The sequence below is a fragment of the Leptotrichia sp. HSP-342 genome (assembly GCF_041199995.1).
Classification (GTDB): domain Bacteria; phylum Fusobacteriota; class Fusobacteriia; order Fusobacteriales; family Leptotrichiaceae; genus Leptotrichia; species Leptotrichia mesophila.
The window spans coordinates 519,044-749,729 of sequence record NZ_CP165646.1; the positions used below are offsets into that span (position 1 = coordinate 519,044).

A 230,686-nucleotide genomic window follows, 5' to 3' on the forward strand; every position below is an offset into this window, starting at 1 on the left:
GGCACTTAACTTTGAGGATGAATTTAAAAGAATTGGTTATAAGCTGGATGTGGACAGATTTCAAAAGCAGCTTGGTATCCCAGTAGTCTTTACAAGTGGAAAATCTGGAAATGGCGTAGATAAGCTTATGGAAAAAGTAGTTGAAATTTCAAAACAAACTTTATCAGAACATAAACAACACAGACTTTTATTCGAGAAAGAAATTGAAAGTAATATTGAAACTTTGAAAAATAAATTAAAAAATGAGAAATCCTATAAAAAAATACTAGAAAGATACTCTGTTGACTGGCTTGTTATCAAAATTTTAGAAAATGATACAAATGTAATAGCAAGAGTAAAAAATGAATTTGGGATCAACTTATTAGATGTTGGAAGTCTTGAGAAGAAAAATCTTGAGGAACATTATGGAATTGAAGCTGAAGACATATTGGCAAGAGCAAGATACGGAATTGTGCGTGGAATTATTTCAGCAAACTTAACAAGAGGTACTGGAAATAAATTTGCCTTGACAGATAAAATTGATAAAATACTTCTAAATAAATTTTTGGGCGGAATCGCATTTCTTGCTATAATTTATGCAGTGTTTGTTATTGTATTTGATGGAAGTTCGCCCTTTATTGACTGGATTGACGGATTTTTTAGTGATTTTGTAATAAAATACGTAGGACATGCTATTGAAGGAGTTCCTGACTGGCTTAGCAGCTTTGTGCTGGAAGGGATTCTTGCTGGAGTAGGTTCAGTCTTGACATTTGTTCCGCTTATGTTCTTTATCTACTTTTTTATGGCAATTCTTGAAGAAAGTGGGTATATGGCACGTGTAGCGTTTATTCTGAATAAAATGATGACAAAGGTTGGGCTTTCTGGAAAAGCATTTATCCCAATGTTAATCGGTTTTGGATGTACAGTCCCAGCAATTTATTCTACAAGAACATTAGAAGATGAGAAAACAAGAAGGCTGACAGGGGTTATTGCCACTTTTATGTCTTGTGGCGCAAGACTTCCAGTCTATTCTCTTCTTGCGGCAGCTTTTTTCAGCAAACAGGCAGCCTTAGTTGTAGTTTCAATTTATCTTTTTGGAGTATTTATGGCTCTTTTTGTGGCATTTATACTAAAAAGGTTCAATTACTTCAAGGGAAATAACACGGAACTTCTAATAGAATTGCCTCCATATAGATTACCAAGTGCAAAAGTTGTATGGAACAATATGAAATCAAAAACTTTTGCCTATATAAAAAAAGCAACTACAGTAATTTTAGGAATTCTGTTAATTATCTGGTTTTTCCAATATTTTCCAAATAAAGGAGATGCTGAAAATTCTTACTTAGGACAAGCAGCAAAAGTTGTTCAGCCTGTTTTTAAGCCAACTGGTTTTGGTGATAGATGGGAACCTGTGGCTTCCATTGTGCCAAGTATCATAGCAAAGGAAACTGTTGTAGGATTTTTAGGGCAAATTTTATTGTCAGAGGAAGAGGATGAGCAACAGGAATATAATTTTGCAAATGACTTAAAAGAGCAAGGAATTGGCCTAGGAAATGCTGTACTTAATTCTATAAAATCTTTAGGACATATTGCGACTTTCAAAATTTCAACATTGGAAATGAAAAGCCAGAAAGATCTCGATGAAGATGCTGGAGGAAATATCGTTCCAGCAATTAGAAATCTATGGAATGACAAATATGGTCCAATAAGAGCTTATTCATTTATGTTGTATGTTCTTCTTGTAGTACCATGTGCTGTAGCAATGGGAGCATTAAAACAGGAGTTTGGATGGAAATTATTAGTATTCCAAGTATCAATGTTACTAATCTTACCTTATGCTGCATCAGTATTATTTTTTAATATCGCACGATTATTTGTATAATTCTAGAATTATTGTAATTTAAATATATTTTTAGATTAAAATATAATTTTAAAATAATTTTTCTAAATAAAATTTATTATTAATCATACAATCTTGAAAGGATAACAAAACATGGTAAAAACATTCATTGTTGCTGTGATTGCAGCTATAATTGTGCTTGCAGTCTTTAGAAAAATATATAAAGATTATAAGAAAAATAAAAATTTTTGTGGAACAGATTGTTGTAGCTGTTCAGGTGCTTCAACCTGCAATTCACATAGAGAAACAGAAGATAATAAGAAATAATATAGTTTGAGTATTATTTTTTCAAAGTTTAAAAAAAGTATTTAAAAATTTTATTATAAGAATCCTTCTGTATAATTATATCTGACCAATAGAAAAAGTGAAAACTTTTTTCTTCAAAACTCCTTTTTAAATATGCTATCACAAGGGTAGCATATTTTTTTATAGCTATTCTTCCTACTAAGACAAATAATACGGTATTTTGAGATAATTTTTTTTGAACTGCTAAACATTACCATATTTTGTTATATTTTTTTAAAAGTTTGGGAAAATAACCATTTACCTTATGCGTTGGTTACCTGTTGGTTACCTTTTTTGATATATTCAAAGTATCATTTTTAGACTTTTAAATAACATTTTTATACTACACCCTTAAAGAAATCTATTCTGTTAATGGATTTTTTTAATTCCTGTTCATCTACTTTAATATAATAATCATTTGTTGTGTTTATATTTTCATGTCCTAATATATCTGTTATTTGAACTTCATTTAATTGATATTTACTCATAAAAGTTGCCAATGTTTTTCTGCAATCGTGAGTTTCGTGTTTTTCTATCCCTAATGTTTCAAGTGTTTTATAAAATTTTTCACGAAAATAATTTTCTCGAATTGGCTTATTTTCATTATTTTTTTTCTTAAATACCCAATTCTTATTGTAAAATAAATAATCTGTAGGACTATCTTTATAAAGATTTTCTATGATTGGGTAAATATCATCACGAATTGGGATTTTTCTATTCATTCCTTTTTCTGTCTTATTTCCACCAAATATGATTCCATTTATCAAGTCAACATTCTCTTTTTTTAAATTGACAGCTTCCCCAATTCGCATTCCTGTATAAATCATAATTAAAATGTATTCTACCCAATCAATTTTAATATTATCCCACAATTTTTTAATATCATAGCCAGTAAATATATTTATTTTTTTAGGTTTGCTTTCTTTTGGTAGTTTTATATGTTCCACTCTATTTGTAGTTAGTATTTCCATTTCTATAGCATATTTATAAAGTACACTTAAAAACCCTTTAGTAATACTTTTTGTTCCTTTGCTACAATTTAAACTATTTATAAGACTTTGTAATTGTGGAGCTTTTATATCCCTAAATATCAGGTTATATAATGGTTTACATCTCTTATAACTGTTTATATAAGATTTAAAAGTTGCCTTAGCAACATTTTTTTCTTGAGCTTCTTTAAATAAATTGAATATTTCCTCAAATGTCATTGTATGTGTTTCTAAATTGTAAGGATTAAATAAATATTCATCTAATTTTTGCTGTGCTTCCTTTTTCGTTTTATACAGTCCTAACGATACTCGTTTTTTTGTTACTGAGTCTGTAACTCGTACCCAGTAAGGTTTATTCTTTTTAGTTTTTGTTATACTACCTCTACCATTTCCTTTCTTAGTTCTATTTTTTGCCATTTCTTCCCCATTCTAAAATCTAGCTATAGGGCAGTATCATTCTACCCTATAATTTTAATATTATTTTTCTTTCATTGCAATATATTTATTTAAAAAAATATCTGTATTAATTCAGAATTTTTTAATTTCAATATCCTTTTCAACAAAAATATTTCTTCCTGTGTAAAAAAATACTTTCCATTTATTTTCTTATTAAATCCACTCTCTGAAATTCTCATTTTTTCAGATAATTTTTTATAACTCAATTTTCTATCCCTAATCTTATCTTTCAAAATATTATACATTTCTTTTTTTAATTCCAAATTCAATTAAATCACTCTCCATTTCATTTTTAAAAAACTTATTTATTTTTTTTGAAGAGTGTGATAGAATAAAAGTGCTTACGAGGGGCTTTTGTTAAGTCCTTCCTTTTATTTTTATCAACACTCATTCTACTTTCAACTCCTAACTAATTTACTTAGTAATTTAAAGTATTTTTTCAATGCTCCTGTCTTGATTTATAACTATTTTTTACTTAATTATCCCTTATATTACCTAACTTATCTGTGTAAATTGTCCTTTAAAATTTCATATATAGGTTTCACAATTTTTTACTTTCTCGAATTTTTTAACTCTTTTATCCTATATTTCCACAAAGGACAATTTTTATAAGGGCAATTTATAACTTTTTGCTCATCATCATCCCAGCACTCAAGACAATGCTTTTCAATAGACTTCTTCATATCATCTTTTTCATCCATTTTTCATCCTTTCCTTAGTTTCAATCTCTACTCCAAACAAATAATCTTTTTCTATCAATAACTTCTAAATGAGTTTTTAAAGCATTGGTATTATTAAATAGAGCCGTTAATTGTTTTTTCTTTGCTATTGTCAAATAATTTATTGTTTTTTCTAGTTTTTTTTGTGTTCCAACTTTCTTTAATTCTACATTAGCATTAAATCCTTTGGATTTTTTCCATTCTTGAGTAATTAGTTGTCTTAATTCGTTTATTTTAAAATGTTTATATACTCCTTTTATAACAAACAAAACAATGTGTATATGTGGAAGTGAATCATAATTAGTATACTTTATTTCAGTTACTTTAAAGTATTCTCTCACAATCCTTTTCATAAAGGGCCTATTTAACAACTTTTTCAAATTTTTGTTGTTATCGTCTATTTCTTTTATTATTTTATTTGCTTCAATCTCAACATTATTACCATTTAAAGTTAAGCAAAACACCTCGTACTCTTTCATCAATTCAAAGGCCCTATCTTTAAAATTATAAAATTTAATTGCTTTGTTTTTTAAATTACACACAGGACAAGCTGATTTCTTACATCTGAAAATTCTATGAAGCCATTCAGAATGATTATACCAATATAAATACTCATTATAGCAATTTTTTATGTTCAATAATCTCTTTTCTGAAATAACATCTTTAAACTCCTCTTTTTCATATATTTTAATGCCTTTCTCATAATACTCAATATACTTTTCTTCTTTGTTCAATCATTATCATTCTCCTTTCTAAATTCAATTCTCATTTTTTCTACCCCTCCTACTTACAAAAAACATTGTATTTCATTTATAAAAATGTTTTGTTTTTTCTTTTTCTCTATACTACTATTTAATAATAGAGAAAAAAAATTTTTTTAACATCTTATAAAGTCTCAAAATATCATTTTTTTATAAAAAATAATACTATTTACTCTTGTTGTAAACCTATTATACAATTTTTTTTATGATATTTCAACCTAATTTTTTTGATTTTGTATTTTTTTAGATGTAAAATTTAAAAATATTGTTTTTTGACAAAAAACGAATAAATTTAGTAAAAATAAATGAAAAAATATCAAAAAATCAATGATATTTAAAAAAGATAAAACATCTTATAAGATGTTTAAGTGTACAATTTATTATTGTTGATTTTTTATATTTCTATATTTTATAAAAATAGTACTTTTATCATTGTTTTTAACATAATTATATAGTATAATATGTATAATTAATAAAATAAGAGGTATAATATGGATGAAAAAAATAAAGAATATAATGTAGAAATAGGGGCTATAATACGAAATCATAGAAAAAATAAGAAAATTACACAAATACAGCTTGCTGAAAGAGTGGGATTGGGAAAGGTTAGTATACAGAAGTATGAATCTGGAGAAAGAGCTGTGCCATTTAATGTTTTGGTCAATATTTTTAAAGAGCTGGATATTAATATAGATGTGTTGAAAAAATTTTTTAAAAATGAGGAAATTAGTGATTTTAAAAATATTCTTTCATCTTTACTATTAGGCGAAAAATCAAAAAAAAAATTAAAGCAAATATTACTTTTTATTGATTATTTTGAATCTCTAGGATTTTCATTTTTTATAACAAATACTTTGGATAATGAAAATAACTTAAGGTATGGAACTCTTGAGGATTTTATTAGAAATCCAAAAGTTGTGATAGTTAAAGCTCCAAATAATAATTATTTTAATATTGGCATTAAGGATTTTTTGCGTTTTTTAACTCTGTATTCTACCAATAATATAAAAAATTTGTATAGTTTTTTAGAAATTTATCATTTGGATAGAAGTGATACTATTAATGACCCTTCTGAAATAGATAGAATTCAAGACCTTTTTAGTGAATATCCTTTAACCCAAGAAAGCAATTTTGAAGAAATTTTAGAAAAACTGGATAAAAAAAATAAGGGAGTTTAATTTGGCTCCCTTTTTGTATAAATGCTTGATTTTATTATTACTTAATAATTAATTCTCTGTTGTAAGTTAATATTCCATCAGTTGCTACATATGTACCTATAATTATACTCGCTTTTTATTAATTCCTGAATTTAAAGTTACTGTATAATTTAAGTTTGGGAGTTGAGTAATGGTAATTTTGACATCTTTAGTTGAATATAAATTATATTTGATATCTTCGATTGTTACAATTGCTAACACATCATTTTAACTTATAATTTTATTTTTCTTGCTAAATTTTCATTATTGTTTTTTCCAAAAATATTATTGAAAAACTAATCTGTTTTACTTTCTCTTGTTTGATTGTAATTTTCTGAAACATATTTGGTATAAATAAGTTTATTTTCACTTAGTACAGTTTCAACTTCAAGCACAATTTCTCTAACATCATTTCTTTTTAACTGTCTATATTTAAAATTAAAACATAAAACAATATTTTTTACTACATCACTAGTTGTTAGTATAGATTCCTTCATTTTTATACTTATTATCATATCTTATGACCAACCATCATCATTTACAAACAATCTAGAAAGTTCACTATCATTCAATATATAAAATTTCGATTTAGACTTTTTCGCAACACTAAAACTAATAATTCATATTTAAAAAATAAATATAATTGCTTTTTTTATAAATTTTCTTCTGTTTCACTATTACTTTAGTATATTTTCTATTTTTTTACTTAATTTATTCATTGTATTTTTCCTGATTTTTAGGAGAGTCATTTTCTTGTTGGTTCATTTTGTTTATAGTATTATCAATTATTCTCTCAATTTCTTTATCCTCTATTTCTTCTTGATTTTAATTAATAGTTTGTTTTTTTGAGGAATTTTTTTTGCTTTTTTGCGAAGAAACTTTGCTATTAGTTGCTTGTTGTATTTGTTCTTTAGTTTCATTATTAGTTTGAGGTTGAACTACTTCAGTAGTTGGTACTGACTTTTCTATTTGTGGTTTAAATTGTTCTTTTTGTTTTTCTTCTAATTTTATTATTTTCTTTTGCATATTTAAAATATAAAATACTCCACTAAGAAGTATAATTGTAGATAAAATAACTACTACTCCTATTAAAATTTTGATTACTTTATTGTCATTATCTTTTTCCATTAACAGCTTCTCCTTTATTTTTAAATTCTTAATAATTTTAACATTTCAACATATTTAAATTGTTCATATGATTATAAAAAAATGTATAAAAAACTTTCATTTCTGAAGTAAATTTATTCTACTCTTTTTTAATAATAAATTAGTATTGATATCACGTATATTGTGTTATTTATTGTTTTTCGCTATTTTTACCTGCAATTTGTTTTTCAATTGTTGCTTCTACAGTCATAAAATAAGAATACCCTATAGTAGATATAACAAAAATGCTTAATATCAAAAATATAATTTTCTCAAAAAATTCTCCTTATAAATATTATTTCTACAATCCATCATACCGTCTCGCGAGTTCAATAGCTCTACTTTTTATCGTATCAATTTCACTATTTACAATTGTTACAGCTGCACCTATACATCCATTCATCTCACTTGCTATAGAATCCATTGATTTCTCACGCTTTTTTATCCAAGCTCTTTCTTCATTACGAAGTGCTATTTTTTGAGATTCTGGATATTTTGACATTAATAGTTTATAAATTTGATTAAGTTCATTATCCCATTTTTTATGTAAAATTTCTCGATAGCTGACATATTCTGTGCAAGAACTTGTATTATCAAGAGTATATCCATCTAATTTATTTTCAACAGGTCTCATTCTATTTATCATCGCTTTTTCATAAGATGGTTTTGGAGCATTTATTTTTGCTTTAACTACTTTTGGCTCTGTTTTTACTTCTGCTTCTTTTTTTTGTATTAAGTTGAGATTGTACTGATTGTATAGAAGCCATATTTTGAGTTTCCACTTGCCTTTTCAATTGTTCTTCTTGTTCTGTTTCTAATTTTATTATTTTCTTTTGCATATTTAAAATATAAAATATTCCACTAAGAAGTATAATTGTAGATAAAATAATTATTACTCCAATTAAAATTTTGATTATAGTTTGATTATTTTTTCTTGCATTTAAATTTTCTCCTCTTTTTTCATTCTAATAATTTCCATTTAAAAATTTACCTTCTGAAACAGTAGGTATTTCCAATGTATTTCTATAAACTTCTATCAAATATTCATCTACAATTTTAGTAAATTCTTTTTCTATATTTCTTGAAATCATTGGTAAAATATATCCTGCTGGCAAACTTTTTAAAGCTGTTCCCCTAATTTCCAAATATTAGTATTTGAATTATATTTGGCATATGAAATATATCCAACAGGAGCAAAGAATAATTTTTTACTTACATCATAATTAATATTTATATCATTATCTTCAAATATAACTGTAACATTTCTAACTACATTCTCATTTACTCTACACAAAGAGGCTTTAAAAGTTGTTATGTATTTAGAATTATTTTTTGTAGTTTTCCAAATTTCTAAACAATAAGCATTAATTTTATCATAATTATAATTTTTATTATTAATATTAAACGAACTATTAGCCTGTGCCACTAAAGTTAATATAACAATTCCTAATAAAATAAATTTTTTCATTTTAAATATTCTTCTTCAAATTCTATAAATTAATTTTCTAAAAATGTTTTACATTTAGAAAGCTCTTTTCTCTTTAGCTTTCGTAAGTTGTTGTAACTATTGTAAAGTCTGTCATCTGTGCTTCCCTCATATACATCAATATTTATATTACCATTTGATAAAAATTTATATTTAAATTCTCTTCTAATTGGTGCACCTTCATAGATTTCAAGACCATCTAATATTAAATCACCATTTTCTTCTCTTACACCAACTAGATAATTACCATTATCTGAATCATGTGCAAATATATTTTTATCTATGTATGCACATATATCAAATCCTGAATCAGTTTTATATGTCCATTTTCCCCAATATTTTTTTGGTACATTGCTGTCTTTTTCTGAATAATAATAATTACCACTTGACATTATGACTGGTCCAGCACAATCATTACCTGTATCTAATAAAATTCCATTATTTTCTGTAAACGCTACTTTTAAAGTACAATTATAATCTGTTCTATTCTCTTCATCTACAAAGTCTTCATAATGTTTATCCAATAAAAATTCTACAATTTCTCCTTCTTTAATTTTAAAAGATTTTTCTTCAGTTTCAAAAATATTTCCTTGAACATATCCGTTAAGTGCTACTAAGAAATATTTAATTCCATTCTCAGTTTTATAACTTTTTAAAAATATTTTCTTTTCTCTGGTGCCGTTATAAGTCCCTTCCTTTATATAATCAGAAAATGATAAATTTCCTAATACCAACAATAATAAAAATAATATTTTTTTCATAATTACTTATCCTCCTCTAAAATTAATAATTTTTCAAAAATTACCTTACCAACTGGCTTTTATGAATATATCCATATTCATTATATCCACGGACATTGTAAACAATATAATACCAATTTTTCTCATTATAATTATTATCCTTTAAAAAATATATTCGTTAAATGTAATATTTAATTAACTGATTGTATATACTAAAAATTAATCTGAATTTTCTATCAATTTTATTAAAGAATAACTAATCAATAAAACACCACTACATATATAAATTGTTTTTGAAGTTTCTGTTCCTGAAATTTCTCCCCCTTTAATAGAAGCTGCCATAATATAATTATAGGCATCCCCACCAACATATTCTTTTGCAGAGGTAATTTCTTGATTAGGAATATAGTATCTAATACCCTTTGAGAAAAGGACTATACCTGCAATTAAAATCACAAATAATACTAATTTTAACTTTGTCTGTTTTAAATTTACATTTGTATTATTATATATTTTTTCTTGTTCCATTTTATTTCCTCCTAATTTGTATAATTATTATAATAATTGTCTACTTCATTACTATAAAACTGTTTTGCCTTATACTGCGAATTTGCATTATTCCAATAAGTTCCTTTATAATGACAACCAGCTTCATTCTCCATATCTTCATCAGCTATTGCCAAAATTACTACTTGCCTAATTTGTGCAATTTTTTGTAAATATTCCTTATAAGCGTCATCAACTTCGATATATGTTGCTTGTATAAATGGTTTATTCGTTCCTGGCACTATTCTTTTATCAACTTTTTCAATTTCTTTTATTGCCTCACAATATTCAGCTTTTATATCTATATAAGCCTGATATTGGTTTTCTACTCCTATTAAAGTCTGCTCATACCCTAAACTTCTTTTAGAAAATGTTGAAGTTTTTCCATTATTTTTTTTATATTCATAACCGGTAATAACTTCATAATTACCATTATTGGAAGAAATATTTTTAGTTTTTTCATTACTTTTATTTTTATCCTCTATTATTGTAGCATTGTCTTTAGATGTATTTTCTTTTTTAGTCAAATTTCCATTATTTTTTTTATTAATAAAATACAACCAACCAGAAATATTTATTAATACGATTATAGTACTAATTAATAACAAAATTACAATATTGTCTTTAAATTTATATTTTTTATTATTGTAATCTATATCTTCGTTAGTAGAATTTTCTGATTGCTTATATTTTGTTTTTTCTGATTCTGTTTCAAAAAAATTTAACTTTTCATTCTTATGTTTATTATCTGTAAAAAGTTTCCAAATATTGATTATTATTGCTAACAATATTATAAAAAGTGAAAAAGTTTCAGTTTTGATAATTTTTTCAATAACTATTGATAGAACAGCTGAAATTAATGATATATAGCTCAATTTAAAAATTTCCGAAACTTCATTTTTTATATAATGTTTTATAAATATCACTACTAATAAAATTGTTAATATTATTATTAAAAATGTTAGGCTAATAGTAAGAAACTTCAATTTAGTATTTATTTTCTCAATATTTTTATTTGCCTGTTTTATTGGATAAAACTTAGATTCTGATAAATTATATCACGCACGTAATTTTTTAGGATAAATAAATTCCGTAAATATTAAATTAAAAAATATAATAAAATTTAATACCACACTAGTTATTGTAAATAAATTATTTCTCTCATCAATTCTGAATAAATAATTTAAAAATTTTACTTTTTTCATTTTCATTCAAAAAAAAATCCTCCATTCTTTTTATATTTTTACCGTTTAGCAAATCAATTATTAAAAAAAAATATCCAAAAACTCAACATCACTCAATCCATACTCCTTCCTAATAAACTTCATTTCTTCAATAGTAAAATTACTACTTCCATTGATTTTTCGTGAAAATGCTGAAGGAGTTATTTTTAGCTTGTGTGCCAATGTTTTGTTGTTGTCTTCGTGTAAACTCATTTTTGATTTTAAAAGATTCTTTTTCATTTTAAATCTCCCGTCTTTTGCTAATTGGTAAAATAATTATATCATAAATTAAAAGTTTGTCAAGACAACTTCAATTAAATTGATAGAATATCAATTATATGATTAAATTTATTGATTTTAAAGTAGAATTATTATGAAAAATTTAGGAAAATAATGGAGTTATTCTATTCTTGTACAATATCTGCTATTTTATTTAGTAATTTCAAAATTTCAGAAAATTGTATATTATCAACATATTTATTTTCATTTTTATAAATATTCCATTGTTTATTCAAATATTCATCATTTTTAACGTCTTCTAAAATTTCCTTGCTTTCTAATATTTCTTCTATTGAATTTCTATTTTTTGCCGTTTCCCAAATTGCTTGTTTTAAGTTATTTACATCTATCTTATCATTTTTCAATTTAAAAATCATATAAATATCATAAAAATCTCTCAATCTCGTCGTTGTAATATTTCGTTTTATTATAGTTTCATACTTTTCAGCAATCAATGTTTCTAATGAATAAACTAAGATATTTAACTTTTCTTTAAATATTGTTTCGTATGAATATTCTATTTCTGATGGAATTATTACATCTCCTGTTGTAATATCAATTTTTAATGGATTTTTTATTTTTTCAAAATTTGCTGTCAAATGTAATCTATAATTTTCATATTCAGATATTTCTCTTATATTTTCTATTTTTCCCAATACAAATTCTATTCCATCATTTACTTCAATATTTAAAATTTCTAATACTATTTCTTTAATAATTTCTTCTTTTACTGGAAGTCCTTTTATCGTCGTATCAATATCCATCGTTGTTCTATTTTGTATACCAATAATTGATGAAATTAAAAATCCACCTTTTATTATAAAATTCGCTCTATATTTTGATTTTTCCAATCGAGCCAAAAATCTTTCAAAAAAATACATTTGCAATACTTCCTGTGCTTTCAAATCATTTTTTTCTGAAAAACTTTTTATTTTCCCTTTTAACTTTTCTGATGTCATATCAAAATCTCCAAATATTCTCTTACTTTTTTTTCAGTTTTCAATTCTTTACTATATTTTATTAATTTTCTTACTTTTATATCTTTATCTTTAAAAAATAATTTTAGTGCCTTTGAAAACACATCTACATCAATTTTTTCTTTATTTTTTATAATATCACATATCGTTCTCTCTTTATCATAAATATAAATTTTAGCCCCCATTTTACTCAAAGTTTCAATTTTTCCACTTTCAAATATTTCTTTTTTCACATAATGAATTTTCAAATTTTTAAATTTTTTCGTAATATGTAAAACATTGTAACCTTGTGGAACTGTTATTGAAATTGTATTTGGTACTTTATCTGTTAAATTATGAAAATATAGAGCAGTCGTATTTGAAAAAATCACATTATTATTTTTTTGTATTTTCATAAATTCATCTGTGATTGTATCACTTTTCTGATAAACCCCTTGCTTTACTCTCTCTAAAATCCCTTTTTTACATAGATTAGAAAGTGTCTGCCTTTTTATACCAATTTTTTCTGCTTCCTTAACCGTTATTACAGTATTATTTTCAAAAAAATTATTTAATTTATCATTTGTAATTTCCAACATATTATCACTACCTTTACTATCATACTTTAATTTTAATATTTTAAAGAGTATTTGTCAAGTTTTTCCTTTTTTTATTCATTAATCGGTAAAATAAATATACCATAAAAATAAAATTTATCAGTATCGTTTCAATTAAATTGATAAAATATCAATTTTATGGTAAAATTTATTGATTTTAAAGGAGAATTACTATGGAAAATGTAGGAAAAAGATTAAAGAGTTTGAGAGAAAAGTACAAATTTTCTTTGGAGGAAGTGGCTAAAAATATAAAATCATCTGCTGGAGCTATTTCAAGATATGAAAATAACGAAAGAAAAATAAATAGTGAAAGTCTAATTAGACTATCCAACTTATACAACGTTTCGCCTGAATACATATTATACGGTATAAATAAAGATTCCAATAATTTAGAATCATCCATTATATCGTTTTTTAATAATGAAAATATAGATTTTGAAGAAAAAGAGGATTTGTTCAATAAGATTCAAAATGCCTTTTTTAAAGAAAAGTTTAAATAAAATTTATTATATTTAAAGCTATAAAAATAAAATTAAGAAAATAGTGATGTGTTTTCTAAAAATAGATTTTAAATTTGGGCCTGCTTTTTTGAGTGAGGCCCTTTTGTTATTCGCTCGTATATCCGTGTAACAGCCTTGTAGCGTTCGTTAAAAAATTTTTTGGATAAATACTTGCCTTGAAATGAAAAAGTCTACCAAAACTATACTAATTGTTTTTTTTATTTTTAGAAAATAATTTTAAGAAAAAATCAGAGCTCAATTTATAACCGTGATTTTAATTTTTTTATTCCTCTGTATTATTTATATATTTACCTATTGTTGTAACAAATTCTCTTGCGTCTAGGAAATAATTTGGGTACGCTTTTCGTAAGTTTTTTAAGTTCTCAACCGATACTGATACAACGTTATTTGTGTCCTCTTTGTATTCACGTTCATACATCAAATAATCTCGACTTATATTTTCTTCAGGTACTTGAATATATCTTATGCTATTGCCCTTATAATCCAATATCAATATCAAATAGCCTTCTCCTGTGATTTCCTCAAGCCGTTTGGTTATAACTCGTAAACTGCTTAAAGTTTTCAGTATATTAAATTCCCTATTTAGTTCTCTTAACCTATCCAGCTCTTTTGAAATTTCTGAAATATCTTTGTTCAATTCAATGTATTCTATCAGTTTACTTGATAATTTAAAAAATTCCCTATAATAAATGTCTCCCCCACCTGTCTTTAAAGATTGCTGTTTTATGCTGTCTATTATTTCAACTGAAGTAGCCCATTGGTGCTGTAACTTCGTTCTTATCTGCAATTCTATCTGATACCCTTCAAGCCTCTTTTCCTTTTTCCCTTGATACTTAAATATCTGATGTATTGACCTGTAGCCGTCCTCTTTTGGCTCTAAGATATAATTTTTTTCCCTAATAAATAAAAAATTATTCTTGTCTTTTTGTTTATAAACTTTATTTTTTAAGTAATTTGCCACTTCCTCTGTATCCTTTATATTAGGCAATATTATTCTTGCTCCTGCCAAGTCCTGCATTCTTCCCAATCGTAGTTCTGGAAATCTTTTAAGTTTCCCTATTATTGATGGCAACCTTTTTAATCTTTGAGAAATAATTATTGAATTTCTATTATTCGATAATTTTATTTTCTTGTTATTTATAATACTTCTCAAGCTCCATACAAAACTTTTTATTATTTTTGAGTGTTCAGCCCTAAAATCTGATAATTTCTGCAAATCCTCAATAGTTTCAGCATTTTCAACTATTCTTTTGCTTATCCTGTTCAGTTCCTTTTTAGATACTTCTTTATCATTAATATAAACCATAAATGTACTCCTTTCTTTCATACCATTATTTATACAGTATTCTTTATATATTATCTTCCTTTTATCTGTATTAATTTATCTAAAAATTATGTATAAAAAAACACCACTATAATAGTGGCTCTGTGGCTGGCGTTCTTACATAACGCTTAAACTTTCATTCAGTTACACAGATATACAGTCTAGTCTCCTATCTGCAATTTAATTATACATTATTTGTTGTACTTTTACAACAAAAATTTAAAATTTTTTTAACAATTGATAAACAGGTTAAATTAATGGTTGCTAATTTTCTCAAAAAAAATTATTTGTATTTCATAGCCATACTAAGTAGAATCAAGAAAATGGTGCTATGCTTATAGGGATGACTTATCTAATACAGCTTTATCAATCCATCGTATAACCTAGTATTAGCCTTGTGGCGTTTGTTAAAAATTCTTTTGGATAAATGCCTAGATTAAGATAATTCTACCAAATTGATATAAGTTTGAGTTTTTAATTTTGGAATTAATAAAAAAAGATTATCTATATTTAAGATAATCAATTTTTATACTATAGCTAGATTTTTTATTTTAGTTTGTAAAATGATAATAAATGTCTATAAAATAAAGGCTATTTTAATTATTTTTCGATGTTGGTTACTTATGTATATTTTATCCCCATTTTTACTGACTTTTTAGCTAAAAAAGAGTTTGTTCTTCAACTCCTTTTTAATTTATAAGGAAATTAAATTCATATTTTTTAGTTATTTACTGATAGATTTGATAATTTTAAAAGAGGCATCAGCCTCTTTTACTCTTCTTTTGTCAAACAAATATATAAATGTCTACAACAAAATATCCAACCTAGTTGGATTAATAAAATATTAATAGTATTTTTTGAGGGGCGGATATCTGTAATGATAAAATTCCCATACAATCATTTTAACCTTGCATACTGGACAGTAAAAAGGATTCATCCCGAAAGTCTTGTACATCTGCCTTTGATAAAATGAATATCTTAATACGGCAATGTTTTTCCTGAAAGCATCAATTGCCTCTTTAAGCCTGTCAGAAATATGTCTTGAATAAAATCCGTAGCGGTTTACCATCTTAAAGTTTTTAGGAGGCAGATGAATTAAAATATGGGAAACAAATCTCTCAGAAGGCATAGTAATGTAAGTTTTCTTTTTATCATTAGCCAGGTCATTAAAAAAGAAAGTAACCTCCTTGTCAGTAATATCAGTAATCTTGTATTCAGCAATGGGGGAACGTGCAAGGTATCGTCCAAGATATTTGATAATGCCTTTTGTGCTGTTAATATCGCCATTTCCAACGTTAAAGAAAAACCTTCTGTTTTCCTTGTAAAGCTTCGTAGCAGTATTTCTAGCGTCTTTCTCAATCTTCTTGCTGGGATAGCTTCCGTTTTCAATAATTTTAAGGAGGTATTTCCATTGCCCGGCAATAGTGTCAACGTTGAAGTATCTCATTTTCCTGAACTCAAGATTTTTATTGAATCCTCCTAATGAAACAATGGCATGAACATGAGGGTTCCATTTCAAGTCCCTGCCAAAAGTATGAATGACAGAAATGAGACCGTAATGTACAATATCGGAATCAGTAAAGTAATATTTGGAATGTTCAGAAATTTTGTTTTTTCTTTTTCTTTTCCTGCTGATATTGTGAAAGACGAACTTGAATACCTGGTTAACAGCAGTAGAAAGTTTTGACAGAAGGGATCTGTCATAAAAGAAGAACTTTCTGCATTCTTCAGGGACAGTAAAAAGAACATGCCGGTGTTCGATATCGAGAATATGTTTTTGAATATTTTCAGACCATGTCATAGAATACCTGTAACCACAAGAAGGGCAGAGCTTAGACTTGCAGGTAATAGGGAACAAATGTGTAACAGGACAGAGAGGACGTTTGAACTTGACAAAACCTTTTGAAATATCCCTGCAGGCAAGAAATGTATCAATGGAAAGTTTAATATATTCAAGGTGACTGTCGCCAATATTATTTTTCTTGCAAAATTTTAAGGAATCTAGTAAAATATTGTTGTTACTGAAAATATATTTCAGTTTATTTTGTGTAATGTTTGTCATAAATATATTATACAAAAAATCAGCCGAATTTCTATTCGGCTTTTTTTTATACTATTATTGCTATCAAGCCAAATAATATGGTATTTTGAGATAATTTTTCTGGAACTGTCAAAATTGCTATAATTTTACTATATCTTTTTAAAAGCTTGAGAAAATAACCGTTTACCTTGTTAATTGGACTAGTGTTGTACTACAAAATCAGAGCTTCAACGTTGTATATTCACTATATTATATAACAGTTATTAATGAAAAAGGAGCTGTCTCAAAATGACTAAAATTTTGAGTTCACCTTCTATTTTTTTGTCCAAATTAAAAACTCTCTAATTTTTTGCAGTTATCTGATTAGAATTTTTTCTGATCAAAGAAAAACTGCACTAAAAAATTAGAGATCCTTACTTCTCTTAAAGTCTAGTTAACAACTAATTTATGAAGTTTCATGCCTTCACGTCTCTGTACCTTTTTATGAATATATTTTCTTAAATTATAGCCAATAGCAAACAGTATAGCTTCAACTTTAGTTTTAGATATTTCACGGTATTTAAAGCGTTTGAATTTCATGTTCTGTTTTAACACTCCAAATGCTCCTTCAACCTGAATGCTTCTATTCATTCTAAGTATTATCCCTTTTTCTGTTGCTATATTTTCCTGTGACTGTTTTCTATATCTTAAAAAATTATCAGCTACATAAAGTTTTTTGTTATGAGATGTCTTTTTACATTTTTCTGCAAAAGGACATCCCTCACACTTATTACATTCGTATACTTTCTTTTCCGATATATGTCCGCTTTTATTTTTTCGTTTTGAAATATATTTGAATTCAAGTTTCTTATTATTTGCACATGTATACGTATCTGTTTCTTCATTAAATGACATATTTTCTGCCCTTGAAATATCCTGCTTAAATTTTCGGGTTTTTTGTTTTTCATAATTTTGTGGCTTTATATATGGAGTATAGTTATTATTAAAAAGATATTCATAGTTCTCTTCGCTTTTATATCCTGCATCTGCAACAATATTTTCAAATTTCAAGTTTTTACTTTCCAATACTGATAAAAATGGAACAAGCGTTCTTACATCCGTAGGATTAGGAAACAAATTCAATATCCCTGTCTAAGATTTCTTTTTCCAGATGCTCTCTTATTTCATAAATATCGGAGATTATTTACCTTAATTTTTAATTTTTCATAAAATTTATTAATTGCCTTCTTCCACACAAATGTATATTTATTTGCATTATCTTCAATTTCTATTTTACAGCTGGAGATAAATCTGGCAACCGTATTATGATCAGGGGCAGAACTTCCTCTAAGGATCCACATGTAATTAATATTTTCCCTACAATTTTTCTCTGTAGCTCTAGTAGTGTTAACACCGTCCAACATGGCATATGCAATGATAAAAAACATTTTGCTGGCTTCAATTTTTCGCTTACGACCTTTATTTTAGAGTATACTTGCATTAAAAATCTATAGTCTAATCCCTCCAATAATTTGCTAATTACTCTAACAGGCGATGATTCGGAGATATTAACTCTAATATCCATAGGCCACGACAAACGCATGAAAAAATCTAAAAAAAAGGTATAATATTACTGAGATATCTTATGAAAGAAGCTGGTAAAAATGTCGAAAAATAACCAAAATCTAAAAGAATTGTTAATATATATTACTCAAATAGAGGACAAGCGATAGGCTTCAAAAATAAAACACAAGTTAAGTGACATTGTTGTGATTACTCTTTTTGGTATACTTGCGAATGTTGAATATCGGGAAGAGGTTGAGGAATTTGGGAAACTGTATCTTAAAACATTAAAAAGATACTTGGAGCTGCCAAACGGAGTTCCTTCGCATGATACTATTCAAAGAGTCATGGCTACAATAGAGCCTGAAGTTACAGAAGTTCTTTTGACAAAATGGATGGAGTTAAAAATTTCTGGGGAAGATAAAAAAATAAGAAAAATATTGAATATTGATGGGAAATTTTTAAACGGAATGAAGAATAAAAACAACAGCCCATTAGACATAGTATCTGCGTATTCCAAAGAAGATGGAATCTGCTATTCACAAGTGGCGGTTGAAGGAAAAGGAAATGAAATAGAAGCGATATTACGTTTGCTTGATAAAATCTTAGTAAAGGAATGTATAGTTACAATAGATGCGATAGGAACTCAGAAAGAAATCATAAAAAAGATAGGAAAGAAGAAGGGCTATTCTGTTTCCAGGTAAAAGGGAACCAGAAGACTTTAAAAGAAGATATAGAATATTACTTTGCTAACAAGGGATTCAGAAAAAAATTAAAGAAAGAAGGAATGTACAGCAGGAAAACAGAAAAGCAAAGGGGTCGACTGGAAACTAGGGAATATTACTATACTGAAGAAACAGAATGGCTTATTAAAAGAAATAAGGAATGGAAGGAAGTAAAAGGGATAGGTGCATCAATTTTAACAACAGAAGAAAATGGAAAAAAGCAGGAACAGAAAAGGTATTACATAGCGAATATAGCAGGGGGAGTGGAAGAATTTGTAAGAGCAGTAAGAGGACATGGGCAATAGAAAGCTATCACTGGATACTGGATGTGACATTCAGAGAAGATGCAAATAAGACATTAAACAAAAATGCAGCAAGAAACTTAAATATTCTAAGGAAATTAGCAATCTCAATACTGGAAGAGCTGCCGTTCAGAAAGAAATTTAGCAGAAGGATAAAGAGATAATATAAGAAGATACTTAAAATTATTTTTTGATATATAGAAATGCTGTTGTAAAAAAAAATGGATAAATATAAAGAAATAGTTTAAAATATTCATGCGTTTGTCGTGTATCAAGAAAATTACAAATGAAAAACTAATATATAAGTGTTAAAATACACTTTAGTTAAATTTATTATTTAGATAATGGAAAGAGGTTAAAAGGAATAAAAATGAAAAAAAAATTAAAAATTGGCAAAAAAAGTAAAAAAATAGTTATGGCTGTAGCATTTTTGACAGTTTCAGCTCTATCATTTTCCAATGGAGAAGATTATTATGATTATAAATCACTTTTGATTGGAGATGTTAATGGAAATATTGTAAAGGAAGATAACAGTTTGGCTATAAGGCCTTTGGCATCGGTAACCAAAATTATGACATCAATCTTAACATTGGATAAAATAAAAGATGGAACAATTTCATATGATGACAAAGTGACAGTTTCATCAAAAGCGGCTTCAGTTCCATATGGAATAAAGCTTATAGCTGGAAAACAATATACAGTAAGGGATTTATTAAAAGCGACTATTATAAAGTCATCAAATAATGCAGCGTATGCACTTGCTGAATACGTAGGAGGAAATGTACCAAATTTTGTACATTCGATGAATGAGAAGGCAAAAAACTATGGATTAAATTCATTGAGATACTGCTCTCCACATGGGTTGCCACCTAGTTATACAGGTTCATGTATGGATCAAGGAAATGCAAAAGACCTATATAAGCTTGCTCAAATAACATTAAAAGACTATAGTGAATATTTAAATTTTTCAAAAAACAAGACAGATTATGTAGATAATGGAAATACAAAAGTAACTTCCACAAATAGTTTGTTAGGAAATGTGCTAGGAGTAGACGGTATAAAAACAGGTTATCATAATGCTGCTGGTTCCAATATAGTTTTAACTGCAAACAGAGGTAATGATAGAATGATTGCTATTATTCTTGGCTCAAACAGAGCAAAGGATAGAAACGCTATTGGAGCCAAGGAAATAAATGATTATTATGCCAATGGACATGTAAGAAAAACAAGTATGAATAATAATAACACAAGACATGTTGAAAACAATGATACTAGTAGCGCAGAGACTAGTAAAAATTCTAAAGGAAATAATAAGGTAGAGCAATTTTTTAATATGATTTTTGGAAAAAATCATAACAATTCAGCTGGTAAAAAAATGAAAATAATAAATAAGAATGATGTCGTGGCTACAGCGACAATAGAAGATGTTAAGTATAATCTTTATCCAACAAAGGATGTAGAAATAACAGCAACTGAGCGACCAAATCTAACTTATTCAGTAAATCTTAATTCCGGGATTACTAAGGAAAGTCGTGGAAAAATCGTAGGAACATACATTGCAACTGATGGAACATTGACTTACAGCGGAGAATTGATTATGAAATAATATAAACTAAGTTTGTTTATCATAGTTTAATTTTAATCAAAATTAGACTTTTTTAATCCTAAAAGAAGAGAAAGGAGACTAAAATGTCTATCGGTGTATTTGATTCAGGAATTGGTGGACTTACAGTCTTAAAGGAAATCAGGAAAGTATTGCCAAATGAGAGGATATATTATCTTGGAGATACAGCAAGAGTTCCTTATGGCGAAAAGACGAAGGAGCTTATAATCGGATATTCGAAGGAAATAGTTGAATTTTTACTAGAAAAAGGGGTAAATGCTATCGTAGTTGCTTGTAATACTGCTACAGCACTTGCCTTGAAAGAATTGAAAGAAATTTTTAAAGTACCGATTATCGGAGTGATAGAAGCTGGAGCAAGAACGGCAATAAATACGACAAAAAATAGAAAAATAGGAGTTATAGGGACAAAAGCAACCATAAAATCTGGTAAATATGAAGAAGAAATAAGACACTATAGAATAGATGTAGAAATCTTCCAAAAAGCATGTCCACTTTTTGTTCCAGCAGTAGAAGAAGGAATTTTGAGTGGAAAATTGGTAAATCAGATAATAAAGACTTATCTTGATGATTTTAAAGAAAAAATTGATACATTAATATTGGGATGTACTCATTATCCACTTTTAAAAGATGCAATTAATAAATTATATCCTGATATAGAAATAGTAGATCCAGCAAAAGAAACTGCATTAGATTTAAAAGACATTCTTAAAAAAGAAAAATTATTAAAAAATGATGCTCCTAATGAAAAAGTAAAATATTATGTTACGGATGGTAAGGAAAAATTTAAAAAAATAGGAATTATGTTCTTAGAAGAAAACATACAGAAAGTGGAACTAATAAGATTATAGTAATCCTATAAAATAATAAATTTTAGTAAAAAAAGGAGAATAATGTTTGAATATATTTCTGGAAAATTAACAGTAAAAAAAATTGATTACGTTGCTATAGATGTAAATGGACTAGCTTATAAGATTAATATTTCTTTAAAAACATTTGAGAAAATAGACAAAATAGGAGATATAGAAAAGTTATACATTTATACAAATGTTAAAGAAGACGATATATCTTTGTATGGCTTCAAAACACAAAATGAGCGTGAACTGTTCAAAGCGCTGGTAAGTATAAGCGGAGTAGGACCAAAACTTGCAATTGCAATACTTTCAACATTTAATTTAAAAGAAATCATAGATATTGTTACAGAGAATGAATCAAAAATTTTTACCAGAGTTCCAGGATTAGGAATTAAAAAAGCTCAGAAAATAATTTTAGATTTAAAAGATAAAGTGAAAAAACTGGATATAATAGAAACTATCGAAGAAAATAGCAATATATTAAATGGTAAGTTAATAACAGCAGAAATTTCAACTTCGCATATTATATCAATGAAAGAAGATTTGAAATTAGCTCTCGAATCTTTAGGCTACACAAACACCGATGTCTCAAAATGGATCACAGATAATGAATTGGGTAAAATAAAAAATATAAGCGACGCCATAAAAATAATTTTGCAAAAAATTCAAAAAAAGTAGTTGACAAAAGGGAGTGATTGTGGTAATATATATCTTGTCGATACGAAAAAGGTATCACAGGACAATAGAAAATAAGAATAGAAGAAGCAATAATGTGTAATAGATAAAATAAAAGTCAAGAGTATATATTTTAGTAGAGTAAGATATGAACTTGTCAAAACTAAGGTGAAATAAAATATATTTATGATATATTGAATGAAGAGTTTGATCCTGGCTCAGGATGAACGCTGACAGAATGCTTAACACATGCAAGTCTTTGGCGAAGCTGTGCTTGCACAGACTAGCCAAGGCGGACGGGTGAGTAACGCGTAAGGAACTTACCCTGCAGACAGGGATAACAGATGGAAACGACTGATAAGACCTGGTATTGTCAGGCTGACGCATGTCAAGCCTGATGAAAGGAGACGCTGCAGGAGAGCCTTGCGTCCTATTAGCTAGTTGGTGGGGTAATGGCCTACCAAGGCGATGATAGGTAGCCGGCCTGAGAGGGTGAACGGCCACAAGGGGACTGAGATACGGCCCTTACTCCTACGGGAGGCAGCAGTGGGGAATATTGGACAATGGGGGCAACCCTGATCCAGCAATTCTGTGTGCACGAAGAAGGTTTTCGGATTGTAAAGTGCTTTCAGCAGGGAAGAAGAAAGTGACGGTACCTGCAGAAGAAGCGACGGCTAAATACGTGCCAGCAGCCGCGGTAATACGTATGTCGCAAGCGTTATCCGGAATTATTGGGCATAAAGGGCATCTAGGCGGCCCTGTAAGTCTAGGGTGAAAACCTGCGGCTCAACCGCAGGCTTGCCCCGGAAACTACAGGGCTAGAGTACCGGAGAGGTGGACGGAACTGCACGAGTAGAGGTGAAATTCGTAGATATGTGCAGGAATGCCGATGATGAAGATAGTTCACTGGACGGCAACTGACGCTGAAGTGCGAAAGCTAGGGGAGCAAACAGGATTAGATACCCTGGTAGTCCTAGCTGTAAACGATGATTACTGGGTGTGGGCATGAAGAGTGTCCGTGCCGAAGCAAATGCGATAAGTAATCCGCCTGGGGAGTACGGCCGCAAGGCTGAAACTCAAAGGAATTGACGGGGACCCGCACAAGCGGTGGAGCATGTGGTTTAATTCGACGCAACGCGAGGAACCTTACCAGATCTTGACATCCTGCGAATGCCCGTGAGAGCGGGCAGTGCCTTTGGGAACGCAGAGACAGGTGGTGCATGGCTGTCGACAGCTCGTGTCGTGAGATGTTGGGTTAAGTCCCGCAACGAGCGCAACCCCTATCGTTAGTTACCATCATTAAGTTGGGGACTCTAGTGAGACTGCCTGCGAAGAGCAGGAGGAAGGTGGGGATGACGTCAAGTCATCATGCCCCTTATGATCTGGGCTACACACGTGCTACAATGGCCGGTACAGAGAGCAGCCAGGCGGCAACGCTGAGCGAATCTTGAAAGCCGGTCCAAGTTCGGATTGAAGCCTGCAACTCGGCTTCATGAAGCTGGAATCGCTAGTAATCGCAGATCAGCAATGCTGCGGTGAATACGTTCTCGGGTCTTGTACACACCGCCCGTCACACCACGAGAGTTGTCTGCACCTGAAGCTGCTGGTCCAACCGTAAGGAGGAAGGCATCTAAGGTGTGGATAGTGATTGGGGTGAAGTCGTAACAAGGTATCCGTACCGGAAGGTGCGGATGGATCACCTCCTTTCTAAGGAGAAATAAACACAGCTTCTTCTTATATCTTCTATGTTTTATATTAGGACAATGAGAAATGAATAGTAGGTAAAAGATTACAATAAAACTAGAGTAAAAGTTATTCTGGAGAAAAAGCTAATAAGGGCACACGGAGGATGCCTAGGCAACAGTAGCCGATGAAGGACGTGATAAGCTGCGATAAGCCAGGAGGAGATGCACATAATTATTGATCCCTGGATTTCCGAATGGGTAAACCTACATATCTGAAGGATATGTGTGAAAACGGTAAGTCCGCGAACTGAAACATCTAAGTAGCGGGAGGAAAAGAAAGTAAAAACGATTCCCTAAGTAGCGGCGAGCGAACAGGGAGGAGCCTAAACCGTGTCAGTGCCAAGCGGACAGCGTTGCTGGCACGGGGTTGAGGGACTTCCATTAACGGATTGTCATAATGTTTAAGCTGCATGTGTGTAAGTGGAACCAGCTGGGAAGCTGGACCAAAGAAGGTGATAGTCCTGTAGAACATAAAACATATGCTGTGACTGGAAGCACCCGAGTAGCGTCAGGCACGAGGAATCTGGCGTGAATCAGCGTGGACCATATCACGCAAGGCTAAATACTACTGTTGACCGATAGTGAAGAGTACCGTGAGGGAAAGGTGAAAAGAACCCTGAGCAAGGGAGTGAAATAGAATTTGAAACCGTGTGCTTACAAACGGTAGGAGCACTTTATGTGTGACTGCGTGGATTTTGGTTAATCATCCTGCGAGTTATGATTAGTGGCAAGGTTAATAAAGTGGAGCCGAAGGGAAACCGAGTCTTAATAGGGCATTAAGTCGCTAGTCATAGACGCGAAACCTAGTGATCTAGGCCTGTCCAGGCTGAAGCTGAGGTAAGACTCAGTGGAGGGCCGAACTCACCGCCGTTGAAAAGTTGGGAGATGAGATAGGTCTAGGGGTGAAAAGCCAATCGAACTAGGAGATAGCTCGTTCTCTCCGAAATGCATTTAGGTGCAGCCTTGATATTAAGATATGCGGGGGTAGAGCTCTGTATGGTCTAGGGGGCGTATTGCTTACCGAAATCAAGCAAACTGCGAATACCGCATATTAATAGTCAGGAGTGAGTCCGTGGATGACAAGGTCCTCGGACGAGAGGGGAACAGCCCAGACCGCCAGCTAAGGTCCCTAATTATGTCTAAGTGGGAAAGGAGGTGGATATTCACAGACAACCAGGAGGTTGGCTTAGAAGCAGCCATGCCTTGAAAGAGTGCGTAACAGCTCACTGGTCGAGAGTATCTGCGCCGAAGATGTAACGGGGCTAAGACATAAACCGAAGCTGCGGAGGCGTTTTTACGCCTGGTAGGAGAGCGTTCTGTAGGCCGTTGAAGAGACGCCGTAAGGCAGTCTTGGAGGTATCAGAAGTGAGAATGCAGGAATGAGTAGCGAGAAGGCGGGCGAGAATCCCGCCGGCCGGAAGTCCAAGGTTTCCAGGGGAAGGTTTGTCCGCCCTGGGGGAGTCGGGACCTAAGCATAAGCAAAAATGTGATGGCGAATGGAAAACAGGTTAATATTCCTGTACCGCTGTTATCGCCTGAGAGACGGAGTGACGCAGGAAGGTATGCGGGAAGGCTGACGGAATAGCCTTTCTAAGGGCGTAGCATGGGCATGCAGGAAAATCCGCATGCCTAAATGTGAGACCTGATGGGTAAGTGCATCTGCATAAGCTGCAGATCCTACACTGCCGAGAAAAACTTCTATCGATGAGAAGCAGCGCCCGTACTGTAAACCGACACAGGTGGACAGAGTGAGAAACTTAAGGCCGACAGGATAACTCTAGCTAAGGAACTCTGCAAAATGGCCCCGTAACTTTGGGAGAAGGGGTGCCTGATATACCTGATGGGAGAAACACCCTGAGGGGAAACAGGCCGCAGTGAAGAGTCCCAAGCAACTGTTTACCAAAAACACAGGTCTATGCTAAGCTGAAAGGCGACGTATATGGGCTGACACCTGCCCAGTGCCGGAAGGTTAAGAGGAGGGTTGAGAGACTCAAATTGAAGCCCCGGTGAACGGCGGCCGTAACTATAACGGTCCTAAGGTAGCGAAATTCCTTGTCGGGTAAGTTCCGACCTGCACGAATGGTGAAATGATTTGGGAGCTGTCTTGGCTGGAGACCTGGTGAAGTTGTAATGCCGGTGAAGATACCGGCTACCTGCAGTAGGACGGAAAGACCCCGTGGAGCTTTACTGTAGTTTGGCATTGGGTTCTGGCTGCATGTGTATAGGATAGTTGGGAGACTATGAAGCCAAGGCGTCAGTCTTGGCAGAGTCGCTGTTGGAATACCAACCATATGCCGTCGGAATTCTAATCTGGAAACGGAGACAGTGCTAGATGGGCAGTTTGACTGGGGCGGTCGCCTCCCAAAGAGTAACGGAGGCGTTCAAAGGTTCCCTCAGGCTGGATGGAAATCAGCCTAAGAGTGTAAACGCATAAGGGAGCTTGACTGCAAGACTGACGGGTCGAGCAGGCACGAAAGTGGGAGTTAGTGATCCGGCGGTTCCGAATGGAAGGACCGTCGCTCAACGGATAAAAGCTACCCCGGGGATAACAGGCTGATACTTCCCAAGAGTCCATATCGACGGAAGTGTTTGGCACCTCGATGTCGGCTCGTCTCATCCTGGGGCTGGAGAAGGTCCCAAGGGTTGGGCTGTTCGCCCATTAAAGAGGCACGCGAGCTGGGTTCAGAACGTCGTGAGACAGTTCGGTCCCTATCCACTGCAGGCGCTTGAGTACTGAAAAGATCTGACCTTAGTACGAGAGGACCGGGTTGGACAGACCTCTGATGTATCAGTTGTCACGCCAGTGGCACGGCTGAGTAGTCACGTCTGGAACGGATAACCGCTGAAAGCATCTAAGCGGGAAGCCGGCTTTGAGATGAGTACTCGCAGTATCCATGGAGAACACATGGTCGATAGGCCAGAGGTGTAAGCGTAGTAATGCGTTTAGCTGACTGGTACTAATATTACATATGCTTTTTAGGTAGTCTTTTACTTCTACTATTTATTTCTCATTGTCTTAGTTCATACAATTTAATCTTACATAGTTTGGTGATCATAGCGGCAGGGATACACCCGGTCACATTTCGAACCCGGCAGTTAAGTCTGCCTGCGCCTACGATACTTGGATTCGTCCCGGGAAAATAGGAAGTTGCCAAACTTTTTTCTTTGCGTCTCCGTAGCTCAGCTGGTTAGAGCATCTGACTGTTAATCAGAGGGTCGTTGGTTCAAGTCCAACCGGGGACGCCATTTTTTTGTTCAAAAAGGAATTCAGTTTGATTTATATCTCTTATCTGCTCTTCCCTTCAAATATATATCTTTATCCTTCTGATAAATTTCTTTCTGAATGACAGTTCCAGTGTCGATATTGCTAATTTCCTTAAAATATGCTGCATTTTTGTTCAATGTCTATTTTCTTAATGAAAAATCTTCTGTCTTTTTCTTAAATTTTATCTATCCATACAATGTTCTGGAATTTATGTTGAATTGAAATGATGTTTTTGTTTTTCCATAACCTTTTTCATATATCGTAATACTATTATATTTTTAGGTCATTTTATATTGGCTTCACTATTACTGCTCTTACAAATTCCTCTACTCCTCCTGTTATATTGATTATCTAGTATCTTCTCTGTTTCTGTTTTTTCCGTCTACTTCCGTGGTTAAAATTGATACACCTATCTCCCCTACTTCTTTCAATTCCTTATTTCTTTTGTATAGTAATATTCCCTTGTTTTCTCTCTTCCGGCTATATTTTCTTTCGTTCTTTATTTTTTTCTGTATCCTTTGTAATTATAGCTTCTTTTTTTGAAGTATTCTGATTACCTTTTACTTGAAGAGAGAAATGCCCATCTTCTACTCTATCTTTCTTATGATTTCTTTTTGAGTTCCTATTGTAGCTATGCATTCTTTTATTGAGATTTTATCAAGCAGGCGTAATATCGCTTCTATCTCATTTTCTTTTCCTTCAGTTGCTACTTGTGAATAGCATATCCCATCTTCTTTTGAATATGTAGATGCTATATCTAATGAACTATTGTTTTTATTTTTCATCCTGTTTGATAAATTCCCGTTAATGTTCAATATCCTTCTTATTTTTTTATCTTTCCCAGAAATTTTTAGTTCCATCCATTTTGTCAAAAAAACTTCTATAATTTCAAGCCTATTGTAGCATGACTCTTTGAATAGTCATGTGAAGGAACTCCAAGTATCTTTTTAATGCTTTAAGATACAATTTCTCAAATTCTTTAATTTTCAATATTTGTAAGTATAGCAAAAATAATAATTACAACAATGTCACTTAACTTGTATTTTATTTTTGAAGTTTATCGCTTGTTCTATATTTGAGTAAAATTCTTTTAGATTTTGACTATCTTCTGACATTTTTATCAGTTTCTTTCATCAGTAATATTATATCTCTTTTTTCAGATTTTTTTCATGTGTTTGTCGTGATTTATAGCAAAACTTATATAAAAACGTCCTAGAAATATGGTATAATAATATTACAGCATACAAAAAAATTACAGAAAAAGAATTTTAAATTTTTATTTTGAGAATGGAAAGACAAAAACGTTATTTCAATTCAATATAAGTTCCAGCATATTGTATGGCTGGATAAAGTTCAAGAAGGATACAGGAGACCTTTCATAAAAGAAACGGTTATTTCTGTTTTGTTTGATAAAATAGTTCAGTTTTAAATAGGTTTTATTATATATTAGACCTGTTCGACAACCTTGCCTTTGAATACGTCGTTGCAAAAAAGTATCATCTGTGAGTGTGTTAAATAGGGTGAGAACACACTGATAAAAACGGGGAGTTTTCCTTGCCTAAAAAGAGGGAGCTTGTCAGGGACACTGAGATAGAGGTTGTACTGGTTGACACTACGGAATGTGAGATTGAGCGTCCTAAAAAAACAGCGGAGATATTACTCAGGAAAAAAGAAAAAGCACACGATAAAGGCTCAGATAGCGGCAGACGAAAAAGATATGAGGATACTTAACGTCTCATTTTCACATGGAAGCGTTCATGACTTTAAGCTGTTCTGCAAAAGCTACGTGCATCTTTTAAAAGATGTACTTTTAATTGCCAACAAAGGATACATAGGTATGAATAAGATACACAGTAATAGCTTGATACCTGAAAAATCGACAAAAAGGAATAAATTAACTAAAGAAGATAGAAAATACAATTCAACTATTTCAAAGCGGAGAATCTACATAGAGCATGTGAACAGGTATATCAAGAAATCCAGGATAGTGTCTACACGTTACAGAAAGAAGAGAAGAAAATTTGCCCTGAGATTTTCGTTAATTTGTGCAATTTATAATTTTGAACTATAGGTTGTCGAATTGATCTTAGAAAATAATCTGGCAAAAATATTAGAAAATGACCAAAATCTGAAAGAATTAGTAATAAACATTATTAAAATAGAAGAAGTAATATTTTTATCTTCAGGTAAAAAGAAACCAGAAGGATTTAAAAGAAAAGATGGAAGGGTATCTTGATGATAATGAATTTAGAAAGAAATTAAAGAATGAGAAAATTATAGAAAGAAAACAGAGAGGAAGGCTAGAAACAAAGAAGTATTATATAAAGAAATATTTAAAATTATTTTTTGAGATATAGGGGATCTTGTTAAAAAATAGAGAAATACAAAAGAAATAACTTGAAGTATTTATGTGTTTATTGAGTTTTTTTAAGAAAAGTTGAAAAAAAGCCTATTATATAGTAAAATCTTTACTATAGGAGGAAAGATGAAAATTGCTGAATTTATTAGTGCGAAAGCAATGGAGAGTATGCGTCTCGGAATTAGCGAATCTGGCGGAAATGAAGTGTTTTTTCGTGGAATTCCTGATGAAGAAGGAATAGTTTCTGAGGTAGAAGTTATTGCAAGAGGAAATTCCAGTTCTGTTGCTGCATTATTAAATATGATGAGAAAAAATGAAGTTATAATACATAATCATCCATCTGGAGTGTTGATTCCGTCAGATGAAGATGTAAGTATTTCCAGCATGTATGGGGAAGTTGGGGGAGCTTCATACATTGTGAATAACGCTGTGGATGATATTTATGTGATTGTACCTTTAAAAGAATTTATAAAGATAGATATAGATGAATATTTTGGGGAGAATGGAGTTATTCATAAGAATTTTGGTAAATTTGAAGTGCGGCGTGAACAGTATGAAATGGCGAAATTAATTGAAAATAGCATGAATGAGAATAAGAAGCTGATAGTTGAGGCAGGAACTGGTACAGGAAAGACAATAGCCTATTTATTACCTACGTTACTTTATGCTATTGAAAATAATCTGAAAGTGATAGTTTCCACAAATACGATTAATTTGCAGGAACAGCTTGTTAATAAGGACATTCCGCTTTTAAAAAAAATTATTAATGAAGATTTTAATTATCAGATTGTGAAAGGGCGTGGGAATTATCTTTGCAAGAGGAAACTTTATAATATAGATGTTGCAGAGAAAGAAACAGATACGGAAGAGGAAAAAACTGAAAAAAATATTATAAGAAATCTTATTGACTGGGATAAAAATGTTACGAGGACAGGTGACAGGAATGAGCTGAAATACGAGATTTCAAACAGTATCTGGGAAAAAGTGAATAGTGAAGCGGATATGTGTAAAGGAGTAAAGTGTCCATATTATTCAAAATGCCACTTTTTTAATGCTAGAAAAAATGTTGCGGATGCAACACTTCTTATTGTTAATCACCATATGTTCTTTGCAGATTTAGCAATTAGAAATCAGACAGGATTTTATACAAATTATTCAATTTTACCAAATTATGATATTGTTGTTTTTGATGAGGCTCACAATATAGAAGATACGGCTCGAAATTATTTTACTTTTGAAACGTCAAAAATATCATTTGGACGGCTTATGGGGAATATTTATAATAGACGTGTTGTAAATTCCAGCAATGGTGGGGCTATTGTAAGATTAATGACTTATCTGAACGAAAGTCTTTCAAGTGAAGAATATGAGAAAGTCGATGAATTGAAGGAAGATGCTATTGCAGAATTGAATATATTTTACGATAAGGGAATAGATATTTTTGATAAATTGATATATCTTTTTTCAGAAAATAATAACAACAGGGAAATCAAAATAAAAATTGATAAGCAGAAAATGCAAAGTAATAAGGCTTTTCGTGAAGTTATGGAAATTAATAGCCAATTTAAGGAAAGTTATGGAAATTTAGTTATAAGAATTAATAAGTTTTTAAATACAGTGAGCAATTATAATTTGGAAGATAAAGAGGGGTTTTTATTTGAATTTTCAAGATATTATGAAAGATTGAAGCAATATTATAAGAAATTTGAGTTTATTCTGGAAGGGAAAGAAGAAGGGTATGTTTACTGGGCTAATGTTACTACAATTCGTCCAAATGTAAAATTATATGCTACTCCTTTCGATATTTCAGATGAACTGAATGATAATTTGTTTACAAAAATGGATAGGATGGTTTTTACTTCAGCAACACTTGCTGTTGACAATAAATTTGATTATTATAAAAAAAGTATTGGTCTTATGAAGGAAAATCGCAGGAAAATAGACGAAAGGATTGTAAAATCGCCATTTGATTACGAAAAACAAATGAAAGTTTATATTCCAGAAGATGCACTTGATCCAACAAATATCGAATTTTTAAGGGATTTAGAAGAATTTATTGAAGGTGTAATAAAAAATACGAAAGGGCATTGTTTTTTATTATTTACTTCATATAGTGCTTTGAATTTTTTGTACAATCAGTTAAAATCACGTTTCTCAGAAGAGGAATATACGCTTATAAAGCAAAATGATTTTCCAAGGCATGAAATGATAGAAATATTTAAAAATTCTAAAAATCCAATATTATTTGGGACAGACAGTTTTTGGGAAGGTGTAGATGTACAGGGGGAACAGCTGCAATCAGTAATCATCACAAAACTGCCGTTTAAAGTGCCAAATGACCCTGTAACTGAAGCGATTATTGAAAACATTAGAAAAAATGGACAGAACCCGTTTAATGACTATCAAGTTCCGCAAGCCGTAATTAAGTTTAAGCAGGGAGTTGGAAGACTTATTAGAAGCAAGACTGATAGCGGAAATATTATAATTCTAGATAACAGAATAATAAAAAAAATGTATGGAAAAAAATTTTTATCGGCTTTGCCAAGAAACAAGGTAGTTGAAAGTAAAAGTGAAATTTTAAAAAAGATGAAGTAATAGAGTATTGTAAAAGCAAAAAGGGAGTTTTATAAAATTTAGGAAAGGAAAGGGAAAATGAGAGTAAATATACTAGGGCGAGAATTTGTTTTTGAAGTGAAGGAAAGAAAGACTAAAAACAATGAAACACAGTATAAAGTCAAAAACAAGTTCATGTTCAGATTTATTATTTTAACAATAATATTTATGATATTTGGAATAATTATCGAAATGTCAAGGTTAAATGTGAACTATGTTGTTGGAAGCATTGCAAAATCTGATATTGTGGCTTATAAAAATGTATCTTATTTTATAGATATTTTGGACGACAGCATTGAAGAAAAAATAATGAAGACGACACAGCCTGAATTTGATAAAATAAAGGATGTGAATAGAGAAACTATAATTTTGCTTAACAAATTTTTACGTGATGTACGAAATTTATCTGATGAGGCAACGATTAAAGGGTATATAAAGGATAATAAGTACACATTTTCGGTTGAGGATATTAAGGAAATAAAGGCAAGAACTGAAAATGTTGAGTATTCTGTAAATCTAACGGACATTATATCAGAAATTTATAGTGATGGAATTTATAAAATGGAAAATCTTTCAAAAATAATACGAAAAAAAGATATAAAAGCAGATAATCTGGATATGAAAGTTCTGCAAAATTTTATGAAGCCAAATCTGGTTATTAATGAAGAGGCTACAAAGAAAAAAATTGCAGATAATATGATGTCGTTAAGGGATAAGGAAATTAAAATTTATAAAGGAGACATTATTGTAAAAAAAGGTGAAACTATCGATTCGGATGCACTTTTAAAACTTGAGAAATTAAATTTAGTAAGAAATGGAGATAAATTGAGGAAAATAGTCGGACTTGCTTCTACATTCTCGCTTCTTATGATACTAATTTACTATTTGCTTAGAAAAAATGTAAAAAAAATTGTAGAATCGAAGGCATTCTATCCGACACTTATTACAATAGTATTTGTAAATGTTTTCTATATTTTATTTTTAAATAACGAGTTTTTTATTTATTTGCTTCCATTCGCAATGCTTCCTATTATAACAACAATTTTGGGAAATAGAACGTATGCAATTATTTTGACATTTTCAAATATGGTTATCTTGTCAAGAGAAGAATCGTGGTTTTTAGTTACAATAGCAGTTTCACTAGTTGCAGTTTATAAGGCTGCAAATCTTGTGAGTAGAAGTGATATTGTAAAATTGAGTTTCTTTTTAGGAATATTTCAGGCATTGATGGCATTTAGCTATGGATTAGTCAATCAGTCAAGTTTTGGGTTAATTATGTTAATGATAGTGTTTTCAGTATTTTCAGGAATTTTAACTGGAATGGTGTCACTTGCGGCTCTGCCATATTTTGAAGATTACTTTGAAATTCTGACGACAATGAAATTACTAGAATTAAGTGATTTTTCACATACCTTGCTTAGACAGCTTCTTATGAAAGCACCAGGAACTTTTCATCATAGTATAATGGTTGGGGCTCTTGCGGAAGGAGCGGCTGAAAGTATAGGAGCAAATGCTACTTTTGCAAGAATTGCCTCATATTATCATGATATAGGAAAAATGAAGCGTCCAGAATTTTTTGTGGAAAATCAACGGGATGGAGTTAATCCCCATAATAAGATAAAACCATCATTAAGTGCATTAATATTGACTTCGCATACAAAAGATGGCTATATTATGGGAAAAGAGAATAAACTGCCAAAGGAAATATTGGATGTAATACTGCAACATCACGGTACAACGCTAACACAATATTTTTATTACAAAGCACTAGAAAGTGGAGAAGAAGTTGTGGAAAGTAATTTTAGATACAGCGGGCCTAAGCCAAAAACAAAAGAATCAGGAATAATCCTTCTGGCAGATACGGTAGAAGCGGCAACAAGAACGCTTGAAAATAAAAGTGAAGAAGGAATCAAAAACTTTATCAGGTATTTGGTAAAATCTAAAATTGAAGACAAGCAGTTAAGCGACTCCGACTTAACTTTGGGAGAGATAGAAATTGTAGTACGATCATTTATAAATACACTGCAAGGTGTTTATCACGAGAGGATAAAATATCCAAAAATGGATGAAAAAGCTAAAAAAAATTAAAAATATAAAAATGGAGAAAATTATGGTAGAAATAGATATAACTTATGATATTGAAAAAATTGACAATTTTTTTGATGAACCTAAAATAAATGAATTTGTGAGCTATATTCTAAAAAATGAATATAAAGAAGAATTTGATAAAAATGAATACTATCTTTCATTATTAATTACAACAAATGATGAAATTCAGAAAATAAACCGTGAGTATCGACAAAAAGATATTCCAACTGATGTAATTTCCTTTGCCTATAATGAAACTGAAAACTTTGGAGTAGTAAATATGTTAGGTGACATTGTAATCTCAATAGAGCGTGTAAAAGAGCAGTCTAGCGAATATAGGCATTCTGATGAGCGGGAATTTTATTATGTATTATGTCATGGAATGCTGCATTTACTTGGATACGATCATATTGAAGAGGAAGATAAAGTTGTCATGAGAAGAAGAGAAGAAGAAATTTTGAGTAAATTTAACTATAATAGATGATAAATTTATATAAAATCCTCTTGGAAAATAGAAACTGTATTAAAAACAATAAGTTTTAATTTCTTACTAAAGTATATAATTCAGAACTTATTGAACATTCGCCATTTAAGTGAAAAACAGTATTAATAAAAATTATCAAGCAAAATTGTAAGGGCATAGCATTTGATAAACTTACGTAAAAAAGTATAAAAAAATAATTATTAATGAAATAATGTAAAAATAGAATGTTAATACATTCTATAAAAATAAAAAAATTAATACTTAAATTAAAATCTATTGAAATTAGAAAGGAGTAAAAATTTTGGGAGAAAAAAATAAAAAAGAGAAGAAATCAATTTTTGGGTTATTTCATAAAAAAGATAGATACAATTGGGACATTAAAAAAGAGAGGGCAAGAGATAAAAGGCTTGTGGACAGTTTTAATTTTGCGATTGATGGGATGATCTCGGCATTGCAGAACGAAAAACACATGAAAGTACATATACTTGCTGCAATTGTTATTGTGATTTTAGCAATTCTTATAAATGCAAGTAAGGTAGAAATCCTTATAATTTCATTGTCGGTGTCATTTGTAATAATTACAGAACTTATAAATACAGCAGTTGAGGCACTTGTGGATTTGATTTCGCCTGAACGTCATCCTCTTGCAAAATTAGCTAAGGATGTGGCGGCTGGAGCAGTTTTAATTGCTGCGATTAATGCACTTTGTGTAGGTTATCTGCTATTTTATGATAAATTACTGGATATTTTTGACGGCACAAATAAATTGCATGTTATTGCAGGAAGAAAAGGGAATATCTCGATTTTAATATTAATTCTAGTTGCAATCCTTGTGATTGTTCTTAAATCGTTTTTTCAAAAGGGAACACCACTTGAAGGTGGAATGCCAAGTGGACATAGTGCGATAGCTTTTTCAGCATTTGGAATACTTTTATTTATGACTTCAGATGTGAGAATATTGATATTAGGCTTCTTTATGGCTGCATTAGTTGCACAGAGCAGGGTTAAGTCTGGAATTCACAGTATTAGAGAAGTACTGGCTGGAGGATTGCTTGGTTTTTCAGTTTCGTTTATTATATTGTTTGTAATGATGAAATTTGGAATTTTATATAATTAAAAATTGAAAAAAGTTAAAAAATGTGTTATAATAACTGTTGGTAAATATTATTATAATAAAATAATTTTATAAAAATACCGCTTTAAATTTGGGCCTAAAACCTATAATTATAATTAGTTATATGGATTTTAGATTTCAATCAGTTTTATCAAATCTGATTTTTAAAAAGTTCAAATATAATATAAAAAATAGGAAAATTTAGGAGTTGAAAAATAAATTATGTTTCAAAAATTAGACGATGTTGTCTTAAAGCATAAAGAACTTACAGAAATGCTTATGGATCCTGAAGTTGTTTCAGACCCAAAGAAAATTATGGAGTATAATAAGGCTTTAAACAGCATTGATGAAGTTGTTCAAAAATATACATATTACAAAAATCGTAAAGAGGAAATGGAAAGCCTAAAAGAAGACTTGAAATCTGAAAAAGATTCAGAAATGAAAGAAATGATGCTTGAGGAAATTCATTCAATTGAAGAAGAAATTCCCCATCTTGAAGAAGAATTAAAAATTCTTTTACTTCCAAAAGATCCTAATGATGATAAAAATGTTATTATGGAAATCCGTGCTGGAGCGGGTGGAGATGAAGCGGCATTATTTGCAGCTGATATTTTCAGAATGTTTACAAGATATGCAGAAAGAAACCGTTGGAAAACTGAAATCATTGATAAAAGTGAAATCGGTGTTGGTGGATTGAAGGAAGTAACATTCTTAATCAAAGGAAACGGAGCGTATTCAAGATTAAAATTTGAAAGTGGAGTTCATCGTGTACAAAGAGTTCCAGCTACTGAATCTTCTGGAAGAGTTCACACATCTACAATTACAGTTGCAGTACTGCCAGAAATAGACGATGTAAGTGAAGTTGAAATTAATCCAAGTGATTTGAAGATTGACACATACAGATCAAGTGGAGCTGGAGGACAGCACGTAAATACTACAGATTCTGCTGTAAGAATTACTCACTTGCCAACTGGACTTGTAGTAACTTCGCAAGATGGACGTTCGCAAATAAAAAATAGAGAAGCTGCAATGAAAGTACTAGCTTCTAAGTTGTATGAAATGGAATATGAAAAACAAAGAAGTGCAGTTGAAAATGAAAGACGTTCACAAGTTGGAAGTGGAGATAGATCAGAAAAAATCAGAACATATAATTTTCCTCAAGGAAGAGTTACTGATCATAGAATTAAGCTGACACTTCATAGGCTAGATGGTGTTCTAGATGGAGATTTAGACGAAATGATAGATGCCTTAATTGCTTATGAACAGGCTGAATTATTAAAAGAAGTTGGAAGTGGAAATGAATAATTTACTGGATATATTGAATAAATCGGTTAATTATTTAGAAAAAAAAGGTATAAAAAATGCCAGATTGACAGCAGAAAGTATCATTTCAGAAGTAATGGGAATGGAAAGAATTATGCTCTATGCTGAATTTGAGCGTATGTTATCAGAAGATGACTTAAAAAAAATTAGAGAAAAACTAAACGATATAACAAATAATGATAAAAAAATATCTGATAACAATAATTTTGAAAATATAGAAAAATCTGAAAAGCAATTAAAATCACTGCTTGATAAAAGCATTTCATATCTTGAAAAAAATAATATTGATGAAAGTAAGTTAATTGCGGAAATTATATTTTCACATGTTTTAAATATTGATAGAATGATGCTTTTTACAAAGTACAGAGATGAAATTGAAAATGAAAAAATTGAAAAAATCAGATATTTTATTCAGAAAATTGGACGTGAAAAATTTCCAGTTCAGTATTTGTTAAATGAACAGGAATTTTATGGAAGAAAATTTTACGTTGATAAGGGAGTTTTAATTCCGCGTCAGGATACTGAAGTTTTGGTCGAAAAAATGATTGATATTTTGAGAAATAATATTATAAAAAATCAAAATTCAAAAGTTCATCCCAAAATACTTGATATTGGCGTTGGAAGTGGTATAATAGGAATAACAGCCGCATTGGAAATAAAGGACTCATATGTATTAGGCGTGGATATTTCTGAAAAGGCACTTGAAACTGCTGAAAAAAATAAGGAACTTTTAAAAGTTCCAAATATAAAATTTTTAAAATCAAATTTATTTGAAAATATTGAATTTAATCAGTTTGATATGATAGTGTCAAATCCACCGTATATTTCCCTTAATGAAGCAGGTATTATGTCAGATGACACTTTATTACATGAGCCAAGTGAAGCACTTTTTGCAGAAAATGACGGATTATACTTCTACTATGAAATTTGTCAGAGGGCATCTGATTATTTGACTGATTTTGGCTATTTAATATTTGAAATAGGCTACAAGCAAGGAAAATATGTCAAAGAAATTATGACAAGTTCAGGTTTTAAGAATGTTGAAGTTATAAAAGATTTAGCTGGATTGGATAGAGTTGTTGTAGGACAGAAAATTATAAATAAAATTGAAAATTAACAAAAAATATTAAATGATTCTAGATTTTTAGACACTTTACTTTAAAAATTAAGAATCATCTAATAAGAAAGAATGGAGATGAATAATGGTTAGTGATAGGAGAATTTTTAAAAAGACAGGAGCGTTATTGTTAGGATTAACATATTCAATAATATCATTTGGAAGTGAGAATATCAAAGAAGCAATTTCATCATCAGAAAGTGTCGAAAATGTAAATATGCCAAAATCTGAGCCAAAATTAGTCGCATCATCAAAAACAAATAATTCTCAGCTGGAAAAGTTAATTAAAAATCAGTATAACAATAAAAGTATTGACTTAAATGTAAATACAAGTTTGAGAAATATGCGTGATAGCGGAAGTTATGAGCGACCAAATGTAAATACTTACACAGCAAATAGAAAAACTCAGCAAGGAACTCCAGATATGAAATTATCAAAAGAGCAATTGCTGGCTGTAGCTGAAAGAATTTTTCAAAATGAAACAGGTGGAGTTAGAAATAATCTAGTAGACTGGAATGATGGAGAGAATTTCCCTTCACTTGGTATAGGACATTTTACTTGGTTTAAAGCAAGCGGTGGAAGAAGTGGATTTGGAGACAGTTTGCCAGATATGATAGCATATTATAAGCAAAAAGGTGTTAGTCTACCTAAATTACTGACAGATTTTAGATATTCTCCATGGAATAGTAAATCAGAACTGATGGCTAAAAAGGCTAGTGGAGACAAGGATATTGAAGAACTAATAGCATTTTTTGATAATACAAGAGATATTCAAGTTATGTTTATATATGACAGATTAAAGAGTTCTCTTGATAAAATGATAGAAGCGTCTTCAAATAAAGAAAATTTAAGAAATCAATTTGAAAGAATGGTAAATACTCCTAATGGACTTTATGCGTTGATTGATTATGTAAATTTTAAAGGTGAAGGATTAAAAGGTGTTTCTTCATATAATAATATAGCTTGGGGATTAAGACAAGTGCTTGAAAATATGAAAGGAACAGCAGTAGGACAAAGTGCATTAGTAGAATTTAGCAACTCTGCCAAAGATATATTGGCAAGACGTGTAAGAAATGCTCCAAGAAATGAAAGAAGATGGCTACAAGGTTGGTATAACAGAGTAGACACTTATAAAACTTTTGAAATTGGAAGAGCATATTAATATAATAATAATTATGGCAGGGAATTTAATAATTCCCTGTTTCCTTTAAAATGAATAGAAATAAAAAAAATATAGAAATAGGAGAAATAAATCAAATGAAAATTTCAGATTTTGATTTTGAACTGCCTGAGGAACTGATAGCACAGCATGCTGTAAATCCGAGAGATCATTCAAAATTATTAGTGTTAAATAAAAAAGAAAAAACATTGGAACATAAAAAATTTTATAATATTATAGATTATTTGAAAAAAGATGATGTTCTTGTAATTAACCGTACGAAAGTTATTCCAGCAAGATTGTTTGGACATAAGGAAAATGGAGTTGTCTTAGAATGCTTTCTTTTAAAAAGATATGATATGTATACATGGGAAGTTTTGCTAAAGCCTGCCAAAAAGCTAAAAATAGGACAAAAACTCATATTTTTGGAAGGAGTTTTGGAGGCGGAACTTCTAGAAATTAAGGAAGATGGGAATAGAATTATAAAATTTGATTTTGAAGGAAGATTCGAGGAAATTTTGGATAAATTGGGAGAAATGCCGCTTCCACCATATATTATGGAAAAATTAGAGGACAAAAATAGATATCAAACTGTTTATGCTAAGGAAGGTGAGTCAGTAGCCGCTCCAACTGCGGGACTTCATTTTACAAATGAGCTTCTAGACAAAATTCGTAAAAAGGGAGTTATTATTACAGAAGTATTTTTGGATGTGGGGCTTGGAACATTTCGTCCAGTACAGGTGGAAAATGTGCTAGATCATAAAATGCACAGTGAAAAATATCGAATACCCGAAGAAACTGCCAAAATTATCAATGAGGCTAAAAAAAATGGGAATCGTGTAATTGCAGTAGGAACAACATCAATAAGAACATTGGAATCTTCTGTTGATGAGAATGGAAAATTAATAGCTTCTAAGGGAGATACAAATATCTTTATTTATGGAGATTATGAATTTAAAATTGTAGATGCAATAATTACAAATTTTCATTTGCCAAAATCTACATTAATTATGTTAATTTCAGCATTTGGTGGAAAAGAATTTGTTTTTGAGGCGTATAAGAAGGCAGTTGAAGAAAAGTATAGATTTTATAGTTTTGGAGATTCGATGTTTATTTATTAAAAAATATAAATCATATCAATAAAAAAAGATTTAAATACTTACGAAATTTATAAAGTATCTAGTTTTATAAAGTAGAATAGTATAAAATTGAACTTTTTAGATAAAAAAATATGAGCTAAATTCTTAATATTTTTAAGATTAGTTCATATTTTTTATTTTTACATTTAAATAAGCTTATTTACCAGAAGAAAATAACTCGCTTAATTTATCATAAGTTACAACGCCATTTTGAATGTCTTGAATTACAGAATTCTGTATTTTTAAGTTATATGGAACGGACTTAATCTTAAAGGCATTCATTAGAGATCTGTCAAGATCATAGTATACAGGAAAAGTGAAACCATTTTCATCTATAAATTTTTTTGAATCTGATAATGTTGTATTTTTACTTATAAAAACAACGGCAACATTTACAGAATCTTTGTTTTCTTCATAGAATCTTTGAATTTCAGGAAGCTCATGTTGGCAGTATGGACACCATTCAGCAACAAAAACAAGTAATGTTGGATTTCCATTATTTAAAATTTTGTGGCTTTTTATTTTTGTTCTATTAAAATCCATAAGTTCGAAACTTGGAAGTTTTGCTCCTTTTCTTACATTAATTTCAGAATTTTTTCCATATCCGACTAAAAATGTCAGAAACATTGTAATAATAATTAATAATTTTCTCATTTTTCTTCCTTTCTATTATATTTATTTAAAAATCTTTAGATATATTATATAACATTCTTTGGAATATGTAAAATAAAATTTTTTCATTCAAATATATTATTTTTATTTGACATTATCTATAAAAATTATTATAATTATATAGATAGTAAAATAGATTTAAAACGAAACTCAAAGGAGTAAGAAAAAATAAGAGTTATTATATGGATTTAAAGTTATTTTAAATGAAGGAGTGGAGATATTATATGAAGAAAATTGGAATAATAGTGATAATAATGTCAGTTATTGTATCTTTATCACTATTGAAAAAAAAGCCAGAAGAAGAAATTGTAAAAAAACCTTCTAAAGAACAGATTATATTAGAACAGAACAAAGAGAAATATAGTAAACATATACGGTTTTATAATCGAATTTTAAATATTGATAAAGGACTTTTGTATTATTTTGAAGATGCTGGAATGGATAAAAAATTCAAGAATATACAAAATGAAGAAGTTGTAGCTGATATAGCGATAGATAAAAACTTTATTGACAAATTGAAAGAACTTTCTGAAAGTAATGAAAAAAAAGATGATATGGATAAAAAAGCGGAAGCTATAATTCCAATACTTGAAAAAATGTTACCAATTACGGATAAAATGAGAACTTATTATAAAAATAAGGAATATACAAAAGATAATTATGCAAAAGCTCAAATTTTACATACTGAGTTGCTTGCCTGTATGGATAAGTATAATCAGGTTACAGAAAGTTACAAAGAAGTATTCCAGAAAAAATCAGATGAAATTAAAAAGCTGATGATAAAAGATTATGACAAGAGAAAGCAGTATATTACGTATAATCAATTTATGTTCATCGAAGAAGGCGATCAGATTATAAAGGAAATACATAAGCAAGGGCTTGATGCAAGTGATTTTACTGCAAAAGGGAATGCAAAAAAATTCAAAAAATTGGAAGAAAAAATGGATAAAGCCTTTATAAAATTTGAAAAATCTATAAAAAATACAAAACAGCTTGGAAAAGAAGGATATAATCCTGGAGACCACAGTGAATTTATCCAGAAAGCAAATAAATTTAAGCAATCTGTAAATGTATTTATCCAAAGAATAGAGAAAAAGGAAAAAGCTTCACATTCGTCTGTAAGTGACAGTTTCTTTGCACAGACTGAGGAAGGGACACCGGAAAATGTACTTGCAAACTTCAATGAAGTAATAAAGGAACACAACAAATTATTAGCGAAAAAAACTAAAAAATAATAATTAAAACTAATTTATGAAAGAAAGATTTGATTTTATCAGATTTTTCTTTTTTTTTACAAAAATATGGTATAATTCTAGTGAAAAAAGTGTTAAGGAGTGATAGTAATGAAGAAAGCAGTTATATTTTTGGTAATGGCGGTTGGAATAAATGCAATGGCACATTTAGGAGGACCTTGTTCTGTAAGTGAGAAAAAATGTGTTGTAAGAGGATTCAAGGTAGATGGAAATATTCTGAATGAATCAGAAGCTTCTAGTATTAGGGAGATTGTTGATATATTGAATAAATATGGCAAATCTGGAACAATTGATATTATAGGATATACAGATTCTACGGGTTCACAAAGACATAATTTAAAATTATCAGAAACAAGGGCAAAAAACTTTGCAAGATTAATGAGAGAATTTGGGCTGGATAAAAGATTTTCCTTTGGAAAAATAAAAGGTGAAGGAGCAAATTCGCCTGTGGATACAGACGAAATGGTTGTGGGAAGATATAATAACCGAAGGGTTGAAATTCTTTTGAATAATGTAGAATTTGAAAATCAAGAAAATAAGTAAAATTAGAATTTTAAAGCAAAAAAGATTATGAAAAAATTAATTATACTTTTGATGATAGTAATAGATATGAGTGTACAGACAGAGGAAATTAGAAAAAAGAAGAAAAAATTAATATGGGAAATACTAATTATATTCCAGAAACCCCAATGTCAACTCAGATAAATTTTGGATTTTCGCCTTGTATTATAACAGATAGAAAATGTGTAGTTCATGGATTTAAGGTAGGTGGAGAAAAAGTGAATGAATCTGAAAGTTATGATTTGAAATACATTGCAAATATGCTTAATGTCCATATAGAAAAAGGTTCTCTTGAAATTATAGGGCATACAGATTCAACTGGTTCAAAAAAACATAATCGAAAATTATCTTTGGAAAGGGCAGTAAATGCAGCTAAATTATTGCGGGAATATGGATTAGATAAAAGATTTTCCATTGTGAAAATTATAGGAAAAGGTGGGGAAGAACCTATTGATACAAATGAAACTGTAGAAGGAAGATATAATAATAGAAGAATTGAAATCATTTTAAATGATTTGGAATATAAGGAATCAAGATTTATAAATGAATAAATATAAAATGTATTTAAAGAAATATTATAGTAAAACTAGTTTAAAATAGAACTCAAAAATTATGACTATTTTACTTAAACCCTAAATTATATAATTTCAATCAGTTCAATTTTAAATAGATTCGAGTATATTATAAATTTTTATGATTATTGTTCTTTTTGAGTTATAAAATATTTTATGATTTAATACCAAAAGTTAAAGTTGATATTTTCAAAAATAAAAAAACTATTTTATTAAAATAAAATAGTCCTAAAATTATAATATGAGTAATTTTTATAAAGTGGTGCCGCTTGTCGGACTCGAACCAACCACCTACTGATTACAAGTCAGTTGCTCTACCAGATGAGCTAAAGCGGCAAAATTTACAAAGATATTATATCGGATTTTTATTGTAATGTCAAGGGAAATTTAATTTGATTTTTTATTGTTTTTTCAAAAGACTTTGTGATATACTTTTATTGTTAAAACTTGTTAATTTTATTGAAATTTAAAAGATTGGAGAACAAAATGAGTGAAAAGAATTTAAAAATCTTAGGATGGATTGGAACATTACTTTCTGTAATAATGTATGTGTCTTATGTTCCACAAATAATGGGAAATTTGCACGGACACAAAACATTTTTTTTACAGCCTTTAGCAGCAGCAATTAACTGTACAATATGGACAAGTTATGGGCTTTTAAAGGAAAAAAAAGATTATCCTTTATCAGCAGCAAACTTTCCAGGGGTAGTCTTTGGGCTACTTGCAACAATTACAGCATTTTAGAAATTTAATTTTAAAGATTTAATATGAAAAGTTCAAAAGTTCATTTGAATGATGATTAGTCATTTTAGTGAGCTTTTTTTGTTAATTTTTTTATAAAAGTAGAAAAAAACTCATCTTTGTGATAAAATATACAATAGGATTCATGAAATAAAAAAATTTAATAAAAACTATATATAATTAAAACAGGAGGAAAAATAATGCCAAATGAACTGAATAAAGTTTATTCACCAAATGAGATAGAAGATAAATGGTATAAAATATGGGAAGAAAAAGGATATTTTAATGCACAGCACAATTCAGAAAAACCAGGATATTCAATTGCTATTCCACCACCAAATGTTACAGGGATTTTACATATGGGTCATATGCTTAATAATTCAATACAGGATGCAATTATTAGATATAAGAGAATGAGCGGATTTGATACACTTTGGATTCCAGGAATGGATCATGCCGGGATTGCTACACAAAATAAAGTTGAGAGAATGCTGGCTGATGAAGGAACTTCCAAAGAGGAAATTGGATATGATGAGTTCTTGAGAAGAACTTGGGAATGGAAGGAAAAACATGGCGGGTTGATTACAAAGCAGCTTAGAAAACTGGGAGTTTCGCTGGACTGGACAAGAGAGAGATTTACTATGGATGAAGGGCTTTCGGAAGCTGTAAAGGAAGTGTTTATCAAACTTTACAATGATGGGCTTATTTATCGTGGAGAATACATTGTAAACTGGTGTCCGCACGATAAGACAGCACTTGCTGATGATGAGGTAAATCATGAGGATAAAAATGGAAAAATCTGGGAAATTAGATATCCGATTAAAGATAGTGATGAGGAATTTGTAATTGCTACGACTCGTCCTGAAACAATGCTTGGAGATACAGGGGTTGCAGTAAATCCAAATGATGAAAGATACAAGCATCTGATTGGAAAAACTGTAATTTTGCCTCTTATGAACAGAGAAATTCCAATTGTGGCAGATGAATATGTGGATATGGAATTTGGGACTGGGGTAGTTAAGATGACTCCTTCACACGATCCTAACGACTTTGAAGTGGCAAAAAGGACTGGACTTGCATTTTTAAATATTTTTACAGAAGATGCGCATGTAAATGAAAATGGTGGGAAATATCAAGGGCTAGAAAGATTTGCAGCTAGAAAGGCTATACTTGCTGATTTAGAAGAGCAGGGACTGCTAGTCGGAGTAAAAGATCATAAGAATGCTGTGGGGCATTGCTACAGATGTAATTCGATTATTGAGCCAAGAGTTTCTACGCAATGGTTTGTAAAAATGGAGCCGCTTGCAAAAAGAGCATTGGAAGTTGTAAAAAATGGAAAAATTCAAATTACGCCAAAAAGATGGGAAAAAGTTTATTACAACTGGCTGGAAAACATAAGAGACTGGACAATTTCGCGTCAAATCTGGTGGGGACACAGAATACCTGCCTATTATTCAGAAGATGGAACAGTTTTTGTGGCAAAAAGTCTGGAAGAGGCAAAAGTGCAGGCACGTGAAAAATTTGAAAAAGATGTGAACTTGACGGAAGAAACAGATGTGCTTGATACTTGGTTTTCGTCAGCATTATGGCCATTTTCAACATTGGGCTGGCCAAATGAAACTGAAGATCTGAAAAAATTCTTTCCAACAAATGCACTTGTTACAGGAGCAGATATTTTATTTTTCTGGGTAGCAAGAATGGTAATGATGAGCCTTTATATAAAAGATGAAATACCATTTAATTATGTTTATCTGCACGGAATTATACGGGATGAAAAAGGTAGAAAAATGAGTAAATCTCTAGGAAATTCGCCTGATCCCCTTGACTTGATAGCAAAATACGGTGCAGATGCAATAAGATTCAGCTTTTTATACAATACTTCACAAGGGCAGGACATCCATTTTTCAGAAAAACTGCTTGAAATGGGTTCAGCTTTTGCAAATAAAGTATGGAATGCATCAAGGTTTGTATTGTCAAATCTGGAAGATTTTGATGTTTCAACAACTGTGGATAATTCGGAATTTAAACTTGAAGATAAATGGATTTTATCCAAATTGCAGACTGCTTCAAAATTAATTAATGAAAATATGGAAAAATATGAACTGGACGCTGCTGCAAAATTGGCATACGAATTTTTCCGTGGAGATTTCTGTGACTGGTATGTAGAAATTGCCAAAACACGTGTCTATGGACAGGAAGGCAGTGATAAAGTTGTGGCACAATGGGTGTTAAGGCATGTTCTTGATAAAGGGCTTAAAATGCTGCATCCATTTATGCCGTTTATTACTGAGGAAATTTGGCAAAAATTACAAACTGGTGAAGAAACAATTATGTTATCAGATTTTCCAGAAGAAGAAAAAGAGTTTATAAATATTGATGCTGAAAAGGAATTTGACTATCTGAAGGAAATTATTTCGGCAATTAGAAATATCCGTGGAGAAGCAAATGTTTCCCCATCTAAGAAAATTGAAGTTATTTTCAAGACAGCTGATGAAAATGCAAGAAATATTTTACAAAATAATGCCAAAATACTGGATAAACTGGCAAATGTTGAAAAATATGAATTTAATGTGGAAATTCCAAAACTTGTAGGATTTAGACTAGTTGACACAACTGAGATTTTTGTTCCTTTAGCAGAGTTAATTGACTTAGACAAGGAAATTGAAAAATTGGAGAAAAGCATTGAAAAAGCTCAAGTTGAACTGGATAAAGTATTGAAAAAATTATCTAATGAAAGTTTTGTAAACAGGGCAAAACCTGAAGCTGTGGAAAAAGAAAGAAGAATAAAAGAAGAACTTGAAAACAAAATTGCTAAATTTAAAGAATCGATGAATTTGTATAAATAACATCAGGATTTAAGTTATTAAACAAGTTTAATGAATAAAAAACTTGAAAAATTAAGATTATAATTGTAAAATACATTAAACAAAATAAATTTAAAATGGAGGAAATATGAGAAAGCTTTTGATATTGGTCTTATTGGCTTTAGCTTTAAGTTCGTGCTTATCAGCTAATGTAGGTGTTGGACCAGGTGGATTGCATGGTGGAGTTGGAGTTTATTTCTAGATTTTAAGCCAACTAAATGGAAAAAATTTTTTAAGAGGTGAGATAAAATGAAAAAACTAATTATTTTGATTATGATTTTGTTCACGCTTGCGGCTTGCAGCAGTACTGGAAAAGGGACAAATTCGATTCATGTTGGAGTAGGTGTTTCAGGACTTTAAGATTTTGTAGCTGAAGTATTTATCAGAAAAAAAGGAGAGAGAAAAATGGGAGCATTATTTTGGGCAATTTTGTCAGGAATAACAGCAATTCTGGAAATAATTATTCCAGGGCTTGTAACAATTTGGTTTGCACTTTCAGCTTTAATTGTAATGTTTCTTGCAAATTTTATAGAAGATTCGCTAATACAGTTTTTAATATTCGCTGTACTTTCGGTAATTTTCCTAATATTTACACGTCCAGTCTTGAGAAAATACATTGAATCGCAAAGAAAGACAAATTTTGATGCGAGCATGAAAGGGACTGATGTAAAAATTGAAAAAGTAGTCGATACTAAACAAGCTGAAAAGGAATATGAAGTAAAATTTAAAGGATCCATTTGGACAGGAGTAAGCGAGGAAATATTGTCAAATGGAGAAATTGTTAAAATTAAAGGTTTTAAAGGCAACAAGATAATTCTTGAAAGAAAGTAATAATTTTTTAAATAAAAATAGGAGGTAATATTATTATGTACTGGACTTTACCATTAATAGTTATTCTTATTGTAATAGCGTTAATTTACATTTTTAAATCAATAAAGATTGTACCGGAATCACGTGTACTTATAATTGAAAAATTGGGAAAATACGATAGATCTTTAAATTCAGGACTTAGTTTTCTGAATCCATTTTTTGACAGGGTTGCAAGAAGCGTTTCTTTAAAAGAACAAGTTGTGGATTTTCCGCCTCAGCCTGTTATTACAAAGGATAACGCCACAATGCAAATTGATACAGTTGTTTATTTTCAGATAACTGATCCAAAGCTGTATACTTATGGAGTAGAGCGTCCACTTTCAGCAATTGAAAATTTGACAGCGACAACTTTGAGAAATATTATTGGAGATATGACAGTTGATCAGACATTGACTTCAAGAGATATTATCAACACAAAAATGCGTCAAGAACTGGATGATGCCACAGATCCTTGGGGAATAAAAGTAAACCGTGTGGAATTGAAAAGCATCTTGCCGCCAGCTGACATTCGTGTAGCAATGGAAAAGGAAATGAAGGCAGAACGTGAAAAAAGGGCAAACATTCTGGAAGCACAAGCAAAAAGGGAAGCGGCAATCTTGGTTGCAGAAGGAGAAAAACAGGCTGCAATTTTAAGAGCAGAAGCTAAAAAAGAACAGCAGATAAAAGAAGCAGAAGGGCGTGCAGAAGCAATCTTATCAATTCAAAAAGCACAAGCAGAAGCATTGAAACTGTTAAACGAAGCTGCACCAACAAAAGAGGTATTGTCATTAAAAGGAATGGAAACATTTGAAAAAGTAGCAGATGGAAAATCAACAAAAATCATTATTCCAAGCGAGTTACAAAATCTGGCTGGAATGGTTACAGCATTTTCGGAACTTGCTAAAAAAGATAAAGATGTGGAACAAAAATAGGATATATGGGACTGGACAAAATGTCCAGTCTTTTTTTTTGAAAATTTTTAAATTACATATATTGTAATAATATAATCTTGAAAAAAATAGTTTTATACTAAATTTGATTTAAAATTTTTATAATAGGTTAATTTATAGTTATTCAAGTAAATTATTTTTTATATATTTTGATTAATAAATATTTTTTCATACTATTATGTTTTTTCTTTTTATTCTCGTAGGATTGCTCATTGCCGCAAAACCTTATCTTGCAGTAAAGGTTTATCCTGATAATCAAAATATTTGGCAAGATTGCTACGCAATAACCTATGGCTAGTCTACCACATTTTTCTGCACTGAAAAAAAACTCGCTATACTCAGACAGTTTTGTCAGCACAGAAAAATGTTCCGACGGGTTATTTATACTAGAATCTGATTGAAAAATGAAAATTATATTTTAACTATTTTAAATATACCCTTTATTAGAAAAGTTTGTAATAATTTCATTATTTAAACAGGAAATAGTATTATTTTGATAGATAAAAGAGTTCAAATATAATTTGAAAAAGATTAAAAAAAAATTTTTTTTATAATAAAAAATTAAAAAGCTTTTCTATTGACAAATTGAAAAAATGGGGTAACATAGGAATATAAGAAAGATTAATTGAAAGATAAAAGAAGGTGTAATTATGAGTAAAGAAAAATTATTGGAAAAATTAAAAGGGAAATTGATTGTTTCGTGCCAGGCATTGCCTGGAGAACCTCTTTATATAGAAAATGGGACTATAATGCATCTTATGGCTATTGCGGCAGAACAGGCTGGAGCTGCGGGAATAAGAACTAATGGAATAAGAGATATTGAAGAAATCAAAAAAAACTTAGATTTACCTGTTATAGGATTAATCAAAAAGCAATATGAAGGATTTCCTCAGCATATAACTGTAACGATGAAGGAAATAGATGATTTAGTGAAAGCTAAAGCCGATATAATTGCACTAGACTGTACAATGAGAGAACGTCCTGAAGCAAAAACAATAAATGAATTTATAAAAAAAATTAGGGAAAAATATCCTGATGTGCTATTAATGGCAGATATTTCAACATTTGAAGAAGGTGTGAATGCTGAGAAAGCTGGTGTAGATTTTGTAGGAACAACACTTAGTGGCTATACTCCCTATAGTAAAAAATCAGAAGGGCCTGACTTTGAATTAGTAGAAAATCTTGCTAAAACACTTCGTATTCCAATAATAGCAGAAGGAAAAATACACGAGCCGAAGCAGGCAAAAAAAATGCTGGAATTGGGTGCATTTGCAGTAGTTGTCGGAGGAGCTATAACAAGACCTCTTGAAATTGCTCAAAGATTTGTTAGGGGAATTGAGAAATAAAAATTAGTAATTAAAAATAAATATTATAGAAAGGAAATTATTGAAACTGTTTTAGAAAATAACAAAGAGAGGAGGAAATATAATATTTTAAATGGTTTCAATATATGGTATATGCTATGAAAAATAATGGAATTTTTGCAGTATTACAGAAAATAGGTAGGGCTTTTATGTTACCTATCGCAGTATTGCCAATGGCGGGAATACTTTTAGGGGTGGGAGGTTCTTTTACGAATCCTGTCCTTATAAAAACATATAATTTAACTTTTCTTGAACCGGGAACGCCGTTAAATTATCTTATGCAGCTGTTTTCTAATGTAGGGTTGTTTGTTTTTGCAAATTTACCTTTACTGTTTGCGGTTGGTGTAGCTATAGGGCTTGCGAATAAAAATAAAGAAACTGCCGCTTTATCGGCTGTTTTAGGATTTTTGCTTTTTCACACTATAATAGGGACAATTTTGAGTTTTAAAGGGATAACTCCTGATTCAGTAACTTATGATGCTCTTATTGGAAAAGGGTTGAGTGAAGCTGCGGCAAGAGGAACAGCGGCATTGTATGCAAAAGAACTTGGAATATTTACATTACAGACAGGTGTGTTTGGTGGTATCGTATGTGGTATTGTGGCTTCGGCAATTACAAACAAGTTTTCAGATAAAAAATTACCTGATTATTTGGCATTTTTCAGCGGAAATAGATTTGTGCCAGTTATGACAATTATTTTATTTATTCCTTTGGCAGCAATATTTCCGTTTGTTTGGCCTACAATCTTTATGGGAATTGTGAAAGCTGGAGAAATGTTTGCAGCTACAGGGGCTATAGGAACATTCTTCTATGGATTTACAATGAGATTGTTAAATGTATTTGGATTGCATCATGCGATATATCCTCTGTTCTGGTATACTCAGCTTGGAGGTTATCAGGAAGTGGGAGGACAGATGGTAGCAGGAGGGCAAAATATATTCTTTGCACAGCTTGCAGATCCGTCAGTAAAACATTTTAGTGCAGCGGCGACAAAAACAATGACAGGTGGATTTTTACCTATGATGTTTGGATTACCTGCAGCAGCTCTTGCAATGTACAGAACTGCAGATGACAAGAATAAAGCGGCTATAAAAGGAATATTGCTATCAGCCGCATTGACATCATTCCTTACAGGAATAACTGAACCGATAGAATTTACTTTCTTATTTGTAGCACCTGTATTATACGTAATTCATGCAGTGCTTGAAGGACTTGCCTATATGCTGATGTATGTGCTTAATGTGGCAGTAGGAATTACATTCTCAAGAGGAATTATAGATTTTACTTTCTTTGGACTTTTACAAGGAAATGCAAAGACTTCATATTACTGGATACTAATATTAGGCCCTGTATATGCACTTGTATATTACTTTGTGTTCAAAACATTAATTTTGAAATTTAACATTCTTACACCAGGTAGAGGAGATTCTGAAAATAAACTTTACACAAGAAAAGACTATAACGAAGCTAAAGAAAATACAGAACTTATAGACAATATAGTAGTTTCATTAGGAGGAGCAGAAAATATAGAAAATATAGATGCCTGCATTACAAGACTTAGAGTTACTGTAAAAGATGCTTCTATAGTTGCTAATGATGCGAGATGGAAAGAATTGCAGGCAAAAGGTGTAATTCGTTCTGGAAAAGGAATTCAAGTAGTGTATGGAACTCAGGCTGAAACATATAAAAATCAAATAAGAGAAAAATATAGAATATAATTTTTACAAATTTTATTTGTTTTTTGTTTTAAAGTTCAAATTATACAAAAAATTTGATATAATTTTCTCAAGAAATAAAAAATAATTATAGACGTGAGGAAATAAATGATTTATTTTATTGGAGGAAAAAAGCAAAGAGAATTTAAATATTTTGAACTTTTGGAGAAAATTCGGAAAGAAAATGTTGGAATTAGTGAAAGTTTTTTTGATGTGGATTTGAAGGAAAATGAAAAATTTTTGGAAAAAATAAATATTAATTCCATATTTTCAAGTCAGGAACTGGTTGTATTGAAAAGAGCAGAAAAGCTTAAAAATATTGAGGAAATTTTGAAATACATAGCAAATCTTGAGATAGTAAATAAGGAAATTATTATTGATTATGACAAGGAAGATGGGAAATTTGGAGTAAAATTAAAAAAGCTGCTGGATGAATTTAGTAAAAATAAGCAAATGGAAGTTTTTTTATTTCAGAAGGAAACAGAAGAGGAAATACGGGCTTATGTTGTAAATGAACTGGATATAAACGCAAGGGATGTGGCAATGCTTCTTGAAATGATAGGGAGCAATCCGTTTAAGGTCAGAAATGAAGTTGCAAAAATTAAGATTTTTCTGGATGGAGAAAAGTTTGATATTGAAAAAATTAAAAATATTGTATCTATTGAAAAAGATTATCAAATTTATGAAATGACCCGAAACATATTGTTAAACAACCCAGCGGATGTAATGAGATACTTGGAGCAAAAAAAAGAATATATGGGAATCTTGTATTCTCTTTACAATGAACTTGAAATAATGTACAAAATAAGCTCGTTAAAAGTGAAAGGGCGAAAATTCAGTAAAAATTACAACACTTTTAAAATTGAATTTGAAGAAATAAAGGAAATTTTTAAATCCAATAACAGAATCCCCAATTCCTATGTAATTTTCAAAAAAATAGAACTCGAACAAAACTACACAAATGCCAGTTTAAAAAAATTAGTTTTTAGATGCTGGGAAATCGAAAAAGATATAAAGACTGGTAAAATAGAAATGGAAACAGGAGTTGAAATGTTAATTATGGAAATTTGCTCATTATTTAGAAAAAAATAATTTTAGAAATCCAAATATAAACATCGAACCAAGATATTTGAATAATTGATTTATAATTAGATTGCTTAAAAGCTATTTTAACTGCAACTGATAGAACTTCAACAAAAAAATTAAAGAATACGAATAAAATTTGAAAGTAAACATAAAAGAGGTGTATTTCTAATGGGAATATTAAAAAAGATATGGGATATGCTGCCAGAAGGACGTCCAATTTGCGTGCCTAAGCCTGAAGCGTGGGGAGTAAAACAGGAGGAAGATAAGGAAAGAGATAAAGATTTAAAGAAGAAAGATGAGGCGGAAAAAGTAGAGAAATAAAATTTATTGTAAAATTAAGTTTTAATACAAATTGATTATTCTCAGAAAATAATGGAAGAGGGTGCATTTAGACACTCTCTTTTTTATTTTATAAGAGTTTTTATATTAAATTCTGTTTAAAGAAAGGATAATCTATGTTTTTAAAAGTAGTCCAAAATTTGGGGTATAGTCCAAGTTGTATAACAAAAAAGACTATCCTTAGATTGTGATAGTCTTTTATTTTTGTTAATCTTAAAAAAATTTTTTTAAAATCAATCAGTAGCAAAAAATTAATTTGCCAATGAATTAACTTTTAATGTTAATCTAGATTTTTTTCTTGATGCAGTGTTTTTCTTAATAACACCTTTTGTTACAGCTTTATCTAATTCTTTATATGCTACTTGTAATGCTGATTTAGCTTCGTCGACATTTTTAGCTTCAACAGCGGCAAGCACTTTTTTTACGAAAGTTCTAGTTCTGCTTCTGATAGCTTGATTTCTAGCTGCATTTCTTTCACCAATAAAAACTCTTTTTTTAGATGATTTTGAGTGTGCCATTTATTTCTCCTTTCAATAGTTTTACTTATAAAATAAATTGCTATATAGTTAAATATATTGCAAATTACACAATATATTATCATTTTTTTCAATAAAAATCAAGATATAAAGAATAATTTTTTCAATAGGTATATAAAAAAAGAAAGAGAAATTTTTTATTCAAATTCCTTGATAAATTTAGAAAAAATCTGTATAATAGACATAGGAAAAGAAAGTTATTTAAAAAATGGAAGGAAGAAAGATTATGAAAAAAAGACCAGTAGTTTTAATAATTTTGGATGGATGGGGGATGAATCATCATGATAATGAAGTTGATGGAGTAAAATTGGCTCATCCAGTTAATTTTAACAATTATCTTAAAGAATACCCTCATACTGAATTGAGAGCAGATGGAGAATTTGTTGGGCTGCCTGAAGGACAGTTTGGAAATTCTGAAGTTGGGCATACAAATATTGGTGCTGGAAGAGTAGTTTACCAAATGTTGCCAAAAATCTCAAAAGCTATTAAAGAAGGTACAATTTTAGAAAATAAAGTGTTATCAGATATTATGGAAACTACAAAAGCTAATGGAAAAGCTTTACATATTACAGGATTAACTTCTGATGGTGGAGTTCACTGCCACATTGACCACTTAATTGGGTTAGTTGATATGGCTAAGAAAAAAGGACTTACAGAAGTTTATGTTCATGCGATTATGGATGGAAGAGATACTGCCCCTGAAAGTGGAGTAGAGTACTTGGCACAATTGCAAAAAGCATTGGATGAACTTGGTGTAGGAAAAATTGCTACAGTTGTTGGAAGATATTATGCAATGGATAGAGATAATAACTGGGATAGAGTGGAACTTGCCTACAATGCCCTAACTTCTGGGGAAGGAAACTTGGCAGCTACTGCTGATGAGGCAATCAGAAATTCTTATGCAGAAGGAATTACAGATGAATTTGTAAAACCTGTTAAAATTGGTTCAAAAGACAATGGCTTAATTAAAGATGGAGATGGTGTAATTTTTGCAAACTTTAGACCTGATAGAGCTAGACAATTAACTAGAACATTTGTTGACCCTGAGTTTACTGGATTTACAAGAAAAGTTTATCCTAAAGTAAACTTTGCTACAATGGCTCAATATGATGCAACATTTAGTTCACCAGTGGCATTCCCGCCTGAAACAATTATAAATGGATTTGGGGAAGTTGTATCAAAAGCTGGATTAATTCAAGTAAGAACAGCAGAAACTGAAAAATATGCACACGTTACATTCTTCTTCAATGGTGGAAAAGAGGAGCCATATCCAGGAGAAATTAGATTGCTGTCTGATTCACCAAAAGTTGCAACTTATGATTTACAGCCTGAAATGAGTGCTTATGAAGTTAAAGAAAACCTAATTAAAGAATTAAATACTGGAAAAGTTGACACAGTTGTATTAAACTTCGCAAATCCTGATATGGTTGGACATACAGGAAATGTTGATGCTGTTATTCAAGCTTGTCAAGCAGTAGATAACTGTACAGGACAAATTGTAAGAAAAGTATTAGAATTAGATGGTGCGGTATTAATTACAGCAGATCACGGAAATGCTGACTTATTAGTAAATCCTGAAACTAAAGAGCCTCATACAGCACACACTGTAAATCCAGTTCCATTCATTTTCATTACAAACGATATGAAGGACGCAAAATTGAGAACAGATGGAAAACTAGCTGATATTACTCCAACAATGCTTGATTTATTAGGATTAGAAAAACCAGCTGAAATGGATGGAAGCACATTAATTATAAAATAATAGTTTTATAATTAAAAAATAATTTTAAAGACAATATAAAAACAGTATATTTAAATAAATCTCTCTAAATTTATATAAAAAAGAGAGATTTTTTTGTTGTAATGGAAATAAAAAAATGTTATAATACTACGAAAAATAATTTCAAATTTTTGATTTGAAGTGTATTTAGACTCCTTTAAAATCTAAATAGTAAAGTAGTTTTAGGATTTGAATAGAATAGTTTTTGAATTTGATTTTAAGGTAGTTTTATTAGCAAAAAATTAAATAACATAATTTAGAAGCCAATCAGTTTAAAAATATCATAAATTTATATATTTAATGGTATTGAGAAAATAACAGTTTTAGATATGATTGGCTATAATTATGGATAGTGAAAAAATTGTAATTATTACAGAGTAATAAAGATTTAAAATTTAGAAAATAGATAATTAGTATGAATAAAAGCTGATTGGTTATCTAAAATTGAAAAAAGAAAAATATAAAAAGGAGAATTTAGAGTATGAGTAACAATTTAAAACAGGCAAAAAAAGATTTAAAAGCCTTTGCTAAAAGGGCTAAGAATGTGAAGTACACGGAATCGTTGCTATTCACGTATCTAATAACGGGGATGATAACTTTTTCAATTGGAGTGAATACATCTTCAAATGTGCTTTATGAACGTGCAAACAAAGAGCTTATAATGTCAGCTGACAAAACACGTACCGCCATAAAGAAAGCTAAAAAAGAAAATGAAGAAACGATAGAAGAATTGAATCTGGAATTAATTCAGCTGATGGAACAGGGAGACCATGTTGTAAAATCAAAATGGGAATCATGGCAATTTGGATCAAATACTTTTATGTCAAAGAATAATGGAGCTTACAAAGGAAGAGGAGATAAGGCTTCAAAATATCCTTTTGAGGGAATTTATAGACGTGGAAACTGGGGAGAAACTGGAGCTTTGTCAAATAGAAGAAGAGCTGTAAATCCATCAATTAATTCATCATCTGTAGGATCAACATCTTATGGGTTAGCTTCATTATTACATGTTCAAGAGCCAGAAGTAGAAATTCAAATAATGGCAAATGTACGTCCAAAATCTGTTTTAAAAGAAGAAATAACAATTACACCACAGATTGATATGCCAAGGGAAGTAGTAAGACCATCAATCAGCTTGAATGTTAACACGCCTCTGGAAGCACCTGTGTTAACATTGCCTAGACTGAATCCAGTAACTATCAATGTTCCAAATCCACAGGAACCTGATACACCACCAACAGTAACTGCACCAAATATCACAATGAATTTGTCAACGCCATCAATCAGTCTGAACATTGCACCGCCACAGTTGAACATGGAAATAACGCCACCATCGCCTACAGTAAATACTTTGACAATAACACCTCCGAGTGTTTCAGCAGTTAGTGCAATTAGTGTAAATAAGCCGGCTGCACCGAGTGTTACACCGCCTAATCCAGTAGTAAATCCAATAGTTTTTGCTGTTCCACAATTGGAAGCATATGGAAATTCAACAAATGCTGTCAGAACAATGAATGCTAATACAAATCTAACGAATCCTGTTTATAGATTAAGTACAGCTAAATATGCTCCTGATTATCGTAATGGAAAACAGAATGCAATAGGAGAATACATGACTAATAGCGGCTCTTTTTATTCGGGTGAGAATACAGTTATGTATGTTGATGTAACTAAGAGAAGAGCAATAACTTTAGATCCAGGGCTTCCAAGTGGTCAAGGTGGAAGAGATAATCCTGCATATTCATTTGAAAATAAAGGTAAAATATATTTAGAGGTTAAAGAAGTTGCAGGAATTGAAGTACAGCCAGATACGTGGAATAATCCACAAGTTACCGGAATAAATGGAACAACTGGACTTATAAGCGGAAATAAATCATTACAGGTAGCCCTTTTGTTTACAGATGAAGGGACAGGCAGCAGTATTACAAATAAACATACATTACGGAATGAAGGAGAAATTGATTTAAGTGGAAATATTTCAGCAGGATTTGCGACTAGTGATTTCCAGAGTGGTGTAAGTGTAAGTACTATTGCAATTAATAATGGAAAAGTAAAGATTAGTGGAGATAATAGTCATGGTATGGTTGTTTCAAAAACAACGAAAGCTTTAGGACCTGATTCAAGTTTTATGAATGGAGGAGCTGGGATAATTGATGTAATTGGAAATGAATCAGGAGGTATGACAGTACTTGGTAAAATACAAGGCGGAGCAGTTAATAATGGTACAATTAACATAACTGCTAAAAACTCTTTTGGACTTTACTCTCAAGTAGATTCTAATGTAAAAAATGCTGGGAATATAAACATTAAAGACGGCTCTACAGGAAGTATGGGAATAAGAGTTGGTAGTACCTCAGCAACTAATATGTCCAATGAAGGTGGAACTATTACTATTAGCAGTAAAAATGGTGGAAATATGGGAGTTTATTCAGCAACTGCAGCATTTGATAATAAAGGTGCTATTAAAGTTGAAGGAAAGAATGGAAATATTGGAATGTATTTCAATGGAACAACTGGGACAAACAAGAATCAGGGGGCAATTACTGTAACTGGAGAAAGTGGTTATGGAGTGATGCTTAATAATGGTTCGACATTTGAGAATCATGATTCAATAACAGCTACTGGAAAAGATTCTATGGGTCTTTATACAAAAAATTCAACTGCTACAAACAAAAAAAATAAAACTATTTCAAGTACAAAGCACCATGCAGTAGTTCAAGATGGTGGAACGTTTACGAATGAAGGTACTGTTTCTACTGATGCTGGTGGAAAAGTAGCACTATTTACTGAAAATGGAATATTTACAAACACATCTGATGGAGTAATTTCGGCTAAAAATGGTGGAATTACTATGTTTGTAAAGAATTCCCAAGGAACTGTATCTGGGAAAATTAATGTTGGAGATTCAACAAAGAATGATACAGGAATAGGAGTATACATGGATGCCGCCTCAACTAAGACAGTAACATTTAACGGAAATGCAGAGCTTACTTTGGGGAAAGGTACGGTTGGATTGTATGCAGAAGATGCAGATAAGTTTGGTACAGGATTTGCCATAAGCGCTTTAAAGACTAGTGTTGGAGATGGAGCGGCATTAGCTTATTTTGGCTCTACAGGAACAGGAACTATAAGTTCTGGAACTTTATCTAACTTGACAGTGCTTAAAATGGGTGCTAAATCAACACTTCTTTATGGAGATACAGGATCGAAAGTAAAAGTTGATGATGATATTGACATGACAACATATTCAAATGTTGATGAAACAGCTCAGTTTTTAGTATCTAATCAGGGTACTGCTACAATTAACAGCGGAAAAACGATAAAATCTAATTTGAAGACTACAGTTTCAGGACTAAATGGAGCCAATATAAAAAATGAAGGTACAATTGATATGACAGCAACTGAGGAAGCTGTAGGTATTTATTTAAAGGCATCTACAGGAACAAATGAAGCGTCAGGAACAATTACTGTGGGAGAGAAAAAATCAATTGGGATTTATGGAATAGAAAATTCTACATTGAAAAATAAAGGTACAATTGAGACAAAAGATGAAGCTTCTGTAGGAATGCTTGGAGATAAAAGTACGATAGAAAATGCTTCAGGGGGAACTATAACTACGGAGAAAGAAAAATCGGCCGGAATTTATGGAGCTAATGAATCTACAATTAATAATGAAGGTACAATAACTGCCAAGGAAACTGAATCAGCCGGAATTTATGCAGATGACAGTCAAGTTACAAATGCTTCAGGAGGAACTATAAGTACTGAAAAAGGAAAATCGGCCGGAATTTATGGTGTATTTTCAAAAACAAACAAAATTGAAAATTCAGGAACTATAAATGTAGGAACAGTATCTTCTCCAAGTAGTGAAACTCAAGGAGTGGGAATCTATGCCCAGTTAAAAGCAGGAGCTACAGGAAATTTAACCGTAGAAAATAAAGACAAGATAGAAATCAGCATAAAGGATTCAATTGGGATTTATGCTCAGAATGAAACTGGAGATGACAACAGGATTGCTGTTACGAATGAAAAGGACATTGTCTCAACATCAAATGCTGACGGAGCAATTGGGATAATGGCGAAACAGTCTAAAGTTACTAATGCAGCTGCAGGTAAAATAGAGCTGGAAGGAAAAACTTCTGTAGGAATTTACGGAACAGTTAAGTCTGTACTTCAAAATCTTGGAACTATTCATCTTAAAAATACAGCAAATGACTCAAAATCAGTCGGAATGCTGTCAGATGGAAAAACTATCACGAATGACGGAACTATTAAGATGAGCGGTGGTGCCTCTGCCGGACTGCTTGGTAAAAATGGAGCTACAGTAACAAATAATACAAGTGGAACTATTACAGTAGAAGGGCAAAAATCAGCTGCAATCTATACTGAAAATTCTACACCTGTAAATAAAGGGACAATAAATGTTGAAGGTAAGGAATCAGCAGGAATATTTGCAAAAAATACTGATAATAAGGACTATACTATCGAAAATACAGGAACAATAAACTTAAAGGGGACTGCAACACCTCCTGGAACTCAGTCAGCTGGAATATATGCTGAACTTGGTTCTGGAGCAGGAAAAACAACAGTGTATAATAAAAACAGTGTAGTTGTTGGGCAAGAAAGTTCTGTTGGAATATATATTAAAAATAATTCAGGAGACAGAAATAAAGGAAAAGCCATAAATACAGGAACAATCGATCTGGATGTTGATAGTACAGTTGGAATTTTTGTTGACAAGGCGATTGGAGAAAATGAAGGCGTTATAAATGTGAAGAAGAAAAATTCGGCAGGAATGTATGGAAGCAATGATTCTGAAATAACAAATAAAAAAAACATAGTTATTTCAAGTGAAGATTCGGCAGGAATGTACGCGTTAGACTCAAACGCGATGAATGATGAAAATGCGAAAATAACGATAAACGGTTCTTCAGGAGCAACTAGCGGATCGGCAGGAATGTATGGGAAATTATCTAAAACATCGACTAGTAATTACACAATACTGAATAAAGGGGCAATTGAAATTGAAAGTGTAACGAAGAATGTTGGAATTTACGGTGAAGTTGAGAAAAGTGCAACTAGCAAACTGACATTGCAGAATGACAAGGATATAAATATTGCCGTAGGAAGCAAGCAGTCTGTAGGAATGTTTGCAGTAAATGATGAGGACAATGACAAGGATAAGCTGGAAGTAGTCAACAATGATAATATTACTGCAAAATCCGAAGAATCCATAGGAATATCAGCTCAGAAAAGTACAGTTAAAAATGCTGGAACTATCACAATGGAAGATAAGAAATCAGCCGGAATTTATGGAAGCAAAGGATCAAAAGTAACGAACGAAAAAGAAATAGAAATAAAGGAAGAAAAATCAGCCGGAATATATCTTGAAGACAGTGATGCTGTAAATGCTGAAAATGCCAAAATTACAGTTCATAAAGGAGAATCAGCTGGAATTTATGGTAAATTTACGAGTGGATCAAAAGCTGATAATACTATTGAAAACAGCGGAGAAATTATACTTAAAACTGGAACTGGAAAGAAAAGCGCAGGTATCTACGGGGAGCTTGAAAGCACAGCCGCTAAAAAGCTGACAATAAGTAATAAAAATAAAATAGAAGTCGATATGGAAGAATCTGTTGGAATATATGCTAAAAATGGAAAATCTTCAAAGACAGACTTAGTTGCAGAAAATGAAGGAATAATTGAATTAAAGTCGAAAAAGGCTGTTGGAATGCTAGCTGATAAATCTGTAGCTAAAAACAAGAATGAAATTAATATTTCTAATGAAGAAGCTACAGGAATGTATGGAACAAACGGATCAGAAGTGACCAATACATTGGATGGTACAATAACAATAGAAGCACCTAGTTCAGGAAATGATAGTAAATCAACAGGAATCTATGTTACAGAATCAGGCACAAAAGGTGTAAATGACGGAAATATCATTATAAAAGGTAAAAAAGGTACTGGAATGCTAGCTACTAAAAATGCTGAAATTATAAATAATGAATTGATTCAAGGACCTTCAGATTCAGTAGAATCTGTAATTGGAATGTATGGTGTTGATAATGGAACTAAAGTAATAAATGAAAAAAATATTAAATTGCATGGACAAAAATCAACAGGAATATTTTCTAAAGATGACGCTGAAGCTAAAAACAAAGGAACTATAATATTAAAATCTACATCTAAGAATTCTGTTGGAATGTTTGGTTCATCAAGCGCTTCAGGAAAAACTATCAAACTGCTAAATGCAGGAACGATTGATATAGAATCTGAAAGCTCTACAGGAATGTTTACAAAAAATAAAGGAGATTTAGGAGATTCGACTGTGGAAAATGAAGGAACAATTAATTTAAAGCAAAAGAACACAGTAGGGATTTACACTCCAAAATCTGATATAAAGAAAGTAGGGAAAATAAATCTGAGTGATGATGCAGACTCGTCTGTTGCGGTATATCTTTCGGATGAAGCTAAAGCTAATACATCAACAGGAGAAATTGATCTGAATGAAAAATCACAAAATCAGGTTGCCTATTATGTAAAAGGAACAACAGCGACAGATACAGGAAAGCTCTACGGAGGAAACATCGGAAAGATAAAAGGATATGGAGTTGGAGTTTATCTTGATGGAGGAACTCTGGATGCAAACACATCTAAACTTGACTATACTGCCAATGGTAATACAGGAAAAGGAATAATCGGACTTCTTATGAAAGGTAATGCTGATATTACAGCTTATACAGATGAAATAAAAGTTGGAGATTCAGTACTGAGTCCCGATGGTTCAAATGATTTCTATGCAATCGGAATATATGCTGATGGACAACAGGCTAAAAATATGACTGCGAATATAACAGCAGGTAAAAATGGGGTTGGATTGTTTGCTGAAAATAAAAGTAACATCACTTATGCAGGAACAATGAATATTGGAGATGGAACTACAGCTGGAACAGGAATCTATATTGGAAATGGAACAGATGGTAAATCTGCTTCAACAGTAACAATTGCAAGCGGAGCTGATATAAAACTTAACGGTAAAAATGGAGTTGGTGCCATAGTTACAGGTGGAGCAACTGCCAACTTTGAGTCTGGAGCAAAAATTGAGTTTGGTGGAGATGGAGTAGGTATTTTTGGACAAAAGGGTGCAATTATTAATGATAACGGAGGAACACTTGTTACAAATGGACATTCTGTAGAAAGAACAAGAATAACAGAAGGAAGCTCAATTACATCAAGTGATTTGACAATAGCTAACGGAAACGCTCTTGAAACAGGAAATATTCTTTCTCACGTTATTAATGGAGAAGCTATAATACAATCAGGAGTAACTGTTGAAGCCAAACCAAGTTCAAAAAATATTATTGGACTTATGGCAGATGGTAATAAGAATCCTGGGTTAACTTGGGTAGGAACAGCAGGATATGAAGCTGAAAATAAAGGAAAAATTGATCTTTCAAACGCAGTTACAAGTACTGCGATGTACCTTGATTCTTCAAGAGGACTTAATACAGGAGAAATTATTATAGGAGACAAATCTACTGGAATCTATGGAATTTATAACAAGACAACTGCAAACTACAGCGGATCGACTACCAAAAATATTGGGACAATAACAACTGCAGCAACTTCTAAAATTGAAGTTGGAGATGGATCTGCAGCAATTTATTCTGTAGGATTTGATAAAGTTGAAAATAAAGGTGAGATAACAGGTAAAGAGAAATCTGTGGGAATTTATGCGACAAATGCCCCAGCAGACGGTCATAAAGCAATAACTATTGTAAATAATGGAGATATAACGCTAGATAAAGGTTCGGCAGGAATATATGTTTCTCCTAAGACAGCAACTTCAGGAGCCTCAAAAGTTACAAATACTGGAAACATTACAATTGGAGATTCCATTGTGAATACTGTAACTGGAAAAGTGGAAACAACTTCGGTTGGAATGTATGTGGAACATAAGACTACTCTTGATACAACAGGAGACGTAAAAGTTGGAAATAAAGGATTTACATTATATGGAAATGATTCGACAATAAATGTGAATGGCGGAAACTATGACTTTTCAGACAGTGGAAGTCTTGCCTACCTTGAAAATAATGCGACACTTAACTACAACAATAGCGGGACATTGACAACATCTTCAGAACCAATGCTGTTCATCATTGACAGTAAGGCAAAAATGAATGACAATGATATCATCGTAACTTCCAAAGGAACAGGAATTTATATGAACGGAGTATCTGAATTTAGCGGATGGAATGAGATAATATTGAATAATGGATCTACAGGTATTTATGTAGATAATTCATCGGCTACTATTACAGGTAAAAAAATAACGGGAATATCTAATAAGGCAAAAGGAATTGTTTCAATAAATTCTAATGCAGTAAACAATGCAAATATGGAATTTTCAAGTGATGATTCGATTGGAATTTTCTCGCAGAATAAATCGACATTTGTGAAAGCAATTGTAAATAATGGAAATATAAATATTACTGGAAAACGTTCGATTGCAGCATATCTGGAAGGTACCATGGAACAGTCGTTTGAAAATACAGGTACAATAAATGTTGATAAGACCACAACTTCTGTAAAAAATGATTCTACAGTTGGAATTTATGCACAAAGTGGCTCTAAAATCAATATAAAGAACAGTGGAAAAATAAATGTTGATGAAGCTTCGTTTGGAATATACTCACTTAGTGAAGATGGAAATGTGGAAACTACAGCAAGTTCTGAAATAAATGTAGCTGATAAGGCAATTGGTGTGTATAAAAAAGGAGGAACTGCTAATTTAGGCGGAAAAATAAATGTAGCAGATCATACAGCGACAGAAGTGAATAGTGAACCTGTAGGAGTTTATGGAACAAACGGAGTAGTAATAACAGATAATACATCTGACTTCGTTGTTGGAGATAAATCTTACGGTGTGATTCTTGCAAATCCTGGATTTAGCAGAACGAATGTTTATTCAAATTCTTCTTCAACAAATGTTACTCTAGGAAAAGAATCAACATTTATTTATACTGAAGGTAAATCAGAAGTTACAAATAATGCTACTATTACATCTGGAACAAATAATGGAATTATAGCAATATATGGAAAAGATGGAGCAAATATCCTAAATAACGGAACAATTGACTTATCGCAAGGAATTGGAAATCAAGGAATTCTTGTAACAGGGACATCAAATGCTATAAATAGAGGAACAATAAAAATAGGAAAAACTGATAAATCTGATCCAGATAATATTATTTACGGAATTGGAATGGCGGCTATTGATGGAGCCTCTGTAACAAATGAAAGAGATATTTATGTTTCAGGAAATTTAAGTATTGGAATGTATGGGGATAAGAGCGGCACAACTTTAAGAAATAATGGAAATATTTATCTTGATGCTTCTGGAGCGACTTCAACTGACAAAATTCAGACAATGATGGGAGTATTTGCGAATAATGGTGCAACATTTGTAAATACAGGAACTATAACTACAGTTGGATCGTATGTAGGTAACAGTAACGTTCAGGGACTTGTGGGAGTTGCTGTATTAAATGGAAGTACGTTGGAAAATTATGGAACAATAAACATTGATGCAGATAATAGTTATGGGGTACTTATAAAAGGTACAGAAAGTAACAAATCCGTGATTAAAAACTATGGAAATATTAATATTAGTGGACTTAGATCTTATGGTGTCCGTTATGATGGAAATTCAAAAGGTGTAACTGGAAATGATCTTCCAATAGGAGATGATGCAACACCTGCCAATACATTACCTGCGATAAATTCAGGAGCTGGAAAAATAACTTCATCAAATGGAGCTGAAGATTACTATGCTCCTAAAGATCCAAGCAAAACTATTGGAGGAACGGGAATTGTGCAGTTGCCTGATGGAAGATTGGCAATCCAAAGAAACGGAGTAATATTAGATGAAAATCAAGTTCAAGTAATAGACTATACAACTCCAACAGTAAATTATGCATTATCAAATTTTGGAGTATATGTGGATACACTCGGAAGAACAAGACCGATTAATCTGGACGGAGCAACTGATATTGGAATAAACAGTGATCTTCTGATAGGAACAGAGTTTTCTGTACTTACAAATAAGAAAGATGTAATAATAGGAAGACAAATACTGCAGCCGTTTCTTGATCAGATAAATGCTGGAATCTTTAACTTCACACCATATTCAGCTTCACTAACGTGGATGGCAACACCTGAAGTAAATCCGGCAACACAGCAAATTACACGTGTACTTATGACAAAAATTCCTTATACAGCTTTTGTAAGAAGAAATGGAAATGAATTTAATTTTGCTGACGGATTAGAGCAGAGATATGATGCTAATGCTCTTGATTCAAGGGAAAAACTGATATTCAACAAGCTGAATACTATAGGAAATAATGAGGAAGCCCTGTTGGCACAGGCTTATGATGAAATGATGGGACATCAGTATGCAAATGTGCAGCAGAGAATATTTTCAACTGAAAATCTTTTGAACAAGGAATTTGACTATTTAAGAAACGAATGGGATGCGAAGTCAAAAAATTCCAATAAAATAAAGGCATTTGGAATGAAAGGAGACTACAAGACTGATACTGCAGGAGTTATTGATTATAAGAATAATGCCTATGGATTTGCCTATGTACATGAAGATGAAACTATAAGGATGGGTGAATCAAGTGGATGGTATGCAGGAGCAGTTAAGAATAAATTCGACTTTAGCGATATTGGAGGTTCAACAGAAGAGCAATCCATTGTAAAAGCTGGAATGTATAAATCAATACCTATTGGAGATGATCATAATAATGGGCTAAACTGGACTATTTCAGCAGAAGGATTCGTGGGGAATGGAGAAACTAAGAGAAAATTCCTTGTAGTTGATGATATCTTTGAAGCTAAATCTAACTTCCATTCATATGGAACAACTATAAAAAATGAAATTAGAAAGAATATTAGAGCAAGTCAGAGAATAAGTATTTCACCATACGGAAGCTTAAAGCTTGAATATGGAGGATTTAGCGGAATAAAAGAGGATATAGGTGAAATGCGTCTGGAAGTTAAATCAAATGACTATTATTCAATTAAACCTGAAGTTGGTGTAGAATTTAAGTATAGCCAGCCACTTGCACTTAGAACAAGATTTGTTGCAAAACTTGGACTTGCTTATGAAAATGAACTGGGACAGGTTGGAGATGTTGATAACAAGGCAAGAGTCCGTTATACAACAGCTGACTGGTTTAACATAAGAGGCGAGAAGGATGACAAGCGTGGAAGTGGAAAAGCCGATCTTAATATAGGAATAGAAAACACAAGATTTGGTGTAACAGTAAATGCTGGTTATGATACAAAAGGTAAGAATTTAAGAGGTGGAATTGGATTTAGAGCAATCTACTAATTTAAGTTTTAATCTAATTAAAATAAAGTTCAAAAAAAGATTTATAAAGGGAGAGTTATTTCAGAATAAATGGAATAGCTCCCTTTTTTATATTTTTTCTAAATTTTTCAAAAATTAAGAATGAAAAAATATTAAAAATGTAGTATAATATTAAATAAGTAAAATGTCGCAATTAATATTGCAATTTATGAAATTAAAAAAGTAAAGTTAATTCTAATTAATTCGGTGTTGAAGAAATTTGGATTTAAACTGAATAAAAGATATTCTTGAGAAGAAAGAGCTATTGGATGGAGGATATTTTATAATGGTTAGGGATGTAATGATTGAAGATGAAGCTGTTAAGGTACGAATAAAGACTATATGTGAGGAAATCAGGGGATTCTTGAATGGAAGTGGAGAGCTTAGGGGAAGAGTTTTTCGAAATGTTTTGCAGCAGATTAACGATTCTCAAATGAGAGAAGTGATGGAAAAAGAGGGCTTTCTTGAAACAGAAGAAGGGAAGACATTATTAAAATATTTTGAGTATATGTATAGTAATTTTTCTGATGAGCTTATTAAACAGTTTTTAAATTTTCCGCTAAAATACAAAATCTTTAAAATATTGAATTTTTCAGCTGAGTTTGTTAAGAGAGATTTTGAAAATAATTTAGAAATAAAGGATAAACAGCTCTTTTTAAAAAACTGTAAATATTTTTTGAAATATTTTGAAAATCTGGCTAATGAGTATATAGAAAATTATTTCTTGTATTCAGATAATTTCTTGCTAAAACTGGGAATTATTATAATTATTAGAAACATTAATTTGAAAAATGAAGAAGAAATAAAAAAACTGGATACTATTTTTGTAAATTACATAATGTACAAAATTGATAAATATAATATAAATATAATATTTGAAAAACATTTAGATAACAATGGATTTAAAAAATATGTAAAAAATATTAAAAGTCTAAATATAGGAAGAATCAGAAAATATATGGAAAAGATATTTTTTGATGTAATAAAAGAAAATGAAAGTGTATCGAAAGTCCTGTTTCAAGGGACTAAATTACTTATTATGGTTTCAGAGGTAGAATTTTCTTCAACAAACAATAATTACTACTATAAGAATAAGATATTTGAAAAATTAAAGAAAAACTTTGAAAAATATTCTTTTTCTCAGAAACAGAAACTTTATTTACTTGTTAATTATGGCATGAGTATTATTTTTGAAAATTTTAGAGATTCACAGAAAATGTATGAGCTTCTAGCAGAAACAATAAGGGAAAACTCTGAGAATGCAGTTGAGTTTATTCGGGATAATCTTAATGAAGATAGAATAAGTTATTCATTTTTACTACATTTTCTTATAAAAGAAAATCTAATTGATGAGAGAGTAAAAGATGAGCTTCTAGAAAAATCTGAGGATATGATGATACAGAAATTGAAGGAAATATTTGATACCAGAGTCTGGAAATGGGATAAAATAGAGCTAAAAAATCTCGAATTTTTGAGAAAAGATAAAAATGAATGGGAAAATATAAGGGTAACATGTCTTGGAGTAAAATCTGGAAATATTCTTGTCTCAAAGGATAAAATAGTATTTTCACTTTTAAAATATTCCAAAGTTTATAAGAATATCTTCCAGTTTTTCATAAACTGTGTTGAAGGAGTCGAGTTATTTAACAATATATTCGATAGGTTTAGTATAGTTTATGAAATTAAGGATTTGCGTGAGATACTTGATGAAATGTGGAATTATGAACTTTCTATTAACTTTATAAATAAAAAATATTTTGAATATATTGAAAAATCAAACTGTAATAACTATAATAATAAAATTTGGATAGAATTTCTTCACGAGCATGAGGAAGAGTTGTACAGAAGCTTTCATCGGGATATGATTTCTGAAAAAAATACAGAAAACTATGTGGAAATTCTTTATATCAAAAATAATACATTCAACTATAATCAGCTTCCTTGCCTTTTAACCAAATCGAATCGAAATACTGCATATAAGATTGAAAAAATTCTAAAGGATAAGCAGGAAACAAGAGAAGAGATCGAAAAGCTGTTAAAAACTGGAATAGAGGAGATTGCACTAGAAACAGCAGGTAATCTTGTAAGATATTGGAATAATGTACAGGCAAGGAAAAAGTTGGAAAATCTGTCAAATCCAAGGGGAATTCTTGAATATGTTGAAAGTTTGTATCTTCCAAAGCATGAAGAAAATGCGGTATTTAGCAAAGAAATTGACTACCATTCAGTGAGAATGAATGATAGCAATGAAAAAATTCCTGCTAATCTTTTGAAACTATATATTTCAGAATATATCTTATTGAATGAAATAAAATCTGTTGAAGTATGTAATAAAATTGAAAAGATTGTTCATAAAGGTGATTTAAGAAGATTCGTAGAAAAAATTTTTGAGAAATGGAAGGATCTTAGATTTAATCCCAAATATAAAAATCTTTTTATTCCATTGATATTGACTGCTGATATGAAACAGCTAGATGGAGTATCGATAATTATCGATATACTTGTAAGTGAGTATAATAAAGTTGCAGTTGCGGCTTATGGTATAAGGGCACTTTCTTTGCGGAAAGAGATAAAAGAGACAGGAATACTTATAAAAAGCTTTATTGCAAACTACAAGGACAAACGAATAAAATCAGCTGCAAATGAAGCTCTTGACATGATTGCTGAAAACAAAGGTATAAGTCGAGATGAGCTAAATGATATCCTTGTACCTGATTTTGGATTTCAAAATAACAGAGTAAGGATTCTTGATTACGGAACAAGAAAAATAAAGGTTGAGATTGATGCTTTCTCAAATCCGTCTGGAATAGTTATTTATGATGAGAATGGAAAAAAATTAAATATGTTACCAAAAGCAAATAAAAAGATTGGAGATATTGAAAGCATAGTTGAAAAATATAGAAGGGAAATTAAATACATAAAGAAGCAGCTGAAAGAAATTTATATCTCTCAAGAGATTAATCTTATAAAGGCTCTTTTCTCACAAAGAAAATGGAAAGTGAAAAAATGGATGGAAATATTCATACATAACCCTGTAATGCAAAAATTTGCAATTCAGCTAGTTTGGGAGGAAATTGATCAAGATAGTAATTTAGTCAATACGTTCAGATATTCTGGAAATAGAAGCTTTTTAGTTTCTGATGAGACAGAACATGAACTTGATAGTAAAAATAATATAAAGCTTGTTTATTTTCCTGAAATTTCTCAAAGTGAAACAGAAAAATGGAAAGAAAATTTTAGAAAAAATAAAATCATACAGCCAATAAGTCAGTTAAATATGCCTATTTATAAAATCACAGAAGAAAAACAGAAAAATAAAGAAATTGTAGATTATAATGTAAAGGAATTTTCTGTAAATATATTTAGAAAGAAAAGTCCAAATTTAGGATTTGAGATTAATTATGAAAATAATGGAACAGGTTATGGAAGCCATTATTTAGATAAAGAAACGGGAATAAGCATACTAATTATAACAAGTCCATTTTTTTCAGGAGAATATTCAAAGAAGCTAAAAATAGAAAAAATATTATTTTTAAAGTCTGATATAGAAATATGCTATGAAAAATCTCTTGAAAGCCAGGAAATAATTCCGTTGGATATAAAGGAAGTTCCAAAAAGACTGTTAAGTCTGGCATGTCTAATGGCTGAAACTTTAACTAATTAAAAATTTTTGAATAAAAATTAAAAAAATAATAAGGAGAGAAAAATATGAATGGAAAGAAAAAGATAATATTATTTTTGGGGGCAGTTTCGTTAATTGCCTTTGGGAACTATAAGCAGTTTTTAAAAAATAAAGCAGAAACTGTGGCAAAAGAAAATAATAATGAAAAAGCTGCAGCATCAGTTGGAAATGTACAAAAGCAAAATTCTCAAAATAAAGAAGCTATGGCAGAAGTAAAATCTGTTCAACAGCCTCAACAACCTGTTTCACAGGCACAAGATAAACCATCTAATCCAAATTCACAAAATCTAAATGAAAAAAAACCTGAAACTAATCAAAATTCAGATGAACAAAGAAATAGTGGCGATTTAAAAATGGATTCAGATGTTAAAGACAAGTTTAAACTTGATACAGCAAAAAAATAATGCATAGAGTGTGAACAGGTGAAAATATGATGTATAAAGTTCAAGTGCGTTCATTATTTCATTCAGACATAAAAATTAAAATACCCGAAACCTATGATGAATCAGTTTTTGATGAACTGTTTGGAATTTTGGAGGATGTGAATGAAAAATACAATTCCTATTCAGAAAATTCGGATATTGATAAAATAAATAAAAATAGTGGGCATTTTGTAAAAGTAAATAATGAAACCATAAGTATTTTGAATAAAATTATTCATTTATCAAAAATTATTGGTGGAGAGTATGACATTACAATAATGCCTCTTATAAGACTGTGGGGTTTTTATAAACAAACCCCCATTTTGCCATCTTTTGATAAAATAAAAAAAGCGAAAAGGCTTGTAGATTATAAAAAGATAATTATTGATAAAAAGAAAAAGCGGGTAAAAATTGAAAAGAATCAGGAAATTGTAACAGGTTCATTTATAAAGGCGTATGCAATAGAAAAAATGGTTCAGGAAATGAAAAAAATTGGGATAAAGGACGCAATTGTAAATGCTGGCGGGAGTAGTATCATTGCTATTGATGAATGGGGCATTATCGCTGAAAATCCTGAGGAAGAAAAAGAAATATTAAGAAATGCCAATGGAATGCCTGTAAGAATAACAAAGTATGGGTATAATGGAAAAAATGAAGATAATGATTTATTTGAAATAAAAATAAAAAATACAAGTTATTCCACTTCTAATCAGAAAAATACATATCTTTTGATAAATAACGAAAAATATGGACACATTATAAGTCCCAAAACTGGCTTTCCATCTCAAAATAAACAAGTTGGAGTAATTACAGAAAGCGCTTTTTTTGGAGATATTATTTCGACAGGACTATATAATCAGACACCAGAAAAATTTTATGAAATTATGGAAAAACTATCTAAAGAGATGGATATTTCAGGATTTTTGATTAATAATACAGGAAAGATATTTTATTTTAATATGGAAGAATATTTTTGTAGAAAATAAAAAAAGGAAGAAGGAAATAAAATGGCAAAAGATGTTTTACATGAGCTAAGAGATATAAATTCGTTAAAGTCAAGGAGAAATAATGTAATACTAATATTCCTGTGTTTTCTAGTAGGAATTTTTTCTGGAATTATTGTGGGTACATACACATTAATATTAAAAAAGATGTCGATTTTTAGAGAATTTTTTACAACAAATCTAGAATTTTATAAAATAGCTATTGGAATAGTAATCTTTATTATTATGGGATTATCCATACAATTTATGCTTAAAAAATATCCATTAATTAGTGGAAGTGGAATTCCGCAAGTCAGTGGACTTCTTACTAAAAAGGTAAAGTTTAGATGGTTTGGGGAACTTATTACAAAATTTGTAGGAGGAATATTAGCAATAGGGGCAGGAATGTCTATGGGTCGTGAAGGGCCTTCAGTGCATTTGGGATCTTTGGTTGGCTCTGGAGTGAAGGAACTTACAAAACGCTCTGAAGTGGAAGAAAAGTATTTGGTAACATGTGGGGCGAGTGCTGGAATTTCTTCAACATTTAATGCGCCGCTTGCAGGAGTGATTTTTTCTCTTGAGGAACTTCACAAATTTTTCTCGCCATTATTATTAATCTGTACTCTTGTAGCAAGTGGAACTTCAAATTATGTTTCAAGAATGATTTTAGGCTCACAAACTTCTTTTCAATACAATTTTGTGCTTCCAGAAGGTATACCGTATTATATATTTGCGATTATAACAGTTATTTTTTGCATTATAATTACAGTTACTGGAAAAGTATTTAGCTATTTTCTGCTTTTAACTCAAAAACATTATAGAAATCTGAAATTAAATAAATATATAAAAATATCAATATTTATGATAATAGCTTATATTGTAGCAGTATTTTTTAGGGATATTACAGGAGGAGGACATGAACTTATAGAGGAAATGTTTGGAAAAAATGTAATGTTGAAAACAATCATTATAATTTTACTTCTTAAATTCTTTTATACAATGTTTTGTTATGCAACAGGAGCACCAGGAGGAATTTTCTTGCCAATGCTTGTAGTAGGAGCTTTGATAGGAAAAGTTTATGGTGAAATATTGAATAATTATTTTTCAGTTCCAAATGAGATAATTGTACATTTCATGCTGCTTGGAATGGCTGCATATTTTACAGCAGTTGTTAGAGCTCCAATAACTGGAATTACATTAATTTTGGAAATGACAGGTAACTTTTCATATCTTTATATGCTAATAATTGTTTGTACAATAACTTATATTCTTACTGAATTGCTTAAAATGGAGCCAATTTATGAAAGACTTTATTTTAATATGTTTCATAAGCAAATTTTAGAAGAAGATAAGGAAAAGAAAAGGATACAGAAACGTGCTAAAAGATTGGAAATATTAGAAAAATGGTGGAAAAATAAAAAAATCGAAATTGGTATAAAGCCAGACGGGAAAAATGTAAAAGACAAGATAGTAACACTTTTAATTCCTGTTGGAGCAAATTCCGAATTTGACAATAAGATGGTAAAAGAGCTTAAATTACCAGAAAATCTGTTAATCGTGAGCGTACGTAAAGCAGGAAAGGACAGTATCGCACGAGGAGATACATTGATTCAGAGCGGGAATCAGCTTGTGATTATTACAGATTACAGGACGGCACAGGAGTATGCCGGAGAACTGAGGGAGAGAGGAATGAAAATAGTAGATTAAAAAAATAATAAACCAAAAAAAGAAAACAGTGGAATTTTACTTTCACTGTTTTTTTGTATTTGTTATTTGTCAATCTTCCTCCCAACTTTTAGCTTTTTCAACAGCCTTTTTCCAGTATTTATAATATTTTTTCCTTAAGTTTTCAGATAAGTCTGGTGTAAATTCTTTGTTTAAACGCCAGTTTATTTTGATTTCTTCTTTATTTTTCCAAAATCCAACGGCAAGTCCAGCTAAATAGGCAGCACCTAATGCAGTTGTTTCGATAATTTCAGGACGTAAAACTTTTGTATTTAAAATATCGCTTTGAAATTGCATCAGGAAATTATTTGCTGTTGCACCACCATCGACTTTTAGAGAATTTATTTCAATACCTGAATCTTCTTTCATTGCATTTATCAAGTCTTTGGACTGGTAGGCGATGGATTCGAGGGCAGCACGAATTATGTGGTTTTTATTAGATCCACGGGTAAGCCCAACGATTGTGCCACGAGCGTACATATCCCAGTATGGCGATCCTAATCCAACAAATGCTGGAATTAAATAAACTCCACCATTATCATCAACTTGCTGTGCAAAATATTCTGTATCAGAAGCCTTGTCAAAGAATTTTAATTCATCACGAAGCCACTGGATAACAGCCCCACCAATAAAAATACTTCCTTCCAGAGCATATTCCACTTTTCCATCAATCCCAATGGCAATAGTTGTAAGCAATCCATTATTTGATTTTATGCACTTGTTCCCAGTATTCATAAGCATAAAGCATCCTGTTCCGTAAGTATTCTTTATATCTCCAGTATGAAATCCAGCCTGCCCAAACAACGCCGCCTGCTGATCTCCAGCGATACCTGAAATTGGAATGGAAGTGCCGTTTTCTTCACCGATTGTAATTCCCATTCTTGTTTTTCCATAAACTTCGCTTGAGTTTCTAACTTCTGGAAGCATACTTTCTGGAATATTAAGTTCCTTTAAAATTTTTTTATCCCATTCTAAATTTTTTATGTTAAAAAGCATAGTTCTAGAAGCATTTGTAAAATCAGTAACATGAACTTTTCCGCCAGTTAATTTCCACACAAGCCAAGTATCGACCGTTCCAAAAAGCAGTTCCCCGTTTTCAGCTTTTTCCCTTGCACCTTTCACATTGTCAAGAATCCATTTTACTTTTGTCCCTGAAAAATAAGCGTCAATTATCAGCCCTGTATTTTCCTTTACATAATCTTCAAGTCCACGGCTTTTCAATTCTTCGCAGATTTCAGCCGTTCGTCTGCATTGCCAGACAATTGCGTTATAGACAGGCTCGCCAGTATTTTTATCCCACACGATTACAGTTTCCCTTTGATTTGTAATTCCGATTGCCGCCACATCTTTTAGAGAAATTCCAGATTGTGCTATAACTTCTGTAAGAACAGAACGCTGACTTGCCCATATTTCCATAGGATTATGCTCAACCCACCCTGGCTGTGGAAAAATCTGCGTAAATTCCTTTTGAGCTTTCTCAATAATGTTCAGATTTTTATCAAAAATAATTGCACGTGAACTAGTCGTTCCTTGATCTAGAGCGATTATATATTTTTTTTGATTATCCATAAAACCTCCTTATAATAAATTATATCTTGAGAAAATTATTTGTCAAATTTTTAATTTGTAAAGCGATGGAATCCGTGATATAATATAAAACACAACAAAAATTACTAAACTTTTTAAACACAAGGAGGGAAAAATGAACAAAAAGAAAATTAACACACTAGTTGGCTCAATTGGGGCATTTATTGGAGTATTTGTATTCATAACGTATATTCCACAGATTATTGCCAATATAGGTGGACAAAAAGCACAGCCGTGGCAACCTCTTACTGCCTCAGTTTCTTGCTTGATATGGGTAATTTATGGATGGACTAAAGAACCTAAAAAAGATTATATTTTAATTATACCAAATGCAGCAGGGGTAATACTAGGATTTTTGACTTTCATTACAGCACTTTAATAAAAAATAACTTTAAAAGACTGTGAAAAAAACAGTCTTTTTTCTTTAACTTTTTATTTATATAGGGTATAATAAATACAGATAAAAATAGAAATAATAAAAATTTGTTTAGGAGAGAAAATGAAAAATAAAATAAATGTACTTGGATTAGGACCTGGAAATTTGGACTACACTTTACCAGTTGTATTAAAAGAAATTGAAAAATCAGATGTAATAATCGGTGGAAAACGTCATATTGAAAGCCTTGGAAAATATGCAGAAAACAAAGAATACTGCTACATTAATGCTGATTTACAGCGAGTTCTGGATTTTATAAAAGAAAACCGTGATAAAAAAATGTCACTAATTCTATCAGGAGATACAGGTTTTTATAGTATGCTAACATTTATGCGAAAACATTTTGAGGCTAGTGAATTAAACGTAATACCTGGAATTTCCTCAATTCAATATATGTTTGCTAAAATTTCTGATTATTGGAATAATGCTTTTGTATCGAGCGTCCATGGAAGAAATACTGAATATGTGGGAAAATTGCGTGAATATGGAAAAATTGGACTTTTGACGGATAAAAAGAATACCCCTCAAAGGATTGCAGAGGAAGTTGTCAAGGCTGGAATAACTGAAGCGACAATATATGTAGGAGAAAATTTATCCTATGAAAATGAAAAAATATGGGAAATGCCAGTAAAGGAAATGATGGAATATGAAAGAGATTTTGAAATGAATGTAGTGCTGGTTTTTTTACAGGATTAAAGGAGTAAAGTAAAATTTTAAGGAGGGAAAGTATGGATTTCATAATGCTTTCATGTAAAAAAAGATTTAAGAAAAGTTTGAAAATAGTATTTGCGGCAATAATATTTTTTATAGTCAGCATATTATCTTTTTCTGCAAAATCAGAATTTTTGGCAATTGGAAATTTGAAAATTGTAAGACAGGAACCACTTGTTATTAAAAGTGAGGATTTGAATATTACAATTGAAAAAAATGGAATTATAAAAGTAAATAGTGTTTATGTATTTCAAAATATTGGAAATTATAATGTGAAATCAACATTTATGTTTTGGCTGGATACAAATGTAGAAAAGACAGGAAAAGAAGATTTCAGCAATAAAAATACAAATAATCGTGGAAAATTTGTGCAGAATATAAAATTTCTTGCTAATCGTAAAAAAGCACAGAATTTACGTGCAGTAATAAAATTTGATGAAAATATTTATCAAAATCAGATTATGGACAATATTCAGCGTGAATGGTTTGCAATTTCAAAAGTAATTCCGCCACAGGAAGAAGGGAAAATTGTTGTCCGCTATGATTTAGCAAATACTGGATTTTCACGGAATAAAGATTTTGTGTATAGCTTTGATTTAGTAGATAACTTTTTTAATAAAAATAAGACAGAAGCTCTGAATATAAACATATATAACAAATCAAACCTGAAAATAAAAAGCATAAACTTTAAAGATTATAAATTTAGAAATGTTAGCAAGAGTAATACAAAAGAATATTATGAACTAGCTAAAAATGAAGTTAATCTAGATGGAAGACTTGTAATAAAATTTAAATAAATCAACTTCTAAAAATGAAAAAATAAAAAACTTGAAAAGAGGAAAAAATGAGAATTGTAGCAGGAACATTGAAAAACAGAAGAATAAAATCAAGGGAAGGAAGAGAAACTAGACCTACGCTTGAAAGAATAAAAGAGGCAATTTTCAGTATAATTGGAGAAAAAGTCGTAGATACAAAATTTTTGGACTTGTATTCAGGAACGGGAAATGTCTCATTTGAAGCACTTAGCCGTGGCGCAAAAAGAGCGATTATGATTGAGGAAGATAAGGAGGCACTCAGAGTAATTATTGAAAATGTGAATCATCTTGGAGTGGAAGAAAAATGTCGTGCCTACAAAAATGATGTTTTTCGAGCGATAGAAATCCTTTCAAGAAAAAACGAAATATTTGATATAATATTTTTGGATCCACCTTATAAGGAAAATATTTCAACAAAAACGATTGAAAAAATATCAGAAGAAAATCTTTTGGAACGAGATGGAATTATAATTTCAGAACACAGCACATATGAGAAAATGACGGATAAAATAGGTAATTTTGTGAAATACGATGAAAGGGATTACAATAAGAAGGTAGTTAGTTTTTATAGGTTTGAGGATCGAAAAAAATAAAAAAATAAAGGAGAAAAATAAAAATGGCAGTAAAAAAACAAAGTTATGAAGAAAATATTGCACAAATTGATGAAATTTTGGAAAAATTGGAAAGTGAGGAATTGTCACTAGATGATTCAATTTCTGAATATGAGAAGGCAATTAAACTTATTAAAGATTCCGAGAAATTGCTTGAAGCTGGGGAAGGGAAAGTTATGAAGGTGCTTGAAAAAAATGGAAAAGTGGAAATGGAAGAGTTTGAATAAAAATTAAAGATAGATTTTTGAAGGTATAGAAGCAGAATATTTAAAATTTTTGAGTTCAGTTTTTAAGTAGATTTTATTTAAAATAAAAATTTGAGTGACGGGGGATAAAATGTTACGGGAATATTTGGAAGAGAAAAAGAAGATTGTGGAAGACAGTCTGATAGAATTGCTTGAGAATTATAGGGGTAAATATCCTGAAAAATTGTCGGAAGCAATGGAATATGCGGTTATGAACGGAGGAAAGCGAATACGTCCTATTTTGATGTATATGGTTTGTGATTTGTTTGAAAAAAATAATTTTAAAAATTATGATAAAATCAAGGAAATTGCTACTGCACTTGAGTTTATACATTGCTATTCACTTGTTCACGATGATTTGCCAGCGATGGACAATGATGATTACAGACGTGGTAAACTTACAGTTCACAAAAAATACAATGAAGCAATCGGGGTTCTTGTGGGAGATGTTCTTTTGACGGAAGCCTTTGGAATAATTGCTAATTCTGAAAGTTTAGGAGATAAAAATAAGATTGAAATTATTTCAAAATTGTCTGAATATGCAGGATTTTTTGGAATGGTCGGAGGGCAGTTTGTGGATATGGAGTCTGAAAATAAGAAAGTCGAAATTGACACATTAAAGTATATTCACGCACATAAGACTGGAAAATTATTGACTGTTGCGATTGAATTGCCAATAATTGCTTTGGATATTGAAAGGGAAAAGCGTGAAAAAATGGTGGAATATTCAAAATTATTGGGAATTGCCTTTCAGATTAAGGATGATATTTTGGATATTGAAGGGAATTTTGAGGAAATTGGGAAAAAATCAAATGATATTGAAAATGACAAGACTACTTATCCGAGTATTTTTGGGCTTGAGGAAAGTAAAAGGCTGCTACAGGAATATTTGGAAAAAGCGAAAAAGATTATTTTTGACGAATTTGAGGGGAATCAGTTATTTTTAGAATTGACGGATTATTTTGGTAATAGGAAAAAATAATAAAAACCTTTTGTAAATATTTTGAAAGTTAGGAGTTATAAAATGAATAAAAAAATAATATTTTATGCGGGATGTGTAATTGCATTAATACTTCCATTAATTAAAAGTGTTCACGCTTTTGCTTCGGGAATATCTCTTCTTATGGGAATTGTTTTAGCAAGTTTTGCTATAATCATTGTTCCAAAAAATTTAGGGGAAATACGAAAACTTACGCTAAATTCAGCTGTCGTGTTTTTTGGATTTGGACTTAGCATAAGCAAGGTTGTTGCTGTTGGAAGTAAAGGGATTTTTCAGACGGCAATTAGTTTGATTGTAGTTATAAGTATCGGGTTGATTTTGGCAAAAATTTTTAAAATGGAAAAGAAGTTATCACAATTAATTGTGTTTGGGACTGCGATTTGCGGTGGAAGTGCTATTGCGGCAACTTCTCCAGTAATTGAGGCTTCTGATGAGGATATTGCCTTGTCTACTGGGATAGTATTTATTTTAAATACAGTCGCATTATTTCTTTTTGCATTTTTTATTAATTATTTTAAGTTAAATGCTGAACAAACTGGAATATGGACTGCACTAAGCATACATGATACAAGTTCGGTAGTATCAGCTGCAGCTTTTCACAGCACAGAAGCCTTGAAAATAGCCACAATTATGAAACTTACAAGAACACTTTGGATTATTCCAATAGTTATTGTTCTTAGTATTTTAAATAAATCTGAAAATAAAAAAATTAAATTTCCGATTTTTATATTATTTTTTATTTTAGCTTCAATTATTGCAACAATAATAAATTTACCAGCAATTTACAATTTACTTACTCAAATAGGGAAAATGATGCTGTCTCTTGCACTTTATATGATTGGAACGTCATTAAATATTCAGACTATAAAAAAAATGACTGGGAAAAATTTTTTGTATGGTGTTACTCTCTGGATTTTTTCGATAATTTCAGGGTATATGATAATTATGTTTTTATAAAAAATGGTAATAAAAAATTATTTTAGTGTAATAAAAAAAACAGGAAGGAAATAAAATATTATGAAAATAAAAAAATTAGTAATAACGATATTAGTATTATTAACTGTACAAATGTGTGGACCTGAACCTAAATTGGACTACAATGTTACAAAAAGTGAAAGTTACAAAATTTCTGAGAAAAAAATGAAAAAGAATTCTTTAGAAGTAAAAAAGGGGTTTGAAGCTGATAATGAGAAATTTGAAAAAAAAGTAAAAGAATCTGCTAAAAGTTTTATAGAAAATATGGTGGCAAAACAATCTATAAGTGGAAATGAAACTTTTGCCGATCAGGCAATGAAACAAATGGCAGTTAATATGATAGAAAAAGGTATCGAGTATCAGAAAAATAAAATAGAAGAAATTAGATTTTTTAACGATGAGGAAGCGGAAATTACTCAAAAAGTAAAAGTTTTTAGCAACAATAATGACAGTTTTGCAAAACTTCAAAATGAATATGAGCTTTTCAAACGTGTTGCAGAAAAATTGCAATATAAAGATACGGAAGATATGATGTCCCAAATGGAGAAAATGGATAGAAAAGAAGTTTTTTCTAAACTTATGAAGGGTATAAGCGAAGTTATTGAAGATGAATTTAAAAAAGAGGAAAATTATACAGAGATGACTACAACTGTAAGTGTACGTAAAGTAAATAATACTTGGCATATAAAAAATCTGGATGAACAAATTAAAGCAGTGGATGTGTTATTTTCAAGTTTAGCGAACAGTATGTAAAAAATATAGAAGGATAAAATTATGTTTATAGAAAAGAAAAATTATTATTATATTGAAGAGTTTGAAAAATACGGTATTACAGCGGTTTATACAAAAAAAATTGCTGGAAATATGTCTGATTATTGCCCAATTGAAAATCAAATAGAAGGTATCCAGAAAAAAAATCGTGAAAAGTTATTAGAAGAGCTGAATCTAACAGATAAACAGGAAGTAATGGCTTTTCAGACACATTCTAACAATGTAAAAATTATTGATGAGGATACAACGAAATATTATTATGAAAAAGAGAAAGATATTGATGGATTTCTGACAAAAAGGAAAGATATTGCTATTTTTACGTTTTATGCGGATTGCTTGCCGATTTTTGTATATGATAAGGAAAATCAGGTTATAGGAGCGTGGCATTCAGGATGGCCGGGGACATTTAAGGAAATAATGAAATCTGGACTTTTGGAAATGCAAAAAAATTATGGGACGCAAGTAGAGAATGTGATAATGGCGTTAGGAATTGGGATTGGGCAGAAAGATTATGAAGTTGGAAATGAATTTTATGATAAGTTTGTAGAAAAATTTGGGAAAAGTAACAGAGAAATTGTGGAAAAATCATTTTGGTTTAATGAAAAAACAGGAAAGTATCATTTTGACAATACAAAATTTAATGAACTTATGGCACTCAAACTTGGGATAAAACAGGAAAATTTGATTGTAGCAACTGAAAGTACATTTGATGAAAAATTTTATTCTTATAGAAAGGAGGGAAAAAATGCTGGAAGGGCTACAGCAATGATTAGTTTTAAATAAATAAAAAATATATTTTAAGAAAGGAAAGGAAAAATTATGAAAAAGATTTTAACATTAGCATTTTTAGTGATTGGAGCGACAACATTTTCTGCTGGCTGTGACTGGTTTAAAGGGAATACAAAATATGCAGATAAAATGGTGGAACTTGTAAAGAAAGAGGGATTGACAAGCAAGGTTTATTGTGATATGGACCAAAAAAAAATGGTTTATGAAACTGTGTATAACAATACTAATGAAAAATATATAGAAATAGGATTAAGTTACAACAAGAACAAGAAAAATGATCTTACTTATGCAGATATTCTAAATTCTTTTGCGGAATTTGAAAAAGACATAGATAAATTATACCCTTGGACAAATTTAACAAAACCAGAGTATCAAAATGCTCCAAGATACTATAATTACAGAATGTACATATATAGTCCTGAAAGTCAAAATGAATACATGACTTTCCTAGTTACCTATGATACATCTAATGGAACTTGGAAGAAATATTACAGTAATGGATTTTGGAAAGGAAAAGATGAAGTTGAGAAAGAAATAATGGACCTAATGAAAAAAAAGGGATTAAAAGAAACAGATAATATAATTTATTAAAAAAGTAATTTTTAAATAAAATAGTTTATATAAAAGTTACGCAATAATGAACATAGGAGATAGTAATGAATCTTTTAATAAAAATATGGATTGCATTTGTTTTGGACTTGATTTTTGGAGATCCAGAGAAAATTACACATCCAGTCCAGATTATTGGTAAAATGATTACATTTTTAGAGAAAAAATTATACGTGAAAAAAGGTAGCTTTATTGGTGGAGCAGTTTTAGGTATTTTAGTAGTTGCAAGTACATTTTTAGTAATGTATGGATTTGTGAAATTGACAAAAATTGTAAAAGTTTTGCAGATTTTTGAAATTTATTTGATGTATACGGTATTTTCAGTAAAATCACTGGCTCGTGAAGGGAAAAGAGTTTATAAGATTTTAAAATTAGGAAACTTGAAAGTCGCAAGAGAAAAATTGTCTTATTTGGTTTCAAGAGATACTGAAAAGATGGATAAAGTTATGATTATTAGAAGTACAATGGAAACTATTTCGGAAAATATGGTGGATGGCGTGATTGCACCGATGTTTTATATGTTTGTGGGTGGACTTCCGTTTGCGATGGCCTATAAGGCAATAAATACACTTGATTCAATGGTTGGGTACAAAAATGAGAAATATGCAAAGTTTGGTACATTTTCAGCAAAATTAGACGATGTGGTAAACTTCATTCCAGCTAGAATTTCTGGTATTTTTATAACAGCAGCAAGCTATATTTTGAGATACAATTACAAAAATGCATGGAAAATATTTAAAAGAGACAGAAAAAATCACGCAAGTCCAAATTCAGGACATTCAGAAAGTGCAGTAGCAGGAGCATTGGGAGTACAGTTTGGCGGAAAAGTTTCATATTTTGGAAAAGAAGTGGAAAAACCGATAATAGGGGATAAGAAAAAGGAATTTAGATTAGAAGATATTAAAAAAAATATACTATTAATGTATGTTACAAGTTTTGTAGCGATATTCTGTTTTTCTATAATTTATTTGATTGTAAATGGAATGTTTAATAGTGTATTTAATTCCATTGTATATTTTATATTGTATTTTTTTGTTAATATGCTTTTATAGTAAAAAAGCCTGTCCGATTCTTAATAACTTTAAGAACTGGTACAGGCTAATTAAATATATAAATTATTTAGGTGATACTAAAATTTTAACTTGGCTCTTTTCTTTTACAAGAGCTTCAAATCCTTCAGTTACAATATCTTCTAATTTAATTCTTTTTGTTACTAATAAATCTTTTGAGAAATATCCTTGTTTCATTAGTTCCAATGTTTTAGGGAATACATCACGATACGCGATAACCCCTTTTATTGTTCTTTCTTGAATTACCACTTCGTTAGGTTGAATAGGGGCTTCTGTTTCCCAGATGCTCACAACCATAAGCTCTCCATCTTTCTCAGCGGCTTCAAGAGATTGCTGCAATACTGCTGGAACTCCTGTAACTTCGTATGAAACATTCACTCCTCCATTTGTTTTTTCTTTTATGTATTCAACAGAGTTCACTTTTGTGGGATCAACAATTATCGCACCTAATTTTCTGGCAATTTCCTGTCTTTCAGGTGAAACTTCCACAGCATAGATTTCTGTTGCTCCAGAAGCTCTTAATGCATCAATTATGAGAAGTCCGATTGGACCACATCCAAATACTGCTGCAGTATCACCAGTATTAAATCTGCTTTGTCTAACTGCATAAACAGCTACAGCCGCAGGCTCTGTCAATGCTCCTTGTTCATAGTCAATTTCATCAGGAAGTTTGTGAGCCTGATCTTCATTTACAACTACAAATTCAGAGAAACCTCCACCTCCGCCTGCAAGTCCAATAAAGTTCAAATTAGGATCCAAATTATATTTTCCAATCAACCCATTTTTTGCTAGAATCGGCTCAACTGTAACTCTGTCTCCAACTTTAAATTTTGTAATTCCACTTCCTATTTCTACAACTTCTCCGCAAAATTCGTGTCCCATTGTAATTGGGGCTTTTTCTCCAGTATATGGATGTGGCTTATCGGCTGGAATGAAAATAGGTCCTCCTAGATATTCATGTAAATCACTACCACAGATTCCAGCATATTTTACTGCGATTTTAATTTGATTTTCTCTTGTGATTTCTGGTATTTCAATGTCTTCTACTTTTACATCTTTTCTATTGTGCCATCTTGCAGCTTTCATTGTTGCCATTTTTTATTTCCTCCTAAGTTAATTAATATTTTATTTCCATACTTTAATAGTATACCCTATTTTTTTTCAAAAGCAATATCTATTTACAAAAAAACATGACAAGAAACAAAAGTCATATTTTACTTAGTTTTCTAGCCATGTTTAGTGTTAATTTATTATTATATGTCAAGTTTAACTCTTTCAATTTGAGCACCAACGGTATTTAATTTTAATTCTAATTTATCATATCCTCTGTCTATGTGGTAAACTCTATTTACAATTGTTTCACCATCTGCTGCAAGTGCCGCCAAAACTAGCGCTACTCCTGCTCTCAAATCTGAAGACATCACTTCTGCACCTGTTAATGGCAATCCTCCATTTATAAAAGCTACTCCATGTTTTATTGTAATATCTGCCCCCATTCTGTTAAATTCTGGCACGTGCATAAATCTGTTTTCAAATACAGTTTCTTCCATTGAACTTCCACCATTTACAAGAGTTTGAAGCAACATCATTTGAGGCTGCATATCTGTTGGGAATCCTGGATGTGGTAAGGTTTTTATTTTTGATGGCTTTAAATCTTTTACTTTTCCTATTACAGTTAGGATATCTCCATTCTGTTCAAATTTTGCTCCCATTGCTTCTAATTCAGATTTAAACACTCCTAAATCATCAAGTCTTGCATTTTGAATTTTTAAATTTCCTTCTGTAACTAATGAAGCTATCACATAAGTTCCTGCCTCAATTCTATCTGGCATAATTGAATATTCCACAGCGTGAAGTTCTTCAACTCCTTCAATTTCAATAGTAGGAGTTCCTAATCCTGTAATTTTTGCTCCCATTTTATTCAAGAAGTTTCCTAAATCAACAATTTCAGGCTCTCTTGCAGCATTTGAAATAACAGTTTTCCCAGGAGTTTTTACTGCTGCCATCATAATATTCTGGGTAGCTCCTACACTTGGAAAACCTAAAGGAATTTCAGCACCTTTTAATTTATCTGCTTTTGCATGAACATATCCATGAACTCTTGTAATCTCCGCTCCCAACATTTCAAAACCTTTTAAATGCAAATCAACAGGTCTTGAACCAATCGCACATCCTCCAGGCAGTGAAACAACTGCTTCATCTAAATTTGCAATCATTGGTCCCATTACTAAAAATGATGCTCTCATTTGTTTTACGATTTCATAGCTTGCTTCTGTTCTTTTAAATCCATTATTTACAATTTTGTAAGTATTGTCATCTAATTTTTCAGTTTCCATTCCCAAATCTTCAAGCAATCTCATTGTTACTCTTATATCACGTAAATTTGGCACATTTTTTAAAATGTATTCACCTTTTGCAACAAGTGTCGCTATAATTATTGGAAGTGCAGCATTTTTAGCTCCGCTTACTTTAATTACTCCATTTAATGGTGTTTTTCCTTTTATTCTAAATCCATCAACCACGTTTTTTTCCTCCTAATTTTTGACATATCGGACATTTTGAGCCAAATAATTTGTCCATAAATGTTAATTCTTTATAGTTTTTAGCATATTCAGGCATTTCTTTTTTTATTATATCTAAATGAAAATCACAAACTGCATTTTCCATAGCTTCAAAATATATATCTGGTAAATGCTTTAAATGACATTTCTCAAGTTTTGAAGTTACAACAATTTCATCTCCAGCTTCATGAACAATTGCATCCTTTGCAACGACTACAAGTGCTATTTGACCCACACATACTAGGTTATCTATCATTTTATAAGGCACTCTTTTTTGCTTAGCTATTTCAATGTATTTTTTTATATCATTAAAATCTGCATGTCGGGAAATAACCATTTTATTCACATCTTTATTTTCTAAAGCTTTTTCTATTTCATAATAAATTCCTTTTTCTTTTATTTCCTCAAACGTAAGAGCTTTTATAATTCTTTCTTTGTATTCCCCAAGAAATAAATTTTTTTCAACTTGAGCATTTACAGCTCTGTCTGTTACATCTTCTACAAATTTCATAACGTCTGATTCATTGTTATAGTTATTAACACTAGTTCTCATTTTATTTCTCCAATTCACATGAATATTTAATTTATATTTAAATTTAACATTTAAAATTTATCGTATTTTGTCATTATACTACTTTTTTTTACATTTCTCAACTATTTTTTTGAACTTTTTATCTATTTTTAGTATTCCGTTAATTTTTTATATATTTAAATTAGAGAAATTAAGTTTGCTTAATAATTAAAAAATTAACATTGAAAGTACAAATACAACTTTAAATATAATAAATATATTTACGAATTTAGTTATTTCTGGTATTTTTTCACGCCCTTCATCCTTTCGGATTGTAAAAAATAAGAGTGCGAATAGTATAGCATATAAAATTGCTCCTATTAATGAAACGTTTGCTGTAAAAAGATAGATTACTTCCAGAAGAAGGAAGGCGTATATCTTAAAAGTTGTTCTTTTACTTGTAAAAAATATGTTTATTAAATTATAGTTCGCATACATATAAAGTAAAATCATCATAATAATTCCAAGATATGGAGTTACTATATCTAATTTTTTTATTACAAAGAATACAAAGTATGCAATAATTGTGAATAATAACACTCTTAGTTTTTCATTGTTATGTTTTCCTGTTTCACGTTTTTCTCTCATTAGTCATCTCCTAATTTTATATTGTTATAAATCATTTTTAATTTGGATTTTTCAACATGTGTGTAAATTTCTGTTGTTGTTATGTTTGAATGTCCAAGTATCTCTTGCACAATACGGACATCAGCACCGTTTCCAAGCAGAATTGTAGCAAGTGAATGTCTAAAAATGTGTGGATATACATTTTTTTCAATTCCAGCGTTTTTGGCAATAGTCTTTAAATCTTTCCAAAATTTTTCCCTTCGAGTATTTGGAAAAATCTTAAAACTTTCACTTGCATTCTTTAATTTTGGTCTATAAATAGCCAAATAATTTTTTATTTCATTTTCTAGACTATCATAAATTGGTATTATTCTATATTTTGATCCTTTTCCAAGCACCTTTATAAATTCGTAGTCTTGATTTTCCACATCCTTTATTTCCAAATTTAAGGTTTCTGAAATTCTTGCCCCAGTTGCAATTAAAATTTTGATAATAAGTTTATTTTGTATACCCTCAGGCGTGTGTGGACAGTTATCTACAATTTGCTTCATTTCTTTTAGTGTAAGTATTTCAGGTAATCTATGTTCACGTTTTAAGGACTTTACCATTCCTGTTGGATCTTTTTTAATTGCTTTATTTAGATAGCAGAATCTGTAAAATGTCTTTATTGCCGATACTTTCCTTAATACTGAATTTCGTCTTAATTTTTCGCTTATATATTCAACATAATCGAAAATATCCTGTTCCTTTACTTTCGAAAAATCTTTTTTTACAAATAAAAAAAATTGTATTAAATCTCGATTATATCCAGTAATTGTATTTTGAGAACTTCCCTTTTCATACTCTAAAAAATCAAGAAATTCTCTAATCTGCATTTTATTTTCACGTGTTATTTTTTTATCATTGTTTTTTGAACTTTCACTGCTTTTAACGTTACCGTCTCTTTCTTTTTCCAAATTTTCTTTATCTGAATTAAGTTTTTTCTTTTTTAGATTATTTATATCAGTACTTTTTTGTCCCATAGCCCCATTATCTCCTTAGCGTGATTAACAGATGCTTCAGTAATATTATCACCTGAAATGATTCTTGCAATTTCTCTTATTCTTTCTTCAGTATTCAGTTCACGAACTTTTGTCTCTGTAAGACCATTTTCAATTTCTTTTTTTATAAAGAACTGCTGCTGCGCTTTTCCAGCAATTTGCGGAGAATGAGTTACACAGATAATCTGGGTATTTCTTGAAAGCTCTCTTAATTTTTCTGCCACTCTTCTTACAGTTTCTCCAGAGATTCCTGTATCAATCTCATCAAAAATCAGCACTGAAATATTGTCAACAGCTGAAAATACCGTTTTAAGAGCAAGCATTATACGTGAAATTTCTCCACCTGAAGCAATTTTGGCAAGTGGCTTGAACGTTTCTCCTACATTTGTTGCGATTAAAAATTCTGCGTTGTTTATGCCATGCGTTGTTATTTCTTCAGTTTTTGTAATTTCTACCTTAAATTTTGCATTTTCCATATTTAAATCACTTAGCTGAATATCAATTGTATTTTGAAGACTTTCTGCAATTTCCATACGAATTTGGCTAAGTTTTTCACTATCTTGAAAATACTGGCTTACCAGTTCATTTTTCTCAATCTTTAAATTTTCCAGTTCTTCATTTTCAAAATTAACTAACGACAGATCTTTTTCAATTTTATCCTTGTATTCAAGGATTTCAGTAATTGTTGAGCCGTATTTTAATTTCAACTTGTTAATCGCATCAATTCTTTCAACAATTTTTTCCAGTTTTTCATCATCTCTCTCAACATCTCCAGAAAAATTATCTACAGAGTACGAAATTTCCTCTACTTCATAAAGCACAGACTCAATCTTATCGTATAATTCACTATACGATTCCGACAAATCCGAAAGCTGCTCTAAATTTCTCTTAGCTCTTCCAAGTGCTGATAAAATCGAAAATTCTCCTTCTTTTAAAAGTTCTGAAGTTTCTCCCAGCTTTTCATTAATTTTTCCAGCATTAAACAATATTTTATACTCTTCTTCCAGTTCTTCATCTTCATTTTCCTTTAAATTAAGGCTATTGATTTCGTTAAACTGAAATTCTAGAATATCTTTTTTTTCTGCAATTTTTTCTTTTTCTTCTTCAATATTCCTTATTCTTGAATTTAATTTTTTTATTTCATTTACGTTTTCACGAATCTTTTTAGAAAGTTCCTTTCCCTCATCATCAAGAAATCTGTCAAGTAAATGCAAATGATATTCTTCATTTAATAAGAACTGATGTTCATGCTGCCCAACTAAATCAATAATATTCACCATAAGTTCCTTTAATCTTGACAAAGTAAGTCTTGCACCATTTACGGTAATCTTCGATTTGGCGTTCCTGTCAAAATATCGTGTTATGATAAGTTCGTCATCATCTATCTCAAACCCAAGCTCATTTAACCTTCTTTTCTGATTTTCATTTAATTCAAAAATTCCTTCTGCAAAAAGGCTTTCTTCCCCATTTCTAATCATATCTGTATGACTTCTTTCACCAATTAATAGTGAAATTCCATCTAGAATAATTGATTTACCAGCCCCTGTTTCTCCAGTTAATGCAATAAATTTGTCATTAAATTCTAAATCTAATTTTTTGATTATTGCTAAATTATTTAATCTTAATTCCCTTAACATTTCTTCCCTTTCACTATTTTATTTTTTATAAGACAGAATCTCCCCATTTCAATTTTTGTCGGAGTATACTGTAATAATCACTGTTTATAGGTTTTATTATTCGAATTTTTTTCTTTGATAATCTTGCAGTTACTAAATCATTCTCCTGTATCTGAAACCATTGGTTTCCGTCGATATTTAAATGGACTGCATCATCTCTTGATGTTGCCTTAAAACTTAGAACTTCACAGCCGTTTACAATTATTGGACGCGCTGTTAAACTTTGTGGTGCAAGAGGTGTTATGGAGAGTGCATTTAGTCCAGGGTGGACAATTGAACCACCTGCTGAAAGCGAGTAAGCAGTCGATCCTGTAGGAGTTGCTACGATTATTCCGTCAGCTCTGTATTTATTTACAAAAATATCATTTGAGTAAACTTCAACCTGTATTAAATGTGCTTCGTGTCCGCCTTTTGTTATTACAAGTTCATTTAGTGCATAAAAAACATTATCTTCATATTTTACTTCTAAAAATGCTCTTTCTTCAGTTTTATAATTCCCATTTTCATAATCTTGTAACATCTTTACTGCATTTTGAGGTTTTACTTCAGCAAGATAACCAAGAGAGCCCATATTTATTGCAAGTACAGGAATATTCCTTAAAATAGCTTCTTTTGCGGCAACAAGCATTGTTCCATCTCCGCCAAGTGAAATTATTAAGTCAGCCTCTTCCACTCCAAAAACTTCTTGAATATCTTTTTCCTTTAGATAGTCATAAAAATTCTTTAATAAAGTCTCGTCTGCATATTCACTTTTTACAATTCTAACTTTTTTTAACCGTCTTTTGTTATTTAGATTATCATTATTTTCTAATTTTTCAGAATTTTCCATAATAAATACCTCTTCAAACATCAAAATTAAATTTTAAAATATTTTTTACCTTTGTGAGATATTGTATCATTTTTGAAGATTTTTTTCCATAAATTTTCTAAATATTTTTAAGGATTGGATACGATTAAATTTTAAAGAAATTATAAACTATAAAAAAAGACTGTCAAAAATACAACAGTCTAGTTAATTTATTTATTCAGAATAGTAATACTGGCTGCTTCTGTAGTTTCTATGTGAAGGGGGATAATAATAAAGTCTTTTTATGATAAAAGCATTTTTTCCTCTTTTCATGTCATTTAGTATTCTTTGTGAAAAATTACTTCCTAGGACATGAATTGTTTTTTTCTCTGCATTTGCAGGAATTTTTGGATTATCCCATTCAATTTTATGGCCTGGATGTGTATCAATACAAGTTGCATAAAGATTTACATGGTCAAGAGAAGAGTTCTTATAAAAAGCCCTGTAAGTTGATATGAAACATTGTTGATTAGATATATATTCCATTGTTCTATTTCTTATATCCCATTCTACAGTTTCAGGTAATTCCTCGAAAGGAGCTTTTTTTGTAAATACAATACTATCAGCAAATATATTGAATGAAAGCAAAAAGATACAGAGAGTAAATAAAGATTTTAAGTTATTTTTCATGCCATTATTCTCCTTTATATTAATCGTTTAATGTATTCTAACATTTAGTATCCGTTTTTTCAATATATATTTTCTTTTAATATATATACAATTTAAGTAAAAATATCTTAGTTTTGCTAGTTAAGCATATAAAAAAGTAAAAATAAATTTTAGAAAAATATTTTTTATAAAAAAATTTGAAAATCAAACATTTTTACTTTACAAATAAATAAATTCAAAGTATAATTATAACAAATCTACTTAATATCGAACTTATAAAGTTATAATTATTTTAAATTTTGTTAATTTTAACTAATTCGATATTAGATACAAATATATAATAAAATTAAAATTTAGGAGGATTTTTTATGAAAAAAATGGGAATGTTACTGCTTATAGGAGCATTAATGGTGGTTAGTTGCGGAAAAGACAATGCTAGCAAAGAAGAAGGAAAGGCTGGAACAACGGCTGAACAGACTGCTAATCAAGGAAAAGTTGATTTGAGCAAGGAAACTGCTGAATATAAAAAATATGTTGAAGGTCAGATTGATTTGCTTTTAAAAGAAACAGAAGATTTTGCAAAATTATTAAAGGAAGGAAAATTGGATGAAGCTAAGAAATTTTATCCGTTAATCCGTATGTCTTACGAAAGATCTGAACCTATTGCTGAAAGCTTTGGAGAATCTGATGTTAAGATAGATTATCGTCTTGTTGACTTTAAGGAAGAATTTAAAAATGAAGAAGGATGGAAAGGTTTTCATAGAATTGAAAAAATATTGTGGGAACAAAATACCACAAAAGGAACTGAAAAATATGCAGATGATCTTGTAAACGACATTAAGGAGTTAAGGGCAAAAATTGCTACAATTGAAGTAACGCCTGATTTAATGGTTACAGGAGCGATTGACTTATTAAATGAAGTTTCGACTCAAAAAATTACTGGAGAAGAAGAAGTGTTCTCACATACTGATTTATACGACTTTAGAGCAAATATTGAAGGGGCTCAGAAAATTTTTGAACTATTCAGACCTAAATTAGAACAAAAAGATGCTAAGCTCGTAACAACTTTAGATACAGAATTTAAAGCAGTAAACCAACTTCTTGACAAATATATGATAGATGACAACAACTATAAACTGTATACTGACCTGACAAAAGAAGATACGAAAGCACTAGCTGAAGCAGTTACTAAACTGGGAGAACCTTTGTCACAAATGGGAATTGTAATGGATGCAACTTCTAAAAAATAATAGATTTATTCGGTAACAAATATTTTTAAGCATTATCAAGCAGGGGGTTAATTCACCCCTTGTTAAAATTAACATTTAAATTATCGAACATATCTAAATAACTTACAGTATAAAAAGAGGTAAAAATAATGAGTGATGAAAATAATAAAAAATGGTTTGATAAAAAAATATCACGACGTGATTTTCTTAAAAAAGCTGGAATGGTTGGAGCTGGTGCCGCAATTGGAGCAAGTGGAGCTGGCGCAATTTTTGCAAATATGTTTAACGATAAGGCAAATCAAGTTGTTGGAGATGAAAAAATCTCATTTTATGGGCAGCATCAGTCAGGAATCGCTACTCCTGTTCAGAAAAATGTCTATTTTGCAGTACTAGATCTGCACTCTTTGAGCAAGGAAGAAATAAAGCAGATGTTCAAGGACTGGACTGATTATTCTCAAAAACTTATGAAAGGTGAACTAGTCGCTCCTGAACTGAAAAATCACCTTGTCCCTCCTATAGATACAGGAGAAACTGTTGGATTAAACCCTTATCGCTTGACATTAACTTTTGGAATAAGCCCCTCATTTCTCGATAAATTAAAACTGGATAACAAAAAATTAGATGAATTTAAAGATTTGCCACATTTTCCAAGAGATCAGATAAAAGATAAATATAAAGGTGGAGATATTTGCATTCAGGCTTGTGCAGATGATGCTCAAGTGGCATTTCACGCTGTAAGAAATCTTGTTCGTAAAGGACGTGCCTTAATTACTTTAAAATGGACTCAAGCTGGATTTCTTCCCATTGGAAATGGAAAAGAAACACCTAGAAATCTTTTTGGATTTAAAGATGGAACAGAAAATCCTAAAAATAATAACGACTTTAAGAATGTTGTATGGTATGATAAAAACAACTGGCTCAAAGATGGAACTTATATGATAGTAAGACGTATTCAGATGCATCTTGAAACTTGGGATAGAACTAATTTACAAGAACAGGAGAACACATTTGGAAGATATAAGGAAAGTGGCGCTCCATTTGGGGAAACAGATGAATTTGCAACAATTGACATAAATAAAAAAGGTCCAGACGGAAAACCAATTCTTCCCATTGATTCACATGTTTATCTTGCAAAAAAAGCTGAGGTAAAAATAGCACGCCGTGCCTTTTCGTATTCTAATGGAATAGACGAAGTGAGCGGACAGTTTGATGCAGGACTGCTATTTATATGTTTCCAAAAACATCCTGATCAATTCATAAAAATTCAGAACAGTTTAGGAAACGATGATAAACTGAACGAGTACATTACTCACGTTGGAACGGGTATTTTTGCCTGCTTTGGCGGAATAAAGGAAGGAGAGTATATTGGGCAGAAATTATTTGAATAAAATAAGTATAATGTTATTTTTGTGCTTTATGCTATCTTTTACAAATATTATTGCAAAGGAAAGTTACAGTAACCTCTATATAAAAATAACAGATACAACAACTGCTATAAAAAATAGCAATCAGAATGAAGCAAAAAAACTTTATTCTGAAATCAGGGAAGAATTTAAAAAAGTAAAAAATTCTGATTCAACACAAGGAAAAAAAGTACAGGAGCTTTTAAATAAGGAAAAATCAGCATTATCAGAAAATGACCTAAAAGAAGTTACAACAGCATTGCTTGCCTTTGAAAAGGAGCAAAATCCTGTTAATGATAACGAGGAAAAGAAAAAATTTCAGTCAAGAATGTATCCTGCTTTGGATATATTGGAAAAGGCGATTCAGTCTAAAAATGTGGAGCTTATGAAAAAAGAATATCTGAAATTTAATGGCGTATGGACTAGAAATGAAAGTTTTATAAGAAGCAGAAGTATTCCTTACTATGGAAAAGTCGAAACTGCCATGTCCTTTCTTAGAAGCTCTATGGAAGTGGAGCCTTTTGACTATGACAGCACAATGAATTCTTTCAATGAATTGAAGTCTGCTATAAAGGATTATCTGGATGGAAAAAAAATAGAAAACAATGTTTCAAGCACAATCACATTGAAAGAAGCTGTGGATATGCTAAAAGACGCCTTGGATGCTTTTAAAACAGGAAATAAAGCTAAAGGACAATCAAAAGTTAAGCAGTTTATTCAAGTATGGCCAACCGTTGAAGGCGATGTAAGTACAAGAAATTCAGCATTATACACAAAAGTGGAAACTCAAACTCCAATAATTATGGTAAAAGGTGCTGAAAAAGAATATCAGGAACAACTACAAGGATTAATAACAGAATTATCACAAATTGATACAAAAGCACAATATACATTTGTTGACGCAATGTTTATACTTCTTCGTGAAGGTGTGGAAGCACTTCTTATCGTTCTGGCATTGGTAAGCAGTCTAAAAGCTGCAAATCAGAAAAAAGGATTACGTTGGGTATATGCAGGAGCTGCTTTCGGAATTTTAGCAAGTGTCATTATAGCATTTATGCTTCAAGCACTATTCCCTGCGGTATCTTCAGGAACAAACCGTGAAATTCTGGAAGGAATTGTAGGAATTTTTGCGGTTATAATGATGATTGGTATTGGGTTCTGGCTACATAGCAAGTCATCTCTAAAATCTTGGAAAAACTACATTGACAGAAAAATGGATGTTGTTTTGAGCACAGGAAGTTTTATTTCAATGTTTGTATTAAGTTTTCTTGCGGTATTTAGGGAAGGTGCTGAAACAATTCTATTTTATGCGGGAATTTTACCGTTAATTTCTTTGCAGAGCTTGATTATTGGTATTGTGAGTGCTATACTAATATTAGTTGTAATCGCATTTGTACTAATATACGCTTCTTCAAAAATAAAAATACATCAAATATTCCTTGTATTGACATGGACGATATATTTCCTTGCGTTTAAGATGCTTGGAACAAGTATTCATATGCTGCAAGTTGTAGGAATTTTACCGCTACACGTGGTAAACTTTATTCCAATAGTAGAAATTTTGGGAATTTATGCAAATATGGAAGTATTTATTTGCCAGTTAATTTTAATAACTATAATTGCATTTGCAACTTTTAAAAGAAAAGATAAGTAAGTTTTAAATATTTTTAACAATCGGAAAGGAATAAAAAATGTCTAAAATTGATGAACAGACACTTATAGAACATCTAAGTGAATTTAGAAAAAGACTCATTGTAACAATCGTATTCTTTATAATAGCCTTTCTGATAAGCCTAGTATTCTGCTCTAGTATTTACAAATTATTAACAGCTTCTTTTAATCAGAAATTAGTTGTTCTAGGCCCTAACGATATTTTGAGCATTTATTTGATGCTGGCTGGAATATGTGCTTTCAGTCTAACTCTTCCATTTGCAAGTTATCAAATATGGGCATTTGTCCGTCCTGCATTGGAAGAAAGAGAAGCCAAAGTAGTTTTATCCTATGTTCCTGCAACCTTTATACTGTTTATTGCCGGTCTATGTTTTGGTTTCTTTTTCATAACGCCTGCATTATTAAATGTTCTTCTTTCATTTGGAGATGATTTGTTTAATATACAGCTTACAGCAAACAGTTATCTGACATTCATAATTCATACTTCCCTTCCACTTGGAATAATATTTGAACTGCCAGTTATTGTAGCCTTTTTAACATCGCTACACATTTTAACACCGCAATATCTAATAAAAAACAGAAGATATGGATACTTTATTTTACTAGTACTCGCAGTAGTATTAACACCTGCCGATTTTATAAGTGATTTAACAATGGCAGCTCCCTTAATCCTGCTGTATGAAGTGAGTATTCTTGTCTGCAAATATATTTATAAAAAAAGGAGGAATTACTAAAAATGGGAATTTTTAGAGATATCGGAGCACCAGGACTCATAGTCCTTATACTTGGGGCATTACTTATTTTCGGACCAAAAAGACTGCCTGAACTGGGAGAATCCATCGGAAAAATGATTCGAGAATTTAAAAAGTCAGTTTCTGGAATTGATTTGGAAAAAGATGAAAATAAAAATATAGAGGAAAAAAAAGAAGAGAAATAAAAAAACAAGAGCAGTCTCATAACCATGAACCGCTCTTTTTTATTTAAAATTAATTTACAAAAAAAAGCCCATTTTTTATAACAACTTAATGTTTTTTAAAATAGACTTTTGAGATACAGTTTATTTTTATTTCAGAATTATTCTCCTTCAGGTAAAATAAATCCTGCTATTAAATATGCGATTACTAACGATCCTCCTGTAAGAACTGCTAATACAACTGCTATTATTCTTATTAAGTTAGAATCTTTATCCATGTATTTTGCAAGTCCACCACATACACCCATTATTTTTTTGTCGGATGCTGATTTTGTTAGTTTTTTTTCCATTTTTCCCTCCTAAATATTTTTATAAAAAATCCAAAAAATTTACTTTTCAAAAATTATCTTACAATTTGGAATAAGATTGCAACTACTAGAAATAACGTTGCAACAACTTCTGTAAATTTTTCAATTCCTTCTTTTTCTTCATCCAAGATGTTAGCAGAACTTTTCGCTAAACCTTGGCTTCTATCTGGCTGTAGTAAGATTACGCTTATCATGATGATTGATAAAATTACTAGAGCTATAATTAATAAATTTTCTAACACGTTATTATTTCCTCCTATAATTTACAAAACAAGAGAATAAGCAATTAATTTTTTTCAAAATAATTATTTAGCTGCTGCATCTCCGGCTTTTATTATTACAGCGAATTTTTCAGGAATTAAACTTGCTCCTCCTACTAATCCACCGTCAATATCTGTTTGAGCGATTAAGTCAGCTGCATTTGCATCGTTCATTGATCCACCATATTGAACTGTTACGTTTTCTGCAACTTCTTTTCCATATAAATCAGTTAATAATCCTCTGATGAATGCGTGAACTTCTTGAGCTTGTTCTGGAGTAGCAGTTTTACCTGTTCCAATTGCCCATACTGGTTCGTAAGCAAGTACAACGTTTGCCATTTCAGCAGCTGTTACATCTTTTAACCCACCAGTAATTTGAGTTTTTACAACATCATTAGTAGTTCCAGCTTCTCTTTCTTCCAATTTTTCTCCGATACATAAGATTGGTTTTAAATTGTGAGCCAATGCTGATTTTACTTTTTCATTGATGATTTCATCAGTTTCGTGGTAATATTCTCTTCTTTCAGAATGTCCTAAAATTACATATTCTACACCTAAATCTTTTAACATCAATGGTGAAATTTCTCCAGTATATGCTCCGCTTTCTTTAGCATTCATATTTTCAGCAGCGATTTTAATGTTGCTTCCTGCAGTTTCTCTAGTTGCTGTTTCTAATGCAGTAAATGGTGCTCCAATTACGATTCCTGCATTTTTTACGTCTGCTACTAAAGGTTTTAATTCATTGAAGAATTGTGCAGCCTCTTTTGCAGTTTTGTTCATTTTCCAGTTTCCAGCTACTATTACTTTTCTCATAGTTTTTCCTCCATTATTTATTTAATATTTTACATTTTCTTTTATTTTATCATACATTACTTTTTTTATCAATGCCAATACTTGAATTTTTCAATTTGATTTTTTGTATCTTTTATGTTAAAATTCTTTTGAGTAGTTTAAAGTAAATAAAATTAAAAAATATATTAGAATTGGAGGAGTTTATGAACAATAATATAAGTGAACAAAAGTCAATCGCAGGATTAAAAGCCTTTGCTGTTGCTTTTCTTATAAATTTGAGCTTTTTTGCGGGATTTAGTATAAATGCTGCCGTTTTCCCGATAAATCTAAGTTTTTCAATGGGATTTAGCTTACTAATACCAATAGTTGCATTAATTCTGGAGCAGGAAAATGGATTTGTACGGGCATATTCAAAACAAACATTGGTAGTAACGGTATTGTTATTGATTTCAACATTTTTAAATATTATTATAATTGCTGGAAATATTTTATTTTTTGTAATTTTTGTAATACTATCTGTATTCCAAATCATCGCAACAGTATCATCAGCATTGAAAAAAGAATTTAAAATTCCTTTTATAGAAAAGATTACAGATTTATTATTTGTAGATTAATTAATAAAAAGATGGGGGCGTATTATTTTATGCCCCTATACACAGAATTTGATAAAATTCATAAAAAAGTTATTGACAAATTATAAAAATATATGATATACTAACTGAGTAGTGTACGGGTGGATGTCCGAACGGCTAAGGGACCGGTCTTGAAAACCGGCGAAATCGCAAGATGTCTGGGTTCGAATCCCAGTTCACCCGCCATTTAAAATTTATGTTTTTGGAGAAGTGGCAGAGAGGCCGAATGCGCTCCCCTGCTAAGGGAGTATCCGGGCTAAAACTTGGATCGAGGGTTCAAATCCCTCCTTCTCCGCCATTTTTTTTTAATAATTAAATTAATAATCAAAAAAATGCATCTGTAGCTCAATTGGATAGAGCGTCTGACTACGGATCAGAAGGTTATGGGTTCAACTCCTGTCAGGTGCGCCATTAAACAAATAGAATACAGTATTTATATAGTTTGAAGAGATTTTAAAAAACCTTTGGAGACATTTTGGGGGCATTTTTAAAACTCTTCATTTTTTAATTTCTCAAGTGTGTCTATTAGCTTATCCTCGTTCCCATCCATTAAATGCGCATAGGTATCCAGCGTCATCTTAACACTTTCGTGCCCGAGCCGTTTTGATACAGCTATTATATTTACGCCTTCATTTAATAAAACGCTTGCGTGGCTATGCCTAAAATCATGCAGCCTAATTTTCTTCAGGTTGTATTTTCTTATCGTATTATTTTTGCAGCGATGAACATTAGTTCTGCTTGTGTTAAAAATTCTCGGTATATTAATATCATATAATTTTTTTAGATATTCCTGAACTATATCACAAAGAAAATTAGGTATTTTTATTGTTCTAATTGAACTTTTGGTTTTTGGCGTTGTGATGTGTTCTTTTCCTTTTATTTTTTGATAGTTTTTATTGATTCTCATAGTCCTATTCTTAAAATTGAAATCTTTGTGATTTAGCGCTAAAATTTCTCCGATTCTTGCTCCTGTGAAATAAAGCAAATTAAATATCGTATATAATTCACAGTTATCTACATGTTTTATAAAATCATTAAATTCTTTTAAATTCCAAACTTTTATCTCATCTTTTTCTCTCAGCAGGGGAGAATCGCTAACTTGCCCAGCTCTCGCAACTGGATTGAATGGCAAGTTATAAAATTTTACAGCATAATTCATAATCGCTGACATTTCTTTTTGTATAGTTACAAAATAGCTTTTTTTATAATTGTTTTTCAGTTCTTCGTTTTGCCATTTTCTAATTATAATAGGGGTAATGTCCCCAACTAAAATATTTTCAAAAAATGGAATGAGTTTGAATTTAAAAATCTTTTCTTTATTGTTGTAAGAACTCGGTTTTATTCTTGTTTTTATATCTGTTAAATATATTTGTGCAAAATCTTTAAAATAAATTGATTCGGCTTTCGTGGATAATTGTGCCAAAAAATTTCTCTCATATTCGACAGCTCCCTTTTTTGTCTTAAATCCCCTTTTCTTTTTCTTTCTGCTGAAACCATTTATTTCCTTATACCTAAATTCACAATACCAAGTTCCTCTCTCGTCATCCTTGTATGCTGGCATATAAATCCCCTATTCTATATTGTATCTTTCATTAAAATATTTGGCATTTACAACTTTATCGTAATATAGAAATCCTTTTTCTTCCAATTCTTTGTTCAATTCTTTTATAATTTTCTTTGCACGCTTTTCAGAAGCTTCTAACATTTCCATTACATCATTTTTGTTGTAAAAATATTTCTTTTTCATTGTCTCTCCATTTCTGCCATATTAATATAACTCGATATAACACAATCTTTTAAAACGTGTTTAGCAGTCTCTTCAAAAGTTGGACTGCTAAAACTTTCGTCTTCTATTTCTTCTCCGTTAATATAAATTTTTGCTATAAATCTTATTTCATTTTGAATTTTTATTTTGTGTATTTCGCCATATTTAATCATTTATCCATCCTTTTCTAATCCTCAACTTCATCTTCTGTTTCGATAACTTGAAAACCTATTTCTATAGTATCCCATAACCAATCATCGAATTCTTTTTTTAACTTTTCTTCATCGTTTATTATTGCTTCTGCCTCTTTTTCTGTATAACCGTAATCATCGACTAAATCTATGACTTCAGCATTCGTAGAACGAAAATTTGCATTACTGTTTACAAAAAAATTTACTTTGTATCTGCTCATCTGTTTTCCTCCAGTAAGTTTTTGTTTTCATAAATATTTCCTGAAATTTTGCACTTATATTTTTCTAAAAATGTATCTAATGTACATATTATATTAGTTGTATCGCTTTTTGGATATTTGATTTCAAAACATCCGTTTTCAAAAAATACAACTATATTTTTATATTTATTACAAGAAATTAAGTCATTTTCATAAATTTCTTTGCCATTTGCATCTTTAAGTCCTGAAAATTGCATTAATTCAATATCATCAAAAATCATTCTTCTTGACAGATACGCATTAATAAATTCGTTCTTTTCAAGATATTGTATGGATTTATCTGTGAAATCTATTGTTTCAACATTCACCATTTTCTTTTCTTCTTTGAGCCAAGCTCTAAATTTTATTTCTCTAGTCATTATCATCCCTCTTTTCGTGCCATTCAAGACTACATTTTTTCATATATTCTGCATATTCTTGTGCTTCCCGTTTTGTTTCAAAATAGTTTCCAATATCGTACCTTTCTTTATCTATCTCTGCAAAATCTTCTTCATCGAACAGTATTTTGAGTTGAAAGTTGACATAGTAATATTCTTCTCCTTGTTCTGCCCTCCAACGTTTCTTTTCCATTTTAATCCTCCCATTTTTCCAAATCTAAGTCAGGACCAAAAAATCTCATTCTTGAACCATCTTTAAGTTCAAGAAATATAATAGGCTCTAAAACAGTCCATCCACCCATAATTATTTTTTTTGATTCTACACTAATACGTTCTAAATTTTCTTTTAAATATTTTTCTACATCTTCTCTTTCCATTTTAATCCTCCTATTCAAATTCAATCTTTATTTTTTTTATCTTTTCTTTAATCTCGTTCAATTCCTTTTCATCTTTCAGTAAAATAGCATTTACTGTTTCTAATATAAGAAAAACATCGTTTTCGTTTTCAAATGTTAATTCTTCAACATCATAGCTGTTTTCTTTCTTTTCTCCGAAATATATCTGTATATGATTCGGTTTCATGTTAGAATTTTTAAACCTTGACTTTTTCTCTTTTTCTTTTCTCAATCTGAATATTTCGTCAAGTTTTTCCTTATCTTGTGTGTTCATGCTTTACGCTCCTTTCTCTAATTCTTTGCTTATGTTTTTATAGATAATTTTCAATTCTTTTAATTCTAAGTTATCTAAATCAAGCAAGTCTAAGTTGTTCAATACGCCTACTTGTTTATTTTCTTCTATTTTTGAAATATTATCCACTATCCATTTTATACATTTCTCTTTTTTTTCTTGCTCTTCTTCAGGTGTCATTTTACTTTTTGTGGGCTTTGTTTGGTTTGTGTTATTATTTTGATTTCCTGTATTAGTTGTATCGCTGTCTTTCGTGTCATCAATGGCAAGCAATCCGTTTAAGGCGTATTTTCTTGCATATGATGAACTTGCACCTGTTATTTGACTGCCATCCATCCCCTTTTTTGTCAATTCTTCTCTTGCAAAAGAAGTTGTACTGTGTTTTTCTCCGCTTTCGGTGTCAATTAAAGTTGCAGTTGCTTTAATGTAAAATCTATCTCCAATTTGCACCAGTTCATCACTTAGTTGAATAATCATTTTTTCTCTCAAAAGTAATGGCTTCAACGCTTCTAAAATATCTTCACAATTTCTAAAGTTGTAATTTCCAAAATTATTTCTTTGTGATTTTGGAGCTTTTAATTCAACCTGTATCTTATTTATTTTTTCGTAAATATTCATTATTCTTTTTCTCCCATTTATCATTGTCTTGTTTTAATTCCTTGTTAAGTTCCTGCAAGTTCTTAACAGCATTCTTAAAAAAGTTAAGACTTGCATTTTGCTTTTTTATATAATCATCAAACATTTTAAATCAATCCTTTCTTGGTTTTAAAACACTCTTAAAATCTGTAATTCTGCTTGGCACGTACCACAACAGTAATGCCACCAAAAACGGAAATGCTACATTGCCGCCAAATATCCAATGTCCCTTAATTCTAATCGTTTCAATCTGCATTAGGGCAGTTGTTACAATTAGAATTATCCATTTTATTGCACTCTTTGTTGTTAGCATTTTCTTCCTCCAGTTCCTTAATTTCTTCTTGATCCATTTCAGCTTCAAGCTGTTCTCTTATTGTCATAATCTTTCCTCCTTGTTTTTTATTAAATCAGTTCCCAATCTTGATAACACAAAAAATGCTTCTACTTTAGTTTTAAAATAATTTCCTTCCTCTTTCCGCTCTTTATCTGATGTTCTGCCTTTATCCACAGTTGAAGAAATAACAAATCTGTTTTTGTGAAGATTAATAAACCAGTAAAGATTTTTGTAATCTTCCGAATAAATAAGAGTTCGCTCATCATCTAAAATAAGATGTATCATACCTAACATGCTGTGTAAATTTTGCATTTCAACATCTTTAATAGTTTTTCCTTGCCTCATTGATAAGTCGATTTCCTTGTGCAATATTTCTTTCATTTCTCTAATTTGTTCTTCTGTTTTCATAAATTCCTCCTAAAATAAATTTTTGTATTAACTTAATTGTGCTATCTATTTAAAAGTTAAAAAAATAATAAATAAAGAAAGGAGCTGGCAATGAAAATACCAGTTTTTTCTGCATATCTGAGTAATGTTTACCTTGTGCAAAATATGCAGAGGTTAATAGATAGCACGATTAAATTAACACTTTGGGTTATTTTAAGTTATAATATAGCGTGGGCTTATTATGAAAGGGGAATAATGAGTAAAAAAGATTTATTTAAACAATATCCGCCTTATTTTGAAGGTATTTATAACAAACAAGTAATAATTTCAATCAATTATAAAGACAGCTACAACGGAAAGATTTTTTATTACAAGGTATTCGGTATTGCTTCCAATATAGAAGAAGCTGAAAACGATTTATTTAAAAAAGTTTCCTTGTTAGACACAATTATGTATTTAAACGGAACTTTAAATAAAATTGATCGATTGAATCATTTTGAAAAGAAAGAAATATCAAATATTGATATAAAAATTCTTAATAATCCAGCAGACGAAATATTTGTTTTGTCTCTTGAAATTGAAAATTTAAGAGTGCTTTCTTCGTCTAAAGAACTACAAACAGCTTATAACGAATTATTTGCTAAAGCAGTAATGTATTTATAAAATTAGTTAATAAGCCCACGTCATGTTATTTAATTAATTTTTGTACTTCACCAATAAGTTCAAGTGATTGTTTTACACTTGAAATGTTGAAAATAGCTTTTTCCAAAGTTTCGATATATTCTTTTAATTCGTTAAAGCTCATATCTTCTAAGAGTTTGCTTTTTCGTTTTTCAACAATTTTTTGAAGATCCATAATTTTTCCTCCCGAAATTTATTTAAGATTATTAATATCTTATCCAAACCCACAATTGCTTATGAGCTTGGTAAAACATCAATTACTTTTTGAATAATCTCTTAATTCTGTTTTTCAACTTCTTAGCTTCCTTTTCTTTTAAAACCTTTTTGTTGTTTTCGTTTACAATTGCTAATGCTTCAAATTTCATTTTTCTACCTCCATTTTGTAATTATTTTTCTTAGCCATATCCATTAAATCGGTATATGATATATAAATATTTTTTATTCCCAAAGCTTTTATAAGATACATTTTTATGGGATAAAAATGTTTTCTTTGCATAAAGTGTATTTCATTATTCCTCCTTAATTTTCTTTATATAAAATAGCAGCCATTTTATCACACATCATATCGCACTCTTCATTAAATCCCTTTTCTTCTTCATCTGTGTAATCAGGATTTTTCTTTTCCCAATCTTCCCAAGCCTTTGCGTCTTCGATATAATCTAGTACAATGCTTTCGAATGATTTGAAATCAAAGTCTTTTTCTTCGTATCTGTCAATCAGATAGTTGTGAAAATCTTCTAGCGATATGTATTTTAATTGATTTTCATATTTTGCTTTAAATTCCTTGAATTCATTTTCAAGAAATTCACACGATTCTTTATATTCAGCTATCGCTTGGTCTTCTTCATCGCATAAACGGTCCCAAGCTAAGTCTCTTACTCTTTCTACCTGCTCTGCATATTTTAATCCTTCGCTAAAGCTCATGTTTATCATCTCCTATTTATAACTTTTTGTAACGTTTTTGTTACATAAATTCCTTTAAAAAAGCAGTCTTATCTTGACTACAAAATTATTATAACACATTTGTAACAAAAATGCAACACTTTTTTGTAACAAAATTGTTACTTTTTGAAAAAATGTGGTAAAATTAAAATAAGAAAGTAGGAGGAATACTTATGAAGCTAGGCGAATTATTAAAAGAAAAGAGAGAGCAAAGAAATTTAACTTTGCGACAAGTAGAGAATAAATTAAAAGGAAAAAATATTAATTATAGTCACACAAGTATAAAAAGATTAGAAAACGAAGAACACGAAAAAGTTCCAATAAAAGTTTTATCAGCTTTAGCAGAAATATTTAATTTAGACAAAATTGAATTATTTAATTTGGCTGGAGCAGCTTTGGATAAAATAGATGATGATAGAGTTTTACAATTGAACAGAAGAGAAAAATTGCAAAGAGAGAAATTTTTAGAAGATAATGCTGTCTTTTTCTTCAATGATGAAAATGTTTCAGAAGAAGACAAAGACAAGTTAATGCTTGCTTTGAATAACGCATATTTTAGATCAAAAGAAATAAAAAGGGATAAGAAAAACAACAAATAGCCATTATTGGAGGAATATGAAAAAGAATTTTGTATTAAGAGTAAAAAATTTAATAGAAAAATACAGAACAAAAAATCCTTTTAAAATTTGCGAAAGAGCAGGAATTGAAATAATATTTCAGGATTTAGGAGAAATAAAAGGCTTTCATGTCAGAAACGCTGGAGTCAGTTTAATAATAATTAATAGCAAACTTTCCGAATTAATGATGATTATAGTGTTGTTACATGAATTGGGACACGCTATATTGAAGCATCCGACTAAAGATATTTCTTTTATGAAAGATAATTTTTTTGGATTTTCTAACCAGCTAGAAAATGAGGCAAATTTATTTTTGGCAGAATTTTTATTTAATTACATTCCACTAGAGGATTATTTTGTTGGTAAGGAAGAAGAAAAAGCATTGATGAGACTGGCGGAGTTGAAAAGTAGATTTGGGAAATAAAAATGAAAGAAAACACTGAATATTTATTAAAACTAGTAAAAAAATGTAGTTGACAAAGAGAGACGTAAGTGTTATAAATAATATGCGGATCGTACTGTATCAATGATTTTTTTAAAAGTCGATATAGGCTAAAATTATAATATTTTAAATTAAATGTAGAGTTATTTCAATCACGAAACAACTCTTTTTTTATACTTTTATTTTTCTTTGAAATATGGTATAATTTGATAAAATTATAAAATAGAAAGTGAGGGAATTATGGAACAACAGAAAAAACGTTGGTATCAAAAATGGTGGGGAATACTATTGATGATACTATTTTGGTATATAGCTGCTCCTATTGCAATATATCAAAGTAAAATTTCTGATACAAAGAAAATTGTTTTTGCATCTATTTATTTATTCTTTGTGTTCTCGTTCACAGGAATGCAAGACAATGTCAGCACAATAACAATCGGTACAGTTACTATACCATTAATTTTTTTGTTTTCTGAAATAGCATTATTGTTGCTAATTGTGATAGCTCTATCAAGAAATATAGTTTATAAAGTTAAATTAAAAAAACTGGAAGAACAGGCGAATAAAATTTTAGAAGTCGAAAAAATGGATTTGATAGAAGTAAAAAATGAGAAAGAAAAAATAGTTCAAGAAATAGAGGAATTAAAACAAAACAAAGAAAAAATATTACAAGAAAAAGACGAGTTGCAACAAGAAATATCTGAAATCACAAAAGAAATAAAAGAGAATAAAAATAAATTACAAATTTTGAATAATGAAGTTGAATTTGTTGAAGATTACTCATTATATGAACCAAGATATAATTTCGTTGATTCTAATCATTATAAAAAGCAACTAGAATTAATAAGAAATAAACAAAAAGCAATGATAAGAGAAAAAACAGCGGCAAAAGTTTCCGTAAATTGGACTGTTGATGGTTCAGAAGCAAAGGGACGTAAAATGACAAATGACAATGTTAAATTACTTCTTAGAAATTTTAATGCTGAATGTGAGGCTGCGATTAACAGAATTAAATACAGCAACTTAGATTCAACAAGAAATAGAATTCAAAATTCTTTTGAACAATTGAATAAATTAAATAAAACTAATCAAATATCAATTACACAACCATATTTAAATTTAAAATTTGATGAATTATATTTGGGTTATAGATACGAAGAACAAAAACAAATAGAAAAAGAAGCTTTAAGAGAAAAGAGAGACGCTGAAAGAGAAGAAAAAATATTGCAACAGGAAATAGAGAGAAAAAAACGAAATATTGATAAAGAAATTTCTCATTATAAAAACGCTATGGAAGAAATAAGGATAAAAATGTCAATAGCTAATGAAAAAGAGAAAAAGAACCTGAAGAAAAGATTGGAAGAAATTCAAAGAACGATTGATCAATATTCTGATGAAAAAGAAGAATTGGATTATAGACTCGAAAATATCGGAGCAGGGTACGTCTATATTATTTCAAATATTGGTGCATTTGGTGAAAATGTATTTAAAATAGGGGTAACTAGAAGACTTGAGCCTTTGGAACGGATTAAGGAGTTAAGTAGTGCTTCTGTTCCATTTAAATTTGATGTTCACGCATTAATATTTAGTTATCAAGCATATAATTTAGAAAAAGAATTGCACAATTTATTTAGTGATAAGAGAGTGAATTTGGTTAATAATAGAAAAGAGTTTTTTAATATCAACATAGAAGAAATCGAAAATGCGTTATCGAAATACAAAGAGCTAACATTTGAATTTACTAAAATTCCAGAAGCTGAAGAATACAGAGAAACGTTAAAATTAAAAAAGAAATAAAATATTGAAGCTATAAAAAGCTTCTTTTTTTAAAAAACCTTGTTGCAAAAATGTTACAAATAAGGTATAATAATTTTGAGGTGAGAAAATTGAAAATAGAAGAAAAAAGAATGAGAACTATCAAAAGTCTTATTTTTTCAAAAGGCTTAACTATGAAAGAAGTTATGGAAAAATTTGGATATAATAGCTACGAAGGGTTCAAAAGAGCTATAAAACAAAATAGAAAAAATCGGTACAATGAAGTCCTAGTATATTTAAAGGGTTAATTTTTTTGATTTCTTTGTAACATTATAGTTACAAAAATAAGAAAGGTAAAAAACCAAAAGAAAAGAAAGGAGGTGTGAGATGAAATATAAAATAGACAAATCTAATTTTATATTCATATTATGTGCTTATCAAGCGTTTAAAGTAATAAAAAATGGATTAAATATCCAAAATATATTAATAGGCATCGGATATATAACGGTTGCTGTAATATATTTTAAATATGAAAGCAAAATAAAAAAGGCAATATATGAAATACTGCCTTTTCTAATATTTTATGTTTTATTTGGAGTTCTTTTTGAAAGTTTTATCGTAACCTTTTTTGAACAAATAAAATAAAAATAATTTTGTTGCATCAAATAAATTTTCTGACAAGAAATCTGAAGCATTATTTTCGTTGGAAAGAGAGACGATTTTTACAAAATATTTTTGAAAAGTTAATCCTCCTGTTCTGAAAATCCATGCAGCAAAACTTTCTCCTGCGGGTTTTAATTCAGGAATAGTTGTAAAAACAAATAAAAGCAACGCAAAGATGTAATACGAAATTGCTAGCTTTATAACCAAATCTTTAGGAATAGAAAGCTTTAGACTTTTGAAGACTTCGATGTATTCCTCTAATTTAGACTTGATAATAATGACAGGAATTTCATTAACCGTTACTTCAAACTCTTCTTCTTTGGTATTTCTATAGGCAAGGATAGCAGAGTTGATAAATTCGCTCCAAACTATATAATCTGGTATAACAGACTTGGCAACTAAATTTATTTGTGCTAATTGCTGCTCAATAGGATAAATGCTTGAGTGGAGATAATTTTTCATATCTAAATACGAGTTTACACTGGGATTTGTAGCCAACTGTATTGAAAGTGCATTTTGTCTATAAATTTCTTGAGCTATTTTAAGTTGAGAAAGTAATTCTTTTGGAATTTTCGGAAACATTATAACACCTCCTTTCTTGTGCATTTGGTTTTATTTGGCGATATTATTATAACTCAAAAGGGGGTAAAAATGAAATAAAGGAGTATTAAATGGACAATAAAAAATTTGAAGAAGGAATAGATTTTTTTGCACAGTTATTTGGATCTTTTCTTGAATTAAGGAAAATGGGATATACGCAGGAAGAGATAAACTGGGCATATAACACAATGAGTGGAAATTTTGTGCCAAATTTTAATATAAAGAATTTATCTAATTTAATTGAAAGTAGAAAAGAAAATTGAAAAGTAAACAAAAAAAGCACTTCAAATGAAGTGCATAAGCCCCTAAGGGCAGAGGAGTAGAGGTGAAATTCATGTCCTATCTATTCAAGCTGTAATAAATAATTACAAAAAGAATAAATATCGCAATGAAATCTACCATCTCACTACCTCCTTTATATTAAGTTTGCGAGTTGATGAAACTCGCATAGGACAATTATAACAAAAAAGACTGGAAAAATCCAGCCCAATTTGTCATCATTTTGTTTAACTTAATATAAAGTTCCCTTAGGGGTTACCCCAGAGTGATTATATTATATCACAAATTATAGAAAAGTCAAAATAAAAATAAAGGAATGTGACGAAAATGGAAAAACCAAACTATTTTGGCATATTGCCAGCGAATGTAAGGTATGATAAGGAGGAGAAATCGTGGCAAAAAATAATAAGAAAATAAAAAATGAATTAATCAACAAATATGGTTGTAAATGTCAAATTTGTAATAAATATTTTGAAAAAGATGATTTATGTATAGAGCATATAAAAGCAAAAAGTGTTGGCGGAACGAATAAAAAGGAAAATTTATCATTAGTTTGTAGAAGCTGCAATTCAAAAAAATACAATTATAACACAGCAAATTTTCCTATAGAATCTTTTTTTAATAGACCAAACTTTTTTTTGAAACTTTATGAATACGAAAAGAAAAACGGTGTTTCAAACAAAAAATTGACTTTAGAAAATATAGAGAAAATGGAAAACCAATTAGAAGAAAAACTAGAACTTTTAAGAGCAGTAAAAAATAAAATTAAGGGGATGTAAAACTATGAGATTTTCAACATATTTAAACAATGCCAAATGTATGGAGTGGAAAATAAATGCACAGCAAGGAATATTATTTGCTTTGTTATATGAAGCTCCAGCTTGGGCAAAAGAAGAAATAATTGAAAATAAAACTTATTATTTTGTATCAAGAAATTTGATACTTGAAGAATTGCCAATGTTTTTTGAAAAGTCCGATACTGTATACAGAAATTTAAAAGTATTGCAGGAAAAAGGGCTTATTGAATATATAAAGCAAGGCAAAAAAGATTTAATAAGAACTACCACAAAAGGTAAAACTTGGAACGAGTTTAAAGATAATAACTCGGAGAAAAGTCCGAGTTCTGAACAAAATTCGGAAAAAAATCCGAATAATCTCGGAAAAAAATCCGAAAAAGAGCCAAAAAACTCGGAAAAAAATCCGACAAATAATAATACTATATATAATTATAATAATACTAATATATTAAATAATATATATAGTCAAATTATTAACTATTTGAATGAAAAAACAGAACGTACAGGAAAAGAAAAATATAGTTCAACATCACCTAAAACACAAACGCTCATAAAAGCAAGATTAAGAGAAAAATATGAGCTAGAAGATTTTAAAATTGTTATAGACAAAAAGTGTAAAGAGTGGCTAGGCACAGATATGGAAAAGTATTTGCGTCCTGAAACTCTTTTTGGAAACAAGTTTGAGAGTTATTTAAAACAAAAAACGACAATAACTAAAAAGTCAAAATTTCAAAAACAAAATAATGATTTTGCGGTAACGGAAGAAGGTTTGAAAAAATTTTACGGATATGAAGGGGAGGAATAAAAAATGACGATAGAAGAATTTAACACAGGATTCAATTACTTGATAGGACATTTTCCGAACACTAAAAACTTAAAATCAGTATCTTATGCTTATTTTGAAGATTTGAAAGATACTTTGACTGGAGAAGAATTTATAATTGCTATAAAAAAAATTATTCATAGTGGTAAATTGGAATTTATACCCAAAGTATCCGAAATAGTTAGAGTGGCAAGAGGAAAATGTGATATAGATAAGCAAGTATTTTATGCAAAGAAACTACTAAAAACAGCATTGAATAAAAACGGTGGAAAAGGTATGGTGTGTTTCGAGGATAAGGGAGTACACGCCGTAGTCGATTATATAGGCTGGAATAGACTATGCACGATGAAAGATGATGAATTTGAGAATTTTCTGAAATGGGATTTTGATGATATATACAAAGGATTCTGTGAACGCCCTTATGAAACTTCTGACTATTACAGAGGTACAAGCCAATTATTCGGACAAATAAAACCTAGAATGATATGTTACAAGGAAGCCAAGATTGGCAATACAGAAAATATGAATTTTATAAGGCTTGAATATAAAAATATTACAGCACAGATTGAAAATAAGGTCGATTTGTCGGAAATAAAAAATAAAATGCTGATAGGAGGATAGATGAACAGTTATCAAGATGAATTAAAGAAGGTATTATTGACTTACGATATGGACAAAATAAAAGAATTTATGCATAAACATAACAAAAATATGCCGAGAAATAACTTGGCTTTTTGGGCAGGAGTACACAAAGGAATATGTAATTTACCAAACTGCACAAACGAAGAAAAAGAATTTTCGAGAAACTGGTTAAAGAAACATGGATTCAAGGAAGAAATATTTTAGGAGGAAAAATGCGAAAATATACCCCTTGGACAACAGAAGAAATCGAAATGTTAAAAATATTAAGGCTGGAACAAAAACTTCCGTATAATGAAATTGCAAAAACATTGGGCAGAAGCGAGAAGAGTTGTCATAGTTCAATCAGGAGACACTCAAAAGAGGAATTTGAAGAAAATTTGCGATTAAGAAAAGAACTCAATAAAAAAATTTTAAATTTATGGATGAGTGGACTTGGAAAACGTGAAATTTCTGAAAGACTCAACGTAAAATTTAGCTCGATTTTAAATCTTTTGAGCTACGTTACTAACACAGTTTGTTTAGATAAAAAAACTGGAAAAATCAAAAATAAATTCAAAAGATGGACAGTTGAAGAAGACAGGATAATAGTTAAAAGCCAACCAATTGAGATAAAAACGCTTTCTAAAAAACTAAAAAGAACTAGCCGAGGAGTTTTGGCTAGAATTTATGAATTAAGAAAAAAAGGGATAGATATAGAATTAAAAAAACAGGAGATAAACAAAAAGTTTGTAGAAGACTGCTTTATAAAAAATGGAGGATAAATGCAAAATCTAAAAAGAGAAAAGGACAGACTAAGCCTTGAAAACGACAGCTTAAGAGAAGTGAACACGATACCAGACAGGAAAATGATGGAAATGGCAGAAGAAATAAAACAAAATGGTATTCAGATAGAGATAAACAACAAAAGAATTAGACAGATTGATAAGATTTTGAAAATTAAGATGAAGGAGGAAGAAAAATGGAAAAGAAAATACTTGATGCATGCTGCGGATCAAGAATGTTCTGGTTTGATAGAGAAAATGAAAATACAGTTTTTATGGATAAAAGAGAATTTGAGGACACGCTGTGCGACGGAAGAAGTTTAAAAGTAAGTCCTGATATTGTGGCCGACTTTAGACAAATACCATTTCCAGATGAAAGTTTTTATCTAGTTGTATTTGATCCACCACATTTGGTAAGAGCAGGAGAAAACTCGTGGATAGCCAAGAAATATGGAAAATTAAATTCTGAATCTTGGAAAAACGACATAGAACAAGGATTCAATGAATGTATGAGGGTATTAAAATCAAACGGAACATTAATTTTCAAATGGAACGAAGAACAAATCAAATTAAAAGATATTTTGGCCACAATAAAATATAAGCCACTTTTTGGAAATAAAAGGGCTAAAACACATTGGCTTGTGTTTATGAAATTATAAAATCAGGAGGAAATAAAACGAAAATGAAACTTATCTGCCTAAGGATAGACAATAACGAGTTAAAAACAACTGATAAAAAAGAATGGCTTAAATTCGTAAAAAGTCATCGTGGCAATGTAAAAAGCATAGAGCAGTTTAACTGGGAGATTCCAGAAAATAAATTGCAGAAGGCTTTGGAGTATTCTTATGATGAACTTTATAAATTTAAGCTGGAAGAGAATAGGAGGGAAAAGGATTGATAAAACTAGAATTATCCGCAATGCCACCGTCTGTAAATTCCTTGTGGATAAATAAGCATAGAGGACGGTACAAATCAAAAAGGGGCAAGGAATTCGAAGAGATAGCCTGTGGCGAACTTAAAAGCCAATTTAGGCACAAGCCTTTGGCTAGTAGTTTAAAAATCCATATAAGGCTTTATTTCAAGGATAAGAGAAAAAGAGACATAGACAACTACAACAAGGCTATTTTGGATTCAATGACTAAAATTATTTATGAAGATGATTCGCAGATTGAAGAACTGAATGTTAAAAAATTAGTTGGCTGTGGATTTGATAAAGTAGAAATAGAAGTGGAGGAAATCGAATAATGACAAACGCAGAAATGTTAGATTTGAGAAAAATGGATATAAGGTATTTAGAAAAAATGAAAAAACTTGTTAAGGAGTTCTACGTGGCTTTTGGACAAGAAAAATACCTGAACAAAGAAGTATATAGAGAGATAAGTGTTGAACGGATGAAATTAAGAAATAAATTATTTGATGAAGAACTAAAGGAATTTTTGGAAGCTGAAACAGATGTGGAGAAATTAGATGCTATTTGTGATATGTATTACATAGCGATAGGCACAACGCTTGAACTAGGAGCATACGGCAATCAGTTTTTTGTAATTGATTACTACAAACAAAGAACTTGGTTTAATGATGAATTAATTATGGAAGCATTTGAGGAAGTCCACAGAAGCAATATGAGCAAACTGGAAAATAGAAAAGCAATTTTCAGGGAAGATGGAAAAATATTGAAAGGGAAAAATTATTTTAGACCGAATTTGAAACAATTTATTGAACAAGGAGTAAAACAATGAAAAATGATAATGTAAATAGCCCGAATCATTATAAATTAGACGGATTAGAGGTTGAAGCTATAGACGTAATAAAAGCGACTGTAAAAGATTTTAATAGTTTCTGCCACGGAAATATTATTAAATACGTGTTAAGAGCGAATAAGAAAAACGGAATCGAAGACTTCAAGAAAGCAAAAAAATACATTGAAATGATGATTGGAGATGAAAATTAATGAATGAATTAATGAATATAGAAAACAGAAATACACTAACAAGTTTAGATATAGCAGAAATAACAGGAAAGGAACATAAAAATATTTTATCTGACATAAGAGACGAAATAAGTAAAATAGGGGAAGAAAGAGGTCGGCTAATTTTTCAGCCAACCACATATATTGATAATTTTAACAGAAATCAACCTGCATTTCTTTTGAATTACAAAGGAGTGCTGCAACTTGGTGCAAGATATAATGCTGAAACAAGATTTAGACTTATTGAAAAGATTGAACAGCTTCAAAAACCAATGACAATCGAAGACATGATCATATTGCAGGCAAATGAAATGAAGAGTGTTAAGCATAGAATTGATATCGTAGAAAATAAAGTTGATAACGAGATAAGAATAGATCAAACTGAACAAAGAAAGCTGCAAAAAGCAGTATCATTAAGAGTGTTTCAAAGACTTGACGTAGTAGATGCAGAAAGAAAATTAATGTTTTCGGCAATATACAGAGATTTGAAAGACAGGTTTGGAGTTGCGAGTTATCGTGATGTGAAGAGAAAAGATTTGAAAAACGCTTTACTGTATGTTCAAAATTGGATAGAAAAAGCAGAATTGAGGAATTAAGATAGAAGAGATTAAGTTGATAAAAGGACAATGACAACTGAATAATAACTGTGAAAGCATTGCTTTTTTTGAAATTCAGGATATAATATATTATTCCGAAGAAAGGAAATAAAATGTGGAAAATGTATAACGAAACCAAAGCAGACTTAAAAGTCAAAATTGGTGGTTCTGATGAAATTGATGCAAAAGAACTGTCAGAATTTTTAAAAGGAACGTACGATACTTTAGCAAAAATAACATCAATAAATGCAAAGGATTCTTATTTTAAATTAAATTTCAAAGCTTCAGATAAAGGTTCTGTTATTTTAGATTTTTCTGCGATAACTCCTGAAATTTTAAAAATAACAGGATATGTTGTGTCAGCGGCAACGATAATAAAAATGTATTTAGAGATTATAAAATTAGTAAAAGACTTAAAAGGGAAAAAATTTAAAAAAATAGATCCTGATACTGGAAATATAACTAATTATTATGGAGAAGTTAATAATTATAATATTGAAACTGTAAATTTATATTTATCAAATCCAGATGTAAGCAAAGAAATAAAAAAAGTATAAAAAAATTAAAAGATAGAGAAAATTTAAAATATTTCCTCAATAATGAAGATGTAGAATTAGAATTATCTAAAGAAGATATGAATGTAATGACTGCAGAAGAAAAAGAAACTGAAGATGCGGAAGAAGAACTGGAAATTTTATTAGAAAATATAGAACTGAAGGTATACAAAGTACCTTTTCAAGGAAATTCGCAATGGGATGTAATTTTTAATAATGAAATTACAAAAGTCTCTGTTTGGGATCAAGAATTTTTAAAAAAACTTCATGCTGGAGAAATCTTACTTAGTTCACAAGATATATTCATTGTGGATATGAGAGAAGTTAAAGAAAAAGATAAAGTAAAATATTATATTTTAAAAGTACAGGAGGTAAAAAGATTAGAAAATATAAAAATTTATTAAATCACAGTTATTAATTTAGCTGTGATTTTTTTTATGGAGGAAAAATGGATGAGAATATATTAGAAAAAATAAAAATCAGATTACTAAGTGGAATCGAAGTAAATGAAAGTGATTTTAATTTCATGAAATTGAATGCCAATTTATTTAAGTGTATTAAATTTATCAAGAAAAGGAAGGCTAAAAAGAAATGGCAAATGCTGAAATCTCAAATCAAGAAATAATAATAACATTGCCTGTGGAAAAAGTTTATCCAGGAATAAAAGAAAAATTGGAAGAATATTTAAATCATTTTCCAATAAAAGTTATTCCTGTAAAGAAGTTATCGCAGGCACAGAACGGCTTGATACACGTTTTGTTAAAGCAGTTCGGAGATGAGATTGGATACACTTTAATAGAGATTAAGGAACTAATGAAAGAGCAGTTTGCAATAGCGACGGACAGATTGGACTTTTCTACAGCAAAATGCGATATGGAAACAGCAAACGAATTTATATCATTTATCATAGAGCAGGCATTGGAACTTGCAATAAATTTATATATACTTGGAAAACACGATAAAAGGTATAAACATATATTGGAAATCGACAATATAACACAAAGATATGTGATTGCCTGCTTGAGAAAAAGAGTTTGTTGTATCTGCGGAAAAGAGCATAATGAGTACAGCACAATAGAACTGCATCATTGGAACTCGGTAGCAAGCATAGGCGGATATGAAAACTGTGACGGATTAAAAACGCCATTTATGAGTTTATGTGCCAAGCATCATCAGGAATTCCACGCAACAGGCAAGGAAACGTTTAAGAATAAATATTATATTGAGGGGGTTTGGTTAAATGTGGAACTCGTAAAAGAGTTGAAGAAAATTTATAAAAATCATTTTAAGGCGTTTAAGGAGGAGAAATGAAAAAATTATTATTAGCAGGACTTTTAGCAATAACTATAAGTTGCAGTACATATTATGAGAAATTTCAGCAAGAGTGCAGGCAATATAAAGTTATAAAAAAGTTAAAATCAAAAACAAGTAAAAAAATATATCTGAAATTTGAAAACGGAAGCATACACGAAGTATCGCCAATATTAAAATATCAGGATATAGAAGACAATCGTAAGTTAAAAAAATGTGATTTTTAAAAAAGTTTTGGAAATTAGGACAATGACAGTTGAATATTTTTGGTCTTAGGGTATAATATAATACAATATTATGCTTAGGAGGAGTTTATGGGAAATATGCAATTTAGTGATTTTGATAAAGAAATTTTGAAAGAAATAGAAGACTTAGATAAAAATGTAAAAGAAAAATTGAAAAAAATAGCAGATGAATGGAATTTGACAATGACAAAGTTACAATCTGAAACTGAGATGACTAGCATTGAAAAACTAGAGAATGAATATAAAAAATTATCTGAGTTATTAGATAAAAATATAAAAATAAATAATGAATGGACAAATTTAAAAGAAAAAATATCTAAGAATAAAGATATTGATGATACGCAAAAATATATTTTTCATGAAACAATATTAAAAATGCAAGGATTTATATTATTAGAAATCTATAAATGCTCTTCAGATTTTAATAGAATTGGAAATTATATCAATGAAAAAAAGCATGAAGATTTGAAAGATAAAATAATGAAACAAAAAGAACAGATATTAATTTTTAATGATAAGCTACAAGTTCAAAGTAAGAAATTGATCAATAACGAAGAAATTATAAAAAAGCAAAACAAAAAGATTAAGATAAATAATAGAAAAATAGATAGACATGATAAAAGAGTATTAGAAATGATGGGAATATTTTTAACAATTTTTTCAATTTTAGGAATGAATATATTGACAATTCCTAGTATTAAAGATAATATAGTACAAAATATTATGATAATAAATGCTATAATACTCTTAACAATGAGCGGACTATTTTTTTTGATCAGATTTGAATTTAGTTGTGAAAAAATAGTTTTATTTTTAGTACCAGTTATATTAGCTAGTGTAATGATATTTTTTGCTACAGTAAATATAAAAGATAAGAATAAAGAAATAGAAGACAAGATGGAAACAATCATTAAGGAAAACAAAATTTTAAAACAAGAAATAAAAATTTTAAAAAAGACCAAATAAAACTGGTCTTTTTATTCTAGAAAGGAAGTAAAATGAACGAAAAAGACATAGACAGGATATGTAATTTTTTATTATAAAAGTATTGAAAAAACAACGAAAATAAGGTATAATAAAGGAGTGATAAAATGCTTACCAAAGAGCAGATAAAACAAATTGAAAGTAACAAAAATCTTTTTTTGTTTATAGTGGAATTATTGGAAGAAATGAACAAAAAAGGAGAAAAAGAAATGACAATTATTTTCAATAGAGGAAAAGTAATAAGAAGAAAAAAAACAAATACAATTGGATAAAGGCAAGAGTTATGAAAGTTAATGAGCCGATTTGTAGATAAACTATAGAAATATAGTCTATTTATAAGTCGGCTCTTTTTTTGTCTAAAAACTAAAAAGGTAAAGGAAAAATGAAAGATGAAAACATAAAATTATTGATTAAGAATGAATATGAAAATGGTGTAGGAGTTACAGAGTTATCAAAAAAGTATAAAGTAAGTGCAAATACCATTAACAGCTGGAAAAAAAGAGAAAAATGGCAAAAAAAAGTTGCACCAAAAGGAAATGCACCAAATTCTAAAAAATGCACCAAAAATAAAACTGGTGCAAATGATAAGGAAATGCAGATAAAAAAGGATATTTTTAATAATGTTCCTAGAGAAGAAATTACGGAAAAACATGGAATAAAAAAGACTAAATATTACGATATTAAAAAAAGCGTAAGACAGATTCAGATAGAACAAAGTGAGAAAGTTTTAAATGAAATTGCAACAAAAAAATATAATAATGCAGTCGAAAGGTTAAAAAGGATAATCGAGGAAAAAGAAAAACTGGAAACTAGAATTCTTGAAACTACAGATAAAGAAGAAATGTCAATGATTAAACAAAAGTTGGAACTTCTGAAAGAATTTGAAAAAGATATAAAAGTCAATGCTAGAGTTATTTCTGATTATAGACAAGCAGAGCTAGAGGAACAACTTGTAAATAATGAATTAAGCAGAAGTGCTTTAGAAATCCAAAAAGAACGTTTAGAAATTGAAAAGACTAAAATCAAAAATAACGATGACAAGGATTCGGAAAAAGAAAGAGAAATGATTGAGCTGTTAAAAAATATAACAGAAAAGGTTGGAAAAGATGAATGATTTAACACCCAAACAGTACGAAGTATTGAAAATATTTAATAAAGAACAGCCAAGAATAACAATTTTAACAGGAGCAAAAAGAAGCGGAAAAACATTTTTAAATAATTTTCTGATGTTATCACATATTGCAGCATTTGCTAACCAAAATCTTAACTTCATCATAATTGGAGCAACAAGTGGAAGTATTTGGCGGAACGTTTTAAACGACTGGGAAGTTATGTTGGGAAAACAATTTAAGCCAAAAAAAGACGGAAGTTTTAAACTATTCGGAAACAATATTTATTTATTCGGTGGAGAAAAGGCAGATAGCTGGAAAAAAATGAGAGGGATGACTTCTCATGGCACTTATATAAATGAGGCAACAGCATTGCACCAAACTTTTATAACAGAAGCGTTTTCAAGAACATCAGGGGAAGGTGCAAAAATATTTATTGATACCAATCCTGATAATCCAGCTCATTTTGTAAAAAAAGATTATATTGACAATGCTGGAGATAGATTAGAAAATGGCAGATTAAATATTTTAGTTAGCAATTTCAGACTAGATGATAATGTTTTTCTTAATAAAGAATATGTGGATTCTATCAAAAAGACAACTCCACGTGGAGCAACTTATGATAGAGATGTTTTAGGGTTGTGGGTTGCACAGGAAGGAGTTGTGTTTGCTGATTTTTCTGAAAAAGAAAATGTAATTGAGAATATAGAAGATGTCGAAATAAAGGAATATTACATTGGAGTTGACTGGGGATTTGAGCATTATGGAACATTGGTAGTTATTGGAGTGGATTTTGAAGATAATTATTATATTGTTGAAGTGATAGCGAAACAGCATAAGTATTTCGATTACTGGAAAATGCTTATTTTACAGAAATATAAGAAGTATCAAGTTTCAAGGGTGTTTTGTGATAGTGCTAGAACTGAATATGTACAAGGGTTACTAGATCTTGGAATAAATGCTGAAAATGCAAAAAAAGATGTAAAAGAAGGCATTGATTTGGTTGGAGCAATGTACAAAAGAAATACACTAAAGATTACAGAAAAGGCATTTAAAGGGAAATTTGAAGATGAAATTTATTCTTATGTGTGGGGGAAAAATGATGAGCCAGTTAAAGAAAATGATGATGTAATGGATGCGATAAGATACGTTTTATATAGCTTGAAAAAAGATGAAGGTGGAATTGCTTATTTATATTAGAAAGGAGGGCTAATGACTAAAGAAGAAAGAACTAGAGTTAAAACTTATTATGACAGGGAACAATACAGTAAATCAAATTTAAGTAAGAATATGCCAGGACTGTTTGAAGGAACTGTAGAAATATTTAATCCAATCCGAGATATTGTAAAGGCTCTATCGAATACAGCTTTAAAAGATTTGGGGATAGAAAATGACAAATTAAAAGAAATTTGGGAAGTTAATCAAATGACTACTTTTAGCAAAAAGATTGCTAAAGAAATGTATTTGAATGAAGAAGTATTTATTGAGGTTATATTAACTCCTGATGAGCAGATTAGGTATATTTTACATAATGTAGATGATGTTGAATATACGGAAGTTTTTGGTGAAATCAAGAAGTTTAAAGTTGAAGGAGAACAAGTTTATTATGACGAAAACGGAGAAGAGCAAAGTAGAGAGTATTCGAGAGAGTATACGAAACTTGATACTGGAACTGTTAAAAGAACAGAAAAAATAGACAATGAGATAGTTGAAACTCCTTTTATTTTGGATAAAATTCCTGTTTCAAAATTTAAAAACGACAGCAACATTATAGAAGCATTGAATATTATCGATAAAATCAACGAAACTGAAAGTTACATTGGGAGAATATTTGGAATACACGGAGACCCTTGGCTTCACGCAAACGGAGTAAAACAATTTGCAGATGTTAATTCCGGTAATGACAAGATTAAGAAAAATGCACAACTTTTGGAAGAGGCGAGATATAAAAAGAAAAGAATTATCAACACTCAAAATTCAAAAGAAATGGAAGCTAGTTTTAAATATATTGAATTGACAAATCCGTTAATCAGCGAAATGCAAAATGATATAGCGAGATTAGAAAAAAGATTATCAAATTTATTTCCTGAATATCTTTTGGTAGATACAGCAACTCAAAATGTAAGCGAAGAAACTTATTTATTAAAGAATAACGGACTTAAAACAAAAGTGGCGAGTTTTAGAGAAGACTTTATAAAAAGTTTATTAGAATTAGACAAAATTGCGTTGGAATTGTCAGGAAGCTCTGATGAATTAACTGAAAACGATTATACATATTTTGATACATTCTTAGAAAACGAAAAAAGTTCTAAATTAACAACTTTATCATTAGCTCTTGATGTAATAAGCAAGGCGAAAGATATTGATGAAGAATATAAACTTAAAAAATTAATAGAAAAAGTAACAGATGACACTTTGCAGGATTTGAGTGGTTTGTATGATTAAGATAGATTTTAAATGGAATCATAAAGCGGAGAAAAGGTTGTTTAATTTTTTTAGAAGAACAGCATTTTCGATGTTTAGTGGCAAAAAAACGGATATTAATTATTCAAATTTAATGAAAATATTTGTTAATTACAGCATTTCTTATGAGAAAAAATTTAAGAAAGCGAAAGATATAGATGTTAAAAAACATACGAAAATAGCTGTAAAACAGATAAAAGAAATAAAAGACTGGCAAAATAATTTAAATAATTATATTGAAGAAAACAAGGAAAAAACTGATTTAAAAGATAAATTGAGGAATAACGCTAAATTTAGAGCAAGAAACATGCTCGGAAATTACTATAAAGACTTTTTGAAAGAAATAATTGCAAGTGAAAGTGAATATTTTGAGTGGAATACAATGGGAGATGAACGTGTTAGACCGACACACGAGGAAAGAGACGGAGTTATCTATAATTGGGATAATGCCGAAATAGTTCCGGGGGAAGAAGCAGGATGCCGATGTTGGGCTACCGTTTATTTTCCTGAAACAAAAGAAGAAATTGAAGATATAAACCAAAATTCTTGAGAGTTGAAAGATTACAAATCATTCATGAGTTGTTTGATATCAAATCTCAAAAATTTATAGAGTATCAATGCTGTAAATCATTTATGAGTTACAGCAAATAATCTAAAAAACAAGGAGAAATGAAATGTTAAAAAAACTAGAAAAAAGATTCAATTTAAATTATGAAGAACCAGGAGACGGAAAAGGCAATGGAGATGGAGCTGGTTCAGGTGGTAATGAGCCAACGTTTGATGATTTGAAAGCTGAAATTGAGAATTTTAAAAAAGCACAAGCTGAAAAAGACAAGGAAATCAATTCCTTGAAATCGCAGCTTGGACACAGCAATAAACAGCTTGAGGAATTTCAAAAGCACGGCAAAACTGCTGAAGAATTGGCAAATTTAGAGAAAGAAAAAATTGAAAAAGAGCTTGCTGAAACTAAAAAACAATTAAATCTAACAACTTTAAGAACTAGAAAAAACGAGTTGATAACAGAGTTAAAGATTAGTCCACAATTCGCTGATTTAGTCCAAATTACACCAGATATGACAATTGAAAGTCTTGAGTTGGCAGTTAAGAATGTAGCAGCTAAAGAAAAAGAGTTCACAACAGATTTCTTGAAAAAGAACTCTATAACAAACGGAGGATTCAATCCAAAGGATAAAAAGAAAGATGAAAAAGATTTTGTTGACAGAATGATTGAAAAAAATAAAAACAACGAAACAGATCTTACAAAATTTTAGGAGGTTAAAATGTTAAAAAGAACAGTAATGCATAAAGAAAATTTAAATGTGCAAGTTAAAATATTGAAATCGGATTTTGCTAATTACATTTATAAAGATAAAAATACCAATAAAGAGTATTTGTTGGCTGGAACACTTGTTAAAGCAAAAAATGGGGAAGATTTAAGAGAAAAAGGAGCATTTGTAATTCCAACAGGAACAGGAACACAGGCGGAAGCTGTATTGTTACATGATGTTGAGTTTAAATATTATAACGACAATGAGCAAGCAACGGTTTCGCTTGAAGGAGTTGCATATTTAGATAAATTAATCGCAGTAGGAAAAGAACATCCTACGCCAATTACAGTTACAAAAGCGGAGTTACCAGCAGGGGTAACTTACATTTATAAGGATAGAAAATAGGAGGTTAAGAGATGTCAATGAATTTAACAGATTTATTAAACGCAAAAAGTTTAAATAAGTATTATGCAGGAGTAAAAGGAACTACGTTAGTAGAAGCAATGTTTCCAGCTGTATTTTCAAACACTTTTGATATAAATACATTTGGAAGTTTAGACGGTGGAGCAGTTGAAGTATTACAAAGCAGCCAACTAGATGCGGATGTAATGTTTAGAGACTGGGATTTAAAAACAACAACAAAAGGGGATAAGCAGTTTTTTAGAGAAGGTATGAAGCTTGACGAGAAACGTAGAAAAGAATTGTTAGAAATTTTGAATACAAATAATCAATCAATTATCGATAACTATTCAATACAAATCTTTGAAAAATTTGCAGGAGCAAAAGGTTTTTTAGGAAGTGCAAGAGCAATCGCAGCTTACACAGTTTCACAATTTTTATCAACAGCCAAAGTAACGTTTGTTGATGAAAACGGTGGAGGACAGACAATTAATTATAGACTTGCTAATAAATACAAAGAAACGTTGGCAGGAACTAATATTTGGAGTGCCGCAACAGCAAAACCACTTGAAGATTTAGAAAGATGGAAAGAAATAGTTGAAAAAGGTGGAGGAAACGTAGAAATAGCTTTAATGTCAAAAGCTACGTATAATGCACTAAAAAAACACGATACTGTAAAAGCATTATTTAAGAATACTATTGTTACGGTTACTCCAGCACTTATTAAATCTACTATTGAGGATGTAATTGGGATGACAATACTGATTTGGGACGAAAAAATAAAAGTTGGAAAAACAACTAAAAATGTATTTCCAGATAACATTGTAACATTAATTCCAAATGGACAATTAGGAGTTATGGAATACGGACCAACTCCAACAAAAACCGATGAACTGCTTGGGTTGTTAGGAGATAGAGAAGTTGTGGATATAGCAGGAACGTTTGCAACTGTGGAAGTTGTACCTGAATCGAAATCAGCAGGGGTTGTAAATAATGTGAATGTTGTAATCGAAGATTTAGTTGCTCCAAATCCATCAATAATGAATAGTATGTTCATAGCAACAGTTGGGTAGGTGAATTGAATGGCAAAAGAGAATAAAAAGGAAGAGGTAAAAGCTATTGTCGAAGCAGTAGCTTTAACGCCTTTGAGATACAACGATGTTAGATATGAAATTGGTGATAAGCTGGAATTAACTGAGGCAGAATTCGAAGTTTTGTCAGAAAACAAACTTGTTAGCGAAAGAGTTGATGAGTAATGACGGATGAAACTTTGGAAGAGCTGAAAAAATATATTCCTGAAACTTCAGATTTTGATGCAGGAGTTGTTGAGCAGTTTTATAAAGTTGCTGAAGAAAAACATAGCAGCGAAAAAGAAAAATTGCTTAAAATATATCTTTTTGGATATTTAATCACTTCATTAGATGATTTTGAATTTACAAAAGTTCAAGCATCTAACATCGTAATCGAAGAAACAGGTGGAAATAATCAATATTTAACAATATACAAACAGTTGTTGAAAATTCTTGGAATCGACGAAAACGAAACAACTGTATCAATAGTTTAAGGAGGGGATTATGTTTAATTTTAAAAACAAGGAAAAAGGAGAAATTCTGCTTGTCAAATTAAATCATATATTGCTTAAAGAAGGCGATAATGAACTTGATTTGACACCTCGCAGAATGAATATTGCGGAAGAGGAAATTAAGGAAAGAAAACTTAATATTGAAATTATAGAGCTGGGTGATAAGAATGCCGTGCAAACTGAAAATAAAGGAGAAGCCAAAAAACAAGAATCTGGAAAAGCTGCTGGCGATGAACAGACAAAAAATTGAAGTTGGAACAGTAACCAATTATAGTGTTAAAGGTGGGTTTAATGCCTTTGGATTATCCAATGTTCTTGATACAGGATCTAGCCGTGGAGTCCCAGGATGGAATTATAACCAAAAGGCTTTTGAGCAGTTTAAGCCAATGGCGGTTAGATACTTTAAAGAAGGAGTTGCAAAGATTATAAATGGAAGCTTCAGCGTTGAAGCGATGACTAATAAAATCGGAACAGAGGCAAGCACAAAGTATAAAGCAATGATTGAAAGAATTAAAAGTCCAGCAAACAGTCCTGCAACAATTAAGAAAAAAGGATTTAATAATCCGATGATTGAAACAGGACATTTTAAAAGCAATATCGCCGCCAAGATTAATGGTGGAAGAATTGTTGGGAGAGGTGGTGGATAGTGGACAGGAAAGTTAGGGCGGCTATTAGAAAAGTTTTAAAAGTTATAAGGAAGTTTTCTGATGATGTAACTATATATTCAGAAAATTCTGAGATCGAATTTGACGAAATAGGCAATCCTATTCAAAACAAAATAGAAAAGACAGTAAAAATGGCTATACTGACACCTAAACATAATTCATCATTTCCACAAAGTATGGACGGGAGTTTTTTATCGAATAAAAAAGAGGGATATTATATTTTGGATGATAATCAGGATTTTAAGGTATCAGAAGGTATAAAAATAAAGCATAAAGATGTGATTTACAGGGTTGTGAATATCGAGGAAAATTATGGGGAATTTTTGAGAATGGAGCTGAATATAGATGACAAGCGAGATTAGAAAAGAAGTTGTGAATGATATTAAAGAGTTTTGTAAAAAGTTTGGCATAAATCAAGTTATCAATGAAGAAAAACGTGATGAAATTTCGGCTGAACAGTATGAAAAACTTAAATTCCCACTTGTTTTCTATAATCTGTATATCGAAGATGCAGGTAATCCTATTCCTTTTGGAAACGATAAATATTGTTATGATGAGGAAATACAGGCACTTTTGACTTTGGAATCACGAGAGAAGCATAATGATTTTGATATGCTTTATATGTTTTTGGCAAATACAAACGCAACAAACGATTACTTTGACGAGAGGAAACATCAAAGGAAGATACGGAAAGTATACAAGATACAGGAAACGCCTTTTAATTTTATGGGCAGAAAATATTACAAACAAGTTCTGCAATTTAGCTATTTTGCAGAGCATTATATAAATAAAGATTTTAGGGAGGAATAATGGCAATAGAAAGAAATGATTTGAATACATTGAATAATGTACAAATAAAATCAGAAAATAACAGAGCATTTTATGCTGATGTCAGAAGCCTAATGTTTTTTACAAAAGACTTCGCAATATCGCCAACTTATATTACAGAGCCAAAGGATTTATTGGAGCTGAATGTGAGTGGATTAGATGAGAATCATATTTTTTATAAGTTAATAGCAAGTGCCTATTCACAATCATACACTCCATTAAATGTTGTAGTGTACGGAAACAATACAGCAACTACGTTTACGGAACTTATGAAAACTTATGTAGATCATGAGGACGCTTTCGAGGTTACCAACTGGATTACTAATATGGATATAGTCGCAGAGAAAAATTACATAGACAGTATTATAGCTTATGCAAAAACTGACAAGGATAAGCAGTTCTTTATAGCTGTAAATTATGAAAAATTAGGAAATTCATCTAAGGCTACAGCACTACAGACGGATAATAATATTGATAATGTAGCGTTCGTTATTGAAGGCGCTAAGAACTTAGCAAAAGGAAACTGGCTTACTGGAGCATTGGTTGGTGGAACGATAGGATATAAAGATTTGGGAAGTTATATTGTGCATTCTACGCAAATTAATGGATTTGTGCAGGAGAACTTCACAAAAACTGAACAAAAGGCATTTTGGGACGCTGGATTGAATTATCTATCTAAACCAACGCAAGGATATTTTCACATTGTAAACGGACTTAATTCAGATAATAAGACGCTTATTGAATTGAAATTGATTGAGATTTGGTTAAGAGATGGATTGAAAAAGGATTTAACAATCTTCCAAGTGAGAAAAGATAAAATACCTTTGAATGATACTGGAAGACTGATGATAGAATCAATCATTAGAGAACGTTGTAGACAAGGTGCTAACGCTGGAATGTTTATGGTGGATAACGCTGGAAGCTATTTCGGAATCATAACTCAAAAAGATAAGAATGGCAACGAGATAAACATTAAGCTGGGGCATTTAACAGTAGATGAAATAACGCAGGAGTCAATCAGGGAAGGGAAATTCAAATTTGATTTAAAAGTTACTTACCTGAACGGCGTTAGACACGTTTCACTTACTGGAGCAATTACAACAGACGGAGAAATTATTTTTAATAAATAAGGAGGTAAAGATATATGGCAACAAAACAATATAATGTGGATAATGTCAAAATCATACTGACTGCCGCAGGAATTCCTTATGCGATTACTTGCAGACATGAAGATGGTTTTGAAGATGATCCGAATACAGAAAGTTCAAGCTCTACGATTGCGAGCTGCGGACAGAAAGTAGTAAATGTATCGGTAGATGAAAGTGTATCTATTACGTTGAGCTTGCTTTATGGAAGCGAGGAACACAGAACAATGGAAAGATTGCACAAACTTTGGAAAGCAAATAAAGGATTATTTCCGATGTTTATGGTAATTACTGATACAAATACAAATGAAACTTACATTTATAACGGCGTTTCGTTTAAGAAAAAGGCTGGGTTAAAGTATGCAAATGAAAGTGGTACTGAAGCTAGGGCTTGGGAGTTTGAAGCAGAGAGCAGAGAACTTGTAATGTAGAAAAATTATTTAACAAAGGAAATAAAATCATAAGGACAATTACAATTAAATATAATAACTGTGGTTTGTGATATTTTGATATTAGTCAAAAAAACTCTAAATTTCTGTTGCACTTTTGCTACTTTTAAGATATAATTTAGTTGTCAAATGATAACTAGAGGAGGTAGCGATATGGAAAAAATAATAAATGTTGCTCAATATATTTTTAATGAATATAAAAGAGTGACAGGAGAAATTATTGATGAAATGAAATTACAGAAGTTGCTGTATTTTTCGCAAAGGGAAACAATTGCTATTTTAAATGAACCTCTTTTTAATGAGACATTTGAAGGCTGGAAGTATGGACCCGTGTCAAGAGAGGTACGAACTTCTTACACAACAGATGGAATAAACTATGAAACAGAAGACATAAAAAGTGAAAGTAAATACATAATAAACAATGTAATTCAAGAATACGGAGCATTAGCATCGTGGAAGTTAAGCGCATTAACACATAAAGAGACTTCTTGGATTAATTCCCGAAAGGGGCTTAAAAAAGAAGAAAACGGAAGGATTAAAATCCAAACTGAAGATATAAGAGAAGACGCAAAGAAAGTAAGACCTTATGACTATATGTGGGATATGTACTACGATGAATTTGATGACTACGAAGCGGTGGTTTGATGGTAGGAAAAATAGTCAGATGTTTAACTCAATACTACGATACAAGATTACATAGAAATTCAATCAAATCAAGACCTGCTTTAGTATTAAGAAGTCCTGAAAATGATGATTATGTAGTTCTTCCTATTTCAACTATTCCAAACAGAATAAATGTAAATCCAGTATATGATATAGAAATAGATCCATCAAAATTTCCCAAAATAAACTTGACTAGATTATCGTATATTAGGACACATAGAATGGTTTCAATACCAATGCAACAGATAGATACTAGCGTTATAATAGGAGATTTAAAATCAGATTACGAAGAACTATTTTTAGAAATAGCGGAAAAAGTAGAGCAGTTTCATAATGAAGTTATGGAAGGGTTGTTAGAATAGCAATTAAAAATATTCAAAATCACAGTTATTAATTTAGCTGTGATTTTTTTATGTAAAAAAACAGGACAATGGCAATTGAATAATGACTGTGAAACTAAAATATTTGTTTTTTAAGTTTGGGATAGTGGTATAATTAAAATCATTCTTTAATTTCCCTTAGAAATAGTGTATAATATAGTAAATTATTTTTAAGGAGGAATGATATTAAATGTTTTTAATATTTTGGATAGCCTGTATATATTTCTATGTTAGGGTAATTAGGTTCAGTTTGAAAGAAATTCCTAAAATTAAAGAATACAGAAAAACTATGAGCAAGAAAGAGGCAAAAAAGAAAATTAAAAGCGAAAGAACTAAAAAGGATAAACTGGATTCCGTATTAGCGGTTGTATTTTTGTTTCTGGCGGTAGCTAGTTCGCCAAATTCAGGGAATAAAACTGAAACAGCAGAGAAAAAAGAAGTTAAGAAAGTTGAAGCCAAAAAGGAAGAGGTTAAGAAAGAAGAGCCAAAGGCTGAAGCAAAAGCAACTGAAGTTGATAAATCTATAGCAACAAAAGAACAGAAAAGACTTGTAACGTTTTTAGAAAATGCTGATAATCAATATTTTGATGATTTTAAAGAAATTTTAGGTGCTTTTGATAAACAAGATTCTGAGAAAGCTAAAAGGCTGTTGAGCAAGGACAAAACAAAACTAAAGGATGTTTACAATAATGTGTTGGATTATGAGTGCAAGCCTACAGAAAATCGAATTTTCGATAAAGAGTGTGGAGAAATAACACAATTAGCTTCTGAAGAATATACTTTGAAAAATAACATTATTAATGAAATAGAAAATTTTTTCAACGACCCTAATCAAACTACATTAGACAATGTGAGAAATCAGTTTTTAGCCATGATTGAAAAGAAAGAGGAGCTTAAAGATAGATATATAATATTTAAGAATAAAAATTTTTAAAAAAGTTCTTGACTTTCCGTAACGTATGTTGTATAATAATTACGTTACGGAATAGGAGGATAAAATGAGCAAAAGAATTTTAAAAGTATCATATGGAAAAAGTGGTGCAGGATATGTAAATACAAAATTATCAATTCCTAAAACAATTTTAGATGATATGGGAGTTAGCCAAGAAGAAAGAGAGGTGGAACTAGAATATAACCAAGATAAAAAAGAAATTATCATAAGAAAAGCAAAATAAAAAATCCCCTCTCTCGTAACGAAACGAAAAAGAGGATATATACGTATAACGTATCTAACCAATACTATTATACTATATATTCTCTTAAAAAACAATATTTTAGGAGGAAATTTAATGGAAAACATTATGGATTTAGTAAAAGTTGAAAGAAATGAAAATTATGGATTGGTTGTAAGTAGTAGAGTTGTTGCAAAAGCATTAAACAGAAGACATTCAGATATTTTGGAAAGTATTGAAAAGTTGGTTGAAAGTAAGGAATATCAAGAAAACGGAAATATCCGCTCTCTAATTTTCCCTAATGAATACAGGGTTTCTAACCAAAAGAGAAAATATAAAGAATATCTTTTAACAAAAGATGGATTTATCCTTTACATGTTCAATATACAAGGACACAATAAATTCAAACTGGCTTACATAAACGAATTTAACAGAATGGAAAGATTGTTAAATCAACAAAGATTGTTACCGATGCCGAAAAGTGACAAAGTTTCAATACCACTTGATAAAGCAGTTCATTGGGCTAAGATAAAAGAGATTGCAAATAAGGCTAATGAAGTAAGAAGTGATACTTATAGAAAGATATGTAAACTTTCTCAGGACTTGGCAATGATAACAAATCAGATTGACGAGCTTTCTGGAATGACGTTTGAAGTAGAAAATTTACTAGACCAAATTGAAAATTAAATAGAAACATTAAATCACAGTCATTAATTTGATTGTGATTTTTTTTGTTACAAAAAATAAAATTAAAATATATAAGGAGAAATAAAATGAATTTAGAAAGAAAATATAATGAAGAAGAAGAAAAAGCAATTAATATGTCAAGAGAAATGGCTGGATTGCCACCTATTACACAAGATAATGAAAATATAACAGTTGAAAATAAAGAAGTTAAGAATGAAGCAGCAACGATTGAAGCTATTGCAACAGAGGAAACGGCTGAAGAAATCAAAAAAAGAAGAAATGAAGCCGAAAGAAGAAGAATAAAACAGCAGGGTGGATTAAGACCTAAACAGATATTTAAATACACTTTGATTGATTGGGACGGCAAAGCGAAAGATGTAATTTGTGAATATCCGTCAACAAGACAGGCGATTAGATATTCTAAAATGGAACTTGACCCTGGAACAGGTAAAGGAATATTTTCGTTCGCTGACACAGTTACTGATTTCTATAATGATGGATTATTGCCAAAATTTGAAATTGAAGATTTTCCAGCAAGTGAAATTGCAGAATTAGCTACTTTCCTGTCGGAAGTGGTAAGAAATCCCTTCCTTAAATAGAAATCCTGCTTTTTTCTATGAAGGGAAGATGTACATAAATAAAGATGAAATGCTAAAGGAAATAACAGAAGTTGAAAATTTGGCATTTCAGCTTGAATTAAATGACAATTTTAAAAGTTTTAATTCATTTGAATTTTTAGAAAGATATAACAAGAACGATATTCCTGAAAAAGAATTTGAGACATTTTTAAAGATGTGTTTCTATGATACAGAAATACAGAAAATAAAAGAGCAGGAACAGAAGAAAATGAAGAAAGGAAGATGAAATGGCTAGCGGAGTAGGAGTTACTTATGAGTTGGAATTTGTAATAAAAGACAAAAATGCAAAGCAATGGATACAGTCTATGCAAAAGGAAGCTGAAAGGCTAGCCAAAGCATTAGATAAAGTTACTTTAAATAATTTTAATAAGCAAATTCAGCATATGCAGAAGCATTTGCAGTCCCAAGGAGATAAATTAAAATCGCAGCTTAAAACAGCACAGGATATGATGAAGTTGCTTGGAACAGGTAAAAATGTAAAAAGCGGACTGGATAATGTCAAGAGAGAGACACAGGAAGCCAAAAAGAAAATGGATGAACTGAACAAGGCAAAGGAAGCAGTCGGAAAATCAGTTAAAAATCCTCTTGGAAATGTTGCAAAAGGTGCTGATAGCGCAATGAAAAGAGTTAAGGGGCTTTTAAATAAAGTTCGTGACGGAGCATTGTACAAAGCAGGAAGTTTTATTACACAAGCTGGAATGGAAGCGTTACAGGAGTACGGACAGACTGATTACGAGTTGCGTGGGGCTTCTGCTAAGACTGGAGGTTTTGGAACTGACTTGAAAGATTACAGGAAACTTACAAAACAAGTTGGTGGAGCAACTAAGTTTAATAATTTAGATGTTGCACAAGCTATAAATGCAGGAGCAACTTTAGGGATAAAAAAAGATGAGATGAAAGAGATTATTCCATCGGCTGCAAATTTAGCACAAGCATTCAATTCGGACATCACGCCAGCACTTGAAATGGTAAAAATGCACATGAATTCTTATCAGTTGTCCGCAAAAGAAGCGCAAAAAGTAACTGATATGATAGCCGTTACATCTAAAAATACTGCGGCAGATTTGCCAAGACTTGCTGAAGGTTTTAAATACGTTGGAGCTTCTGGAAAAGCGTTAGGAGTTCCTATGGAAACAGTTTATGCGATGCTTGGTAAAATGAATGACAACGGATTGATAGGTTCTACTGCGGGTACAGGATTAAATCAAATGTTTGAAAGTATGAAGGATTTTAAAAAACGAGATAAATTAGAACAATTGATTGGTAAGGTTACAGATGAAAAAGGAAACTTGCAGGATATGACTTCTATTTTGGAGCGGTTAAAAGGTGTAACTGACAAAATGGGAAATGCTGATAAGGCTGGAGTGTTGAAAACTATATTTGGAGTGCAAGGTGGTAGAGCAGTAAATACATTGTTAAATGGAAGTATCGAAGACTTAAAAAAACTTCAAAACGAAATAAAAAATAGTAGTGGAGCAGCTGAAAAATTAAGCAAGTTCATGATGCAGGGAAGTGCTGGAGCAGTTGAAACGTTAATGGGAACAATGTCAAGCACGTTTGCGGCGGTATTTGATTCATTAGAGCCTTTATTAGTTCCAGTTGCAGGACTATTTGTGGGAATTGCTGAAGCAATAGGAATGGTTGCTGAAAAAGCCCCTTGGCTGTTGCAATTAGTTTCTGTTTTAGGAGCGTTGGTTGTAGGAGAATTAGTTTTTCAAAAATTAAAGGCAAGTATTGGACCTTTTATAACTGGAATAAAAGAGGCGATTGCAAGTGCGAATTCATTTAAAATGGTTTTATATGGACTTCTTGCTATTGGGCTAGTAGTTATATTTAACCTGTTTAAGCAATGGCAGGATTATTTGCAGGAAAATGCTGATGTAAGCAAAGTCTGGGAATCGGCGTTGCAAAGTCTTGGCACTGCATTAGGAGCAATCGGCGATTTAATAATGGCTGTTATTGGAGCAATATTTGGTTTCAGCACAAAATCAAGCGATGCAAAGGACAAAACTAAAATATGGGGGATGACTGCTGATGAAGTGAAGCAGAAATTGGAATCATTTAAGAAAAATGTAGAAAAATTTACTGAAAAAATACAAGAGATGTCTAAATGGGTAGAGAAAAATAAAGGAACTGTGGAAACTTTGGGGAAAGCATTTTTGATTTTAGCAGGTGCTATGATAATACTTAAAGGATTGATTGCTTTACAGGCTGCATTAAATGGTGTTGCTATGATGAATCCGTATACATGGATGGCTTTATTGATAGTAGGTGCTTTATTGATAATTTGGGCGGGACTTACTTGGCTTTATAATCACGTAACTTGGTTTAGAGATGGAGTGAACGCAATTTGGGATTTTATAAAACAGCATTGGGTAACAATATTAAGTTATTTAGGAGCTTTCTTGTTAGGTGGACCAATCGGAATGGCATTATTGTGGTTATACAACAATGTAGGCTGGTTTAGAGATGGAGTGAATCTTATATGGGATCAAATAAAACAACATTGGCAAGTAGCAATAGGATTGATTGCAGGACTTTTACTGGGTGGACCAATCGGAGCCGCAATAGGTGCGTTTATTGGTTGGCTTGTTGAATGTTATCAAAAAAATGAGACATTCAGAAATATAGTTAATGGAGTTTGGAATACCGTAAAAACTGTGGTCGGAAACGCGATTAGTGATATGATTGGAAAAATAAGCGGATTGATAGCTGCAGCAAGAGAAGCTGGAGCAGCAATGAAAGCTCTCTTGAACGGAGATATTGGTGGAGCATTGGATCATGCAGGAAAAGTTGTTAGTAGTTATAAAAATGCTGTAGATACTCAAAGAATGAAACATAATATGGGTGGAGGTATTCCTAAATACGGTACTATGGCAACAGGAACAGATTATTTTCCTGGTTGGCGTTATAACAATATGACTACTACAGATGAACACGGAGACGAAGCTATTTGGTTGCCAAACGGTTCTATGATTGCCAGAAATACTACAACTCGTGATATGTTAGGAAACTTAAAATCTATTAAGAAAAATACACGTGGCGGCACAAAAGAAACAGGAACAGTTGTTACAAATAATAATCACTTTGTATTCAATGTTACTGGAACTGACGAAACATTGCAGGAATTGAAACGTGAACTTGAAAAATTAGGGATAGTGTAAAAGGGGGATAGAATGCAAGTATTAGATTTTTTAAAGACAAAGTTTGCTGAATTTGAAGTTCAGAAAGATAAACTTGAAAAACTGTATTTAAAGTATTTTGGTATTAAGCCTAATGGATTTTTAGGCACTATACCCCTTTTAGTGTTGTCAACTGATTACAGCCAAGATAATGAGATAACAGGGTACAAATCTTATTTAAAAGATAATTTCAATGAAAATATGTTCGTAAATCCTTATACATTAAAAATCGAAGTAATTTTGCATGGTAAAGAATGGAAAGATGAGCTTGAAAAACTTGTTAAAGAATCAAGGAAAAGAAATTACACGATGTTTATGTACACTAAATTAAATAAAGTTTATGCTCCTCTTGCAATCACAAGTGTCAGCTATGCCGAAAATTACGAAAGCCACACAAGCATTAAGGTTTCAATAAATCTGAAAGAAATAAATTTGCTTAAATTTACTACAGCTGACGGAAAAACAACAACGGAAGCATACGTTCCTGAAGCAAGTACACAGAACAAGGAAGTTACAGAAATCAATTTAAATGAATCAATGCAAAATGAATTTGAAATTGATCCTAGAGCAGGAGATGTTATAGAATGAAAAAATTATATAGTTTTGATATTACGTATAAAGAAAACGGCAAGAGCAGTTATAAAATATTACTTGATGATGGAGAAAAAACGCTCGTAGCAACGTTGGATTTTTATAACATCAGGGGGCTTTGGTATTTGGATATAAAGAGCGATAACGAGGATTTGCATATTGGACAGAGAATTAATGCTTATGAAGATTTGTTTCTAATATGTAGGAGAAGATATAAGGAATTTCCAAATGTTAAGATGATAGCCTTGCCAATCAATCTAAATGGCTTTGATGTTGAGTTTACAACGGAAACGGCTGGAGTGTTGCAGGATATTATGGTGGTGGTTTAATGGCTGAAAATACACAAAATAGCAATAATTATTATATTCTGTGGGACAGATATGCAAAAGTAACGTTTAAAGTGAAAAACGGAAGCGAAACAGAAGAAATTGAGTTTGAAAGGTTTCAAGTTGAAAATGGTGTTGATTCGTCGCCTGACTTTGAGATAGAAACAGAGTTTGATATTACCGAAAGCACGAATATCGCTAAAGTAGTTATCTATAACTTGACAGATGAAATGATTAAGAAACTGAAAAAAGGCGTGGAAGTAGTTATTGAAGCAGGATACTGGAACGATGGAAAAAACAAGGATATTGGAGTTATTTATAAAGGTATTATTGAAAGTCTGAAAGGGAGCTGGAACAATGCTGACAAGAAATTTGAGATAACTTGCAACACTTACAACGACGAATACAAGGACACAAAAATTAATTTAAAGACTGGAAAAGGAACTAAGGCAAGTACGATTATAAAACTTATTTTGTCTAAACTGGATAAATTAAAAGCTGGGACAATAGAGCTTGGGAAAGATATTGATTATAAGGACGGCAAAACTCTACATAACAACGTAAAACATATTTTCAAGGAACTGGCAAAAGATACAAAAAGCGTTTTCTTTATAACAAATGGAGTTGTAACATTTCAGCCAAGAGACAAGATAAACAGAGGTGTTTTAGAGTTCGATTCAAACAGATTTCAAGATATCAAGGAAAATGACGGAACTTATACTTTGAAAGCGATATTTGACCACAGATTTCAGGAAGGATTTAAAATTAACCTTGATTTGAAAAAGACTTTTGAACAGCTTGAAATTAAAGGGGAGTATCTTATTACAAAAGGCAAGCATGTAATGAATTTTAAAACAGACGCTTATACAGAACTGGAAATAAGAACTAAATTTGATGATGAGGAAACTAAAAAGGCTAATGAAATCGAGATTGTTACAGGTAAGAAAGGTAAAAATGAAAAATCTTCTAAAAAGAAAAAAATAAAGAAAAAAGTAAAAAAGATGGAAAGGATAAAGAAAATAAAGAGAAAAAAGCCGAAAAGACAGCAAAAAAGAAACGAAGAAAGGCAGTAAAAAAACCACTACAAAAAGTGGTGGAAAGAAAAAAGAATCAGATTGGGATAGAATTGTAAATAAATACGGAGTAGGAGGCAACAAATGAGAAAAAAGACAGTAGGGGATCATATTGAAAATATGATAAATGGAAGTTTTGATAATTTAAATACTCTTGCAATAGCCAAAATTGTAGAAGTAGACAATTCAAATATGATTTGCAGTATACAAATGCTTGATATTCCTGAACTTTTTGGCACTCGTGATGAAGTAGAAGTAATTGAAAATGTGCCGATTGCTCCAATATTTTGGGGCAGCAAATGTAAAATAAATGCTCCGTTATCTGTAAATGACAAGGCTTTGGTAGCCTTTTGTCAGCACGATACGTTCAATGCACGAAATGCTTCCGAACCTTGTGAGCCGAACTCTAGTGCTAAATTCGATATAAACAATGCTATTGTGGTTGGACAAATAACAAGTGATGCAGAAAAGAATATATCTAACGACTTCTACATTGCTTACGGCGGAACACTTGTAACGATAAATGATAGTGGAGTTAGTATAAAAGGCGGCTCTATAAATATAAGCGGAGCAGTAAGTATTGAGGGAGATTTGAAAGTGAGCGGAGACGCTACAATTGGCGGCAAGTCATTCTTAACTCATACTAACGGCGGAATGCCGTTGGATTAAGATATAAATAAGGACAATTACAATTAAATATAATAACTGTGATTAACAAAAAATCTTGAAAAATTATATGAAATTTTATATAATTGCTACTGGAGGGAGAAAAACACTATGAACTTAAAAGAAAAATGGGAAATAGCTTTAATGATAATCGCTACTATAGAATATATAGTAAGATTTGTAAAATGGATTATTAAGAAAGTTAGGAGGTCAAAAGAGCGTTAGGCTCTGCTCCCTCCCCCACCCATTTTATCTTTTGGAGGAGCGTTTTATGAATGATTTTATAAGAATAGCTTTTACAGTATTTTGTATAATAAAAACAACGGAGTATATTTATAAAGTTTGTAGATGGGTAAAAAAAAAGAGAAGTAAAAAATAATTTACTTCCCTTCACACTATGAACTTATCATAAGTATATCATAATTTCATAAAAAGTCAAGTAAAATTTCACAGTCATTAATTTGATTGTGATTTTTTTGTTACAATTTTTTAGAAAGGCAGTTGATATGAAAAGTGTTGAAAGTTGGCAAACTGAAAAAGACAACAACAAAGAAATTGATGTTGTAATGGGCAAAAACATAGTATTAAGTTCTGAAATAGAGAAAATAAGGCTAAGGCTTGAGAATAAATTGAGATTATTCTTTAATGAATGGTTTTTGCATAGAAACGAAGGTATTTACTGGATTAAAAGAAATGAAAATAACGGACAGATAGGAAATTTGCTGGAAAAGTTTAATATCGAAACTCAAGTGAAGGAAACTATCTTGGCAGATGAAGATGTGGCAGAAATAATAAAATTTGAAAGTGATTTTAAAAATGGAACTGGAAATTATAATTTCGATGTAGAGATATTGTTAAAAAATGGAAAAACTTTGACAATTTAGGAAAGGGGGAACAATGGATTTTGGAGTAACAGATACAGGATTTGTATTGAAAAGTTTTTTGGATATTATGAAAGATATAGAAAAACGGTATAAAGCAAGACTACAAGACAATGAGTATACTTTAGATTTTAATACTCCTGAGGGTATTCATTCAGAAGCAATAGGATTTGAATTATCAAAATTATGGGAAGAGCTTTTGGACTTTAACAATCAGATAAATCTAAATACAGCAACTGGAATTTATTTGGACTATTTCGGAACTTTGTTAAGAACTCCACGAAATCCAGGGGCTTATGCAACTGGACAAGTAAAAATAACAGGAGAAAAAAATAGAGTTATACCAGCACAAACTATTATAAAATACGCTGAAAAGGAATACAGATTGTTATCTAACGTTACCTTAGACAAGCTGGATAATAACGAATATTACGGAGTAGGATTTATTCAGGCAGTTGAAATTGGAGATGAAAGTAATATTACAAGTGATGTTTCATTTACAACTGAATATGGTGGAGTCGCTAAGATTATAAACGATGCTGATATAAACGGCGGAGCGGATGATGAAAGTGATAGTCTTTACAGAGCAAGATTAAAAAGAAAACAGGCTATCGAACAGACTGCGACACATTCGGCGTTGTATAACGGACTTATGGCGCTGGAAAATGTAAAGAATGTATTAATACTAGATCCTGAAACAGAACCAGCAACGGAAGCTGGAACTATCAAAATATTTCTTGAAGGAACTCCTGATGACAAGATTTTTGAAACTATATTAGATTTGAAAGCGGATGGAATATTGACTCTTGGAGAAAATGAGGCAGAAATATTTGAGAAAAAAATTACTAGAGGAGGATTTAGTAGAAAAATTACTTATAATTTATTAAAATACAGTACTCTTCAAATAAAAGTTGAAGTTGTGAGAGTGAAAAACGAAGCTGAAAAAGATAATAGGTATACTCCGCTGATAAAACAAGAAATATTAAATTATATAAATAATCTTGAAACAGGAGAAGGAGCAAGTTATTTAAAAGTATATTCTGAAATTCTTGGAATAGACGATATTAGAAAAATACGTCTTAAAATGGGAACAATTGAAAGTAACGTTCAAGAACAAGAGTTCACAAAAATTTTTAGCATACCACTAGGACAAAAGTTTAAAATAAATGAAAATAATATTGAGGTGTTTTATGTATCAGAATAGTGAAGAATATACAGATGAAGTAATTAGTAAATTTCCGCATATGTATAAAAGAAACAAGGAGAGTAATAATTATTTTTTATTAAAATTATATCTAGAAGAAATATTGCAATCCAGGCAAGGATTATCAAAGCTTTTTAAATCACTTGATTTAATGGCTGCAAAAGGTTTTGTGCTTGATAGATTTGGAAATACTTTTAATTTAAAAAGGAATAATAACGAAACAGATGAAAACTTTAAAATAAGAATATTGGCAGAAATCTCAAAATCTTTAAAAAATTCTACATTTGATGTACTTCTTGATGTATTGAAGATATTTTCTGAAGATCCCAAAAAGAATATTTTTGTTTTTGAAGAAGGAATCAGAAAAAGCACAGATGGAAATATAAATATAAATGTCAGAAACGGAGGCTATGGCGGAAATAATGAAGCTCAATATTTTGAAAAAAAGGGTGGAAATATTTATATACTTCTGAATAAAGCTATGCCTTACACTTTGAAAGAAAGAATAAGAAATAATTTGAAGACTCTAGGGGTGGCAAGCGGAATAAGAATAACATTAGATTTTAAATACGAAGTAGGGAACTATTATTATGACAGCATTAAACGAAATAAATTTACTGAAACAGGTATATCAAATACAAATGTTATTACTAAGGAAGGAGTGAAATAGATGGCATTAAAAAAATTTAAAGATTGGGAAGGAAACAATTTAGACGTATACAAGATAAAAGATGCGAGTGATGTTGGTGTGGGATTAACAAGGCACGAATGGCAAGGAGAAAGAACAGCAACTCAAGTTGGAACAACAATCACAGCAGATATTATGAATGAACTACAAAAAGGATTAGTACACTCGATCGAAACTATTAAAAAGACTGAATCAGGTAAAGAAATTTACGAAATAAATTTGAACGGAATCGGTGAATTCGGATTATTTAAAGGTTTAAAATTGTTGTTAGAAATAAAAAGCGGAAACCAAACTAATAATGTTTTTATCAGAATAAAAAACGAAGAATATCAAATTCAAAAAAATCAAGACGGGACATTGGGAAATTTAGAAGCAGATGATTTAAAAACAAACGAAAAATATTTCGTTGAATTTAACGGCACTCAATTCGTAATAATAAACATCTTGAACTATGCAACAGAACAAAAAAACGGAATAGCCAAAATCTATTCCGAAGCTGAAGCAAACACAGATATTACTAAAATAGAAAATCTGGTTAAAAACAATGAAAATGAAACAGCATGGGATAGATTAATTGAAGGGTTAAATCACACAAAGATAGTAACAATCAAAAATATAGCCAGATTATTTAGAAAAGTGTTAAAACCGGCAACTGAAACAGATCAGGGGTTAATAACAGAAAAGAAGGTGAAAGATTTAGCTTCTTCTGTAATTCCAGAAGCTTCTGAAACAACGGCAGGTAAAGTAAGATTGGGAACTACTGTTAACACAGCTTTGGAAGGGAAAAGGTTAGCTGAAATAATCGGGCTAGAGTTCGGAGGGAATATCCAAGATTTTGGAAACAAGATTAAAGGAAAATTCTATTATGATACAGTTACAAAATTTTATTACGAATGTATAGCAAATACAAATTTAACATATAACGAAAGTTCTAAGTTCAGAGCAATAAGTAATAAACCAATTTCAGATAGGATAGAAAATTATTTAATTTTTGGGAAAAACACTATAAAATACCCAAACGGAGTTATTGTTCAATTTGGAAAAGGTTTTGCTGGAGCTTTGGGGAGTTTTTATAGAAATGTATTAGATAATGATTTTAAAGAAATTTATAGTGTTGTAGCAATCCATGATGGATCTAGTCATAATACTAACATTGCGATAAATGTTTTAGGCTCCAACACATTCGATGCCTACGGAGAGTTTCCTATTGGTCCAATAAAGATTTTCTTTACGGCATATGGACGCTGGAAATAGATTTTAAAGTAAATTTGAAGAGAGGAATGAAAAAAGATGAATATTGTAATTTATAGCAAAGAAAGTCTTGAAATAATAGCAAGACCAATTATCACAACTCTGAAAGAATTTAAAGAAAATCCAACCAGATTTTACCCGGATTGGGATAGTGAAAAATATATTTGGAGTGAAACAGAATACCAAAATCCGGTTTTGGATAACGGGAATCTAAGAGAAGCAACAAAAGAAGAATTATATAAAGCCGGGAAATACACTTTAAATTCAAATGAGTTGATAGAAAATGGTAAAATCAAGACAGTTGAACTATCTGAATTTGAGTACATAGAAGACAATCAAATCAAATACAAAAAGGAAGAAAAAATCGAGAAATTGAAACAAGAGCTTTATGAACTAAGAATCGAGAGAGAAAAAAAGCCTTTTGAGTTTGAAGTGAAAGGAACTAAGTATTTACAGGGCAACAGGACAATAGACCAAAGCAACATCACTAAAATATTGTTTTCGCTAGTACTAAAGTTTATCCTTGGACTTATGGGAAAAATTTCAAAAGGACAAAAGCTGGACTTTGCACAAGTTATGACTGACTTAATGGCGACAGAGTACAGCAACTGGAAATTCTACACCGAGGATGGAACAGAAAAATATGTAAATGTAAGTGTTCAGAAATTCATAGAAATGTCCGAAATAATGAGAAAACATACGACAGCCTCAATGGTTGCTGAAACTACACTGTCACATAGCTTAGAAAACAAAACAGTAGAGGAACTGAAAACGTTTAATGCTGAAATTGAATATAACAAATTATTTGAAAGCGAAATGAAGCAAAGTTAGGAGGTATTTTATGCAATTAGAAAAAGACAAACTATATATCAGCTTTCATAAACCAAAAAGCCTGATTGGATTTTTAATATCGTTAAGAACATTAGGAAAATATAGCCATTGCGAGTTTATCTATAATGACTATGTGTATCTAAGCAATCCAGGTGGAGTAAGGATAAAACCTTTCGTTTATAAGGATAACATGGATATATATGAGCTTGACAAGCATATTGAAATCCCTGTTGTGCTAAAAGAGTTTATGAAACTGAAAGGCAAGGGCTATGACTATGGAGCAATTTTCTTTAGCCAATTACTTGAGTTAGGGATTGAGCATAAGGACAAATATTTTTGTTCGGAATTATGTATACATCTAATTAATAAAGGGCTGGATGAAAGTTTGACATATAATTTAAAGACATTAAAGGCTAATCAATTCAGTCCTGCAAAGTTATATAAATATTTAAGAGATATGGAATTAATTAAAGAAAAGGAAGTGGTATAAATGGACAGATTTGAAAAGATTTTTGATTATTTGCTGAAAGTTGAAGGTGGATATTCAGATGACAAGCACGACAAAGGAGGTAAAACTAAATTTGGAATAATTGAGGAAGTGGCAAGGGATTTTGGGTATAAAGGCGATATGCAAGATTTAACAATAGATTTTGCAAAAAATATATATCTGAAAAAATATTACTTAGGAAACAAGCTGGATAAAGTCATAAACGACAAAGTGGCTTTATCTATATGCGACTGGGCAGTAAATAGTGGCAGAAATGGAACAAAAAACGCACAGATTGCTATAAACCAGCTTACAAATGCAAATCTTGATGTGGACGGAATAATCGGAAGCAAAACATTGGAAGCATTAAATTCGGCAGATCCTGAAAAATTTTTGGAAGTTTATCACAACTTGCAGAGAATTTATTACAAGGGAAAAGTTGAAGCTGACAGGACACAGGAAGGATTCTTGACAGGATGGCTGAACAGAGTTCAAAGAAAGGAGGAATATTTGAGAGACCAGAATAAGGAAAACACAGCAACAGAGAACAAAACATATTCTTTTGCCCAGTCAAGTCTAGATAAAATGGAAAAAGTACATCCAAAGCTGGTTGACGTTATGAAAGCTGCAATTGAAAACAGTCCGTATGATTTTAGAATTACAGACGGTGCTAGGACAACGGAAGAACAGTTTGCTTTATATCAAAAAGGCAGAACTTTACCTGGACCAAAAGTTACAAATTGTGATGGGAAAAAATTTAAATCTAATCATCAAATCAAAGATGATGGATATGGACACGCAGTTGACATATTTCCTTGTGGAGTTATAGAAAATGGAGTGTATAGAAAATTTACATCTGAAGAAGGGTATGATGAAAAGAAATTAAAATTGATTGCAAATCATATCTTGAATATTGCAAAAAGTAAAAATATTAACATTGAGTGGGGCGGAAATTGGAAAATGAATGATACGCCACATTTTGAACTGAAGTAACGTGAAAATGGCTTGAATACAAGCTGAATTTGAACATAAAAAATTTTTTTGGGTAAATAGGTTGGCTAGCAAGCAAAAATTGATTGTAGAGCCTGCTAGCTGGCTTAAAATTGATTTTATAAATTTTAGGAGGAAAAACAATGGATTTTAATAAATTTCAAGATATTTGCAAAGAAGAAGTGACAAAATATTTTAATAGCAGAAGTGATAAAACAGATAAATTTGAATTAAAAAAGGAAGATGTATTTGTGGTATGGTACTGTAAAACATTACAGAATGCAAAAGCGCTATTGAGTACAACTATTTCAGATGGAATGTATTATGAACTTACATACAACGGAGATAAAGATGAGATGTACTTAGATGCGTACAAGAAATGGGAAAACAAGAAAATAATTTTTTAGGAGACGATAAAAATGGATAAATTAGCAGCAAAAATATATTTAACAGGAAAAATTTTGGAATTAGGAAAAACTTTAATCTATAAAACAGAAATAGTTGCAAAAGGAAAAGAAGGGATAGAAAAATTTAATCAAGTATACGAAGGATTTTGGGATAAATTAGAAGAGTTATTAGAAAAAGAAAAATCAATTGACAGAAAATGGATTCCTAACTTTGCTGAAGAAGTTGGAGAAGAAGCGCTATCAGAAGTCTTAAAGGAAGCTAGAAAAACATTTGATTTAAAAGTTATATTACAACAAATTTTCGATGTAGAAAAAGCTGAAAACAGAAATATACTTTAAAATTTATAAGAAGGAGCAGTAATGGGAGAATACATTAAAGATATTATATTTATAGCTTACGGTCTACTTTTAGGAACTTTAGGAAATTTATTGTACAGAGTAAATAATCATTTGAATATCAGTCCTATCATAATTAGGATTTTATATGGAGCTATGGCATTGGCATTGTATGTATTGACATATTTATCTATATATAAGAAAGTTCCTTCGCTACATCTGATCATAATGATATTGATTATATTTGTAGGATATTTTGTTGAACTTCTTATAGAAGTACTTGAGGATAAAGTACCTAAGGTATTGGATAAGGTTATCGATAAGTGGTTAGGTGGTGGGAGCAATGGCGACAGTTAAGACGAAGAAGACTATTAGGGATTTAATATTTAAAAATAAAAGACACAAAGATTTTCAAGAAAGCGAGAAAATCAATTTTGCGAACAAAGGGATAGTGAAATTAATTTTGCTTTATACTGTCAGCTCGATTTTTTCTATAGCACAGAGAGATTGGCAATACAAAAGAAATATAGAAAAACTGATACTAGAAAACAAATGGCAAAGAATACCTTTAATAGAACAACTAAGAGAAAAATCATTGATAGAAAATCTTATAATAGTTACATTGAGCATAATAGTTTCTTTAATAATATTGTATTATTACAATAAAAAAATGAATGAAGTAAATAAGGGGTAGTCAGAAATGGCTATCTTTTTTTGAAAATTAGCAAAAAATATAGTATAATTATAAAAACTTCAAAATCAGAAAGGGAAAAAATGAAAGAAAATACTATTGACTTTGTAAATAAATTGATAGAAAAATCAACAGAAGCATTTATAATGGGGTTAGAAATCTACAATAAGCCAACGATAAAATATAGAGTGGAAGGTTTTAGTTTCTTCATCTGCAATGCTTGGGAACTAATGTTAAAAGCCCATATAATAAAATTAAAAGGTGAAAATGCGATATATTATAAAGATTCAGAAGATAGGACTCTTAATTTGGAAAACTGCATAAAAATAGTATTTAGTGATAAAAATGGCTCTTTAAGAAAAAATCTGGAACGAATAATAGATTTGAGAAATACAAGTACACATTTTGTAACAGAAGATTATGAGTATATCTATGCCCCTTTATTTCAAGCTTGTGTAATAAACTATGTTGAAAAAATGAAAGAGTTCCATAATTCAGACATAACAAATCATATAGCACAAAATTTTTTAACATTGTCAACAAAAATCGAAAAATTTACAGAAGAGGAAATAAGAGCAAGATATTCGGTTAATATGGCAAAAAAATTAATAAAGGATACAAAAAAAATAGAATCTGAGATAAGAGAAAATAATTCGGAATATGCTATACCTATTGAAGCAAGATTGATAATAGTGAAAGATAAGGGTAAAGCGGACGTTTTAGTGGCATTCGATAAAAACGCTGACAGCAAGCTCGGAATAGCCAAAGAAATTAAAAATCCAAATGAAATATACAAACATACTACCAAAGATGTTGTTCGATTAGTAAACAGAGGATTGAAAAGTAAAAAAATATTTTTGAATAAAATTGAGAACGGTGAACCTAAACCAAAAATTTTTAATAAATACGACTTAAATTTATTTATAAATTTTTATGATATAAAGACTAACGAGAAATATTGTTTTTATTATAGGATAAGTAACAGATATGGATATTCTCAAATGTTAATAGAGTTTATTGTGGAAGAAATTTTAAAAAATCCAGATACTATAATTGAAGATTTGAAAAAAGGGATAAAAAAAATAAGATAACCCCAGGCACATGAGAATTCTCATCCGTTGACTTACTCCCCTTTGGGAACTCAGTGTAATTCCTTCACAAGTTATCTTGTCAATAATATTATAACACAATTTCTCAAAATGTCAAACATAAAAATAAGAGCCTTGTGTGTCTCTTATTCTTTTTCTTTACTATCAATAGCTGTTTCAATTTTAACTTTCAGAATTTTCAAATCTTGAATATTCATCTCTTCCAGCTCTATAATTTTTATTTGTTTTAGATTCTCAATATCTTTTTCATCTAAGTTTTTGATTTTTAAATTTTTCATTTATCGCTCCTTGATTTTTTTGTAAGGATTTGATAGAATAAAAATGTAGTAAATATTTGTAACTCTAATAATATTTGTAGTAGTATTATTAGAGCTTTTTATAAACGAATTTTGGGGACAAATTGGAGACAAAATAATTAAAAATATGGGAAAATGTAAGAAAATGAGATTAAAATAGTGATGAAAAATCCAATAAAATAAGTATTTGATGAAAAAAAGGATATTAATAAGAAAACCTGTCAGGTGCGCCATTAAATAAATTAAATAATGCAAATAATGATATTATTCTCAAAATTAATTTTTTGAGATTTTTTTTTGAAAAAATAAATAGAATGTGGTTGAAAGCCTAGCTTTTTATTTAATAATTTCCGAGTTTAAAAACCTGAAATTTAAATATAGCAATCTTTATAATTTAATGTCGTGATTTAAAAAAATGCTTAGATGAGTTGAGATTATAAATGAGATGGCGACTAGTATAAAAGAAGAAAAAATATAAGAATTATAGAAAGAATATTTGTTAATCAAAAAATTTAAAATAAATTATCAAATAAATTAACTTATTTGATAACAAAATTAAATTTCAAAATAAGAAAATTGTAGTTTGAGGAGGGCAAAATATTATGAAAATTACTTATAAAGGGATTGGCTCTGATTTAAAGAACATATTGTTTAAAGAGTTTGAAAAGAATGAAAATACGCTTTTTGTATTTGAAAATTCGGCTTCGTTTTTTGAGATAAAAAGGGAATTTTTACAGAATGAGGAAATGCAGCAGAAATTGGGAATTTTTCAGAATTTTAAGATGATGAATAGTTATGATTTTTATGAGAATGTTTTTGTTACTGATAAAATTGTGGTAAAAGAAGAGAAACAGGTTGTGCTGTTTTACAATGCTTTAACTGAAAAACTGAAAAAGGATATAAAGGTTAATAATTATTATGATATTATTGATGTTGCCTATAATTACTACAATTTATTTGTAGAATTGCAGGAATATAAAATTGATTTGGAAAAAATTGAGCTGGAGAAATGGCAAATTGAAACTTTTGGAACTTTGGTTGAGATTAATAATGAGATGAAAAAAGTTGTGCAGCAGAAAGGGCTTATTTTACCATATATGCTTAGAAATGTGGAAAATATTTCGGACAATTTTTTGAAAAAGTTTTCTAAAATTTGTTTTGTGAATAAAGTTAAAATTACTCCATTTGAAAAGGAGTTAATTGGAGAAATTGAAAATAGAGGAATTAATGTAGAAAATATTTTGCAGCTTTCAAAAAATGATTTTAATGAGGAAAAATTGAAAATAAAGGACAGTTTTTCATTGCCATCGAAAGAGATATTTGATAAGAAAGATATAAATGTGGAAATTCATGAATTTAGCAGTAAATTTGGAGAATTACTGGGATTAGTGAGAAAATTAGAAGAAGTTGAGAAAGAGAATAAAAGAGAGAACAAGAAAAATGGAAATTCAATTAGAAATTATAGAATTTTTGAGGCACAGGAAAATTCTCAAGAGGCGAAAAGCGATTATCATCTTTTGAAACAGAAAAAGATTTCTTCAAATTTAGAAATAACAATGAAAGACACGAAAATATATAAAATATTAAATTTAATTTACAATTTGCTAGATAACATGAAAGAAATTGATAGAAAAGATAAGGGGAAATTATTTATATTTAAAACAAAAGATTTTTATGATGCATATAAATCTAATGACTTATTGAATATTTTTGATTTAGAAGAAAGCTATCATATTTTTCAGGATTTAGTTTCTAAAGATTACAAGTATATTTCAAAAGAGGAATTGGAAAAAATAAATAAGGAAAATTTGCAAAAATTAGAAAAAGAAATCCAAAATGAAGAATTTAAGGATATATATAAACGAAGAATGTTGTCTATTGATAAAATTATAAAATTTGTTGAGGAATTGGAAAAAATATATGAGTATACGACATTAAAGGAATATAGCGATTATTTAGAAAATATTTATCTGAATAATGAAAAAAAAGTGAAAGAAGATAAAAATGTGAAAGATAAGTATTTTGAAGCTTTGTCAGAAATGATTGTATTGGAAGATTTTAGTTTTGATAATTTGTGGGATAAATTTTTTGATGAAAATATTTCGGCTAATTTGTTGAAATTATTTTTGAAATATTTGGATAAAAAATCGATTGGGTTGAATTTAGAGGAGAGTACGGAAGATGATTCGGAAAATAGTTTTTCAATAAATTCATTTGAAAATATTTCTGAAAATACAAAAGAGAATATAATTATTTTGAATTTGCAGGATTCATTTCCCAAAGTAAAGATTCACAACTTTTTATTTTCAAAAATTCAACGTGCAAAAATGGGACTTCCAACAAGTGATGATAAAAAACTAATTGAGATGTTTAAAATTTATCAAAATATATTAAGTGCTAAAAATGTATATTTGGCTTATGTCAAGGATTTGGAGAATAATATTGATTCAGCAAGTGTTATTGAGGAATTGAAGTTAAAGTATGGAATTGGGGTTGTAAAAGATGAAATAAGTGAAGCAGAAGAACTTTATTTTGTGAAAAAATATTTTCTAAAAAATAAAAAGGAAAAATGGGAGAAAAAGGAAATTGGAGAGTTTATTCCATCAAAATTAGAAAAAAATCTTGAGAAGATAAATAATGAAAAATTGAGATTGGGATATTATTCGTTTAAGGATATGAAAGATTGCGAGTATGGATATTATTTGAAAAAATCAATTGGAGAACAGGAAGTTGAAGAGATTGAAGATGAAATAAATGTTAAGATATTTGGAATAATAATACATGCTTTTTATGAAAATGTTGTTATGAGAAATAAGACAGAGCTTGAAAATAAAACTTTTAAAATTGATAGGGAACAGTTGTCAGAAATTTTGGAAAAAGTAATAAATTCATTTGATTATAAAGTTCCTAAAGAATATTTGGAGTTTTATAAAAAAGTTTCATTTGAGGAAATTTTAAATTCAGCTGAAAAATATTTTAACGAACTGATTAAGGAACTGGAAACAGAAAAAGATATTGAAATTTATTTTGAGGAGAGAATAAAATTATCTTCAGAGAAAGAGCTGTTTGAGAATGTATATATTAATGGTGTTACAGATTTACATATAAAAACAAGAGACAAGGATTATTTATTTGACTATAAGACAGGAAAATTAAAAGATAAAAAAACAGGGTATAAAAATGACAAAGTTTATGGAGCGATGGAACAGCTGGATTATTATTCAATGATGCTTGAAAATGATTATGAGAAAAAAGTTGAGAAAATCGTTATTGATACTTGGGAAGGTAAGTTAGTGCCAGATGAGAGAACAGATGATAAGATATTAACAAAAGAAGATGTTGGTGAAATAATTAGAAAATATCAGAATGAAGAATTTTATGATTTAGGTAATATTAAAAATCAAAGAAATTATCTCTACAGAGAATATGCGAATATTTGCAGAGGAGAGGATGAATTAAGTGATGAAGAATAATGTGATTTTAAAGGCTAGTGCGGGGACAGGGAAAACTTACAGATTGTCATTAGAATTTATAGCTAATTTGATACGGGGTGTCAATTATAAAAATATTATTGTGATGACTTTTACAAAAAAGGCTACGGCTGAAATTAAAGAGAGAATTTACGATTTTTTATATCAAATTGCTTTTGATAAAGCAAATGGAGCAGAATTAGAAAAAAATTTAAAAGAAATTTATAAATTTGATAACTTGAATAAAAAGGAATTACAGAACATCTATTTTGAAATGATAAAAAATAAAGAAGAAATTCGAATTTCCACAATTGATGGTTTTACTAACCAAATCTTTAAAAATACGATAGCACCCTATTTTAATATTTATAATTATGAGATTTTAGAGAAGGAAACTGACGAATTTTATTCGAAAATTCTGATTAAGATTATTGAAAATAAAGATAATTTTGAAAATTTTAAATTTATTTTTGATGAGAAAAAAGAGAAAAAAAATATAGGAGTCTATATAAAAATTATTGAAGAAATACTGACAATGCATCCAAAATTTATTTTGGCAGGGGACTTGAATAAAATAGAAGAAAATACAGAAAAAGTATCGTATAATTTTTTAAATAGTTTAGATGATATTGTAGAAACATTGGAAGAAGCATCTAATAAAAAAGAAAGTAAAAACATTTATAAAAAAGAATATGAAACTTTTTTTCTTGAATATACAAAAATTTTAAAAAATCAAGAGTTTAATGAAAATGAAAAATTAAAAGAAAAATTAGAATTGGTTCAACAAAATAAAGAACTATTAATAATGATTAAAGAGAACGAGACATATTGGAAAAAGACGGTTGTAAACGATACTAAAAAAGTAGATATGTCAGCAGAGAGAGAAAGTGTTGAAAAAAGTAAAGAGCAACTTAAAGAAAGATTATCTAAATACATCTATTTGACAGAAGTACTGCCATTAGACAAAAAATTAAAAAATATCGCTCAAACGATATTTAATATCGCTCAAAAAATCAAAATTTCTTCAAAAAGATTTACTTACAATGATATTTTGGTATACACTTATGAATTTATTTTCAATAAAGAACTAAAATTTGTGGAAAATGACAAAGTTACAGAAGAATTTCTTGAATTAATTGGTGGAAAAATAGATACGATTATGATTGATGAGTTCCAAGATACGAGTATTTTGCAATGGAAAATTTTAAAGTTAATGTTAAATACTTCTGAAAATATTATTTGTGTTGGTGATGAGAAGCAAAGCATTTATAATTGGCGTGGTGGAGAAAAGGAATTGTTTGAAAAATTAGAAACAATGCTTGAAGGAAATGTACAAAATTTGGATAAATCGTATAGAAGCTATAAAGAGATTATTGAAAATATCAATAAAATATTTAATGATTATGATGCCAAGTGGAATTATACAGATTCTGGCTATAGGGAAGATGAAGAGTATCAAAGAGGATATTTTGGATATTTTATTCAAAATACGAAGGAAGAAAAAGAGAGAATTTATACAAAAGTTATTGATATGATAAAAGAAGGTCAAATTAGAAATTTAGGGAAAAGTGCGATTATATGTCGTAAAAATGCTCATTTAAAAGAAATTGCATCAGTTCTGAATGAAGAAAAGATTCCATATACTCTTGAAAGTAAGGCAACGATTTTGGAGTATAAACCGATAATCCCGATGTATCAGTTAATTAAATTTTTTGCATTTGATAATTTTAAGTATTTGTTGGAATTTGTGAGAAGTGACTTAATTGGTGGATTAAATAGCCATGTAAAATATCTGTTAGAAAATAAAAATGAGATTATGAGGTATATTGCCGGAAATTCTAAAATAAAAAGCTTTGAAGAGTTTATTAATATTCAAAAAGATGATGAGATAAAAGAAAAACTTTTAGAATATAAAAAAATTAATACTTTAGAAAGAAATGGACTGATTTTTGATGAAATTATCAATAAAATTAAGGATTTGAAAGTCTTGTCAATAAACTTAAATGATAAATATCAAAAAGAAAATTTTTCAAGAAAACTTGTTGAGAAATTTGAAATAACAAAATTTTATTCAACAAACAGTGATTTGAAAAACATTTTTATATTTTTTAACATTTTGAAAAAATACAGTAATTTATATGAATTTATAACATTTGTCGAAGAAGAAAAGGAAAATTTGAAACAGGTTAGCAGCAAAGATATAAATGCGATAAATTTGCTGACGATTCATGCTTCAAAAGGATTAGAGTTTGATACGGTATTTTATTATAAAAGAGAAACAAATAAGGGGCGTACAGATAAAGATAATTTTAAAAGCTATTTAGATTTTGATGAAAAATTTAATATTGTAAAAAAATTTATTGTGCTTTTTACAGATTATAATAAAAAAATGTTTGAGAATGAATTGAGTGAAATGAGAGATAAAAATTCTCAAAAAGAAATGATGGAAGAAATTAACAATGATTATGTTGCATTGACTCGTGCTAAAAAAAATCTGATATTATTGTTTGACGCTGAAATAACAAAAGACAAACGATATGCTGATTCTTTAGTGAAAAGAGTGGTTGATGTTTATGAAGATGAAAACAGATATGAAATAGGCGAAATTATAGAATCAGAAATTCCAGAAGAAATTACAGATACTTCGGATGTAAAAGTGAGCAATAATTTATTTGAAACGTATTTTGATGATGATAAATTTGTTGTAAAAAAATCTTCAAATACATTGGAAAATGAGTTTAAACGTAAAAAAGGGCTTGCAATGCATTACTATTTTGAACATATTTCAAATAATCTGGAAAATGATAAATTAATTGCAAAATCTGCACTTTTGAGCCGATATGGAAATATGCTTGGGAAAAAGATTGTAGAAGAATTAATTGTCCGAATGGAAAAATTTATTGAAAAAAACAGCGATATTTATAATGAGAAATACAAAGTTTATACAGAATTTGAAATTTATGATTCTGAAGGAAGAAAGCGTATCATTGATAGAATTAACATTGATGAGGAAAATAAGAAAATTTATATTTATGACTACAAGACTGGATTTGAGCCTGAAACGAATGAGAAATATCAGGAACAGATTAATGAATATAGAGATATTTTAAGCAAAAAAGTTTCAGCAGATTATGAAATTGATATCCAATTATTAGAAGTTTAGGGAATTTTTGAAAAAAACGAATTTTTCTATTTCAAAAATAAGATTAATAGGTTATAATAATATGAAATGATTAAAATTTAGGAGGAAAAAATATGTCAATATTAGTTTTTGGACACAAAAATCCAGATACAGATACAATTTGTTCAGCGATTGCTTATGCGGAACTGAAAAATAAATTGGGAAAAGATGTTAAGGCTGCAAGACTTGGAGAAATTAATGAAGAAACCAAGTATGCCTTGAACTATTTTAAAGTTGAAAAGCCTGAATTAGTGGAAAATGTGGCTGGAAAAGAAATAATACTGGTGGATCACAATGAGAGAACTCAAACTGCTGAAGGATTTGAAGAAGCAAAAGTTCTGGAACTAATTGATCATCACAGAATTTCAAACATTAACGTAGATGAGCCTTTATATGCAAGATTAGAGCCTGTTGGATGTACTGCGACAATTATTTTAAAATTATTTAAGGAAAATAATCTTGTACCAAGCAAGGAAACGGCAGGACTTATGTTAAGTGCTATTATTTCAGATACATTATTGTTCAAATCTCCAACTTGCACAGAATGTGATGTAAAGGCTGGTAAGGAACTGTCTGAAATCGCTGGAGTAAATACGGATGAGTATGGTCTTGAAATGTTAAAAGCTGGAACTGCACTTGGAGATAAATCTGAAGCAGAACTGTTAAATATGGATATGAAAATCTTTGAAATTGATGGTTCAAAAATTGGTGTTGCACAAGTTAATACTGTAAATGAAGCAGAAGTTTTGGAAAGAAAAGAAAAATTACTTGCTGAAATTGATAATATCATTGCAAAAGAAGGATTAAAATTCTTTATGTTTGCAATCACAAATATTTTATCAAATGATTCTGTGGCTCTAGTTTCAGGAGATGGAAATGATATTATCGAAAAAGCGTTTGGAGAAAAAGTTGACAGCAACTTAGTAACTTTGAAAGGTGTAGTTTCAAGAAAGAAACAAATTATTCCGCCATTGACAAAAGCGATTCAAGGATAAATTTATAAAAATAAAAAATAAGGATTTTAAAAATGGCAATAGTAAAATTTAAAAAAAGAGAAGAATTAAAAATATTATTTGCAATAAAGCTGCCTACAATAATTTCTGAACTTTATAAGGAAGTTAGAAGCAAAAAGACAGCGAATGAAATAATAAGAAATTCTCTTAATATGAAAAAAAATAGGGTAATTAATACATTGGAACTGGTAGATGGATTTGGAAATCAGTTTTCTGTCCTTGTAATTTATGATAATATTATGGAAGAAAAGGAGCTTCTGAAATATAATTTGGAAATTGAGGATATAGATTTCAGAATTTTGGAATTTGATTTCAATGGTAAAATGGAAATTGAAGAAATGATAGGGCATGTGAAGAGGCTGTACAGCAACTAGCTGTTTTTTATGGGAAAATGTGCAGTAACTATGCTTAAAATAGCGAGGAAAGTTTATGAAGAAGAAAATAACGATATTGGCTGGCATACTGATGATTTTACTAGTAGGAATTGCAGGTGCAGAGGAAAAGAAGGCAAACAAGTCGAGAGAAAACAAAAAATTCGAAAAAGCCATGAGAAGTTTTGAAATGGAAGCGGTTATTATGACAACGAAGGGAAATATATCTTTTTACCTATATCCCGAAGCCGCTCCTAAAAATGTGGCAAATTTTGTTTTTCTAGCGAAAAATAACTTTTATAATGGACTCACTTTTCATAGAATTATTCCAAATGGACTGATTCAGGGAGGAGATTCTGTGGGAGATGGAACGGGAACAACTGGCTATTATTTGAAAGATGAGTTTACAGACTGGCTAACATTTGCACATGAAGGAATGCTTGCTTTTGCAAATTCGGGGCCTGATACGAACAGTAGCCAGTTTTTCATAACGATGAGTCCAATGACTAATCTTAATAAAAAGCATACTATTATTGGAGGAACAAAAACTCGTGAAGATCTGGGCGTGTTAAGAACATTGAGACAGGATGACAAGATATTGAATATTGATATAAAAGGTAAAAAAATTGATAAATTTCTGGATTATTTTCCTGAGGAAGTTAGTGAATGGGAAAGTAAGCTTGTGAAACCTGCAAAACGTTAAAGAATAAAAGCTCCTGATTAACATTTAGGAGTTTTTCTTTTGAGTATATTTAAATTTAATTTAGATTTGTCGTTGCTGTTCACAAGTAGTAGTAAAAGTGATATAATAATAACAAATAGATAATGGAATGGGGGAAAAATGCATAGGGAATTTGCAGAAATTTACGATACTTTTATGAAATATGTAAATTATGATGTATGGTATAAATTTTTAAGAATGTTTATTGAGAAAAAAGGAGCAGTTCTTGATTTAGGATGTGGAACAGGGGAATTTGTCTGGAGATTTCTTAGGGATGGATTTCCTGTAATCGGAGTGGATTTATCTGAAAAAATGCTAGATATTTCAGAAAAAAAACTGGTTGGAAAAAACTTAACAGATAGCAGTTATAAGCTGATAAAGGATAATATTATAAATTATGAAAATAAGACAGTATTTTACAAAAGTTTGGATGTTAGTGAAAATGAGAAAATTAGTGAAAATTATGATGAAATACATCCAGTTGACTATATTATCTGTAATTTTGACACGGTAAATTATTTAAAAAATGAAAAAGATTTCTTTAAATTTATTAAAAAATGTGAAAAAAATCTGAAAAAAGGTGGATATTTAATTTTTGATGTTGTAACAGAGGATATTTTTGAGGAAATATTTGAAAACGACATATTTCTAGATGAAGAACCTGAATACACAAGTATTTGGCGGCATGAGAAAATAAGTAAGAAAAAACATATCGTGGAGATTGATTTGTTTATTCGTGAGAATGAAAATGATAATTTATTCAGGAAATATAATGAAATTCAGGAAAAATTCATCTATGATCCTGAATGGATTGTGGAAATTGTTCAGAACAAAGGGTTTGAAGTATTTGATACAGCTTCTAATCCTGAATTTGGAGAAAGCAGAATATTTTTTGTATTAAAAAAATTGTAGTTTTTAAATACTTGAACTTTTTGATATTACGCTGAAAAATTAAGAAATACGAGGGGAATAGTTGTAATTTTACTAAAAAATAAGAAGGAAGTAATTTTATGGAATTTGAAAATGAAAATGAAATTTTAGAAAAAAATAACTTGACTGAAGAGGAAAAACGAAAACAAAGGATCTTTGAGATTGAAAAGAAGTTGGGAAGGCATAATAATGAGAAGGAAATGAAAAATAGAAGAAATAATAAAATAATGAAATATTTTGCACTTGCTACAAATATGGTGTATATTTTGTCCTTGCCAATTCTTCTTATGCTTGGACTTTATATGCTTCTAAAAAAATATCTGTTTAAGACGGATCAGCCTCTTGTTCTTGTCATTTTTCTTGTAATTGGGGCAGTATCAGGCTACTGGTCGCTCATAAAGCAGGTAAACAACATAAAATAATATTGGATTTAGATGTTAATTGTAGAGAAAGGCAGGGGAAATGCTGGAAAGAATGCCAAAAAATATAAAAAAGGTATATACTGTTTCGATTTTTATTATGATATTTCTTGTTATTATGGGAATATTTCTTAATTGTGTGGAACTTTATTTTGGATATTTAGTCGGAGCCATTATTTCTCTAATAAATATAAATTTACTTGTAAATGGAGTGCATAAAATTCTCTATTTCCAAAATAATCCAAAGTTTAGGGGAAATTTTGAATATTTAAAACGAATGGCTATATTTTGCCTTGGAATGTTTATTGTTGGGAAAGTTAGTCAAAAATATTTTGAAAGTCATGTTTTAACAAATATTGCAGCAACAGGAGCTGGAGCATTAAATTTTAAAATTGCATATTTATTGTGTCATTTTAAAGAAAAACTTTTTTTCAGTAAAAAATAGTAATTAAAAATTATTTAAAATAAATTTAGTATTAAACTTGAAAAATGAAAAAAGTGTAGTATAATTAGAATGAAAATATTTACTAAAAAAAATTGAAAAGAGGTAAAAAAATGGCACAAAGAATTATTTTGAACGAAATTTCGTATCATGGTTTTGGAGCAATAAACCATATCCCAGAGGAAGTTAAGAAAAACAAATTCAAAAAAGCGCTTATATGTACAGACAAGGGGCTTTTAGAATTTGGCGGAGTTTCAAAAATTACAGATTTGCTGGATAAGGAAAATTTAGCTTATGAAGTTTTTTCTGATATTCAGCCAAATCCGACTATTGAAAATGTAAAAGATGGTGTTGAAAAGTACAAATCTGCAGGTGCTGACTACATTATCGCAATTGGTGGAGGTTCACCAATGGATACTGCAAAAGCAGTTGCCATTATTATCAACAATCCAGAATTTTCTGATGTAAGAAGCCTTGAAGGTGTTGCAGACACTAAAAATAAATGTGTACCAATTATCGCTGTTGCGACAACAGCTGGAACTGCTGCAGAAGTTACAATTAACTATGTAATCACAGATGTTGAAAAAGACAGAAAATTTGTTTGCGTTGATCCGCATGATTTACCAATTGTGGCAATTGTTGACCCTGGAATGATGACAAGCATGCCAAAAGAACTTACCGCTGCGACTGGACTAGACGCTTTAACTCATGCAATTGAAGGATTTACAACAAAAGCCGCTTGGGAAATGACTGACATGTTCCATTTAAAAGCCATTGAATTAATTGCAAAATATTTGAGAAGCGCTGTAAATAATGAACCTGAAGGACGTGAAAAAATGGCACTTGCTTCATATTTAGCTGGAATGGGATTCTCAAATGTAGGACTTGGAATTGTACACTCAATGGCACATCCGCTAGGAGCATTTTATGGTACTCCACATGGAATTGCAAACGCAATAATTCTTCCAACTGTAATGGAATACAATGCTGAATTTACTGGAGAAAAATTTAAAGCTATCGCAAAAGCATTTGGTGTAAAACATACAAGAACAATGTCACCAGAAGAATATAGAAAAGCTGCAGTTGATAAAGTAAGGGAACTGGCAAGCGATGTTGGAATTCCAAACAACTTAAAAGGAATTATGGATATAAAGGATTTGGACTTTATTGCTGAATCCGCATTAAATGACGTTTGTACAGGTGGAAATCCACGGGATACAAATTTAGAAGATATAAAAGAATTATATAAGAAATTGTTATAGTTAAATTATCAATGTCGTGATTTTTTGGAAATAAAAATTACTGTCTGAGCGAAGCGAGTTTAATTTTTGTTTTCAAAAAATACTTAGACAAGCCAGGTTTGCAAAGGGGATGGCGACTGTTCCCCTTTGCTTAAAAAAAAAGAAAAAATACCATAAATTATTGGAAAAAATATTCATTAATAATAATTCATTTTATGAAACTAAAAAGTAATTGTTTATCTAAATATTAAAGAATATAACAAATATATTTTAAAGTTTTTTATTTATACAAATTCTCAACATATTCACTTCTTCCTCCATTTTCATCATAAACAAAAATTGGCATTTCAATAGAAAATCCTTTCTTTGCATCTTTTATTGCTTCTAAAAGGCAAATTTTTGAGTTTTCATTCCATTTTGTATAGCAGTTTTTCATTCGTTTTGGCTCTAAATTATATTTTTGTAAAAGTGATAGAACTTCTACTAGACGTTCGCTTCGGAATACAATTGAGAAACTTCCCATATTTTTTAATAAGTAAGAAGAAATTTTTATTATTTCTTCAAGTGTTAAATTAATATTATGTCTTGCGTTTGCCAGTTGTTCCAAATTGTTTGTCTGGGAAATGTCGCCGGTAAATTCAAAATATGGGGGATTTGTAACGATGGTGTCAAATTCGTCACGGTTAAAAATATCTTCATAATTTTTTATATCTTCGTTTATTATTTTAACCTGATTTTCAAATTTATTACCATTAATATTTCTTATGGCAATTTCTGCCATTGTTTCTTGTAATTCTATGCCTGTAATTTGAGCTTTTGACCGCTGTGCCAGAAGTAATGCGATAATTCCACAGCCAGTCCCAATATCAAGGATTTTTTTAGTTTTTCGATTAATTTTTACAAAGTCTGCAAGCAAGACAGAATCAAGTGTAAAGTTTTGAAAGTCATTTCGTTGAATAACTTTCATATTTTTTATTGGAGTAACTGTTTCTTCTCCGTTTTTTTTCATAAAATGTAACTCCTTTTTCTTTTTATACTAATACTATTCCCCATTTAAATAGGGAATATTTAATAAATTTTGTAAAATATCTTAATACTGTAATTTATTATAAAAATAAATGCGGAAAATAATTCCCGCAATTAAAATTTGTAAATTCATAAATATTTATTATAATTCTCCAGCGTAGTTATGATGAACTTTTTGAACATCATCGTCATTTTCCAGAGTGTCAATTAATTTTTTAAGTTTTTGCAAATCCTCTTCGCCAAGAGTATCAACTTCGATAGATGGCAAATATTGAATATCTGCTTCTAGCAATGTGTATCCTGCATTTCTTAAAGCATCTGCTACTGCATCAAAGTTAGATGGTTCAGTTGTGATATAAAAACTGTCATCCAGAGTTTCCATATCCTCCATTCCAGATTCAAGTGCTACTTCCATTAATGCTTCCTCATCAATATCATCAGTTTTTTCAATAATAATCTCACCTTTTCTTCCAAACATATACGAAACTGATCCAGAAACACCAAGATTTCCACCATTTCTATCAAAAGCTACTTTTACAGATGAAGCAGTTCTATTTTTATTATCAGTAAGAGCCTCTACGATGATAGCAACTCCTGCTGGTCCGTATCCTTCGTAATTTAACGTTTCAAAAGCTGTCGAACCGTCAGTTCCTGCTCCTTTCTTGATTGCCCTGTTAATATTGTCATTAGGCATATTAATCGCTTTTGCTTTTTCGATTGCGTGTTTTAGGGCTACGTTAAATTCAGGATTTTCTCCGCCTCTTGCTGCTACTGTTATAAGTCTAACCAGTTTTGTGAATGATGCGGCTCTTTTTTTATCCTGTGCTTCCTTACGCCCTGCTATTGTACCATGTCTTCCCATTTTTTCCTCCTAAATTAATTATATGAAAATTATATCATAAAAAAAAAGTCTAATCAATGGGGAAATTAAAGGAATTTTTGATAATAAAAAAAATTATTGGGTATATTGTCAAATTAAAATGTGAAAAAAAGTAAAAATAAATTTGCCAAATATGAAAAAATAATGTAAAATATAACTAAATAATAATACAGTTAAAAGGATGTGATCTTGATGAAAAAAACAATTATGTTTTCTATATTAGGTATCTTGCTGTTTTCATTAGCAAGCTGCGCCTCTTTTGAAAATCTTGAGAGAGAAAGACAGGAAAGAGGGGAAAAATGTAGAAACGGTGATGCAGGAAACTGGAGATACTGTGATTACATAAATAACGCCGCCAAAAAATAGGATTATCTGAAAATAATATAGAGCCGTTGAAAAGAGAGAATCTTTAGACCAGCTCTATTTTTTTTGTGGAAAATATTTCCTAAAAAATGATAAATTTTGAAAAATAATAGGAAAAAGAATAAAAATTATGCTACAATGTCTGTATAAAATAAATTTTTAACAAAGAACTTTTAGAGGAGAAAAGTATGGAACAAACTGAAACATTGATAAAAATTAATAATCTTGTTACAAGTTTTCGGATAAAAGATGAATATTTTCCTGCTGTGGATAATATTTCGCTGGAACTTAGAAAAAATGAGATACTTGCGATAGTGGGAGAGTCAGGATGTGGAAAAAGTACACTTGCAACTTCTATTATTGGACTGCATAATCCGATTAACACAAAATTGACAGGGGAAATCAATTTTGAAGGGAAAAATTTGGTAGAAATTGATGAAGAAGAATACAATAAAATTAGAGGAAATAAAATTGGAATGATATTTCAGGATCCTCTATCGGCGTTAAATCCACTGATGAGAATAGGGGAACAAATTGAGGAAGGAATGATTTATCATACAAAATTGTCCAAAACTGAAAGGGAAACCAGAATGCTGGAATTACTACAGAATGTAGGAATAAAAAATCCAAAACGTGTAGCAAGGCAATTTCCGCACGAATTATCTGGAGGAATGCGTCAAAGAGTAATGATTGCAATAGCACTTTCATGTAAACCTGAAATTATTATAGCCGATGAGCCGACAACAGCATTGGACGTTACAATACAGGCACAAATATTGGATTTACTAAAAACTTTGCAAAGTGAAATAAACGCTGGGATTATCCTGATTACACATGATTTGGGCGTTGTTGCTGAAATGGCAGACAGAGTGGCAGTAATGTATGCTGGAGAAATTGTAGAAATCGCAAACGTAAATGATTTGTTCAATAATCCAAAACATCCCTACACAAGATCTCTGCTAAATTCAATACCGCAACTTGACACAGAAACAGAAAAATTACACGTAATTCAAGGAATTGTTCCATCGCTAACTAAATTAGAGAGAACAGGTTGCCGTTTTTCTCAAAGAATTCCGTGGATAAAAGAAAGTGAACACGAAAAAAATCCAACATTGCATGAAGTGGAAAAAGAGCATTTTGTAAGATGTACTTGCTGGAAAAATTTTCATTTTGAAAAATAAACTAATCGTACCTTAGAAGGTTAGTTTAAATTAAAAAATTTTAAAATTTTTTGAATAATAGTAAGTTTTTCTTTTATATTTTCAAATTTCTTTTAACGTAAGGGCATCAGACGCCATGCCCTTTTTCGAAATAAAAGTTATTTTAACATGTATAACTGACTACTACTTAGAGATAATGGCGAAACGTTCTACGAACTACCCCGCTTAACGCAAAACTTTCTTATAAAAGAAAAAGAAAACTCGCTTTTGAATATAGATTATTTTATTATGAATAAGTGAATTTTATTTCAAGTATATTTCAAAAGCTCAAACAGTTCTTTTTCTTCTAACGAAATTTTGCTTGGAAATTTATTTAAGCAAATTACTTGTTATGATTAAATTAAAAATGTTGTATTTTTTTGAAAATAAAAAATATAAAAATTATAGATAAAACAATTATTAATTAAAATAAATTACATATTTTAAAATTTAGGTTATTAAATAATATTAAAGAAGGGAATAAATAAAAATATGAGTTTTATTGAAGTGAAAGACTTGAAGGTTCATTATCCTATTCGTGGGGGCTTTTTCAATAAGGTAATTGACCATGTGTATGCTGTGGATGGTGTTAGTTTGACTATTGAAGAAGGGAAGACTTATGGACTTGTGGGAGAGTCGGGGTCTGGAAAGTCTACGATTGGGAAAGCGATAATTGGGCTGGAGAAGATAAAAAATGGAAAGATTATTTATGAAGGTAAGGAAATTGATGGTAAGTTTCGGAATAGAAGAAGTGAATATAATAGAAACGTGCAGATGATTTTTCAAGATTCATTATCTAGTTTAAATCCTAAGAAGAGAGTGCTTGACTTGATTTCTGAGCCTTTGAGAAATTTTGAGAATTTGACTTCAGATGAGGAAAAGAGGAAGGTATCAGAACTGCTGGAAATTGTAGGAATGAACAGAGAAGATATTTACAAATATCCACATGAATTTTCTGGCGGACAGAGGCAGAGGCTGGGAATTGCACGGGCTGTTGCTACAAAGCCTAAATTGATTATAGCAGATGAGCCTGTGTCGGCACTTGATTTATCTGTTCAGGCACAAGTTTTGAATTATATGAAGGATATTCAGGAGCAGTTTGGGCTAAGTTATCTTTTTATTTCTCACGATTTGGGAGTTGTAAAGCATATGTGCGATTATATGTTTATAATGTATCGTGGAAGGTTTGTGGAAACTGGGATAAAAAATGATATTTATAAAAATCCTGAACATTTTTACACAAAACGGCTAATTGCTGCAATTCCAGAAGTACATCCTGAAAAAAGGCTAGAAAATAAAAAAAGACGATTAGAAATTGAAAAGGAATATTTGAAAAATGAAAAAAAATATTATGATGAAAATGGGCGTGTCTTTGATTTAAAAAAATTAACAGATACCCATTTTGTCGCTATTAAAGATGAAATAATGCAAAATAACGGAAAAGGGGGAAAATAATCAATGTGGAAAACAGTTTTACGAAGAATTCTGGTTATGATACCGCAACTATTTATACTTAGCCTATTAATCTTCATTTTGGCAAAACTTATGCCGGGAGATCCGTTTACTGGGCTGATTACACCACAGACTGATCCTGCAGCACTTGAAGAATTGCGAAGAAAGGCAGGGTTGCTGGATCCTTGGCATATTCAGTATGTAAGATGGCTAAAAAATGCCGTTTCTGGAAATTTGGGAATGAGCTACACTTATAATGTTCCTGTAAAGACGCTTATTGGAGAACGGGCAGTAAACACATTTATTTTGTCGCTGCTTAGCCTTATTTTGACATATTGTATTGCAATACCGCTTGGAATGCTTGCTGGACGTTATCAGAACTCATTTCTTGATAAATTTGTTACATTTTATAATTATGTGAGCTATGCGATTCCGACTTTTGTGCTTTCGCTTATAATGATTTGGTTTTTTGGATATACGCTTGGATGGTTTCCAACAACTGGATCTGTGACGGCTGGACTTAATACTGGTACTTTGGGACATATTTTGGACAGGATTTATCACATCATATTACCTGCAATTACGTATGCATTGCTGGGAACAACTTGGATTGTGCAGTATTTGAGAAATGAAGTAATTGATGCCAAGAATCTGGATTATGTGAAAACAGCGAAAAGTAAGGGAGTACCAGAAAATAAAGTTTATTCTAGACATATTTTCAGAAATTCGATTTTACCGATTGCAGCGTTCTTTGGATATTCGATAACAGGGCTTCTGGGAGGTTCGATTTTTATTGAAAAAATATTCAGTTACCCTGGAATGGGAGGACTATTTGTAAATTCAATTATAACACGGGATTACAGCGTTGTTACAGCATTAATACTGCTGTTTGGATTTTTAACATTGCTTGGAAGTTTGCTTTCAGATATTATTCTTAGCATTGTTGATCCCAGAATTAGAATAGAGTAGGTGGTGAAAAAATGTCTAATAATGAAATTTTAAAGAAAAATAATGAAAAAGCAGAAAATTTTGATGAAATTAAGAAAAGTAGCAAGCCGACTGGAATTAGTGTTATTGTGAGGGAGATTTTAAAAGATAAATTGGCACTTGCTTCGCTTATTATTCTTGTAATTCTTTTTGGAATAATTTTTATCGGATCACTTTTTGCAAATCAGGAGGAAATTATGAAAATAAGCCTTCTAGATAAATATGCCATTCCTATGAAAGAGGGATTTTGGCTAGGTTCTGATTCTGGTGGGCGTTCAATATTGGGGCAACTGATACTAGGTGCTAGAAACTCGATTATTATTGGTTTTACAATAACAATTTTGACATCAGGAATTGGGATATTTTTTGGTTTGATTGCAGGATATTATGGAAAATGGGTGGATAATGTGATTATGAGAGTTATCGATTTTATTACGATTTTGCCTACACTTATGATCATTATTGTGTTTGTTACTATTGTTCCAAAGTACACTATAGCAACTTTTGTGCTGATAATGAGTGCATTTTACTGGGTTGGAGCAGCAAGGCTGATTAGAAGTAAGGCACTTGCTGAAAGTCAGAAAGATTATATTTTGGCTTCAAAGACTATGGGAACAAAGGATTTTACGATAATTTTCAGGGAAATACTGCCTAACTTGAGTTCAATTATAATTGTGGAATTGACATTAGGATTTGCTGGAAATATTGGAATTGAAACAGGGCTTAGTTTTCTTGGCTTTGGATTGCCGCTTTCTACTCCGAGCCTTGGGACTTTGGTTGGTTATGCAGCAGATCCGGAAGTATTGTCTACAAAATTATGGATTTGGCTTCCGGCATCAATATTGATTTTAATTATGATGCTATGTATTAATTATGTCGGACAAGCTTTAAACAGGGCGGCTGACGCAAAACAGAGAAGAGGATAAAATAAAAAAGGAGAACAGTATGAAAAAATGGAAATTATTAATCACGCTTCTTGTATTGATATTCGTAGTTTCGTGCAATCCTGGTAAAAAGAGAAGTGAAATGCCAGGAGCAAAACTGAATTTATCATTATTTCCAGAAAAAACATCAAACAATGAGCCTGCAGTGCAAGGCGGAACTTTGCAAGTGGCGTTAGTAAAGGATAATCCATTGGTTGGAGTCTTTAATGAGACGTTCTATTCAGATGGTTATGATGGTGAGATTATTTCAATGTTTTTAAGCTCGGGTATATTTGAAGTGGATGAAAATTTTGAAATAACAGACAAAGGACCTGCCATTCTTACAGTTGATGCAAAAAATAAAAAAGCTACAATAAAAATAAAAGATGGTATAAAATGGTCCGACGGACAGCCTCTAACTGCTGATGACATCATTTTACCTTATGAAATTGTAGGGCATAAAGATTATACAGGAGTTCGATATACTGAAGAAAGTCAAAAGATTGTTGGAATGAAGGAATATCACGATGGGAAAGCCCCAAATATTTCAGGTATAAAAAAAATAGATGATAAAACGGTGGAAATTTCATTTTTACAACTAGGACAAAGCATTTATACAGTTGCAAACGGACTAGTTGGAAATGCACTACCAAAACACTATTTAAAAGGAATTCCAATAAAAGAATTGATTTCATCGGATAAAATTAGAATGAAACCAGTAACATTAGGACCATATAATTTAACAAAAGTTTCACGTGGAGAAAGTCTAGAATTTACAGCGAATCCTTATTATTACAAAGGAAAGCCGAAAATTGAAAAGGCAATAGTGCAAGTCGTAAATTCACAATCTATAGTGGCGGCATTAAAAGCTGGGAAATATGATTTTGTAATGAGCATGCCTGATTCTCTTTACAACAATTATAAAGATTTTAAAAATATAGAAACATTAGGACAACAGGATTTGTATTATTCGTATTTGGCTTTTAAGCTGGGGCATTATGACAAGTCTAAAGGGGAAAATGTGACAGATCCAAATGCCAAGATGTCGGATTTAAGATTACGTCAAGCTCTTGTGCATGCGATAAATGTTCAGGAAATAGCACAGGCATTTTATTTTGGGTTAAGACAGGAAGCAACTTCATCAATTCCTCCTGTTTTCAAGAAATATTTTCCAAAGGACCTGCAAGGTTATCCATACAATCCTGAAAAAGCAAAGCAATTACTGGATGAAGCAGGATACAAGGATGTAAATGGCGACGGAATCCGTGAAGATAAACATGGAAAGCCCTTTGAAATAAAGATGGCATTTATGGCAGGAGGCGATGTGGCAGAACCACTTGCACAAAACTACATTCAAAGCTGGAAAAAAATAGGGATAAAAGCAGTTCTTACATCGGGAAGATTGCTAGCTTTTCAGAATTTTTACGAAAAAGTGCAAGGAGATTCTAAAGATATAGATGTATTCTTTGGAGCTTGGGGAGTTGGAACAAGTTTAGATCCAACTGGCTCAGCAGGAAGAAAATCCCAGCTTAACTTTTCTCGTTTTGCATCAGAAGAAAATGACAGGCTAATAGGTGAAATATTAGGAGAAAAATCATTAACAGTTCCAAATTATAAAGTGGAAGCATACAAAAACTGGCAAAAATACTATATTGGACAAGCGGCAGAAGTTCCGTTAATGTACAGATATAAACTTTATCCAGTAAATAAAAGATTAAAAAATGTTTATATTGGATATGATTCTTCAAAAAAAGATGAAGGGATTCATAAGTGGGAATTGACAGCAGTTGCTCCAATGAGATAGATTTTAGAAAAATTTTATATACAAAATTAAGATAATGGATAAATGATATTAATTTTAACAAAAAGTATTGAAATAATGCTAAAAAAGTGGTAAAGTGAAGTGGAAATAAAATATTTAGGAGGAAATATGAAAATTGACAAAGCTGAATTAAAGGACAATATTCTTAGGGAACTGAGAAGGCAATATGGGAAAACTCTTGAAGAAGCTCATGAATTTGAGTTATATAATGCGATTTCAAAAGTAGCTTTGGATTACGCAATGGAAAAATGGTACAATACTAAAAAAACTTATGCTAAAAAACAGGTAAAACAAACGTACTATTTTTCAGCAGAATTCCTAATGGGAAGATTTTTGGGGAATAATCTGATTAATTTGCAAATTAATGACGTTATAAAAGAAACATTGAATGAATTAGGCGTAGATATTAACAAAATTGAAGACCGTGAGATGGATGCAGGACTTGGAAATGGAGGGCTTGGAAGACTTGCTGCATGTTTTCTAGATTCGCTTGCAACATTGGCATTACCAGGACATGGATATGGACTTAGATACAAATACGGAATGTTTGAGCAAAAAATCGAAAATGGGTTCCAAATGGAATATCCAGATGACTGGACAAAATATGGGGATCCTTGGTCAATCAAAAGAATGGACAGAGTATTTGAAGTAAAATTTGGCGGGCAAATTGAAGTTCATCGTGATGAATTTGGGAAAGAATACTTTAAACGTGTAAATACGGAAACAGTTCATGCTGTACCTTATGATGTGCCAGTTATCGGTTATGGAAACGATACTGTAAATACGTTGAGATTGTGGGAAGCAAGATCTCCTGAAGGATTTGACTTAAAATTATTCAATGATCAGACTTATTTACAAGCTTCTGCAAAAGCAGTTCAAGCTGAAGATATTTCAAGAGTACTGTATCCAAATGATACTGAAAAAGATGGAAAACAATTAAGATTAAAACAGCAGTTTTTCTTTACATCAGCTTCATTACAGGACATTATCAGAAGATACAAATCAGTTTTTGGAAATGATTTTTCAAAATTTGCAGAAAAAGTGGCAATTCAGCTAAATGATACACATCCAGTTGTTGCAATTCCTGAATTAATGAGAATTTTCTTGGATAAGGAAAAATTAGGATGGGATGAATCTTGGAACATTTGTAAAAATGTATTTGCATACACAAACCATACAATTTTATCAGAAGCATTGGAAAAATGGGATATTTCACTATTTCAGCCATTACTTCCAAGAATTTATCAAATTATCGAGGAAATCAATAGAAGATTTGTCGCAGAATTACAGCAAAAATATCCAGGAGACTGGGAAAGAATCAACAAAATGTCAATCATTGGAGATGGACAAGTTAGAATGGCATGGCTTGCAATCGTAGGATCGCACAAAGTAAACGGAGTTGCGGCATTGCATACAGAAATTCTTAAAAATAGCGAGTTAAGAGAATGGAATGAATTGTATCCTGAAAAATTCCTAAACAAAACAAATGGAATTACTCAAAGAAGATGGCTATTAAAAGCAAATCCAGAATTAGCTGCATTAATTACAGAATTAATTGGAGACAAGTGGATTACAGACTTGTATGAACTAAAAAAATTGGAGCAATACTTAGATGATGACAATGTTTTAAACAGAATTGCTGAAATTAAGCTACACAATAAGGAAAAATTGGCTAAATATATAAAAGATACAACAGGAATCGAAGTAAATCCTCATTCTATCTTTGATATTCAAGTTAAGAGATTACACGAATATAAAAGACAGCTTTTAAATGTACTTCATATTATGGACCTGTACAACAGATTAAAAGAAAATCCATATCTAGATATTGAGCCAAGAACATTTGTCTTTGGAGCAAAATCAGCTGCTGGATACAGACGTGCAAAAGGAATTATCAAATTAATTAATACCGTTGCAGAAAAAGTAAATAACGATAGCGACATTAACGGAAAAATCAAAGTTGTGTTCCTTGAAAACTATAGAGTTTCACTTGCAGAAAAAATATTCCCTTCAGCAGATGTATCAGAACAAATTTCTACAGCAAGTAAGGAAGCATCTGGAACTGGTAATATGAAATTTATGCTAAACGGTGCATTAACTATTGGAACAATGGACGGGGCAAATGTGGAAATTGTTGAAGAAGTTGGACTTGACAATGCCTTTATCTTTGGACTTTCTGCACAGGAAGTTGAAAATTATCAAGCACATGGAGGGTACAATCCATTTGACGAATATAACAGCGTAGAAGGACTTAAAAAAGTTGTGGATCAGTTAGGTGATGGAACTTATAACGATAATCATACAGGAATCTTCAGAGAACTACAAAATTCATTGTTATACGGAGTAGATGGTTCTCGTCCAGATGTATATTTCCTATTAAAAGATTTCGCATCATACAGAGAAGCTCAAGATAGACTTCAAAATGCCTTCAAAGATAAAAGAGAATGGACTAGAAAAGCTCTTAAAAATATTGCAAATGCAGGTAAATTCAGTTCAGACAGAACAATTGACGAATATGCAAAAGAAATTTGGAACATTGAGCCAGTTGAAATTCAAGATTATATAGAAGATTAATTTTCTTATGTAAAAAACAGCTCTAAAATTACCAATACTGAAGTAAAATTAATTCTGAAAAAATTTAGACAGGCTGGAAAATAAGGACTGCTTCATTATGAAGCAGTTTTTTAAGTTATATTCTGTTAACCTGTTTGATAATTATATAATACTAAATCCCATTTCAAAAATAGAAAAAACTATTATTAATCATAATACTTATAAATAAAATTATAAAAGTCTTTAAGACGGATACTTAATGATTAAATTTAATTAAAAGAATATTTTAACAGCCACATAGATTGTATAATAGTATAATCTTCTAAAAAAGACTCTAATTCCATGGATTTTCTGATTTCTGTTACTTGAATGGGAAATAGTATTATTTATGCTGAACTGATAAAAGTGGGTAATACTAGAATATAGACTTAAATAGTTATAATTTTTTAATGACTTTGTTATAGTTTGACAATACAAATATAATGTGATAACATTAATTAAATAAACTAAAAAAAAGGGAAGTGATTTGAATGAATGAATTGATAAAACAATTGCAAAATAGACGTTCTGTAAGGGAATTTACAGGGGAAAAGATAAAAGAAGAAGATTTGAAGACAATACTTGCAACAGCTCAAAGAGCTGCGAATTCAGTTAATGGACAGCAAACTTCATTGATTGTTGTAAGAGATAAGGAAAAATTGGCAAAAATTGCAGAACTTTGTGGAGGACAGAAGCATATTGCAGAAGCTGACGCTTTTGTATTTGTATTAGTTGACTTCCATCGTGGAGTTTATGCGGCAAATTCTGTTGGAAAGAGAAATATCGCTCCAAAATCTGCGGATGGGATTTTAGTTGGTGCAGTAGATGCCGGAATTGTTGTAAATGCCTTGCAGACAGCAGCTTTTGCTCTTGGATACGGAAGTACCGTAATTGGAGCAATTAGAAAGGAAACAAAGGAATTTATAAAAATGCTTGGGTTACCAGAATATGTATTCCCAATAGTAGGAAGTACGCTTGGAGTGCCTGTGGAAAGAAAATTAACTAGAGTAAAACCAAGAGTTCCGTTAGATACATTTGTATTTGAGGATACCTATGATGCGAAAAAAGTAGAAGAAGGAGTGGAATTTCACGAAAAAGATACAGTGGCTTGGCGTGAAGAAAATGGAACACCGCAATTACCGTCATACAAGGAAAGGATTCAGATTTGCTGATGAACTAGATGAGAAATAATCAATGGAATTTTTTAAAGCTGACGGATTAGTTTATTTTAAAAAATGAAAATCATATTTTAATTATTTGAAAATATTAGATTTATATCATTTAGTTGGAAAAGTTTATAATAACTTTATTATTTAAAGGGCTTTAGTATAAAATTACTAGATCGAATTATTTTTGAAATTAAATGAAAAAGTAGGAGAAATTCTAAATTTATTTAATTTTTATCATTTAATCTGGTTTAGTTTTAAAAGTAAAGTGGGAAAGAGAAAAGATTATGAATTTTTTAGCACATTCACTAATTTCGCTCGAAATTGATGAGCAGGAAAATAAAAAGACATTATATGGAAATTTTGCAGGTGATTTTTATAAGGGGCTAGTTGATAAAATAGAGCTTCCTGAAGAATTGAAAGAGGGAATTGTCCTGCATCGGATAATTGATGGAATTTCTGACAGGAATGAGAATTTTTTGAATGAATTACTTGTGGAAAAATTTGGTATTTTTAAAGGAATTGTATCGGATATGTTTATTGACCATTTTTTAGCCAAAGATTTTGATAGGCTATTCAATGAAAATATTAATAATATTGAAAAGAAGATACTGTATAATATATCTGAAAGTCAGAGTTTTTTTCCAAAAAAATTTGCAGGAACATTTAAATGGATTGAAAGTGAAAAAGTAATGTCTAATTATAAAAATATAGATTTTTTAGAACGTGCATTTTATGGAATTTCTCAAAGAGTCAGAAAAGGAGAAATTTTAAGGCTAGCTGTAAAAGAGCTGGAAAAAAATTATATTGCTTTTGAAGAAAAATCTATAAAAGAATTTTTTTATGTGAAAGAAGAAAGTGTAAAAAAATTTATAAATATGGGAATAAGAAAAAACTGATTTTATAAATTGGAGAAAGAAGGAGAATGGTGAAGTTTATGAAAGTAAAAAAAATATTGATGGGATTAATGGTTCTAGCAGGATTGGCGGCTGTACCAAACATAGTGAATGCGGCACCATCTACAAAAGAGACTGCACAAGTTAAGAAGTATGATTCCTTGAAAACAGCTGCAACAGATTATGCAAAAGCTTTGCAGGAAATATCAAATTATGGTTCAAGAAAAATGCTTAAATCAATAAATCCAGATGTGGATAAATATGTAGCAAAAGCAAATAATTCAGCATTAAAGAAACAATGGGAAGAGTCGAATACAATGCTTATTGAACAATTTGAAGTTTCTGTGTATCAAGTGAATGAAAATGGGAATAACGGGGAAGTTGTATTTTTAGTAAAAGGATACGATGAAAAGGCTTTGGATAAGTATTTAGGAGATAATGCGAGCAAATATGTAACAAAAGTTGATAATAGCAAGGATGAAGTAGAAGTTGATATTGAAAAATATATAAAATTACAATATGATTATTTGAAAAAAACTAAGAAAATAAATTTGGCAACATCAACAGTTAAATTTGTAAAGGGCAGCGATAATAAATGGCAAGTTGTTAAATAATATTCTTGCTTTACATAGATTAGTTTTTAAAGTTCAATATTTTTAAAATTTTTATATAAAAGTTATTAAAAGTGTGATAAATAACACACTTTTTTTGTTTAACCAATTAAATATAGAAAGTATGTAAAGATAACAATTTGTATTTGATAAATATGTGTAAATATTATTTAATTTAAGATTTGAAACTTTAAATGGGAAATAGTATTGGTTATACATAATAAATATAGAAGATGCAGGAGAAATATTAAGAAGATTATGTGAATAAAAGAGGGAGAAGGAAATGACATTACAGCAACTAAAATATGTAGTAACAGTCGCTGAAAAAGGGACATTAAGTGATGCAGCAAAAGAGCTGTTTGTTTCACAGCCAGCACTGACAAAAGCAATAAAAGAGCTGGAAGATGAGATGAATATAACGATTTTTAACAGGACAAATAAAGGAGTAATTGTTTCACTTGAAGGAGATAGGTTTTTGGGATATGCTAGGCAAGTTTTAGAACAGACGGATTTGTTGGAAGAAGAATATAAAAAAGGAAATAAGATAACTCGGAGATTTTCGGTATCAACTCAGCATTACTCATTTGCGGTAAATGCTTTTGTGGATGTGATTAAGAAGTTTGGAGAGAATAAGTATGATTTTACACTTAGGGAAACACAGACTAATGAGATAATTGAAGATGTAAGCAAGAGAAAAAGTGAAATTGGAATTTTATACACTTCGGGAGCGAATAAAACTGTAATTGAGAAATTGATAAAAAGAAATAACTTGAAATTTATTGAGCTGTTTACTGCAAAGCCACATGTTTTCATTAGTTTTAATCATCCTTTAGCAAAAAAGGAAAGCATCAGTCTTGAAGATTTGAAGGAATATCCATATCTGTCGTTTGAACAAGGAGACTATAACTCTTTTTATTTTTCAGAAGAAATATTGAGTACACTTGACAGGGATAAAAATATAAAAGTGAGGGACAGGGCGACTTTATTTAATTTGGCAGTTGGGCTTAACGGATACACGGTAAGTACAGGAATAATTAGTAAAGAGCTAAATGGAGAAAATATTATTGCAAAACCGCTGGAAGTGGATGAATATATGAAAGTTGGAATTATAATGCAGAAAAATATTGAATTAAGTGTTTATGGGAAAGTTTATGTGGAGGCTTTGAAGGAACATTTGAAATATACAGAAATTCCCTAAGATTAAAGAATATTGATATAAACAAAAGTTATAACAAACTAAAAAATAAATGTATTTTACAGAAAGAACATATTTGTATATAATAACTTCATAAAATAATAACAAATAAGGGAGTTGATAATATGTGTACAATAAATGCACCTCATAGACACGATACTGTAGGAAGTTTTTTGAGAACTGAGAAATTAAAAAAAGCTAGAAATGATTTTGAAAAGGGAAAAATTGACAAGAAAGAATTGGAAAAAGTTGAGGATGAAGAAATTAGAAAAATTGTGGATAAACAAATTGAATTAGGATATACAAGTGTTACAGATGGGGAATTTAGACGTAGTTACTGGCATTTGGACTTTTTCTAGGGATTCAATGGAATTGGGCATGTGCATGCTGAGAAAGGTTATGAATTTAATGGTGTTGTTACCCGTGATGATACTGCGATTGTTACTGGAAAAATTAGTGGGGAAAATCATCCATTTGTGAAACATTATACATTTTTGCGAGATTTAGTAAAAGATAAAAAAGGTGTGGAAGCTAGATTTACGATACCTGCTCCAGCACAATTTTATGCAGAATTAGTAAGGGAAGATAAGCATGTGGCGGCACTTCTTAAAGTTTATCCTGATTTTATAGGATTGGAAGACGATATTGTCAGTGCCTACAAAACTGTTATAAATGACTTGTATAACGAAGGACTTAGAACTTTGCAAATTGATGACTGTACTTGGGGTTGTCTTGTAGACGATGACTTTATTGCTTCATTTATTGAAAAAAGTGATAGGGATAAAGAAATTATCAGGCAAGAATTTGCAGAAAGATTTCTAAATATAAATAACAGGGTATTTCAAAATAATCCAGAAAATTTGGTAATTAATACGCATGTTTGTCGTGGAAATTATGCTTCTACCTGGTTTGGGAAAGGCGGATATGACAAAATTGCAGATGAGCTTTTTGGAAAAGAAGATGTAAATGCCTATTATTTGGAATTTGACACAGAAAGAGCAGGTACTTTTGAATCACTTGCAAAAGTTTCTGGAGATAAAAAAGTTGTTTTAGGATTAATAACTTCTAAAAATCCAACATTGGAGGAAAAGGAAAGTGTAATTGCACGTATAAAAGAGGCTTCAAAATATGTGCCGCTCGACAGGCTTTATTTGAGTCCGCAGTGTGGATTTGCTTCAACAGAGGAAGGAAATAGGCTTACAGAAGAGGAGCAATGGGCAAAACTTAGATTTATTAAGGAAATTTCAGATGAAGTATGGGGAGAAAATTAATAATAATTTGATTTATATTTATAAAAGTGTGTTGTTTATCACACTTTTTTTTATGAAAATATGTTAAAATAGGTTTGAGAATCAAAATATAATTGAACTTTTTTATGTTATAGTAAAACTGCTTTAAAAATAAACTCAAAAGGCTATGACTATTTTATTCAAACCCTAAATCTATATAATTTTAGTAGTTTAATTTTAAATAGGTTTGAGTATAAATTAACAAAATTAAATATTTCTAATAATTGAGAAGAATAGCAGTAATTTAAAAATTTGGCATAAAATGTTACTAGTGTATATTATTTAAGCAATAAAATCATATAAAATTTGGTTTTAAAATTTTAAAAAAGAAGTTTTATTTGGTTGAAAAAAGATTATAAAAAATAGAAGGTGGTTATTATGGCACAGGATATGAAAAATTATCTAAAATTAGATCTTGAGAAAATCGAGAAAATGACTCAAATAAAAAAAGATTATATTGAAGGAAAGACTGATTTTGAGACTACTAAAAAATTGATAAAAGAAAACTTTGACAAGATGACAGCGAGCGAATTTGCTTATTCAGAGCAAAAAATTAAAGAACTTGGATTTGATGACAATACGGTTCATGACAAGATGAATGATGTTTTAGGGCTTTTTGAGGATATTATTGTGAAGGATGAATTTGACTTGCCTGAGGGGCATCCGATAAATACGTATATTTTGGAAAATGAAGCGGCTAGAAAGCTGATTGCGGAAATGAAAGAAGAGTTTGGGAAAAAGTTTATAAAGAACAGATGGCTTGAACTTTATGAAAAATTATCTCAATTTAACCCCACACATCTTGCAAGAAAACAGCATCAATTATTTTCAATATTAGAGAAAAAAGGGTTTGACCGTCCATCAAGAATAATGTGGAGCTTTGATAATAACGTGAGAGATAGCATAAGTGAAGCATATAAATTGCTTGAAAATGATAAAATTGAAGAATTTTTGGAAAAACAGGAAAATGTGTGGGAATTGACGCTTGATATCATGCATAAGGAAGAAGAAGTGCTTTTTCCAACTTCCATGAAAATGATTAATGAAGAAGAATTTAAGCAAATGCGTGCAGGAGATGATGAAATTGGGTATTTCCTAATTGATAAACCAACTGGATTTTATCCTGAAAACATAGAAAAACAAGATGACAATAGTAACCAGTCTGTAAAAGAGAAAACTGTAAAATCAGAAACTAATGTTCAGAATAATCAAAATGCTGGAAACTTTATGAATGACCTTGCAAGTCTTATGGCAAAATATAATATGGGAAGCGAAAATAAAGAAAATGAAGTTTTTGATGTAAAGCAGGGGAAATTAACGCTTGAACAGATTAATCTTATTTTTCAGCATATGCCTGTGGACTTGTCTTTTGTGGATGAAAATGAAATTGTGAAATTCTATACGGATACTAAACATAGGGTTTTCCCAAGAAGTGCAGGAGTTATAGGGCGTGATGTTAAAAACTGCCATCCAAGAGAAAGCGTCAGTTCCGTACTTGAAATAATAGACGCTTTTAGAAAAGGGGAGCAGGACGAGATTGACTTTTGGCTGGAAATGCGTGGAAAATTCATTTATATCTATTATGTGGCTGTAAGAGATGAAAATGGAGTGTTTAAAGGTGTTCTGGAAATGATGCAGGATGTTACTAGAATTAGAAGTCTTACAGGAGAAAGAAGGCTTGTAACATGGGAAAATAAAGGTAAAGATGAGAAAAAAGAAGAAACAGGAGAAGTATTTACAAGCAAGTATAATTTGACTGCAAAAACTGTAATAGGCGATATTGTTAAAAAATATCCGTATATTAAAGAATATATGCCATTAATTTCTCCAGAATATAAACGTCTTTTAGATCCTGTTCAATATATGATGATGTCTAAAATAGCGACTCTTCAAATGATTGCAATGCGAGGGGAATTGGAACTTGATTATTTGATTATGATGATTGAGGCTAAAATTGATGAAGAAGAAAATAAAAATAAATAAATTTTGAAATTAATAAACATAAAGAAAATAAAAGTATCTGTTTGATGAAAATAAAGTCATTCGGATACTTTTTAATTTAGATTATAATAAAAAATACTGGAAATCCCAGTTTGATTTGTAACAAATTTTTTTAACAATTCTTAATAGTTTAAATTCCTGGAAGTGTAAAACAACTCTCTTAATATCGTATTTCTTAAAATTATAAATTAAAAAAAACATTGACAACTATAAATTTATGTAGTAAAATATTTTTATAATCAAAGTATTTTTGGAGAAAAATTAACTGAAATTAAAGAATTTAATACATAGGAATGAGGAGGAAAACATGTTAAAAAAATTAGCGATTTTAAGTTTTATTGTAGTTGGAATGATGGCATTTGGAGATGATAATGACACATTTAATGTAAAATTGGAAGAATCAGTAGTAACAGCCACGGGATTTGATGATGTGCAGAGCAATCAAATTAAGAATACTACAATTGTAACAGCTCAGGATATACACAATAAAGGATATAACACTATAGAAGAGATATTGAAACGTACACCAGGTGTAAATTTTGTGAATAATGGATTTGGATATATTGTTGATGTAAGAGGACAGGGAGTTCAGGGAGCTGCTAAAAATGTAAAAGTTCTTGTGGATGGGTCTCCTTTAAACATACTTGATATGTCGCATGCAATTTTACCTCTAAATTCAATTTCAGTTGAAGATATTGAAAAGATAGAAATTATTAACGGTGGAGGGACTGTACTTTATGGTGGAGGGACTGCTGGTGGAGTAATTAACGTAATTACAAAGAAAACTCAGGAAGAGCCTGTAAAAAATAAGGTTTACTACCAAAACAGCTCATTTGATACAAATAAATTTGGATTTGGAACAAGCATAAAATTTGCAGATAATTTCTTGTTAGATTTAGCATACGAAAATGTTAATGGAAATGGGTATAGACGTGGGGACAAAAGAGATGGTGAGAATTTAAGAGGTGGATTTACATATAACATCGCTGATAATCAGACATTAAGATTTAAAGCTACAAGATACAAGGAAGAATCAAAAGAATCTGACGGTATAACTAAAACTCAGTTAAATAATGATAGAAAACAGGCAGGAACAACTTTGACAGAATCTGATTTGGATAGAACAGAATACAGCCTAAATTATGAAATTAAGCCTACTGACAATTTAACTTTCTCATTGTTAGGATATAATCAGAAAACAATTAGAGATTATGATCAGGAAGCACCGGCTGGAAGAATGACTCATAAGACGGATGGACAGTTTAAAGATAGAAAAACTGGAGTTGACTTAAAAGGTAAATATAACTATGGTTTAGGAAATGTAATCTTTGGATATGAATATATAAAAAATAATTCAAACAGAAGTTCTTATGGTGCAATGTATATGAGAAACAGAAGATTATTCCCAACATCTACTATAGACATTGATTTGCAAAAAAATACTCATTCAGCATTTGTTCAAGGAAGACACTCTCTTACAGACAAGCTTGAGGGAACTTTAGGTTATAGATATGAACATGCTGATTATGATATTCACAGAACAGATGGAACAAATGTTATAAATAAAAATACTAAAAAGAGCAATAATGCTTATGAAACGGGATTAAACTTTAAATATTCCGACACAGGGAATGTTTATGCAAAATATGAAAGAGGATACAGATCTCCAAGTCCAACAGAAATGGTTGATAAATCAATTACAAGAGGATATGTGTTAAACAATCTGAAATCTGAAAAATATGATACTTATGAAATTGGTATAAAAGACATGATTGGACCTTCATTTGTAAGCTTGACAGGATTCTATACTAATAAAAATGATGAAATTTTAATTGATATGCCAAGTGGACATGGATTAAACTGGACATATAAAAACTTGCAGAAAACAGAAAGAAAAGGTGTAGAACTATTTGCAGAGCAATATTTTGGAACATTTAGACTAAATGAATCAGTTTCTTATGTGGATGCAAAAATTAGCAAAGGTACAGACAAAAATAAAAAAATTCCTTATGTATCAAAAACAAAAGCAACTTTAGGAGCAAATTATGAAATCCTGAAAGGATTAAACCTAACAGCTGACCTTAATTATTTCTCAAACTCTGTGGATGATAATTATGAAAAAATAAAAGGTTATTCTACAACAGATTTAGGGGTAAATTATGCTCATAAAACAGGGTTAGGTGTACAAGCAGGAGTTAAAAATGTATTTGACAAAAAATACTATAAATATAAAAACGGAAATAGTTACATTCCTGAAGCTGAAAGAACATATTATGTTGGTGTAAGTTACAACTTCTAAAAATAATTTTAAATATGGAAAGTGGCAGTCAAGCAATTGTTATAAAGTTGTTTGGCTGTATTTTATAAATAAATTTTTTATATAAATTATTGTACTAAGTTTTAAAATATTTTAGTTAATAATTATTTTTTCGTTTATATTTATAATTTCTTTTTAACGTAAGGGCATCAGACGCCATGCCCTTACAATTTCGCTTGGAAATTAGTTTGTATTGCAATAGTTGTTATTATAATAAAAGTATGATTAATTTTGTTTATAGAAAAAATATTTATAAAAATTTTTAACTTATGGACAAGGATTAAAGTAAAATATGAAAATTCAAAATAAGAAAAAGAAATATATAAAAATTGATAAAAATATGTGGAAAATATATTTGGTATTAATAATTTTTATAATTGTAATAGCATTTTTGTCTTTGAAAATAGGAACTGTGGATATTTCGGCAAAAGATATATTTAGGAGTCTTTTTTGGGGGAAAATGAGGGATGAATCTATAAAATCGATAATAATTGATGTGAGGTTGCCGAGAATTATTATGGCAGTGCTGATAGGAATGTTGCTGGCTAGTTCAGGGGCAGTTGTGCAGTCGGTTTTTCAGAATCCGTTGGCAGATCCTTATATAATTGGTATTTCGGCTAGTGCTACGCTTGGAGCGGTTATTGCGTATGTCTTTAATTTTCCTGATGTTATGTATGGAATTTGCGGATTTGTTGTATCGGTTATCGTGGCGCTGATAATTTTTAGAATTTCGAGAAGCAGGACTAAGACGGATGTGGCGGTGCTTTTAATTGTTGGGATTGCGATTTCGTCTTTTTTAGGGGCATTTACGTCGTTCAGTATGTATTTGATTGGGCAGGATTCCTTTAGAATAGTAACGTGGATGATGGGATATATGGGAAGTGCTTCTTGGTTGAAAATTGGAGTTCTTATGATACCGCTTGTAGTTTCTGTCGTTTATTTTTATTTAAAAAGATATGAGATGGATTTGCTGATGAGTGGGGATGAAGAGGCACATTCGCTTGGAGTGAATGTAGATGAGCTAAAAAGGAATTTATTGATTGTTTCGGCACTGATTGTCGGATTTTCTGTGGCATTTACTGGAATGATAGGATTTGTTGGGCTTATTGCACCGCATACGGTAAGGATTGTGCTAAAAAGTGGAAGTAATACTAGACTACTGCCTTTAGCAACATTGGGTGGAGGACTGTTTTTGCTGATTTGTGATACGATTGGACGTACAATTTTGGCACCGACGGAAATTCCGATAGGAGTGGTAACTTCATTTTTTGGAGCACCATTTTTTCTATATTTGGCGATGAGAAGGAAAAAAGGTGGATAGGATGAGTAGTAGAAATAATAATTCAGAAATTTTGATAAAAAATGTAAGTTTTAGCTATGATAATTCCCAAAAAAAGATAATTGATGGATTAAATATAAATATAAAAAAAGGTGAATTTGTTGGGATTCTTGGTGCAAATGGGAGTGGGAAATCGACACTTTTGAAAATGATTTTGAAATATTTTCCGATAGAAACTGGGAATATTGAGATTTCTGACAAAAATATCAGTTTGTATAGTTATAAGGAAATGGCAAAAATAATAAGTTTTGTTCCTCAAAAGTCGGCTTTGAATATGCCGATAAGTGTAATCGAAATGATTTATATGGGACGTACGCCACATATTAAGAATAAATGGATTGGGTTTGATAAGGAAGATGAGCGGAAGGTAAATAAGATTTTGGAAAAGTTGCGACTTGAAAAATTTAGGGACAGGTCGATTTTTTCGCTTTCGGGTGGAGAATTTCAGCGTGTTCTACTGGCAAGGGCATTGGTGCAGGAAACGAGGATTATTTTACTGGATGAGCCGACTTCTGCATTGGATATGAATTATGCTCTTGAAATTATGAAGCTTACATCGGATTTTGTGAAGGAGAAAAAGATTACGGCTGTGATGGTTTTACACGATCTGAATCTGGCTTCGATGTACTGTGATAATGTGATGTTTTTAAAGGATGGAAAAATTGCATATTCAGGGAGTCCAAAGGAGCTTTACAAAAAGGAGATTTTTTCTGAAATTTATGGATTCGAATGTGAGATTGTGGAAAATAATGAACTTTTGTATGTAATACCTAAAAAAATTTAATAGGAAAGGATTGAGAAAATGAAAAAAATAATAAAAAACTCTTTTTATTTTGCATTGTTAGTTATTTCGATATTTATAGTTTCTTGTTCAAAGAAAAATGCTGAAAATGGTAAAAAAGAGGAAAATAAAAAATATAATAGGATTGTTGTGCTGGATCCTGCGACTGTTGAAATGATTTATATGCTTGGAGCAGAAGATAAAATCGTGGGAGTTGCTAATTTGGAGCGTTCAAAGGTATGGCCTGAAGAAAAGGTTGCAAAACTTGAGAGCGTGGGAACTTTTATAAAGCCATCGCTTGAAAGAATAATTACCTTAAAGCCTGATTTGGTTATAACGTCAGCTCTTACAGATGACAACCTTAATAATGGGCTTAAATCAAATAACATTGAAGCAAAAAGAATTCAGGCAAATTCGATAGAAGAAATATTTACCAATTTTATGGAAGTAGCAAAAATGCTGGGGAAAGAAAATGAAGCAAATAAAATAATTGCTGAAAAAAGAGCAAAGCTGGAAGAAATTAAAAAGATGGCAACGATCAATAAAAAAGGGCTGTTTGTTATGTCAGCTTCACCGCTTATGGTGTTTGGAAACGATAATTTACCAAATGATATAATGAAATTGTTGAATATTAAGAATATCGCAGAAAATCAGAAGGGGAGAAATCCAATTGTAACGCCTGAATTTATAATAAAGGAAAATCCAGACATGATAATTACATTATTACCAAATCCATCTCAAATTGTGGCTACAAATCCACAGTTAAAAAACGTAAATGCAATAAAAAACAGCAAATTTATTGTTGTAAATTCATCGCAGATTTTAAGAGGCTCGCCAAGAATTATTGATCAGATTGAAGAAATTGCAAAAGCAGTTACAAAGTAATATTCTGAGGAAAATTTATTAAATTAAAATAGAAGGAGTGAAGAAATGGATATAAGCATAGAAAGAATTTTGGATCATATGAATAACGATCATGGAGATGTTTTGCCTTTGTATGTAAGGCATTTTTGTAAGAGAGAAGATGTGAAGGAAGCAAAGCTGATTGATGTGAATGAAGAGGGGATGACTTTACTTGTAAACGGAAATGAGAGAGTTCAGATTGAATTTACCAAAAAGACTGATTTTAAAGGAATCCATCTGGAAATGATAAAAATGGCAAAAATTGCAAGAAAAGCCTTGAATGTGCCTGCACCCGAACATTACAAGGACAAGGGGCATCAGGAAGAGGAAAAAATGAAAATGGAAATAAGTGATTTTATTGGAAACTTTAAATCGGTTATAATTGGAACTGTGTCGGAAGAAGGAGAGCTGAATGCAAGTTATGCACCATTTTTTAAGTATCACGGGGACAGTTACTTATATGTTAATGAAACAGAAGCATATTTTGAAAATTTTAAGAAAAATGGGAAAGCAAGTTTGCTGTTTATTCAGGATGAAGGACAGGCAATGGTGCCGTCAATACGACAAAGAGTTACATACAATGCAGAAATTGAGTTTTTAGAAAAAAATGATTACTACAATGAGATTTTAGATGAATTTCAAAAAAATGACTTTTCAATACAAATGACTAGAAATGTGCCAGTTTTTCATTTGGTAAGAGCAAAATTGGCAAGTGGAAGATATGTGAAAGGACCTAGACAGGCTTTTGACATCACAAAGGACAGAAGAATTGTGGAAGTTACGCTAGGAGGAACTGAAAACAGCTGAAAAGAAATGCCAAAGGAAATGCGAAAAGGTGAAATTTCAGAGCCAAATCTAGAGGAGCAGGGAATTTTCCCAAAAAGATTTAAGTCACATAATGATTCGGCGGGAATTGTATCGGATTATTTCAGGAAAAATAAGAAATTTGGAACAGAAGCGGAACTGCTGGAAAGAATGGAGAAACCTGCGGAAAATGAACTTGGAACAATTTACGTCCATACTCCATACTGCGATAAAATCTGTTCATTTTGCAACTTGAATCGAAAGCAGATTGACAATGATTTGGAAGATTACACAAGTTTTCTTGTCTCAGAGTTTGAAAAATACGGAAAGACGCCTTATATGAAAAGTAAAAAAATAAATGTAATTTTCTTTGGCGGTGGAACGCCAACTATTTATAAGGAGCATCAGCTGGAACGAATTTTAAAGGCTATAAATGATAACTTTACGTTAACAGACGACTGTGAATTTACACTTGAAACAACATTGCACAACTTAAATCCAAAAAAAATAAAAATTCTAGAAAAAGGTGGAGTAAATCGGCTAAGTGTTGGAATTCAGACTTTTTCTGACAGAGGAAGGAATATTCTGAACAGGACTTTTTTAAAGGAAGAAACTGTAAAAAGGTTGAAAAATCTTAAAGAAAGTTTTAGTGGAATGGTTTGTACTGATATAATTTACAATTATCCCGATGAAACGGTTGAGGAGGTGCTGGAAGATGCGAGAATCGTGAAGGAGCTCAAAATTGACAGCACAAGTTTTTATTCACTTATGATTTATGAAGGCTCTCAAATGTCTAAGGATATACGAAATAACACGCTGGAGCTGAATTATGAACTGGAAAAAGACTTTGAACTGCATGACGCTTTTCTTAAAAGCATGCTTGAAAGTGGAGATTATGAAGTAATGGAGCATACAAAAATTGTCAGAAAAGGAAAGGATGAGTATAGATATATAAGAAATACACATCAAGGGAAGGATATTCTGCCGATTGGAGTAGGTGCAGGCGGAAAAATTGATAATTTTGAAATTTTTAGATTGAGTCAGGACAAGGCATTTTATGCGATTTCTTCAGATGAAAATGAAATGAAGATGAAACGAATAAGCGGACTTTTACAGTATCCGAAAGTTTATTTTGACAAATTAAAAGAATATGTTTCCGATGAAATGTTTGATGAAATTTATAAGATTTTTGAAAATTTTGAAAAAAAAGGATACTTGAAAATTCATGAAACTCACACAGAACTGACGCCAGAAGGAATTTTCTGGGGAAACAACATAAGTGCAACAATATTAAAAAAATGTTTAGGAGGTGCAAAAGATGTCAAGTCTAGTAGTCTTTTCCACATCAACAGGAAACACAAGAAAAATAGCTGATACCATTTTTTCAGTCTTAAAGGATACAGATAAAAAAATAGTGGATGTAAACGAAATAAACACTGTAAATATGAATGAATTTGAGAAAATTATTATTGGTGGCTGGATTGACAAAGGCGAGATTGATGAAAAATCCAAAGAGTTTTTGACTAATTTAAAAAATAAAAAACTTGGACTTTTTCTAACAATGGGCGGAAATCCCGAAACAGACAGAGCCAAAAAATGCGTACAAAAGGTTAGAGAATTGCTGGAAAAAAATGGAAACATTGTAGAAAAAACATTTGTATGTCAAGGTGCGATTGATCCCAATCTAATAAATAAATTTCGTGAAATGACAAAACAAGGCATAGCAGGGCCTTTTGCAGCAACTCCAGAAAGAGAAGCCAGATGGGCAGAAGCGGCAAAACATCCAGACGAAAAGGATATGGAAAATGCTAAAAGGATATTTGGAGGATTGTAAAATTAAGAATAAAAATAAGGAGGGTAAATTGTGAAAATAATTTATGTAATTGCAGGATTACTGGCAGTAGCGTTGGGATTTATAGGAGCTTTTCTGCCAGGGTTGCCGACAACACCATTTTTATTATTAGCTAGCTTCTGCTTTGTAAAAGGCTCAAGGCGATTTGATAGATGGTTCAAATCAACAAAGCTGTATAAAAACCATCTGGAAGACTATGAAAAAAACAGAAGTATGAGTTTAAAAGCCAAAATAGGAATATTAATTTTTTCAAGCGGAATGATGCTATTTCCAATAATTAAATTTAGTAATCCTTATGTAAGAAGCGCATTTGTTTTGCTGGAAGTTTTTAAATATTACTATTTTATTTTTAAAATAAAAACAAAATTTTAAAACAAGGGAAATAAACTCCTTTCCTTTGCAACTCTGACTAGTTTTTCTTTAAAAAACGAGGATTATATCTTAGAATTGCTTAAAAATATTAGACTTATATACTTTATTAGAAAAGTTTGTAATAAATTCGTTATTAAAATGGGATTTAGTATAATAAAAATTTTTTTCATTTTATAAAGTCATTGTAAATTTAAATAAAAGCCATAGTCTAGACGTAGGTGAAGGATTTGTGACAATGAGCATTCCTACGAAAACTAAATAAAGAAAAAAATTTAAAAATTATTTATTAGTAATCATAACTTGATACATTTTAAATAGAAATAATGCTTAAGAATAAATTTTTTAAAAAATATGATATAATAGAAAAAAATAAGTAAATAAAAGATGGGGGAAATAGTAAGATGAAAAATTATTTAAAAGGTATAAATCAAAGACTTGGAAATATTTTTATAAATGTTCGGACTTTGGAGGAATTGGAAAAAAAGACGAAAAGTGTGGTAAATGAAGAGGAGAATGTATTTGAGTATAATCAGAATATTAAAAAAGTTAATGATTTTATAAAAAAGGGAGAATTTAAAAGAGCGGGAAATGTTTTGGATGAGATGAAGGGACTTCATCGGATGGGGTACTATGAGCTTGGGAAGTATTATTATTTTTGTGAGAGGGATTTGAGCAAGGCAGAGAGCAATTTGTATATTGCTTTTGAAAATGGGATTATAAAGGCTGGGTATTATTTAGGGTTATTAGAGGAAAAGAGCGGAAATATAAACTTGGCTAGAAATTGGTATGTTACCAGTTTTAATTTTTCTGAGGAGTCTGTTATGAAGCTATTTTATTTTGCGATAAGAGAACAAAATTTCTGGGCAATAGACGGATATTTTTATTATTTGTTGCAATACGGCGAGAGTGCTAAAAATCTATATGAATTTGCCAAATATTATTTTTGGAGAAATGATGCTGAAAAAATAAAGGAAATTCAGAATAAACTGCTGAATGAAAGCCAGATTTTGTATTTAACAAAAGAAATTTTATACAATGTTGAATGTATGCTTGGAGATGAAAAAAGCAGGGAATATATAAAGTTTGTAGAAAATGCTAAAAATCTTGAGAAATTGGGAGAAATAGAAAAAGCAGAAAAATTTTATAAAAAATCAATTGAATATAGTGAATATGGAAATGTAGAATTGGCTAAATATTATGGAAAATTTACAGAATTTGATAAATATGAAAAACTAAAAAGGATTTTTAAAAATAATTTTCTGAAACAAATACGATCAGAAACATCTTATCAGCTTGGAAAGTACAGTGAACACCAAAGCAATCTTTACGAGGCGATAAAATGGTACGAAATATCTGCAAAAAATGAGAATTATAAATCTTTCTATAAACTTTCAAAACTGCAAAGTCAAAAATTTTCTGAAGCAGAAACAAATTTACAGAATAACTATTTTAAATATTTAAAAAACTCTGCAGATTTAGGATATGCACGAGCAATGATTGAAATGGCATTTGATTCACATTTGAACAGTCTGGAAAGTTTTGAGATGGCAGAGAAGATTTTGACACAGAATAGTGTTTTTGAATTGACAAAGGCGATAACGAATGAGGCAAAAATGATTTATTTTGGAAATGAAATTAAGGAAGTTCTGGAAATAAATTATGAAGAGGAAAATACGAATACGATAAAAATGTTATTTGAAAATGAGAAAAAAAGAAAACCTAATATTTTCAAATAATTAAAATATAATTTTCACTTTTTAAACAGAGTCTACCATAAACTAATCCGTCGGAGCATTTGGTATTAAGATTATTTTAAAATTATTATTACTTAAAATAGAAAAAACCGTTTTAAATGAATTAATCAAATAAAGCGGTTTTTTGTTATTTATTATAAAATATATTTAAATTTTAGTCTTTTTCTATAACAGGTTTTAATGCTCCTAATATAAGAGCTGAAATAATGCTTCCAATAATAACTGCTACTAAGTACAATAAGAAGTTGTTGCTTAATACCATTACTAAAATTCCACCATGTGGAGCAGGTATTTTTATGTTGAATAAACCTGTTAATCCTCCTGCAATTGCTGAACCTACAACACTTGCTGGAATAATTGTTTTCGGATCTGCTGCCGCATAAGGAATTGCACCTTCTGTAATAAATGATAATCCCATTACATAATTTGACAGTCCTGCTTCTCTTTCTTGCTCAGTAAATTTATTTTTAAATAATGTCGATGCTAATGCAATTGCGATAGGTGGCACCATTCCTCCAGCCATAACTGCTGCCATTGGAATACTTCCTCCAGAAGACAATGTTGCTGCCAGAGAACCTACACCAAATACATAGGCTGCTTTATTTACAGGACCTCCCATATCTATTGCCATCATTCCACCTAAAATCAATCCTAACAATGCTGCACTTGCTCCACTCATTGAAGTAAGCCAGTTATTTAATCCTGTATTTATTATTGAAACTATCGGATTTAATACCAAAACCATACCTAAACCTGTCATTAAAACAGATAAAACAGGATAAAACAAGATCATTTTTAATCCATTTAATGATTTTGGCAAATTTGCTAATGCTTTTACTAAAAATTTAACTACATAACCAGCTAAGAACCCTCCAGCTAACGCTCCTAAGAAACCTGAACCTCCAGCTTTTGCCATTGCTCCAGCGACTAATCCTGCTGTAAGCCCCGCTCTTTCACTTATACTATATGCTATATACCCTCCTAGAACAGGTATAAACAAATCAAATGCAATTTCTCCAATTTGTTTTTTTAGTATATATGCTAATGTTGTGATTGAACCATATACTTCTCTAGGGTTATCATTATTTATAGATTTAGCAAGATTTTCTGCACTTCCTTTTCCTGCCAAAGTATCAACCAAAAATGCCAACGCAATCAATATTCCTCCACTTATTACTAATGGAAGCATATAAGAAACTCCGCTTAATAAGTGTTTATAAAGTCCTTTTTTCTCAGATGAAGATGTTTCAGAAGAAGCTGTAGAAGAACCGCTTGCATGGAAAATAGGCGCTTTTCCGTCTAAAACTTGCTGGATTAATGCTTTTGCATTGTTAATACCTTCCTTTGCTTCCACTTGAATCAATGGTTTACCATCAAATCTGTTAACTTCAATATTTCTGTTAATTGCTAAAATTACACCAGTTGCTTTTTTTATATCTTCATCAGTTAAGACATTTTTTCTACCGTCAGCACCATTTGTTTCAACTTTTATGTTTACTCCCATTTCATCAGCAGCTTTTTTTAATGCTTCTGCAGCCATGTAAGTGTGAGCAATTCCAGTTGGGCAGGCTGTTGCTGCGATTATATAAGGAGCATTTTCATCAGATGAAGTCTGTACAGGTACTTCTTCCTTCTTTTCTTCTTCTGCAAATTTCTCTGCTTCAGCCTTGTTAATAATATCTAATACTTCGTCAGCAGTTTTTGCATTTTCTAGTGCCGCTTTAAAATCATCATCTAATAATAATTGCGATAATCTTGCAAGTGTTTCAATATGAGTGTTGTTTGCACCATCTGGAGCTGCAATCATGAAGAACAGTGTCGCAGGCTCTCCGTCCAATGAATCATAGTCGATTCCTTCAGTTTTTCTTCCCATAGCAAGTGCAGGCTCTTTTACAAATTTTGTTTTTGCATGCGGAATTGCAATTCCTTCCCCAATTCCAGTCGAACTTTGCTCTTCCCTTGCCATCAACGCCTTAACGTAACCGTTATAGTCATTTAAGACACCTGTTTTTTCATGCAATGTTGCAAGTTCTTTTATAATGTCTACTTTATTTGTAGATTTTACATCCAGATTTATTCTATCTTTAATCAGTAAATCTGATATTTTCATATTTATACCATCCTTATTAAATTTATTTTTGCATTTAACATAATAAAACCACTTTAAAATTCGATTCAAAAATCATCATTATTTTACTCAAATTGAAATTTAATTTAAGTTTATTTTAGAAAGTTTCTTTTGTAATTTCAATTTCGCTGTATAATTTATTTACTAAATCTTTTTCTGCAAGTCCGTAAGAATAAGCTGTTGCACTTCCCGAAGCGACTGCCAGCCTAAATGAATCTTCTGGAGAAAGCCCTTTTACAAATCCAGCAATAAATCCTGCAACCATAGAGTCTCCCGCTCCGATTGAATTAATTAGCTGCCCTTTTGGAACTGATGCTTCCAGTACAAAGTCTTTGTTTAAAAGCAATGCACCTTCGCCGCCTCTGGAAAGAATAACATTTTTTACACCTTTGTCCAAAAAGAATTTACATTTTTCCACAATTTCAGCTTTTGTTTCCAATTTTTCGTTAAACATTTCCCTTAGTTCGTGAATGTTTGGTTTTACAAAAAGGTTGTTGTGAATATTGTCCTGCAGTAAGTTTCCTCTTGTGTCAAGCACAATTTCCACATTGGCTTTTACATTTTCAGATAATTCTTTGTAAATTTTGCTACTAACTGAAGCAGGGATACTTCCTGAAAGTACAAGAATATCTTCATCTTTCAAATCAGAAATTTTACTAGTCAGTTCCTGCAATTTTTCAGATGTAATTTCTGGTGAAACTCCCGTAAGTTCGGTTTCCTTGTCGTTACCATTAACTTTTACATTAATTCTAGTATTTCCTTCAAGTTCTACAAATTCAGATTTAATGTTATCTTTTTGCAAATCTCTAATAATAAAATCTCCAACAAATCCAGCCACAAAGCCAATTGCTGTAGATTCCACATCCAGATTTTTCAATACTTTTGAAACATTAATTCCTTTTCCACCAGCTCTGTAATTAACTTCATGAGCAAGGTTTAAATGTTCAGCCTGTAAATCATCTTTCAGATACATGTCATAGTCCAATGCTGGATTCAATGTCAATGTGTAAATCATCGTTTTCCTCCTTAAAATTAAATTTTTAATATCTTATTTTTTACTATATATTTATATCATTTGCCAGTTTAAAAGTCAAATAAAATAATAATATTTTTTTTATTCAAATAATTGTTTTTCGTGATGTATTTCTAGAGTTATGTATAATAATTTTTTCATAAAATTTTAAATTTATCCAGATTTTGTTAGCATAATTCTAAAAAAATCTAAAAATAAATTCTGCATAAGAAAATCATAAATTATAAAAAATTAAAAATTTGAAAAAAATTAAAGATATGATTGCTGTTATTTGATGGTGCGAGTGACGGGAGTCGAACCCGTACGGCTACTGCCACTACCCTCTGAAAATAGCATGTCTACCAATTCCATCACACTCGCAAAATCTAATAGCTTTAGAATTGTAAAAAAATAAGTAATTTTGTTTTAAAATAAAAATGGTGCGAATGATGGGACTTGAACCCATACGGCTAAAAGCCACTACCCCCTCAAGATAGCGTGTCTACCAATTCCACCACACTCGCATTTTTAGTTTACATTTATTATACACAGAAAAGCTATAATTGTCAAATTAAACTGCTTGATTATTTTGATTTCTAGATAAGTTTTTAAATAACAAAAAGATTTGTAAATAAAATAAAGAAATAAGTTAAGATATGATAAAGGATAATTTGAATAGGAAATTAAAATGCCTAATTTAAAAAATACGTTTTTTAGGTTGAAATAATATTTATAGATTATTATTTTTTATTTATAAATTTTTATTGACATTTTTGAAAAAAGTGCTATGATAAAAATATATAAAGGAATTTTTTAAAATTCTGAATTTTAAATGAGGAGGACAGCTATGATGAACGAAAAATTGGAAAAAATGAGAAATGGAAAAGGATTTATTGCAGCACTAGATCAAAGTGGAGGAAGCACTCCGAAAGCATTGAAATTATATGGAATTGATGAAAATGAATATTCAAATGATGCAGAGATGTTTGATTTGATTCATAAAATGAGAACTAGAATTATAAAGAGTCCAGCTTTTAATGATACAAAAATTTTAGGTGCTATTTTATTTGAGCAAACTATGGATAGAAAAATCGATGGAAAATATACAGCGGATTTCTTGTGGGAAGAAAAAGGAGTCTTGCCATTCTTAAAAGTTGACAAAGGACTTGAAGAATTAGAAAATGGTGTTCAAACAATGAAACCAATGCCAGAATTGGATGAACTTTTGAAAAGAGCAAACGATAGACATATTTTTGGGACAAAAATGCGTTCTGTTATAAAAAAGGCATCACAAACAGGAATTGAAAAAGTTGTAGATCAGCAATTTGACCTTGCAAATAAGATTATTGCAGCAGGACTTGTTCCAATAATTGAACCAGAAGTAGATATTCATAATACTGATAAAGCAGAATGTGAAACAATATTAAAGAACGAAATCAAAAAGCATCTTGATAAATTGCCTGAAACTTCAAATGTTATGTTAAAAGTAACATTGCCAACAGTTGAAAACTTTTATGAAGATTTGACAAAACATCCAAGAGTTGTAAGAGTAGTAGCATTATCAGGAGGTTACCCAAGAGAAAAAGCAAATGAAATTCTTTCAAAAAATAAAAGAATAATCGCAAGTTTCTCAAGAGCATTAACTGAAGGATTGTCAGCACAGCAAAGTGACGAAGAATTTAACAAAACTTTAGAAGCAACAATCGAAGGAATCTACGAAGCTTCAGTAAAATAATTTTTTACAAAAAATAAATTGAATATAAGAACTGGCTTGTTTTAAGAAAGATGAGTCAGTTTTTATTTTTGGAAATTGTATTGCTAAAATATTGTAAAAATTATATAATAAAGTTGATTTATTTAAATTAAATTTATTCTTTATAATTGTCAATTAAGTTAATTTCTAAATTTTTTTTATATTTTTTTGTTAATAACAGTTTTTACTATTTTTACTTATGTTTTTTCTCTTTATATTTTTGCAGGATTGCTCATTGCCGCAAATCCTTATCTTGCAGTAAAGGTTTATCCTGATAATTAAAATTGTGGCAAGATTGCTACGCAATACCTATGGCTAGACTCCGACTTTTATTTGTCCAACTCCAAAACTCTTCCTTACAGTCGTAGTTGAACAAATAAAAGCTCCGTCGAAAAGTTAAAAAAGTTTACTTGATTATAATTTAAACTTTTTTAATGAAAATTAATCAAAATTTGTTAAAAATAATATTTGTTATAAATTTCCGAGATTTTTGTTTTAGTTAAATTAACCATTATAATTAAACTAAAAAATGCTTAGACGAGCCAGGGTTGCAAGGGAAATGGCGATTGATTTCCCTTGCTTTAAAGAAATAAAAAAACATAAAAATAAAGGAAAAAACTATTATTAACAAAAAACTCTAAAAAAAATTTAAAAAATAACTTAATTGAATGTCTAGGAATAAATTTATATAATTCATTAAAAAGAAAGGAAAAATTATGATTTTTTTAGATAAGGCTATTTTGTACTTAACGCAAAATATTGAAAAACCACGTGAAATAATTGAAGAAGAACTTGAATTTGTAATAAAGCAAAGTATTTTGAACTATTTAGTGAATGAAAAAGGAATAGATATTAGTGAACTTTCTGATTTGAATGTGACACTTGTTATAGATTTTGAAGATGATTTGACTAACAATCGGAAAAAAATGGTTGTGGAAGAATACATGTTTGAAGTAAATCATAAAAATAATCCACTGGTTCGTACTTTTAGACTTGGAACTGACAATGAGCATTATGTCCAAAGTGATTTAAAGGAACTGGAAAATGAAATTGATATGTTTGAAAACGGAATTGGAGTTTCAAAAAATAAAGGGGAATAATCCCCCCTTTTTTATTGTACATATACTCCAAAATCTTTATTGTCCACAAGAATTTCAATATTCTTCTTTTTGTTTAACTCTGGATAAATTTCTGTCAAAAACCATTTTACAAGTTCTTCATCCCGCTCCACTTTTGTATCATTATTCACAAATACACTTAAGGCTATTTCATCAAAATACTCCTGAGCAAGTTCTATATCTCGTAAAATCATTTCTTTTGTCTGACCTTTTATACAAATCATAAAAAGTCCCATCTTATATTCTTTTTTTATTTTTTCCAAAACTTTATCATTTGTAATAAAATTTTTGGTAAGCACTTTTGTTCTAAATTCATTATCAAAAGTTTCCATTCCAATAGCAAACCGTACTTCCTGCTCATTAAAATATTCCCTAATTTCATTAAGTCTGTTTATATACCCAAAATACGCTTCAAAATACAATATTTTTATATTTTTCTCACTGCAAACTTCCTTAATTTTAGAAAGTGTAAAATCGTTCAGTTCAAAAACAGAGCCAGAGTTTATAACCTGTAAAACTCCTTTTTCACCAGTAATCTGATTAATCGCCTCCAAATTTACTCTGTTCATTTCCTCTTCATCATCTGTATTATCCAAAATATAATTACAAAATGCACATTTTCCATATGCACAGCTGAATCCTTTTAAAAGCACTATTTCTCTAGGATTTTTTTCTTTTATTACACTATATCTTATCATCTTTATTCCTTTTCTTATTATTCTTCACTTACTTTTCCATTATTTTTCCAAATTGTTGCAATATATACGAATGGCGTATCTAATAATGCAATTACTACTTTTAGAAAATAAGTTGAAAATATAATTACAATTATTTCTTTCATTGAATAAACTCCTAAGAATGCCATAAACGAGAATACTATATTATCAAGTATTTGACTTAACATAGTGCTTGCATTATTTCTAATCCAAATATCTTTAAAGTCTGGACGCAATTTTCTGATTGCCTGATAAGACCAGATGTCAAATGCCTGTGAAGCTGCAAATCCAGTTACGCTCGCAACTGCTAATCTCGGCATAAACCCGAATACTTGACTTAAAGCCCCTTGCATAGTGTCAGACGGTGCTACCTGTATTTTTAGGACAATTTGCATAATAAAAGTTGTAAACAGCATTGAGGCAAATCCTAGTGAAACTACTTTTCTAGCATACTTCTTCCCTTCATTTTCAGAAAGGATATCTGATGCTAAATAAATCCCACCGAATGCAATATTTCCCATTGTCGTATCCACACCAAACAAGGTCATCATCTTCCCAACCTGAATATTTGCGATAACTATTGAAAGTGGTACAATTGAAAGCAATCCTGCCTTTCCCCAAAATCTATAAGCCAAGATAACCGCTGTAAAATTAAGTAACAAATATCCTAACCACATTAATTCATTTACTCCAAACTGAAAGTTTCTAAAAAATTCCAAAATTTTCCTCCTTATAATTTTTATTTTTTATTTAATTAAATTTTCCCTATTTTTTTAGACAAATAAAAAACACACACTATCCTTTTGAATAATATGTGTTTCCAAAAGGTTTTTTTTAGAGATGGATTTTCCCAAACATCTGAATTAATTTTTAATTTATTATTTAACTAGCATAACTGTAGGAACACTAGGCACCCTAAATCCTTCTGAATGTCCAGGTGTCGAATTTCCTAACCAGTCATAGATAAACTTAATCTGATCATCATAATGTCTTATACATTTATGAGATTCTGGATAAGTTCCTATTTTTTTAGCTGTTGCAGCTTTTCTTTGCTCTCTTGTATTTTTTGGTTCAAACACCGATGGTATACTGTGCATGTAGCCTCCACCACTAAATCTTACAGCATTTTTTGCATCTCCTACAACTGTCTTGTTATCTGAACCTGTGTACTGCATTACAGGTTTAGAATAAGCAATTAAGAAAGTTCCATAAGGTGTGGCAAATGAATTTCCAGCATCTTTTCCAGTAGTTACAAATGAAGAAGTTACTACATTCCACTTATCTCCTGCTTTTTCTATAATCATTTCATTTTGACTTGCTCTGTCAACATAGATAAATCTTGTTATTTCGCCAGTAATTCCTGCATCTTTCAAATATCTTTTTGTAGAAGGTTTTAAGTAATAAGTACCGTTATCATAGGCATCTATTTTAACTTTTACGTATTTATCATTTTCTTCTTCCACAATCATAATAGTTCTGTCTGGAATATTTATATAATCCTTAAAACTTTTATCTGTATAACCAAATTCACTTTGATTAGCACGATTTCCAAATTTATCTCTTTTACCTGATTCCCCTCCTCCAAGTGGAACATAATCATCTAAGACATATATTTTTTTATTGGCACTAACGGCTTCTCTTATAAACTTATTTGTTTTATCAACTTTTTTCATCATATCGTTCCAGTCAAATTCACGTTTTTCAACAGCTGATTTTGGAATATACCCAAGCTGATTGTCAAAAAATACTTCATACCATTCATCTGATTTATTTCCAGTATTAGTTTTAACAATTCCTGTTGTTCTGTATTTATGAGAATATGCTGCTGACTTTATGACTTTAGCATTAGAATTTGGTTCTTTTCTTATGCTTGTTGCTTCTTTTACAAAAACAAATTCATCCATTTCTCTTGGAGAATGCTTGTCATATTGAAAATTAAATGTCAGATTTTTAGGTCTGTTAGAAGAATATTTTTTGATATACACATACGAACTTTTTATGGTTTCACTGCTGTCTTTCTTATCTCTCTCAAGATTGCTTTCGCTTTTTTTTTTCTTTCTGCATCATTAATTTGATTATCAGTTGTTGTTGTTACTGTAGATTCTTCAGGTTTTGATTCTATAGATGGAGTTTCTGTAACTGGAGTAACTTCGGTAACAGATTCTTCAGGTTTTGATTCTTTTGCTACAGGTTGAGGAGTACCATTTTTCTTAGGATATTCAGCAATAAATGTCTTTATAAACGTATCAAATTTTGTTTCAAAATCACCTCTGCTCATTGTTTTTTCAATAGATTTTCCCTTAACAAATTTTGCTTTATCATTAAATATATAGGGAATAAATGTAAGATGTATATCATTTCCATCTTCTGCATATTCAACCTCTATTTTATCTTTAATTCCATCTCCATCTAAATCTGGCTCTAATGTAATTTGTTTCCATTCAATCTCTTTTTTAGCTTTTTTAGCAGAAAAACCATTAATAGATACCATTGAAATCATCATTAATGCCATTATTAAAAATTTAGTTTTTTGTAACTTTACTTTTTTCATCATATATTTTCTCCTTACTTTTTATTTTAAAATCAGGAACAATTGTTCAAGTCCTATAACTTTATATTATAAAACTACTGCTATTACAGGTTCTTCAGGTATTGTATTATCTCTGTCCTTAATTTTACTGTCTGCATTTATCCATCCAACAATAAATTCAATCTGATCGTCAAAGTGTCTTACGCATTTATGGGAATCCTTATATGTTCCTATTTTCTGAGCTACACTTGTATTCAAGGTAGAACCTTTGAAATTAAATCCTGTCGGAATTCCATGCATATATCCTCCACCACTAAATCTTACTGCATATTTAGCACTTCCAGCTACAGCAAGATCAGATCTTCCAGGAATAGTCTTATCCCCTCCTCTTGCTTTTCTTGTAAATGTCATATACGGTCTTGTAAATGCTATAAGAAATGCTCCATGTGGAGTTTCATAAGATCCATATCCATCTTTTCCAGTAGTTACATATGAATATGTTACAACTTCATATTTTCCTGTTTCAGGATTTCTTTGAAAAAGTGCTTCAGTTTGGCTATGGGGATCAATTGCTACAAATTTATTTACCTGATCTTTTATGCTTTCTGCCTTTTGATATGTACCTTCTGTTTTTTCGATGAAATAAGGTCCTCCATAAAATGGCGTTTCAATTTTTAGCATATTGTTCTCTTCTCCGATTATTTTAAAAATCGTCTGATCGGGAATATTTATTATTTCGCCTTCCTTGTTTGACTTTGTATATCCTACAATACTCTGATTGTTTTTGTTACCAAATTTATCTTTTTCACTAGGCTTATCACGTGATAGGGGCTTGTACTCTGTAATAATATACAAATCTTCCTTTGCTTTTAATGCAGTATCAATGAAATTATTTACAATTTCAATTCTATTAATCATTTTATCCCAATAGAAACCTCTTTCAGAAACGTTACCTTCTCCACCTGCGATAAATCCTCTAACAGTTGTTGGATTTTCTGTTATTACTTTACCATCTTTATCTTTTTTTTCTTTTCTAGTTACATTAGTATCACCTTTTTTTGTAAATTCTGTGAAATACCATTTTGCATTTGAATTTACTCCATTTGATACCATATCAAATAATATTTCAGGTTTTTCACTAAATCCCAAATGAGCTACAGCATTTCCATTTGGAGCTTCCAACAAGCTTGCTGATTTTTTTATAAATAAAAAATTATTTGTATTTTCTGGAGTATGATTATTAAACTTTATCTTATCAAATATTATGTCACCTCTTCTGTTATCTCCATAAATCACTATATATCTAGTTTCTCCAAGCTGAATGTTCTTAGAATATTCAGGATAATATTCCTTTACCTTGTCAAACATTTTCTGCATTGCCTGAAGTTCCATAATACTGAACTTCTTGTCAAATGTTATCTGATATGTAAGCATATCCTTTCCATCTTGATTTGTGTATATTGAAACTACAGCTTCTATGAAGTCATTTTTTGAATTATATGTTACGACAACTTTTTCTTTAATTCCATCATTATTAAAATCGTAATCAAATACTTCCTTCTCATGTCCTTCAACTGAAATATTTTCAGAATATTCCTTAGGCAGATTCAATGGCTGAGCATTTACATTAAATCCTACAATAGTATTAATCAATGCTGCCAGCCCAATTTTTCTCCATTTTTTTATTTTTATCTTTTCCTTTCCAGCTTCAATAATATTATCTAGTTTTTTTGTCACAATTTCCCCTCCTATTCATCATTCTCTTTTTATGACATTTCAATTTACAAGCCAATAAGCTACTTGCCTTTCCCATCTTCATCTCTCCGTCCTTTTTATTATTGTTTAAGTAGAAAAAATTATCTCAAAAATTTGAAATTCATTTCAATTTTAAATTCATTGCTATATTATACCATAATATCTATAAAAATGTAAAACATAAATTAAATTTTACTTTTATTTTCTAATAAAATTTTTATTTTATAGCAAGAATTCACTAAAATTATTCCACCAGAACTAAATAAATTATAGATTTAGATAAAAATTATATTATTTGAGTTTGACTTTAATTCTAATTTTTTACTTACAAAATTTTGGAAATTCCACTTTTAACACTTCATAAAGTCTTTCCAGCATTTTCTCCAAATATTTAGTTGGCACAGCTAGATTTACTCTCTCAAATCCATCTCCAGCCTTTCCAAATGTATATCCCTCACTAAAAAATATTTTTGATTTTTTATTCATAAATTCCTTGAGTTCTGTATTTTTAAGCCCCAATGGCCGAAAATCTAGCCATTGTAAATAAGTTCCTTGAATTAGCGGTGCCTTCAAATCTACAAATCTTTCTTCAAAAAATTTATTTACCAATTTCTGATTTTTATCAATTAACAGTAAAAATTCATCTAACCATTCTTCTGACTCTGTATAAGCCAGTTCACATGCTTTATATGCTAATGTTGAAAAAACATGCATTGACATTTTTTCTATTTCAGCCTTGAATTTTTTACGTAATTTCTCATTTTTGATAATTATATTTGAGATTCCTGCTCCAGCTAGATTAAAACTCTTTGTAGGGGCAGTACATGTTATTGTAATCTCAGCAAATTTTTCTGATAAAGTCTGAAAGACTGTATGTTTATGACCAGCCATGACAATATCAGAATGAATCTCATCAGAAATCACAATCAAATCATTCTCAACTGCAATTTTTCCAATTTTTTCCAAATCTTCCCTGCTCCACACAATCCCAAGCGGATTATGAGGACTGCACAAAAGCAATATTTTATTATTTTTATCTTTTGCAAACTCTTCAAATTTTTCAAAATCAATAGAATACTTGACTTCACCATTCTCATTTTTACTCTCAACTAATCCACAATCCACCAATTTTCTATTATTTGAAGTAATTGAACTATAAAACGGAAAATAAACAGGAGTAAACGTAATCACACCTTCATTCTCTTTCGCAAAAGCTTTAATCGCAGCATATATAGCTGAAACCACGCCAGGAGTACACAAAATCCAGTCTTTTTCTACCTTAAAACCGTACCTTCTCTCCATCCAGCCTATAACAGCCTCATAATATTTCAGATAAGTCCCCGAATACCCCAAAACGGCTTCATCAATATATTTTTTCATTCCTTCTGTTATCTCAGGAGCAATCTTTAATTCCATGTCCGCCACAGAAAACGGAACAATATCATCTTCCAGCTCTGGAAGCACTTCATACATCTGCTCCCATTTGTACGAACCTTGCCCTTTTCTGCTTAGGATTGTTTCAAAATCATATTTTTTTGACATTTACTTTTCCTCTTCTGATAAAATTATTTTCTTTACCTCTTTAAATCCTTGTGCTGAAGAATATCCTGATAAAATTCCTCCTCTTCTCCAAACATTTGAATTTTTTTTACTCTTTTGTATTTTTTCTTTAAAATTTTTTAAACTTTCAGCTTCATCAACATTCACAGTCTCTGATAATATCTCATTTATAGAATATACACCTACACTTTTCATTATATTATAATCTATGTAACTACTAAATGCTTCCTCCCATTTTTCAAAAATTACTTTCCAAGCTTCAATAAATAAATTAGATATTTTTTGTACTAACTCTTCATAATCTTCTCCATCAATTGTTATTCTTTTAAAATCAATATTTTTCATATTAATATACGAATCTATAACACTTTTTATTGCTTGTTTAAAAGTATTTAATCCTATTGGTTTTTTAGCTATTTCTTCAGCCATTTTAATTTTATTTTTCCATGGTTGATTTTCTTGTTCATTACAAATTTTTGCTATTTTTGTTGCTAACGATTCTATAAAATCATTCTTATCTTCAAACCTTTCTTTTTTCACATTTCTTAACTTATTTCTTAATTCTATTGCTAAGTCTGTCTTTACTTTTTTTCCTTTGCTATTTATATTAACAAATGTTTCAATTTCTATAATCTTGTCATTATCACTCTCAATCACTAAAACTATCATTGGAATTTCATATTTTAAAAAATTTTCCTTTTGATCAGAATTTTTTTCAAAAAGATATTTAAATCCTTCTTTTCTATGTTGCCCATCAACAATTCTAAGTTCACTATGAAATATTAATATTGATTTTTTATTATCTATTTCAATATCCTTTTTGTCTATAGCACAAATTATAGCATCAGGCATAATAGGATTACTCGTTTCTTTAAGAAATTTACTAATTTTTTTGTAATGTGAGGTAACTAACTGTCTTTGGTACCCCATTTCATTGTCAGGATTATAATATTCTATATATGTATTATTTAATAATTCTTCAACAGTTATTACAGTGGTATACATTACAAAATCCCTCTGATTAATTTTTAAATATTTTTTTTCTAATTTATTATTCATTATAAAAATTCACCTCTTCATTATCTGATAAAATTGCCATAGATAATAGTTTTTTTAATTTCTTAGAAATATCTTTTTTAAATTCAAATTTATTTACTATAATACTAAATTCATTTTCAAATTCATCTGTAAAAATATCATTATCTATTTTTTTTATATTTTCTAATATTTTCTTTAGTAGCTCTTTTGATACTAAAAGTTTATTATCTATATTTGTTTTCAAAATTAATAAATCTGTTATTATTGTAGAAAGATTTTCTTTTTCAATATCATCAATTCCTTCAGTATCAATACAAGCAATAAAATCTAAATGATTATCCATTATCTCTATTACATAACTAGAATTTTTAAACGGCCAAGATATATTTCTATTTTCTATAGTGTATAAGATATAATTATTTAATATATTCTTTGTAAAATTTTTATCTTTTATTTCATCTCTATTATGTATCTCATCCATGTCATACATTAAAATTTTAAAATAGAAATCTGTAATTTCTTCTAAAATGTTTTCATTTTTATCTTCATCATTCTTATCTTGTGAAAATAAAAAACTAAATATACGAAAATAAATTTCTTTATTTTTTTCTTTGATAGCTATTTTTATTTTATTTTTTAAATCTTGATTTTCTAAATCTAATTTTAAATTTTCAAATTTATCTTTTTTTATAAATTCTATAAGAAGTTCAGATTTTATATTATTAATATATAACATAATTTTAGAAAAATTGATATTAAAATCTTCTAGAGAATTAATTTCAAATTCCCTTAATTTAATTTCAATTATTGAATCATAGTAATCTATCAAATCTATTTCAAAATCAAAAATTTTTTGAATTTCATTTTGTAATTTTGTGTATAAAAATCTAGCCAATATACGTTTTATTTCTTGAAAAGAATTTTTATTATTTTGCATCTCATTTTTTATTTCAGATAACTGCTTATCAATTTCTAGTAAACTATTGTATATTGAATCCATAATAACTGTATAAAAATTTTTTCCTATATGATATTCGTAATTTTTATAAAATAACATATGCTCAATTTCTCCCCATAACATATGTACTGATGATTTTATTTGAAGTTCAAATTTATATTCTTTTTTTTCTATATTGATATAACTTCCACTGACCTTATAAATAGAATGGTTATTTTTTTGGACAGCAGGTAACGTAATTTTTTCTAATTTAATTTGACTTTTTCCTATTTCTTTTATATAATATTTTTCGTTTTCAGTAAAATTTGACTTCAAATTATCAAAGATTAATTTTTCATCATCATGTAACAAACAAACTATCCTTATTCCAATAATATCATCTAATTTATCAATTAATTCTTTTTCACTATTGAATCTTTCGTGAAGAGATTTTCTAACAATTTTTTCTTTTAAACTATTTTCACTTTTTAATCTGCATGTGACAATAACTCTTTCATTTGCCAAAATATCAGAGAATATTTTTTGAATTTCAAATGATGTATCTCTCAATTCTTTTTGTCGTAACTTTAAATTTTCTATAACTTTATTTGTAAATTTTTTTATTTTTTCCATAGCTCTCCTAATAAATATTTAAAAAGATTTTCGCCTCTCTACTCATGCTCCTTACAGCTCATCTCCTCAACTACAAGTTTAAACACACAAACTGCCTTCAGCATTTGCTCGTCAAACTCCCATTCTGTTTTTCCAGTATTATGTTTCATCAGTTCCAGCAAAGCCTTCATTTTTTCCTGTGAGTCTTCAATGATCTTAACTTTCCCATTTCCGATTATACTTTGAAATCTGGCGGTATAATTGCAGGCTTTATCGCCTTTCGTGTAAATTTTGTGATTTGTATCAAGTTCAAATCCTACGTAGTTATTTTGTTTTATTATATCAAGTTTTCGTCCTGTTCTTGCACCGTGAAAGTAAAATGTATAGTTTCCGTTTTCTTCAGTGAAGCCAAAATTTAGTGGGACGATGTAGACTTTTCCGTTATCGTTTAAGCCAAGACGGCAACAGTCACAGGCTTTTATAATTTCCTTTATTTTTTCGTTGTCTGTAATTTCTCTGTCCCGTCTTCGCATTTTTACTTTTGTATTTCCCATTTTTGTATCCTTTTTCTAAAATAATCCTGAAATTACCCCATTTTCATCTATGTCAATTAACTCTGCCGCTGGCTTTCTCGGTAATCCCGGCATATCTATAATTTCTCCAGCCATTGCTACCAAGAATCCTGCTCCAGCTGATAATCTTACTTCATTGATTGTAATTGTGAAGCCTGTTGGTCGTCCCAGTAGATTTGGGTTATCTGACAATGATTTTTGTGTTTTTGAAATACATATTGGCAATTTGTCATAGCCATTTTCTACGTATTTTTTTATGTTATTAAGTGCTTTCGGGGCAAAATTTACTCCATCCGCTCCATAAATTTCTTTTGCAATTTTTTCAATTTTTTCCTGAATTGACAAGTTCAAATCATAGAGTGGAGTGTATTTTTTATCTGATTTTTCATTCTTTTCAATGGCGTTCATAACTTTTTCCACAAGCTCTTTTCCACCTTCTCCACCTTTTTCCCAGATTTCGCAGTTGGCAACTTCCACATCCATTTTTGCACAGAAGTCTTTTATCACTTGAATTTCAGCGTCAGTATCAGTTATAAATTTGTTAATTGCCACAACAACTGGCAAGTTATACTTTTGCATGCTTTCAATATGTTTTTCAAGGTTTACAAGCCCTTTTGTCAATGTTTCGATATTTTCTGACTTCAAGTCCTTATCTCCGCCGTGATGCTTTAACGCACGAACTGTCGCAACGATTACAATAACATTTGGCTCCAAGTTCCCAAGCCTAGCTTTTATGTCCAAAAATTTCTCAGCACCCAAATCAGCCGCAAATCCAGCTTCCGTAACTACATAATCCGACAATTTCAATGCCATTTTTGTAGCCAGTAACGAGTTACATCCATGTGCAATATTCGCAAAAGGTCCACCGTGAATAAATACAGGCGTATTTTCCAAAGTCTGTACCAAATTAGGCTTTATCGCATCTTTTAGCAATGCCGCTACTGCCCCTTGAATATCAAGCTGCTTAACTTTTAGCATTTCCCCTTTTCTGTTATATGCAAAAACTATTTCCCCTATTCTTTCCTTCAAGTCAGTAATAGAGTCAGCAAGACAGAAAATCGCCATAATTTCTGAAGCAACTGTTATCTGAAACGAATTCTCACGAGGTACACCATTCACTTTTGGTCCAAGCCCAACGACAATGCTTCTTAAATTTCTGTCATTCATATCAAGCACACGTTTAAAAGTAACATTATTCACATCAATATCAAGTTCATTTCCAAAATGTATATGATTGTCAATGCACGCAGAAATCAAGTTATGAGCAGCAGAAATTGCGTGAATATCCCCTGTAAAATGCAAATTTATCTCTTCCATAGGCACAACTTGCGACATTCCACCGCCAGCAGCTCCACCTTTCATCCCAAACACAGGCCCTAAAGACGGCTCTCTAAGTGCCGCAATCGACTTGTATCCAAACTTATTCAATGCTTGAGTCAATCCAACAGTAACAGTAGACTTTCCTTCCCCCGGAGGCGTAGGAGTAACAGCTGTCATTAAAATCAATTTCCCATCTTTTTTCCCTGCATTTTTCTTCAATACTTCCAAACTAACCTTAGCCTTATACTTCCCGTACGGCTCAAAATCATCCTCTGTAAGTCCAATACTTTCTGCAATCTCACCGATTTTTTTCAATTTCGCATTTTGAGCAATTTCAATATCCGTCATCCTAACATCCTCCTATATTTTTTATTATTTATATAAAAATCGAAAAAGCCGTGAATTGTTAATTAAAAGACTTTTCCGATATTCATTTATAATTTGTTCATTTTTTAACTTTTTCTTTAGAAATTTATATTAGTTACTAATTTCTATAAGTGAGGTTATTTTCCTAAATTAACCTACAATTCTAAATAACATCATCTTCTCATAAATACATCATATTATATCTTTTTATAATTGTCAACATTTTTAACAGCAATTCATCTTTTCCATTTTTTAAAAAACCTGTCTTTACAAGAGTAAATACGAGATTTAACCTTCATTTTTGGAAGAGTGCAAAATAACGGAAAATTAAATTATATTAAAGATAACAGTCAAAATAGAGATAAAATTTTATAACAATTAATTTGGTAGTTTTGTGAATCTAATTTTTAAGTATCCATACAAGATTTTCATAATAGGGTTGTTTAATAGCCAATTCATAATCATTAAATTAAATTATTTTTTAGATATTTTGATTAATAAATATTTTTTCATATTACTATGTTTTTTCTTTTTATTTTCGTAGGATTGCTCATTGCCGCAAATCCTACAATCTATGGCTAGTCTACGACATTTTTCTGCACTGACAAAAAACGACAGTTTTGCTAGCACAGAAAAATGCTCCGACGGATTATTTATACTAGAATCTGATTGAAAAATGAAAATTATATTTTAATTATTTGAAAATATTAGATTTATACCCCTTATCAGAAAAGTTTGTAATAAATCCGATATTTAAACAAAAAAGACAGGAACACATTCCCCCATCTGGAAAGCCCCCTGTCCTTCAAATTCATTGTTTTTAAACTGCTATTATTCATTTAATCTATTCCGTATCACACATAGCTAGTATGTTATGTTTCCGTATCTATCCTTGCAGTAATATTCACCGTTAGCCCTTTGATAACATGTTTCTCCTCTTTCAGCAGCTCTCCGATCTGCATTTCTCCAAATGTCTATATCCTCTGCAGTACATCCCACAACAGACATCGCAAGAATAACCATCAGTAAAATTTTCTTAAACATCGCATACCATCTCCTTCTGTTTTAAATATCCATGTCAAATTATCATTTCATTTTATGTATTAACTGCTTATGTTTTTATATTTTTATTTTACAATATTTTATGTTGGAATACAAGGTGTATTCTATATTTCTTTAATTTGTTATTTTCAAAATTTTTGAAAACGCAATTGATTTTGTATTATTTTCTAAAATAATGTCTGCTGATTTGTTGCTGATAAATCCTTCAAACATCCATATTCTTTCATCAGTTCCACAATCGTTTTATTCAATTTTGTACGTTTTACCAAATCTTCGATTGATAAAAAGTCAACTTTTCGTTCAGAAACGATATTTTCAGCAACAGCTTCCCCCAGTCCATCCATTGCGATTAATGGCATTCTGATTTTACCATCCTGTATTGTGAAAAGTTTTGCTTCTGATTTATAGATGTCAATTTGTTCCAGTTCGATTTTACGGTAGTGCATTTCAATCAAAATTTCGTATAGAAATAATTCCTGCTTTTCTTTAGCATTTAAGTTTCCTTTTCTGTCCATTTCCATTTTCGCACGTTTCAATTCTTCTACTGGTCTGAACATTGCTGTCATTTTAAAATCTCCAACTTTTCTATTTAGGAAAGCTGTGTAAAATTCGATTGGATAATGCACTTTAAAATAAGCGATTCTTACTGCCATCATTACATAAGCCACCGCATGCCCTTTTGGGAACATATATTTTATTTTTTCGCATGAATCAATATACCATTGCTCTACACCGTGTTCTTTCATTGTTTTAGAATATTCATGCCATTTTTCACGATTTTTCGTAGGCTGTCCTTTTCTAACAAATTCCATTATGGAAAAGGCTAATGATTTATCTAGTCCATCGTCAATCAGCTTATTCATAATGTCATCTCGCACCGTGATAATCTGACTCAAGGTTGCAATTCCACTTCTTACGTAGTCCTGTGCATTATTCAGCCAAACGTCTGTTCCGTGTGAAAGTCCAGAAATTCTAACTAATTCCGCAAAAGTTTTTGGACGTGTGTCAACTAGCATCTGTTTTACAAAAGATGTACCAAATTCGGGTATTCCTGATGTTCCAGTCGGAGAACCGATTTCATCTGGAGTTACACCAAGTGCTTCTGTACCGCTGAATAAACTCATTACTTCGTTATCATCAAGCGGAATCGTATAAATATCAACACCTGTCAAATCCTGCAAAATTCTAAGCGTTGTCGGATCATCGTGTCCCAGTATATCCAGTTTTACAAGCTGTTCGTCCATTACGTGATAATCAAAATGGGTTGTCTTGGAAGCTGATTTCATATCATTTGCTGGACGCTGGATTGGACAAAAATCGTAAATTGACTTGTCCTTTGGAACGACTATCATTCCACCAGGATGCTGTCCAGTTGTTTTTCTAGCCCCTTCACAGCCTTTTGCAATCCTCATAACTTCTGCTTTTCTTTCCTTTATTTCAGGTGTTCCTTCGACTTCTTCAAGATACTTTTTCACATACCCAAAAGCATTCTTTTCAGCAAGCGTAGAAATCGTTCCAGCACGAAAGACATTGTCACTTCCAAACAGTTCTTCCGTATATTTATGAATCTCCCCTTGATATTCCCCAGAAAAGTTCAAGTCAATATCTGGCACCTTGTCTCCATTAAATCCCATAAACACTTCAAATGGGATGGCATGTCCATCTTTTATATATTTTGTATCACATTCTGGACAATTTTTGTCAGGATAGTCAACTCCACTTCCTTCTTCATTCATAAATTCCGTATGCTTACATTTCGGACATCTGTAGTGTGGATAAAGTCCATTTACTTCGGTAATTCCCATAAGATAGGCAACTATTGAAGATCCAACCGAACCACGTGAACCTACAAGATAACCTGCATCTACCGATTTATGCACAAGTTTCTGTGCAATCAGATAAAGCACTGCAAATCCATTTTGAATAATCGAATTAAGCTCCTTTTCCACTCTTTCCTTCAGGCTCTCATCAATGTTTTCCCCATAAAGTTCCTCAAGTTTCTTGTAAGTCATTTCCCTTACTTCATCTTCTGCCCCATCAATTTTCGGCGGATAGAATCCAGTTGGAATTGGACGAACCTGCTCTATCATATCATTGATTTTATGAGTATTTTCCACAACAACTTCCTGAGCTGCTTCTTCTCCCAAATAATTAAATGCTTCCAACATTTCTTCGGTAGTTTTAAAATACAATTTTCTGTCAAAAAACTCATATCCTCTCACTCCATCCGAAGTTTCAGTTTTCCACATTGTTCCACTTCCTAAAAGAAGAACATTCCTGTTAATTGCTTCACGCTCTTCAAGATAATGGGTATCTCCTGTCGCAACTACAATTTTATTCTGACTTTTTCCAAGTTCGTAAAAATACTTGTTCATTTCCTTTATTATATCGTAACTTTCAATTTCCTTGCTCGTTCTTTCCACCATGTCAGCATAGTTTGTATGTGGATGAATCTCGATATAATCATAAAATCTCGCTTTTTCCTCAATGTCATCTTTTTCTGCCCCACGTAAATAAAGATTTACAAGTTCTCCCTTATTTCTTTCAGAAGCCGAAGCTGAACTCGCAATTAGCAGATTTTCCCTCATGCTGTTTAACAGAGTTTTTGGTATTCTAGGCCTTCTCATTCCAAAAAATTCTATGTTGGAACGTGATACAAGCTCGTACAGGTCACGAAGCCCAGCCTGATTTTTTACCAGAATCATAGTGTTCAATGTTTCAGAATTTTGAATATTTGGCTGTAAATCCGTATTAATCTCAATCAGTTTCAAAATCCCTTTACTTAAAATCATATTTAAAAATTTCTGAAAAACTTCCGAAGTAGCCTTTGCATCATCAACAGCCCTATGGTGTGTCTCAAGCGTAATTCCAAAATATTTTACCAAATTAGCAAGTCCATATCCTCTCGAATCAGGAAGCAATGTTCTAGCCAAAGGCAACGTATCAATCACGCTCGGAGAATACTCAAGTCCTTGCTCAATAGTTTTTTGCTTGATAAATCCCACGTCAAATTTCGCATTGTGGGCAACTACCGTTGTATCAGTACAAAATTCTAGAAATCTTGGAAGTACAGTTTCTATTTTTTCAGCATTTGCAACCATTTCATCAGTAATCGTTGTAAGCTCTGTTATTTTTGGCGGAATTGGAATTTCAGGATTTACAAATTCAGAAAATTCTCCAATAATTTCCCTTCCACGCATTTTCACAGCTCCAATTTCAATTATCTTGTCATTAAACGGATCAAATCCCGTCGTTTCAATATCGAATACAACATAAATTTCATCTTCAATCATCTTGTCCTTAGGATTCGTAATCAAGTCCTGCTCGTCATCAACTACATACGCTTCCATCCCAAAAATAACTTTAAAATCCTCATTTGCCTCCTTAAACGCAAACGGAAATGAATGTACTACTCCATAATCTGTCACAGCAATCCCGCTATGCCCAAATTCTTTAGCTCTTTTCGCATAATCCTTGATTGACATAACTCCGCTCATTTCACTCATATTCGTATGTGCATGAAGTTCTATTCTTTTTTTCGTAGCATTATCTTCTTTTTTCACATCTTTAGATTCAATAACTTCCACTCTTTGAGTTCTGACATATTTTTCCCCACTATACATATCTGCCTCAAAACTTCCAGTAACCTTTACCCATTCCCCAAGTTTTACTTGAATATCCTCATTTGTGTTAAAAAATATTCTACAACTAACAGAATCTGTATAATCTGTAATCATAAAATCACACATTAACTTCCCATTCTTAGTTTCTTTCATATCTACATTAAAAATTTTTCCTTCTAGTGCCACATCATCACCATTGTTCAAAATATCAAGTGTAGAAAATGGCATTGCATCTATATCAGGAATTTTTTTCCATTTGTAATTACCTTTATTGTTGCCTCCATTAGCATTCCCGCCATTTGAATAACCGTTTCCGTTGTTTCCATTATTAAAATTTCCGTTTCCTCCATAATTACCGCCATTACCATTACTTACACTAGCATTTTCATACTTTGGAAGTTCACTTGCCTTTACCGAATTCAATTCATTTTGAGCCTTAATTTTAGCCTTCACTTCCTCAAAATCCCCATTTACAAACTCAATTTTTATCGAATTGTCCATACATTCATAAATTTTTCTTGTCAATTCTTCCTTTGCCTCAGTTCTTTTGGCCTCTTCTATCAAATGGTGCGATGGCAATTTTATAAACACCGTATTTTCAAGACTTTCCACTTCATAACTTGCAAAAATATACTGATACCTCTTACTCTCATGTTTATAATTCTCAATTGCAAATTTTACAAATCCAATAACATCCTTCTGTATCAGTTCAGGATTGACATCCATCTTAATCTTCAATTTTAGCCCATTTTCAAAACTCTTATAAAGCAGCTGCCTCAAATCCTGTATCTCATTATGTGCCTCAAAATTATGAACCCTCACAAATATTTCAATCTCTCTCTTTTTAGAAAATAAATTAACATACTCAATCTCAAAATTCTTAATTCCGTATTTCCTAAAAAAATCTTCTGAAGGTTTAACCTTCAAATACTTCGTACTCATTTTTCTATCTATGCCCCCTAACATTTTTTATCTTTATCCTCATTCTAGTTATTAAATCTTTTCCTTAAATTCTTCAATTAAGTTATTTTCTAAATTTTTTTATATTTTTTTGTTAATAATAGTTTTTACTATTTTTACTTATGTTTTTTCTCTTTATATTTTCGCAGGATTGCTCATTGCCGCAAATCCTGCAACCTATGGCTAGACTACGACTTTTATTTGCCCAACTCCGAAACTCCTCCTTTTAGTCGTCAAACAGTCGTAGTTGAACAAATAAAAGCTCCGTCGATTTATTAAAATTAAAAAAGTTTATTTTATTATAATCTGAACCTTTTTAATAAAATTACCTGTTATGATTAAACTAAAAAGTGTCGTGATTTTTTGGAAATAAAATCGACTGTTTGAGCGAAGTTTTACGCAGCGAGTTTCGATTTTGTTTTCAAAAAATGCTTAGACGAGCGGGGATTATAAAGGGGATGGCGACTGATCCCCTTTACGTAAAAAAAAGAAAAAAACATAACTTAATAGAAAAATCTTTATTAACTAAAATAATCTAAAAAAAATTAAGAAAATAACTTAATTGCTGATTACAAAAAATAGATTTTAAATAAATTATACAATAAAAAAACTTTAAAAACAAATTTTTTTAGTCTGTTCTTAAAGTTTTTGCAATAATTAGAATTTATGTGTGTAACCAACTGTGAATACGTTTATATTTTTGTCGTATTTTACTTTTGATTTATCAATGTAGACTCCTGGAAGTGAAGTTTGTTCACGTTTTCCGTTAGCAGCATTGTAATTTACATGGGCGATTCCAAATTTCCACTCTGAGGATTCTGTAGGCTTGTATGTCAGTCCTGTTGCGTAAATTTGTGAATTTATCGCGTATTCTACATCAGAGAAAGATTCTTTTTTGGCTCCTGTATTTGCGTAATTGAATCCAGCGTGCCAAGTAAATTTATCATTTATTTTGTAATCTGCTCCAAAATTTACCTCATACCCGTCGTTATACTTGAATCTATCCATTTTTGCAGCTTTATTGAAGTAATGTGTATATCCGCTGGAAAGTGTCCATTTGTTTATATCCTTTGATACTCCTAGTGCCAGGACTCCCGGTAAATCACGTCTTGAATGTACACCATCTGCATATTCAGGATAGAAGAATGAGATTCCAAGAGGACGTCCCGCAAGCAGCATTTTATTATCTTCTTGTGCTTTTGACTTAAATTTTAGTTTTACTGGAGTTTCGTATCTTAAGGCAAAATTTAATGTGTCAGTAGGCTTATAGTCAAAACCTATAATTCCTCCAACACCTTTTGCATTACGTTCTGAATTCATTGATAGGTAGTTTCTGTTAAGACCAATTGCAGCACCTACAAGTGGATTGTAGTCATATTGAGCTTTTCCATCCAGTTTTCTGTGAGCATATACATATTTTAGACCACCTGACATTGAAAAGGCATCATTAAATTTATATGCTCCACCTAGAAGCAGTTGATAGTAACGATTTTGTCCTGTAAAACGATTTTTTACAACTTTTGCTCCAAGTCTTCCTCCTGTAAGATTATTAAAAGTTTCTCCTGCAAGTTCAATCCCTGCGACACCTTCATTATAACGCAAAGTTGCTCCACCTGCGATAACACTTAAATTTCCGTAAAGTGAATAATTATTCTTTTTATACAGAAGGTTAAATGAAGGAGCTCCTGCATATCTACGTGATTTTAGTTTTTTTCCATTTAGAGTCATTGATTCCTCAACCATTGAATTTTGCATATTTACATTGATGTAAGTTCCGTCATCTAAAAATACAGTTCCAGCAGGATTGTAAAAAACACCTTCCACAGTAATTTTACCAGTCTGAGATGGATTTTGAAAATATGAGGCAGAGTTGTTTGACAAATAGTCAACACTTGCTGCATTTGCAAAAACTGTTGTTAAAATTGATATAATTGCTATTTTTAGTTTCATAAAATTCTCCTTTAATTACATAGATGAGTTTATTTTAAAAATGTTACCATAGTTAAAATCTAAGTATAACACAATATAACACGCGTTATATGAAAAGTCAACAAAATTATTTTGATGATAAAACTATTTTTATATTTTCTAAGTGAAAAAAACTTATATAATAATAGATTTTTATTTAAATTTGTGATAAAATAAAAAGGATATTTCTTTTTAATTGTAAAAAATTAAAAAAAGATAAAATGAAATATTAGGACAATGAAAATGATTATCCTTTTCAAAAAAACAGAAGAGGAGGTAAAAAACGTGAGATGAGATATATAAAGAAATCTTTGATTGTATTCATTTTTCTTCTAATAACCGTATTCGGAATAAAGCTTTGTATTTCTACTCGAAATTTTAGAGGTATGTTGACTTCAATATTAAAAGCTAGTGGATTAAATGTAGAATTTAAGAATGTTAAATTAATAGGATTTAATACTCTTCAAATTGATGATCTGAAAGTTAAGGATATGGCTGGAAATGTCGTTATTTATGGAAAGAAAACTACAGCTGGAATAAGTCTTCTTATGCCTACACGACTTAACAGAATAGACGTCTACAACGGAATTGTGAATTTGGAAAGAAGAAAAAATAATGACTTTAATATTTTCCATGTCATAAAAAAAGATCCGAAAAAAACTCAGACATTCGATCCTACAAGCAGAATCGGAAAGTTACATATTCATAATGCAATTGTAAATTATACAGATTTAAGTTTTCAAAAAAAGATATCAAAAACTTTGAAAAAAGTAAATGGTAAATTGGAAACGGCAAAATCAAGAGGTTTTTCGATTGTTGCAAAAGGTTCTGGAAATAAAAATGAAGATGGTACAGTGGAAGCATTAAAGATTGAACTAAAACAAATTCTGAAATCAAAGCAGTCTATTTATTCGATGTTTGATAAAATGAAGAACAGTGATGCAAGAAGGAAGGATTTTCGGCTGAATTTTAGTTTTGAAAATATTGGTATAAACGAGGAGCTGGGGCAGTATGTACCGCTTGAAATGATAAAAGCGAAAGGTGGAATATTAAATGGAGTCCTTAAGCTTGAAAATGACAAAGTGAAAAAAACTACAAATGCTCTGGGAAGTCTGAAAATACGCAACGGAAAGGTTAGCTATGTTGATTTGGATGGCGATATTGAAGGCGCTAATGCAGTAATTGACTTGAAAAAGGATAAAATTACTGTAAATGCTAACACAAAATTAAAAGAAAGTCCAGTAACTTTTGTGCTTGCTTATTTTGTTCAGAATCAAAAATTGAACTTGAAGCTGACTGCTGACAATCTGCCTTTTGAAGAGGTTGCAAGATACAAGATTATAAAAAATGCGAAAATTAATGCGCAAGGCAGGGTTACAGCTAATCTTGAAGTAAATTCAGATATAAAAAAGAAAAAGACTACACTTAATGGGAAATTTTCATCAGACAATATAAATCTTGCAAATTATAATTTTAGAAATATAAAAACAACAATGAAAATCGCTGATGAAAAATTAACATTGACAGATACGTCATTTGTATTTGATGAAACGATTTCAGGATTTAAGATTAAGGAAGATGTAAAATCCAGCAAGTTTGTCTATGACTTGAAAAATAAAACAGGGAATGGAAACTATATCCTAAATAATCTTGGTTCAGATTTTAGCATTGGAACTATAACAGGAAATCTCAAAATATCAACCAAGAATATTATATCTGGGAATGTAAATTCCAATGTGCTGAATGGAAATTATACAATTAATCCAAGCAGACGGACTCTTGTGGTAAATGCCAGAAGCAAAGGGTATTTTACGGTAAATTACGGTGGCAAAAGTTACACAATCAGCCCTGATGTGGATAATCTGGTCGTAAATTTCAATGGGAAAAACATGCTCCGTTCAGGATTAATAAATGCAAAAATAAAGGATTTGTCAATTCCGCTTGTGCATAGCGTAAATGCCCGTGTAAAAATCCATAACGGGAATTATACGATAAGTGGAACAGCTGGAATCAATGGTGGCGGAACAGTAAGTATAAATGGGACAACAACTTCCAATATGAAACATTCATATTCGTTAAATCTGCCAAAAAACATTGACATAGCAAAGCTGTTAAGAGCCAATGGATATAAGTTCAAAGGACTGGACAAGGCAAAGCTGCCAGCAACATTTACAGCAAGAATTAGTGGAAGTGGAAATAAAATTTCAGGAACTTATGAGCTTTACAGTCCGTATGGAGAATATATCGGAGAATACGAAAAGCTTCATGCTAGTGGTAAAATCAATGATCTTGCCAATATGGATATAACTGTAAATACAAATATGGATGAACTGTGGCTTGGATACCAGCGTCTAAAAAATGTAAGTGGAAACTTGCATATAAAGGACAATGTTGTAAATATTACAGATATCCGCAACGAAAACCTTAATGCGAATGGAAAGTTCAATCTGAAAACAGGAAGAATGGATATAAATGCAGGGTTGAAAGACTACAGGCTTTACAATACTTCAGGACCTAAGGTTAACCTGCAAGTGGGAACATTGGATGCAAATCTTTCAGGAAAGGTTGACAAGCTTTCAGGAACAATAACTATGCCGTCTGCACCGACAACTGTAAATTCAAGATATGTGGGTGACACAAATGCACGTCTAAGCATAAAAGACGGAGTCATAAACTTTGAGGATGTGACTTTGCGTGAAAATAGTCTTTATGGAACTTATGATTTGAAAACTGGAATTTCAGATATTGGGCTTAGCTTAAATGAACCTGACATTCCAAAACTTTTGGAAATGAAGGACTTGACATTTGGGACAAGATCAAATCTTAGCCTTAAGGGTGACTTGAATAATTTCAATCTGGCAGGACAGGTAATTCTTGGAAATATGAGCTTTAAAACTTATAGGATTCCACATATTGTCGCAGAACTTGAATATTCCAATGGGGATATAGACAAGTTTTTTAAATATGGAACATTTGACTTGCAGAAACTGAAATTTGTCGGAGATAATAATGAAACGCTGTTTGAAACACAGACAAAATTCGATCTTGCCAATGTAAATATTGACTATCAGATAGAAAAACAGAAGTTCTCGCTTGATTCGGTACAAGATTTAAAGGATAAAGGATACAGTGGCGATATTGATTTTGGATTCATGTATCGTGGAAGTTTTGAAAATTTCATAACAGGAGTTCAGATAAAATCAGATGAGGTCAAGCTTAGTGGATTTCCAGTAAAAAATGTGGATATTGATTTACAGGCAAATGAAAAGACCCTAAATATTGGACAGTTTTATCTAGAATATGAAGATAATCCATTGCTCGTAAATGGATATGTGCAGTTTACACCAGTAAAATACAATGTCTCTATGCTTGCTAAGGATTTTAACTTAAACTTTCTTGGAGTTAATAAGGATATAGAGCAGGCAGGTGGGATTGCAAACATAGATGCAGTTTTCTCAAATGAGGCAACAACAGGACACATTCTTCTGGATAATTTTAATTATAAAACAAAAGACAGACAGACACTTGTGGACAATATAAATGCCAACATTGAGTTACGTAATAACAAGCTTGTTGTAAATCGTCTAGATGGAGGGTATAATGGAGGAACCTTTAAAGTAAATGGAGATCTAGATGTTCCAAAAATACCATCGGACTTCATGAAGACAAAACGTCTGGAACTTGGAAAATTTGAATTAAATACAAATCTTAATAAAGTTGGACTTCATTATGGAAAAGGTATTGATTTTGCACTTACTGGAGATTTAGTATTTACTGAAAATAGATTATTTGGAAATTTACTTGTGGATGATGCAGAAATCCGTGAAATACCTAACTTTGATTCAAAAAATACAGAAAATAAACAAGAAACTGAACTTTCAGAAGAAGAAGTTGTTAAAAACTCTAAAGATAAGACAATTGTTGAAGGAGTAGTAGAAGAAGTTATTGACAAGATAATGAAGCAATATACAGTAAACGTAAATGTTCGGACTGGAAATAACGTAAAAATTAAAATTCCAAATGTGAGCATTGTAAAAAATATAAAGGGAACTGTAAAAGGAGCTTCTGATATTACTTACAATAATGGAGAAATTGGAATAGATGGAGAATATACAATTACAAGAGGTTCATTTTCTGCAAATGGAAACGATTTTAAAATAGAAGGTGCGGAGATAAGATTTATCCCGTCTGTTAATGGCACTACATCATCAGTGTCGAATCCATTTATTGTATTTGATGCAAGCACAGTAATAAACGGAGAAAGGATAGAAATAAGTGTAAGCGGAAATGTAAGTAAACCTGAAATAAAATTTGCTTCCTCTTCAGGTAAATCAAAAGAGGAAATTATATCACTGCTCGCATTCAACACAATAGTTGGAAATGGAGAAAAAACTGGTAAAAATAGCAATGGAAATTCAGCTGATGGATTAGTAGTTGCAGGCTCTTTAGTTAATACTGCATTAAATGAGTTGATTTTTTCGTCAGTAACTGGTAAAATTAGAGAGGTATTAGGTATGTCCAAAGTATCTGTTTCAACAAATTTAAATCGCTCAGATAAAACAGGAGAATATAGTGCAGCAACAACGCTTACTCTTCAGGATAACCTGTATAAAGATAGGCTGTTCTGGAATGCGGCGGTTAAATTTCCGTATCAGACTTCAAAATCTGAAGGAAAAAATCCAGTAGGATATAACGCATGGCTTAGCTATAACGTTACAAATGGACTAGATTTACGTCTTGGAGGTGAAAGTATAAATAAAAACAAATCCAGCATGGACATGAGTAATGGTGCAAGAGTAAATTATTATTTTGGAGTTGATTTTTCAGCAAGAGCCGATACATTTAGAGATATTTTAAGAAAAATATTTAGAAAAAGAAAACTTGATACATTAAAAAAATAGGAGGAAAAATGTCAAAACAAGAAGTGAGAAATAAGATTTATGCCTTAATCGTTGTAGTAACATTATTTGTATCTGTGAACAACGTATCACAGGCGGAAGAAAAAGGCAGAACAATTGGAACAAGTGAATTAGCCGATAACAAAAATCTTTTAGCTGATGGGGAAACAGAAACAGAAATTGAGACATCTGCAACTGATGAAACTGGAAATTTAAGCAATTTTGATGATGTTGAGCCAATTAGAGTTAAAGGAAGAAAAATTAAAAAAAGCAAAAGAAGTAAAAGAGATACAATTGAGGCTCAGCAGGCAATTGAACAAAAAGTTGAGCTAAAGGTTGGAACAATTGAAGTTTCGAACTTAAATGAAATATCTGCTGACACAATACTTGAAAAGATTCCTGTAAAATCAGGAGATAATTATTCAAATAAGAGCTTAAGTGATATTTATCTTGCAGTAAAACGTCTTGGATATATTGCTGAAGCAAATGTAATTCCGCAAGTTGATGGAGATACGGTAAACATTTTAATACAAGTAAGTGAAGTAGAAAATGCTGAAGCTGTTAGAAAAAGACTTCAAATGCGTGAAGATATGAAAAAAGAAACAGAATTTACAGTTGCAAGAATTGAAATTGAAGGAACAAAAATAAAAGACAAACAAGAATATCTGAAAGATCTTCCTGTAAAATTAGGAGATATTTTTATACCACAAAAAGCTATTGATGGTGCGCAAAAAATATTTCAGTCAGGATATTTTGCGAGTGTTGAACCTAAAATTAATAGAAGAGCTGATAATACAGTTGAAATTATTTATGAAGTACAGGAAAATCCAATTATTCAAAATATAAACTTTGAGGGGAATACACTTTATACCAATGAACAGCTTGAAAGAGCACTTGGTGTAAAAAGAGGAGAAATCTTAAATAGTAATATGTTAAATCCTGATGAAAATGGGGTGATCAAACTATATTCAAAAGATGGATACACTTTGGCAAGAATAGAGTCAATAAACGTGTCTCCTGAAGGAGTTGTAAATATGGGACTTACAGAAGGAATGGTTGATTCTGTTGAATTCCAGAAAGCCCCATCGAAGAAGGATAATGAAAGACAATCATTGAAGGCTACGACTTTAAGAACAAAACCTTATATATTTGAAAGAGTGCAAGAAGTAAAACCTGGAGAAATTTTCAAGAGAGAAAATGTAGAAAATACAATGAGAGAGCTTTATAAAACAGGTATATTTACTTCAATAGAGCCTGTACTTAGTGGAAAAGAAGATGATCCAAATGCAAGAGCAGTTGAATTTCTTGTAGAAGAACGTTCAACAACTACAATAAATGGAAGTATTTCTTATGGAACTTCTGTTGGATTAGTTGGAGAACTTAAATTATCTGACTCTAACTTCCTTGGAAGAGGACAAGATGCATCAATCACACTTTCGGCCTCAAACAAAGGAGATAAAACATTTGATATTAGCTGGTTTGATCCTTGGGTAAAAAATACTGAGCGTGTACAAATAGGTGGAAATATTTACTGGAATGAGTCTGTCAATGATAATGCGGACAGAGATGAAGTTGAAAAAGTAAGAAAATCTGGAACTCGTTGGACAATTGGTAAGGGACTTAACAGCAATCTTTATGTAAGATTAGCAGCAAGATATGATCGTTTTAAAGAATTGCTTGGAAGCAAAGAAGTAAATGATAAATATAACTTACTTGCGATAGGACCTTCATTAATTTATGATACAAGAAATAATTCCTATAGTCCATCAAAAGGTATTTATTCAACAATGTCATATGAAAGAGGTAAACTTATAGGGGATTCTAGAAAATACGATCAGTTTGAAACAGATTTGAGAGCTTACCATCCAACTTTCTTTGGTGATAAGAATGTAATGGCATATAGAGTAGCTTGGGGATCTACAGGAAGTGGAACTCCAGAAGCATTGAAATTTAGCATTGGTGGAGCTGAATCAGTTCGTGGATATGAATATGGTGCATTTGATGGATATGATAAATTCCACGCAACTATTGAAAATAGAACAAAAATCAATGATACATTACAATTAGTAGCATTCTTTGATATAGGAAATGCTTGGCAAAATGAATCAAGAGATCCTCGTACTGGTAAAAGAATTTACAAACCAAACAGAAAAGATGCTCATGATTTTAAAGATCTTAAAAAAGGGTATGGAGTTGGGGTAAGATTAAATACTCCAATTGGACCGTTAAGATTTGATTATGGTTGGCCAATGGATCCTGAGAAAAAAGGTGAGAAAAAAGATAAAGGTAAATTCTATTTTAGCTTTGGACAATCATTCTAATTTTTTAGAAAAATCAAAATATAAACTTAAATAATTATAAGGGGTGATTAATTTCATCCCTATAATTTTATAAAAAATGAAGAAGGAGAGATCCAAAATGTATAATATAAAGGAAATTGCAAAACTGATAAATGGAGAAATCAGAGGAAGTGATGGATTGAATTTTACAAGGCTTGCTCCATTTTTTCATTCAAATGAGAAGGAATTAACATTTGCCGCGGATGAGAAAATGTTGAAAAATATGGATAAATGTAATGCAGGTGCTGTGATTGTTCCTGATTTGCCAAATTTACCTACAAATAAGAACTTTATTGTTGTAAAAGGTAATCCAAGAGAATTAATGCCGATACTATTAAATTATTTCAAGCCTAAATTGCAGCCGTTTGAAAATCAGATAGAAAATTCTGCAAAAATTGATGAAACTGCAAATGTCTCAAAAATAAACACTTATATTGGACACAATGTAAAAATTGGAAAAAATGTTGTTATTTATCCAAATGTATCGATTTTTGAAGGAACTGAAATTGGAGATGACTGTATAATTTATTCAAATGTAACGATAAGAGAATTTACAAAAGTTGGAAGAGGTACAATTTTGCAGCCGGGAGCTGTGATAGGATCTGACGGGTTTGGATTTATAAAAATTAATGGAAATAATGTGAAAATTGAGCAGATTGGACATGTAGTCTTGGGAGAAGAAGTTGAAATTGGAGCAAATTCTTGTGTTGATAGAGGAGCGATTGGAGATACAATTATAAAAAAAGGTACAAAAATTGATAATCTCGTTCATATTGCTCATAATGATATAATTGGAGAAAATTGTCTGATTGTGGCTCAGACTGGTATTTCTGGAAGTGTGGAAGTGGGAGATAATTCGACTCTCGCAGGGCAAGTTGGAGTGGCAGGACACCTTAAAATTGGAAAAAATGTAGTAATTGCAGCAAAATCTGGAGTTACTAACGATGTATCAGATGGAAAGCAGATGTCTGGTTATCCACTTCGTGAACATATGGAGGATTTGAGAGTGAAAATGGCAATGGGAAAAGTACCTGAACTTGTAAAAAGAGTAAAAAAATTGGAAAAAGAACTAAAAAAATAAAAGAGAAAAAATTTATATACTATGACTATTTATCAAAATTTCAAAACTTCCTTGACTTATTAATTCAAATGATGTAGAATAAACAATAGAGAATAAAAAATATCATTAATAAAGAGAAGGGAGTTATAGATGAAAAAAATACTTTTAGGAATTCTTATGCTTTTATGTATAGTTAGCTGCGGATCTGGACCTGACAGAACAGTTTCAAAATTTATTGACAATATAAAAGCTGAAAAAACGAAAGAGGCAGCAAAATATGTGATTGACGATAGTTTTGAGGGGAATTTAGATGTTAAGTACAACAATAAATTTCAAGAATTACTTTTTAAAACATTATTAAAAAATCTTGAATATAAAATTATTAAGTCGGAGAAACAAGATAGTGAAACAACAATTGTAACAGTAGAAGTAACAAATGTGGATGTTGAAAAAATATTTTTACAAGTTTTCAAAAAAATGACACAGGAAACTTTTTCAGGAAACGGTTCTCATTCAATGACAGTTGATGAAAGATTTAAAGAGGAACTTGAAGCAAAAGAAAAACCAAAATCAAAAAATGTTACAAAATTTGTAGTTAAAAAAACAGCAAATGGAGAAAAAATTGTTTTAACAGCAGAAAATATTGATGTTTTACTCGGTAAATTAAACACAACATTATCAAATTTAAACACACTTGGTGGAACAGAGCAAGAAACAGCAGTAGAATTACCAGAAACAGGACCATCAACTGGATTATCACAAAAGCCAGAAGAACTTAGAAATCAAAATAAATAAAATAGTTTAAAGTAATAAATAAAGCAATCATTCTTTTACTTTTATAAGTGAGTCTGGTTGTTTTTTATTTCCAGAAAGTTTTAATTTATCTTTTTATTAAAATAAAATTAAAATAAGTTGATTTTTAAATATTTTCATTGTATAATTGTAGTGTAAAAAATAAAAAAGGGAGGAATTGTAATGGCTACATCGAGTTTTTTAAGATTGCCAGAGTTTAAAACTGAGAAGGAAATAGATGGCTTAATAAAGGCATTGGAGAATGACAGAAAACCAGAATTAACAGGTGTAAAGGCTGAAAAAATAACAGATGAAAAAAGAATTAGAAGAATATTGGATAAGAAAAGATGAAAATATCAAGATTGTCGATAAATGATTTGTTGAAGTATGATACAGAAGAGTATGTAAAAGAAAATATTTTGAATACATTTAGTAGTAGAAAAAATAATAATGTAGAAGATTTTTTACATAATAAAGCAATATTTTTTGAGAAAAGTTCTATTTCAACAACACATTTAATTTTTAATAATAATGATACTTTGTTAGGTTATTTTTCAGTAGCAAATAAAAGTTTAATATTACCGAATGAAAGATTTGAAAATTTAAGTAATAGTAAACAAAAGAAATTAATGCAAAGTGGACAGAAGGTTGGTAACGGATTTTACTTAGTGAACAGTTATTTATTAGGACAATTAGGGAAAAATTTTAATTTATCAGAAAGTGAACAAATAAAAGGTAATTTTTTATTATCGCTTGCTTTTGAGTTATTGCTGGAAGCAAAGGAATTGATAAATGCCAAATATGTCTGGCTGGAATGTAGAAATTCAGAGAAACTTATAGATTTTTATAAAAAATTTGGCTTTGAGAAGATAGATAATTTTATTTCTAAAGATGGATTGATTGTTATGATGATGAAATTGGATAGGCAAAATTGATTGGGATGAAAAATACTGCTGTTGATTTGGAAGGTGGTATTTTTTTTTGTTTTCTATTGGGTTTGCAAATGAATTATCTTGTTTTTTTGTATAGAATATGATATTCTAATAATGTAATTTTTAAAAATAAATTTTAATCAAATTGAGATTGAATTGATAAAAATTAAGTGAATTTAGATTTGAATAGGAATAATTATAATTTTGAAATAAAGAAGGATGTTAGAAAATATGGGAAAATCAGAAATAATTAGAGGGACAAGCAAATGTGCAAGATTTTTTGTCTGTGATACGACAGAGATTGTAAAAGAGGCAAAGAAAGTACATGGACTTGATCCGATAGCGACAACTGTTTTTGGGAAACTATTGACAGCGACAGCTATGATGGGGAAAGATTTGAAAAATGAGAAGGATTTAGTGACAGTTAAAGTAAATGGAGATGGACCTTATGGAAATATGCTTGCAACTGGGAATATGAAAGGGGAAGTAAAAGGTTATATTGGAAATCCTGAAGATAAATTTCATCAGATAATTGACGAAAACGGAAATTTTATAAAAGATGAGACTGGGCAAGTGAGATTTATTGGAAATGGAACAATGCAAGTTATAAAGGACTTGGGACTGCGTGATCCGTTTTCTGGCGTTACAAAAATAAATGAAGAAGATATCGCAGATATAATTGCTCATTATTTTCTTTTGTCAGAGCAGATAAAATCAGTTGTCGCACTTGGTGTAAAACTGGATGAAAATGGAGAAATTAAAAGGGCTGGAGGTTATTTGATACAGCTGTTGCCAGGTGTGGAAGATGAATTTATTGATAAACTGGAAAATAAATTACAGCAGATTAGGACGATTACTGAACTTCTGGAAGGTGGAATGAGCCTTGAGCAGATTGTGGAACTGCTTTATGAGGATATTTCGGTATTTGAGGAAGAGACAGATGTTGATGGTGCTCATAAAAAGGTTTATGTGGAAGATTTTGAAATTTTGGAAAAATCAGAGCTGGAGTATAAGTGTAATTGCACTAAAGAGAAGTTTTACAAGGGATTAATCACGCTTGGAAAAGAAGAAATTGATGAAATTTTGGAAGAGGAAGGCAAAATTCAGGTAGAATGTCATTTTTGCGGTAAAAAATATGATTTTGGAAAAGAAGATTTTAAAAATTTATAAAATAGATTTTCTTGAATTATGTTTATACTGTTTTAGGTAATTATAGAATTAATAATGCAGAAATCAAACTGAATACAGTGTTTTTAATCTAAAATATCAAAGTTTTATTGTAAAAATATTGGAGAAAAATGATAAAAATTAGATTTATAAAAACATTGTAGTTGTTAGAAATTTTAAATTTTTATAAAAAGCAAACAGTTATTTGATTATGATGCAGATTTATTATAATAAAAAAAACTGGAAAGGAAGAGAAAATGTCAAAATTAAGAGTAGGAGTAATACGTGGGGGAGTTTCAACTGAAAGAGAAGTTTCTTTAAAGACAGGAAGTGAAATTGTAGCAAACTTGAATAGAGATAAATATGAGGTTTTTGATATTGTGATTGATTCAGAAAAGGAAGTTTTTGAGAAAGTAAAAGACTTGAATCTCGATTTTGTTTATATCGCTTTACACGGTGTATTTGGGGAAGACGGGAGAATACAGGCGATCTTGCAAAGTCTGGGAGTGGCTTACAGCGGGCCTGGAGTGATGTCAAGTGCAGTTTGTATGGATAAGGAATTTTCAAAAAGAATTGTGGCTGGATATGGAGTTAGAATTGCAAAATGGAAAAGTGTACGTGTAGGCGAAACTGTTGACTTTGAAACAATAAAAAAAGAATTGGGAAATCATGTTGTAGTAAAGCCAAATAATGGTGGTTCAAGCATTGGAGTAAGTTTTGTGGAAAATCAGGAAGAACTTGAAAAAGGGCTGGAACTTGTTTTTGGAATGGATAAGGAGGCATTGATTGAGGAAGTTCTGCATGGTGTGGAAATAAGCGTACCTGTGATTGATGGGGAAGTTTTTCCAACACTAAGAATTGAGGCTCTTGCGGGAGATTACTTTGACTATGAATCAAAATATGCAAAAGGCGGAGCAAATGAATATGTGTTTGAATTTCCTGAAAAAGTGCAGGCTGAAATTAATAAATTTGCAAAAGACAGTTATTACGGGCTAAAATGTGAAGGATTTGCAAGAATAGACTTTATGGTGGTAAATGAAGAAACACCGTATTTTATGGAAGTAAACACATCACCAGGAATGACATCTGCCAGCTTATTGCCAAAAAGTACAGCTTCAAAAGGTTATGATTATTCACAGACATTGGACTTATTAATAGAATCTTCAATAAAAGTGGAAAGATAAATAACTTAAAAATTTGAAAAAATATAGAAAATAAAAATATAAAAAGGAAGTGGAAAAAATGGAAAGAATAGCAAGTTTTACAGTAGATCACATCAGATTGAACAGAGGAATTTATGTATCAAGAATAGACGAAGTTAATGGAAATTATTTGACAAGTTTTGATATAAGAATGAAATTACCAAACAGGGAGCCAGTAATAAACATTGCTGAACTTCATACAATGGAGCATTTGGGAGCAACATTTTTGAGAAATCATCCAACTTGGAAAGATGAAATCGTATATTTTGGGCCTATGGGGTGCAGAACAGGATTTTATCTTATCCTAAAAGGAAAATTGGAATCAAAGGACATTGTTGACTTAATGAAGGAACTTTACAAATTTATGGCAGAATTTAAAGGAGCAATCCCAGGAGCGACTGCTATAGAATGTGGAAATTACTTGGATCAAAACTTGCCAATGGCTAATTTTGAGGCTAAGAAATATTTGGAGGAAACGTTGGAACATTTGGGAGAGGAAAATTTAAATTATCCTGAATAAGTAAATATTTTGATGTGTCTTAAAATATTCCTAATAATTTTATTTTGATTGTTTTCAGGCACATCTTAAATTTGAATTGAATTTCATTTAATTGTAAGTATTATGGAAATAAAATAACTCAAAATAAAGAATTTTAATGGATTTACGATTTAATAATTAATGAACGAGGAGAAAGAAATGCCTTACATTTTAAAAGAGGAAAATATTGAAGAATTTCTGAAAAAATCGGAAATGGATGAATTTGAAGAAGAGGATTTTGGAGAATTTTATCCTGATGACTATGAAATGGTTGATAAAAGTGAAATGTTTGAAGATTTTAGATTTAAGCTGGTTGTTTTGGAAACTTTGCTTGGGAAAAATGCAAGTTTTGTTGAAGAATTTGAAAAATTGACTGAAAAATTAGAAGAAAAATATGATGATTATGTTTTTGAAATAGGAAATTTTGTTAATCCAGTTATAGTTGAGCCAATTTTAAAATTTTTTGAAAATGTGAAATTGACGGCAGAGGACTTGGAAAAAGTAGATAAAATTTGTTTTGATGGTGGGCTTGAAATTTATGGTATTCTTTGTCCAAATTGGGATGGAGAAGATTATTTATTTCAGACATATAGTGTAAAAGGGTTTAAGAAATTAAAAAATTTGAAAAAAGTAATTTTTATTTCATGCTGTGATGAGGAATTGCTGGATGAATTTAGGGAAAATGGAATTGAAGTGGAGTAAAATAAAATTGAAAAATTATAATTTTTAAGTTTGATTTCAAAAGTGAAAAGGAGAGATTTTTTATGAAAAAAGTAATGCTTTTGGTTGCAAGTTTGATGGTTGTAATTAGCAGTTTTGCTGGTTATACGAGTGATATGATTAATAGAATGGAAACTAAAGAGAAAAGTGTAGAGGATTCTTTTGGAGGAAGTAACGCTGAAATGAAAGAAGCATCTTCGGTTATTTTGGACGGATGGAATGATGAATTAAATAAAGTTTATAAATTATTAATGTCAAAATTGTCAAAAAAAGAACAAGAGAAACTTAGAAATGAAGAAAGAGTATGGATAAAAAGAAAAGAAAGAGTTGCAAAAGGAGCGGCAGATGAATTTTGTGGAATTGTAAATGGACAAAAACTTTGTGGAACAGGTTATGGTTTGGAATATACACAATCATTGATTAACTCGACTAAAGGCAGAGCGATTGAGTTATCTAAAAGATATGAAAAATTGAAATAAGTTTGGATAAGAAAATTTAGATATACTGAAATTTTGTAAAATTTTTATTCAGATTAAGTGTTTAAAATATACAACATAAAAAATATAATTCTTGAGTTTACTTTTTTTATTATTTTGGTTGTTTGTAAAAAGGAGTTTTATGAAAAAAATTCTAATTTTATTTTTTGTTGTTTTTTCGTTAAGTTTTTCATTTGAATTAAAAAAAGAAAATTTTAAAATTACAAAAAATAAGAGTTTAAAATTATCAGAAGAGGAAATGAAAAATCAAAGTGAAAAAGTTATTGAAGTTTTTAATAAAGAAATTTCAGATGGGATAGAAAGTAAAAATAAGGGTATTGAATATTCGGAAAATACTAATTTGAAAACAGGTGAAAAAAAATTTAAAGTGAATGTACCTGATGTTTTGATGAATAACAAAGTTTATGAAAAAACAATTTATAAAATTGAAAAAATTAATTTTATTTCAAAAAACAAAGTGGAAATAACTTATACTGAAAAATCTCCGAATATTTTTGAAATTATGTTTTCTGAAGAATTTAACAAAAAACTCGAAGATAAAGTTTCAAAAGAATTGGGTTATAAATTAGATAAGGAAAAAATTCAAAAATTGTCCAATGAAGAAAAATTGAAAGCAAATGTAATAATTTTGTCTGAATCTCAAAATGAAATGATAAAAAGATTGGATAATAACCAATTTGAATATGAAACGGAAAAGAGAAAAATGATTTTGGAAAAAAATCAGAAAGAATGGGAATATAAAGATGAAGAAACATTAGAAAGTGATGGTTTTGATATTTTTGATTCTATGTTTGAAAATTTTGGAAAATAATTTGAATAAATGAGAAGAGGTATGAGTAAATGAAGAAGATATTAATATTATTTTTGCTAACAACAAGTCTTGGATTTTCAGCAACTTACAAAGTTGAAGTTAAGCCAAATGTGAAAATTCAACAGTCAGAAATTGAGAAAAATAATGCAGGGATAGAAAAGGCGTTTGAAAAATTTGTAGAAAAACAAAAGGCTGCGGGTATTAGAGAGGCAGAATTGACTACACAAAGCAGTCAAAGACTTGGAATGATGTTAACTGATGGGATGGCAAAACAGCTTGTTTATGATACGCAATATTCCATAAAAAAAATTGAATATATTTCAAGTGACATAGTTAATTTAGATCTTGAAATAAAGATTCCTGAATTAGATAGTAGAAACTTTAGTGAAGATGAAATGATGAGAGTAGTTTCTAAGAGGTTTAAAGAAAAAACTGGGAAACCAATAGAAATTTTAAAAACTACACCAGAGAAAAATATAAAACCTGAGTGGGTTTCAACATTATTCCAACTAATGAGTGATTTTACAATAGAAAAAGTTAAGACTACAAAAATATTCACTTATCAAAATGCAACAATAAGTTTGAAAAAAGTAAATAATGAATGGATATTTGATAAGATTGTAAAACAGTAAAATCAAAAAAATTAAATTTAGAAAGGAAATGAAGTTATTCTGAAATTTTGGAATAACTTTATCTTGTTAAAATGAGTAAAATAATTGATACGCATACGCACATTTATGATAAACAGTTTGAAAATGATTTTGATGATGTGATGAAAAGGATTGAAGATGAGCTGGAAGTGATTGTGAGCATTGGGTTTGATTTTGAAAGTTCACTTAAAAGCATTGAACTTGCGAATAGATATTCGTTTGTGAATGCAGTAATTGGAGTTCATCCTGTTGATATAAAAAAATATAATGATGAAGTGGAAAAAGAACTGGAAAGATTGGCTTTGACTGAGAAAAAGGTTGTTGCGATTGGGGAAATTGGGTTGGATTATCACTGGATGGAAGATCCGAAGGATGTTCAGATTGCTGGATTTAGAAAGCAGATGGAACTTGCAGAAAGGGTAAAAAAACCAGTTGTTATCCATACAAGAGAGGCTTTGCAGGATACACTTGATGTTTTGAAGGATTATAAAAATGTTGGTGGGATTTTGCACTGTTATCCAGGTTCCTTGGAAGCGGCAAAACCGTTTTTAGATAGATATTATTTAGGAATTGGTGGTACTTTGACGTTTAAAAATAATAAAAAGACGAAGGAGCTTGTGAAGGAATTGCCTTTGGAAAAAATTGTTCTGGAAACAGATTGTCCGTATTTGACACCTGTGCCTTTTCGAGGGAAAAGAAATGAGCCGATTTATACAAAATATGTAGCGGAAGAAGTTGCTAGAATTAAGGAAATTTCGGTAGAGGAAGTTATTAAAGTAACTACTGAAAATGCTAAGAAAATTTATGGAATATAATGGAATTTAGAAATAAAATAGGAGATAAAATGTGTATTGAAAAAGAAAATAAAGATTTTAAAAATCCAATAGAATATAAATTAGAAAAAAAAGATGGAAATGCACGTGCTGGAGTTATAAAAACACCACATGGAGAAATAAAAACACCAGTATTTATGCCAGTTGGTACACAGGCGACTGTAAAGGCGATGACTAGAGAGGAATTGGAAGAGATTAATTCTCAAATTATTTTAGGAAATACATATCATTTGTATTTACGTCCTGGAGATGAGCTGGTAAATGATTTTGGCGGTCTTCATAAATTTATGAGATGGGATAAGCCACTACTTACTGATAGTGGCGGATTTCAAGTATTTAGTCTTGGAGATTTGAGAAAGATAAAAGAGGAAGGGGTTCATTTTCGTTCGCATTTAGATGGATCAAAACATTTTTTATCGCCTGAAAAATCTATTTCGATTCAAAATAATCTAGGAAGCGATATTATGATGGTGCTGGATGAATGCCCGCCAGGACTGTCAACACGTGAATATTTGATACCATCCATTGAAAGAACTACGAGATGGGCTAAGCGTTGTATCGAAGCAAATAGAAATAAGGATAGACAGGGGCTTTTTGCAATTGTACAGGGTGGAATTTATGAGGATTTACGGGATAAAAGTTTTGAAGAGCTGTATGAGTATGACTATGGATTTGCTGGGTATGCTTTAGGAGGACTTGCGGTAGGAGAGCCACGTGAGGATATGTATAGAATTTTAAAATATAGCACGCCAAAACTGCCTGAAAATAAACCACGTTATTTAATGGGAGTGGGAGAGCCTGTGGATATGCTTGAAGCTGTGGAACACGGAATTGATATGATGGATTGCGTTCAGCCTACAAGAATTGGTAGACACGGTACTGTATTTACAAAGTATGGACGTCTTGTTATAAAAAATGCGATTTATTCAAGAGACGACAGACCACTTGATGAAGGTTGTGACTGTTATGCCTGTAAAAATTACACAAGAGCATATATAAGACATTTATTCAAAGCTGGAGAAATTTTGGGACAAAGGCTTGCAACATATCATAATTTGCATTTTTTGCTAAAACTTATGGATAATGCACGTGAGGCAATTATTGATGGAAAATTTAAGGAATATAAGGAAGAAGTGCTGAAAAACTATGCCATGGGGAAAGAAAGTGAATGGATAAAGCCAAAATCGATATAAAATTAGAAAATAAAATGCAATAAAAAAGTGCTATTTATTTCATAACAAATATTTTTTTATTCCAGATAAAAAATATAAGTTAAAAGTAAATAGCACAAACATAAAATACTACATTTCTTTAAATGTCAATGTTTTTCCATCATCTGTCATAAAAATCAAACGATTATTATCTAATTTAATCTTTTTTGAATTTTTCAAAATATTCAAATACTGACTTTCAAGTCTCATAAAGTTATCTGGTCCTGCCATTTTTGTAGAGCCGATAGGTCCAACCATAATATTATCTGATGCCATTATGTAATTTGAAAAATAGTTGTTTACTCCTGAATCGCCATGTAATCTGTCTTCTGAAAAATTAAGAGTAATTCTTATTTCATTTGTTGTCAATATC

The 230,686-nt window shown here is 30.5% G+C and carries 233 protein-coding genes, 7 tRNA genes, 3 rRNA genes and 3 pseudogenes (2 of these 246 cut by a window edge); 174 read left to right on the forward strand and 72 right to left on the reverse strand.

Annotation, left to right across the window (positions count from 1 at the left end):
• Together feoB and AB8B23_RS02525 are read left to right on the forward strand one after the other, a co-directional pair.
• Positions 1–1,861 (forward strand): annotated as a pseudogene (gene feoB, locus AB8B23_RS02520) (ferrous iron transport protein B) (it extends 329 nt beyond the left edge of the window).
• 111 nt (positions 1,862–1,972) lie between these two features.
• Positions 1,973–2,146 carry a FeoB-associated Cys-rich membrane protein gene (locus tag AB8B23_RS02525; protein ID WP_021742993.1) on the forward strand — a complete coding sequence of 58 codons (174 nt, stop codon included), beginning with the start codon at positions 1,973–1,975 and terminating at the stop codon, positions 2,144–2,146.
• 356 nt (positions 2,147–2,502) lie between these two features.
• Here the strand turns inward: AB8B23_RS02525 and AB8B23_RS02530 are convergent, their stop codons facing one another.
• The 4 genes from AB8B23_RS02530 to AB8B23_RS02545 all read right to left on the reverse strand — a co-directional run bounded on the left by AB8B23_RS02530 (position 2,503) and on the right by AB8B23_RS02545 (position 5,062).
• Positions 2,503–3,570, reverse strand: a complete 1,068-nt coding sequence (locus tag AB8B23_RS02530) for a tyrosine-type recombinase/integrase (RefSeq protein ID WP_369713264.1) — start codon at positions 3,568–3,570, stop codon at positions 2,503–2,505.
• 89 nt (positions 3,571–3,659) lie between these two features.
• Positions 3,660–3,878: a transcriptional regulator gene (locus AB8B23_RS02535; RefSeq protein ID WP_369713266.1), complete on the reverse strand. Its 219-nt coding sequence runs from the start codon at positions 3,876–3,878 to the stop codon at positions 3,660–3,662.
• 282 nt (positions 3,879–4,160) lie between these two features.
• The gene (locus tag AB8B23_RS02540; RefSeq protein WP_369713268.1) at positions 4,161–4,310 is read right to left on the reverse strand and encodes a hypothetical protein; all 150 of its coding nucleotides are present in this window, start codon (positions 4,308–4,310) and stop codon (positions 4,161–4,163) included.
• Between the two features lie 20 nt (positions 4,311–4,330).
• On the reverse strand, positions 4,331–5,062 hold the full coding sequence (locus tag AB8B23_RS02545) for a protein rep (protein ID WP_369713270.1): 732 nt from the start codon (positions 5,060–5,062) through the stop codon (positions 4,331–4,333).
• 518 nt (positions 5,063–5,580) lie between these two features.
• On the opposite strand from AB8B23_RS02545, the gene AB8B23_RS02550 reads away from it, so the two are divergent.
• Positions 5,581–6,267: a helix-turn-helix domain-containing protein gene (locus tag AB8B23_RS02550; protein ID WP_369713271.1), complete on the forward strand. Its 687-nt coding sequence runs from the start codon at positions 5,581–5,583 to the stop codon at positions 6,265–6,267.
• A gap of 314 nt (positions 6,268–6,581) precedes the next feature.
• Here AB8B23_RS02550 and AB8B23_RS02555 read toward each other — a convergent pair whose 3' ends face one another.
• The 11 genes from AB8B23_RS02555 to AB8B23_RS02605 all read right to left on the reverse strand — a co-directional run bounded on the left by AB8B23_RS02555 (position 6,582) and on the right by AB8B23_RS02605 (position 13,260).
• Positions 6,582–6,800, reverse strand: a complete 219-nt coding sequence (locus AB8B23_RS02555) for a hypothetical protein (protein ID WP_369713272.1) — start codon at positions 6,798–6,800, stop codon at positions 6,582–6,584.
• A 310-nt stretch (positions 6,801–7,110) separates the two neighbouring features.
• Positions 7,111–7,413 (reverse strand): OadG family protein, encoded by a 303-nt coding sequence (locus AB8B23_RS02560; protein ID WP_369713273.1) that lies wholly within the window; start codon positions 7,411–7,413, stop codon positions 7,111–7,113.
• A 319-nt stretch (positions 7,414–7,732) separates the two neighbouring features.
• Positions 7,733–8,077, reverse strand: a complete 345-nt coding sequence (locus AB8B23_RS02565; protein ID WP_369713274.1) for a lysozyme inhibitor LprI family protein — start codon at positions 8,075–8,077, stop codon at positions 7,733–7,735.
• Positions 8,078–8,396: 319 nt separating this feature from the next.
• Positions 8,397–8,522 (reverse strand): hypothetical protein, encoded by a 126-nt coding sequence (locus AB8B23_RS02570; protein ID WP_369713275.1) that lies wholly within the window; start codon positions 8,520–8,522, stop codon positions 8,397–8,399.
• Between the two features lie 29 nt (positions 8,523–8,551).
• Positions 8,552–8,899: a hypothetical protein gene (locus AB8B23_RS02575; RefSeq protein WP_369713276.1), complete on the reverse strand. Its 348-nt coding sequence runs from the start codon at positions 8,897–8,899 to the stop codon at positions 8,552–8,554.
• Positions 8,900–8,928: 29 nt separating this feature from the next.
• Positions 8,929–9,678 carry a hypothetical protein gene (locus tag AB8B23_RS02580; RefSeq protein ID WP_369713277.1) on the reverse strand — a complete coding sequence of 250 codons (750 nt, stop codon included), beginning with the start codon at positions 9,676–9,678 and terminating at the stop codon, positions 8,929–8,931.
• Positions 9,679–9,876: 198 nt separating this feature from the next.
• The gene (locus tag AB8B23_RS02585) at positions 9,877–10,185 is read right to left on the reverse strand and encodes a hypothetical protein (RefSeq protein ID WP_369713278.1); all 309 of its coding nucleotides are present in this window, start codon (positions 10,183–10,185) and stop codon (positions 9,877–9,879) included.
• Between the two features lie 11 nt (positions 10,186–10,196).
• Positions 10,197–11,078 carry a hypothetical protein gene (locus AB8B23_RS02590; protein ID WP_369713279.1) on the reverse strand — a complete coding sequence of 294 codons (882 nt, stop codon included), beginning with the start codon at positions 11,076–11,078 and terminating at the stop codon, positions 10,197–10,199.
• Between the two features lie 390 nt (positions 11,079–11,468).
• The gene (locus AB8B23_RS02595; protein WP_369713281.1) at positions 11,469–11,666 is read right to left on the reverse strand and encodes a helix-turn-helix domain-containing protein; all 198 of its coding nucleotides are present in this window, start codon (positions 11,664–11,666) and stop codon (positions 11,469–11,471) included.
• 164 nt (positions 11,667–11,830) lie between these two features.
• On the reverse strand, positions 11,831–12,664 hold the full coding sequence (locus AB8B23_RS02600) for a nucleotidyl transferase AbiEii/AbiGii toxin family protein (protein WP_369713282.1): 834 nt from the start codon (positions 12,662–12,664) through the stop codon (positions 11,831–11,833).
• Positions 12,661–13,260, reverse strand: coding sequence for a type IV toxin-antitoxin system AbiEi family antitoxin domain-containing protein (locus AB8B23_RS02605; RefSeq protein WP_369713283.1), 600 nt, complete (start codon positions 13,258–13,260; stop codon positions 12,661–12,663). Before AB8B23_RS02605 ends, AB8B23_RS02600 begins: the two co-directional genes overlap by 4 nt.
• A 191-nt stretch (positions 13,261–13,451) precedes the next feature.
• Here AB8B23_RS02605 and AB8B23_RS02610 point away from each other — a divergent pair, with 191 nt between their 5' ends.
• Complete coding sequence (locus AB8B23_RS02610; RefSeq protein WP_369713284.1) at positions 13,452–13,778, forward strand: helix-turn-helix domain-containing protein; 327 nt, start codon at positions 13,452–13,454, stop codon at positions 13,776–13,778.
• A gap of 283 nt (positions 13,779–14,061) precedes the next feature.
• Here the strand turns inward: AB8B23_RS02610 and AB8B23_RS02615 are convergent, their stop codons facing one another.
• The 4 genes and pseudogenes from AB8B23_RS02615 to AB8B23_RS02630 form a co-directional block, all read right to left on the reverse strand.
• Complete coding sequence (locus AB8B23_RS02615; RefSeq protein ID WP_369713286.1) at positions 14,062–15,105, reverse strand: hypothetical protein; 1,044 nt, start codon at positions 15,103–15,105, stop codon at positions 14,062–14,064.
• Between the two features lie 862 nt (positions 15,106–15,967).
• Positions 15,968–17,185 (reverse strand): IS91 family transposase, encoded by a 1,218-nt coding sequence (locus AB8B23_RS02620; protein WP_369713287.1) that lies wholly within the window; start codon positions 17,183–17,185, stop codon positions 15,968–15,970.
• 408 nt (positions 17,186–17,593) lie between these two features.
• A complete protein-coding gene (locus AB8B23_RS02625; protein ID WP_369713288.1) occupies positions 17,594–18,286 on the reverse strand; it encodes a transposase in 693 nt (230 codons plus the stop codon).
• Positions 18,287–18,327: 41 nt separating this feature from the next.
• Positions 18,328–18,609: pseudogene (locus AB8B23_RS02630) on the reverse strand (transposase); the annotation flags it as partial.
• A 276-nt stretch (positions 18,610–18,885) separates the two neighbouring features.
• Between AB8B23_RS02630 and AB8B23_RS02635 the strand changes: the two are divergent.
• The 9 genes and pseudogenes from AB8B23_RS02635 to AB8B23_RS02675 all read left to right on the forward strand — a co-directional run bounded on the left by AB8B23_RS02635 (position 18,886) and on the right by AB8B23_RS02675 (position 27,874).
• Positions 18,886–19,736: pseudogene (locus AB8B23_RS02635) on the forward strand (ISAs1 family transposase).
• Positions 19,737–19,759: 23 nt separating this feature from the next.
• Positions 19,760–19,897: a hypothetical protein gene (locus tag AB8B23_RS02640; RefSeq protein ID WP_369713289.1), complete on the forward strand. Its 138-nt coding sequence runs from the start codon at positions 19,760–19,762 to the stop codon at positions 19,895–19,897.
• Positions 19,898–20,103: 206 nt separating this feature from the next.
• Entirely contained in the window at positions 20,104–21,339 is a 1,236-nt protein-coding gene (locus AB8B23_RS02645; RefSeq protein ID WP_021742959.1) for a D-alanyl-D-alanine carboxypeptidase family protein, read from the forward strand.
• Positions 21,340–21,422: 83 nt separating this feature from the next.
• Positions 21,423–22,205, forward strand: coding sequence for a glutamate racemase (gene murI, locus AB8B23_RS02650; protein WP_021742960.1), 783 nt, complete (start codon positions 21,423–21,425; stop codon positions 22,203–22,205).
• 42 nt (positions 22,206–22,247) lie between these two features.
• The gene (gene ruvA / locus AB8B23_RS02655; protein ID WP_021742961.1) at positions 22,248–22,886 is read left to right on the forward strand and encodes a Holliday junction branch migration protein RuvA; all 639 of its coding nucleotides are present in this window, start codon (positions 22,248–22,250) and stop codon (positions 22,884–22,886) included.
• A gap of 192 nt (positions 22,887–23,078) precedes the next feature.
• A 16S ribosomal RNA gene (locus AB8B23_RS02660) occupies positions 23,079–24,590 on the forward strand.
• 115 nt (positions 24,591–24,705) lie between these two features.
• Positions 24,706–27,609 (forward strand): 23S ribosomal RNA (locus AB8B23_RS02665).
• Between the two features lie 63 nt (positions 27,610–27,672).
• Positions 27,673–27,785: ribosomal RNA gene (gene rrf / locus AB8B23_RS02670) — 5S ribosomal RNA — on the forward strand.
• Together the 16S, 23S and 5S rRNA genes with 1 tRNA gene alongside form the textbook arrangement of a ribosomal RNA operon.
• 12 nt (positions 27,786–27,797) lie before the next feature.
• Positions 27,798–27,874: transfer RNA gene (locus tag AB8B23_RS02675), tRNA-Asn, on the forward strand.
• Between the two features lie 21 nt (positions 27,875–27,895).
• Here the strand turns inward: AB8B23_RS02675 and AB8B23_RS02680 are convergent.
• Both AB8B23_RS02680 and AB8B23_RS02685 read right to left on the reverse strand, forming a co-directional pair.
• On the reverse strand, positions 27,896–28,030 hold the full coding sequence (locus tag AB8B23_RS02680; protein WP_021745040.1) for a hypothetical protein: 135 nt from the start codon (positions 28,028–28,030) through the stop codon (positions 27,896–27,898).
• 450 nt (positions 28,031–28,480) lie between these two features.
• Entirely contained in the window at positions 28,481–28,765 is a 285-nt protein-coding gene (locus tag AB8B23_RS02685; protein ID WP_369713032.1) for a hypothetical protein, read from the reverse strand.
• A 734-nt stretch (positions 28,766–29,499) separates the two neighbouring features.
• Here AB8B23_RS02685 and AB8B23_RS02690 point away from each other — a divergent pair.
• The 10 genes from AB8B23_RS02690 to queA all read left to right on the forward strand — a co-directional run bounded on the left by AB8B23_RS02690 (position 29,500) and on the right by queA (position 41,271).
• Entirely contained in the window at positions 29,500–29,964 is a 465-nt protein-coding gene (locus AB8B23_RS02690) for a transposase family protein (RefSeq protein WP_369713290.1), read from the forward strand.
• 148 nt (positions 29,965–30,112) lie between these two features.
• Positions 30,113–30,250, forward strand: a complete 138-nt coding sequence (locus tag AB8B23_RS02695) for a hypothetical protein (protein WP_021743325.1) — start codon at positions 30,113–30,115, stop codon at positions 30,248–30,250.
• A gap of 128 nt (positions 30,251–30,378) precedes the next feature.
• A complete protein-coding gene (locus AB8B23_RS02700) occupies positions 30,379–32,847 on the forward strand; it encodes a helicase C-terminal domain-containing protein (RefSeq protein ID WP_369713291.1) in 2,469 nt (822 codons plus the stop codon).
• A 57-nt stretch (positions 32,848–32,904) separates the two neighbouring features.
• The gene (locus tag AB8B23_RS02705; protein ID WP_369713292.1) at positions 32,905–34,953 is read left to right on the forward strand and encodes an HD family phosphohydrolase; all 2,049 of its coding nucleotides are present in this window, start codon (positions 32,905–32,907) and stop codon (positions 34,951–34,953) included.
• Between the two features lie 22 nt (positions 34,954–34,975).
• The gene (ybeY, locus tag AB8B23_RS02710; protein ID WP_369713293.1) at positions 34,976–35,437 is read left to right on the forward strand and encodes an rRNA maturation RNase YbeY; all 462 of its coding nucleotides are present in this window, start codon (positions 34,976–34,978) and stop codon (positions 35,435–35,437) included.
• Positions 35,438–35,738: 301 nt separating this feature from the next.
• The gene (locus tag AB8B23_RS02715; RefSeq protein WP_021743321.1) at positions 35,739–36,554 is read left to right on the forward strand and encodes a diacylglycerol kinase; all 816 of its coding nucleotides are present in this window, start codon (positions 35,739–35,741) and stop codon (positions 36,552–36,554) included.
• A gap of 219 nt (positions 36,555–36,773) precedes the next feature.
• Positions 36,774–37,856: a peptide chain release factor 1 gene (gene prfA / locus AB8B23_RS02720; RefSeq protein WP_021743320.1), complete on the forward strand. Its 1,083-nt coding sequence runs from the start codon at positions 36,774–36,776 to the stop codon at positions 37,854–37,856.
• The gene (gene prmC / locus AB8B23_RS02725; protein ID WP_369713294.1) at positions 37,849–38,991 is read left to right on the forward strand and encodes a peptide chain release factor N(5)-glutamine methyltransferase; all 1,143 of its coding nucleotides are present in this window, start codon (positions 37,849–37,851) and stop codon (positions 38,989–38,991) included. Before prfA ends, prmC begins: the two co-directional genes overlap by 8 nt.
• 85 nt (positions 38,992–39,076) lie before the next feature.
• Complete coding sequence (locus tag AB8B23_RS02730) at positions 39,077–40,153, forward strand: hypothetical protein (RefSeq protein ID WP_369713295.1); 1,077 nt, start codon at positions 39,077–39,079, stop codon at positions 40,151–40,153.
• Between the two features lie 95 nt (positions 40,154–40,248).
• Positions 40,249–41,271 (forward strand): tRNA preQ1(34) S-adenosylmethionine ribosyltransferase-isomerase QueA, encoded by a 1,023-nt coding sequence (gene queA, locus AB8B23_RS02735; RefSeq protein ID WP_369713296.1) that lies wholly within the window; start codon positions 40,249–40,251, stop codon positions 41,269–41,271.
• Positions 41,272–41,445: 174 nt separating this feature from the next.
• On the opposite strand, the gene AB8B23_RS02740 is transcribed toward queA, so the two are convergent.
• A complete protein-coding gene (locus tag AB8B23_RS02740) occupies positions 41,446–41,943 on the reverse strand; it encodes a TlpA family protein disulfide reductase (protein ID WP_369713297.1) in 498 nt (165 codons plus the stop codon).
• A gap of 242 nt (positions 41,944–42,185) precedes the next feature.
• Between AB8B23_RS02740 and AB8B23_RS02745 the strand changes: the two genes are divergently transcribed.
• The 3 genes from AB8B23_RS02745 (at position 42,186) to AB8B23_RS02755 (ending at position 44,326) form a co-directional block, all read left to right on the forward strand.
• A complete protein-coding gene (locus AB8B23_RS02745) occupies positions 42,186–43,196 on the forward strand; it encodes a YiiG family protein (protein ID WP_369713298.1) in 1,011 nt (336 codons plus the stop codon).
• A 108-nt stretch (positions 43,197–43,304) separates the two neighbouring features.
• Positions 43,305–43,757: an OmpA family protein gene (locus AB8B23_RS02750; RefSeq protein WP_369713299.1), complete on the forward strand. Its 453-nt coding sequence runs from the start codon at positions 43,305–43,307 to the stop codon at positions 43,755–43,757.
• Positions 43,758–43,870: 113 nt separating this feature from the next.
• Entirely contained in the window at positions 43,871–44,326 is a 456-nt protein-coding gene (locus AB8B23_RS02755; RefSeq protein WP_369713300.1) for an OmpA family protein, read from the forward strand.
• Positions 44,327–44,607: 281 nt separating this feature from the next.
• Here the strand turns inward: AB8B23_RS02755 and AB8B23_RS02760 are convergent.
• Positions 44,608–44,683, reverse strand: a tRNA-Thr gene (locus AB8B23_RS02760).
• A gap of 150 nt (positions 44,684–44,833) precedes the next feature.
• Here AB8B23_RS02760 and AB8B23_RS02765 point away from each other — a divergent pair.
• From AB8B23_RS02765 to AB8B23_RS02805, 9 genes are all read left to right on the forward strand, one after another.
• On the forward strand, positions 44,834–45,091 hold the full coding sequence (locus AB8B23_RS02765; protein WP_021770288.1) for a SemiSWEET family transporter: 258 nt from the start codon (positions 44,834–44,836) through the stop codon (positions 45,089–45,091).
• Between the two features lie 197 nt (positions 45,092–45,288).
• Positions 45,289–47,934: a valine--tRNA ligase gene (locus AB8B23_RS02770; RefSeq protein ID WP_369713301.1), complete on the forward strand. Its 2,646-nt coding sequence runs from the start codon at positions 45,289–45,291 to the stop codon at positions 47,932–47,934.
• 267 nt (positions 47,935–48,201) lie between these two features.
• Positions 48,202–48,312 carry a lipoprotein gene (locus AB8B23_RS02775; RefSeq protein ID WP_172618798.1) on the forward strand — a complete coding sequence of 37 codons (111 nt, stop codon included), beginning with the start codon at positions 48,202–48,204 and terminating at the stop codon, positions 48,310–48,312.
• Positions 48,313–48,357: 45 nt separating this feature from the next.
• A complete protein-coding gene (locus AB8B23_RS02780; protein WP_147005889.1) occupies positions 48,358–48,783 on the forward strand; it encodes an NfeD family protein in 426 nt (141 codons plus the stop codon).
• 35 nt (positions 48,784–48,818) lie between these two features.
• Positions 48,819–49,733, forward strand: a complete 915-nt coding sequence (locus tag AB8B23_RS02785; protein WP_021743309.1) for an SPFH domain-containing protein — start codon at positions 48,819–48,821, stop codon at positions 49,731–49,733.
• A 668-nt stretch (positions 49,734–50,401) separates the two neighbouring features.
• Complete coding sequence (locus AB8B23_RS02790) at positions 50,402–51,097, forward strand: N-acetylmannosamine-6-phosphate 2-epimerase (protein ID WP_369713302.1); 696 nt, start codon at positions 50,402–50,404, stop codon at positions 51,095–51,097.
• 116 nt (positions 51,098–51,213) lie between these two features.
• Positions 51,214–52,833 (forward strand): PTS transporter subunit EIIC, encoded by a 1,620-nt coding sequence (locus AB8B23_RS02795; RefSeq protein ID WP_369713303.1) that lies wholly within the window; start codon positions 51,214–51,216, stop codon positions 52,831–52,833.
• 105 nt (positions 52,834–52,938) lie between these two features.
• The gene (holA, locus tag AB8B23_RS02800) at positions 52,939–53,922 is read left to right on the forward strand and encodes a DNA polymerase III subunit delta (RefSeq protein ID WP_369713304.1); all 984 of its coding nucleotides are present in this window, start codon (positions 52,939–52,941) and stop codon (positions 53,920–53,922) included.
• Positions 53,923–54,084: 162 nt separating this feature from the next.
• Entirely contained in the window at positions 54,085–54,237 is a 153-nt protein-coding gene (locus tag AB8B23_RS02805; RefSeq protein WP_369713305.1) for a hypothetical protein, read from the forward strand.
• 269 nt (positions 54,238–54,506) lie between these two features.
• Here the strand turns inward: AB8B23_RS02805 and rpsT are convergent, their stop codons facing one another.
• A complete protein-coding gene (gene rpsT, locus AB8B23_RS02810; protein ID WP_006804906.1) occupies positions 54,507–54,773 on the reverse strand; it encodes a 30S ribosomal protein S20 in 267 nt (88 codons plus the stop codon).
• A gap of 244 nt (positions 54,774–55,017) precedes the next feature.
• Between rpsT and gpmI the strand changes: the two genes are divergently transcribed.
• The 6 genes from gpmI (at position 55,018) to AB8B23_RS02840 (ending at position 74,790) form a co-directional block, all read left to right on the forward strand.
• Positions 55,018–56,553 (forward strand): 2,3-bisphosphoglycerate-independent phosphoglycerate mutase, encoded by a 1,536-nt coding sequence (gene gpmI / locus AB8B23_RS02815; RefSeq protein WP_369713306.1) that lies wholly within the window; start codon positions 55,018–55,020, stop codon positions 56,551–56,553.
• A 499-nt stretch (positions 56,554–57,052) separates the two neighbouring features.
• On the forward strand, positions 57,053–67,978 hold the full coding sequence (locus tag AB8B23_RS02820) for an autotransporter-associated N-terminal domain-containing protein (RefSeq protein WP_369713307.1): 10,926 nt from the start codon (positions 57,053–57,055) through the stop codon (positions 67,976–67,978).
• A gap of 304 nt (positions 67,979–68,282) precedes the next feature.
• Positions 68,283–71,660, forward strand: a complete 3,378-nt coding sequence (locus AB8B23_RS02825) for a DUF4132 domain-containing protein (RefSeq protein ID WP_369713308.1) — start codon at positions 68,283–68,285, stop codon at positions 71,658–71,660.
• 44 nt (positions 71,661–71,704) lie between these two features.
• The gene (locus AB8B23_RS02830) at positions 71,705–72,082 is read left to right on the forward strand and encodes a hypothetical protein (protein ID WP_369713309.1); all 378 of its coding nucleotides are present in this window, start codon (positions 71,705–71,707) and stop codon (positions 72,080–72,082) included.
• 26 nt (positions 72,083–72,108) lie between these two features.
• Entirely contained in the window at positions 72,109–73,086 is a 978-nt protein-coding gene (locus AB8B23_RS02835; RefSeq protein ID WP_369713310.1) for an FAD:protein FMN transferase, read from the forward strand.
• A gap of 21 nt (positions 73,087–73,107) precedes the next feature.
• Positions 73,108–74,790: a ClC family H(+)/Cl(-) exchange transporter gene (locus tag AB8B23_RS02840; RefSeq protein ID WP_369713311.1), complete on the forward strand. Its 1,683-nt coding sequence runs from the start codon at positions 73,108–73,110 to the stop codon at positions 74,788–74,790.
• Positions 74,791–74,859: 69 nt separating this feature from the next.
• Here AB8B23_RS02840 and glpK read toward each other — a convergent pair whose 3' ends face one another.
• A complete protein-coding gene (gene glpK / locus AB8B23_RS02845) occupies positions 74,860–76,377 on the reverse strand; it encodes a glycerol kinase GlpK (protein WP_369713312.1) in 1,518 nt (505 codons plus the stop codon).
• Between the two features lie 133 nt (positions 76,378–76,510).
• On the opposite strand from glpK, the gene AB8B23_RS02850 reads away from it, so the two are divergent.
• The 11 genes from AB8B23_RS02850 (at position 76,511) to cbiB (ending at position 84,409) form a co-directional block, all read left to right on the forward strand.
• A complete protein-coding gene (locus AB8B23_RS02850) occupies positions 76,511–76,774 on the forward strand; it encodes a SemiSWEET family transporter (RefSeq protein ID WP_369713313.1) in 264 nt (87 codons plus the stop codon).
• A 120-nt stretch (positions 76,775–76,894) separates the two neighbouring features.
• Complete coding sequence (gene cbiE, locus AB8B23_RS02855; RefSeq protein WP_369713314.1) at positions 76,895–77,527, forward strand: precorrin-6y C5,15-methyltransferase (decarboxylating) subunit CbiE; 633 nt, start codon at positions 76,895–76,897, stop codon at positions 77,525–77,527.
• Between the two features lie 32 nt (positions 77,528–77,559).
• On the forward strand, positions 77,560–78,339 hold the full coding sequence (locus AB8B23_RS02860; RefSeq protein WP_369713315.1) for a hypothetical protein: 780 nt from the start codon (positions 77,560–77,562) through the stop codon (positions 78,337–78,339).
• Between the two features lie 47 nt (positions 78,340–78,386).
• The gene (rsmD, locus tag AB8B23_RS02865; protein WP_369713316.1) at positions 78,387–78,950 is read left to right on the forward strand and encodes a 16S rRNA (guanine(966)-N(2))-methyltransferase RsmD; all 564 of its coding nucleotides are present in this window, start codon (positions 78,387–78,389) and stop codon (positions 78,948–78,950) included.
• A 23-nt stretch (positions 78,951–78,973) separates the two neighbouring features.
• Positions 78,974–79,195, forward strand: a complete 222-nt coding sequence (gene xseB / locus AB8B23_RS02870; RefSeq protein WP_018451160.1) for an exodeoxyribonuclease VII small subunit — start codon at positions 78,974–78,976, stop codon at positions 79,193–79,195.
• Between the two features lie 109 nt (positions 79,196–79,304).
• A complete protein-coding gene (locus tag AB8B23_RS02875; RefSeq protein ID WP_369713317.1) occupies positions 79,305–80,195 on the forward strand; it encodes a polyprenyl synthetase family protein in 891 nt (296 codons plus the stop codon).
• Between the two features lie 42 nt (positions 80,196–80,237).
• Complete coding sequence (locus tag AB8B23_RS02880; protein WP_369713318.1) at positions 80,238–81,170, forward strand: YeiH family protein; 933 nt, start codon at positions 80,238–80,240, stop codon at positions 81,168–81,170.
• Between the two features lie 60 nt (positions 81,171–81,230).
• The gene (locus AB8B23_RS02885; protein WP_369713319.1) at positions 81,231–81,941 is read left to right on the forward strand and encodes a hypothetical protein; all 711 of its coding nucleotides are present in this window, start codon (positions 81,231–81,233) and stop codon (positions 81,939–81,941) included.
• 21 nt (positions 81,942–81,962) lie between these two features.
• Positions 81,963–82,742, forward strand: coding sequence for a peptidoglycan editing factor PgeF (gene pgeF / locus AB8B23_RS02890; protein WP_369713320.1), 780 nt, complete (start codon positions 81,963–81,965; stop codon positions 82,740–82,742).
• A 36-nt stretch (positions 82,743–82,778) separates the two neighbouring features.
• Positions 82,779–83,339: a hypothetical protein gene (locus AB8B23_RS02895; protein WP_021743287.1), complete on the forward strand. Its 561-nt coding sequence runs from the start codon at positions 82,779–82,781 to the stop codon at positions 83,337–83,339.
• A 65-nt stretch (positions 83,340–83,404) separates the two neighbouring features.
• Entirely contained in the window at positions 83,405–84,409 is a 1,005-nt protein-coding gene (cbiB, locus tag AB8B23_RS02900; RefSeq protein ID WP_369713322.1) for an adenosylcobinamide-phosphate synthase CbiB, read from the forward strand.
• 63 nt (positions 84,410–84,472) lie between these two features.
• Here cbiB and AB8B23_RS02905 read toward each other — a convergent pair whose 3' ends face one another.
• The 8 genes from AB8B23_RS02905 to AB8B23_RS02940 all read right to left on the reverse strand — a co-directional run bounded on the left by AB8B23_RS02905 (position 84,473) and on the right by AB8B23_RS02940 (position 92,319).
• On the reverse strand, positions 84,473–85,522 hold the full coding sequence (locus AB8B23_RS02905) for a 2,3-butanediol dehydrogenase (RefSeq protein WP_021743285.1): 1,050 nt from the start codon (positions 85,520–85,522) through the stop codon (positions 84,473–84,475).
• A gap of 158 nt (positions 85,523–85,680) precedes the next feature.
• Positions 85,681–86,949 carry a UDP-N-acetylglucosamine 1-carboxyvinyltransferase gene (gene murA, locus AB8B23_RS02910; RefSeq protein ID WP_369713323.1) on the reverse strand — a complete coding sequence of 423 codons (1,269 nt, stop codon included), beginning with the start codon at positions 86,947–86,949 and terminating at the stop codon, positions 85,681–85,683.
• Positions 86,942–87,541: a DUF1694 domain-containing protein gene (locus AB8B23_RS02915; protein ID WP_021743283.1), complete on the reverse strand. Its 600-nt coding sequence runs from the start codon at positions 87,539–87,541 to the stop codon at positions 86,942–86,944. The genes murA and AB8B23_RS02915 overlap by 8 nt, the downstream gene beginning before the upstream one ends.
• Positions 87,542–87,727: 186 nt before the next feature.
• A complete protein-coding gene (locus AB8B23_RS02920) occupies positions 87,728–88,147 on the reverse strand; it encodes a hypothetical protein (RefSeq protein WP_021743282.1) in 420 nt (139 codons plus the stop codon).
• On the reverse strand, positions 88,147–89,148 hold the full coding sequence (locus AB8B23_RS02925) for a tyrosine-type recombinase/integrase (protein ID WP_369713324.1): 1,002 nt from the start codon (positions 89,146–89,148) through the stop codon (positions 88,147–88,149). Before AB8B23_RS02925 ends, AB8B23_RS02920 begins: the two co-directional genes overlap by 1 nt.
• A complete protein-coding gene (recN, locus tag AB8B23_RS02930; RefSeq protein WP_369713325.1) occupies positions 89,124–90,803 on the reverse strand; it encodes a DNA repair protein RecN in 1,680 nt (559 codons plus the stop codon). The genes AB8B23_RS02925 and recN overlap by 25 nt, the downstream gene beginning before the upstream one ends.
• Before the next feature lie 25 nt (positions 90,804–90,828).
• A complete protein-coding gene (locus tag AB8B23_RS02935; RefSeq protein WP_039900952.1) occupies positions 90,829–91,671 on the reverse strand; it encodes an NAD(+)/NADH kinase in 843 nt (280 codons plus the stop codon).
• Positions 91,672–91,863: 192 nt separating this feature from the next.
• Positions 91,864–92,319, reverse strand: a complete 456-nt coding sequence (locus AB8B23_RS02940) for a hypothetical protein (protein WP_021743278.1) — start codon at positions 92,317–92,319, stop codon at positions 91,864–91,866.
• A 347-nt stretch (positions 92,320–92,666) separates the two neighbouring features.
• Here AB8B23_RS02940 and efeO point away from each other — a divergent pair, with 347 nt between their 5' ends.
• The 5 genes from efeO to AB8B23_RS02965 all read left to right on the forward strand — a co-directional run bounded on the left by efeO (position 92,667) and on the right by AB8B23_RS02965 (position 97,538).
• The gene (gene efeO, locus AB8B23_RS02945) at positions 92,667–93,548 is read left to right on the forward strand and encodes an iron uptake system protein EfeO (RefSeq protein ID WP_369713326.1); all 882 of its coding nucleotides are present in this window, start codon (positions 92,667–92,669) and stop codon (positions 93,546–93,548) included.
• Positions 93,549–93,676: 128 nt separating this feature from the next.
• Positions 93,677–94,915, forward strand: a complete 1,239-nt coding sequence (gene efeB / locus AB8B23_RS02950; protein WP_369713327.1) for an iron uptake transporter deferrochelatase/peroxidase subunit — start codon at positions 93,677–93,679, stop codon at positions 94,913–94,915.
• Positions 94,893–96,584, forward strand: a complete 1,692-nt coding sequence (locus tag AB8B23_RS02955) for an FTR1 family iron permease (RefSeq protein WP_369713328.1) — start codon at positions 94,893–94,895, stop codon at positions 96,582–96,584. Before efeB ends, AB8B23_RS02955 begins: the two co-directional genes overlap by 23 nt.
• A 37-nt stretch (positions 96,585–96,621) precedes the next feature.
• Positions 96,622–97,335, forward strand: a complete 714-nt coding sequence (gene tatC / locus AB8B23_RS02960) for a twin-arginine translocase subunit TatC (RefSeq protein ID WP_021743274.1) — start codon at positions 96,622–96,624, stop codon at positions 97,333–97,335.
• Positions 97,336–97,337: 2 nt separating this feature from the next.
• Positions 97,338–97,538: a twin-arginine translocase TatA/TatE family subunit gene (locus tag AB8B23_RS02965; RefSeq protein WP_021743273.1), complete on the forward strand. Its 201-nt coding sequence runs from the start codon at positions 97,338–97,340 to the stop codon at positions 97,536–97,538.
• 137 nt (positions 97,539–97,675) lie between these two features.
• Here AB8B23_RS02965 and AB8B23_RS02970 read toward each other — a convergent pair whose 3' ends face one another.
• From AB8B23_RS02970 to tpiA, 3 genes are all read right to left on the reverse strand, one after another.
• On the reverse strand, positions 97,676–97,864 hold the full coding sequence (locus tag AB8B23_RS02970) for a PspC domain-containing protein (RefSeq protein ID WP_021743272.1): 189 nt from the start codon (positions 97,862–97,864) through the stop codon (positions 97,676–97,678).
• Positions 97,865–97,917: 53 nt separating this feature from the next.
• Positions 97,918–98,124 (reverse strand): preprotein translocase subunit SecG, encoded by a 207-nt coding sequence (secG, locus tag AB8B23_RS02975; RefSeq protein WP_026749337.1) that lies wholly within the window; start codon positions 98,122–98,124, stop codon positions 97,918–97,920.
• Between the two features lie 63 nt (positions 98,125–98,187).
• Positions 98,188–98,955 carry a triose-phosphate isomerase gene (gene tpiA / locus AB8B23_RS02980; protein ID WP_369713330.1) on the reverse strand — a complete coding sequence of 256 codons (768 nt, stop codon included), beginning with the start codon at positions 98,953–98,955 and terminating at the stop codon, positions 98,188–98,190.
• A 182-nt stretch (positions 98,956–99,137) separates the two neighbouring features.
• On the opposite strand from tpiA, the gene AB8B23_RS02985 reads away from it, so the two are divergent.
• From AB8B23_RS02985 to AB8B23_RS03000, 4 genes are all read left to right on the forward strand, one after another.
• On the forward strand, positions 99,138–99,548 hold the full coding sequence (locus AB8B23_RS02985; protein ID WP_021743269.1) for a DUF4870 domain-containing protein: 411 nt from the start codon (positions 99,138–99,140) through the stop codon (positions 99,546–99,548).
• 117 nt (positions 99,549–99,665) lie between these two features.
• Positions 99,666–99,752, forward strand: a tRNA-Ser gene (locus AB8B23_RS02990).
• An 18-nt stretch (positions 99,753–99,770) separates the two neighbouring features.
• Positions 99,771–99,864: transfer RNA gene (locus AB8B23_RS02995), tRNA-Ser, on the forward strand.
• Between the two features lie 36 nt (positions 99,865–99,900).
• Positions 99,901–99,977: transfer RNA gene (locus AB8B23_RS03000), tRNA-Arg, on the forward strand.
• Positions 99,978–100,053: 76 nt separating this feature from the next.
• Here AB8B23_RS03000 and AB8B23_RS03005 read toward each other — a convergent pair.
• From AB8B23_RS03005 to AB8B23_RS03060, 12 genes are all read right to left on the reverse strand, one after another.
• A complete protein-coding gene (locus AB8B23_RS03005; protein WP_369713331.1) occupies positions 100,054–101,127 on the reverse strand; it encodes a site-specific integrase in 1,074 nt (357 codons plus the stop codon).
• A 9-nt stretch (positions 101,128–101,136) separates the two neighbouring features.
• Complete coding sequence (locus tag AB8B23_RS03010) at positions 101,137–101,313, reverse strand: transcriptional regulator (RefSeq protein ID WP_369713333.1); 177 nt, start codon at positions 101,311–101,313, stop codon at positions 101,137–101,139.
• The gene (locus tag AB8B23_RS03015; RefSeq protein WP_369713334.1) at positions 101,310–101,504 is read right to left on the reverse strand and encodes a hypothetical protein; all 195 of its coding nucleotides are present in this window, start codon (positions 101,502–101,504) and stop codon (positions 101,310–101,312) included. Before AB8B23_RS03015 ends, AB8B23_RS03010 begins: the two co-directional genes overlap by 4 nt.
• A gap of 14 nt (positions 101,505–101,518) precedes the next feature.
• The gene (locus AB8B23_RS03020; RefSeq protein ID WP_369713336.1) at positions 101,519–101,743 is read right to left on the reverse strand and encodes a hypothetical protein; all 225 of its coding nucleotides are present in this window, start codon (positions 101,741–101,743) and stop codon (positions 101,519–101,521) included.
• Positions 101,740–102,141: a YopX family protein gene (locus tag AB8B23_RS03025; protein ID WP_369713337.1), complete on the reverse strand. Its 402-nt coding sequence runs from the start codon at positions 102,139–102,141 to the stop codon at positions 101,740–101,742. Before AB8B23_RS03025 ends, AB8B23_RS03020 begins: the two co-directional genes overlap by 4 nt.
• Positions 102,134–102,352 carry a hypothetical protein gene (locus AB8B23_RS03030; protein ID WP_369713338.1) on the reverse strand — a complete coding sequence of 73 codons (219 nt, stop codon included), beginning with the start codon at positions 102,350–102,352 and terminating at the stop codon, positions 102,134–102,136. The genes AB8B23_RS03025 and AB8B23_RS03030 overlap by 8 nt, the downstream gene beginning before the upstream one ends.
• Before the next feature lies 1 nt (position 102,353).
• Complete coding sequence (locus AB8B23_RS03035; RefSeq protein WP_369713339.1) at positions 102,354–102,536, reverse strand: hypothetical protein; 183 nt, start codon at positions 102,534–102,536, stop codon at positions 102,354–102,356.
• Positions 102,537–102,546: 10 nt separating this feature from the next.
• Positions 102,547–102,828, reverse strand: a complete 282-nt coding sequence (locus tag AB8B23_RS03040; RefSeq protein WP_369713340.1) for a hypothetical protein — start codon at positions 102,826–102,828, stop codon at positions 102,547–102,549.
• A gap of 3 nt (positions 102,829–102,831) precedes the next feature.
• Complete coding sequence (locus tag AB8B23_RS03045; protein ID WP_369713341.1) at positions 102,832–103,464, reverse strand: ERF family protein; 633 nt, start codon at positions 103,462–103,464, stop codon at positions 102,832–102,834.
• Positions 103,439–103,588: an enterotoxin type A gene (locus AB8B23_RS03050; protein WP_369713342.1), complete on the reverse strand. Its 150-nt coding sequence runs from the start codon at positions 103,586–103,588 to the stop codon at positions 103,439–103,441. Before AB8B23_RS03050 ends, AB8B23_RS03045 begins: the two co-directional genes overlap by 26 nt.
• 139 nt (positions 103,589–103,727) lie before the next feature.
• Entirely contained in the window at positions 103,728–103,862 is a 135-nt protein-coding gene (locus AB8B23_RS03055; RefSeq protein ID WP_369713343.1) for a hypothetical protein, read from the reverse strand.
• Complete coding sequence (locus AB8B23_RS03060; RefSeq protein ID WP_369713344.1) at positions 103,859–104,224, reverse strand: hypothetical protein; 366 nt, start codon at positions 104,222–104,224, stop codon at positions 103,859–103,861. The genes AB8B23_RS03055 and AB8B23_RS03060 overlap by 4 nt, the downstream gene beginning before the upstream one ends.
• 90 nt (positions 104,225–104,314) lie before the next feature.
• Here AB8B23_RS03060 and AB8B23_RS03065 point away from each other — a divergent pair, with 90 nt between their 5' ends.
• Positions 104,315–104,866 carry a hypothetical protein gene (locus tag AB8B23_RS03065; protein WP_369713345.1) on the forward strand — a complete coding sequence of 184 codons (552 nt, stop codon included), beginning with the start codon at positions 104,315–104,317 and terminating at the stop codon, positions 104,864–104,866.
• Between the two features lie 25 nt (positions 104,867–104,891).
• Here the strand turns inward: AB8B23_RS03065 and AB8B23_RS03070 are convergent, their stop codons facing one another.
• Both AB8B23_RS03070 and AB8B23_RS03075 read right to left on the reverse strand, forming a co-directional pair.
• Entirely contained in the window at positions 104,892–105,059 is a 168-nt protein-coding gene (locus AB8B23_RS03070) for a hypothetical protein (protein ID WP_369713346.1), read from the reverse strand.
• Between the two features lie 344 nt (positions 105,060–105,403).
• On the reverse strand, positions 105,404–105,808 hold the full coding sequence (locus tag AB8B23_RS03075) for a hypothetical protein (RefSeq protein WP_369713347.1): 405 nt from the start codon (positions 105,806–105,808) through the stop codon (positions 105,404–105,406).
• Between the two features lie 191 nt (positions 105,809–105,999).
• Here AB8B23_RS03075 and AB8B23_RS03080 point away from each other — a divergent pair, with 191 nt between their 5' ends.
• From AB8B23_RS03080 to AB8B23_RS03095, 4 genes are all read left to right on the forward strand, one after another.
• Positions 106,000–106,425 (forward strand): helix-turn-helix domain-containing protein, encoded by a 426-nt coding sequence (locus AB8B23_RS03080; RefSeq protein WP_369713348.1) that lies wholly within the window; start codon positions 106,000–106,002, stop codon positions 106,423–106,425.
• Between the two features lie 16 nt (positions 106,426–106,441).
• On the forward strand, positions 106,442–106,867 hold the full coding sequence (locus tag AB8B23_RS03085) for an ImmA/IrrE family metallo-endopeptidase (RefSeq protein ID WP_021769713.1): 426 nt from the start codon (positions 106,442–106,444) through the stop codon (positions 106,865–106,867).
• Positions 106,868–107,125: 258 nt separating this feature from the next.
• Positions 107,126–108,682, forward strand: a complete 1,557-nt coding sequence (locus AB8B23_RS03090; RefSeq protein WP_369713349.1) for a DUF4041 domain-containing protein — start codon at positions 107,126–107,128, stop codon at positions 108,680–108,682.
• A gap of 89 nt (positions 108,683–108,771) precedes the next feature.
• Positions 108,772–108,948, forward strand: coding sequence for a hypothetical protein (locus AB8B23_RS03095; RefSeq protein WP_369713351.1), 177 nt, complete (start codon positions 108,772–108,774; stop codon positions 108,946–108,948).
• 280 nt (positions 108,949–109,228) lie between these two features.
• Here the strand turns inward: AB8B23_RS03095 and AB8B23_RS03100 are convergent, their stop codons facing one another.
• A complete protein-coding gene (locus AB8B23_RS03100; protein WP_369713352.1) occupies positions 109,229–109,885 on the reverse strand; it encodes a hypothetical protein in 657 nt (218 codons plus the stop codon).
• Between the two features lie 89 nt (positions 109,886–109,974).
• Between AB8B23_RS03100 and AB8B23_RS03105 the strand changes: the two genes are divergently transcribed.
• From AB8B23_RS03105 to AB8B23_RS03395, 59 genes are all read left to right on the forward strand, one after another.
• On the forward strand, positions 109,975–110,166 hold the full coding sequence (locus AB8B23_RS03105; RefSeq protein WP_369713354.1) for a hypothetical protein: 192 nt from the start codon (positions 109,975–109,977) through the stop codon (positions 110,164–110,166).
• Between the two features lie 408 nt (positions 110,167–110,574).
• Complete coding sequence (locus AB8B23_RS03110) at positions 110,575–110,961, forward strand: HNH endonuclease (RefSeq protein WP_369713355.1); 387 nt, start codon at positions 110,575–110,577, stop codon at positions 110,959–110,961.
• A 4-nt stretch (positions 110,962–110,965) separates the two neighbouring features.
• Entirely contained in the window at positions 110,966–111,784 is an 819-nt protein-coding gene (locus AB8B23_RS03115) for a conserved phage C-terminal domain-containing protein (RefSeq protein ID WP_369713356.1), read from the forward strand.
• 3 nt (positions 111,785–111,787) lie between these two features.
• Positions 111,788–112,423 (forward strand): hypothetical protein, encoded by a 636-nt coding sequence (locus tag AB8B23_RS03120; RefSeq protein WP_369713357.1) that lies wholly within the window; start codon positions 111,788–111,790, stop codon positions 112,421–112,423.
• Positions 112,424–112,648 carry a hypothetical protein gene (locus tag AB8B23_RS03125; RefSeq protein ID WP_369713358.1) on the forward strand — a complete coding sequence of 75 codons (225 nt, stop codon included), beginning with the start codon at positions 112,424–112,426 and terminating at the stop codon, positions 112,646–112,648. It abuts the gene before it with no gap.
• Positions 112,649–112,656: 8 nt separating this feature from the next.
• Positions 112,657–113,205, forward strand: coding sequence for a hypothetical protein (locus AB8B23_RS03130; protein WP_369713360.1), 549 nt, complete (start codon positions 112,657–112,659; stop codon positions 113,203–113,205).
• Entirely contained in the window at positions 113,206–113,529 is a 324-nt protein-coding gene (locus AB8B23_RS03135) for a hypothetical protein (protein WP_369713362.1), read from the forward strand. It begins immediately after the preceding gene.
• Positions 113,442–113,864, forward strand: a complete 423-nt coding sequence (locus AB8B23_RS03140; protein WP_369713892.1) for an SAM-dependent methyltransferase — start codon at positions 113,442–113,444, stop codon at positions 113,862–113,864. Before AB8B23_RS03135 ends, AB8B23_RS03140 begins: the two co-directional genes overlap by 88 nt.
• Positions 113,865–113,887: 23 nt before the next feature.
• Positions 113,888–114,103 (forward strand): hypothetical protein, encoded by a 216-nt coding sequence (locus AB8B23_RS03145; RefSeq protein ID WP_369713363.1) that lies wholly within the window; start codon positions 113,888–113,890, stop codon positions 114,101–114,103.
• A complete protein-coding gene (locus AB8B23_RS03150; RefSeq protein WP_369713364.1) occupies positions 114,100–114,450 on the forward strand; it encodes a RusA family crossover junction endodeoxyribonuclease in 351 nt (116 codons plus the stop codon). Before AB8B23_RS03145 ends, AB8B23_RS03150 begins: the two co-directional genes overlap by 4 nt.
• Positions 114,450–114,944 carry a hypothetical protein gene (locus AB8B23_RS03155; RefSeq protein ID WP_369713365.1) on the forward strand — a complete coding sequence of 165 codons (495 nt, stop codon included), beginning with the start codon at positions 114,450–114,452 and terminating at the stop codon, positions 114,942–114,944. The genes AB8B23_RS03150 and AB8B23_RS03155 overlap by 1 nt, the downstream gene beginning before the upstream one ends.
• On the forward strand, positions 114,941–115,156 hold the full coding sequence (locus tag AB8B23_RS03160) for a DUF3310 domain-containing protein (RefSeq protein ID WP_369713366.1): 216 nt from the start codon (positions 114,941–114,943) through the stop codon (positions 115,154–115,156). The genes AB8B23_RS03155 and AB8B23_RS03160 overlap by 4 nt, the downstream gene beginning before the upstream one ends.
• Positions 115,156–115,770, forward strand: a complete 615-nt coding sequence (locus tag AB8B23_RS03165) for a Rha family transcriptional regulator (RefSeq protein ID WP_369713367.1) — start codon at positions 115,156–115,158, stop codon at positions 115,768–115,770. The genes AB8B23_RS03160 and AB8B23_RS03165 overlap by 1 nt, the downstream gene beginning before the upstream one ends.
• 113 nt (positions 115,771–115,883) lie before the next feature.
• Entirely contained in the window at positions 115,884–116,327 is a 444-nt protein-coding gene (locus AB8B23_RS03170; RefSeq protein WP_369713369.1) for a hypothetical protein, read from the forward strand.
• A 77-nt stretch (positions 116,328–116,404) separates the two neighbouring features.
• Positions 116,405–116,728 carry a hypothetical protein gene (locus AB8B23_RS03175; protein WP_369713370.1) on the forward strand — a complete coding sequence of 108 codons (324 nt, stop codon included), beginning with the start codon at positions 116,405–116,407 and terminating at the stop codon, positions 116,726–116,728.
• 44 nt (positions 116,729–116,772) lie between these two features.
• Positions 116,773–116,949 carry a hypothetical protein gene (locus AB8B23_RS03180; RefSeq protein WP_369713371.1) on the forward strand — a complete coding sequence of 59 codons (177 nt, stop codon included), beginning with the start codon at positions 116,773–116,775 and terminating at the stop codon, positions 116,947–116,949.
• The gene (locus AB8B23_RS03185; protein ID WP_369713373.1) at positions 116,916–117,635 is read left to right on the forward strand and encodes a putative HNHc nuclease; all 720 of its coding nucleotides are present in this window, start codon (positions 116,916–116,918) and stop codon (positions 117,633–117,635) included. The genes AB8B23_RS03180 and AB8B23_RS03185 overlap by 34 nt, the downstream gene beginning before the upstream one ends.
• Positions 117,632–117,862: a hypothetical protein gene (locus tag AB8B23_RS03190; protein WP_369713374.1), complete on the forward strand. Its 231-nt coding sequence runs from the start codon at positions 117,632–117,634 to the stop codon at positions 117,860–117,862. Before AB8B23_RS03185 ends, AB8B23_RS03190 begins: the two co-directional genes overlap by 4 nt.
• An 87-nt stretch (positions 117,863–117,949) precedes the next feature.
• The gene (locus AB8B23_RS03195) at positions 117,950–118,846 is read left to right on the forward strand and encodes a hypothetical protein (RefSeq protein ID WP_369713375.1); all 897 of its coding nucleotides are present in this window, start codon (positions 117,950–117,952) and stop codon (positions 118,844–118,846) included.
• Positions 118,847–118,971: 125 nt separating this feature from the next.
• Complete coding sequence (locus AB8B23_RS03200) at positions 118,972–119,136, forward strand: hypothetical protein (RefSeq protein WP_369713377.1); 165 nt, start codon at positions 118,972–118,974, stop codon at positions 119,134–119,136.
• 110 nt (positions 119,137–119,246) lie between these two features.
• Positions 119,247–119,978 (forward strand): hypothetical protein, encoded by a 732-nt coding sequence (locus AB8B23_RS03205; RefSeq protein WP_369713378.1) that lies wholly within the window; start codon positions 119,247–119,249, stop codon positions 119,976–119,978.
• A complete protein-coding gene (locus tag AB8B23_RS03210; protein WP_369713380.1) occupies positions 119,971–121,173 on the forward strand; it encodes a PBSX family phage terminase large subunit in 1,203 nt (400 codons plus the stop codon). The genes AB8B23_RS03205 and AB8B23_RS03210 overlap by 8 nt, the downstream gene beginning before the upstream one ends.
• Positions 121,174–121,185: 12 nt before the next feature.
• On the forward strand, positions 121,186–122,418 hold the full coding sequence (locus tag AB8B23_RS03215) for a hypothetical protein (RefSeq protein ID WP_369713382.1): 1,233 nt from the start codon (positions 121,186–121,188) through the stop codon (positions 122,416–122,418).
• Positions 122,411–122,986, forward strand: a complete 576-nt coding sequence (locus AB8B23_RS03220) for a minor capsid protein (protein WP_369713384.1) — start codon at positions 122,411–122,413, stop codon at positions 122,984–122,986. Before AB8B23_RS03215 ends, AB8B23_RS03220 begins: the two co-directional genes overlap by 8 nt.
• Positions 122,987–123,110: 124 nt before the next feature.
• Positions 123,111–123,707 (forward strand): hypothetical protein, encoded by a 597-nt coding sequence (locus tag AB8B23_RS03225; protein ID WP_369713386.1) that lies wholly within the window; start codon positions 123,111–123,113, stop codon positions 123,705–123,707.
• 9 nt (positions 123,708–123,716) lie between these two features.
• Complete coding sequence (locus tag AB8B23_RS03230; protein ID WP_369713388.1) at positions 123,717–124,109, forward strand: hypothetical protein; 393 nt, start codon at positions 123,717–123,719, stop codon at positions 124,107–124,109.
• Positions 124,110–124,120: 11 nt separating this feature from the next.
• Complete coding sequence (locus AB8B23_RS03235; protein WP_369713390.1) at positions 124,121–125,176, forward strand: major capsid protein; 1,056 nt, start codon at positions 124,121–124,123, stop codon at positions 125,174–125,176.
• Between the two features lie 9 nt (positions 125,177–125,185).
• Complete coding sequence (locus AB8B23_RS03240) at positions 125,186–125,359, forward strand: hypothetical protein (protein WP_369713391.1); 174 nt, start codon at positions 125,186–125,188, stop codon at positions 125,357–125,359.
• A complete protein-coding gene (locus tag AB8B23_RS03245; RefSeq protein WP_369713392.1) occupies positions 125,359–125,667 on the forward strand; it encodes a hypothetical protein in 309 nt (102 codons plus the stop codon). Before AB8B23_RS03240 ends, AB8B23_RS03245 begins: the two co-directional genes overlap by 1 nt.
• A gap of 10 nt (positions 125,668–125,677) precedes the next feature.
• Positions 125,678–125,935 carry a hypothetical protein gene (locus AB8B23_RS03250; RefSeq protein ID WP_369713393.1) on the forward strand — a complete coding sequence of 86 codons (258 nt, stop codon included), beginning with the start codon at positions 125,678–125,680 and terminating at the stop codon, positions 125,933–125,935.
• Positions 125,916–126,332, forward strand: a complete 417-nt coding sequence (locus tag AB8B23_RS03255) for a hypothetical protein (RefSeq protein ID WP_369713395.1) — start codon at positions 125,916–125,918, stop codon at positions 126,330–126,332. The genes AB8B23_RS03250 and AB8B23_RS03255 overlap by 20 nt, the downstream gene beginning before the upstream one ends.
• Positions 126,332–126,712: a hypothetical protein gene (locus AB8B23_RS03260; RefSeq protein WP_369713396.1), complete on the forward strand. Its 381-nt coding sequence runs from the start codon at positions 126,332–126,334 to the stop codon at positions 126,710–126,712. The genes AB8B23_RS03255 and AB8B23_RS03260 overlap by 1 nt, the downstream gene beginning before the upstream one ends.
• On the forward strand, positions 126,696–127,160 hold the full coding sequence (locus AB8B23_RS03265) for a hypothetical protein (RefSeq protein WP_369713397.1): 465 nt from the start codon (positions 126,696–126,698) through the stop codon (positions 127,158–127,160). Before AB8B23_RS03260 ends, AB8B23_RS03265 begins: the two co-directional genes overlap by 17 nt.
• Positions 127,160–128,308: a hypothetical protein gene (locus AB8B23_RS03270; protein WP_369713398.1), complete on the forward strand. Its 1,149-nt coding sequence runs from the start codon at positions 127,160–127,162 to the stop codon at positions 128,306–128,308. The genes AB8B23_RS03265 and AB8B23_RS03270 overlap by 1 nt, the downstream gene beginning before the upstream one ends.
• A gap of 14 nt (positions 128,309–128,322) precedes the next feature.
• Complete coding sequence (locus tag AB8B23_RS03275) at positions 128,323–128,754, forward strand: phage protein (protein ID WP_369713399.1); 432 nt, start codon at positions 128,323–128,325, stop codon at positions 128,752–128,754.
• Between the two features lie 171 nt (positions 128,755–128,925).
• The gene (locus tag AB8B23_RS03280; RefSeq protein WP_369713400.1) at positions 128,926–129,417 is read left to right on the forward strand and encodes a Panacea domain-containing protein; all 492 of its coding nucleotides are present in this window, start codon (positions 128,926–128,928) and stop codon (positions 129,415–129,417) included.
• Positions 129,417–129,797, forward strand: coding sequence for a type II toxin-antitoxin system PemK/MazF family toxin (locus AB8B23_RS03285; RefSeq protein ID WP_094079842.1), 381 nt, complete (start codon positions 129,417–129,419; stop codon positions 129,795–129,797). Before AB8B23_RS03280 ends, AB8B23_RS03285 begins: the two co-directional genes overlap by 1 nt.
• Before the next feature lie 208 nt (positions 129,798–130,005).
• Positions 130,006–130,749, forward strand: a complete 744-nt coding sequence (locus tag AB8B23_RS03290) for a hypothetical protein (protein ID WP_369713401.1) — start codon at positions 130,006–130,008, stop codon at positions 130,747–130,749.
• A 64-nt stretch (positions 130,750–130,813) separates the two neighbouring features.
• Entirely contained in the window at positions 130,814–130,990 is a 177-nt protein-coding gene (locus AB8B23_RS03295; protein WP_369713402.1) for an AbrB/MazE/SpoVT family DNA-binding domain-containing protein, read from the forward strand.
• Positions 130,991–131,104: 114 nt separating this feature from the next.
• Entirely contained in the window at positions 131,105–131,674 is a 570-nt protein-coding gene (locus tag AB8B23_RS03300; protein WP_369713403.1) for a Rha family transcriptional regulator, read from the forward strand.
• Between the two features lie 86 nt (positions 131,675–131,760).
• The gene (locus AB8B23_RS03305) at positions 131,761–132,273 is read left to right on the forward strand and encodes a hypothetical protein (protein ID WP_369713405.1); all 513 of its coding nucleotides are present in this window, start codon (positions 131,761–131,763) and stop codon (positions 132,271–132,273) included.
• 28 nt (positions 132,274–132,301) lie between these two features.
• Positions 132,302–132,538 (forward strand): hypothetical protein, encoded by a 237-nt coding sequence (locus AB8B23_RS03310; protein ID WP_369713406.1) that lies wholly within the window; start codon positions 132,302–132,304, stop codon positions 132,536–132,538.
• A gap of 1 nt (position 132,539) precedes the next feature.
• Complete coding sequence (locus AB8B23_RS03315; RefSeq protein WP_369713407.1) at positions 132,540–135,476, forward strand: phage tail tape measure protein; 2,937 nt, start codon at positions 132,540–132,542, stop codon at positions 135,474–135,476.
• Positions 135,477–135,488: 12 nt separating this feature from the next.
• Positions 135,489–136,082: a phage baseplate protein gene (locus AB8B23_RS03320; RefSeq protein WP_369713408.1), complete on the forward strand. Its 594-nt coding sequence runs from the start codon at positions 135,489–135,491 to the stop codon at positions 136,080–136,082.
• Positions 136,079–136,414: a hypothetical protein gene (locus tag AB8B23_RS03325; protein ID WP_369713410.1), complete on the forward strand. Its 336-nt coding sequence runs from the start codon at positions 136,079–136,081 to the stop codon at positions 136,412–136,414. The genes AB8B23_RS03320 and AB8B23_RS03325 overlap by 4 nt, the downstream gene beginning before the upstream one ends.
• Positions 136,414–137,484, forward strand: coding sequence for a hypothetical protein (locus tag AB8B23_RS03330; protein WP_369713412.1), 1,071 nt, complete (start codon positions 136,414–136,416; stop codon positions 137,482–137,484). The genes AB8B23_RS03325 and AB8B23_RS03330 overlap by 1 nt, the downstream gene beginning before the upstream one ends.
• Before the next feature lie 84 nt (positions 137,485–137,568).
• Positions 137,569–138,153, forward strand: coding sequence for a hypothetical protein (locus AB8B23_RS03335; RefSeq protein WP_369713413.1), 585 nt, complete (start codon positions 137,569–137,571; stop codon positions 138,151–138,153).
• 503 nt (positions 138,154–138,656) lie between these two features.
• Positions 138,657–139,034 carry a hypothetical protein gene (locus tag AB8B23_RS03340; protein WP_369713415.1) on the forward strand — a complete coding sequence of 126 codons (378 nt, stop codon included), beginning with the start codon at positions 138,657–138,659 and terminating at the stop codon, positions 139,032–139,034.
• A gap of 13 nt (positions 139,035–139,047) precedes the next feature.
• Positions 139,048–140,235: a baseplate J/gp47 family protein gene (locus AB8B23_RS03345; protein ID WP_369713416.1), complete on the forward strand. Its 1,188-nt coding sequence runs from the start codon at positions 139,048–139,050 to the stop codon at positions 140,233–140,235.
• Positions 140,222–140,905: a hypothetical protein gene (locus tag AB8B23_RS03350; RefSeq protein WP_369713417.1), complete on the forward strand. Its 684-nt coding sequence runs from the start codon at positions 140,222–140,224 to the stop codon at positions 140,903–140,905. The genes AB8B23_RS03345 and AB8B23_RS03350 overlap by 14 nt, the downstream gene beginning before the upstream one ends.
• Positions 140,906–142,177, forward strand: coding sequence for a hypothetical protein (locus tag AB8B23_RS03355; protein WP_369713419.1), 1,272 nt, complete (start codon positions 140,906–140,908; stop codon positions 142,175–142,177).
• Between the two features lie 36 nt (positions 142,178–142,213).
• A complete protein-coding gene (locus AB8B23_RS03360; RefSeq protein ID WP_369713421.1) occupies positions 142,214–143,005 on the forward strand; it encodes a hypothetical protein in 792 nt (263 codons plus the stop codon).
• 10 nt (positions 143,006–143,015) lie between these two features.
• A complete protein-coding gene (locus AB8B23_RS03365; protein ID WP_369713422.1) occupies positions 143,016–143,495 on the forward strand; it encodes a cytoplasmic protein in 480 nt (159 codons plus the stop codon).
• Positions 143,496–144,485 carry a glycosyl hydrolase 108 family protein gene (locus tag AB8B23_RS03370; RefSeq protein ID WP_369713424.1) on the forward strand — a complete coding sequence of 330 codons (990 nt, stop codon included), beginning with the start codon at positions 143,496–143,498 and terminating at the stop codon, positions 144,483–144,485. It begins immediately after the preceding gene.
• A 140-nt stretch (positions 144,486–144,625) separates the two neighbouring features.
• Complete coding sequence (locus tag AB8B23_RS03375; RefSeq protein ID WP_369713425.1) at positions 144,626–144,889, forward strand: DUF6275 family protein; 264 nt, start codon at positions 144,626–144,628, stop codon at positions 144,887–144,889.
• A 12-nt stretch (positions 144,890–144,901) separates the two neighbouring features.
• Positions 144,902–145,228 (forward strand): universal stress protein, encoded by a 327-nt coding sequence (locus AB8B23_RS03380; RefSeq protein ID WP_369713426.1) that lies wholly within the window; start codon positions 144,902–144,904, stop codon positions 145,226–145,228.
• 153 nt (positions 145,229–145,381) lie between these two features.
• Complete coding sequence (locus tag AB8B23_RS03385) at positions 145,382–145,582, forward strand: hypothetical protein (RefSeq protein WP_369713428.1); 201 nt, start codon at positions 145,382–145,384, stop codon at positions 145,580–145,582.
• Positions 145,569–145,919: a hypothetical protein gene (locus tag AB8B23_RS03390; protein WP_369713429.1), complete on the forward strand. Its 351-nt coding sequence runs from the start codon at positions 145,569–145,571 to the stop codon at positions 145,917–145,919. Before AB8B23_RS03385 ends, AB8B23_RS03390 begins: the two co-directional genes overlap by 14 nt.
• An 80-nt stretch (positions 145,920–145,999) precedes the next feature.
• Positions 146,000–147,007, forward strand: coding sequence for a DUF3644 domain-containing protein (locus AB8B23_RS03395; RefSeq protein WP_369713430.1), 1,008 nt, complete (start codon positions 146,000–146,002; stop codon positions 147,005–147,007).
• A 143-nt stretch (positions 147,008–147,150) separates the two neighbouring features.
• Here AB8B23_RS03395 and AB8B23_RS03400 read toward each other — a convergent pair whose 3' ends face one another.
• A complete protein-coding gene (locus AB8B23_RS03400) occupies positions 147,151–147,303 on the reverse strand; it encodes a hypothetical protein (RefSeq protein WP_369713431.1) in 153 nt (50 codons plus the stop codon).
• 620 nt (positions 147,304–147,923) lie between these two features.
• Here AB8B23_RS03400 and AB8B23_RS03405 point away from each other — a divergent pair.
• The 9 genes from AB8B23_RS03405 (at position 147,924) to fucO (ending at position 159,130) form a co-directional block, all read left to right on the forward strand.
• A complete protein-coding gene (locus AB8B23_RS03405) occupies positions 147,924–150,794 on the forward strand; it encodes a PD-(D/E)XK nuclease family protein (RefSeq protein ID WP_369713433.1) in 2,871 nt (956 codons plus the stop codon).
• The gene (locus AB8B23_RS03410; RefSeq protein WP_369713893.1) at positions 150,784–153,954 is read left to right on the forward strand and encodes a UvrD-helicase domain-containing protein; all 3,171 of its coding nucleotides are present in this window, start codon (positions 150,784–150,786) and stop codon (positions 153,952–153,954) included. The genes AB8B23_RS03405 and AB8B23_RS03410 overlap by 11 nt, the downstream gene beginning before the upstream one ends.
• A gap of 92 nt (positions 153,955–154,046) precedes the next feature.
• Positions 154,047–154,967 carry a manganese-dependent inorganic pyrophosphatase gene (locus AB8B23_RS03415; RefSeq protein WP_369713434.1) on the forward strand — a complete coding sequence of 307 codons (921 nt, stop codon included), beginning with the start codon at positions 154,047–154,049 and terminating at the stop codon, positions 154,965–154,967.
• Between the two features lie 32 nt (positions 154,968–154,999).
• Positions 155,000–155,359, forward strand: coding sequence for a hypothetical protein (locus tag AB8B23_RS03420; RefSeq protein WP_369713435.1), 360 nt, complete (start codon positions 155,000–155,002; stop codon positions 155,357–155,359).
• Between the two features lie 55 nt (positions 155,360–155,414).
• Positions 155,415–156,059 carry a peptidylprolyl isomerase gene (locus tag AB8B23_RS03425; RefSeq protein ID WP_369713436.1) on the forward strand — a complete coding sequence of 215 codons (645 nt, stop codon included), beginning with the start codon at positions 155,415–155,417 and terminating at the stop codon, positions 156,057–156,059.
• A gap of 138 nt (positions 156,060–156,197) precedes the next feature.
• Positions 156,198–156,989, forward strand: a complete 792-nt coding sequence (locus AB8B23_RS03430) for a class I SAM-dependent DNA methyltransferase (RefSeq protein WP_369713437.1) — start codon at positions 156,198–156,200, stop codon at positions 156,987–156,989.
• 98 nt (positions 156,990–157,087) lie between these two features.
• Positions 157,088–157,429, forward strand: a complete 342-nt coding sequence (locus tag AB8B23_RS03435; RefSeq protein WP_369713438.1) for an AtpZ/AtpI family protein — start codon at positions 157,088–157,090, stop codon at positions 157,427–157,429.
• 40 nt (positions 157,430–157,469) lie between these two features.
• Entirely contained in the window at positions 157,470–157,871 is a 402-nt protein-coding gene (locus tag AB8B23_RS03440; protein ID WP_369713439.1) for a hypothetical protein, read from the forward strand.
• A 110-nt stretch (positions 157,872–157,981) separates the two neighbouring features.
• Entirely contained in the window at positions 157,982–159,130 is a 1,149-nt protein-coding gene (gene fucO, locus AB8B23_RS03445) for a lactaldehyde reductase (RefSeq protein WP_006804852.1), read from the forward strand.
• 259 nt (positions 159,131–159,389) lie between these two features.
• Here fucO and AB8B23_RS03450 read toward each other — a convergent pair whose 3' ends face one another.
• Together AB8B23_RS03450 and AB8B23_RS03455 are read right to left on the reverse strand one after the other, a co-directional pair.
• Positions 159,390–160,118, reverse strand: a complete 729-nt coding sequence (locus tag AB8B23_RS03450; protein WP_369713441.1) for a tRNA1(Val) (adenine(37)-N6)-methyltransferase — start codon at positions 160,116–160,118, stop codon at positions 159,390–159,392.
• Between the two features lie 159 nt (positions 160,119–160,277).
• Positions 160,278–160,997 (reverse strand): YebC/PmpR family DNA-binding transcriptional regulator, encoded by a 720-nt coding sequence (locus tag AB8B23_RS03455; RefSeq protein WP_369713442.1) that lies wholly within the window; start codon positions 160,995–160,997, stop codon positions 160,278–160,280.
• 210 nt (positions 160,998–161,207) lie between these two features.
• Between AB8B23_RS03455 and AB8B23_RS03460 the strand changes: the two genes are divergently transcribed.
• The 23 genes from AB8B23_RS03460 to AB8B23_RS03570 all read left to right on the forward strand — a co-directional run bounded on the left by AB8B23_RS03460 (position 161,208) and on the right by AB8B23_RS03570 (position 187,615).
• Entirely contained in the window at positions 161,208–161,381 is a 174-nt protein-coding gene (locus AB8B23_RS03460) for a hypothetical protein (protein WP_154669751.1), read from the forward strand.
• 185 nt (positions 161,382–161,566) lie between these two features.
• On the forward strand, positions 161,567–162,559 hold the full coding sequence (locus AB8B23_RS03465) for an ABC transporter ATP-binding protein (RefSeq protein ID WP_369713443.1): 993 nt from the start codon (positions 161,567–161,569) through the stop codon (positions 162,557–162,559).
• A 510-nt stretch (positions 162,560–163,069) separates the two neighbouring features.
• Positions 163,070–164,032, forward strand: a complete 963-nt coding sequence (locus AB8B23_RS03470; protein WP_369713444.1) for an ATP-binding cassette domain-containing protein — start codon at positions 163,070–163,072, stop codon at positions 164,030–164,032.
• Positions 164,033–164,035: 3 nt separating this feature from the next.
• The gene (opp4B, locus tag AB8B23_RS03475; RefSeq protein WP_369713445.1) at positions 164,036–164,998 is read left to right on the forward strand and encodes an oligopeptide ABC transporter permease; all 963 of its coding nucleotides are present in this window, start codon (positions 164,036–164,038) and stop codon (positions 164,996–164,998) included.
• An 11-nt stretch (positions 164,999–165,009) separates the two neighbouring features.
• Positions 165,010–165,942: an ABC transporter permease gene (locus AB8B23_RS03480; protein ID WP_006804843.1), complete on the forward strand. Its 933-nt coding sequence runs from the start codon at positions 165,010–165,012 to the stop codon at positions 165,940–165,942.
• Between the two features lie 19 nt (positions 165,943–165,961).
• The gene (locus tag AB8B23_RS03485; RefSeq protein ID WP_369713447.1) at positions 165,962–167,743 is read left to right on the forward strand and encodes an oligopeptide ABC transporter substrate-binding protein; all 1,782 of its coding nucleotides are present in this window, start codon (positions 165,962–165,964) and stop codon (positions 167,741–167,743) included.
• Between the two features lie 126 nt (positions 167,744–167,869).
• Complete coding sequence (locus tag AB8B23_RS03490; RefSeq protein WP_369713448.1) at positions 167,870–170,335, forward strand: glycogen/starch/alpha-glucan phosphorylase; 2,466 nt, start codon at positions 167,870–167,872, stop codon at positions 170,333–170,335.
• A 509-nt stretch (positions 170,336–170,844) separates the two neighbouring features.
• Positions 170,845–171,525, forward strand: coding sequence for a nitroreductase family protein (locus tag AB8B23_RS03495; RefSeq protein ID WP_369713449.1), 681 nt, complete (start codon positions 170,845–170,847; stop codon positions 171,523–171,525).
• Positions 171,526–171,806: 281 nt separating this feature from the next.
• Complete coding sequence (locus AB8B23_RS03500) at positions 171,807–172,418, forward strand: ACP phosphodiesterase (RefSeq protein WP_369713450.1); 612 nt, start codon at positions 171,807–171,809, stop codon at positions 172,416–172,418.
• A gap of 38 nt (positions 172,419–172,456) precedes the next feature.
• Positions 172,457–173,029, forward strand: a complete 573-nt coding sequence (locus tag AB8B23_RS03505; protein WP_369713451.1) for a hypothetical protein — start codon at positions 172,457–172,459, stop codon at positions 173,027–173,029.
• A 280-nt stretch (positions 173,030–173,309) separates the two neighbouring features.
• Positions 173,310–174,224 carry a LysR family transcriptional regulator gene (locus AB8B23_RS03510; RefSeq protein ID WP_369713452.1) on the forward strand — a complete coding sequence of 305 codons (915 nt, stop codon included), beginning with the start codon at positions 173,310–173,312 and terminating at the stop codon, positions 174,222–174,224.
• A 122-nt stretch (positions 174,225–174,346) separates the two neighbouring features.
• Positions 174,347–174,580, forward strand: a complete 234-nt coding sequence (locus AB8B23_RS03515; protein WP_369713453.1) for a hypothetical protein — start codon at positions 174,347–174,349, stop codon at positions 174,578–174,580.
• A 21-nt stretch (positions 174,581–174,601) separates the two neighbouring features.
• Entirely contained in the window at positions 174,602–175,492 is an 891-nt protein-coding gene (locus AB8B23_RS03520) for a 5-methyltetrahydropteroyltriglutamate--homocysteine methyltransferase (protein ID WP_369713455.1), read from the forward strand.
• Positions 175,493–175,888: 396 nt separating this feature from the next.
• A complete protein-coding gene (locus AB8B23_RS03525) occupies positions 175,889–177,493 on the forward strand; it encodes a PAS domain-containing protein (RefSeq protein WP_369713456.1) in 1,605 nt (534 codons plus the stop codon).
• Between the two features lie 325 nt (positions 177,494–177,818).
• Positions 177,819–179,810, forward strand: coding sequence for a TonB-dependent receptor (locus AB8B23_RS03530; protein ID WP_369713457.1), 1,992 nt, complete (start codon positions 177,819–177,821; stop codon positions 179,808–179,810).
• Positions 179,811–180,168: 358 nt separating this feature from the next.
• Complete coding sequence (locus AB8B23_RS03535; protein ID WP_369713894.1) at positions 180,169–181,149, forward strand: FecCD family ABC transporter permease; 981 nt, start codon at positions 180,169–180,171, stop codon at positions 181,147–181,149.
• A 1-nt stretch (position 181,150) separates the two neighbouring features.
• The gene (locus tag AB8B23_RS03540) at positions 181,151–181,951 is read left to right on the forward strand and encodes an ABC transporter ATP-binding protein (RefSeq protein WP_369713458.1); all 801 of its coding nucleotides are present in this window, start codon (positions 181,151–181,153) and stop codon (positions 181,949–181,951) included.
• A gap of 18 nt (positions 181,952–181,969) precedes the next feature.
• Positions 181,970–182,833, forward strand: a complete 864-nt coding sequence (locus AB8B23_RS03545) for an ABC transporter substrate-binding protein (RefSeq protein WP_369713459.1) — start codon at positions 181,970–181,972, stop codon at positions 182,831–182,833.
• A 45-nt stretch (positions 182,834–182,878) separates the two neighbouring features.
• Entirely contained in the window at positions 182,879–183,658 is a 780-nt protein-coding gene (locus AB8B23_RS03550) for a DUF2470 domain-containing protein (RefSeq protein WP_369713460.1), read from the forward strand.
• A 6-nt stretch (positions 183,659–183,664) separates the two neighbouring features.
• Positions 183,665–185,029: a radical SAM protein gene (locus tag AB8B23_RS03555; RefSeq protein ID WP_369713461.1), complete on the forward strand. Its 1,365-nt coding sequence runs from the start codon at positions 183,665–183,667 to the stop codon at positions 185,027–185,029.
• The gene (locus AB8B23_RS03560) at positions 184,974–185,489 is read left to right on the forward strand and encodes a flavodoxin family protein (protein WP_369713463.1); all 516 of its coding nucleotides are present in this window, start codon (positions 184,974–184,976) and stop codon (positions 185,487–185,489) included. Before AB8B23_RS03555 ends, AB8B23_RS03560 begins: the two co-directional genes overlap by 56 nt.
• A gap of 30 nt (positions 185,490–185,519) precedes the next feature.
• Positions 185,520–185,879: a YbaN family protein gene (locus AB8B23_RS03565; RefSeq protein ID WP_369713464.1), complete on the forward strand. Its 360-nt coding sequence runs from the start codon at positions 185,520–185,522 to the stop codon at positions 185,877–185,879.
• Positions 185,880–186,280: 401 nt separating this feature from the next.
• Positions 186,281–187,615 carry a hypothetical protein gene (locus AB8B23_RS03570; protein WP_369713466.1) on the forward strand — a complete coding sequence of 445 codons (1,335 nt, stop codon included), beginning with the start codon at positions 186,281–186,283 and terminating at the stop codon, positions 187,613–187,615.
• A 172-nt stretch (positions 187,616–187,787) separates the two neighbouring features.
• Here the strand turns inward: AB8B23_RS03570 and AB8B23_RS03575 are convergent, their stop codons facing one another.
• The 4 genes from AB8B23_RS03575 to AB8B23_RS03590 form a co-directional block, all read right to left on the reverse strand.
• A complete protein-coding gene (locus AB8B23_RS03575; protein WP_369713467.1) occupies positions 187,788–189,743 on the reverse strand; it encodes a PTS fructose transporter subunit IIABC in 1,956 nt (651 codons plus the stop codon).
• A gap of 115 nt (positions 189,744–189,858) precedes the next feature.
• Positions 189,859–190,776, reverse strand: coding sequence for a 1-phosphofructokinase (pfkB, locus tag AB8B23_RS03580; protein WP_369713468.1), 918 nt, complete (start codon positions 190,774–190,776; stop codon positions 189,859–189,861).
• 293 nt (positions 190,777–191,069) lie between these two features.
• Positions 191,070–191,154, reverse strand: a tRNA-Leu gene (locus tag AB8B23_RS03585).
• 57 nt (positions 191,155–191,211) lie between these two features.
• Positions 191,212–191,297: transfer RNA gene (locus tag AB8B23_RS03590), tRNA-Leu, on the reverse strand.
• A 326-nt stretch (positions 191,298–191,623) separates the two neighbouring features.
• Here AB8B23_RS03590 and AB8B23_RS03595 point away from each other — a divergent pair.
• Both AB8B23_RS03595 and AB8B23_RS03600 read left to right on the forward strand, forming a co-directional pair.
• Positions 191,624–192,508: a fructose bisphosphate aldolase gene (locus AB8B23_RS03595; protein ID WP_369713895.1), complete on the forward strand. Its 885-nt coding sequence runs from the start codon at positions 191,624–191,626 to the stop codon at positions 192,506–192,508.
• A 734-nt stretch (positions 192,509–193,242) separates the two neighbouring features.
• Positions 193,243–193,626 (forward strand): hypothetical protein, encoded by a 384-nt coding sequence (locus tag AB8B23_RS03600; RefSeq protein ID WP_006804821.1) that lies wholly within the window; start codon positions 193,243–193,245, stop codon positions 193,624–193,626.
• A gap of 11 nt (positions 193,627–193,637) precedes the next feature.
• Here the strand turns inward: AB8B23_RS03600 and AB8B23_RS03605 are convergent, their stop codons facing one another.
• The 13 genes from AB8B23_RS03605 to AB8B23_RS03665 all read right to left on the reverse strand — a co-directional run bounded on the left by AB8B23_RS03605 (position 193,638) and on the right by AB8B23_RS03665 (position 212,645).
• Positions 193,638–194,342, reverse strand: a complete 705-nt coding sequence (locus tag AB8B23_RS03605; protein ID WP_369713469.1) for a radical SAM protein — start codon at positions 194,340–194,342, stop codon at positions 193,638–193,640.
• Between the two features lie 17 nt (positions 194,343–194,359).
• Positions 194,360–195,079 (reverse strand): queuosine precursor transporter, encoded by a 720-nt coding sequence (locus AB8B23_RS03610; RefSeq protein ID WP_369713470.1) that lies wholly within the window; start codon positions 195,077–195,079, stop codon positions 194,360–194,362.
• A 159-nt stretch (positions 195,080–195,238) separates the two neighbouring features.
• On the reverse strand, positions 195,239–196,264 hold the full coding sequence (locus AB8B23_RS03615; RefSeq protein ID WP_369713471.1) for a L,D-transpeptidase family protein: 1,026 nt from the start codon (positions 196,262–196,264) through the stop codon (positions 195,239–195,241).
• A gap of 92 nt (positions 196,265–196,356) precedes the next feature.
• A complete protein-coding gene (locus tag AB8B23_RS03620) occupies positions 196,357–196,914 on the reverse strand; it encodes a hypothetical protein (protein ID WP_369713472.1) in 558 nt (185 codons plus the stop codon).
• A 63-nt stretch (positions 196,915–196,977) separates the two neighbouring features.
• Entirely contained in the window at positions 196,978–198,627 is a 1,650-nt protein-coding gene (locus AB8B23_RS03625) for a L,D-transpeptidase (protein WP_369713473.1), read from the reverse strand.
• Positions 198,628–198,966: 339 nt separating this feature from the next.
• Positions 198,967–200,187, reverse strand: coding sequence for a MalY/PatB family protein (locus AB8B23_RS03630; protein WP_369713474.1), 1,221 nt, complete (start codon positions 200,185–200,187; stop codon positions 198,967–198,969).
• Complete coding sequence (locus AB8B23_RS03635) at positions 200,188–201,264, reverse strand: DGQHR domain-containing protein (RefSeq protein WP_369713475.1); 1,077 nt, start codon at positions 201,262–201,264, stop codon at positions 200,188–200,190.
• The gene (locus tag AB8B23_RS03640; protein WP_369713477.1) at positions 201,257–202,813 is read right to left on the reverse strand and encodes a hypothetical protein; all 1,557 of its coding nucleotides are present in this window, start codon (positions 202,811–202,813) and stop codon (positions 201,257–201,259) included. Before AB8B23_RS03640 ends, AB8B23_RS03635 begins: the two co-directional genes overlap by 8 nt.
• Positions 202,814–202,851: 38 nt before the next feature.
• Positions 202,852–203,346 (reverse strand): pyridoxamine 5'-phosphate oxidase family protein, encoded by a 495-nt coding sequence (locus AB8B23_RS03645; RefSeq protein ID WP_369713478.1) that lies wholly within the window; start codon positions 203,344–203,346, stop codon positions 202,852–202,854.
• Between the two features lie 15 nt (positions 203,347–203,361).
• Positions 203,362–205,032, reverse strand: coding sequence for a formate--tetrahydrofolate ligase (locus AB8B23_RS03650; protein WP_369713479.1), 1,671 nt, complete (start codon positions 205,030–205,032; stop codon positions 203,362–203,364).
• 882 nt (positions 205,033–205,914) lie between these two features.
• Complete coding sequence (locus tag AB8B23_RS03655; RefSeq protein WP_369713480.1) at positions 205,915–206,094, reverse strand: hypothetical protein; 180 nt, start codon at positions 206,092–206,094, stop codon at positions 205,915–205,917.
• A gap of 185 nt (positions 206,095–206,279) precedes the next feature.
• A complete protein-coding gene (locus tag AB8B23_RS03660; protein ID WP_369713481.1) occupies positions 206,280–210,677 on the reverse strand; it encodes a PolC-type DNA polymerase III in 4,398 nt (1,465 codons plus the stop codon).
• 675 nt (positions 210,678–211,352) lie between these two features.
• A complete protein-coding gene (locus AB8B23_RS03665) occupies positions 211,353–212,645 on the reverse strand; it encodes an OmpP1/FadL family transporter (RefSeq protein WP_369713482.1) in 1,293 nt (430 codons plus the stop codon).
• 308 nt (positions 212,646–212,953) lie between these two features.
• On the opposite strand from AB8B23_RS03665, the gene AB8B23_RS03670 reads away from it, so the two are divergent.
• The 15 genes from AB8B23_RS03670 to tgt all read left to right on the forward strand — a co-directional run bounded on the left by AB8B23_RS03670 (position 212,954) and on the right by tgt (position 230,295).
• The gene (locus AB8B23_RS03670; RefSeq protein ID WP_369713483.1) at positions 212,954–217,564 is read left to right on the forward strand and encodes a translocation/assembly module TamB domain-containing protein; all 4,611 of its coding nucleotides are present in this window, start codon (positions 212,954–212,956) and stop codon (positions 217,562–217,564) included.
• 8 nt (positions 217,565–217,572) lie between these two features.
• Positions 217,573–219,882 (forward strand): BamA/OMP85 family outer membrane protein, encoded by a 2,310-nt coding sequence (locus AB8B23_RS03675; RefSeq protein ID WP_369713484.1) that lies wholly within the window; start codon positions 217,573–217,575, stop codon positions 219,880–219,882.
• A gap of 97 nt (positions 219,883–219,979) precedes the next feature.
• On the forward strand, positions 219,980–220,981 hold the full coding sequence (gene lpxD / locus AB8B23_RS03680; protein ID WP_369713485.1) for a UDP-3-O-(3-hydroxymyristoyl)glucosamine N-acyltransferase: 1,002 nt from the start codon (positions 219,980–219,982) through the stop codon (positions 220,979–220,981).
• Between the two features lie 129 nt (positions 220,982–221,110).
• Positions 221,111–221,755 (forward strand): hypothetical protein, encoded by a 645-nt coding sequence (locus AB8B23_RS03685; RefSeq protein WP_021743907.1) that lies wholly within the window; start codon positions 221,111–221,113, stop codon positions 221,753–221,755.
• A gap of 180 nt (positions 221,756–221,935) precedes the next feature.
• Positions 221,936–222,103, forward strand: coding sequence for a hypothetical protein (locus AB8B23_RS03690; protein WP_015769980.1), 168 nt, complete (start codon positions 221,936–221,938; stop codon positions 222,101–222,103).
• Positions 222,100–222,687: a GNAT family N-acetyltransferase gene (locus AB8B23_RS03695; protein WP_369713486.1), complete on the forward strand. Its 588-nt coding sequence runs from the start codon at positions 222,100–222,102 to the stop codon at positions 222,685–222,687. Before AB8B23_RS03690 ends, AB8B23_RS03695 begins: the two co-directional genes overlap by 4 nt.
• A gap of 228 nt (positions 222,688–222,915) precedes the next feature.
• Complete coding sequence (locus tag AB8B23_RS03700; RefSeq protein WP_369713487.1) at positions 222,916–223,854, forward strand: Hsp33 family molecular chaperone HslO; 939 nt, start codon at positions 222,916–222,918, stop codon at positions 223,852–223,854.
• Positions 223,855–224,108: 254 nt separating this feature from the next.
• Entirely contained in the window at positions 224,109–225,035 is a 927-nt protein-coding gene (locus AB8B23_RS03705) for a D-alanine--D-alanine ligase (protein ID WP_369713488.1), read from the forward strand.
• Between the two features lie 58 nt (positions 225,036–225,093).
• Positions 225,094–225,573 carry an S-ribosylhomocysteine lyase gene (locus AB8B23_RS03710; protein ID WP_026748649.1) on the forward strand — a complete coding sequence of 160 codons (480 nt, stop codon included), beginning with the start codon at positions 225,094–225,096 and terminating at the stop codon, positions 225,571–225,573.
• A 177-nt stretch (positions 225,574–225,750) separates the two neighbouring features.
• Positions 225,751–226,293, forward strand: a complete 543-nt coding sequence (locus tag AB8B23_RS03715; RefSeq protein ID WP_369713489.1) for a DUF6892 domain-containing protein — start codon at positions 225,751–225,753, stop codon at positions 226,291–226,293.
• Between the two features lie 62 nt (positions 226,294–226,355).
• On the forward strand, positions 226,356–226,790 hold the full coding sequence (locus AB8B23_RS03720; RefSeq protein WP_369713490.1) for a lysozyme inhibitor LprI family protein: 435 nt from the start codon (positions 226,356–226,358) through the stop codon (positions 226,788–226,790).
• Between the two features lie 139 nt (positions 226,791–226,929).
• The gene (locus AB8B23_RS03725; protein ID WP_369713491.1) at positions 226,930–227,619 is read left to right on the forward strand and encodes a hypothetical protein; all 690 of its coding nucleotides are present in this window, start codon (positions 226,930–226,932) and stop codon (positions 227,617–227,619) included.
• A gap of 29 nt (positions 227,620–227,648) precedes the next feature.
• Positions 227,649–228,251 carry a hypothetical protein gene (locus AB8B23_RS03730; RefSeq protein ID WP_369713492.1) on the forward strand — a complete coding sequence of 201 codons (603 nt, stop codon included), beginning with the start codon at positions 227,649–227,651 and terminating at the stop codon, positions 228,249–228,251.
• 71 nt (positions 228,252–228,322) lie between these two features.
• Positions 228,323–229,084 (forward strand): TatD family hydrolase, encoded by a 762-nt coding sequence (locus tag AB8B23_RS03735; RefSeq protein ID WP_369713493.1) that lies wholly within the window; start codon positions 228,323–228,325, stop codon positions 229,082–229,084.
• A gap of 29 nt (positions 229,085–229,113) precedes the next feature.
• Positions 229,114–230,295 (forward strand): tRNA guanosine(34) transglycosylase Tgt, encoded by a 1,182-nt coding sequence (gene tgt / locus AB8B23_RS03740; protein WP_369713494.1) that lies wholly within the window; start codon positions 229,114–229,116, stop codon positions 230,293–230,295.
• Between the two features lie 108 nt (positions 230,296–230,403).
• Here tgt and AB8B23_RS03745 read toward each other — a convergent pair whose 3' ends face one another.
• Positions 230,404–230,686, reverse strand: partial view of an META domain-containing protein gene (locus AB8B23_RS03745; protein WP_369713495.1) — the 3' end only. It continues 914 nt past the right edge of the window; the window shows 283 of its 1,197 coding nt (coding positions 915–1,197); its start codon lies off the right edge, out of view; the stop codon is at positions 230,404–230,406.

Bases quoted from the DNA above. Each gene is read 5' to 3' on its own strand.
- AB8B23_RS02525 (WP_021742993.1), top strand. From the start codon at position 1,973: ATGGTAAAAACATTCATTGTTGCTGTGATTGCAGCTATAATTGTGCTT.
- AB8B23_RS02530 (WP_369713264.1), bottom strand. From the start codon at position 3,570: ATGGCAAAAAATAGAACTAAGAAAGGAAATGGTAGAGGTAGTATAACA.
- AB8B23_RS02540 (WP_369713268.1), bottom strand. From the start codon at position 4,310: ATGGATGAAAAAGATGATATGAAGAAGTCTATTGAAAAGCATTGTCTT.
- AB8B23_RS02550 (WP_369713271.1), top strand. From the start codon at position 5,581: ATGGATGAAAAAAATAAAGAATATAATGTAGAAATAGGGGCTATAATA.
- AB8B23_RS02555 (WP_369713272.1), bottom strand. From the start codon at position 6,800: ATGATAATAAGTATAAAAATGAAGGAATCTATACTAACAACTAGTGAT.
- AB8B23_RS02560 (WP_369713273.1), bottom strand. From the start codon at position 7,413: ATGGAAAAAGATAATGACAATAAAGTAATCAAAATTTTAATAGGAGTA.
- AB8B23_RS02565 (WP_369713274.1), bottom strand. From the start codon at position 8,077: ATGATAAATAGAATGAGACCTGTTGAAAATAAATTAGATGGATATACT.
- AB8B23_RS02570 (WP_369713275.1), bottom strand. From the start codon at position 8,522: ATGATTTCAAGAAATATAGAAAAAGAATTTACTAAAATTGTAGATGAA.
- AB8B23_RS02575 (WP_369713276.1), bottom strand. From the start codon at position 8,899: ATGAAAAAATTTATTTTATTAGGAATTGTTATATTAACTTTAGTGGCA.
- AB8B23_RS02580 (WP_369713277.1), bottom strand. From the start codon at position 9,678: ATGAAAAAAATATTATTTTTATTATTGTTGGTATTAGGAAATTTATCA.
- AB8B23_RS02585 (WP_369713278.1), bottom strand. From the start codon at position 10,185: ATGGAACAAGAAAAAATATATAATAATACAAATGTAAATTTAAAACAG.
- AB8B23_RS02595 (WP_369713281.1), bottom strand. From the start codon at position 11,666: ATGAAAAAGAATCTTTTAAAATCAAAAATGAGTTTACACGAAGACAAC.
- AB8B23_RS02600 (WP_369713282.1), bottom strand. From the start codon at position 12,664: ATGACATCAGAAAAGTTAAAAGGGAAAATAAAAAGTTTTTCAGAAAAA.
- AB8B23_RS02605 (WP_369713283.1), bottom strand. From the start codon at position 13,260: ATGTTGGAAATTACAAATGATAAATTAAATAATTTTTTTGAAAATAAT.
- AB8B23_RS02610 (WP_369713284.1), top strand. From the start codon at position 13,452: ATGGAAAATGTAGGAAAAAGATTAAAGAGTTTGAGAGAAAAGTACAAA.
- AB8B23_RS02615 (WP_369713286.1), bottom strand. From the start codon at position 15,105: ATGGTTTATATTAATGATAAAGAAGTATCTAAAAAGGAACTGAACAGG.
- AB8B23_RS02620 (WP_369713287.1), bottom strand. From the start codon at position 17,185: ATGACAAACATTACACAAAATAAACTGAAATATATTTTCAGTAACAAC.
- AB8B23_RS02645 (WP_021742959.1), top strand. From the start codon at position 20,104: ATGAAAAAAAAATTAAAAATTGGCAAAAAAAGTAAAAAAATAGTTATG.
- murI (WP_021742960.1), top strand. From the start codon at position 21,423: ATGTCTATCGGTGTATTTGATTCAGGAATTGGTGGACTTACAGTCTTA.
- ruvA (WP_021742961.1), top strand. From the start codon at position 22,248: ATGTTTGAATATATTTCTGGAAAATTAACAGTAAAAAAAATTGATTAC.
- AB8B23_RS02695 (WP_021743325.1), top strand. From the start codon at position 30,113: ATGGAAGGGTATCTTGATGATAATGAATTTAGAAAGAAATTAAAGAAT.
- AB8B23_RS02700 (WP_369713291.1), top strand. From the start codon at position 30,379: ATGAAAATTGCTGAATTTATTAGTGCGAAAGCAATGGAGAGTATGCGT.
- AB8B23_RS02705 (WP_369713292.1), top strand. From the start codon at position 32,905: ATGAGAGTAAATATACTAGGGCGAGAATTTGTTTTTGAAGTGAAGGAA.
- ybeY (WP_369713293.1), top strand. From the start codon at position 34,976: ATGGTAGAAATAGATATAACTTATGATATTGAAAAAATTGACAATTTT.
- prfA (WP_021743320.1), top strand. From the start codon at position 36,774: ATGTTTCAAAAATTAGACGATGTTGTCTTAAAGCATAAAGAACTTACA.
- prmC (WP_369713294.1), top strand. From the start codon at position 37,849: ATGAATAATTTACTGGATATATTGAATAAATCGGTTAATTATTTAGAA.
- AB8B23_RS02730 (WP_369713295.1), top strand. From the start codon at position 39,077: ATGGTTAGTGATAGGAGAATTTTTAAAAAGACAGGAGCGTTATTGTTA.
- queA (WP_369713296.1), top strand. From the start codon at position 40,249: ATGAAAATTTCAGATTTTGATTTTGAACTGCCTGAGGAACTGATAGCA.
- AB8B23_RS02740 (WP_369713297.1), bottom strand. From the start codon at position 41,943: ATGAGAAAATTATTAATTATTATTACAATGTTTCTGACATTTTTAGTC.
- AB8B23_RS02745 (WP_369713298.1), top strand. From the start codon at position 42,186: ATGAAGAAAATTGGAATAATAGTGATAATAATGTCAGTTATTGTATCT.
- AB8B23_RS02750 (WP_369713299.1), top strand. From the start codon at position 43,305: ATGAAGAAAGCAGTTATATTTTTGGTAATGGCGGTTGGAATAAATGCA.
- AB8B23_RS02755 (WP_369713300.1), top strand. From the start codon at position 43,871: ATGGGAAATACTAATTATATTCCAGAAACCCCAATGTCAACTCAGATA.
- AB8B23_RS02765 (WP_021770288.1), top strand. From the start codon at position 44,834: ATGAGTGAAAAGAATTTAAAAATCTTAGGATGGATTGGAACATTACTT.
- AB8B23_RS02770 (WP_369713301.1), top strand. From the start codon at position 45,289: ATGCCAAATGAACTGAATAAAGTTTATTCACCAAATGAGATAGAAGAT.
- AB8B23_RS02775 (WP_172618798.1), top strand. From the start codon at position 48,202: ATGAAAAAACTAATTATTTTGATTATGATTTTGTTCACGCTTGCGGCT.
- AB8B23_RS02780 (WP_147005889.1), top strand. From the start codon at position 48,358: ATGGGAGCATTATTTTGGGCAATTTTGTCAGGAATAACAGCAATTCTG.
- AB8B23_RS02785 (WP_021743309.1), top strand. From the start codon at position 48,819: ATGTACTGGACTTTACCATTAATAGTTATTCTTATTGTAATAGCGTTA.
- AB8B23_RS02790 (WP_369713302.1), top strand. From the start codon at position 50,402: ATGAGTAAAGAAAAATTATTGGAAAAATTAAAAGGGAAATTGATTGTT.
- AB8B23_RS02795 (WP_369713303.1), top strand. From the start codon at position 51,214: ATGAAAAATAATGGAATTTTTGCAGTATTACAGAAAATAGGTAGGGCT.
- holA (WP_369713304.1), top strand. From the start codon at position 52,939: ATGATTTATTTTATTGGAGGAAAAAAGCAAAGAGAATTTAAATATTTT.
- AB8B23_RS02805 (WP_369713305.1), top strand. From the start codon at position 54,085: ATGGGAATATTAAAAAAGATATGGGATATGCTGCCAGAAGGACGTCCA.
- rpsT (WP_006804906.1), bottom strand. From the start codon at position 54,773: ATGGCACACTCAAAATCATCTAAAAAAAGAGTTTTTATTGGTGAAAGA.
- gpmI (WP_369713306.1), top strand. From the start codon at position 55,018: ATGAAAAAAAGACCAGTAGTTTTAATAATTTTGGATGGATGGGGGATG.
- AB8B23_RS02820 (WP_369713307.1), top strand. From the start codon at position 57,053: ATGAGTAACAATTTAAAACAGGCAAAAAAAGATTTAAAAGCCTTTGCT.
- AB8B23_RS02825 (WP_369713308.1), top strand. From the start codon at position 68,283: ATGGTTAGGGATGTAATGATTGAAGATGAAGCTGTTAAGGTACGAATA.
- AB8B23_RS02830 (WP_369713309.1), top strand. From the start codon at position 71,705: ATGAATGGAAAGAAAAAGATAATATTATTTTTGGGGGCAGTTTCGTTA.
- AB8B23_RS02835 (WP_369713310.1), top strand. From the start codon at position 72,109: ATGATGTATAAAGTTCAAGTGCGTTCATTATTTCATTCAGACATAAAA.
- AB8B23_RS02840 (WP_369713311.1), top strand. From the start codon at position 73,108: ATGGCAAAAGATGTTTTACATGAGCTAAGAGATATAAATTCGTTAAAG.
- glpK (WP_369713312.1), bottom strand. From the start codon at position 76,377: ATGGATAATCAAAAAAAATATATAATCGCTCTAGATCAAGGAACGACT.
- AB8B23_RS02850 (WP_369713313.1), top strand. From the start codon at position 76,511: ATGAACAAAAAGAAAATTAACACACTAGTTGGCTCAATTGGGGCATTT.
- cbiE (WP_369713314.1), top strand. From the start codon at position 76,895: ATGAAAAATAAAATAAATGTACTTGGATTAGGACCTGGAAATTTGGAC.
- AB8B23_RS02860 (WP_369713315.1), top strand. From the start codon at position 77,560: ATGGATTTCATAATGCTTTCATGTAAAAAAAGATTTAAGAAAAGTTTG.
- rsmD (WP_369713316.1), top strand. From the start codon at position 78,387: ATGAGAATTGTAGCAGGAACATTGAAAAACAGAAGAATAAAATCAAGG.
- xseB (WP_018451160.1), top strand. From the start codon at position 78,974: ATGGCAGTAAAAAAACAAAGTTATGAAGAAAATATTGCACAAATTGAT.
- AB8B23_RS02875 (WP_369713317.1), top strand. From the start codon at position 79,305: ATGTTACGGGAATATTTGGAAGAGAAAAAGAAGATTGTGGAAGACAGT.
- AB8B23_RS02880 (WP_369713318.1), top strand. From the start codon at position 80,238: ATGAATAAAAAAATAATATTTTATGCGGGATGTGTAATTGCATTAATA.
- AB8B23_RS02885 (WP_369713319.1), top strand. From the start codon at position 81,231: ATGAAAATAAAAAAATTAGTAATAACGATATTAGTATTATTAACTGTA.
- pgeF (WP_369713320.1), top strand. From the start codon at position 81,963: ATGTTTATAGAAAAGAAAAATTATTATTATATTGAAGAGTTTGAAAAA.
- AB8B23_RS02895 (WP_021743287.1), top strand. From the start codon at position 82,779: ATGAAAAAGATTTTAACATTAGCATTTTTAGTGATTGGAGCGACAACA.
- cbiB (WP_369713322.1), top strand. From the start codon at position 83,405: ATGAATCTTTTAATAAAAATATGGATTGCATTTGTTTTGGACTTGATT.
- AB8B23_RS02905 (WP_021743285.1), bottom strand. From the start codon at position 85,522: ATGGCAACAATGAAAGCTGCAAGATGGCACAATAGAAAAGATGTAAAA.
- AB8B23_RS02915 (WP_021743283.1), bottom strand. From the start codon at position 87,541: ATGAGAACTAGTGTTAATAACTATAACAATGAATCAGACGTTATGAAA.
- AB8B23_RS02920 (WP_021743282.1), bottom strand. From the start codon at position 88,147: ATGAGAGAAAAACGTGAAACAGGAAAACATAACAATGAAAAACTAAGA.
- AB8B23_RS02925 (WP_369713324.1), bottom strand. From the start codon at position 89,148: ATGGGACAAAAAAGTACTGATATAAATAATCTAAAAAAGAAAAAACTT.
- recN (WP_369713325.1), bottom strand. From the start codon at position 90,803: ATGTTAAGGGAATTAAGATTAAATAATTTAGCAATAATCAAAAAATTA.
- AB8B23_RS02935 (WP_039900952.1), bottom strand. From the start codon at position 91,671: ATGGAAAATTCTGAAAAATTAGAAAATAATGATAATCTAAATAACAAA.
- AB8B23_RS02940 (WP_021743278.1), bottom strand. From the start codon at position 92,319: ATGAAAAATAACTTAAAATCTTTATTTACTCTCTGTATCTTTTTGCTT.
- efeO (WP_369713326.1), top strand. From the start codon at position 92,667: ATGAAAAAAATGGGAATGTTACTGCTTATAGGAGCATTAATGGTGGTT.
- efeB (WP_369713327.1), top strand. From the start codon at position 93,677: ATGAGTGATGAAAATAATAAAAAATGGTTTGATAAAAAAATATCACGA.
- tatC (WP_021743274.1), top strand. From the start codon at position 96,622: ATGTCTAAAATTGATGAACAGACACTTATAGAACATCTAAGTGAATTT.
- AB8B23_RS02965 (WP_021743273.1), top strand. From the start codon at position 97,338: ATGGGAATTTTTAGAGATATCGGAGCACCAGGACTCATAGTCCTTATA.
- AB8B23_RS02970 (WP_021743272.1), bottom strand. From the start codon at position 97,864: ATGGAAAAAAAACTAACAAAATCAGCATCCGACAAAAAAATAATGGGT.
- tpiA (WP_369713330.1), bottom strand. From the start codon at position 98,955: ATGAGAAAAGTAATAGTAGCTGGAAACTGGAAAATGAACAAAACTGCA.
- AB8B23_RS02985 (WP_021743269.1), top strand. From the start codon at position 99,138: ATGAACAATAATATAAGTGAACAAAAGTCAATCGCAGGATTAAAAGCC.
- AB8B23_RS03005 (WP_369713331.1), bottom strand. From the start codon at position 101,127: ATGCCAGCATACAAGGATGACGAGAGAGGAACTTGGTATTGTGAATTT.
- AB8B23_RS03010 (WP_369713333.1), bottom strand. From the start codon at position 101,313: ATGAAAAAGAAATATTTTTACAACAAAAATGATGTAATGGAAATGTTA.
- AB8B23_RS03015 (WP_369713334.1), bottom strand. From the start codon at position 101,504: ATGATTAAATATGGCGAAATACACAAAATAAAAATTCAAAATGAAATA.
- AB8B23_RS03020 (WP_369713336.1), bottom strand. From the start codon at position 101,743: ATGAGCAGATACAAAGTAAATTTTTTTGTAAACAGTAATGCAAATTTT.
- AB8B23_RS03025 (WP_369713337.1), bottom strand. From the start codon at position 102,141: ATGACTAGAGAAATAAAATTTAGAGCTTGGCTCAAAGAAGAAAAGAAA.
- AB8B23_RS03030 (WP_369713338.1), bottom strand. From the start codon at position 102,352: ATGGAAAAGAAACGTTGGAGGGCAGAACAAGGAGAAGAATATTACTAT.
- AB8B23_RS03035 (WP_369713339.1), bottom strand. From the start codon at position 102,536: ATGGAAAGAGAAGATGTAGAAAAATATTTAAAAGAAAATTTAGAACGT.
- AB8B23_RS03040 (WP_369713340.1), bottom strand. From the start codon at position 102,828: ATGAACACACAAGATAAGGAAAAACTTGACGAAATATTCAGATTGAGA.
- AB8B23_RS03045 (WP_369713341.1), bottom strand. From the start codon at position 103,464: ATGAATATTTACGAAAAAATAAATAAGATACAGGTTGAATTAAAAGCT.
- AB8B23_RS03050 (WP_369713342.1), bottom strand. From the start codon at position 103,588: ATGTTTGATGATTATATAAAAAAGCAAAATGCAAGTCTTAACTTTTTT.
- AB8B23_RS03055 (WP_369713343.1), bottom strand. From the start codon at position 103,862: ATGACAATAAGAGAACAGCTTGAAGCTGAAATGGATCAAGAAGAAATT.
- AB8B23_RS03060 (WP_369713344.1), bottom strand. From the start codon at position 104,224: ATGAAAACAGAAGAACAAATTAGAGAAATGAAAGAAATATTGCACAAG.
- AB8B23_RS03065 (WP_369713345.1), top strand. From the start codon at position 104,315: ATGAAAATACCAGTTTTTTCTGCATATCTGAGTAATGTTTACCTTGTG.
- AB8B23_RS03070 (WP_369713346.1), bottom strand. From the start codon at position 105,059: ATGGATCTTCAAAAAATTGTTGAAAAACGAAAAAGCAAACTCTTAGAA.
- AB8B23_RS03075 (WP_369713347.1), bottom strand. From the start codon at position 105,808: ATGAGCTTTAGCGAAGGATTAAAATATGCAGAGCAGGTAGAAAGAGTA.
- AB8B23_RS03080 (WP_369713348.1), top strand. From the start codon at position 106,000: ATGAAGCTAGGCGAATTATTAAAAGAAAAGAGAGAGCAAAGAAATTTA.
- AB8B23_RS03085 (WP_021769713.1), top strand. From the start codon at position 106,442: ATGAAAAAGAATTTTGTATTAAGAGTAAAAAATTTAATAGAAAAATAC.
- AB8B23_RS03090 (WP_369713349.1), top strand. From the start codon at position 107,126: ATGGAACAACAGAAAAAACGTTGGTATCAAAAATGGTGGGGAATACTA.
- AB8B23_RS03100 (WP_369713352.1), bottom strand. From the start codon at position 109,885: ATGTTTCCGAAAATTCCAAAAGAATTACTTTCTCAACTTAAAATAGCT.
- AB8B23_RS03105 (WP_369713354.1), top strand. From the start codon at position 109,975: ATGGACAATAAAAAATTTGAAGAAGGAATAGATTTTTTTGCACAGTTA.
- AB8B23_RS03115 (WP_369713356.1), top strand. From the start codon at position 110,966: ATGAGATTTTCAACATATTTAAACAATGCCAAATGTATGGAGTGGAAA.
- AB8B23_RS03120 (WP_369713357.1), top strand. From the start codon at position 111,788: ATGACGATAGAAGAATTTAACACAGGATTCAATTACTTGATAGGACAT.
- AB8B23_RS03125 (WP_369713358.1), top strand. From the start codon at position 112,424: ATGAACAGTTATCAAGATGAATTAAAGAAGGTATTATTGACTTACGAT.
- AB8B23_RS03130 (WP_369713360.1), top strand. From the start codon at position 112,657: ATGCGAAAATATACCCCTTGGACAACAGAAGAAATCGAAATGTTAAAA.
- AB8B23_RS03135 (WP_369713362.1), top strand. From the start codon at position 113,206: ATGCAAAATCTAAAAAGAGAAAAGGACAGACTAAGCCTTGAAAACGAC.
- AB8B23_RS03140 (WP_369713892.1), top strand. From the start codon at position 113,442: ATGTTCTGGTTTGATAGAGAAAATGAAAATACAGTTTTTATGGATAAA.
- AB8B23_RS03145 (WP_369713363.1), top strand. From the start codon at position 113,888: ATGAAACTTATCTGCCTAAGGATAGACAATAACGAGTTAAAAACAACT.
- AB8B23_RS03155 (WP_369713365.1), top strand. From the start codon at position 114,450: ATGACAAACGCAGAAATGTTAGATTTGAGAAAAATGGATATAAGGTAT.
- AB8B23_RS03160 (WP_369713366.1), top strand. From the start codon at position 114,941: ATGAAAAATGATAATGTAAATAGCCCGAATCATTATAAATTAGACGGA.
- AB8B23_RS03165 (WP_369713367.1), top strand. From the start codon at position 115,156: ATGAATGAATTAATGAATATAGAAAACAGAAATACACTAACAAGTTTA.
- AB8B23_RS03170 (WP_369713369.1), top strand. From the start codon at position 115,884: ATGTGGAAAATGTATAACGAAACCAAAGCAGACTTAAAAGTCAAAATT.
- AB8B23_RS03175 (WP_369713370.1), top strand. From the start codon at position 116,405: ATGAATGTAATGACTGCAGAAGAAAAAGAAACTGAAGATGCGGAAGAA.
- AB8B23_RS03180 (WP_369713371.1), top strand. From the start codon at position 116,773: ATGGATGAGAATATATTAGAAAAAATAAAAATCAGATTACTAAGTGGA.
- AB8B23_RS03185 (WP_369713373.1), top strand. From the start codon at position 116,916: ATGGCAAATGCTGAAATCTCAAATCAAGAAATAATAATAACATTGCCT.
- AB8B23_RS03190 (WP_369713374.1), top strand. From the start codon at position 117,632: ATGAAAAAATTATTATTAGCAGGACTTTTAGCAATAACTATAAGTTGC.
- AB8B23_RS03195 (WP_369713375.1), top strand. From the start codon at position 117,950: ATGGGAAATATGCAATTTAGTGATTTTGATAAAGAAATTTTGAAAGAA.
- AB8B23_RS03200 (WP_369713377.1), top strand. From the start codon at position 118,972: ATGCTTACCAAAGAGCAGATAAAACAAATTGAAAGTAACAAAAATCTT.
- AB8B23_RS03205 (WP_369713378.1), top strand. From the start codon at position 119,247: ATGAAAGATGAAAACATAAAATTATTGATTAAGAATGAATATGAAAAT.
- AB8B23_RS03210 (WP_369713380.1), top strand. From the start codon at position 119,971: ATGAATGATTTAACACCCAAACAGTACGAAGTATTGAAAATATTTAAT.
- AB8B23_RS03215 (WP_369713382.1), top strand. From the start codon at position 121,186: ATGACTAAAGAAGAAAGAACTAGAGTTAAAACTTATTATGACAGGGAA.
- AB8B23_RS03220 (WP_369713384.1), top strand. From the start codon at position 122,411: ATGATTAAGATAGATTTTAAATGGAATCATAAAGCGGAGAAAAGGTTG.
- AB8B23_RS03225 (WP_369713386.1), top strand. From the start codon at position 123,111: ATGTTAAAAAAACTAGAAAAAAGATTCAATTTAAATTATGAAGAACCA.
- AB8B23_RS03230 (WP_369713388.1), top strand. From the start codon at position 123,717: ATGTTAAAAAGAACAGTAATGCATAAAGAAAATTTAAATGTGCAAGTT.
- AB8B23_RS03235 (WP_369713390.1), top strand. From the start codon at position 124,121: ATGTCAATGAATTTAACAGATTTATTAAACGCAAAAAGTTTAAATAAG.
- AB8B23_RS03240 (WP_369713391.1), top strand. From the start codon at position 125,186: ATGGCAAAAGAGAATAAAAAGGAAGAGGTAAAAGCTATTGTCGAAGCA.
- AB8B23_RS03245 (WP_369713392.1), top strand. From the start codon at position 125,359: ATGACGGATGAAACTTTGGAAGAGCTGAAAAAATATATTCCTGAAACT.
- AB8B23_RS03250 (WP_369713393.1), top strand. From the start codon at position 125,678: ATGTTTAATTTTAAAAACAAGGAAAAAGGAGAAATTCTGCTTGTCAAA.
- AB8B23_RS03255 (WP_369713395.1), top strand. From the start codon at position 125,916: ATGAACAGACAAAAAATTGAAGTTGGAACAGTAACCAATTATAGTGTT.
- AB8B23_RS03265 (WP_369713397.1), top strand. From the start codon at position 126,696: ATGACAAGCGAGATTAGAAAAGAAGTTGTGAATGATATTAAAGAGTTT.
- AB8B23_RS03270 (WP_369713398.1), top strand. From the start codon at position 127,160: ATGGCAATAGAAAGAAATGATTTGAATACATTGAATAATGTACAAATA.
- AB8B23_RS03275 (WP_369713399.1), top strand. From the start codon at position 128,323: ATGGCAACAAAACAATATAATGTGGATAATGTCAAAATCATACTGACT.
- AB8B23_RS03280 (WP_369713400.1), top strand. From the start codon at position 128,926: ATGGAAAAAATAATAAATGTTGCTCAATATATTTTTAATGAATATAAA.
- AB8B23_RS03285 (WP_094079842.1), top strand. From the start codon at position 129,417: ATGGTAGGAAAAATAGTCAGATGTTTAACTCAATACTACGATACAAGA.
- AB8B23_RS03290 (WP_369713401.1), top strand. From the start codon at position 130,006: ATGTTTTTAATATTTTGGATAGCCTGTATATATTTCTATGTTAGGGTA.
- AB8B23_RS03295 (WP_369713402.1), top strand. From the start codon at position 130,814: ATGAGCAAAAGAATTTTAAAAGTATCATATGGAAAAAGTGGTGCAGGA.
- AB8B23_RS03300 (WP_369713403.1), top strand. From the start codon at position 131,105: ATGGAAAACATTATGGATTTAGTAAAAGTTGAAAGAAATGAAAATTAT.
- AB8B23_RS03305 (WP_369713405.1), top strand. From the start codon at position 131,761: ATGAATTTAGAAAGAAAATATAATGAAGAAGAAGAAAAAGCAATTAAT.
- AB8B23_RS03310 (WP_369713406.1), top strand. From the start codon at position 132,302: ATGTACATAAATAAAGATGAAATGCTAAAGGAAATAACAGAAGTTGAA.
- AB8B23_RS03315 (WP_369713407.1), top strand. From the start codon at position 132,540: ATGGCTAGCGGAGTAGGAGTTACTTATGAGTTGGAATTTGTAATAAAA.
- AB8B23_RS03320 (WP_369713408.1), top strand. From the start codon at position 135,489: ATGCAAGTATTAGATTTTTTAAAGACAAAGTTTGCTGAATTTGAAGTT.
- AB8B23_RS03325 (WP_369713410.1), top strand. From the start codon at position 136,079: ATGAAAAAATTATATAGTTTTGATATTACGTATAAAGAAAACGGCAAG.
- AB8B23_RS03330 (WP_369713412.1), top strand. From the start codon at position 136,414: ATGGCTGAAAATACACAAAATAGCAATAATTATTATATTCTGTGGGAC.
- AB8B23_RS03335 (WP_369713413.1), top strand. From the start codon at position 137,569: ATGAGAAAAAAGACAGTAGGGGATCATATTGAAAATATGATAAATGGA.
- AB8B23_RS03340 (WP_369713415.1), top strand. From the start codon at position 138,657: ATGAAAAGTGTTGAAAGTTGGCAAACTGAAAAAGACAACAACAAAGAA.
- AB8B23_RS03345 (WP_369713416.1), top strand. From the start codon at position 139,048: ATGGATTTTGGAGTAACAGATACAGGATTTGTATTGAAAAGTTTTTTG.
- AB8B23_RS03350 (WP_369713417.1), top strand. From the start codon at position 140,222: ATGTATCAGAATAGTGAAGAATATACAGATGAAGTAATTAGTAAATTT.
- AB8B23_RS03355 (WP_369713419.1), top strand. From the start codon at position 140,906: ATGGCATTAAAAAAATTTAAAGATTGGGAAGGAAACAATTTAGACGTA.
- AB8B23_RS03360 (WP_369713421.1), top strand. From the start codon at position 142,214: ATGAATATTGTAATTTATAGCAAAGAAAGTCTTGAAATAATAGCAAGA.
- AB8B23_RS03365 (WP_369713422.1), top strand. From the start codon at position 143,016: ATGCAATTAGAAAAAGACAAACTATATATCAGCTTTCATAAACCAAAA.
- AB8B23_RS03370 (WP_369713424.1), top strand. From the start codon at position 143,496: ATGGACAGATTTGAAAAGATTTTTGATTATTTGCTGAAAGTTGAAGGT.
- AB8B23_RS03375 (WP_369713425.1), top strand. From the start codon at position 144,626: ATGGATTTTAATAAATTTCAAGATATTTGCAAAGAAGAAGTGACAAAA.
- AB8B23_RS03380 (WP_369713426.1), top strand. From the start codon at position 144,902: ATGGATAAATTAGCAGCAAAAATATATTTAACAGGAAAAATTTTGGAA.
- AB8B23_RS03385 (WP_369713428.1), top strand. From the start codon at position 145,382: ATGGCATTGGCATTGTATGTATTGACATATTTATCTATATATAAGAAA.
- AB8B23_RS03390 (WP_369713429.1), top strand. From the start codon at position 145,569: ATGGCGACAGTTAAGACGAAGAAGACTATTAGGGATTTAATATTTAAA.
- AB8B23_RS03395 (WP_369713430.1), top strand. From the start codon at position 146,000: ATGAAAGAAAATACTATTGACTTTGTAAATAAATTGATAGAAAAATCA.
- AB8B23_RS03400 (WP_369713431.1), bottom strand. From the start codon at position 147,303: ATGAAAAATTTAAAAATCAAAAACTTAGATGAAAAAGATATTGAGAAT.
- AB8B23_RS03405 (WP_369713433.1), top strand. From the start codon at position 147,924: ATGAAAATTACTTATAAAGGGATTGGCTCTGATTTAAAGAACATATTG.
- AB8B23_RS03410 (WP_369713893.1), top strand. From the start codon at position 150,784: ATGAAGAATAATGTGATTTTAAAGGCTAGTGCGGGGACAGGGAAAACT.
- AB8B23_RS03415 (WP_369713434.1), top strand. From the start codon at position 154,047: ATGTCAATATTAGTTTTTGGACACAAAAATCCAGATACAGATACAATT.
- AB8B23_RS03420 (WP_369713435.1), top strand. From the start codon at position 155,000: ATGGCAATAGTAAAATTTAAAAAAAGAGAAGAATTAAAAATATTATTT.
- AB8B23_RS03425 (WP_369713436.1), top strand. From the start codon at position 155,415: ATGAAGAAGAAAATAACGATATTGGCTGGCATACTGATGATTTTACTA.
- AB8B23_RS03430 (WP_369713437.1), top strand. From the start codon at position 156,198: ATGCATAGGGAATTTGCAGAAATTTACGATACTTTTATGAAATATGTA.
- AB8B23_RS03435 (WP_369713438.1), top strand. From the start codon at position 157,088: ATGGAATTTGAAAATGAAAATGAAATTTTAGAAAAAAATAACTTGACT.
- AB8B23_RS03440 (WP_369713439.1), top strand. From the start codon at position 157,470: ATGCTGGAAAGAATGCCAAAAAATATAAAAAAGGTATATACTGTTTCG.
- fucO (WP_006804852.1), top strand. From the start codon at position 157,982: ATGGCACAAAGAATTATTTTGAACGAAATTTCGTATCATGGTTTTGGA.
- AB8B23_RS03450 (WP_369713441.1), bottom strand. From the start codon at position 160,118: ATGAAAAAAAACGGAGAAGAAACAGTTACTCCAATAAAAAATATGAAA.
- AB8B23_RS03455 (WP_369713442.1), bottom strand. From the start codon at position 160,997: ATGGGAAGACATGGTACAATAGCAGGGCGTAAGGAAGCACAGGATAAA.
- AB8B23_RS03460 (WP_154669751.1), top strand. From the start codon at position 161,208: ATGAAAAAAACAATTATGTTTTCTATATTAGGTATCTTGCTGTTTTCA.
- AB8B23_RS03465 (WP_369713443.1), top strand. From the start codon at position 161,567: ATGGAACAAACTGAAACATTGATAAAAATTAATAATCTTGTTACAAGT.
- AB8B23_RS03470 (WP_369713444.1), top strand. From the start codon at position 163,070: ATGAGTTTTATTGAAGTGAAAGACTTGAAGGTTCATTATCCTATTCGT.
- opp4B (WP_369713445.1), top strand. From the start codon at position 164,036: ATGTGGAAAACAGTTTTACGAAGAATTCTGGTTATGATACCGCAACTA.
- AB8B23_RS03480 (WP_006804843.1), top strand. From the start codon at position 165,010: ATGTCTAATAATGAAATTTTAAAGAAAAATAATGAAAAAGCAGAAAAT.
- AB8B23_RS03485 (WP_369713447.1), top strand. From the start codon at position 165,962: ATGAAAAAATGGAAATTATTAATCACGCTTCTTGTATTGATATTCGTA.
- AB8B23_RS03490 (WP_369713448.1), top strand. From the start codon at position 167,870: ATGAAAATTGACAAAGCTGAATTAAAGGACAATATTCTTAGGGAACTG.
- AB8B23_RS03495 (WP_369713449.1), top strand. From the start codon at position 170,845: ATGAATGAATTGATAAAACAATTGCAAAATAGACGTTCTGTAAGGGAA.
- AB8B23_RS03500 (WP_369713450.1), top strand. From the start codon at position 171,807: ATGAATTTTTTAGCACATTCACTAATTTCGCTCGAAATTGATGAGCAG.
- AB8B23_RS03505 (WP_369713451.1), top strand. From the start codon at position 172,457: ATGAAAGTAAAAAAAATATTGATGGGATTAATGGTTCTAGCAGGATTG.
- AB8B23_RS03510 (WP_369713452.1), top strand. From the start codon at position 173,310: ATGACATTACAGCAACTAAAATATGTAGTAACAGTCGCTGAAAAAGGG.
- AB8B23_RS03515 (WP_369713453.1), top strand. From the start codon at position 174,347: ATGTGTACAATAAATGCACCTCATAGACACGATACTGTAGGAAGTTTT.
- AB8B23_RS03525 (WP_369713456.1), top strand. From the start codon at position 175,889: ATGGCACAGGATATGAAAAATTATCTAAAATTAGATCTTGAGAAAATC.
- AB8B23_RS03530 (WP_369713457.1), top strand. From the start codon at position 177,819: ATGTTAAAAAAATTAGCGATTTTAAGTTTTATTGTAGTTGGAATGATG.
- AB8B23_RS03535 (WP_369713894.1), top strand. From the start codon at position 180,169: ATGTGGAAAATATATTTGGTATTAATAATTTTTATAATTGTAATAGCA.
- AB8B23_RS03540 (WP_369713458.1), top strand. From the start codon at position 181,151: ATGAGTAGTAGAAATAATAATTCAGAAATTTTGATAAAAAATGTAAGT.
- AB8B23_RS03545 (WP_369713459.1), top strand. From the start codon at position 181,970: ATGAAAAAAATAATAAAAAACTCTTTTTATTTTGCATTGTTAGTTATT.
- AB8B23_RS03550 (WP_369713460.1), top strand. From the start codon at position 182,879: ATGGATATAAGCATAGAAAGAATTTTGGATCATATGAATAACGATCAT.
- AB8B23_RS03555 (WP_369713461.1), top strand. From the start codon at position 183,665: ATGCCAAAGGAAATGCGAAAAGGTGAAATTTCAGAGCCAAATCTAGAG.
- AB8B23_RS03560 (WP_369713463.1), top strand. From the start codon at position 184,974: ATGTCAAGTCTAGTAGTCTTTTCCACATCAACAGGAAACACAAGAAAA.
- AB8B23_RS03570 (WP_369713466.1), top strand. From the start codon at position 186,281: ATGAAAAATTATTTAAAAGGTATAAATCAAAGACTTGGAAATATTTTT.
- AB8B23_RS03575 (WP_369713467.1), bottom strand. From the start codon at position 189,743: ATGAAAATATCAGATTTACTGATTAAAGATAGAATAAATCTGGATGTA.
- pfkB (WP_369713468.1), bottom strand. From the start codon at position 190,776: ATGATTTACACATTGACATTGAATCCAGCATTGGACTATGACATGTAT.
- AB8B23_RS03595 (WP_369713895.1), top strand. From the start codon at position 191,624: ATGAACGAAAAATTGGAAAAAATGAGAAATGGAAAAGGATTTATTGCA.
- AB8B23_RS03600 (WP_006804821.1), top strand. From the start codon at position 193,243: ATGATTTTTTTAGATAAGGCTATTTTGTACTTAACGCAAAATATTGAA.
- AB8B23_RS03605 (WP_369713469.1), bottom strand. From the start codon at position 194,342: ATGATAAGATATAGTGTAATAAAAGAAAAAAATCCTAGAGAAATAGTG.
- AB8B23_RS03615 (WP_369713471.1), bottom strand. From the start codon at position 196,264: ATGGATGAATTTGTTTTTGTAAAAGAAGCAACAAGCATAAGAAAAGAA.
- AB8B23_RS03620 (WP_369713472.1), bottom strand. From the start codon at position 196,914: ATGATGAAAAAAGTAAAGTTACAAAAAACTAAATTTTTAATAATGGCA.
- AB8B23_RS03630 (WP_369713474.1), bottom strand. From the start codon at position 200,187: ATGTCAAAAAAATATGATTTTGAAACAATCCTAAGCAGAAAAGGGCAA.
- AB8B23_RS03635 (WP_369713475.1), bottom strand. From the start codon at position 201,264: ATGAATAATAAATTAGAAAAAAAATATTTAAAAATTAATCAGAGGGAT.
- AB8B23_RS03640 (WP_369713477.1), bottom strand. From the start codon at position 202,813: ATGGAAAAAATAAAAAAATTTACAAATAAAGTTATAGAAAATTTAAAG.
- AB8B23_RS03645 (WP_369713478.1), bottom strand. From the start codon at position 203,346: ATGGGAAATACAAAAGTAAAAATGCGAAGACGGGACAGAGAAATTACA.
- AB8B23_RS03650 (WP_369713479.1), bottom strand. From the start codon at position 205,032: ATGACGGATATTGAAATTGCTCAAAATGCGAAATTGAAAAAAATCGGT.
- AB8B23_RS03655 (WP_369713480.1), bottom strand. From the start codon at position 206,094: ATGTTTAAGAAAATTTTACTGATGGTTATTCTTGCGATGTCTGTTGTG.
- AB8B23_RS03660 (WP_369713481.1), bottom strand. From the start codon at position 210,677: ATGAGTACGAAGTATTTGAAGGTTAAACCTTCAGAAGATTTTTTTAGG.
- AB8B23_RS03665 (WP_369713482.1), bottom strand. From the start codon at position 212,645: ATGAAACTAAAAATAGCAATTATATCAATTTTAACAACAGTTTTTGCA.
- AB8B23_RS03670 (WP_369713483.1), top strand. From the start codon at position 212,954: ATGAGATATATAAAGAAATCTTTGATTGTATTCATTTTTCTTCTAATA.
- AB8B23_RS03675 (WP_369713484.1), top strand. From the start codon at position 217,573: ATGTCAAAACAAGAAGTGAGAAATAAGATTTATGCCTTAATCGTTGTA.
- lpxD (WP_369713485.1), top strand. From the start codon at position 219,980: ATGTATAATATAAAGGAAATTGCAAAACTGATAAATGGAGAAATCAGA.
- AB8B23_RS03685 (WP_021743907.1), top strand. From the start codon at position 221,111: ATGAAAAAAATACTTTTAGGAATTCTTATGCTTTTATGTATAGTTAGC.
- AB8B23_RS03690 (WP_015769980.1), top strand. From the start codon at position 221,936: ATGGCTACATCGAGTTTTTTAAGATTGCCAGAGTTTAAAACTGAGAAG.
- AB8B23_RS03695 (WP_369713486.1), top strand. From the start codon at position 222,100: ATGAAAATATCAAGATTGTCGATAAATGATTTGTTGAAGTATGATACA.
- AB8B23_RS03700 (WP_369713487.1), top strand. From the start codon at position 222,916: ATGGGAAAATCAGAAATAATTAGAGGGACAAGCAAATGTGCAAGATTT.
- AB8B23_RS03705 (WP_369713488.1), top strand. From the start codon at position 224,109: ATGTCAAAATTAAGAGTAGGAGTAATACGTGGGGGAGTTTCAACTGAA.
- AB8B23_RS03710 (WP_026748649.1), top strand. From the start codon at position 225,094: ATGGAAAGAATAGCAAGTTTTACAGTAGATCACATCAGATTGAACAGA.
- AB8B23_RS03715 (WP_369713489.1), top strand. From the start codon at position 225,751: ATGCCTTACATTTTAAAAGAGGAAAATATTGAAGAATTTCTGAAAAAA.
- AB8B23_RS03720 (WP_369713490.1), top strand. From the start codon at position 226,356: ATGAAAAAAGTAATGCTTTTGGTTGCAAGTTTGATGGTTGTAATTAGC.
- AB8B23_RS03725 (WP_369713491.1), top strand. From the start codon at position 226,930: ATGAAAAAAATTCTAATTTTATTTTTTGTTGTTTTTTCGTTAAGTTTT.
- AB8B23_RS03730 (WP_369713492.1), top strand. From the start codon at position 227,649: ATGAAGAAGATATTAATATTATTTTTGCTAACAACAAGTCTTGGATTT.
- AB8B23_RS03735 (WP_369713493.1), top strand. From the start codon at position 228,323: ATGAGTAAAATAATTGATACGCATACGCACATTTATGATAAACAGTTT.
- tgt (WP_369713494.1), top strand. From the start codon at position 229,114: ATGTGTATTGAAAAAGAAAATAAAGATTTTAAAAATCCAATAGAATAT.